193 protein-coding genes, 1 tRNA gene, 2 pseudogenes, 1 riboswitch and 1 other annotated feature (2 of these 198 running past the window's edge) are annotated in these 230686 nt (G+C 46.9%); of the genes and pseudogenes, 64 read left to right on the forward strand and 132 right to left on the reverse strand.

The genetic code is table 11. From position 1 onward, the window contains the following. The 5 genes from selD to BP97_RS0103980 all read right to left on the reverse strand — a co-directional run. Nucleotides 1–665 carry the 5' portion of a selenide, water dikinase SelD gene (selD, locus tag BP97_RS0103960; protein ID WP_028547937.1) on the reverse strand. 400 nt of this gene lie to the left of the window's left edge, so 665 of the gene's 1065 nt are visible here — the first part of the coding sequence; the start codon lies at nt 663–665; its stop codon lies off the left edge, out of view. Between the two features lie 172 nt (nt 666–837). Next, complete coding sequence (locus BP97_RS0103965) at nt 838–1785, reverse strand: aminopeptidase (RefSeq protein ID WP_028547938.1); 948 nt, start codon at nt 1783–1785, stop codon at nt 838–840. A gap of 154 nt (nt 1786–1939) precedes the next feature. After that, complete coding sequence (locus tag BP97_RS0103970; RefSeq protein WP_028547939.1) at nt 1940–2875, reverse strand: DUF1177 domain-containing protein; 936 nt, start codon at nt 2873–2875, stop codon at nt 1940–1942. A gap of 37 nt (nt 2876–2912) precedes the next feature. After that, complete coding sequence (locus BP97_RS0103975; protein ID WP_028547940.1) at nt 2913–3974, reverse strand: DUF917 domain-containing protein; 1062 nt, start codon at nt 3972–3974, stop codon at nt 2913–2915. A 9-nt stretch (nt 3975–3983) separates the two neighbouring features. Continuing rightward, a complete protein-coding gene (locus BP97_RS0103980; RefSeq protein ID WP_028547941.1) occupies nt 3984–5591 on the reverse strand; it encodes an OPT/YSL family transporter in 1608 nt (535 codons plus the stop codon). A gap of 263 nt (nt 5592–5854) precedes the next feature. On the opposite strand from BP97_RS0103980, the gene BP97_RS0103990 reads away from it, so the two are divergent. From BP97_RS0103990 to BP97_RS0104005, 4 genes are all read left to right on the forward strand, one after another. Then, entirely contained in the window at nt 5855–6490 is a 636-nt protein-coding gene (locus BP97_RS0103990) for a bifunctional 4-hydroxy-2-oxoglutarate aldolase/2-dehydro-3-deoxy-phosphogluconate aldolase (RefSeq protein ID WP_028547942.1), read from the forward strand. Nucleotides 6491–6657: 167 nt separating this feature from the next. Beyond that, nucleotides 6658–7281, forward strand: a complete 624-nt coding sequence (locus BP97_RS0103995) for a YhbD family protein (protein ID WP_028547943.1) — start codon at nt 6658–6660, stop codon at nt 7279–7281. A 15-nt stretch (nt 7282–7296) separates the two neighbouring features. Beyond that, nucleotides 7297–8031, forward strand: coding sequence for a polymer-forming cytoskeletal protein (locus BP97_RS0104000; RefSeq protein WP_028547944.1), 735 nt, complete (start codon nt 7297–7299; stop codon nt 8029–8031). Nucleotides 8032–8158: 127 nt separating this feature from the next. Continuing rightward, the gene (locus BP97_RS0104005; RefSeq protein ID WP_028547945.1) at nt 8159–9751 is read left to right on the forward strand and encodes a DUF2339 domain-containing protein; all 1593 of its coding nucleotides are present in this window, start codon (nt 8159–8161) and stop codon (nt 9749–9751) included. A gap of 69 nt (nt 9752–9820) precedes the next feature. Here the strand turns inward: BP97_RS0104005 and BP97_RS0104010 are convergent, their stop codons facing one another. The 3 genes from BP97_RS0104010 to thiD form a co-directional block, all read right to left on the reverse strand. Next, on the reverse strand, nt 9821–10453 hold the full coding sequence (locus BP97_RS0104010) for a helix-turn-helix transcriptional regulator (protein ID WP_028547946.1): 633 nt from the start codon (nt 10451–10453) through the stop codon (nt 9821–9823). Nucleotides 10454–10621: 168 nt separating this feature from the next. Then, nucleotides 10622–11059 (reverse strand): DUF86 domain-containing protein, encoded by a 438-nt coding sequence (locus BP97_RS0104015; protein WP_028547947.1) that lies wholly within the window; start codon nt 11057–11059, stop codon nt 10622–10624. A gap of 119 nt (nt 11060–11178) precedes the next feature. Next, nucleotides 11179–12012 carry a bifunctional hydroxymethylpyrimidine kinase/phosphomethylpyrimidine kinase gene (gene thiD, locus BP97_RS0104020; protein ID WP_028547948.1) on the reverse strand — a complete coding sequence of 278 codons (834 nt, stop codon included), beginning with the start codon at nt 12010–12012 and terminating at the stop codon, nt 11179–11181. Nucleotides 12013–12188: 176 nt separating this feature from the next. Between thiD and BP97_RS0104025 the strand changes: the two genes are divergently transcribed. Beyond that, complete coding sequence (locus tag BP97_RS0104025) at nt 12189–12827, forward strand: thiamine phosphate synthase (protein ID WP_028547949.1); 639 nt, start codon at nt 12189–12191, stop codon at nt 12825–12827. Beyond that, a complete protein-coding gene (gene thiO, locus BP97_RS0104030; RefSeq protein WP_036745468.1) occupies nt 12824–13939 on the forward strand; it encodes a glycine oxidase ThiO in 1116 nt (371 codons plus the stop codon). The genes BP97_RS0104025 and thiO overlap by 4 nt, the downstream gene beginning before the upstream one ends. Nucleotides 13940–13979: 40 nt before the next feature. Here the strand turns inward: thiO and BP97_RS0104035 are convergent, their stop codons facing one another. Next, nucleotides 13980–14645 carry a tetratricopeptide repeat protein gene (locus tag BP97_RS0104035; RefSeq protein WP_028547951.1) on the reverse strand — a complete coding sequence of 222 codons (666 nt, stop codon included), beginning with the start codon at nt 14643–14645 and terminating at the stop codon, nt 13980–13982. Nucleotides 14646–14879: 234 nt separating this feature from the next. Between BP97_RS0104035 and BP97_RS0104040 the strand changes: the two genes are divergently transcribed. Together BP97_RS0104040 and BP97_RS0104045 are read left to right on the forward strand one after the other, a co-directional pair. Further along, nucleotides 14880–15143, forward strand: a complete 264-nt coding sequence (locus BP97_RS0104040) for a hypothetical protein (protein WP_028547952.1) — start codon at nt 14880–14882, stop codon at nt 15141–15143. A 206-nt stretch (nt 15144–15349) separates the two neighbouring features. Further along, nucleotides 15350–15976 carry an FMN-dependent NADH-azoreductase gene (locus tag BP97_RS0104045; RefSeq protein WP_028547953.1) on the forward strand — a complete coding sequence of 209 codons (627 nt, stop codon included), beginning with the start codon at nt 15350–15352 and terminating at the stop codon, nt 15974–15976. A gap of 208 nt (nt 15977–16184) precedes the next feature. Here BP97_RS0104045 and BP97_RS0104050 read toward each other — a convergent pair whose 3' ends face one another. Continuing rightward, on the reverse strand, nt 16185–16409 hold the full coding sequence (locus tag BP97_RS0104050) for a hypothetical protein (protein ID WP_231506209.1): 225 nt from the start codon (nt 16407–16409) through the stop codon (nt 16185–16187). Between the two features lie 249 nt (nt 16410–16658). Between BP97_RS0104050 and BP97_RS0104055 the strand changes: the two genes are divergently transcribed. After that, a complete protein-coding gene (locus BP97_RS0104055) occupies nt 16659–16877 on the forward strand; it encodes a hypothetical protein (protein ID WP_028547955.1) in 219 nt (72 codons plus the stop codon). 15 nt (nt 16878–16892) lie between these two features. Here the strand turns inward: BP97_RS0104055 and BP97_RS0104060 are convergent, their stop codons facing one another. The 12 genes from BP97_RS0104060 to BP97_RS0104115 all read right to left on the reverse strand — a co-directional run bounded on the left by BP97_RS0104060 (nt 16893) and on the right by BP97_RS0104115 (nt 29698). Beyond that, on the reverse strand, nt 16893–17501 hold the full coding sequence (locus BP97_RS0104060; RefSeq protein ID WP_028547956.1) for a hypothetical protein: 609 nt from the start codon (nt 17499–17501) through the stop codon (nt 16893–16895). 1 nt (nt 17502) lies between these two features. Further along, nucleotides 17503–17970, reverse strand: coding sequence for a hypothetical protein (locus tag BP97_RS0104065; protein WP_028547957.1), 468 nt, complete (start codon nt 17968–17970; stop codon nt 17503–17505). Nucleotides 17971–18073: 103 nt separating this feature from the next. Next, a complete protein-coding gene (gucD, locus tag BP97_RS0104070; protein WP_036745470.1) occupies nt 18074–19534 on the reverse strand; it encodes an alpha-ketoglutaric semialdehyde dehydrogenase GucD in 1461 nt (486 codons plus the stop codon). Beyond that, complete coding sequence (locus BP97_RS35185) at nt 19506–20423, reverse strand: fumarylacetoacetate hydrolase family protein (protein WP_051620347.1); 918 nt, start codon at nt 20421–20423, stop codon at nt 19506–19508. The genes gucD and BP97_RS35185 overlap by 29 nt, the downstream gene beginning before the upstream one ends. Before the next feature lie 83 nt (nt 20424–20506). Further along, the gene (locus BP97_RS0104080) at nt 20507–21274 is read right to left on the reverse strand and encodes an IclR family transcriptional regulator (RefSeq protein ID WP_028547959.1); all 768 of its coding nucleotides are present in this window, start codon (nt 21272–21274) and stop codon (nt 20507–20509) included. A gap of 270 nt (nt 21275–21544) precedes the next feature. After that, a complete protein-coding gene (locus BP97_RS0104085; RefSeq protein WP_028547960.1) occupies nt 21545–22441 on the reverse strand; it encodes a Cof-type HAD-IIB family hydrolase in 897 nt (298 codons plus the stop codon). Next, complete coding sequence (locus BP97_RS0104090) at nt 22438–24114, reverse strand: alkaline phosphatase family protein (protein ID WP_028547961.1); 1677 nt, start codon at nt 24112–24114, stop codon at nt 22438–22440. The genes BP97_RS0104085 and BP97_RS0104090 overlap by 4 nt, the downstream gene beginning before the upstream one ends. A 57-nt stretch (nt 24115–24171) precedes the next feature. Next, on the reverse strand, nt 24172–25164 hold the full coding sequence (locus BP97_RS0104095) for a Gfo/Idh/MocA family protein (protein WP_231506210.1): 993 nt from the start codon (nt 25162–25164) through the stop codon (nt 24172–24174). Next, a complete protein-coding gene (locus tag BP97_RS0104100; RefSeq protein ID WP_028547963.1) occupies nt 25161–26144 on the reverse strand; it encodes a Gfo/Idh/MocA family protein in 984 nt (327 codons plus the stop codon). The genes BP97_RS0104095 and BP97_RS0104100 overlap by 4 nt, the downstream gene beginning before the upstream one ends. A 22-nt stretch (nt 26145–26166) precedes the next feature. Next, a complete protein-coding gene (locus BP97_RS35190; protein ID WP_051620348.1) occupies nt 26167–27777 on the reverse strand; it encodes a type 2 periplasmic-binding domain-containing protein in 1611 nt (536 codons plus the stop codon). Nucleotides 27778–27807: 30 nt separating this feature from the next. Beyond that, a complete protein-coding gene (locus tag BP97_RS0104110; protein ID WP_081823926.1) occupies nt 27808–28695 on the reverse strand; it encodes a carbohydrate ABC transporter permease in 888 nt (295 codons plus the stop codon). 46 nt (nt 28696–28741) lie between these two features. After that, on the reverse strand, nt 28742–29698 hold the full coding sequence (locus tag BP97_RS0104115) for an ABC transporter permease (protein WP_081823927.1): 957 nt from the start codon (nt 29696–29698) through the stop codon (nt 28742–28744). Nucleotides 29699–30068: 370 nt separating this feature from the next. Between BP97_RS0104115 and BP97_RS0104120 the strand changes: the two genes are divergently transcribed. After that, nucleotides 30069–32414: a helix-turn-helix domain-containing protein gene (locus BP97_RS0104120; RefSeq protein ID WP_028547966.1), complete on the forward strand. Its 2346-nt coding sequence runs from the start codon at nt 30069–30071 to the stop codon at nt 32412–32414. Between the two features lie 67 nt (nt 32415–32481). Here BP97_RS0104120 and BP97_RS0104125 read toward each other — a convergent pair whose 3' ends face one another. Together BP97_RS0104125 and BP97_RS0104130 are read right to left on the reverse strand one after the other, a co-directional pair. After that, entirely contained in the window at nt 32482–33633 is a 1152-nt protein-coding gene (locus BP97_RS0104125) for a GNAT family N-acetyltransferase (RefSeq protein WP_028547967.1), read from the reverse strand. A gap of 20 nt (nt 33634–33653) precedes the next feature. Then, complete coding sequence (locus BP97_RS0104130; protein ID WP_028547968.1) at nt 33654–38696, reverse strand: alkaline phosphatase family protein; 5043 nt, start codon at nt 38694–38696, stop codon at nt 33654–33656. Between the two features lie 360 nt (nt 38697–39056). On the opposite strand from BP97_RS0104130, the gene BP97_RS40580 reads away from it, so the two are divergent. After that, entirely contained in the window at nt 39057–39197 is a 141-nt protein-coding gene (locus BP97_RS40580) for a DUF6254 family protein (RefSeq protein ID WP_197035408.1), read from the forward strand. Between the two features lie 77 nt (nt 39198–39274). Beyond that, the gene (locus tag BP97_RS35195; protein WP_036745471.1) at nt 39275–39460 is read left to right on the forward strand and encodes a hypothetical protein; all 186 of its coding nucleotides are present in this window, start codon (nt 39275–39277) and stop codon (nt 39458–39460) included. Between the two features lie 88 nt (nt 39461–39548). Here BP97_RS35195 and BP97_RS0104145 read toward each other — a convergent pair whose 3' ends face one another. Further along, a complete protein-coding gene (locus BP97_RS0104145) occupies nt 39549–40316 on the reverse strand; it encodes a sugar phosphate isomerase/epimerase family protein (protein WP_036745472.1) in 768 nt (255 codons plus the stop codon). A gap of 244 nt (nt 40317–40560) precedes the next feature. Here BP97_RS0104145 and BP97_RS35200 point away from each other — a divergent pair, with 244 nt between their 5' ends. From BP97_RS35200 to BP97_RS0104175, 6 genes are read left to right on the forward strand one after another with little or no spacing between them, the layout of a single operon-like run. Next, on the forward strand, nt 40561–42177 hold the full coding sequence (locus BP97_RS35200; protein ID WP_269321900.1) for a spore germination protein: 1617 nt from the start codon (nt 40561–40563) through the stop codon (nt 42175–42177). Nucleotides 42178–42193: 16 nt separating this feature from the next. Continuing rightward, nucleotides 42194–43297, forward strand: coding sequence for a GerAB/ArcD/ProY family transporter (locus BP97_RS0104155; protein WP_028547970.1), 1104 nt, complete (start codon nt 42194–42196; stop codon nt 43295–43297). After that, nucleotides 43294–44547, forward strand: a complete 1254-nt coding sequence (locus BP97_RS0104160) for a Ger(x)C family spore germination protein (protein WP_028547971.1) — start codon at nt 43294–43296, stop codon at nt 44545–44547. Before BP97_RS0104155 ends, BP97_RS0104160 begins: the two co-directional genes overlap by 4 nt. Before the next feature lie 22 nt (nt 44548–44569). Then, nucleotides 44570–44794, forward strand: a complete 225-nt coding sequence (locus tag BP97_RS0104165; RefSeq protein ID WP_028547972.1) for a hypothetical protein — start codon at nt 44570–44572, stop codon at nt 44792–44794. Between the two features lie 27 nt (nt 44795–44821). Then, nucleotides 44822–45928, forward strand: coding sequence for a GerAB/ArcD/ProY family transporter (locus BP97_RS0104170; protein WP_081823930.1), 1107 nt, complete (start codon nt 44822–44824; stop codon nt 45926–45928). After that, nucleotides 45915–47009, forward strand: coding sequence for a GerAB/ArcD/ProY family transporter (locus tag BP97_RS0104175; protein WP_028547974.1), 1095 nt, complete (start codon nt 45915–45917; stop codon nt 47007–47009). Before BP97_RS0104170 ends, BP97_RS0104175 begins: the two co-directional genes overlap by 14 nt. Here the strand turns inward: BP97_RS0104175 and BP97_RS38630 are convergent. From BP97_RS38630 to BP97_RS0104205, 6 genes are all read right to left on the reverse strand, one after another. Continuing rightward, nucleotides 47000–49315, reverse strand: a complete 2316-nt coding sequence (locus BP97_RS38630; protein ID WP_081823931.1) for an EAL domain-containing protein — start codon at nt 49313–49315, stop codon at nt 47000–47002. The genes BP97_RS0104175 and BP97_RS38630 overlap by 10 nt on opposite strands. Nucleotides 49316–49353: 38 nt before the next feature. Continuing rightward, nucleotides 49354–49683, reverse strand: coding sequence for a response regulator transcription factor (locus BP97_RS0104185; protein ID WP_028547975.1), 330 nt, complete (start codon nt 49681–49683; stop codon nt 49354–49356). A 150-nt stretch (nt 49684–49833) separates the two neighbouring features. Further along, complete coding sequence (locus tag BP97_RS0104190) at nt 49834–50526, reverse strand: response regulator transcription factor (RefSeq protein ID WP_028547976.1); 693 nt, start codon at nt 50524–50526, stop codon at nt 49834–49836. A gap of 77 nt (nt 50527–50603) precedes the next feature. Next, on the reverse strand, nt 50604–54461 hold the full coding sequence (locus BP97_RS38635; RefSeq protein ID WP_028547977.1) for a response regulator: 3858 nt from the start codon (nt 54459–54461) through the stop codon (nt 50604–50606). Between the two features lie 216 nt (nt 54462–54677). Then, nucleotides 54678–55460 carry a TIM barrel protein gene (locus BP97_RS0104200; protein ID WP_028547978.1) on the reverse strand — a complete coding sequence of 261 codons (783 nt, stop codon included), beginning with the start codon at nt 55458–55460 and terminating at the stop codon, nt 54678–54680. A gap of 162 nt (nt 55461–55622) precedes the next feature. After that, a complete protein-coding gene (locus tag BP97_RS0104205; RefSeq protein ID WP_028547979.1) occupies nt 55623–57209 on the reverse strand; it encodes a glycoside hydrolase family 28 protein in 1587 nt (528 codons plus the stop codon). Nucleotides 57210–57447: 238 nt separating this feature from the next. Here BP97_RS0104205 and lepB point away from each other — a divergent pair, with 238 nt between their 5' ends. Next, the gene (gene lepB, locus BP97_RS0104210) at nt 57448–57924 is read left to right on the forward strand and encodes a signal peptidase I (RefSeq protein ID WP_028547980.1); all 477 of its coding nucleotides are present in this window, start codon (nt 57448–57450) and stop codon (nt 57922–57924) included. On the opposite strand, the gene fdhD is transcribed toward lepB, so the two are convergent. The 3 genes from fdhD to BP97_RS0104225 all read right to left on the reverse strand — a co-directional run bounded on the left by fdhD (nt 57914) and on the right by BP97_RS0104225 (nt 61603). Next, entirely contained in the window at nt 57914–58717 is an 804-nt protein-coding gene (gene fdhD / locus BP97_RS0104215; RefSeq protein ID WP_028547981.1) for a formate dehydrogenase accessory sulfurtransferase FdhD, read from the reverse strand. The two genes, lepB and fdhD, sit on opposite strands and share 11 nt — an antisense overlap. Before the next feature lie 6 nt (nt 58718–58723). Then, nucleotides 58724–61075 (reverse strand): FdhF/YdeP family oxidoreductase, encoded by a 2352-nt coding sequence (locus BP97_RS0104220; RefSeq protein ID WP_028547982.1) that lies wholly within the window; start codon nt 61073–61075, stop codon nt 58724–58726. 165 nt (nt 61076–61240) lie between these two features. Further along, nucleotides 61241–61603, reverse strand: coding sequence for a Na-translocating system protein MpsC family protein (locus tag BP97_RS0104225; RefSeq protein ID WP_028547983.1), 363 nt, complete (start codon nt 61601–61603; stop codon nt 61241–61243). A 168-nt stretch (nt 61604–61771) separates the two neighbouring features. Between BP97_RS0104225 and BP97_RS0104230 the strand changes: the two genes are divergently transcribed. The 6 genes from BP97_RS0104230 (at nt 61772) to BP97_RS40105 (ending at nt 66896) form a co-directional block, all read left to right on the forward strand. Then, nucleotides 61772–62710: a hypothetical protein gene (locus BP97_RS0104230; protein WP_028547984.1), complete on the forward strand. Its 939-nt coding sequence runs from the start codon at nt 61772–61774 to the stop codon at nt 62708–62710. Nucleotides 62711–63002: 292 nt separating this feature from the next. Then, nucleotides 63003–63136, forward strand: a riboswitch (cyclic di-AMP (ydaO/yuaA leader). A gap of 8 nt (nt 63137–63144) precedes the next feature. After that, entirely contained in the window at nt 63145–64026 is an 882-nt protein-coding gene (locus BP97_RS0104235; protein WP_036745534.1) for a CAP domain-containing protein, read from the forward strand. A 179-nt stretch (nt 64027–64205) separates the two neighbouring features. Continuing rightward, complete coding sequence (locus BP97_RS0104245) at nt 64206–64526, forward strand: SPW repeat domain-containing protein (RefSeq protein ID WP_028547986.1); 321 nt, start codon at nt 64206–64208, stop codon at nt 64524–64526. 103 nt (nt 64527–64629) lie between these two features. Further along, nucleotides 64630–65163 carry a DUF1572 family protein gene (locus BP97_RS0104250; protein WP_036745473.1) on the forward strand — a complete coding sequence of 178 codons (534 nt, stop codon included), beginning with the start codon at nt 64630–64632 and terminating at the stop codon, nt 65161–65163. Between the two features lie 127 nt (nt 65164–65290). Continuing rightward, nucleotides 65291–66664 carry a YcdB/YcdC domain-containing protein gene (locus BP97_RS0104255; RefSeq protein WP_028547988.1) on the forward strand — a complete coding sequence of 458 codons (1374 nt, stop codon included), beginning with the start codon at nt 65291–65293 and terminating at the stop codon, nt 66662–66664. A gap of 139 nt (nt 66665–66803) precedes the next feature. Continuing rightward, on the forward strand, nt 66804–66896 hold the full coding sequence (locus BP97_RS40105; RefSeq protein ID WP_156043141.1) for a sporulation protein YjcZ: 93 nt from the start codon (nt 66804–66806) through the stop codon (nt 66894–66896). Between the two features lie 99 nt (nt 66897–66995). Here the strand turns inward: BP97_RS40105 and BP97_RS0104260 are convergent, their stop codons facing one another. The 10 genes from BP97_RS0104260 to BP97_RS0104305 form a co-directional block, all read right to left on the reverse strand. Further along, entirely contained in the window at nt 66996–68333 is a 1338-nt protein-coding gene (locus BP97_RS0104260; RefSeq protein ID WP_028547989.1) for an amidohydrolase family protein, read from the reverse strand. Between the two features lie 33 nt (nt 68334–68366). Further along, entirely contained in the window at nt 68367–69185 is an 819-nt protein-coding gene (locus BP97_RS0104265) for a carbohydrate ABC transporter permease (protein ID WP_051620351.1), read from the reverse strand. A gap of 129 nt (nt 69186–69314) precedes the next feature. Then, entirely contained in the window at nt 69315–70586 is a 1272-nt protein-coding gene (locus BP97_RS0104270) for an ABC transporter substrate-binding protein (RefSeq protein ID WP_028547991.1), read from the reverse strand. A gap of 22 nt (nt 70587–70608) precedes the next feature. Next, a complete protein-coding gene (locus BP97_RS0104275; RefSeq protein ID WP_051620352.1) occupies nt 70609–71535 on the reverse strand; it encodes a carbohydrate ABC transporter permease in 927 nt (308 codons plus the stop codon). 18 nt (nt 71536–71553) lie between these two features. Continuing rightward, nucleotides 71554–72489, reverse strand: coding sequence for a nucleoside hydrolase (locus BP97_RS0104280; RefSeq protein WP_028547993.1), 936 nt, complete (start codon nt 72487–72489; stop codon nt 71554–71556). Between the two features lie 71 nt (nt 72490–72560). Continuing rightward, complete coding sequence (locus BP97_RS0104285; protein ID WP_028547994.1) at nt 72561–73331, reverse strand: IclR family transcriptional regulator; 771 nt, start codon at nt 73329–73331, stop codon at nt 72561–72563. Nucleotides 73332–73486: 155 nt separating this feature from the next. Further along, complete coding sequence (locus tag BP97_RS35215; RefSeq protein ID WP_081823933.1) at nt 73487–74119, reverse strand: undecaprenyl-diphosphatase; 633 nt, start codon at nt 74117–74119, stop codon at nt 73487–73489. Nucleotides 74120–74209: 90 nt separating this feature from the next. Then, nucleotides 74210–75079, reverse strand: coding sequence for a YitT family protein (locus BP97_RS0104295; protein ID WP_028547995.1), 870 nt, complete (start codon nt 75077–75079; stop codon nt 74210–74212). A gap of 155 nt (nt 75080–75234) precedes the next feature. Then, the gene (locus BP97_RS35220) at nt 75235–75447 is read right to left on the reverse strand and encodes a hypothetical protein (protein ID WP_036745476.1); all 213 of its coding nucleotides are present in this window, start codon (nt 75445–75447) and stop codon (nt 75235–75237) included. Then, nucleotides 75425–76474, reverse strand: a complete 1050-nt coding sequence (locus BP97_RS0104305; protein WP_231506211.1) for a TIR domain-containing protein — start codon at nt 76472–76474, stop codon at nt 75425–75427. The genes BP97_RS35220 and BP97_RS0104305 overlap by 23 nt, the downstream gene beginning before the upstream one ends. Before the next feature lie 233 nt (nt 76475–76707). Between BP97_RS0104305 and BP97_RS35225 the strand changes: the two genes are divergently transcribed. Genes BP97_RS35225 through BP97_RS0104320 form a run of 3 tightly spaced genes read left to right on the forward strand, consistent with a single transcriptional unit; the run spans nt 76708 to nt 78850 of the window. Further along, nucleotides 76708–77079, forward strand: a complete 372-nt coding sequence (locus BP97_RS35225) for a YhjD family protein (RefSeq protein ID WP_051620354.1) — start codon at nt 76708–76710, stop codon at nt 77077–77079. Next, nucleotides 77076–78344 (forward strand): DNA polymerase IV, encoded by a 1269-nt coding sequence (locus tag BP97_RS0104315; protein ID WP_028547997.1) that lies wholly within the window; start codon nt 77076–77078, stop codon nt 78342–78344. Before BP97_RS35225 ends, BP97_RS0104315 begins: the two co-directional genes overlap by 4 nt. Further along, nucleotides 78341–78850 carry a YhjD family protein gene (locus tag BP97_RS0104320; protein WP_028547998.1) on the forward strand — a complete coding sequence of 170 codons (510 nt, stop codon included), beginning with the start codon at nt 78341–78343 and terminating at the stop codon, nt 78848–78850. The genes BP97_RS0104315 and BP97_RS0104320 overlap by 4 nt, the downstream gene beginning before the upstream one ends. A gap of 7 nt (nt 78851–78857) precedes the next feature. Here BP97_RS0104320 and BP97_RS0104325 read toward each other — a convergent pair whose 3' ends face one another. After that, entirely contained in the window at nt 78858–79727 is an 870-nt protein-coding gene (locus BP97_RS0104325) for an ATP-dependent DNA ligase (protein ID WP_028547999.1), read from the reverse strand. 101 nt (nt 79728–79828) lie between these two features. Here BP97_RS0104325 and BP97_RS0104330 point away from each other — a divergent pair, with 101 nt between their 5' ends. After that, nucleotides 79829–80065 (forward strand): alpha/beta-type small acid-soluble spore protein, encoded by a 237-nt coding sequence (locus tag BP97_RS0104330; protein WP_028548000.1) that lies wholly within the window; start codon nt 79829–79831, stop codon nt 80063–80065. 49 nt (nt 80066–80114) lie between these two features. Here the strand turns inward: BP97_RS0104330 and BP97_RS0104335 are convergent, their stop codons facing one another. The 3 genes from BP97_RS0104335 to BP97_RS39535 all read right to left on the reverse strand — a co-directional run bounded on the left by BP97_RS0104335 (nt 80115) and on the right by BP97_RS39535 (nt 89704). After that, on the reverse strand, nt 80115–80342 hold the full coding sequence (locus BP97_RS0104335; protein WP_028548001.1) for a spore germination protein: 228 nt from the start codon (nt 80340–80342) through the stop codon (nt 80115–80117). A 143-nt stretch (nt 80343–80485) separates the two neighbouring features. Beyond that, nucleotides 80486–88606: an S-layer homology domain-containing protein gene (locus BP97_RS35230; RefSeq protein WP_036745477.1), complete on the reverse strand. Its 8121-nt coding sequence runs from the start codon at nt 88604–88606 to the stop codon at nt 80486–80488. Nucleotides 88607–89395: 789 nt separating this feature from the next. Continuing rightward, entirely contained in the window at nt 89396–89704 is a 309-nt protein-coding gene (locus BP97_RS39535; protein ID WP_028548002.1) for a hypothetical protein, read from the reverse strand. Between the two features lie 207 nt (nt 89705–89911). Between BP97_RS39535 and BP97_RS40585 the strand changes: the two genes are divergently transcribed. Further along, nucleotides 89912–90028 (forward strand): sporulation protein YjcZ, encoded by a 117-nt coding sequence (locus BP97_RS40585; protein ID WP_197035409.1) that lies wholly within the window; start codon nt 89912–89914, stop codon nt 90026–90028. 121 nt (nt 90029–90149) lie between these two features. On the opposite strand, the gene BP97_RS0104355 is transcribed toward BP97_RS40585, so the two are convergent. Continuing rightward, nucleotides 90150–90731 (reverse strand): 50S ribosomal protein L25, encoded by a 582-nt coding sequence (locus tag BP97_RS0104355; RefSeq protein ID WP_028548003.1) that lies wholly within the window; start codon nt 90729–90731, stop codon nt 90150–90152. A 383-nt stretch (nt 90732–91114) separates the two neighbouring features. Here BP97_RS0104355 and BP97_RS0104360 point away from each other — a divergent pair, with 383 nt between their 5' ends. After that, nucleotides 91115–92947 (forward strand): adenine deaminase, encoded by a 1833-nt coding sequence (locus BP97_RS0104360; RefSeq protein ID WP_028548004.1) that lies wholly within the window; start codon nt 91115–91117, stop codon nt 92945–92947. 40 nt (nt 92948–92987) lie between these two features. Here BP97_RS0104360 and BP97_RS35235 read toward each other — a convergent pair. The 4 genes and pseudogenes from BP97_RS35235 to BP97_RS0104380 form a co-directional block, all read right to left on the reverse strand. After that, a pseudogene (locus BP97_RS35235) lies at nt 92988–94124 on the reverse strand (5-methyltetrahydropteroyltriglutamate--homocysteine S-methyltransferase). Between the two features lie 120 nt (nt 94125–94244). Continuing rightward, nucleotides 94245–95150, reverse strand: a complete 906-nt coding sequence (locus BP97_RS0104370) for a LysR family transcriptional regulator (RefSeq protein WP_028548005.1) — start codon at nt 95148–95150, stop codon at nt 94245–94247. A 26-nt stretch (nt 95151–95176) separates the two neighbouring features. Next, nucleotides 95177–95653, reverse strand: coding sequence for a YbaK/EbsC family protein (locus BP97_RS0104375; RefSeq protein ID WP_028548006.1), 477 nt, complete (start codon nt 95651–95653; stop codon nt 95177–95179). 97 nt (nt 95654–95750) lie between these two features. Next, complete coding sequence (locus BP97_RS0104380; RefSeq protein ID WP_028548007.1) at nt 95751–97286, reverse strand: 2-isopropylmalate synthase; 1536 nt, start codon at nt 97284–97286, stop codon at nt 95751–95753. 102 nt (nt 97287–97388) lie between these two features. Next, nucleotides 97389–97618, reverse strand: a binding site (T-box leader). 152 nt (nt 97619–97770) lie between these two features. Here BP97_RS0104380 and BP97_RS0104385 point away from each other — a divergent pair. Then, nucleotides 97771–98505, forward strand: a complete 735-nt coding sequence (locus BP97_RS0104385) for a cupin domain-containing protein (RefSeq protein ID WP_028548008.1) — start codon at nt 97771–97773, stop codon at nt 98503–98505. Between the two features lie 259 nt (nt 98506–98764). Here the strand turns inward: BP97_RS0104385 and BP97_RS0104390 are convergent, their stop codons facing one another. Further along, nucleotides 98765–99091 (reverse strand): carboxymuconolactone decarboxylase family protein, encoded by a 327-nt coding sequence (locus BP97_RS0104390; protein WP_028548009.1) that lies wholly within the window; start codon nt 99089–99091, stop codon nt 98765–98767. A gap of 37 nt (nt 99092–99128) precedes the next feature. Further along, the gene (locus BP97_RS0104395; RefSeq protein WP_028548010.1) at nt 99129–99515 is read right to left on the reverse strand and encodes a tautomerase family protein; all 387 of its coding nucleotides are present in this window, start codon (nt 99513–99515) and stop codon (nt 99129–99131) included. Between the two features lie 109 nt (nt 99516–99624). Here BP97_RS0104395 and BP97_RS0104400 point away from each other — a divergent pair, with 109 nt between their 5' ends. Then, nucleotides 99625–100500 carry a LysR family transcriptional regulator gene (locus BP97_RS0104400; RefSeq protein WP_028548011.1) on the forward strand — a complete coding sequence of 292 codons (876 nt, stop codon included), beginning with the start codon at nt 99625–99627 and terminating at the stop codon, nt 100498–100500. Between the two features lie 167 nt (nt 100501–100667). Here the strand turns inward: BP97_RS0104400 and BP97_RS0104405 are convergent, their stop codons facing one another. The 3 genes from BP97_RS0104405 to BP97_RS0104415 all read right to left on the reverse strand — a co-directional run bounded on the left by BP97_RS0104405 (nt 100668) and on the right by BP97_RS0104415 (nt 103202). Next, nucleotides 100668–101255 carry a sugar O-acetyltransferase gene (locus BP97_RS0104405; protein ID WP_028548012.1) on the reverse strand — a complete coding sequence of 196 codons (588 nt, stop codon included), beginning with the start codon at nt 101253–101255 and terminating at the stop codon, nt 100668–100670. A gap of 30 nt (nt 101256–101285) precedes the next feature. Continuing rightward, the gene (locus BP97_RS0104410; protein ID WP_028548013.1) at nt 101286–102479 is read right to left on the reverse strand and encodes an MFS transporter; all 1194 of its coding nucleotides are present in this window, start codon (nt 102477–102479) and stop codon (nt 101286–101288) included. A 123-nt stretch (nt 102480–102602) separates the two neighbouring features. After that, a complete protein-coding gene (locus BP97_RS0104415; RefSeq protein ID WP_028548014.1) occupies nt 102603–103202 on the reverse strand; it encodes a TetR/AcrR family transcriptional regulator in 600 nt (199 codons plus the stop codon). 219 nt (nt 103203–103421) lie between these two features. Here BP97_RS0104415 and BP97_RS0104420 point away from each other — a divergent pair, with 219 nt between their 5' ends. Next, nucleotides 103422–104405 carry a helix-turn-helix transcriptional regulator gene (locus BP97_RS0104420; protein WP_028548015.1) on the forward strand — a complete coding sequence of 328 codons (984 nt, stop codon included), beginning with the start codon at nt 103422–103424 and terminating at the stop codon, nt 104403–104405. An 86-nt stretch (nt 104406–104491) separates the two neighbouring features. After that, nucleotides 104492–105736, forward strand: a complete 1245-nt coding sequence (locus BP97_RS35240) for an MFS transporter (protein WP_231506212.1) — start codon at nt 104492–104494, stop codon at nt 105734–105736. 49 nt (nt 105737–105785) lie between these two features. Here the strand turns inward: BP97_RS35240 and BP97_RS0104430 are convergent, their stop codons facing one another. Beyond that, nucleotides 105786–106541, reverse strand: coding sequence for a MerR family transcriptional regulator (locus tag BP97_RS0104430; protein ID WP_028548016.1), 756 nt, complete (start codon nt 106539–106541; stop codon nt 105786–105788). A gap of 57 nt (nt 106542–106598) precedes the next feature. Then, nucleotides 106599–107267, reverse strand: a complete 669-nt coding sequence (locus BP97_RS0104435) for an O-methyltransferase (protein WP_028548017.1) — start codon at nt 107265–107267, stop codon at nt 106599–106601. 131 nt (nt 107268–107398) lie between these two features. Here BP97_RS0104435 and BP97_RS0104440 point away from each other — a divergent pair, with 131 nt between their 5' ends. Further along, nucleotides 107399–108298 carry a LysR family transcriptional regulator gene (locus BP97_RS0104440; RefSeq protein ID WP_028548018.1) on the forward strand — a complete coding sequence of 300 codons (900 nt, stop codon included), beginning with the start codon at nt 107399–107401 and terminating at the stop codon, nt 108296–108298. A gap of 84 nt (nt 108299–108382) precedes the next feature. Here the strand turns inward: BP97_RS0104440 and BP97_RS0104445 are convergent, their stop codons facing one another. The 4 genes from BP97_RS0104445 to BP97_RS0104460 all read right to left on the reverse strand — a co-directional run bounded on the left by BP97_RS0104445 (nt 108383) and on the right by BP97_RS0104460 (nt 113691). After that, nucleotides 108383–109393: an NADP-dependent oxidoreductase gene (locus BP97_RS0104445; protein WP_028548019.1), complete on the reverse strand. Its 1011-nt coding sequence runs from the start codon at nt 109391–109393 to the stop codon at nt 108383–108385. A 122-nt stretch (nt 109394–109515) separates the two neighbouring features. Continuing rightward, nucleotides 109516–109809 carry an ArsR/SmtB family transcription factor gene (locus BP97_RS0104450; protein WP_028548020.1) on the reverse strand — a complete coding sequence of 98 codons (294 nt, stop codon included), beginning with the start codon at nt 109807–109809 and terminating at the stop codon, nt 109516–109518. 211 nt (nt 109810–110020) lie between these two features. Next, nucleotides 110021–111754, reverse strand: a complete 1734-nt coding sequence (gene cysI / locus BP97_RS0104455) for an assimilatory sulfite reductase (NADPH) hemoprotein subunit (RefSeq protein ID WP_028548021.1) — start codon at nt 111752–111754, stop codon at nt 110021–110023. A 71-nt stretch (nt 111755–111825) separates the two neighbouring features. After that, nucleotides 111826–113691 carry an assimilatory sulfite reductase (NADPH) flavoprotein subunit gene (locus BP97_RS0104460; protein ID WP_028548022.1) on the reverse strand — a complete coding sequence of 622 codons (1866 nt, stop codon included), beginning with the start codon at nt 113689–113691 and terminating at the stop codon, nt 111826–111828. A gap of 246 nt (nt 113692–113937) precedes the next feature. Between BP97_RS0104460 and BP97_RS38645 the strand changes: the two genes are divergently transcribed. Both BP97_RS38645 and BP97_RS35250 read left to right on the forward strand, forming a co-directional pair. Continuing rightward, nucleotides 113938–114624, forward strand: coding sequence for a Crp/Fnr family transcriptional regulator (locus BP97_RS38645; RefSeq protein ID WP_051620355.1), 687 nt, complete (start codon nt 113938–113940; stop codon nt 114622–114624). 66 nt (nt 114625–114690) lie between these two features. Next, a complete protein-coding gene (locus tag BP97_RS35250; protein ID WP_051620356.1) occupies nt 114691–115248 on the forward strand; it encodes a peroxiredoxin family protein in 558 nt (185 codons plus the stop codon). Between the two features lie 54 nt (nt 115249–115302). Here the strand turns inward: BP97_RS35250 and BP97_RS0104475 are convergent, their stop codons facing one another. Continuing rightward, nucleotides 115303–115980, reverse strand: a complete 678-nt coding sequence (locus BP97_RS0104475) for a DUF6022 family protein (protein ID WP_028548023.1) — start codon at nt 115978–115980, stop codon at nt 115303–115305. A gap of 108 nt (nt 115981–116088) precedes the next feature. On the opposite strand from BP97_RS0104475, the gene BP97_RS0104480 reads away from it, so the two are divergent. Continuing rightward, nucleotides 116089–116802: a TetR/AcrR family transcriptional regulator C-terminal domain-containing protein gene (locus BP97_RS0104480; RefSeq protein WP_028548024.1), complete on the forward strand. Its 714-nt coding sequence runs from the start codon at nt 116089–116091 to the stop codon at nt 116800–116802. Between the two features lie 334 nt (nt 116803–117136). On the opposite strand, the gene BP97_RS0104485 is transcribed toward BP97_RS0104480, so the two are convergent. The 10 genes from BP97_RS0104485 to BP97_RS0104535 all read right to left on the reverse strand — a co-directional run bounded on the left by BP97_RS0104485 (nt 117137) and on the right by BP97_RS0104535 (nt 128274). After that, complete coding sequence (locus tag BP97_RS0104485) at nt 117137–117466, reverse strand: winged helix-turn-helix transcriptional regulator (RefSeq protein WP_028548025.1); 330 nt, start codon at nt 117464–117466, stop codon at nt 117137–117139. A 266-nt stretch (nt 117467–117732) separates the two neighbouring features. Next, nucleotides 117733–118092, reverse strand: a complete 360-nt coding sequence (locus BP97_RS0104490) for an aspartyl protease family protein (protein WP_028548026.1) — start codon at nt 118090–118092, stop codon at nt 117733–117735. Beyond that, complete coding sequence (locus BP97_RS0104495; RefSeq protein ID WP_028548027.1) at nt 118092–118334, reverse strand: hypothetical protein; 243 nt, start codon at nt 118332–118334, stop codon at nt 118092–118094. Before BP97_RS0104495 ends, BP97_RS0104490 begins: the two co-directional genes overlap by 1 nt. A gap of 269 nt (nt 118335–118603) precedes the next feature. Beyond that, a complete protein-coding gene (locus BP97_RS0104500) occupies nt 118604–119341 on the reverse strand; it encodes an RDD family protein (RefSeq protein ID WP_197035410.1) in 738 nt (245 codons plus the stop codon). Between the two features lie 1175 nt (nt 119342–120516). Then, complete coding sequence (locus tag BP97_RS0104510; RefSeq protein ID WP_036745478.1) at nt 120517–121020, reverse strand: hypothetical protein; 504 nt, start codon at nt 121018–121020, stop codon at nt 120517–120519. Nucleotides 121021–121298: 278 nt separating this feature from the next. Further along, nucleotides 121299–122678, reverse strand: a complete 1380-nt coding sequence (locus BP97_RS0104515) for an MFS transporter (protein WP_028548031.1) — start codon at nt 122676–122678, stop codon at nt 121299–121301. An 85-nt stretch (nt 122679–122763) separates the two neighbouring features. Continuing rightward, the gene (locus BP97_RS0104520) at nt 122764–123339 is read right to left on the reverse strand and encodes a TetR/AcrR family transcriptional regulator (protein ID WP_036745479.1); all 576 of its coding nucleotides are present in this window, start codon (nt 123337–123339) and stop codon (nt 122764–122766) included. Between the two features lie 218 nt (nt 123340–123557). Then, nucleotides 123558–125027, reverse strand: a complete 1470-nt coding sequence (locus tag BP97_RS35255; RefSeq protein WP_051620357.1) for an RCC1 domain-containing protein — start codon at nt 125025–125027, stop codon at nt 123558–123560. 55 nt (nt 125028–125082) lie between these two features. After that, the gene (locus BP97_RS38650) at nt 125083–127203 is read right to left on the reverse strand and encodes an exosporium glycoprotein BclB-related protein (protein ID WP_051620358.1); all 2121 of its coding nucleotides are present in this window, start codon (nt 127201–127203) and stop codon (nt 125083–125085) included. Nucleotides 127204–127623: 420 nt separating this feature from the next. Beyond that, the gene (locus BP97_RS0104535; protein ID WP_028548033.1) at nt 127624–128274 is read right to left on the reverse strand and encodes an NADPH-dependent F420 reductase; all 651 of its coding nucleotides are present in this window, start codon (nt 128272–128274) and stop codon (nt 127624–127626) included. Between the two features lie 100 nt (nt 128275–128374). On the opposite strand from BP97_RS0104535, the gene BP97_RS0104540 reads away from it, so the two are divergent. Beyond that, nucleotides 128375–128956 carry a TetR/AcrR family transcriptional regulator gene (locus BP97_RS0104540; protein WP_028548034.1) on the forward strand — a complete coding sequence of 194 codons (582 nt, stop codon included), beginning with the start codon at nt 128375–128377 and terminating at the stop codon, nt 128954–128956. A gap of 80 nt (nt 128957–129036) precedes the next feature. Here BP97_RS0104540 and BP97_RS38655 read toward each other — a convergent pair whose 3' ends face one another. Continuing rightward, complete coding sequence (locus BP97_RS38655; protein WP_197035411.1) at nt 129037–131151, reverse strand: S-layer homology domain-containing protein; 2115 nt, start codon at nt 131149–131151, stop codon at nt 129037–129039. A gap of 355 nt (nt 131152–131506) precedes the next feature. Here BP97_RS38655 and BP97_RS0104550 point away from each other — a divergent pair, with 355 nt between their 5' ends. After that, nucleotides 131507–132037 (forward strand): hypothetical protein, encoded by a 531-nt coding sequence (locus tag BP97_RS0104550; RefSeq protein WP_028548035.1) that lies wholly within the window; start codon nt 131507–131509, stop codon nt 132035–132037. A gap of 77 nt (nt 132038–132114) precedes the next feature. Here BP97_RS0104550 and BP97_RS0104555 read toward each other — a convergent pair. From BP97_RS0104555 to BP97_RS0104615, 12 genes and pseudogenes are all read right to left on the reverse strand, one after another. Further along, nucleotides 132115–132348 (reverse strand): annotated as a pseudogene (locus BP97_RS0104555) (hypothetical protein); the annotation flags it as partial. A 134-nt stretch (nt 132349–132482) separates the two neighbouring features. Beyond that, the gene (locus BP97_RS0104560; protein ID WP_028548037.1) at nt 132483–133034 is read right to left on the reverse strand and encodes a MarR family winged helix-turn-helix transcriptional regulator; all 552 of its coding nucleotides are present in this window, start codon (nt 133032–133034) and stop codon (nt 132483–132485) included. A 177-nt stretch (nt 133035–133211) separates the two neighbouring features. Then, a complete protein-coding gene (locus BP97_RS0104565; protein ID WP_051620395.1) occupies nt 133212–133856 on the reverse strand; it encodes a formylglycine-generating enzyme family protein in 645 nt (214 codons plus the stop codon). Between the two features lie 59 nt (nt 133857–133915). Continuing rightward, nucleotides 133916–134284 carry a DUF4180 domain-containing protein gene (locus BP97_RS0104570; protein WP_028548039.1) on the reverse strand — a complete coding sequence of 123 codons (369 nt, stop codon included), beginning with the start codon at nt 134282–134284 and terminating at the stop codon, nt 133916–133918. Next, nucleotides 134281–134937 (reverse strand): TetR/AcrR family transcriptional regulator, encoded by a 657-nt coding sequence (locus tag BP97_RS0104575; protein ID WP_028548040.1) that lies wholly within the window; start codon nt 134935–134937, stop codon nt 134281–134283. The genes BP97_RS0104570 and BP97_RS0104575 overlap by 4 nt, the downstream gene beginning before the upstream one ends. A gap of 169 nt (nt 134938–135106) precedes the next feature. Next, nucleotides 135107–135814 carry an MBL fold metallo-hydrolase gene (locus BP97_RS0104580; protein ID WP_028548041.1) on the reverse strand — a complete coding sequence of 236 codons (708 nt, stop codon included), beginning with the start codon at nt 135812–135814 and terminating at the stop codon, nt 135107–135109. A gap of 74 nt (nt 135815–135888) precedes the next feature. Continuing rightward, nucleotides 135889–137046, reverse strand: coding sequence for an FAD-dependent oxidoreductase (locus BP97_RS0104585; RefSeq protein ID WP_028548042.1), 1158 nt, complete (start codon nt 137044–137046; stop codon nt 135889–135891). Between the two features lie 310 nt (nt 137047–137356). Continuing rightward, nucleotides 137357–143575 carry a cadherin-like beta sandwich domain-containing protein gene (locus BP97_RS0104590; RefSeq protein WP_028548043.1) on the reverse strand — a complete coding sequence of 2073 codons (6219 nt, stop codon included), beginning with the start codon at nt 143573–143575 and terminating at the stop codon, nt 137357–137359. Between the two features lie 323 nt (nt 143576–143898). Then, the gene (locus BP97_RS38660; RefSeq protein ID WP_028548044.1) at nt 143899–144732 is read right to left on the reverse strand and encodes an AraC family transcriptional regulator; all 834 of its coding nucleotides are present in this window, start codon (nt 144730–144732) and stop codon (nt 143899–143901) included. Between the two features lie 109 nt (nt 144733–144841). Then, on the reverse strand, nt 144842–146158 hold the full coding sequence (locus tag BP97_RS35275) for an ABC transporter substrate-binding protein (RefSeq protein WP_051620360.1): 1317 nt from the start codon (nt 146156–146158) through the stop codon (nt 144842–144844). Nucleotides 146159–146468: 310 nt separating this feature from the next. Then, nucleotides 146469–147626 (reverse strand): alginate lyase family protein, encoded by a 1158-nt coding sequence (locus BP97_RS35280; RefSeq protein ID WP_051620361.1) that lies wholly within the window; start codon nt 147624–147626, stop codon nt 146469–146471. A 79-nt stretch (nt 147627–147705) separates the two neighbouring features. After that, nucleotides 147706–149871, reverse strand: coding sequence for a hypothetical protein (locus BP97_RS0104615; RefSeq protein WP_028548045.1), 2166 nt, complete (start codon nt 149869–149871; stop codon nt 147706–147708). Between the two features lie 332 nt (nt 149872–150203). Between BP97_RS0104615 and BP97_RS0104620 the strand changes: the two genes are divergently transcribed. Continuing rightward, on the forward strand, nt 150204–151079 hold the full coding sequence (locus tag BP97_RS0104620) for an FAD-dependent oxidoreductase (protein WP_028548046.1): 876 nt from the start codon (nt 150204–150206) through the stop codon (nt 151077–151079). Then, on the forward strand, nt 151057–152937 hold the full coding sequence (locus BP97_RS35285) for an FAD-dependent oxidoreductase (protein WP_051620362.1): 1881 nt from the start codon (nt 151057–151059) through the stop codon (nt 152935–152937). The genes BP97_RS0104620 and BP97_RS35285 overlap by 23 nt, the downstream gene beginning before the upstream one ends. 440 nt (nt 152938–153377) lie before the next feature. Here BP97_RS35285 and BP97_RS0104630 read toward each other — a convergent pair. Together BP97_RS0104630 and nrdR are read right to left on the reverse strand one after the other, a co-directional pair. After that, a tRNA-Ala gene (locus BP97_RS0104630) sits at nt 153378–153450 on the reverse strand. A gap of 155 nt (nt 153451–153605) precedes the next feature. After that, the gene (nrdR, locus tag BP97_RS0104635; RefSeq protein ID WP_028548047.1) at nt 153606–154082 is read right to left on the reverse strand and encodes a transcriptional regulator NrdR; all 477 of its coding nucleotides are present in this window, start codon (nt 154080–154082) and stop codon (nt 153606–153608) included. 123 nt (nt 154083–154205) lie between these two features. On the opposite strand from nrdR, the gene BP97_RS0104640 reads away from it, so the two are divergent. Continuing rightward, complete coding sequence (locus tag BP97_RS0104640) at nt 154206–154430, forward strand: alpha/beta-type small acid-soluble spore protein (protein WP_028548048.1); 225 nt, start codon at nt 154206–154208, stop codon at nt 154428–154430. 62 nt (nt 154431–154492) lie between these two features. Here the strand turns inward: BP97_RS0104640 and BP97_RS0104645 are convergent, their stop codons facing one another. The 5 genes from BP97_RS0104645 to polA all read right to left on the reverse strand — a co-directional run bounded on the left by BP97_RS0104645 (nt 154493) and on the right by polA (nt 160155). Beyond that, a complete protein-coding gene (locus BP97_RS0104645; RefSeq protein WP_028548049.1) occupies nt 154493–155077 on the reverse strand; it encodes a lytic transglycosylase domain-containing protein in 585 nt (194 codons plus the stop codon). Nucleotides 155078–155079: 2 nt separating this feature from the next. After that, nucleotides 155080–155676: a dephospho-CoA kinase gene (gene coaE, locus BP97_RS0104650; protein ID WP_028548050.1), complete on the reverse strand. Its 597-nt coding sequence runs from the start codon at nt 155674–155676 to the stop codon at nt 155080–155082. A 57-nt stretch (nt 155677–155733) separates the two neighbouring features. Beyond that, complete coding sequence (ytaF, locus tag BP97_RS0104655; RefSeq protein ID WP_028548051.1) at nt 155734–156429, reverse strand: sporulation membrane protein YtaF; 696 nt, start codon at nt 156427–156429, stop codon at nt 155734–155736. A gap of 84 nt (nt 156430–156513) precedes the next feature. Continuing rightward, on the reverse strand, nt 156514–157371 hold the full coding sequence (gene mutM / locus BP97_RS0104660) for a DNA-formamidopyrimidine glycosylase (protein ID WP_028548052.1): 858 nt from the start codon (nt 157369–157371) through the stop codon (nt 156514–156516). Between the two features lie 117 nt (nt 157372–157488). Beyond that, nucleotides 157489–160155, reverse strand: coding sequence for a DNA polymerase I (gene polA, locus BP97_RS0104665; RefSeq protein WP_028548053.1), 2667 nt, complete (start codon nt 160153–160155; stop codon nt 157489–157491). A gap of 165 nt (nt 160156–160320) precedes the next feature. Here polA and BP97_RS0104670 point away from each other — a divergent pair, with 165 nt between their 5' ends. Continuing rightward, complete coding sequence (locus tag BP97_RS0104670; protein WP_028548054.1) at nt 160321–161070, forward strand: HAD family hydrolase; 750 nt, start codon at nt 160321–160323, stop codon at nt 161068–161070. Here the strand turns inward: BP97_RS0104670 and BP97_RS35290 are convergent. Further along, nucleotides 161062–162867 (reverse strand): bifunctional diguanylate cyclase/phosphodiesterase, encoded by a 1806-nt coding sequence (locus BP97_RS35290; RefSeq protein ID WP_051620363.1) that lies wholly within the window; start codon nt 162865–162867, stop codon nt 161062–161064. The genes BP97_RS0104670 and BP97_RS35290 overlap by 9 nt on opposite strands. Nucleotides 162868–163046: 179 nt before the next feature. Further along, complete coding sequence (locus tag BP97_RS38665; protein WP_231506218.1) at nt 163047–168335, reverse strand: S-layer homology domain-containing protein; 5289 nt, start codon at nt 168333–168335, stop codon at nt 163047–163049. 269 nt (nt 168336–168604) lie between these two features. On the opposite strand from BP97_RS38665, the gene BP97_RS0104690 reads away from it, so the two are divergent. Continuing rightward, a complete protein-coding gene (locus BP97_RS0104690) occupies nt 168605–168958 on the forward strand; it encodes a VOC family protein (RefSeq protein ID WP_028548055.1) in 354 nt (117 codons plus the stop codon). Nucleotides 168959–169243: 285 nt separating this feature from the next. Here the strand turns inward: BP97_RS0104690 and phoU are convergent, their stop codons facing one another. The 5 genes from phoU to BP97_RS0104715 all read right to left on the reverse strand — a co-directional run bounded on the left by phoU (nt 169244) and on the right by BP97_RS0104715 (nt 173607). After that, on the reverse strand, nt 169244–169903 hold the full coding sequence (gene phoU, locus BP97_RS0104695) for a phosphate signaling complex protein PhoU (RefSeq protein ID WP_028548056.1): 660 nt from the start codon (nt 169901–169903) through the stop codon (nt 169244–169246). A 24-nt stretch (nt 169904–169927) separates the two neighbouring features. Further along, entirely contained in the window at nt 169928–170686 is a 759-nt protein-coding gene (gene pstB / locus BP97_RS0104700; RefSeq protein WP_028548057.1) for a phosphate ABC transporter ATP-binding protein PstB, read from the reverse strand. Between the two features lie 5 nt (nt 170687–170691). Then, on the reverse strand, nt 170692–171549 hold the full coding sequence (gene pstA, locus BP97_RS0104705; RefSeq protein WP_028548058.1) for a phosphate ABC transporter permease PstA: 858 nt from the start codon (nt 171547–171549) through the stop codon (nt 170692–170694). After that, complete coding sequence (gene pstC, locus BP97_RS0104710) at nt 171546–172475, reverse strand: phosphate ABC transporter permease subunit PstC (RefSeq protein ID WP_028548059.1); 930 nt, start codon at nt 172473–172475, stop codon at nt 171546–171548. Before pstC ends, pstA begins: the two co-directional genes overlap by 4 nt. Before the next feature lie 220 nt (nt 172476–172695). Next, nucleotides 172696–173607, reverse strand: coding sequence for a phosphate ABC transporter substrate-binding protein (locus BP97_RS0104715; protein ID WP_028548060.1), 912 nt, complete (start codon nt 173605–173607; stop codon nt 172696–172698). A gap of 243 nt (nt 173608–173850) precedes the next feature. Between BP97_RS0104715 and BP97_RS35305 the strand changes: the two genes are divergently transcribed. Beyond that, nucleotides 173851–175770 carry a methyl-accepting chemotaxis protein gene (locus BP97_RS35305; protein ID WP_051620365.1) on the forward strand — a complete coding sequence of 640 codons (1920 nt, stop codon included), beginning with the start codon at nt 173851–173853 and terminating at the stop codon, nt 175768–175770. A gap of 93 nt (nt 175771–175863) precedes the next feature. Here BP97_RS35305 and BP97_RS35310 read toward each other — a convergent pair whose 3' ends face one another. Next, nucleotides 175864–177156 (reverse strand): voltage-gated chloride channel family protein, encoded by a 1293-nt coding sequence (locus BP97_RS35310; protein WP_036745481.1) that lies wholly within the window; start codon nt 177154–177156, stop codon nt 175864–175866. Between the two features lie 340 nt (nt 177157–177496). Here BP97_RS35310 and BP97_RS0104730 point away from each other — a divergent pair, with 340 nt between their 5' ends. Beyond that, nucleotides 177497–178021 (forward strand): MerR family transcriptional regulator, encoded by a 525-nt coding sequence (locus BP97_RS0104730; protein WP_081823938.1) that lies wholly within the window; start codon nt 177497–177499, stop codon nt 178019–178021. Between the two features lie 94 nt (nt 178022–178115). Here BP97_RS0104730 and BP97_RS0104735 read toward each other — a convergent pair whose 3' ends face one another. Continuing rightward, nucleotides 178116–179141 carry a Gfo/Idh/MocA family protein gene (locus tag BP97_RS0104735; protein ID WP_028548062.1) on the reverse strand — a complete coding sequence of 342 codons (1026 nt, stop codon included), beginning with the start codon at nt 179139–179141 and terminating at the stop codon, nt 178116–178118. A 224-nt stretch (nt 179142–179365) separates the two neighbouring features. On the opposite strand from BP97_RS0104735, the gene BP97_RS35315 reads away from it, so the two are divergent. After that, nucleotides 179366–180172, forward strand: coding sequence for a polysaccharide deacetylase family protein (locus BP97_RS35315; RefSeq protein WP_231506214.1), 807 nt, complete (start codon nt 179366–179368; stop codon nt 180170–180172). Between the two features lie 226 nt (nt 180173–180398). Then, on the forward strand, nt 180399–182513 hold the full coding sequence (locus tag BP97_RS0104745; RefSeq protein WP_036745482.1) for an LTA synthase family protein: 2115 nt from the start codon (nt 180399–180401) through the stop codon (nt 182511–182513). Nucleotides 182514–182593: 80 nt separating this feature from the next. Here the strand turns inward: BP97_RS0104745 and BP97_RS0104750 are convergent, their stop codons facing one another. The 5 genes from BP97_RS0104750 to BP97_RS0104770 form a co-directional block, all read right to left on the reverse strand. After that, nucleotides 182594–183292: a TerC family protein gene (locus BP97_RS0104750; RefSeq protein ID WP_028548064.1), complete on the reverse strand. Its 699-nt coding sequence runs from the start codon at nt 183290–183292 to the stop codon at nt 182594–182596. Between the two features lie 37 nt (nt 183293–183329). Continuing rightward, nucleotides 183330–184256: an AEC family transporter gene (locus tag BP97_RS0104755; RefSeq protein WP_028548065.1), complete on the reverse strand. Its 927-nt coding sequence runs from the start codon at nt 184254–184256 to the stop codon at nt 183330–183332. Nucleotides 184257–184348: 92 nt separating this feature from the next. Next, nucleotides 184349–185875, reverse strand: coding sequence for a tripartite tricarboxylate transporter permease (locus BP97_RS0104760; RefSeq protein ID WP_028548066.1), 1527 nt, complete (start codon nt 185873–185875; stop codon nt 184349–184351). 58 nt (nt 185876–185933) lie between these two features. Further along, on the reverse strand, nt 185934–186395 hold the full coding sequence (locus BP97_RS0104765) for a tripartite tricarboxylate transporter TctB family protein (protein WP_028548067.1): 462 nt from the start codon (nt 186393–186395) through the stop codon (nt 185934–185936). A gap of 14 nt (nt 186396–186409) precedes the next feature. Then, nucleotides 186410–187468 carry a Bug family tripartite tricarboxylate transporter substrate binding protein gene (locus BP97_RS0104770; RefSeq protein ID WP_036745483.1) on the reverse strand — a complete coding sequence of 353 codons (1059 nt, stop codon included), beginning with the start codon at nt 187466–187468 and terminating at the stop codon, nt 186410–186412. A 270-nt stretch (nt 187469–187738) separates the two neighbouring features. Here BP97_RS0104770 and BP97_RS0104775 point away from each other — a divergent pair, with 270 nt between their 5' ends. After that, nucleotides 187739–189346 carry an ATP-binding protein gene (locus BP97_RS0104775; RefSeq protein ID WP_028548069.1) on the forward strand — a complete coding sequence of 536 codons (1608 nt, stop codon included), beginning with the start codon at nt 187739–187741 and terminating at the stop codon, nt 189344–189346. Continuing rightward, entirely contained in the window at nt 189343–190059 is a 717-nt protein-coding gene (locus BP97_RS0104780) for a response regulator (RefSeq protein WP_028548070.1), read from the forward strand. Before BP97_RS0104775 ends, BP97_RS0104780 begins: the two co-directional genes overlap by 4 nt. Before the next feature lie 173 nt (nt 190060–190232). Here the strand turns inward: BP97_RS0104780 and BP97_RS35320 are convergent, their stop codons facing one another. Further along, nucleotides 190233–190379, reverse strand: a complete 147-nt coding sequence (locus tag BP97_RS35320) for a hypothetical protein (RefSeq protein ID WP_156043142.1) — start codon at nt 190377–190379, stop codon at nt 190233–190235. Nucleotides 190380–190489: 110 nt separating this feature from the next. Between BP97_RS35320 and BP97_RS0104790 the strand changes: the two genes are divergently transcribed. Both BP97_RS0104790 and BP97_RS0104795 read left to right on the forward strand, forming a co-directional pair. Then, nucleotides 190490–191845: a cytochrome ubiquinol oxidase subunit I gene (locus tag BP97_RS0104790; protein WP_028548071.1), complete on the forward strand. Its 1356-nt coding sequence runs from the start codon at nt 190490–190492 to the stop codon at nt 191843–191845. Then, nucleotides 191842–192861 (forward strand): cytochrome d ubiquinol oxidase subunit II, encoded by a 1020-nt coding sequence (locus BP97_RS0104795; RefSeq protein WP_028548072.1) that lies wholly within the window; start codon nt 191842–191844, stop codon nt 192859–192861. Before BP97_RS0104790 ends, BP97_RS0104795 begins: the two co-directional genes overlap by 4 nt. Nucleotides 192862–192952: 91 nt before the next feature. Here BP97_RS0104795 and BP97_RS0104800 read toward each other — a convergent pair whose 3' ends face one another. The 5 genes from BP97_RS0104800 to BP97_RS0104820 form a co-directional block, all read right to left on the reverse strand. Further along, nucleotides 192953–194035: a Gfo/Idh/MocA family protein gene (locus BP97_RS0104800; protein WP_028548073.1), complete on the reverse strand. Its 1083-nt coding sequence runs from the start codon at nt 194033–194035 to the stop codon at nt 192953–192955. Between the two features lie 258 nt (nt 194036–194293). Beyond that, complete coding sequence (locus BP97_RS0104805) at nt 194294–195013, reverse strand: response regulator transcription factor (RefSeq protein ID WP_028548074.1); 720 nt, start codon at nt 195011–195013, stop codon at nt 194294–194296. Between the two features lie 175 nt (nt 195014–195188). Beyond that, on the reverse strand, nt 195189–196982 hold the full coding sequence (pnpS, locus tag BP97_RS0104810; protein ID WP_028548075.1) for a two-component system histidine kinase PnpS: 1794 nt from the start codon (nt 196980–196982) through the stop codon (nt 195189–195191). Nucleotides 196983–197114: 132 nt separating this feature from the next. Then, nucleotides 197115–198110 (reverse strand): bile acid:sodium symporter family protein, encoded by a 996-nt coding sequence (locus tag BP97_RS0104815; RefSeq protein ID WP_028548076.1) that lies wholly within the window; start codon nt 198108–198110, stop codon nt 197115–197117. A gap of 1 nt (nt 198111) precedes the next feature. Beyond that, the gene (locus BP97_RS0104820; RefSeq protein ID WP_028548077.1) at nt 198112–199644 is read right to left on the reverse strand and encodes a fumarate hydratase; all 1533 of its coding nucleotides are present in this window, start codon (nt 199642–199644) and stop codon (nt 198112–198114) included. A 265-nt stretch (nt 199645–199909) separates the two neighbouring features. Here BP97_RS0104820 and BP97_RS35325 point away from each other — a divergent pair, with 265 nt between their 5' ends. From BP97_RS35325 to BP97_RS38670, 3 genes are all read left to right on the forward strand, one after another. Then, a complete protein-coding gene (locus BP97_RS35325; protein WP_051620366.1) occupies nt 199910–201070 on the forward strand; it encodes a polysaccharide deacetylase family protein in 1161 nt (386 codons plus the stop codon). Nucleotides 201071–201092: 22 nt separating this feature from the next. Continuing rightward, a complete protein-coding gene (gene yfbR / locus BP97_RS0104830) occupies nt 201093–201686 on the forward strand; it encodes a 5'-deoxynucleotidase (RefSeq protein ID WP_028548078.1) in 594 nt (197 codons plus the stop codon). 96 nt (nt 201687–201782) lie between these two features. Further along, on the forward strand, nt 201783–202604 hold the full coding sequence (locus BP97_RS38670; RefSeq protein ID WP_051620367.1) for a MerR family transcriptional regulator: 822 nt from the start codon (nt 201783–201785) through the stop codon (nt 202602–202604). Nucleotides 202605–202689: 85 nt separating this feature from the next. Here BP97_RS38670 and BP97_RS0104840 read toward each other — a convergent pair whose 3' ends face one another. The 6 genes from BP97_RS0104840 to citZ form a co-directional block, all read right to left on the reverse strand. Further along, on the reverse strand, nt 202690–203115 hold the full coding sequence (locus BP97_RS0104840) for a hypothetical protein (protein WP_028548079.1): 426 nt from the start codon (nt 203113–203115) through the stop codon (nt 202690–202692). Between the two features lie 97 nt (nt 203116–203212). Continuing rightward, entirely contained in the window at nt 203213–206302 is a 3090-nt protein-coding gene (locus BP97_RS0104845; RefSeq protein ID WP_028548080.1) for an efflux RND transporter permease subunit, read from the reverse strand. Further along, nucleotides 206299–206892, reverse strand: coding sequence for a TetR/AcrR family transcriptional regulator (locus tag BP97_RS0104850; protein ID WP_028548081.1), 594 nt, complete (start codon nt 206890–206892; stop codon nt 206299–206301). The genes BP97_RS0104845 and BP97_RS0104850 overlap by 4 nt, the downstream gene beginning before the upstream one ends. Nucleotides 206893–207115: 223 nt before the next feature. Then, nucleotides 207116–208057, reverse strand: coding sequence for a malate dehydrogenase (gene mdh, locus BP97_RS0104855; protein WP_028548082.1), 942 nt, complete (start codon nt 208055–208057; stop codon nt 207116–207118). A 240-nt stretch (nt 208058–208297) separates the two neighbouring features. After that, entirely contained in the window at nt 208298–209596 is a 1299-nt protein-coding gene (gene icd, locus BP97_RS0104860) for an NADP-dependent isocitrate dehydrogenase (protein WP_028548083.1), read from the reverse strand. A 145-nt stretch (nt 209597–209741) separates the two neighbouring features. Then, the gene (citZ, locus tag BP97_RS0104865; RefSeq protein ID WP_028548084.1) at nt 209742–210857 is read right to left on the reverse strand and encodes a citrate synthase; all 1116 of its coding nucleotides are present in this window, start codon (nt 210855–210857) and stop codon (nt 209742–209744) included. Nucleotides 210858–211224: 367 nt separating this feature from the next. Between citZ and BP97_RS0104870 the strand changes: the two genes are divergently transcribed. Then, complete coding sequence (locus BP97_RS0104870; RefSeq protein WP_028548085.1) at nt 211225–212766, forward strand: Ppx/GppA phosphatase family protein; 1542 nt, start codon at nt 211225–211227, stop codon at nt 212764–212766. Here the strand turns inward: BP97_RS0104870 and BP97_RS0104875 are convergent. The 8 genes from BP97_RS0104875 to BP97_RS0104910 all read right to left on the reverse strand — a co-directional run bounded on the left by BP97_RS0104875 (nt 212726) and on the right by BP97_RS0104910 (nt 224051). Continuing rightward, complete coding sequence (locus BP97_RS0104875; protein ID WP_036745485.1) at nt 212726–214825, reverse strand: RNA degradosome polyphosphate kinase; 2100 nt, start codon at nt 214823–214825, stop codon at nt 212726–212728. The genes BP97_RS0104870 and BP97_RS0104875 overlap by 41 nt on opposite strands. Before the next feature lie 164 nt (nt 214826–214989). Beyond that, nucleotides 214990–215406 (reverse strand): acyl-CoA thioesterase, encoded by a 417-nt coding sequence (locus tag BP97_RS0104880; protein WP_028548087.1) that lies wholly within the window; start codon nt 215404–215406, stop codon nt 214990–214992. A 118-nt stretch (nt 215407–215524) separates the two neighbouring features. Next, nucleotides 215525–217282, reverse strand: coding sequence for a pyruvate kinase (pyk, locus tag BP97_RS0104885; RefSeq protein WP_028548088.1), 1758 nt, complete (start codon nt 217280–217282; stop codon nt 215525–215527). Further along, nucleotides 217275–218255 (reverse strand): acetyl-CoA carboxylase carboxyl transferase subunit alpha, encoded by a 981-nt coding sequence (accA, locus tag BP97_RS0104890; RefSeq protein ID WP_028548089.1) that lies wholly within the window; start codon nt 218253–218255, stop codon nt 217275–217277. Before accA ends, pyk begins: the two co-directional genes overlap by 8 nt. Next, nucleotides 218245–219168 (reverse strand): acetyl-CoA carboxylase, carboxyltransferase subunit beta, encoded by a 924-nt coding sequence (accD, locus tag BP97_RS0104895; protein WP_028548090.1) that lies wholly within the window; start codon nt 219166–219168, stop codon nt 218245–218247. Before accD ends, accA begins: the two co-directional genes overlap by 11 nt. A 47-nt stretch (nt 219169–219215) precedes the next feature. Next, complete coding sequence (locus tag BP97_RS0104900) at nt 219216–219407, reverse strand: hypothetical protein (RefSeq protein WP_028548091.1); 192 nt, start codon at nt 219405–219407, stop codon at nt 219216–219218. A 179-nt stretch (nt 219408–219586) separates the two neighbouring features. Continuing rightward, the gene (locus BP97_RS35335; RefSeq protein ID WP_081823940.1) at nt 219587–220171 is read right to left on the reverse strand and encodes a phosphatidylglycerophosphatase A family protein; all 585 of its coding nucleotides are present in this window, start codon (nt 220169–220171) and stop codon (nt 219587–219589) included. A gap of 220 nt (nt 220172–220391) precedes the next feature. Continuing rightward, complete coding sequence (locus BP97_RS0104910; RefSeq protein ID WP_028548092.1) at nt 220392–224051, reverse strand: DNA polymerase III subunit alpha; 3660 nt, start codon at nt 224049–224051, stop codon at nt 220392–220394. A gap of 205 nt (nt 224052–224256) precedes the next feature. Between BP97_RS0104910 and BP97_RS0104915 the strand changes: the two genes are divergently transcribed. The 3 genes from BP97_RS0104915 to BP97_RS0104925 all read left to right on the forward strand — a co-directional run bounded on the left by BP97_RS0104915 (nt 224257) and on the right by BP97_RS0104925 (nt 225465). Continuing rightward, a complete protein-coding gene (locus tag BP97_RS0104915) occupies nt 224257–224589 on the forward strand; it encodes a YtrH family sporulation protein (RefSeq protein ID WP_028548093.1) in 333 nt (110 codons plus the stop codon). Between the two features lie 2 nt (nt 224590–224591). Then, a complete protein-coding gene (locus BP97_RS0104920) occupies nt 224592–225086 on the forward strand; it encodes a sporulation membrane protein YtrI (RefSeq protein ID WP_051620398.1) in 495 nt (164 codons plus the stop codon). A 91-nt stretch (nt 225087–225177) separates the two neighbouring features. Next, nucleotides 225178–225465, forward strand: coding sequence for a YtpI family protein (locus tag BP97_RS0104925; protein ID WP_028548095.1), 288 nt, complete (start codon nt 225178–225180; stop codon nt 225463–225465). 33 nt (nt 225466–225498) lie between these two features. Here BP97_RS0104925 and BP97_RS0104930 read toward each other — a convergent pair whose 3' ends face one another. Beyond that, nucleotides 225499–226836: a DRTGG domain-containing protein gene (locus BP97_RS0104930; protein WP_028548096.1), complete on the reverse strand. Its 1338-nt coding sequence runs from the start codon at nt 226834–226836 to the stop codon at nt 225499–225501. A 149-nt stretch (nt 226837–226985) separates the two neighbouring features. Here BP97_RS0104930 and BP97_RS0104935 point away from each other — a divergent pair, with 149 nt between their 5' ends. Further along, nucleotides 226986–227303 carry a hypothetical protein gene (locus tag BP97_RS0104935; protein WP_028548097.1) on the forward strand — a complete coding sequence of 106 codons (318 nt, stop codon included), beginning with the start codon at nt 226986–226988 and terminating at the stop codon, nt 227301–227303. Nucleotides 227304–227614: 311 nt separating this feature from the next. After that, nucleotides 227615–228364: an SDR family NAD(P)-dependent oxidoreductase gene (locus BP97_RS0104940; RefSeq protein ID WP_028548098.1), complete on the forward strand. Its 750-nt coding sequence runs from the start codon at nt 227615–227617 to the stop codon at nt 228362–228364. Between the two features lie 56 nt (nt 228365–228420). Here BP97_RS0104940 and BP97_RS0104945 read toward each other — a convergent pair whose 3' ends face one another. Together BP97_RS0104945 and BP97_RS0104950 are read right to left on the reverse strand one after the other, a co-directional pair. Beyond that, entirely contained in the window at nt 228421–228699 is a 279-nt protein-coding gene (locus BP97_RS0104945) for a hypothetical protein (protein WP_028548099.1), read from the reverse strand. A 148-nt stretch (nt 228700–228847) separates the two neighbouring features. After that, a complete protein-coding gene (locus BP97_RS0104950) occupies nt 228848–229942 on the reverse strand; it encodes an acyltransferase (RefSeq protein WP_231506215.1) in 1095 nt (364 codons plus the stop codon). Between the two features lie 231 nt (nt 229943–230173). Here BP97_RS0104950 and BP97_RS0104955 point away from each other — a divergent pair, with 231 nt between their 5' ends. Further along, nucleotides 230174–230686, forward strand: partial view of a DeoR/GlpR family DNA-binding transcription regulator gene (locus tag BP97_RS0104955; protein ID WP_028548101.1) — the 5' portion only. 267 nt of this gene lie beyond the right edge of the window; the window shows 513 of its 780 coding nt (coding positions 1–513); its start codon is at nt 230174–230176; the stop codon falls past the right edge of the window.

A 230686-nucleotide genomic window follows, 5' to 3' on the forward strand; every position in this document is an offset into this window, starting at 1 on the left:
GGCTCCATCACTTCAGCAGCGGTTTTATTCAACGTACTCATAACCTGGGTAACACGCTTCACTTCTTCCTCGCTTAAAGCATCCTTCTTAATTGAGGTTGTTATAATGCCTACACCGATAGGTTTGGTCAAAATTAATTTATCGCCTGGCTTCGCTCCGGCGTTAGGTTTTACTTTATCCGGATGTATAAGACCGGTGACAGCCAGACCAAATTTCGGTTCATTATCGTCAATGGAATGACCGCCAACCAAAGTGGCTCCCGCTTCCTTGACTTTATCTGCTGCCCCGCGCAGTATCTCTGCAAGCACCTGCTTATCCAGCTTTTTAATAGGAAACGCGACAATATTCAGCACTGTCAGAGGCTTGCCACCCATCGCGTATACATCGCTAAGTGCATTGGCGGCAGCAATCTGCCCGAAGGAATAAGGGTCATCCACGATAGGAGTAAAAAAATCCACCGTTTGAACGAGTGCCAAATCATCATTCAACTTGTAAACTCCGGCATCGTCACTTGTATCTAGACCAACAAGCAAATTAGGATTATGATCTGCCTGAGGAAGCGTTTTAATAACTTGCTGCAGATCGGCAGGACCGATTTTACAGCCGCAGCCTCCTTTACTAGACAACGAGGTTAATTTAATTTTCGATGCTAGTTCTTCACTCATAGAATCAGCTCCCTTTCTACCATTATGAACTCCATTTACCTCAACATTATCACAGTATTGCCGGAAAATATAGATTGGAACCTTGGATGAATAGCTTTTGTACCGCTTGAATAAAGCACTTTGAACATATCAAAAAAACTGACGAATGCACAGTGCATCCGTCAGCTTCCTTTTATACCACAAATCGTCCGTTCTCCATAATAAGTTGATCATCGATATATACAGTCGGTTTCGTAACCACTCCGTCAATATGTACGCCAGCCGCAACAACGCCGCCAAACGTATTGTTGCTTCCGAAAGCAACATGAATCGTTCCATATACCTTCTCATCTTCTAGCACAACGCCGGTGATTCTCGCTTTGTCGTTAGTTCCTATACCAAATTCGCCGAGTTGTCTGCCATCGCCATCGCCAAGAATTTGAAGCAGCCTAGAAGCGTCAGGACCTTCGGTATCTACAATTCGGCCTTTTTCAAGCTTAACCCGCAGCGGAGACTGCAGCTTTCCAATACCTGCAACCGATCCATCTATAACAATCTGACCTTCTGCCAGGCCTTCCATCGGAGCAATATAGGCTTCACCGGAAGGCAGGTTACCGGATTCACCAGGATTCAAGTACATGCCGGTGCTCGGAACTCCGTTTCTTCCTGCAATGGAGAAAGCCAGTGTATAACCGTCCTTCTCGATTCGTACTTTTTGACCTTTTGTCAATATTTCCGTGACTTTCTCCGTTAGTTCCTTCACCTTCACATAGTCAGCAGAGATAGCCCCCTCAAGAAACATGTCTTCAGTGATGCCCGGCATCGTTGCAAGTCTTGCCCCTGCAGCGGCTGCTTGTTTGCGGGCTTGCGTATGTGTCAAGGAATGCTTCGTAATGCATACGACCACATTAGAATTGGCCATTGCCGTAGCTATAGGGGCAGGAGGTTCCTCTCCAGATTTCAAACGTTCTTTCATTACAACAAGCATCGATTCCGCTCCGAGCTGCTTACCCGCTTCGAACAGCGATTCGGCTAGCTCTTTCTTCACTTCGTCCGCGACAACGAGAAAGGTTTCATTTTCTTTCAGTCCCAAACAATTGCGCAAAACATTTTTACTAATTTCTGTAAGCTTCGTATTCATCAGCATGACTTCCTTTATCATTAAATCATTTCCGATACTCATTTTGCCATAATGGCATTAGACAATACAACAGGAAATCCGGAAGCACGGGCAACGAGCTCTCTGACTCCTTCCTGCAAATAAGAAAGATTGCTCTGCCTCAGTTTCCAATTCACTAAGCATTACCTGATGTTTGCAGTATTTTCATAGAACCATACAGTTTAAGGATTCGCTCAAATTCAGACTTACTATAAAATTCGCAGGTCCCGTTAGTCACTTCTTTGGCGACCTCGACGGAAAACCGGACAGCTGATGCGATGTCAACCTCGTGGCTTGCCCCTGTGCCACAACCTGGAACTGCGGAATGAGCCGTAATAGCCACTCCAACTACCGGAGCGTCCGTTGCAACCGCAGGCTGAACAATCGAATTGATATGATACAGATCGTTGCCATACGGCGTAATGTCTTGGGTAGTTATCGGGAAGGTGACCGGGAGTTGTCCTGTCGTCATCTCCATAATACGAAGCAAATCATCGCTGATCCGTAAAATATAACCTTCCTTCACTGTTGGAGAGATAGCGATTCCTTTATGATTGATGACGCGGTTCCCTTTGGTCGTATCGATGGATAGTATGGCTTCCATCTCAGGAACGATCTCATGCTTGTTCATCGTTAAAATGTCGACCGGCGAATCCATAAAATCAACCGGTTCATGAGGCCTTGTCGGAGCATCCGGGCAGATGTGCGTCGTGACGATGACATCGCCTTTTAAAGAGTCGCCTCTCGTTTGCATTTCTGCCAGCTTCAAAGCGGAAGCGACTGCCGCTACAGCACCGTCTGCATCAGAAACAAGACCTATACGGGTTGGCCGTGCTCCAATTCCACCAAGACGACCGATAATCCCGAATGTCGGAGCGCTGCCTCCCTTGCTTTTTCCTTCCGTACCTGGAATCACGATTTTGATGAAATCTGTGCTTCCTTTGCCCCCTTTAACAACAGTTACCTGAACAGAAACGGCAGTAAAATCTTTAAATAACTGCTTAACCCGCTCTCCATTTACTGTTCCGTCGTCCATTACATCCAATGTCATAAGCGTCTGTTTCAACGTCATCGTCGTAGCCCTCCGTCTGATTCTTGTTGGTTTTGTTTTATCCCAAATAGGGTAGGATCGATTTGTTTATGATGTCTTCGACAGGCTTCATCAGCTTTTCATTTCTCATCGTGCTGCTCAGCAGCAGTTTGTTTTTCGGCACGACAATGACCGCAAGCTGCTGGCCCTTCTGAATGGCAGCGGTGACGATAGGTATGGCCGTTTTGACATCCAACGTCATGATGAGATCCGGAAATGTAGACAGCCTTTCTCCATCCTTCTCCAGGGTCATATATTCATTCCAGAAGGTCATTTCATGCGAATTATCGATTCGGACCGTTCCAACGTCAAATCCTCCTGCTGTTTCGAGTTGGAAATCGGTAACGGTTCCCGTCACGACAACTTTGCCTCCAAGCTTGGAGACAACCGAATCGATAGCCGCTTCGCCTTTATGGGCCAGCAGGGCTTCCCCGACCTCAATAGCTTGGGTAATCGCCCCTGGGGCGCCGTTCGACAAGGCAAAAGCTCTTGTCACAGGATTGCGCGCCACTGCAACTAACCCGCCGGCTTCGATTGATGCTTTACGAATTAAAGATGCGGCTTTTTCAAGAGAACCGGAGATGCTTATTTCAACATAATTGTCCTCCTTGCCGCCTACACCTGCTTGATGAGAGATATAGCCTTCCACCTCAGATAAATTCATCGAGCCCATGGCTCCCGTCGGATGCGCTCTGCCATTACAGGCGAAATCGACTAGCGGAATTCCCGTTATGGCGGATTGGAACCAACCATTGACGGTAGTGCCTGCGCCATTTTCATTTGTATGAAGAGCATGAACGGTTTTACCTATTTTCTGAGTTAAAATATCCAAAGCTTTAGCATAATGAATCGGTTTGACGAACTGATCTTTAGCAGCAGGCGCACCTACCATCGATACGGTTACGAACAAGTCGTCATCATGGAACTCGTCGATGCTGTAAAGCTTTGGTTGTCCAATTTCGAGCGCTAATCGACCGATCTGAAGCCCGTCATCGATCCATCCCCCTCCCCCGCCGCCTAAGACAGCACCTCCATAAACAGCGTATTCCACCATTTCTTCATCCAGCTTGATGATCGACATGAAAGGACCTCACTTTTTCATTTTGAATATGGAGTTAAAGAAGCTATAGAGCGCATCACCGGCAATAAAGCCTGCTGCCAAAATACTCATCGGTGTTTCGGCTTCTTTGCCCTTAGCTTTCAATACAATAATTCTAATGGCAATACCGACAAGAACCGCCCAGCAAGCATTTGGCGTAGCAATGAGAAGACCTGTAGCAAACAAAACCCCAATCTGCCGGGTAGGCCCTCCAAGCAACTGAACGATAGCTCCCGGAATAGCCCATATTAACAACTGCTTGGCTACCTCAGAAGAAGTACCCGCTTGAATTGTTGAAACGTACACTTTATCAATAGGCGGCACAAGATTTTGCGAGAAATAACTGTTATATGTAACCAGCACGGTTAACAAAGCGACTCCGAACGCAATCATTCCCGTAATATATTGCTGCTTTCTTCCCTCCAGCTCGTACTCCCTGTTTTCACCGTTACCGCGAAGAATGTAGCCGGTTTTCAAGTCATACCCCATATCTGCAAAAGCCGGTCCTGTAGCGGCGCTGAAGCCTGCGAGAAGAGCCAGAGCAATCGGTGGGAAGCCAATCATCATTCCAAACAAAAGCGTGATAAAGGCGACAGCGAAGGCGGGAAACCAACCGGAATGCATCGCGGCTATACCCACGATAAGCTCGTGTACAAAAGCGGCGAAGGCGGCGAATACGATAAAACCAATCAACATGCCTACAGACATCTCCGTAATGATCCCGCTAATAATCGCTATGAGTAACGCTATGACAAGATAGGCAACAAACCCGATACTAAGCGCTTTTCTTGCTTCAGGAACCGATCTCGTTAGCTTGCTTTCGTCGATTTCATCAGAAGCAGAGTTATTGTGCTTAGCTTTTGACTTCTTGGAGGGATTGCTGAAAATAAGCATGGCCGCCTGAATCAAGGCAACGATACCAGCACCGATCATGACACCATGAGCTATATATAGCTTGTTGACATCGATATCAAACCAGGGAACCGAATATTGCCTGATCATCAAACCGATACCGAACATCGTTAACGCCCAAATATTTCCGATAAAGGCTACGCCGAAAGCGGACATGGAAATATTGAAATAGGAACCGATTAGCCCAACGACGGCTCCCACTCCGAGCAAACCTGCCCGCTTCCCCCCCGTATCGCCGGCTTTAATGGATTCTGCAGTGGCTACACCGGGAGCCCAAGTGCTGGAGGCGGGAAAAAGCTTGGAATCAAACAGCTTGTACAGTATCGCTGCATCGACGAACATGGCAAGTGCTGCACCGATCAGCATCGGGATAACTAAATTCGAAGCTCCCATCGCGAATGGAATCCCAATCGGGATGAGCAAGCTGTTTGCGGCTCCAAAGGTGGCAGATGATATAGACGTTTGAACTAAATTCTGCCGATGCACTGATTTGTATTTTCTGAGCATTGCGACCGGTATTCTTGCGATAAGCATTGCAACAAGCGCACCAATAATGGACGTACTGGGCGTTACTCCAAGAGTCGTCACAATCTGCATACCGATAATGGCGCCCAGCACAGCCGTTACAATGTTAAGAACAAGCGCAAACGGTTCAAATATACTAGGATGGTTCTTTTCATTGTCCATGATTAATCCCCCTTGGGTTCATGCAGATGGTTTCTGCAGCCTTTTCGCAAATTTACCAACCATGTGTTTTACATATCCATTATTCGCTTTTTCAGGTTCGAACATTCCTTTATACAACAGCTTGTGCAACCGTAATTCATGCAATGCATCCAATTCCATCCATTGAAGGATTCCACACTCTATCAATGGATTAAAGTTAACAATCAAGCCAAAGCATGGCATAATAGATTCATAATCTTATAGATGAGGTGGATGGGTTCATTATGCTAAGGGAAGAAGGCTTACGACTTATAGAAGATACGCGGATTATAGCGATTGTCCGTGGTGTAGAGGAAGAGCATATTACGGGTGTAGCTCAAGCACTGCTAGATGGCGGCGTACAAGTGATGGAAATTACATTAAATACTCCCGGCGCTGAAAATATGATCGCAAAGCTTCAACAAAACTTCGGTGATCGTATGTATATTGGTGCAGGCACCGTGTTGGATATCGATGATGCGAAGAAAGCATTCGAGGCAGGCGCCTCTTATTTGGTTACACCGAATATGGATGAGGATGTGATCCGCTATTCCGCAGAGCAAGGCGCACCGATCTTCCCGGGAGCAACGACACCGACAGAAATTGTGAAGGCTTGGAAGGCGGGAGCGACCGCAGTCAAAATTTTCCCTGGAGCGAGCCTAGGCATCAGTTATCTGAAAGAGCTGCAAGGCCCTTTAAGTCACATCCCAATGGTAGCTGTCGGTGGCGTTACCGAAGAGAATATTGCACAATTTTTGCAAATTGGTTGTTATGCTGTAGGAATTGGCGGCTCGCTCGTCAACCTGAAGGAAATCGCAAATGGCAATTATGAATGGGTTCGGGATAAAGCAGCACGTCTAACTGCAAGCGCCCGCGGCTAAGAATAGAATGACAACAAGCTTTTCCAACCAGTCGATGCTGGTTTTGGGAAGGCTTTTTCTTTTGGCACGGTCACATTTCCTTTTCCCTTTAAAATAGCTGGGCCACCTCATTATTTACAACGTAACACTGTTATGCTACACTAGTTTTTGCAAGGAGGTGCTGCCACATGGAGCAAGAGATCATATCCAAGAAAGATTTACTCGAACTGACCGGCCTATCCTATGGCCAACTATACCGATGGAAACGCAAAAACTTGATCCCTGAAGATTGGTTTATTCGAAAATCAACGTTTACGGGGCAAGAAACCTTTTTCCCTAAGCATAAAATACTGGCCCGAATTGATAAAATCAAACACATGAAAGACGATTTGTCATTAGATGAGCTGGCAGACCTGCTCTCCCCTCACCCAACGGAAATCTCGCTTTGGAAGCAAGAAATCCTCGAACGTAACATTGTTTCGAATATGTCTCTTAATTTCTATATCGATCGGCTCGGGGACACCGATATTTTCTCATTTGATCGCATTCTCCACTTATTCATTCTTGAGAAAATGCTACAAACCGGCGAGATGAGTCTTGATGAAGGGGCTATTTTACTCCAAGTACTGAGTGAACATTATCCTAAACTTCAAGGCAGCGGCGGGGAAATCATTTTCATACGGAAAATGGGGGTTTCGTCGTTTCTATTGTGTTCGAGCTCCGGCGAAGTATTCTTCGAATCCGGTATCCGGGTCGTTACCCGGTTGAATGTTGCTGTCTGCATTGAAGAATTGAAAATGAAAATAAACTGACGGAGGATGATCCTTATGGCTGATGCAATAAGACAAAAGCTCGTGCTTGCCGGTTCCGGGAGCGCATCGGGAGGCGTGTACCAGGAAGTCAAAATTACAGGAGAAGGCCAAGTTTTCGGTAATCTGGACTGCACCGACTTCAGAGTACACGGAACAAGCCGCGTAGACGGTAATGTCAAATCCAGATCGTTCAAGATCTACGGTACGTCTGTTGTAGTTGGCAATGTGGATTCCGATCAGGTCCATATTTATGGAACCTCGGATATTGGTGGCGATCTCTCCGCTAAACGGCTTAAGCTGTACGGCAGCTCGGAGATCGGAGGCAGCTTGACCGGGGACGACTTGCGAATCGGTGGCGAAATCACGATACAAAAAGACTGTGAAGCTGAAATCTTTTCAGCCAAAGGAGGCTTTACCGTTGGAGGGTTGCTGAATGCAGGTACAGTCCATATTCAGCTGTTCGGACCTTGCTCGGCAAGAGAAATCGGCGGAGATACTATTAAAGTCACCCGATCCGGTCTTGCGTACCGTCTTCATGAGCTATTCCACGCTTTGGCTCCTCGTACGGTGAACATGCTGAGTGCAGATACTATTGAGGGAGATTCAATTTATTTGGAATATACTAAAGCCAAGGTCGTCCGGGGCAGCTCCGTTCATATCGGCCCAGGCTGCGAGATCGAATATGTGGAATATAAAGAGCATTTTGAACAAGCCAATGGAGCTATTGTTAACAGCAGCGTCCAACTGTAAATTGTAACCTTATCTTGCGCAATGACAGGTACTAGAAAAAGTTAGTACTTATGAGTGCATACCCTTTCCGCTTACAATCATCTCATAATTCTTCTGAAAAATAATGGAAGCGAGATGACAAGCTAAGATGAATGACCTGCTGCGCAAATCTTGGATTCACCTGTTAGGAGCGCTGTTTATTGTAAGCTCGTTCCTATACTTGTTTAAGTATACATGGAGTCAGGGCTGGATTACGGATTGGGTGAAAATTGCTCTTGGTCTTGCCATAGGAATAGGCTGCGCATTAGCCGGGCTCAAATGGATGCAAAAAATTCCTGTTGCAGGGGAAATAGTCGCAGGTATGGGTGCCGCCCTCTTGTATACGACCTTCAGCTTTTCAGGCATTTACTTCGCCCTCTGGGATTCAATGACCGTCTTTATTTGCATGCTGACATTAACGATCGGGCTCGGCATTCTTGCTTTCAAAGCTCAGCTGCGGATTCTCATGAATATCGGGCTGTTGGGCGCGCTGGCTTCTCCTATGATTTTGAGGCCTGAGACAGATCAAGTATTTACGTTGTTCCTTTATTTACTCGTTCTTAACGGTGTGTTCTTCATCCTCAGTATCCGGCAAAGCTGGACCGAGCTTCGTCTTATATCCTTTATCGGAACCTGGGCGCTCTACGCGATTTACTACATTCAATTCGACCCGGACGTCTCCTCCTTCTGGAGCTTACCTTTCCGCTATGCTTTGGCTGCTTATATTTTCTACGTGCTAGCTTTCCTGATCTCTTCCTGGAAAAATAATGTCCGTTTTGACGGATTGAACCTATATCTTGGTGTGCTGAACGCCATCGTTTTCGGCTTATGGTCCATGATTATTTTGAACGGTATTGTTCCGTATGCGTACCCCTTGTTGATAATGGGACTCGGTTACATTGTGATGGCTTTTATCGTGTCCCGCTTGACCTCATCATTCAATGTCGCTGTGCTCACCAAGCTGCTTGGCGGCGGGCTGCTTCTATTAATCGCCTCTACCCAGTTCGGCAAAGAATGGGCTGCGAAGCCGCTTATCAATGTCTATGTGTGGCTATTCATCGCCTGCTTACTCCTCGTCGTCGAGCTTTGGAAAAAGCTCAGCTGGCTCAAAGCCGCTTCGATAGGAGTCTGGTTTATCGTCGTCATCTATTGGTTTGTCGTTACATGGGACACTCCTTGGGGCGAGTGGTTCGGGGTTTATATTCCGTTCTTCAACTGGGCTGCGTTAGCATGGGAGCTGCTAGCCGCTATGGGCTTCTATTTCTCCATACACGGCTCTTTCAGTGCGCTGCGCCAAGAAGACAACCGCTTGCTGTCAATCGTTTATTCGATTATGAGCCATCTTATAATTGGAGGACTGTTGACAGTCCAAGTAGAGAACATGATTGCCGAATACAAGCTGGACCCCATGCTGGATCTGCAGCTCACGTTATCGATTTCATGGGGAATCTATGCTCTGCTGCTATTTTTATGGGGAGCCTACAGCAGGCAATCATTATTCCGTGTATTCGGCTCGCTCGTCCTCTTGTGTGTTGCCGCGAAGACGTTAGTGTTCGACCTAGCGGGAAGTGAAACATTGTATAAAGTTATTGTCCTGTTCATCCTAGGCATCATTACATTTTGCATTGCTTATGTGAACGGCAAATGGCAAAGCGGTATCCCCAAACTAAAGAATGAAGAGGCTCAGCAGGAGCAGCAATAAACGATTTAGAAGCGGTACGGCGAAGAAAAAAACCATCTCTGCGCTTACACAGTAAGCGAAAAGATGGTTTTAGTTTTTGGGCTGTATGACATACGAGCACTTGTTGCCGCCTTTGACCAAACATTCTACACGCTGAACATCAGCATCCAGCAAGGTTTCGAACATCTTCAATTCACATTGGCAGGCATGATTGTACTGGTTGGCAACCTGAGAAATGGGACAATTATGTTCATTTATGACGAACTGACCATCCTCGCCCTCGGTCCAATCGACCATGTACCCGTTGGAATTTTGAATTTCAGCAAGCGTCTTAACACGTTCAGGCAGTGGCTTCCCATTGACTTGGCCCTCGTAACGGCTGATCAGTCTCTCCTTGCGTTTCTCAAACAGCAAGTCCACTTTGCCTTCACCAGCTTCTTCCACCAGCTCGCTTAATAAATCAAGCGTTAAATGATGATACTTCTTCGGAAAGAGATCGTCGGCAATCTCCGTCAAGGAGTATAAATTAGTTGGCCGGCCCATAGCCTGCCGCACCAGCTTAGCCTCGATCAGACCGTCCCGCTCCATCGTGTTCAAATGTCTCCGCACTGCCATCTCTGTAATGCCCAGCTGTTTGGCCATTTCACTAACAGTTAAAGCCCCACTTGTCTTAAGCATCGTCAGTATGACTTTGCGCGTCGATACATCTTGTTCTTGGTTCATCCGGTCTCACCGCCTTTCCTTGCAAGTATGGGAATCTGGATCTGCTCCTTGATACCTATAAAAAGCTATCTAATACATTCAATTGTATACGAAATACGAGCATAAGTAAATTAGTATACTAAAATGTATCAAAAAGCCTATTTATGGAGATTCAAGGGATACCCGGATTTATACCATTTCGCGGCTGATAAAAGCAGGTACCATCTCAGCGAAAGATCTCAATACTGCCGGAAGCTCTGCAATAAGAGGATGCAGCGACTCCCGAGGGTAAGTGGCAAAATCTTGGGCCAATGGCCTGCGCAGTTGAACCAGACGCTTAAAAACAGAAGCCGTTCCTTCGTCAAAAACTCGCTCTCCGGCCAGAACCTCAACAATGTCCTCGTAGCTGCTCGCATCTCTCATCATAAAGGCATCGATCAGCAAACTGCCGATGTCGGTCACGGTTTCAATAGCCAGATGAAGGATTCTCTCTTGAGCCAAGTGAAGCAGCAGCTGTTCCGATGGTTGCTTGTGCTCCCATTGCTCTGTAAGCTCGGCACACGCTTGCGTAAGCGTCGGCAAAAATTGAAGGCGGACGTTGATTTGTTCATGATTTACGTAGTACATAGCTGTTTATCTCCGTTTCTTATTTCTCCATTTGGACCACAGCATGATCGCCGGAAAGGAGAGGATTAGTAAAACAATTAGCAGAACTGCCTGCATTAAGTATTCATAACTCATCTTTTTTATTGCTCCTTCTTCTGCTTGTCCGCATCAGCTTGCATACTTCTGCTGTACGCCCAGTGATTGGTCGGTCCATGACCGGCTCCAATACCCAGCTCTTCGCGAATGGCCAGTGTAATAAAACGTTTGGCTGTTTGCACCGCTTCCAACAGGCTGTTGCCTTTGGCAAGCTCCGCGGTAATGACCGCGGAAAAGGTACAGCCCGTACCATGCGTATGCCGTGTCTCATACCGTTCGGCTGTAAACAGGTGGAACTGCTCTCCGTCATAAAGAACATCGACAGGCTCTCCTGTACTGTGACCGCCCTTCACTACGGCTGCTCCGGCTCCGAACTGCTGCACCAAGCGAATGGCCGCTTCCTTCATCTCATCTAAGGTCGTAATCTGAAGCCCTGTAATTACCTCGGCTTCAGGAATGTTAGGGGTTACGACCGCTGCTACAGGAAGCAGAAGTGTCCGCAGCGCGTGTTGGGCGCTTTGCGCCAGTAAGCTAGCTCCGCCTTTGGCAATCATAACCGGATCGACAACGAGCCGGCTTATTCCGTGCTTCTTTATTTGAGACGCTACCAGCTCGATCACTTCGGGCTGTGACAGCATGCCTGTCTTCGCCGCATCAACGCCAATATCGGCGATTACGGCTTCCAGCTGCTTCTCTATACCCTCAAGAGGAATATCATAAATGCCGTGCACACCTAACGTATTTTGTGCCGTTACTGCGGTAATTGCGGACATGCCGTATACGTCCAGCATCTGAAACGTTTTCAGGTCCGCTTGAATCCCTGCGCCCCCGCCGCTATCCGAGCCAGCAATCGTTAGCGCTTTGTAGACTTTATCCATTATGGCTCCTCCTTATCCACGTACCAGCCTTTCTTTCTTCAATAAGTGTATCTATCCGCTTTCCCAGCGTCAAGTTCCTAGTTATTGATATTTTTATGACAACTTGGGCAAACGCTTTGACGGTATAGAAGGGCTGCGTTATGATGAAAAGAAGAAAATTTTGAGGGAGCATTACAATGAGAAAGCATGCACTGCATGTCATGACAACAGGCAAGCAGACAGTAAGCGAAGTTGCCGATATCCTGCGGCATTGCCCGACAGAAGGCATCGATGTGCTGCATATTCGAGAAAAAACGAGCAGTGCCCGAGAAATTACAGAATGGTATACCCAGCTTAAGCCCTTGCTTCAAGCAAGTGAGGTTTACATAAACGACCGCCTCGACGCGGCTCTAGCCGTGCAGGCTCAGGGTGTTCAGCTTGCTTATAACAGTTTGAGCCTTAATGATAGCCGCCGTATATTACCCGCTACTGTACGCATCGGTTGTTCCGTTCATTCGGTAGAGGAAGCGGTGCAAGCAGCCGGACAAGGAGCCGATTACGTTCTGTTCGGACATATCTACGAGTCGAATTCTAAGCCTGGTCTTGCGCCCCGCGGCGTGAAGGTATTAGCAGAGGTTGTAGCTGCTTGTACGATACCTGTCATTGCCATCGGTGGCATCGAGCCCGATAACGTCGGAGAAGTACTATCTACAGGGTGCGCAGGCGTTGCAATGCTTTCATCGGTTCTTCTTCATTCTGACCCGGCAGCGCAAATCCTTCGCTTTCGAGAAGCGATCGATCGTACCCATCATATACCTAGGAGTGGATTTCATTGAACAGCACGCCCACAGCTATTATCGTCGGGGGAGGCATTATTGGCAGTACAATCGCACTGGATCTGATTCGTGCAGGAGTGCAATGCACAATCATTGATAAGGGTGCTTTGCTTCAGGAGGCTTCCACTGCTGCAGCAGGCATGCTGGGAGCACAGGTAGAGATTCACCAGCCTGGCGCTTTCTATGAGCTGTGCCGTCTCAGCCAGCTGCTATACCGCGGATGGGCAGACGAACTGGAACAGTTAAGCGGAGGAGTTTCTCCGCAATATATAAATCAAGGCATTCTCCGCATTGCTTGGAACGAGGAAGACGAGGTGGAGCTGAAAAGCAGACTTGCGTGGATCCAAGACGCAGAATGGATGGAAGCCGAAGCCATGCGGGAGTGGGAGCCCGCCATCGCCTCGAATGTTCGTGGAGGTATGTATTTTGCCAAAGATCATCAGGTACATCCGGTGTACCTAGCCAAGACACTCCAAGCAGCCCTGCATAAGCAAGGCTGTGATATTCGTGAATGGACTCCGGTATTTAACCTTATCGAGCGAAGCGGCCGCGTTGTCGGAGTGAGAACCTCTGAAGGAGAGCTGTATGCCGATCAGGTCATTGTATGCGCGGGAGCATGGAGCAACGCTTTAACCGAACCGCTAGGCTTCCGTCTTCCGATGTTTCCGTCAAAAGGGCAATGCATTTCCGTTAAAACAACCGCCCCCATCATCAAGAAGACGATATTCACCAAGGGCGGATACATTGTACCGAAGCAGGACGGAACGATGCTCATTGGCGCGACCCAGGAAGAAGCAGGATTCGATAAGCGGTGTCATGTATCAGCGGTAAGCGCGCTGCATGCCAAAGCGGCAACACTGCTTCCAGCCTTGGAACAAGCGGAGCTCGTAAGCACCTGGGCCGGTCTGCGTCCGGGAACCCGGGACGGTCTTCCTTACCTCGGCATTTCGTCCAAGCTCCCCGGCCTGATCTTCTCCACCGGTCATTATAGGAACGGGATCTTGCTTGCTCCTGGTACCGGTAAGCTGGTTCGTCAGCTAGTATTGGGACAACAGCCAGATATGGATTTGACAGCATTCGCTCCGGATCGTATTTTTGCCACAGTAGAGTAATCATTGAACTTCAGTAATCATTGAACTTCATATATATTATTCAGCCTTTTAATCTTGCCAGCATCGCCCATCGGCGTTCAAAACGCCGTCTATATTTCGGAAGTCCGCGGTACAGCTCAACCGTTTCACGGTACGCTCTGCGGGCTTCTTCTTTTTGCCCCAAACGGGTGTACAGCTGGCCTAACCGATAATAAGCCTCACATGAGGAAGAATTGACTGAACCGAACGTCTCCAAATAGTGAATCGCTTTCCCCGGCTCTCTATCTGCCCAGGCCTCAGCCAGTCTTAAATACGGCTCTCCGTATTTAACCCGAGGATTCATTTCTATTGCCTCTAACAGCAGTTTCTCTCCCTCCTCCAAGTGACCAAGCTTCAGCTTACACACGCCAAGCTCCGCTCTCACATCGGCGGAATCCTCCATAACTGCCCTGATTTGCTCCAGCAGCTCGGCTGCTTCACGATATTGATTACGCTCTATTAAAAGTCGTGCTACATCCAGCTTCGCGGAGGTCTGATGCGGATTCATTCTTAGCTCCTGACGCAGCTTGGACAGTCTTCTAGCCCTCTGAATTGGCTTAAAGATACTCGGTGTCAGTCCAATAAACCGGCGCTCCAATGCGTAAAAAATAATAAGCAGCACAATAAGTGCAATAATCGGACTTCCCGTCAGCCAGGTTAATGCTACAAATAATAAAAGCTTGCTCATTCCACCGTACCCTTTCGTTGTCTATTTTTCCCATCTATTGTACCATATTTTGCGATCTGGCAGATATTCGATCCCTATCCAAGAATATTGAGCCAAAAATTGGTATACTTTACATATAAGATGTGAACAATTTGCGTACGGGAAGGACTTTACTTCATGCATCGCGAAAATCAATGAAGTTTATCATTATGTTATCGGGCTACTATGTAGCACAATCCGGGGGGATCAGCTTAAATGAATGAGACGCAAGCTAATAAATGGCGCAAAACAAGAACCATGGGGAAAGGCAAATATGTAATGTATTTTGGCATTTTGGCTTGGGGACTGTCTTTGGCCGCGTTATTTACACTCACAGAATGGCTAACTCAGCAGACGGTTACGACATCTTGGATTTATATCCGAATTGTTGTGATGGGCATTGTCGGCTTCTTTATCGCGAATTTTCGTTGGGAAGCCCGAGAGAAGAAGCTCCAGCTGTTCCTTCAGCCAAAAAAATAAACGCAGTAAGTTAAGTTGGAGTGAAAGAGAGCGGAACTCGTGTTCCTGCTCTCTTTTTTTGTTCAAACATATATAAACAATAATTACAAGTCACTTGACAAAAGTAAGTACATAATTTATTATACTTACATAATGTAAGATATTTATTAATTCATATCATACTTACTTATAACACTTTGCTTATTAACTTCAAGGAGGAATAATTCATGTCTACTGTACTTTTTGTAAAAGCTAATGGTCGTCCTGCCGAGCAATCCGCTACGGTTAAACTGTACGATTCTTTTCTCTCCACTTATAAAGAAACTCACCCGCAAGATTCCATCGTTGAGCTGGACTTGTTCGCAGAAGAGCTTCCTTATTACGATGTGGACACATTGACAGGCCTGTTCAAGCAAGGCAAAGGCTTCGAATTGACTGCAGTTGAGCAACAAAAAGCAACTAACGTTAACAAATACCTGGAGCAATTCCTTGCTGCAGACAAAGTGGTATTTGCCTTCCCATTGTGGAACTTCACCGTTCCTGCTCAATTGTTGACTTACTTCTTCTACATTCTTCAAGCTGGCAAAACTTTCGCCTATACAGCTAACGGCCCTCAAGGCTTGCAACCTAACAAAAAAGTTGCTCTCTTGAACGCTCGCGGCGGTGTATATTCCGAAGGTCCTATGGCAGCTCTCGAAATGTCCTTGAACTATGCAAAAACAATGATGAACTTCATGGGCATTCAAGACGTGACTACTGTAGTAGTTGAAGGCCACAACCAATTCCCTGACAAAGCAGAAGCTATTATCAGCGAAGGCGTAAAAAATGCAGCTAACGCAGCAGCAGCATTCTAATTTAAGCATTCGGTAATAAAAATACCCTTCATCTCTCCTTTTGAGAGGTTAAGGGTATTTTTTGTCATTAGCAGATCTATGTTTAGACAGAAAAAGGTCCACAATCGCTTGGATTGCGGACCGTCAAGTGTTTTATATTAAAAAGGGGGTCGAGTTCTATTATAACCGCCCAACATTAAAGCCAGATGAATAACCTGTTACAATTTGATTACTGAACGGTTTCGGGATTTATTGTTTTCTTTCTCATTATAAACAGTGCGAAGAGCAGCAAAACCTCTGTATTGCCAAAAGTGACTCCGAAGCCGAACAATCCAAACATACGGGAGAAGCCTTCGAACAACGAGGCCCACCAAATGCAAGCCGGTACGGTTATCGCCAGATTAATGACAAGGGAAACTAGAAACGATACGAGCATCTTCTTCGTCTTTATCATAAACAAAATTCCTAGCAGAAGGGGAAAAACGAAGGCGGCACTCAAAATAAGCCAATATATATTATCGTAAGACAACTTGCTCACTCCCGAATCCGAATAAATAAAACTTGAATCTTTACTAAGGTTAACAAATCACCGTGGGGAAAACAACCGATTCTGCATTTTGTTTCAAAACTGTCATAGTATCACAAACTCGATCTTATCGGTTATAATAATGGAGTAAGTATATTTCTAGAAGGAGGTGCCTATATGGCACAGAGCAAAGCAAAGAAAAACCGATGCCGGATCGTACGCGAAGGCGGCTTGAATCCAGAGATGCAAAGACTTCATTGGAACGGTATCGTACCGGTTGAACGAAAAACACCTACCTTAGCAGAGAAAAAAGATAAGCTTCAACGTAAGCACAAACATAAATGGAACCGCACACTGCAGAGCAGCGACGGTTCCATTTTACGTTCCGGAGCTTAATAGCTTAAGACCTGGCTATGGTTGCCTCATTACCTCAGTGTTCTGCGAGGTCAGCTCATACAGCTGTTTCCCGCTGCTATCATAAGCGTAAAGCTTACTATCCCAAGCATTCTCGCTTGCTGGATCTTTCACAGAGTAGGCTCGAGTTACCATATATAAGTGGTCACGCGGCTCCGTCATCTGCTCCAACCCGTCCGGCCAAACGACACGCAAGCGGGTCACATTCGGATCACGCACCTGCCCCATAAAACAATAGTGACGGCGCTGTTTCAATGTGGACATCCCCATTTTGAAGCTGAGCAGCGTATCCGGCTTCAACTCGCTGCCAAAACCTCCGCCTCTATTTTCCCAGAAGAGTCCTAATGAGCGGGACATATACATTTGATGAAATAAACCATGTTCTTCATCATATAACAATACAGCGTAATTCCCGTCTCCACTTTCTATCATCGTATGAATCTGCGCAGGCGGCATTTCCATACCAAGCAGCGCTTCCGACACGACTCCCTCAGGAGTCCAGGGATTAGCGGAATAATGGATTCGAAACAAGAAGAGTGCTGCCGCTAAAATAATAAACCAGCGAAGTAGGTGCCCTCTATACAGCTGTATGAATTGCCCCATCATCTCAACGCTCCCCCCTTGTCAGAGGGATCGTAAAGCTAAAGGATTCTCCATAGGCTTCGTTAAAAATTCGAACGCTGCGAATTCCTTGCGGCACATTACTGAACAAATAATCCCCATCAGATCGGAACGAATGATTCGAACTGCTCGAACCGCGCTGATCCAACAAAAATCCGCTATCCGTTTGAACCTGCACCCGATTTGGCAGCTTGCTTGGCGTCTTCCCTGTACCGGTCATATAAACGGATAATTCTCCGTCTCCGTCGTATAGCACCCCATTCAATCGTATCTTTTTGCCGAAATAGGTTTGAATCTCAGGGCTTCCTTCGAAAAAGCTCCCTTGCTTCTTCGCTTTCCGAACGTCATCGCTAAGTCGGTTCAGATTAGCAAGAGGAACCAGCGTTACCATAATAACCTGCACAATCAGAACAGAGAGCAGCATCCATTCGATAATTCGCATCATCCTTCTCAATAGTAGCATCCCCTCTGGCTGGAAATTGTGACTTACAGGATCAGACGACTTTTTCCAGTAAAAGGTTGCAAACGGAATGCACCTGTTTCACAGTGCGGAACTACTATCCTTTGACAAAGACGGTTTTAATCGAGGTGAAAAATTCAATAGCTGCCTGCCCCTGCTCTCTAGAATGCGAGCTGGACTGCTTCATGCCGCCAAATGGCGCCTGCAATTCTACCCCCGCGGACTCCGCATTCACACGTACCAAACCCGCATCCATCTCCCGGATAAATGAAAGCATGCTGCCGATATCCCTGGTGAAAATGGAGGCACTTAAACCGAATTTCACATCGTTAGCCAGTTCAATCGCTTCCTCCAAGGAATCCACTTTCATTAATGCAAGTACAGGCCCGAATATTTCCTCCTGCGCTATAGCCATTTGACGGGTAACCCCATCGAATACCGTCGGTTCCACATAGAAGCCATCCTGTAAATCTGCTGTTGAAGGCTTCTTGCCTCCGCAGAGCAGCACCGCGCCTTCCTGCTTCCCTTGCTCAATATAGCCTAATACCGTATCCAGCTGCGATTGGCTTGCGCAAGGTCCCATCCAAGTACTTCCGTCCAATCCGCTGCCTAATCGTATGGCATTGACCTTTTCCAACAGCTTCTGCTTAAAAGCTTCATACACTTCGCTATGAACAATGACGCGGCTTGTGGCTGTACATTTTTGACCTGTAGAACGAAGCCCGCCGCTGATTGTAGCTTCCACCGCCAAATCCAGGTCGGCATCGGCTGCAACAATGACCGGATTTTTTCCGCCCATCTCCAGCTGGTATTTGGCGCCTCTCTTCAGAGCACCTAAGCCAACCTGCTTGCCAACCTGGTCGGAGCCCGTGAAGGTGATAGCCTGAATGTCCGGGTGATCGATGATCCCCTGCCCAATCACGGTCCCTCTACCTGTAACCATATTGATGACCCCCGCTGGCATACCTGCTTCATGAAAGCACTCCATGACTAGGGCAGCCGTTACAGCTGTTTCCTGAGCAGGCTTGAACACGACAGAATTGCCGTAGATTAGGGCAGGAGCCATCTTCCATACTGGAATCGCTACTGGGAAGTTCCATGGCGTAATGACACCTACGACGCCGAGAGGAGCGCGTGTGGTAAACATCAATCCCTCGCTATCCGTAGACGGAATAACGTCCCCCACCTTGCGCATACCTTCTCCCGCATAGTAACGGAGAATCGCTACTCCACGTGCAGTCTCCCCCTTGGCCTCCGGAAATGTCTTGCCCATCTCGCGAGTCATCATCTCGGCGACTTCATCCAATCGCCGTTCCAGTGCGTTTGCTACCTTATACAAGTATTCTCCTCTTGCCGCGCCTGACAGTCGCCCCCAGGAGCGGCTTGCCTGCTTGGCTGCTGCTGCAGCATGATCTAGGTCGGCCTGCACTGATTTTTGTATAAATCCTACCGTTTCGTGACGGTTAGCCGGATTGATGCTTCCTTCCGTCTCGCCTGATACCGAAGCTAGCCACTGCCCTCCGATATAATTAAGAAACGTGCGATTGTTGATTGTCATCATCACTCATCCTTTCCTGATTCTTCACATCATTGATCAGCATACCGATACCGCTAATTCCGATTTCAATACGATCTCCATCAAGCAAAGTAAACTCATTAGGAGGCACAATGCATGTGCCGGTCAGAAGCACGGTTCCATCGAAAATATCGTTGTCACGGGTCAGGAACGATACCAGCTCCTCCAGCTTCCGCTTCAGCTGTCCCGTGCTGGCTGTACCCTCCACGACCTTGTGCCCTGAGCGATAGATACGGCACACAATATCCAGAGCATAAGGATCGGCTACTGTGTCCGCAAGCCGGATAGCCGGGCCTATTGAGCAGGATTTGCGCCACATTTTGGCTTGAGGCAAATAGAGCGGGTTCTCCCCCTCGATATCTCGGCAGCTCATATCGTTGCCTATCGTATATCCAATAATCCGTCCCGACTTGTCGATCACAAGTCCAAGCTCCGGCTCTGGAATTTGCCAAGTCGAATCGCTGCGCAAGCATAAGACTCCGCCGGGTCCTACCGTTCGTGCCGCCGTCGATTTAAAGAACAGCTCGGGTCGTTCCGCATCATACACTTTATCGTAAAAAGTAGATGCATCCAGCTTGCCGCCGGTCGCTTCATAGTTCCGAGCTTGACGGCTTCTCTCATAGGTAACCCCCGCTGCCCACACCTCAGGTGCTACAATCGGCGCAAGAAGATGAAGCGTTTCCATATTGGCGCTGATTGCAACCAAATGAGGCAGCTCCCGCTCCAGCCAGCCTGAAGCGGTTATTCCTTCCTTGTCTGCAGTCTGTATAAGCTCGAATAAGTCATGAAACTCCAGCGGGTATACGCTTCCCTCCTCTGTTACGGCCGCCATTACTGCTTTTCCCTGATCCAGATAACGAATGATTCTCAAGATGATCGCCTCCAATTGTTTTATAATATAAAACAAGGTTCTCAAAAATATATTTAAAAAAGAGACTTCATGAGTTCTCTTTCTTAAACCTTGACCATCCCGAAGCCCATTTGGTTGGAAATGCGCTCACCGGAACTTTTCAGTACCGGAATGAAAGCTTGCAGCTCCGCGTCGTTTACATTGGATATAAGCGTGGATATGCTTACTGCAGCGATTACCTGCCCTGTGTGGTTGCGAATCGGTACCGCCACACAGCGAACGCCAGGCTCATTCTCCTGATCATCCATAGCGTAGCTGTCTCTTCTTACCTGCTCCAGTTCTTGGATAAATGAAGCTTTATCCGTTATTGTCCTAGAAGTATGTACCGTAAAATCATAACCTTGAAGCAGCCGCTCTAGTTCAGCTTGCGGCATGAACGCTGCCAGCACTTTTCCTACGGAGCTGCAATGCAAAGGAATCCGTCTGCCAATACGCGAATAGCGGATGACCGCTCTAGGTCCCTCAACCTTATCTATGTATACGCCTTCCCTGCCTTCTTGTATGACCAAGTGAGAGGTTTGACCCGTCGCGGAAGCCAACTCCAATAGCTCAGCACGTGCTACCGCACGGATATCGAGATGCTGGAGCAGCAGGTGCCCGCGTTCCAACAGCTTCATTCCGAGTCGATACTTCCCGGTTTCTGGATTCTGCTCGATGTACCGATGCTCCTGAAGCGTTTTCAATAAGGAATGAACGGTGCTTTTGTGCAGATCCATCTTGCGGCTAATTTCGGTAATTTTCAACTCGCTCTCCTGTTCATCGAATAAGTCGAGGATTCGCAGTGCTCTGTCTAATGACTGAATAATCGGCATCGGTAAGCTCCTTCGCACGTTGTGGATCATTTTCGTTTTACATTATAGTACTTTGTTTTCAAATACTGGATGTTACTTTCACTATAATGCAGTTGTCATGAATGTACAACTGTAAATTTATGAACAGATTAAAAAGAAATGAACGCCTTACGGCGTTCAAGTTTGTCGAGATCTATGAAAATGAGAGATCTGTATAATATCAAGTGGAGGAGCTAATTTCTGTCCGCTGTTGTTACCGGCGCACTACCCAACGGCCCTATGATCCTTCTACTATGCCCCAGATGTGCGACTAAGGCAGAAGTGCTCGATCGCATGAGCTACACCGCTCTCTTCATGGGAAAGCGTCGTGTGATGGCACACGCTCTTAATGCTTTCATGCGCATTGCCCATTGCGATAGCCACACCCGCCATTTGCAGCATCTGCAGGTCATTATGATTATCTCCAATGGCTGCCGTCTCGCATAACTCAATACCCATATGCTGAGCCAACCGCTGCAAAGCATACCCTTTTTGCGCAGCTATATTCGTTATTTCCAGATTATTAGCTGCTGATGAGCTAATGGCCAACGCCTTATTGCTTTGCAACGCCGTCTTACATCGCAGCAGCCTTTCTCTATCGTAGGAGCAGGTCAGCAGCTTGTAGGTTTCAACGCGGTCCGACATGTCCGGCGTCCGCGAAGATTTATTCGTTACATCCGAATAGCTTCTTACCGGAATGATCGTGCTCCTAGCAAACCTCTCCTCTGCCTTAGCACGTATGGCAGCCTCCGATAAATGCGGCTCCGATGAACGAATATCGGTCATTCTTAGAGCAATGGCTCCATCCGGGTTCTCCGTAAAAATGCCCCGATTCGTGTACACTTCATAATACAATTTCTCCTGCTCCAGCAGCTCCTGAAGGATTGCAAACTGCTCTCCTGATAGCGGATGCGTAGACAGCCTCTCTCCGCCCAGGCTGAAGAGCTCCGCCCCGTTAGACCCTATGATCGGGCACTGAAGGCCCGCCTCCGCAAGCTTCCTCTGGGCCCAAGCATATGGCCGCCCCGTAGCTATAACGACCGTGATATGCTGTTCCTGGGCTAGCTGAATCGCACGCAGGTTTGCGGGTGTAATCTCCAGCCTCTTGGTCAGCAGCGTCCCGTCCATATCGATTGCAATAAGCTTCATGGGTCCACGCCCTTATCGGCACTTGCAGCAATTTCCGACCATACAAAAGGATGTTGGTTCGCATCGTTCTGGCTACCCTGATGTTCAACTGTGCTTACATTTTGAAAGTAAAAGATTTTGCGGGTGATTCTACCACTAGCTTCCACCTCAACAACCCAACGATTTGAGTGGGTAAGAAGCTCACCCTTCAGGGTAAAGAGTCCTTTCTCGTCTGAGCTCCCTGCTTTCTGCCCATTTACTCGCAGCATGGCAAGAGGCACCGTAATTCCAGACACAACCCGTTCTCCCTCCGCAGACGGAGTAGACCATGCCACTACAGGTCCGCGCAGCTCCTCAGCCAAAAGATCATCCAGCACAGCTCCTACCGCATCCTTCGGCCCTTCGAATCCGAGTAGTCTTGCGATGGTTGGCGCAATATCTACCATCCAGACCTGCTCGTTATAGGTCATGCCCTTTTGAATGTTGGCACCTGACAGCATTGTGATAATATGATGCACCTGCTTATGCAGTGAATCGTGGTTGGCACCGACTGCTTTCGGCACATCCATACCGTCCCAACTAAAATGAAACGGCGGCTGAGGTGAAATAACCAGATCCGCAAAGCCTGTCATAGCTCCACGTCGAAGCAGTTCTTCCTTATGCAAATGGGTACCGTAATACGGTTTCCTCATCACCTGTGATACAATTTCTTCGAAAACCTCGTGTCCAGCAGGAAACCGGACATTGATTTGGGCCTGCAGAGTGACGACGGTAACAACAATGTCTGTATCCTCTTGGGCCTGCATTCCTTCCTGACAGAGTGCCTCCACCTTAAAGCGCTCTCCCTTGAACTTGCGGCCGCATTCGGCTATTGTATCGATCAAATCCGGCAAACAGCTGAATGCTTCCGGCGGTGGAGCGGCCTTCAGCGCTTTATTCTTCGCCCCGTAAGGGACCATGCCATGATCCGTGGTCAGAACTATCGTAGTCCGCTCGAACAAACCACGATCCTTCAACGCTTCCAGCAGTCTGCCCAAATCCTTATCCATTCTCAGAATGGTTTGGGCAATGTTGTCGTACCACTGTGGAAGCGTAGCAGCCACCGTCAAGCCCTCGTACGTTACCCGCCCGTTATGGGCAACTGTATCGATATCGTCCGCATACACGGACAAAAATCTCGGCATTTCACGGAACGTCAACGTTTCGCTTCCGGAAATAACAGGCTCTCCAAGAATGATCTTAATCATCTCGTCCACCCGCTGACCAAAGTTGCTGGGGAGCTCTTTGCGAATATACGGCTGTTCCCGATTCCCTTCGAATGTCCCTCGGTTCTCGAAATACCATGCGTTCACGGCAGCCAAGCTCACTCCGTTGCGCAATGCAGCTTCCGCAATATTTTCCAGCCGGTTCTGTCTGGCGAATTGGATAACCTTATTGCTAGGCACATCATAATATCGATGGCAATTGCCTGTATCTTCAGGCCATGCGCCTGAGGCGATGCATTGCTGCATCGCCCCGGTAATCGAAGGAATCCCCGTTCCTGCTTGGGTACAGAGTACCCCCTCCTTCACAAGCGCATCAAGGTTGGGCATTCCGCCGTAGCGTTCCTGCACAAGCTGATACCATGCATAAGCAAAGCCATCCCAATTGATATAAATGACATGATTGGGCAATTGCAAAGGGTTCATAGCCATGATTGCATTCCTCCACTGCTTATATTCATCTCTATTTCACACTTATAGCGCTACGACCTAATAATGCTTTACTTGCACGGGCTGTCCGGATTTAGCCGATTCATAAGCGGCCCAGGCTACCTCTGCCGCCCGAAGCCCATCCTCTCCGCTAATGGTTGGCTTACGCCTTTCACCGATGCTGTGAATGAACTCGGCTGCCAGCGCCCCATTGGAGCTGTCCCCCCAACCAACAACTTTGTGTGTCGTCGGACTATCGCTCTCCCACAGACTGCCTGCTTGCGCGAAGGCGTCCAGGTGGATTACGCCCTTCGTGCCGACAATGCGCATCGTCACATCTCCCCATGTGGAGAAGGTCGACGGCCGCGACCAGCTCGTATCAAGCGTTGCGATGACACCGTTATCGAACTTCATTGATAGCAATCCGCAATCATCTACAGGGATGTCATGCAGCAGCGTGTCCACCTCAGCATATACTTCCTGCACCTCGCTCTTTAAGAGCCAGCGCATAATATCCGCTACGTGCACCGTATGATCAAGGACCGAACCACCGCCGGAAAGCTCGGGATCAACGAACCAACCACCGGGCATTTTACCGTGATTGGTCGCTGCAATGGCTACAACTTCACCAATTTCTCCATCCTCAATCTGCTTCTTCACTTTCCTCACAGACGAGTTCAATCGGACCGGAAACGCCGTCTGCAGACTCACTTGCTTGCGTTCGCATAGGTCGATGAGCTCGCGAGCTTCGCTTCCCACCGTTGTAATCGGCTTTTCTACCAGTATATGCACCCCTGCTTCCGCTGCCGCTTTTGCATACGGAAAATGCTTGATGTTATCCGAGCAAATCAACACACCGTCTATTTTGCTCAGCAGCTGAGTGTAGTCGTTATAAAACGAAGTTTGAAACTGCTCCGCCGCTGCTTTACCGCGCTCTTCGCTCTCATCGTAGACGCCAACCAGCTCGGTTCCCGGCTGCTCAAGTAAAGCCCTAGTGTAACTGTATCCATGCATATGGGAGAAGCTGATAACCCCTAGACGTATGTTGTTCATATGCGCTCATTCTCCATTTCTATCGATTGTTGCGTGCGGACCGATTCCATGGCTGCCAGCCCGATTCTAAGCGAGGACAGCGCCTCTTCTCCAGAGGTCAGAGGCTCCGTTCTGTTTACGATACATTCCACAAAATGCTCCAGCTCCAGTGCATAGGGGCTTTTCTCCAAAGGGCTGTCCGGCACTGCGGTCTGTTCCTTGGTTCCGCCAAATTTAACAACCGAATAAGATTTCTCTTTATCGAACTGTACAAGCCCTTTCGTTCCCGCAATTTCTATCGCGGTCTGGAACGGCGAGCCGGGCGGATAGGCCCAGCTAGCCTCTACATGCGCCATCACTCCGCTCTCAAAGCGCACTAGTGTCAGCGTATGATCAAGACGCTCCGCCGTCGTTTGGCGGCTGAACACCCGCCGAACCGGCCCGAAGCACCAACGCAAAAAGTCAAAATCGTGAATAGCCAGATCCAGCAGTGGCCCTCCGCTGCGGCTGTAATCGGAATACCACGGCATCCAAACAGGGAATGCGCCAGAACGAATAGTACGCACAACCCCTGGCTTACCAAGCTTGCCCGATAACAGCTGCTGCCGTGCCGCACGATATTCCGGAAAAAACCGGACGACATGTCCCACCATCAGCGTTACACCGGCCTGACGACAAGCTTCGATCATTGCACGAGCATCATCTTCGGTCGTAGAGATAGGCTTTTCACAGAACACGTGCTTTCCATACGATGCAGCAAGCTCAACCGCCTGCCGGTGCAAATCGGTCGGCAAGCAAATATCGACGGCGTCAACCTTACCGCTAGCCAGCATCTCTTCGAGAGATGCATATACAGGCACATCCCAGCCTTGCGCAATGCGTCCCGCTTTTTCCTCATCTATATCGCAAACAGCCGTAATGCTTGCGCCGTTTACTTGCCGGTATGCCCGGTTATGGGTATTCCCCATTGTTCCGGCTCCCACCAAACCAATCCGAATCATGTCGTTTCCTCCTTAGCTCCAGCTATTTCTTCAGGCTCGCATACCATTCGTTTGCTTCTTTTTCCAGCTGCTCGCCGCCGGATTTTTTCCATTTCGAGACGAATTCATCAAAGTACGCGATCGGCTTATCGCCAGTAATAATACTTATGTAGGCTTCCTGCTCGATTTTCTTCAATTCCTCTTTATATTTGCCGTCTGACGCCAGCGGAGAGAGCAATGCATTCGAGATGCCTCCGACGTTGTACTTATTTTTCTCAGCCCAATCGAACCTTGGCTGTGCACGCTTGATCGTATATTCCTTGAATTCGAAAGGATTCATCATAACGCCGGCTTTAGATAGAGTCTTGGCGTCTGCACCATTAATAAATCCCGGGAACCCATTCTCCTTGTTATAATCCCAATCCTTGCCTTTAATCCCGAAAATACTGTTTAAGTAATCTTCATACGTTTTGTTCATAGCTTCCAGGTTTTGCAGCGCTTTGGCCATTTTCTCAGGATCCTTTTCCAACTGCTTGCCAAAACCGATAAAGTTGCCGTTAACTTCATTCGGAGCGCTTACACCCATTTTTCCGGCAGGTCCTTTAGGCGGAACCCCGTGTACGATCGCCTCAGTCGCTTGCGGATTGATTTTCTTCATTTCGATATAATTTTCTGACTTGGAGTCGCCCGGATATAAGATGGGCTTCCAAGTATAATATTCACCGATGCTCGTAAAGCCGATCCTTCCATTGAAGAACGCATGCGAGAAGGCATAATAGCCGCCCTGATTTTCTCCTGTAATAAATTCAGGATCAAGTACCTTGTCCTTGTACCATTTGCTCAGCATCGTCAATGCCTGCTTCATCTCCGGCTGTACGGAAGCATAGACCAGCTTGCCGTCCTTCTCCTGCCAAAACTCAGGAATATAACCAAATGCACCATACACAGCCTGCATACCGGTCTGAGATAGACCATAAGTATCTTTTTTACCGTTCTTGTCCGGGTCCTCATTGGCGAACTTGTACATCGCCTGCTCGAATTCCTCTAATGTCTCTGGCGCTTTGTCGATGCCGACATTTTTGAGCCAGTCGCCTCTCCATACGATCGGCTTACGGTTGCGCACCGCATTCGAAATAGGAATGCCGTATAGCTTGCCGTCGATTTTCCCGTATTTCAGCCCTCCAGGCACTGTAGTTTCATTGACTTCTTTATAAAGGGAAGGTGCATTTTTCTTAATCATGTCGACCGGAATCTCCGCGAGCAAATCCTGCTTCGTATACTTTTGCAAGCCTGTGAAGCCTTTAACGAACAGCTCGTCAGGAATTTCGCCGGAAGCGAATTTAAGATTCAAAATTTCATCCCACTTGTTCGATTCAATGTTCCACACATCGTAGTCGGTATTGAACTTTTCACTGTACTGCTTCAGCATTTCCCCATCCTTATCGACTGGAACAACGGAAGACAGGGCAACGGAAATTTTAAACTTCTTGTTCGCGTCCGGTGTTACACTACCTCCTTGAGCGCTGCCACTGCTTGACTGCTCGTTCCCCTTGGCTGTTCCTCCATCTGTCTTTCCGCTGCAGCCCGCCAACGCGGTTACCGCCATCATTGACGCGATAAGAGCGTAAGTTACCGGTTTGTTCACTTGCTTCATCCTCATCATCTCCCTATAGATTTAGATTGGTTATCCTTTGAGTGAGCCTACCAAAATCCCTTTGACAAAGTGCTTTTGCACAAACGGATATATCAAAATAATGGGAATCGTCGCCACCATAACTGTCGTCGCTTTGATCGTCTCGGGATTCGCTATCATTTCCTTATCGTCAAAGCTGTTCAAATCCATCATATCCTTCGTTCCCTCCAGTACGATACGTCGAAGCACGACCTGAAGCACATGCTTATGTGAATCCGATATGTAGATCATGCTGTCAAACCAAGCGTTCCAGTGGTGAACCGCCGTCCATAAGCTGAGCGTGGCGATGATTGGCATCGATAGCGGAATCACGATACTGAACATAATACGGATCTCGTTGGCTCCGTCGATTCGTGCCGATTCTTCCAGGCTTTCGGGCAGCGACATAAAGAAGTTGCGGGCTATGATCATTTGAAACGTGTGAACCAATCCGGGAACAATGAGCGCCCATACGGAATTCATCATTCCTAAGGATTTGATCAATAAGTAGCTGGGGATGATCCCGCCTGAGAAAAACATGGTGAACACGATAAAAGCAGTCCAAAATCCGCGGTTGGGGAAATATTTTTTAGATAACGGATAAGCGGTAAATACGGTTAACAATACGGTCAGCAAGGTGCCAATTACTGTTCTAATGAGCGTATTGACAAAGCCTGATGCGATGAATTCGTTGGTCAGCACTTTCTCATAGTTGCTCAGGGTGAATTTCGGAGGAATGAGATGAATCTGCGAGAACGAAATATCTCCTGGGCTAAATGACAGTGACAGCAAAAACAAGAACGGATATACGGTCGCCACGCATAGCAAAATCATGAACGTATAGTTCCCGGTATCAAACATTCTGCTTAGCATGAAGGTTTTTATTTTAGTTGATGCCATAGGCAACCCACCTTTGTTGAAAAATCCTGACGGCTAACTTGCAGTTTCACCATAACCCGTAATCGTTGATGCGCTTGGCAATGGCGTTAGTAATATAAATAAGCGTAAAGGCAACCACGTTTTTGAACAAGCCCACGGCTGTAGCAAAGCTGTATTCCATCCCGACCAGACCTTTACGGTACGTGTAGGTACTGAGCACATCGCCAACGCTATATACCGCCGAGTTGTACATATTGAACACCTGATCGAAATCGTCATTGACAAGGCGTCCTACGGCAAAGATGAACATGATCGTAATAATGGGTGCCATCGAAGGCAGTGTAATATAAAAAATGTTCTGAAACCGATTTGCCCCATCCACGGTCGACGCTTCATAAAGCTCTGGATTAATGGATGTGAGGGCAGCTAAATACACGATCGTTCCCCACCCGATGTCCTTCCATATATCGGTCGCTACAAGCACGGATCGAAACCAATTCGGGTCGGCCAAGAAATATATAGGCTTCATCCCTAATGATTGGAGCAAAATATTGATTGGCCCTATAGAAGGGGACAAAAACTGTACGAACAATCCCGACAGGACGACCCAGGACAAAAAATGTGGCAAATAACTGACGGTCTGCACGAACCTTTTGAACATAATGACCCTTACTTCATTCAGCAGCAGGGCCAATAGAATGGGTGCAGGAAATCCAAAAACTAGCTTATACGTGCTAATAATGAAAGTATTACGGAACACTTCCCAGAAGCTTCCAAGCTCAAATAAATCCTTGAAATGATCGAAGCCTACCCACTTGCTGCCCCAGATGCCTTGACTGAACTTGTAGTCCTTGAAAGCAATCAATATGCCGTATATCGGTACATAGTGAAATAGGATGTAGTAGATCACGGCGGGAATAAACAGCAGCACTAAGTATTTATTTTTCCAATACGCTTGGAACAGCTTTCCCCGTTTACGGATAGGCACGGAAGCTTTAGGCGGGTATACAGCCGTTTTATTCATTGAACCTCCCCTTTCTTTTTTTGCAGCGCAGCATCTCCAACGCCCTGCCACCTACACTATAGCCAATCGATGAAGAAGGAAATAACAAACATTCATTATGGTATAAACGTTGTAACGACGGGCTTTTGGGAGGGATATAAACTTTTCACGATCGTATGAAATACCGAATAATTAAAGTGTTTTTGAAAGCGTTCTTATTTTAAGACCCCTTGGCGCATGGTATAATGATGGCGTATTTGGAGTTGGTAACGGCCTCAGCCTTAATAAAACCTTTACACCTCACTTTACATGAATGCATTACAATGAACGAGTGGTTTGATAGAACTTTCTTCTAGACAGCAAATGCTAAATAAAGGGGATCGACATAGGCATGAAACTATTTGGAAGGCTGCGGACTGTCTTTGTGAAGCTGATTTTGTCCTATATTGTGCTTATTTTGATAACGCTCATTTTCGTCGGGGTGACCTCCTATTTGTATTTCGCCTCCAGCTTCAACGAGCAGGTCGAGAAAGTGAACCAACGAATTCTGAGCCATCTTAGCCAAACGATAGAAAAAGACGTCATCAGCATCGTCGAAAGCAACTATTTATCCATCGCAGCAGGCGATGTGAACAAGACGAGCCCAGCCCTCTTTTTTTTCGATAACGGCATGGAAGGCCATCACAGTAAAGTGAAGGATATTCATACGCAGCTCAAAACCTTAGTCGCAGCTAACTCCGATCTTATAGCTTCCATTGCAGTGTATTACAAAAACAATAATATGCTTATTTCCTCTGATGCCGGGATTACCTATTTGGATCAAGCCGTATGGATCGATCTGGATTGGCTGCAGCGCGCCCAGTCGCCCGAGACTCGCAAGCAGTGGATCGAGACTCGCAAGGTCTCCTCGAACATTACTTCCGATTCGCACGCAACCGATCTGATGACATTCGTACGACCGTACCCTTATACATCCAATGAGGCAAAAATAAAAGGGTACATCGCTATTCATATCAACGAAAGTGCGCTTAAAAACATCATTCATTTGAACGATCCGAGCGATTCCAATCAGATGGTCCTTCTGGATTCGGAGGGAAATACGCTTTCGCACAGCACAACGGCCGCATTATACAAGCCCATGTCGGGCTACACCTATATTGCCGATATTTTGAACTCCAACCGCAAATCCAATCATTTTGTTGAAAAGCTCGGCACTGTCAAAACCATGATTTCCTATGTAACGATTCCAAACGCGGGCTGGAAGCTGGTCAGCATGACACCTGTTGACGAGTTTTACAAAAGCACGACCCCTATTCGCAACACACTCATCCTGATTTGCTTTATCGCTATTGTGATCGGCTTAATCGTCTCCAATATTTTCACGTTCAACATGTACAATCCGCTGAAAGCGATCATACATAAAGCAAGGCAGCGGTTAGGCACGAATCATTTGCAAAATGAAAATGAGTTTATGTTCATCGACCATGTCATGAACAATCTCTCCGTCAAAGTAAGCGAGCTCGAAACAACGCTCAAAGCTAACATGCCGATTATTAAGCACAATCTCGTTCTTGGTCTGTTGACTTCAGGAATCCACAGCGAGCATGACTTGTCCGCTAGGCTGCAGCTGCTCCATATCCGGTGGCCTGGGGACGGGTTCATTTCTCTAAAGCTCCAGCTGGACTCCTATTCGATGCGCCTAGCCTCTCACGAAAACAATCAATATGTGAAATACAACTTAATTGAACATATCGAGCAGCAAAGCGATGAAACCCATTTGTTTCTGGCTATGGAGCAGTCGGAATATGAAATATCTGTGATAGCCTGCTGCAAGCAATACGACATGAATACGATGATTCGCTTGGTTGAGGATATCGCAGCCTATGCTTATACCAGCTTCATGATCCAGATGACGGCGGCCATTGGAACGAAGGTCGATGCTCCCCTTGAATTGCATGTATCGTTTGCTCAAACTCAGGCTTTATTGAAATATTATTTCATTATTCCGGATGCGGGAATTTATTACGGTCATTCACTTCTTCAGAGGGAGCAATGTTCCGAGGAAATACCTGAAGAGCCTATGAAGCGGTTTGCTATAAGCCTGCGTACGAACAACCGCGAAGCGATTCGTGAGGAAATTCACTCCTTTATCGAGCTGCTGCAAAATGGACCGTTCAGCGCAGAGCACTGCCGGCAAAAATGGTTTGAATATGTGGATCTGTTCCATGTGTATTGCAAAGAAATGAATTTGCGTACAAAGGACATCTGGAGCACGGAGCTTATGGAATCGTGGGGCCACCTCTCCCATCTCACGGATCATGAGCGATGGCTTCAGCAAGCCGTAGACGAAACTCTTGCTTATTGGGAGAAGCGAAACGGCAGCCGTACTAACGATATCATTCGGATGGTCAAGGAATACATCTTGTCCAATATCGCTGCTCCGTTATCGCTTGACACTGCGGCAGACCAAGTTTCTTTAAGCCCCCGTTATTTAAGCAGAGTATTTAAAGATGAGGTCGGAATTAATTTCACCGATTTCGTGACCAAACAACGCATCGAGAAAGCCAAGGAGCTGATCATATCGACGGACTTGCAAGTGGAACAAATCGCGGAACAGGTCGGGTTTAACAGTTCGGCCTATTTTATTAAAAAGTTCAAAGAAATGTACGGCGTTACACCCAAAAATTACAAGCATCATCATAACCTGGACACGATTCAAATGAACAGTAAGATCTGATCATCCAACATAACTGAAATGTGAAAAGCCCGCAGGCAGCCTGCGGGTTTTCATGATCGATAAAAGCTTACACGTAATTCAGACCTCTTGTATAGGGAAACGGCAGCGGGAACAACGTATATAATCGTTCCATTAGCTCCTGAGTGAGAGGAAGCAACGGATTAACATCAAAAAAGAGCTGTACAACCTCCGCTTCCGAAAGCTTCCCTTGCAAGTCTCCATAGCGCACCATGATCTGTCCTTCGTCCACTGGGACGAGGTCCAAGCTATTGAACCAATTCTCGTGTTTGCTCCGTAAATACGGTGCGGCTTGGGTTAACAGCAGCTTGGGATCGATAATACGAACTGTGCCCCCGTTACGCTCCACGCTATGCTCCGCTTCATGAATCATCTTTGCAAGCTCGTTATCTTGTTCTGCGTCGTAAATGTCTAGCTGCTCCAGCTCATTCTCCTTCATGGCGTGAGCAAGCAGCATAGCGATGGATGCCTCATCGCCTCCGTACTCGATAACATAAGGCTGTCGCTTTCCCGAGCCTGGAAGACCCACAGCAGCGAAAGCAACGATACTCCCCTCCTGCTCCGCGACATAGATTTGCTGCTTCATGTTCGTCACGGCTGCAAGCGGTTGTGCATGGGCTAGAAGCGATAAATCCCATAGGCTCTGCTCGAAACGTATGCGTCGCTGTCCGACTAGCTCACTCAGAGAGAACCAATCGGTCGCATTCATTTCCCGAAGGACTGTTCTCGCCAGCGAAGCATCCGACGATTCTATCATGGAGCTATGAATACCTGCGGCAGCTTGAGCATTCAGCCGATAATGGGAGATGGCTCCGAACCGGCAGCAGCCTTCTCTGGCGTACAACTCTCCCGCCCCCGACACCAACAGGATACAAGCTCCGGCTTGCTGCGCATGTCGGATAACCTCCTTCAGGATAAGCCCTGCATAGCCCTTCCCTCGATGCTCCGGATGCGTGCATACGGCACCAATGGAGTAGATGTTCAACCTAGCCTTCCCAATCCGTATAACGGATGGAACCATCCCGATGAAGGAGACCAGCATCTCTTTCACAAACAGCCCGTAAGATTGCCGCAAGCTGTCGGAAAAAACATGGGGGAACGCATCCCCCATAGAAGTTTCCCCTGCGCTTCGAAACACGTTGTCAGCGAGACGTATTGCGGTCTCGAACTCCTCCCCTTTCAGCAAGCGAATGTCCAGCATGCTGTCTAACTCCGTAAGCATTAATTTATAAATTGCACATGCTGCAATAAACGCTTCAGCATCACAGCAGCCTGCGCACGGGTTGTATACTCAGAAGGCCCGAATGCATCATCATCCATTCCTGTTATTATGCCTGCTGAAGCAGATTGCTTTACCGCTTCCTGCGCCCACAAGCTGATCTGTGACTGATCCTTAAATTCATGTATGGTCTGCTCCTGCTTCACCGCAGCCGCATCCAGATTGCCTGCTATCCTCAAAGCCTTTGAAATCATTACGGCTGACTCCTCACGGGTAATCGGCTCTTCAGGATGATAGGAGCCATCCTGAAAACCGGATACAAGACCGGCTTTCGCAGCTGCTTTTACGGAACCCGCAAACCACTCTCCCTCGCGTACATCCGTAAACTTGGAGCCCGAGCTCACTTCATTAAGGCCGAGTGCTCTGACAAGGAGTGCCGCAAATTGAGCCCTAGTAACACGACTGTCAGGATCAAACCGGCTATCGCTTACTCCTTGAACTAGCTGCTTGGACGCAAGCAGCTCCACATCCGTCTTAGCCCAATGCTGGCTCAAATCCTTGAATGACTTTTGGGCTGATGCTATCGTATACACGCTGTTTCCAGTACGTTTCATGACGACTTCCGTCTTACCGTTTTTCGGATAAAATACGGATGGCACGAACGCTATGCTGCCGGTGGCCGGATCAAACCATACAGCGCTAGCCCGGGATGGATCGACGTATCCGTTGATCATCATCGTTCTGGCGACATAGGCACCATCGAAATTATCGATAAGCTCCTCTTTCCCATTGTCCGCTATTACAGAAAGATGGAACTCTACCCCATCGCTAAGCGGCACGGCTGACAGCTCCTTTAATTTCTGCCGCAGCTGCTCCGTTATCGGTTCCGCCACTAGTTCCACTGTAATCCGAACCTTGATATGCTCGGTATCGGTGCCCAGCCTTTGCGCCAGCTCCGGAAGCTGCAACAGCTTCACCGGGAAGTGAAAAGCTGCTGAACTGCTCTTCGCAACGACAACAGCATCCGGTGCTTTGGCTGCCGCCTTCAACAGCGTTCTACCGGCGATTTCCAATGCAGCCGCCCCATTGGTATCATTCAGTTGAACTTCGATCGTTCTATCACCGTTATCGATTGAAGGAATCAGCTGCTGCTCGTCGAGTGTCATAACTTCAGGCTGCTGCGACGGTGTCGTAACAGAAGGCGTTTCAACGACCGGCGCGCTCACGCTAGAGCCCCCACCGCCGCCTCTAGAGCCCGAACTGATATACATGACATAAGGCGCAGCCTTGACCTCCGCAGTTTTGGCGGATTCCATCCCGGCCCTGTTTACAGCGCTTAGCTGAAACCGGTACGTTTGACCGTTCATAAGTCCTGTCACAGTATGGCTTTGCTCAGTGGTCGTATAGCTGGCTGACGCCCCTCCGTCCATATAAATGCGGTATTCGGCAATATCCGGCTCCTTGTTTGCGTTCCATGATAAAGTTACTTTTCCGTTTTCCGCTGATGCGGAAAAACCGGAGGGAACCGCCGGAGCTGCTTCTTCCACTGCTCCGGCAAGAGTCGTATCAGAAATTCTTTGAACATAATATACTCCCCATGGAAGCTCTCCTCTTGTAGCTGAGCTGGTAATGACAGTGAAGGTACTTAGCATGGCTCCATTAGCAATCGTTATGTTATAGGTACCTTGCGGTACATCGGCATAATATTGGACCTGGTGATCTAGCACCGTGCCGAACGAATCCTTGGAATCCGTCATCTCTACCTTGCCGACCTGCGTATTCCCTTGGGTTTGTCCATACCCCGTCTCGTATCGAACCGTTCGATCTACACTTTCCACCGTAATGGTCGTAGCCGCTTTATTTGTACCCTTAGGCAGAAGCACTTCTCCGAATAAATGATAGCCTGCCGCAGGTGATCTTTCAGCAGCACGGAAATTGGCGTAGGCAGCTTCCAATTGGCTTAATCCCGTCTGAAGCTGGGATGCCGTCGCTTCAATGTTTTCCGAGACAATGACAGCATCGCTCAAAGCCTGTTTAAACACTGCCTTGGAGCCGGGCTTATAATTCCCTACGTCCGCTCCTTCTACTGAAGTCTCATACAAAGCCCGTCCTTCCGCTATCTTTTGCAGCAGCAGCATTCTTGGTACTTTGTACGTCACATACACAACCTGCCGCGTTGTATAAGTGTCAACCGCAGCTTCCACGATCACACGATGGATCCCTGGCGTTAAGGACTGTGTGATCGAGAAGGTTCCTTGGACATCTGCCGCCCCCGCCCATTTACCGTTCACCTTGATCGTCGCGAGAGGATCGGTAAGTCCGGTAATCGTAATGCTCTCCGTGTCGACAATCGTATCGTCGGAAGCAGGTGCTGTGAGCTTCAAGCCCGGTCCTCGATAGGCTTCATCCAGAGCCTCATCCAGCACGGCTCCTGTGGCGCCGGCAGGACCTTCAATCCCGAGCACTCTAGCGATCGTAGGCGCTATATCGATGTTGTACATTTTTTTCGTGTACTCCATCCCTTTTTCCACATGAGCCCCGGCCAAGAGCGTAAAGATATGCTGTGCATCTTCATCAAGAGAATCATGCTGGCCTGCGACGGAGCGCTGCTTCGTGACGGAAGGGTCCCCAGTTTTGAAATGATAAGGGGGCTTCGGAGAGATAAGAAGATCGGCAAAGTGAGCCGTAGCTCCTCTTTTGATCAGATCTTCTTTAAGCATGTGGGCGCCATAATACACTTTGCCCTTCACTTGCTCCACGATTTCGTCCAGTACCGCCTTTTCCACCGGAATGCGGAACTTGATTTGCGCCTGCAAGCCGACCGTCGTTATAACGATTTCCGTATCCGGCTTGGCCGACGTATCCTTAGCAAACACTGTCTCCACTTTGTAATTGGAGCCTCGGAACTTTTGACCGACTCCAGCTATCGTTTGCTCCAGGTCAGCCAAGCTCGTATAGGTTCCAGGCAGATACGGCGCCTGAAACTCGGCGTTATCCGCTCCGAACTGCACCATGCCGTGATCAGTCGTCAGAGCAATGGTCGTCTTGTTATAGATGCCACGATCCTTTAAAGCCTGAATAATACGGCCCAGCTGTTCATCTACGCGAATGACCGTTTTGGCCACGTTATCCAGATAAGTCTGGACATCCGTCGCTACAGGTACGCCGTAAGCTCCTCCAGCCTCCGTATGATTGTTATGCCCAACAGCATCGATATCGTCCGCATAGAAAGCCAAAAAGTGCGGAACCTCCGTTAACGTGATCGTCTTGCCACCGGATTGAAAAGGCTCACCAAGAATGACTTTAACCATCTCATCCGCTCTTTCCTTGGAGCTGTTCAATCCAGAGGCTGTAACATAAGGCTGCGCAGCGTTCCCTGCGACAGCACCTTTGTTCTCAAAATAAAATGCATTGACAGCCGCTAAGCCAATGTTATTTTTATATACGGCTTCTGCAATGTTTTCTAATGCATTTTCACGACTGTATTGAACAACGACATTAGCCGAACTATCGTAATGGCGATAATCGTTGCCGGTATCCACAGGCCATGCGCCGGACACAACAGCCTGCTGCATCGCATCTGTAATGGAAGGGATGCCCGTACTGGCATTTGTAAACAACACTCCATCCTGAATAAGCGCATTCAGATTCGGGGTACCCCTGTAAGGTGCACTGTTAGCGAGCTCGTACCATTTGTAAGCAAAACCGTCCAAATTAATATAGAGCACATGATTGTCCGTCGGCTTTTCCACTCGAACCTTCAATAGATTGATGCCTTCGGCATTTGCCGGAGCAGGAATTCCAAGCAAGGCCGCAACGGTCGGCGACAGATCCGTGATGCTCGTAGGAACCCGAACGTCACCTTTGGCTGGAACTGCGCTGCCGGAGATAACACCAAACACATGGGTAGACGTAGAATCGAAAGAGTCCGGTCTATGCACCTTTTCCGATGCAGGTGAGAAGGTATACCCTTCCTTCGGTATCACGAGAAGATCGGCGAATTTCGGATGAACCCCCAACGCATCAAGTTGGTTCCGATTCATAACCTCCAATACATAGTCCTGAGCCTGAATGGCGCGAATCAGTTGATCGATTCTTTCCTGAGTCATCGTCGTTTTATTGTAAATAAACAGCTGCAAATACGTTGCTTCATAGTTTTTAATCGTAACCATATCCGGCGTACCGGCTACGGCTCCTGTACTTACTTCCTTGTAAGTGAAACCGTTAGGAGCGACACTTAAAGCATTAAGCAGAGCAGTCGCCTTTTTCCCTTTTGTTTGTGTAACCCCGCTGTGGGAGCTCAATATATAGGTTGTTTTTGCCGGGTTACCCTTGGTCTCGATCTTCTTCATCAAGGTGCCCAACTGAGCATCCAGCTCGGTAAGCTTGGTCAATAGATGGGCCTCATAATCCGCCTTCTCGCTGGTTATTTCCCGATCCTCCATATATAAATCGTTGGAATATAAATTTAAGTAGTCCGGTTGCCCATAGTTCTCGATTTGGTATACTGCTTTCGTCACTGTGCCAGCGAACGTTACCGTCTCCACCGATGATGTAGAATAATATTCAAAGGTAGGGGCTGATTCGGCCTTCACCGCATACTCGTTAATAACAACGGCAGTGCGAGAATTTTGCATCGCCTTCGTAATCGTTTGCGCTTCGTTAAGCGCTGTACTAAAGTTGATTACATTCGTTCCATCAAGATACTTGTAGGTGTTCCCTGTCGTTTTGGGAAACGCGCCTGTCATCGTAGCAAAATGTCCGGCAACAGCGGACGGCACCGTTGTCTTGTGATTGGTGAGTCTAATCCCGTTGGCAACTAATTTATCAAGATTAGGCGTGGCCTTTCCGCTTTTCTTGGCCAAATCATATAGCTCGCTGTAAAAGCCATCCCATGTAATATGCACGACCTTATTGCTCCCCATAGAGCTTGTTGACGCTGCAAAAGCCGAAGCTACTCCTCCTCCGATCCAGGAGCACCAACTGCTTACGACCAATCCCCCCATTAATAGAAAGATAACGATTCGCCTTAGCATACTTCTCATTGCTTTACATCTCTCCTTTCATACCATCGTCATGTAGAAGAATCCGCATTACATTGCTTCGCCTACCGTTCAGGACCTCCACCTTTCAGCCATACTGACTCACCTGGCATAGGATCTAATCTACTCTCTCTCAAAATATAACGAAACGCCTTATGCGCCTATGCTATTGTTTCAATAACATATAAAACAAAGCACCATGTCCTCATAGAACCGTTATCAAAATTTCACGAATATATAAATAAGCGCACGTTCTCTTCTGCCGGCCGCTACCTTAACGAGGATGCATAAATAAAGAGAAAGCTTCCCATTCTAGGGTGGGGCCAGGTTCCCTAACCTAAGGTAAAAGGAGGTCGAAGATCGATGAGCAAATCGAAGGCACGACGCGAGAATGCAACGAAAATACGCAAGCAGACGCCTCATCCGCACGGGCATATTACTTCATTGGAAGAATATGCCGATGAATACGAAGCCGCAAAGCAATCCAAGAATGAGAAACAATAAAGCCTGTCCTACTTGAAGCATCTTCCTCTCCTCTTCTTCATAAAATGGGTTAAGAACGTGAAGAAGGGGATGAGTGAATGGCACCTGCGTTATGGGCTGAGCTTTTTTCCTGGATTGTCGTTTTGCTCGGTATTATCGGCGGCTTCTGCGCCTGTATGCACCGATTCATCAGCAACGATACGACTGAATACGATATGGAATTCGTGTGGGATAACAAATTCAAGCTGAAGGATTTGGAGCTGGATCGAAAAGATCGCAGGTAAGCTTCCCGCACAAGCTCGTCTGTATGCGCAAACAAGCCCCCGGCGGCGTCGGGGGCTTGACTTTGATTAACTATATATCCTGCAAATGCTAGGCGCCCCACTTCTTTCTCAGAAAGCTTAAGGCTGAAGGCAGCTCTCTAGCTCGATCATTTACGGTACATTCTACGGAAACTCCCCCCTGATACCCCGCCAATCGCAGCTGCTCCACGAACGCATCGTATGGATACTGCCCGGTTCCTGGCGATAATCGGCCCGTATCTGCCACATGAATATGGGCAAGCCAATCCTTGTGTTTGGTGATCGTTTCGAGTGCTTCGCGTTCTTCATCCATATGATAAAAGTCAGCTAGCACACGGATTGGTGCCCGGTTAATAGCACGGGCCAGGGCGACACCTTCGGCAACGCTGTTAATTATGTTGGATTCCTTCGTATTCAGCGGCTCGATAACCAGCGTTAATCCCGTTCCCTCGCATTCGTCCGCGATCCAGGACAATAATCTCAGCAGTTGATCCTCCGCTCTCTCCCGCCCCCAGCCTTCGGGTACATAACGGGAACGGCCGCTGCCTAGTACAGCAATCGATGAACCGGCCTGGTTCATTGTATCCACCGCCCGGACGACGTAGCTGCGAATTTTTTGCTCATCCGCTTCAGGACCAACAAGCTTCAGATCCCCCGGAAAAAAGATGTTCCAAGCTCTAACTGGAATAGAGCGATTCACAAACTTAGAAAGCGTTTTCTTTTGTGCTTCCGGCTCTTCCCTCATGAGAGGCGCCAGCGGACATTCAATGTAATCATATCCGTGTTCCTTCAGCTCATCCACATGCTCAATTCCAGTGCACCAACCAAAAACCGTCATATCCATTCCTCCTCAGTGTGTCCAACGTGATTATCAGCTGCCAAGGTCAAAGAAGGATCTCTACTTCTTATTGTATAGGAAATGAATCGTCATTTCCGAACATTTCTTGTTGCACAACACTCATTTTCAACGTTTATTGCCTTCATTCCTATGAATACCCAGTTAAAATTTGGGAAGCCTATAGATCGAAAGAAACTGTCGTTAAACCATTTGCGCGAAGATCACGTACAAAGAGGGGATAGCCGTGAGGAGAAAGAACCTGAGCCAATTTTTCCGCTCTATGCTGTCTCATAGCAAGCCTGCAAAAATAAATTCCATTGTCGGCCGCGCAGAGACAAATGGCACTACAGAGAATGTATTGAGCGGCATTTTATCCAAAGATCTGCCCTATATCCAAGATGTTCTTGCCAATTGCAGCGACGTCCTGTATAGAAAAATAACCGTCGGCTCCAATCAACAAATTCACGGCATGGTTATATGGATGGAAGGGCTGGTCAGCAGCTCCTCATTAAATGATCATATTTTTAAATCTGTGCTTCAGGATTCCCGTCTTCTCCCTCCTAATGAGGATCTTGGTCCTCGTCAGGCCTTTTCTTTACTTCGTGATAGCTTATTAAGTACAGCTGAGGTGCAGGAGCAAACCAGTCTTGCGACTATCTTCGATTCTATATGCACAGGACGGACGGTTCTCCTGCTTGACGGAGTTGCCACCGCTTTAATCGCTAACACCCAAGGCGGAGAAGTACGGGCTATATCAGAACCTGTAACAGAAGGAGTCGTACGAGGGCCACGACAAGGTTTCACCGAAAATATAGGAACGAACATTTCTCTGATTCGAAGAATCATTAAAACACCAAAATTAAAAATGGAAATGTTTCAAGCAGGCTCTCTCACAAAAACGGATATCGTAGTGGCCTACATTCAGGGAGTATCCGACGATCAGGTCGTAGCTGAAGTTCGCCATCGCATTAAGCAGATCAATATTGACTCCATATTGGAAAGCTCCTATGTTGAAGAGTTAATTGAGGACCAGCCCTTTTCTCCCTTTCCGCAAATCGCTCATACGGAGCGTCCTGATAAAGCAGCGGCCGACCTCCTCGAAGGACGGGTCGTTATTATCATTGACGGTACTCCCTTCGTTCTTTTAGTGCCGACCGTATTTATACAGTTTCTGCACTCTAGTGAGGATTACTATGAGCGCTTTCCTATGGCATTTGCAATCCGATGCATTCGTTTTCTATTTTTCCTAGCTGCACTGCTGCTTCCGTCTGCTTATATCGCTGCCACGACCTACCATCAGGAAATGCTGCCTACCCCGCTCTTGATCAGTATTGCGGGGGCCCGCGAGGGAGTTCCTTTCCCTGCATTTATTGAAGCGCTGATTATGGAGATTGTGTTCGAAGCGCTCAGGGAAGCCGGTGTGCGCTTACCACGTCCGGTAGGTCAAGCGGTTAGTATCGTCGGGGCCTTGGTTATCGGTGAGGCAGCCGTTCAAGCAGGAATCGTTTCCCCGGCTATGGTTATTGTCGTTGCGGTAACAGCCATTGCCTCCTTCACGATTCCGGCATTTAATGCAGCTATTACGATAAGGATGCTTCGATTTCCTATGATGGCCTTTGCTGCGGTACTAGGGTTCTATGGCATTATGCTTGGTATGCTGGCCATCCTTATCCATCTTTGTTCCCTTCGCTCTTTTGGCGTACCGTACTTTGCGCCGGTAGCACCATTTCATTGGCAGGGAATGAAGGATACGATCTGGAGAGCTCCCTGGTGGTCTATGAAAAAGAGACCTTCCTTTATTAGTGATCATAACGTTCATCGTGAGGATTCTCCAAAGCCGGAACCCCCTAACTCATCCTGACGAAAAAGGTGTCCTTATGCTGGAAAAGAGATCTATAACCCAACTTCAATTGATGGTGATCATTGTCATTACCATCCTGCCTACGGCCATCTTGTTTTTGCCTGCTATTACGGCGGTCGATGCTCGGCAAAATACTTGGATAAGCGCTGTATTCGCCACTTTATTCGGAGTCGTAATGGCTTGGTTCCTTCTGAAGCTCTGTTTTCGGTTTCCGGATAAGCCTCTCGATTTATTTTGCAGCGACATTGTAGGCAAAACGGTTGGCAAATGCATCGCGTTTCTTTACGGCTGCTTTTTTTTGCATGCGGGTTCCATCTTACTTCGAGAATATGTCGAATACGTAACGACTGCCATGCTTCCTGCCACGCCGAATGAAGTAATTAGCATCTCGACTCTCTTTCTTGCCGCCTTTGCTGTACGCGGAGGTTTGGAGGTTATCGGACGTTTAAGTGAATTTGTTTTCATTATCTTAATTTTTACGATTGTATTCGTTCTGGTGTTCTCCATTAAAGATGTCCAGTGGGACTACTTACTGCCGATGATGGAAGACGGGATTCGTCCAATCATGAAAGGAGCCTACACTCCTGCGAGCTGGTTCGGAGAAGTCGTGACGGTCGCCTTTTTTCTGTATCAAGTCAACCATACAAACAAGAGCCGTCAAAGTGTTCATAAAGGAATCTTATTAATAGGCATTTTGCTTATAGCGGTTTCGATCATTACTATCGGTGTATTTCGTGCTATTGAGGTATCCAGGCTCAAATTCCCTACGTTTGAGCTTGCACGGGATATTGAAGTCGGGGAATTCCTCGGAAGGCTCGAATGGGTAGTAGACAGCTTATGGATACTCGGTGCTTTTACGAAAATTACCGTATTTTATTATTTCGGTGTCGTCATTGCAGCAAGATTATTTCAACTTATGGATTACAAGCCCATTATTTTTCCCGTCGGACTCCTCCTCATTGCACTCTCCATATGGCTTTATGGGAGCGTAGTGGATCTTGTAGGTTTTCTTGCTCATACATGGCCGAGCTACAGCTTGATGTTCGAAGCCGTATTACCGCTTTTTCTTTTACTGATCGCCGTACTTCGGGGCGTAGGAAAAGTGAGGAAGACCCTATGATTAGAAAAATATCGCTGCTCCTCCTCCTCTGCACGCTTACTTTAGTTTCGAGCGCCTGCTGGGACCGCAAGGAAATAGATAAGCTCGCGATTGTTATCGGGTTCGGTGTTGATCTGATCCCCGGCCCCAAGCCGTATTTATTAACGGCACAGATCGTAAATCCAACCGCTTTGCAAAAAGGCAAAGCTGGCGGAGGCAGTACAGAGACCAAGCCTTTTGTCGTAACCTTGGCTCAAGGCGAGAGCATTTACGATGCGATACGAAATTTTTCTATGGATTCACCTCGCCGTCTGTTTTTCTCCCATAACAGCATTCTCGTGATCGGAGAACGAATGGCTCGTTCCGGCGTCCAGCCGATTCTTGATTTCTTCGAGCGAGACCCTCAGTTCCGTCGGACCATGTGGGTTCTGGTCACACCGCGAACTGCAAAGGAAGTGCTGGAGTCCAAGCTGGACCTTAATTCCCTATCTGCCATGGGCGTGGAGATGATGATTCGGGAATTCCATCAATCCTCTGCTGTGAAAGTGGTCCAGCGTAAAGACTTCATGAGTAATTTGGCCAGCAAGTCTTCCTCCGCAGCCGCTTCTAGAATAGATCTGTACAAAGAAACCGCCATCGTGCAGCAAAAGCTGCAGGAAGCAGACGGTAACAAACCGCAAGACCAAAAGTCGGACCATTCCAGCGCCTACGAGGAACAACAAGAGCAGCTGCGCCTCAACGGAACCGCTTTATTCCATAAGGACAAGCTGGCCGGTTATATGAATGAGCAGGAAAGCCGGGGGCTGCTATGGATTCTTGGTGAAATTAAAGGTGGTGCCGTTGTCGCGGGTTGCCCTAATCAAGAAAAAGGGAAAACGGTATTCCGTGTCAACCATACCCATGCGAAGCTAACCCCTGCCTATGAAAAGGATGGCTTGAGCATGCATATTGAAATAGAAGAAGAAGGCGCCATAGCCGAGGTAAGCTGCAAAAAGCTTGATATTTCCAAGCCGGAAACGATTAAGGAGCTGGAGAAGACTCAAGCCGAAATCGTCGAGAAGCGGATTATGTCAACGGTGCAAAAAGCACAATCCTTGAAATCGGATGTTGTGAAATTCGGCGAGGCGTTTCACCGTAAGGATCCAAAGAAGTGGAAGCAAATGGAGGCGGACTGGGGTAAACATTTTGCCCAAGTGAAAGTTACCGTCCATGTCACTTCAAAAATAAGACGGGTCGGCATGACATCTAAACCGGTTATCGTGGCCGAATAATACAAAGGAGGTTGTATAGCCTATGTTTTGGTTCATCATCATAGCTGCGATTATCATTGCATGGATCGAAGCTCCCTCGCTGGTTAGAAACAAGCAATGGAAGGATCTGAGTGTATTCTCAGGCTTCTTGGCTCTTGGAATTGTCTTGGGGGCCGTCCTAGATTTCCAGCTTCCATTTCCGAATCCGACCAAAGGCATTGAAGCGCTGTTTAAACCAGTTACGGAAGCCTTTTTTGGAAAAGGGTAGCCGGGCATTTGAGTGGAAGGGGACAGCATGATGGATAGACCGCAAATGACTTTGAGGCAAGTATTCTGGCTCTTCGTTAACAGCCGGTTCATTATTACACTTGTGTTCATCCCTCAACTCAGAGAACTGCACTATACACAAGATATTATCCCAGCGCTCCTGCTAAGCTTTCCAATGGAGCTATTGATTGGCATCGTATTCGTCATACTGTGGTCCCGCTACCCTAACCATACATTGATTGAATACAGCCGATTGATCCTGGGCAGATGGATTGGCCCTATCATAGGCTTGCTTTATATAAGCTATTTTATTTTCAACACGGCTATAACGGTCCGGGTATTCGATGAATTTTTGGCTACGCGATTTTTTATCAACACACCGTTAGAAGTCATTGAGCTAGGCATATTGCTCATTGCGGCATATGTCCTTTACTGCGGGCTCGAGGTGTTGGGCCGGTGTGCCGACCTATTGGTTCCGATCATATTTCTCGGCTTGCTCCTTGTTATCGCGCTGGCGCTTCCTCAAGCTAACTGGCGTCAAGTGGTTCCAACTTGGGAAACTTCTCTGCCTGAGATGCTTCTCTCCAATTTTCCCGGTGCAACCCGCTGGAATGAATATACCTGGATGGCGATGGTTATCCCTTTCATTAGCAACAAGAAGCATCTCCAGCGAGCAGTTTACATGGGGATTGGATTCAACAGATTGTTCTGGATTATTTTGATGGTGCCTATTGTAGCTATTTTCGGTTCCGGGATTGTCGGTAATCTCCAATTTCCAACCTATGAATTAGTGGAAATCATTTCTGTAGGGCAGTTCCTAGAACGGATCGATGCGCTCGTACTGGGACTTTGGGTTTTCGGGGCTTTTTTGAAAATTGCTATTTTTTATTACGCAGCGGTATTCGGAGCTTCCCAATGGTTTGGAATGAACCGTATTCGTCCCATTATTTTGCCAATGGGGATGATTATTTTTACTCTGTCATTATTGCTATTCTCCAATGTGGTAGAACTGAGGAATTTGGGCAAGTCCTTAACCTTTTTCGACTTCACCTTTGTTGTTGTTATCCCCCTCATTATGCTGCTGATTCATTACTCTAAGAAAAGGATCCGGGCGGCTGATAATGGAAACACCTAGCATCTCGCTGCGCCAAGCCTTTTGGCTTTTTGTCAACAGCCGTTTTATTATTACGCTTGTGTTCATTCCTCAGCTCAGGGAGCTATCTAACGCTCAGGATATTATCCCGGCGCTTCTGTTTGAGCTTCCCATGGAACTTCTGTATGTGCTCGTTTTCGTTATCTTATGGCTTCAATATCCTAACCAAACTCTAATAGAATACAGCCGCAGCTTATTGGGACGTTATGTAGGAAGCCTTGTCGGCTTACTATTTATTTGGTATTTCATCCATAATGCTTCCATCACAGTCCGCGTTTTTATTGAATTCCTTGCTACCCGTTTTTTTGACCATACTCCCGTCGAAGTAATAGGAGCAAGCATCTTGATTATGTGCGCTTATTGCGTGAATATGGGATTGGAGGTTCTTGCCCGTAGTGCTGATTTCCTCGTCCCTTTGATTTTTGTAGGGCTGTTAGTCATCATTACATTGACGATTTCCTCTGCTGAATGGGGGCATGTTATTCCTTTGTGGGAACAGGGTGCAGCACATATTGCACTTCAAGATATCCCTTCCGTCTGTCGTTGGAACGAGCTTGCCTGGATGAGCATCATCATGCCGTTTATCGTTCGGAAGCAGCACATCTTACGTGTTGTATGGGGAGGCATTACGTTTGCGATAGTGTACTGGTTTCTTCTTATCGTTCCCCTAGTCGCGTTATTTGGGCCCGAGATCGTACAATCCCTTCAGTTTCCAACCTATGAACTAGTAGAAATCATTTCCGTCGGGCAGTTTTTTGAACGCATCGATGCGCTTGTTCTTGGATTATGGGTTTTCGGCGCTTTCTTGAAAATCTCCATGTTCTATTACGCCGCTACTGCAGCCGCTTCACAATGGCTAGGACTTCAACGACGACAAACGATCGTGCTGCCTGTGGGGATGATCATCTTTTCCCTGTCACTCCTGCTGTATGCCAACGTAGTAGAGCTGAGAAATTTCGGTAAAGCCGGCACCTTCTACGACCTTACTTTCGTCCTGCTGATTCCTGCTATACTGTTGGCCGTTCATCTAGTAAAAAGAAAATTCCGGTTACATCATGCGTGAGGATATTCCAATGCCCTAGTGAAGCCGCTCTGCCCCAGCTGCTCAGCTGCCAATTGGCGAATCTCCAGCTCAAACAGCGGCTTGCTGATCAAATAACCTTGAACGTACTCACACCCCCATTGACGCAAGCAATCAAGCTGCTCTTGCGTCTCTACTCCCTCAGCCACAATCTGAATCCCCATTCGTCGGACCAAAATAATAATAGATTCCACAAGAGAATCGTCTACGGACTCTTTTGTTATATCCTTTACGAATGATTTATCGATCTTCAAAGTTCCGATAGGCAGTTGTTTCAAGTAGCTTAACGAAGAGTACCCTGTCCCGAAGTCGTCCAAGGCAATGCTCACCCCGTAATCTCTCAAGGTTTCCAAATTGCCGATAGCGGAATGAAACGATTCCATCATGATGCTCTCCGTAATTTCAAGCTCCAAGTACTCGGGAGCCATCTGGGTTTCGAGCAATATATCAATCACCATTTGGGCAAAATCCGGCCTTTGAAGCTGAATGGTAGAAATATTTACGGAAATGATGGAATGCGGAAAATGACTTTTCTGTATCACTTTATTCCGTTCGCATGCTGTACGGATGACCCATTCGCCTATAGGAATAATCGCCCCGCTCTGCTCCGCTACTGGAATAAATTCTAAAGGGGACACCGTTCCCATCTGGGGATGAACCCAACGAATCAAGGCTTCAAAGCCTCGAATTTGGTTTGTTCGAAGATCCCTTTGCGGCTGAAATTGTAAGATCAATTCATTATGTATAAGTGCCTTGCGAAGCGCTTCCTCTAACCTGCCTCGCTTTAATAACGCTTCTCTCATCTCATTATTATAAAATCGATAATGGTTTTTTCCCATTGCCTTCACGTTATACATCGCAGTATCAGCGTTCTTGATCAGCTCTTCCGCACTCGCACCATCTCCTGGGTATAACGCAATTCCGAGACTCATTTTCGAATAAATCTGCTCGTTGCGAATAAACTGCGGATACTGAAACTCATCTTGTATCGTTTGTATGCGTGTAAGCAGGTGATGCAGTTGATCAATGCCCTCCAATAAAAAAACAAATTCATCCTCGCTGATTCTTGCCAAGGTGTCCTTAGGGGACATAAGCCGTTGAAGCTGCTGCGCCACTCGATTTAACAGCTCATCGCCGAACGCATAGCCTCTCGTATCGTTAACCAGCTTGAAATTATCCAGATCCGCTACTACGACAGCCACTCGTGTACTCTGCTCATCGGAAACGGCAATCGCTTGATTCAATTTCTCCATCAGCAGCTTGCGATTCGGCAGCTCGGTTAAGGAATCATACAAGGACAGCTGCATAATATGCCTCTCTGAATTTCTAATTCTCGTGATGTCATAGCACGTGCCCGTAATCGACTTCACCTGTTGATCCATACCCAACACCGGAGACAGTGTCGTAACATATAAATGCGTGCTGCCGTTCTTATGAACGACTTCCTTTTCGAAGGTAATGGGTGTCTTCCCATAGACGGTTTCGGAAAGCAGCTCCTGCCATCGGGTCAAATCCTCTCTGAACCCGAGAACGTCAAATATCCAACGATCTCTTAGCTCCTTCGCTTCAATTCCGATATCATCCATGAATTTCTTGTTGGCTGACAGCAGATTGCCCCGTAAATCGCAGCGAAAAATTAAATCGTTGGAATGCTCCACCAAGGTTCGATATTGCTCCTCGCTTTCGAGCAGCTTGCCTTCTGTTTCTTTCTTGCGGATTTCATGAGTGATAAAGTAGCGAATGATGATAACGACCAGGGGATACGTAACGCACATGTAGATGGCAATATGTTGAAACAGATACTGATTCAACTCTTTTGGTAAAACGAGAAACCACAATGCGCTTTCAATAGCTACAAGCAAACCGAACACAGCATAGGCTAGCGTCGGCTTTCTAAATCTGGCTTCATATCGATTCATTAGCAACCCGAACAGCATGGCCGTCACAATACCGCCCAGTCCACTTACGACTCCCGTACCGCCAACGTAGGCTCTATAGCCGCCTACAATCAGCATGGCAATAGTCCCCGAGATTCCGCCCCCGAATGTCCCGGCAAGCGCCACAAGCACCGTCCTGAAATCTACAAACACCCCATCGGTAACATACAGAGGATCAATCATGACCCCAAGCCCGGTAACACCAAACCAGATACCGAAGATTACGCTTACCCAACGTGAGGAGAACTTCGAAACAAGAGGGTACAGCCAATGAAACAAAAAGATAAACGTTAGCAGTACTGAAGCATTAATAGCTATATCCTCTAATGTTTCGTATCTGATTGTCATCATCGCATCCCCCTCTTACCTCATACTGCAGCATAATATGTTTACCCGCTCATTCTTCCGTATCGCCTGGCGGACTCCGCCATCGTCATCCCGCTTTCATAGCAGAAGGCCTGCAGCAGCAGCGAGTACAGCTTTCTCGTTGAATGAATCCCGAGTTTTTTCATTATATTGTCCAGATGATTCTTAACTGTTTTAACGGAAATGGTACAATGATCCGCCAGTTCCTGATTCGAATATCCATAGAGCACCAATAAAATAGCTATTTCACTTTCCCGGCGCGTTAAGTGATTTCTTTCTGCAAATGAAAGCATGGATTGCCTGACGTATTCCAAATACTTGACTTCATATTTTGCTGATACCATTTCCAACATGAATTACTAGACCCCCATTTTTTATGACTCATCTTGTTGTTCGACAATAAATGACAAAGAGTCACATTTTATGGCAATATCATCCACCATTATCCCTATTATGAGCGAAAATTGTAAAAAAAGTTTATGGATGAATGTTAGCTCATCATGTTACATATTCATAAATTTATATCCAACGCCCCAGACCGTTTTAATGTACATCGGCTGTTTCGAGTCCTGCTCAATTTTTTTGCGCAAATTCCCGATATGGACGTCGATAGCGCGGTCATTTACGAATGAATCGAACCCCCGTACCGCATTAATCAGTTCCTCTCTGCTATATACTTTGCCCGGATTAGCTATGAACAGCTTCATGATCTCAAACTCGGAAAACGTCGTATCAACATGCTGTCCATTGACATACAGCGATCTTTTTTCGTAATTCAAAAAAATTTGGCTGGCCGGAACTCCTTCCGCTTCGACGGCTTTTGTTAGATGGTTATAGTAGGTTCTTCGGATCATTGCAGCTACCTTGGCCGACAGCTCACGCATACTAAACGGCTTGCACAAGTAATCGTCCGCTCCTGCATTCAACGCATTGACTCGGTCCATTACCTCGGTTTTCATGGATACGACAAGAATGGGAACCGTTGATCGCTTGCGGACTTCCCCGCATAATTGAATGCCGCTAACGTCAGGCAATACCATATCCAGTAAAATAATATCAGGATCGAAATCCTCCAAAAGCGTCAAAGCCTCTTTCCCCGTTTCCGTTCGATGAACCAAATACCCTTCTTCCGATAAATACATAGAGAGCATATCCCCGATTATAATATCATCTTCAACTATAAAAACTTTGTGCATGAACTCACCTTCAGCAAGATATATGAAGTCAATTGGCCTTACGTTTACTTTTTTTGAATATTTTACTCAAACTTTCCTTACATTTCGGGTTTACTATCTCCCCCGTTCCAATAATCCAGGCCTTCAAGAATAGAAGCAAGCTCCCTCTCCAATGCAGCTAGCTCATGATCCCATTCAAAGCTCTCTCCTTCTCTTGTTAGTTTCTCCTCGATGCTGGATGCAAGCTCAAACAGTTGGTCTGCAGCCAAATTACCGGCAACCCCTTTCAAGGAATGAATGCTTCGGCGAACGTTATCGAATTGTCCAGCGTTAAGCTGCCCGTGCAGCGTCTCTGAATAATGGCGATATTCCAATTGAAATTGATTCAAAATATGAATCAAAATCGACATCCTCCCGTTCAACCTTTGCAGCACCCGCTCCAAATCTATGCCGGGAAGCTCCGGAAGCAGCTGTTCACGATCCCCTTCCTGATGCATTTCCTCAGGATTCGCTTGTTTGAGGGAACCTCTGAGCAAGGACTCTCTCTCTTTGCTTGTCCACTTGTCCAATATCCGTGTCAATTCATCGACATCGATGGGCTTGGTGAGGATATCATTCATTCCTAATTCAAAGCAAAGCTTACGTTCGTTAGGCATAGCATTTGCGGTTAATGCAATAATCGGAAGGTCGTCGAAGCGCCTGTCAGCTCTGAGCTGGCGAGTCGCTGCGTACCCATCCATCTCCGGCATATGAATATCCATAAACAGAAGATCCCAGTCCGATATCTCAGCGTATTGCAGCGCTTTCTTGCCATCACAGGCTATAGTTACGGCAAACCCTTCGTTCCGCAGCAGCTCTACGGCTACCTGCTGATTGATTACATTATCTTCCGCAAGCAATATCCGCCCTCTGAGCTGCTTTGAGGATACAACAGGCGGTTGGATCACCTCATGCTTCTCTTCGTTTAACGGGATCAGCTGTTCAAAGACGGATCGAATCGCTTGCGAGAGTCCCAGCCTGTTAAGAGGCTTCACCAGGATCCTGTCCGGCCGTTCACTCTCCTGCATGCCCAACATCTCTTCCCTGCCGTACACCGTAGTCATGGCAATCGTTCGTACATCGACCGATTCCGCCATACCTTTGAACTCAAGCCATGTCTCCGGCCCGTACATATCCTCAGCCTCCATATCAAGCAGCACCGCATGAATGGGGTTATGTCGATCTTGAGCTATCAACACTGAGGTTCCTTCTGCCCACGAACCCGCGCAAATGACCTCGAGGGATAAGGAGCTTAACAGCTCTAAAAGCTTGTTTCGAATAAATGGATTGTCTTCTACGACAAGAACCCGGTATACCGTACGACTGGCCGGCAGCTCCAGCTTCTCCGACTTTGCATTAAGAGCCCGTTCAAAATACAGTGTAAACGTGAAGCAGCTCCCAACCCCTTCTCGGCTTCTAACCGAAATGGAGCCCCCCATCATCTCGATGAGATTTTGGGAAATGACCAATCCAAGACCGGTTCCTCCATATTTCCTGCTGGTTGATCCGTCCGCTTGTGAGAACGGCTCGAACAGCTTATGCAAATGTTCCTTAGGAATGCCTATCCCTGAATCCGCTACAGAAAATTCAATCGACATCCCCTTACTGTCCGTACCCGAGATCGTCAATGAAATAATAACGATACCTTGCTTAGTGAACTTGACTGCATTGCTGCACAAATTAAGCAAGACCTGCTCCAAACGGAGCGGATCGCCCATCAGAGCATCGGGAAGCTCCTCCGGAGTGTCGATGATAATATCAATAGGCTCTTTTCCAAGAAGTACGCTCATCATATCGGATATATTGCGTATAATTTCATGAATGTTAAAACTAACCTTCTCCAATTCCAGCTTGCCGGCCTCTACTTTTGAGTAGTCCAAAATATCGTTCACAATACGCAGCAACGTATGGGATGATGCGAGAATTTTACTGCTGTATTCTTTTTGGGCGGCACTCATTTCCGTTCTCAACATAAGCTGGGCGAAACCGATGATTCCGTTCAGCGGAGTACGGATTTCATGACTCATCCTTGCCAAGAAAAGACTTTTGGCTTCGTTGGCATCATCCGCTTCTTCCTTAGCCGAGAGCATCTCTGCCCAGATTCGGTTGTGCTCCGATATATCTCTTGCAATAACGGAGTAATACACTACTTTGGATGACTTATCACGATGAGCTACTACAATGAGGGACATCGGCACCTTTTGACCGGATGTCGTGACCAAGTGGGCTTCCGTTTCCCAATAGCCTTTGTCACGTACCCTATGCAATCCCTTAATATAGAACCGGAAGGTTCCACTATCCAGATACTGTTTAGCCTCTTTCGCACAATCATCCAGCTGTGTAATTCCAAGAAGCTCCATTCCAGCCGGATTCATATAAAATATATTGCCTTGCGTATCGATGGAAGCGATTAAGTCTTTGGCCGCGTCCAATATACTTAACAAGCGGTTGCGAGTTTCCTCGGTCTGCTTGTACAAGCGAATATCATGCGCGATGCCAACGTAACCGGTCACGCTGCCATGCTGGTCGCGCATAGGGCTTACGTTCAGGTTGACAGGAAAGCGGGTACCGTTTTTATGTATATAGGTCCACTCATAATCTTTAGGCTCATGACGCAGCGATTTAGTCAAAAAGACGGCCATGTCCGGTTTAATTTGAACCCCGAGCTCCTGGGCCAACCGTTTTGCCCGTTCCGCGATCTCTTGTTTGTCGTGCCAACGAAACATAGTTTCTTTAAATATCATCTCATCCGCGCTATAACCAAGTATCTTTTCAGCCGTACGGTTAAAATAGGTTACCTTAAATTCGGTATTAATAACGATTATAGCGTAATCATTCTGATTAATGATGGCATTCAACCGTTCAAACAGATTGTGAAGATTATCTACCATTCCGTTCACCGACTGTGCGAGCGCACCGATCTCGTCTTTAGACCGGAATAAGATTGGACTCACCTTCAAGTTGCCTCCGGCTACACTTTCCGTTACATTCAATATTTGACGGATACGCGTGACCACTTTGTTCAAGATGTAGAACATCATAATGCCGAGAACAATTTCTGTCATGATAACCGTTAGGACCGTCCGCCAAAAAAGAGCTTGAAGCGACTTCTCGAAAGATTTCATCATTACACATACAGCCATATACCATTTAGTACCCGGCACCTCGGAATAGAAGATGAGGGCAGGATCTCCCTTTACCTCCGTCTCTATGAAGCCGTGGCGATTTTGGACCAGCTCCGGGACAATCGGTTGAAACGGTGAATCCGAATTTAACACATTCGATTTCAATATTTTGGAATGATCCGGATGATAAATGATTGTTCCATCTCTCTCGAATAAAATGGTTACGTCGGATGGTCCCACCATGTAATTCGTGAATCCGTTAAATACCTTGTCCGTAAGCAGGTCTGCATTCAATACTTCCTTAATCCTGTATTCGCTATCGAATATGGGAACCTGCATCGTAATAATTAGCTTCCCGTCCAGACTTCGGATGAATGGATTGGATACGACGTCATTTCCTTTCAACACATCGTTAAATGTAGCCTCATCCGCAATTTGCAGCATTCCTCCGTCAATCATCCTTAAATTGCCCGACGTATCGCTGATGCCGAATGAGGTAAAAATTCCCGACGACCGATCTCGTTCCCTAAGCAAATATTCCAAACGATCCTTATCCGATCCAAAACGAATCAAATCGGTATGGCTAATTACCTTCACCTCAGCCAACCGGTTGGACATCCATGTGGAAAGGTCCTGTGCTTGCGTTTGCACCTTGGCTCGGGAATTGTCTTTGAGCGATTCTAAAATGGACATTTTGGCAGCTCTATAGTTGCTCCAGCCTACCAAGGTCAGAGAAAAACTTGTAATCAGGAGAAACAGTATGCTAATCCGTACCTGCAGCGATGCCCTCATAGTCCCCTCCCTCAATGGCAGTTAAATGATTGGATGTATGGTATGGATTCTATGGCATTCTCATTATAACCTTACACGGTGTTTAATCCTACCGCTGTAAGCAAATTTCGACATTAAATTCGGGAACTTTTTCATTTGAAAGAACAAGGTAGGGCGCTTGGAAAAAAGAGGGATCGGACCTCCTGCAATACCGGAGGTCCGATGCGTTAAAAGAGGTTACGGCATATTCGTGGATATCCAGCTTTTGAGCGTATTCAGATCGTCCAAGGCTGCTTCATACAGCTTCTCCCGCTCTTCTCCCTGACCTGTGCCTTCAACAAATTCCAAGGTGAAGGATCCGTTGAAGCTGGAATTTTTCATCAAATTCAGCACAGCTGTTACTTCATTCAAATTGGTGCTTAATCTCCGGAACGTTTGTCCTTCGTAACGGTATTGTACATGAGCATGAGTAATAGCCGAACCCAAATGCTTGAACCAGTCCTCAACCGAACCCAAGGAGTGGAACGGATGTATGATCGCCTCACAGCCTGCCATAGCCTTCATCGCAGCTGCAGCCGCCTGCGGCTCCTCCATTACCGTATTCGGATGGCACTCGCACAATAGACGACAATCCTCTGGAAGCAGCTTTACCCATTCATTCCAGTTGCGAATATACGTGTCCAATAAACTTTGCTCACGTCCAAAATTAAACTTGACCGCTTTAGCACCCAGTTTCTTAATGAGCTTAGCTGCTTGCTCACGGCCTTCTTCCGCCCCATCCTCGAACGTCACGTAGGAATTATATACCGACATAGGCAGCTCGGATGCAGACAGTCTTTCCAACTCTGGCCCGTCGCATAGAACTGCATGATTCTCCCACAGCTCTATTCCGTCGAAACCGTCCCGCTGTAGACGCGGAATCCATTCGCTTACAAGATAGGTTGGCTCCTTCCCCGCAGCCCAACGATTTCTCTCCAGTAGTATAGAACCGAAATACACTTTTCCTCCGCTGCTGCTCATACTCAAGATCATCTCCCTTTGTTTGGTAGGTCTTGTACCGATACTTCTTCCTGGCCATGCCCTTTTCCTCCCCGTAAATAAGAAAACACTAATTGAATTTCGCTACGCTACGCTTAAAAGAAAAAAACCTCTAATTCCTGCTAAGGAATTAGAGGTTTGGTGTTATACCTGTACTGCTCCTTCTTTCACTCCCGCTCCGTACACAATCGACTCTTTCGACAGTGCCGTTGACGTATTCGTGCAGCGAATTTGCTCAGAGCTATCGCCCGTTACGTGCATGAAAATCTCACTCTCTGTCTTGGCCACAATTTCTTCTAGCAAAATGTTTTTGCTGTTATGGACTCGAACGACCGGCCCTTGCTCAGGAACGACTGTAATTTCGCGCAACGAGATATTCTCGGCGTTCGTACATTCGATAGCCTGCTTCGCTTCGATGGAAACCCGGTTCAGATGGATGGAACGAATCGGCATCTCCGGCAATCCTTTCAATTGAATGCCGATATCCGCCCCCGCACATACAGTATCTTCAATGAAAATGTCGCGGAATTGCGGCGTACCCTCATTGATCTCAGCCAGCGCATCGGGGTCTCCCTTCACTTCATAATACATATTGAAGGTGATGGCTTCACGTGCAATGTCCTTCATCCGGATATTACGGATGTAAACATGCTCTACGACTCCGCCACGGCCACGAGTGCTTTTGAACCTCAAGCCTACATCCGTACCGATGAACGAGCAGTTAGAAACCAGCAAATTGCGCACGCCTCCCGACATCTCGCTGCCGATAACGAATCCTCCATGCCCGTGGTACACAGTGCAGTCACGTACAACAACATATTCACATGGCTTGCCTAGCTTGCGGCCTTGCTCGTTTTTGCCGGATTTAATGCAAATTGCATCGTCACCAACGTCAAATACCGAATCGCTAACTTCCGCATAACGGCATGATTCCAGATCAAGCCCATCGCCATTTTGCGAATACCATGGGTTGCGCACTGTAATATTGCGAATCGTGATGTGCTCGCTTACCCAAGGGTGCAGGCACCAGCCTGGGGAATTTTGAAACGTTGGACCGTCGAGCAAAATACGGCTGCAGTTGCGCAGGCTGAGCAGCACTGGGCGCAAATAAGATCTCACCGGCTCGTAATCCCGGGTAGCCGTCGAGCCCTGCTTACGCAGCGCTTCGACCGTCACCGCCCCGTTCATCGCAGCTTCCGTAGGCCACCAGATCTCCCCGTCCGCATCCACCACTCCGCCGGAGTTGATTAACTTCTTCCATTGAAGCTCCGTCATCTTGAATCGTTTTACCGGGCGCCAAGCATCTCCGGACCCGTCAAAAATTCCATTGCCAGTAATCGCAACATCCTCCAGCTGCTCTCCGTACAAAGGAGACATACAGCGAATTGACGAGAGCCCCTCAAAATTCGACTCAATTAATGGATAGTCGGTATAGTTCGTGCTGAAACGAATAACAGCACCGTGCTCCGTATGTAAACGAATGTGGCTCTTCAATACAATCGGACCTGTCAGCCACACTCCCGATGGAATAATGACCGTTCCTCCGCCATCTGCGGCAACAGCTTCTATTGCTCGAGCAATCGCTTCCGTATTCATTGTAATTCCGTCGCCGCAGGCTCCGAAATCGGTGATGGCTACGCTTCGTTCAGGTATATTCGGAAGCGCAATCTCAGGCATGTCAAACGGCGCTTTAACCTCGCTGCCAACGGCTGAATTTGCAGACTTGTTCAATGCAGTATTCCTCCTAAAAAAATAATCTTATCATCATGGCCTTGTTTCATTCCGGTCTATCATAGCAACGGATATCGGGAACGACAATAATCATTATCTCACTATTTAAGTTCAACTGAGCAAAGGAGCAGGCCGGTGATCGGCACACCAAACCATTTTTTTCTTGATATGTAAAGGAAACTATCCGTTGGATGTAGAAGCTTCTTACGCATCCAGCGAAAATTAGGAGGGGAATGTATTGGAGCTTATACTGGTGTTACTGTTATCTATCTCTGTCGTCTATGGTGAGCATCACAAGCCCTACGTTACAACTGGCCCTTCCATGGAGCCCAACTATTATCAGGACCAAAGGATTACGGTCGACCTTGTTTACTACAACGACCATTCCTTTTATCGTGGTGATGTCATTGTTTTCCAAGCGACGAAAGACAAGACATATATTAAACGCGTGATCGCTCTGCCTGGAGAAACTGTTCGGATCGATGGCGATAACGTGTACATTAATGGCCAACTTCTATATGAGCCTTATCTTCAATCTGCTTTGGAGGAGGAGGCTGCCAGAACGAAAGTTCCTTATAATTATAGAAACATGAAAGAGATTACCGTTCCTGAGCATACCGTGTTCGTCCTCGGAGATAACCGCTCCAACAGTTTGGATAGCCGGGACCTCGGCCCTGTCTCCTTTGATACGATTCTGGGCAAGGTCAACGATTAGCGCTTATCTCAACAAGCCTTTCGTGATGCGTGTATACATTGAACGAATCGCCGCGGATAAAACCGATCACCGTAATCCCCAAATCGTCGGCCAGCTGCAGGGCAAGCTGCGTCGGAGCTGACTTGGATAAAACGATCCCTACCCCTATTTTGGCTGTCTTAAGCAGCACCTCGGACGAGACGCGCCCGCTGAACACCAATACTTTTCCTTTTAATGGAATCCGGTGCTGCAAGCAGTGACCGTATATTTTGTCCAGAGCATTATGACGGCCGATATCGGAGCGAATGACCAACAGCTCCTCCGTGCTGGCTAGCGCTGCGTTATGAACGCCCCCGGTATTGCGGAAATCCGGGGAGCATTGCTGAAGCCCGCGCATCAGAGCCAGGCATTGCTCTGCTGTGATCGTCATCCGGGATGTAATGGTTTTGGCGGTTCTTGCATCATTATGGAAATAAAACTGGCGGCTTTTGCCGCAGCAGGAGCCGATAAACCGTTTGTTGTACCAGTCCTTGCCCGTATTTTGAGCCGCGGTCAGTTCCACATCGGCGTAGCCGCGTTCCGGGTCCAGAGACAGCTTGCGAATCTGCTCCATCGAGCGGATCATGCCTTCGGAAGCAAGGAATCCGACGACCATATCCTCCAAGCAGGACGGGGAGCAGACGATGGTCGCGAATTCCTCGCCGTCTACTTTGATTGTTAGCGGATACTCGGCCGCCACTTCGTCCTCCCGCTCCTGCAGCCGCCCTCCCTCGTATTTAACGATCCGCCATGCCGCTGTCACCGATTTGTCCATGCTTCGTCACTCCATTTCCGTCTCAAGCTCGGCTATTCGTTTCTCCACATACCGTGTATCCTTGAAGGCATGGTACGTTTCAGCCTTCTCAACCACTGCCGCAATATTGTATTCCGGTATGCCGGCATGCGGCTCATATACTCCTTTAGGAATCAGGCTGTTCCCCTCAGGCCAGTGCACCTCGATATTGCCGGGTCGGATGGCAACCGGCTTGACTCGTCCGTGCAGAAGACCATACCGGTTGTAGACCACAATGGCATCGCCTGTCTTAAGACCGAGACTCGCCGCATCCTCACCGTGCATGAGCACATCATAACGATCCGCGTCGTTGAACGGGTCCGTCTCGCTATAAATCATCGAATTAAACTGCTTGCCGCGTCGCGTTGTCACCATGAAATGCCCCTCGGGTTTGCGAAGCTCAGGCAGCTCAATCGGAATCAGCTGCCCACGGCCATCCGGGGTTGGACAGACGCCGTCCTCGCACAGCCATGCTCCTCCCCATTGAAACACGTCGCCGCGTCTCACCAAGTGCTGCACACCGTCATAATACGGTACCGCCCTGGCAATCTCGTCTCGGATTTGCTGTGCGCTGCCAAAGCCAACCCGCTGCTTATGGTCCGGGTCTACTCTGGCCGCAAGCTCGGCGTAGATCGCCCATTCTGCGCGTGCTTCCCCAATTCTCGGCCCGTCAATCTCTGGCGAATAATAAACCATCCGCTCCGTTGATGTGGAGGTGCCTCCGCCCGGCTGTTCGTATCGGGTCATCGCAGGAAGTACAATGACCGCTTCACGGGCTTCTGTCAGCGTAGACGTATTCAACACGATATCCTGATGGACACGGATATCAATTTGCTCAAGACACTGCCTTACAAAATCCGGATCCGGCATCGTCTCAAGGAAATTGCCGCCGGATGTATAGAACGTCTTCAGCCTGCGCTCATGGTCGTCCGGCAAGAGCGCATTCTCTAACGAAACGCCGACAATGTCTCCTTGCCATTTCGGCAGCTCGAAGCCCCACAGACGCTCAATTCGGTCAATATCTCCAGCTTTATAATCTCCCCCCGGCAAGCTGAATGGATCCGCCCCCATCTCACCTGAGCCTTGGACTCCGCTATGCCCGCGAATCGGCATCAACCCGCAGTGTTCGCGGCCGAGGAAGCCTCGAAGCAGAGCAAGGTTGGCGACCTGTGAAATATTGTCCGTTCCAAATCGGTGCTGGGTAAGGCCCATACTCCAGACGAACACCGCAGAGCGGGCACTGGACAAGAGCACCGCGAGATCAAGCATTCGCTCCCGTGTTAAACCCGACGACTTCTCCAGCAGCGCCCAATCCTGCTTCATGACATGCATTCTCAGCTCCTCATATCCCGCCGCATGGTTCTGCACAAAGGCATGGTCGATGGCGCTTCCCGGCTGTTTCTCCTCCATCTCGAACCAGTGCTTCATAACGCCGTTCATGAAGGCGATGTCCCCGCCGATGTTAACCTGATAAAAATCATCGGCCAGCTTCGTTCCGAACAGTGCCGATTCCGGAATGGACGGAATCCAATATTGCTCCATGGACGGCTCGTAATAAGGATTGATCACGATAATTTTCGTTCCTTTGCGCTTGGCGGCATACATATATTTGGTCGATACCGGCTGATTGTTAGCGGCTACGCTGCCCCAAAACAACAATACGTCGGTGCCGATCCAATCCTTGTAATTGCAGCTTGAGGCTCCGATACCAACGGAACGCTTCAAGGCGGTCTTGGATGGAGAATGGCATATACGAGAGGCATTGTCGATATTATTCGTTCCCAGCAGACGGGCTACCTTGGCTGCGGCGTAATAGCATTCGTTCGTAATCCCGCGTGCGGTCAAGTAAAACGCGAGCTGCTTAGGATCTATTGCTCTGATTTTATCCGCAATCGTATCCAGAGCCTCGTCCCAGGATAACCGTGAAAACCGGCTTTCCCCCTTACGGCGGATAAGCGGATAAGGAATGCGCCCGAGCTTGCGTAAAGCCGTGCTATCGAGCTTCTTCAGCTCGCTGATATCTTGATGCAGTACCTCCGGGCGAATCGGAGGCATTGTATTCAGCCGCAGCACGTTTAGTCTTGTTGTGCACAGGTGGGGTCCTTCCAGCGTCCGATCGTATAAGCCGGACACTCCCAATGCGCAGCCATCGCATACTCCTTGCGTTAAGATACGATAAGCGTACGGCAGCTGATCGCGGTTTTCCCATGCAATCTTCAAGGTTTCCTTAATATGATGCGGCTTTACCTGTCCGAGGCCGAATGGGGCCTTGCTAACCCACAGCTTCGGATTAGGCCGCTTCGGCAGCCGAATCGGACCATTATGTTTCGTTGTTCCCATATGAATTCCCACCTAATATCATGTATTTTTTCGCTTAAGTAGCCGGCAATGAAAAAACCGCAGCAAACACCCCCTCTTTTTACGTTGAATAAAAAAAGGAAATGTCTACTGCGGCGGTTAGTCTTAAGCAGGTACGCTGCCAAGTGCCAACGGCACATGATGAAATTATTTCACAGCAAATTTGCTTTGAATGTCCTGATCGAATACGAAAATGGACATCCCGAAATCTTTTTCCAGATCAATATCGACGAACAGCTCGAGAAATTTGGCTCCGAGCAGCTGCTCCATTTCAACCGGTGGATGGTTTTTATACATATCCTTCACCATCTCCGTTCGTGCGGTACGAAGAGCCTGCTTGCCGTCGGTTCCGGAAGCGATAAATTTCTCAACAGGCGAAAGGTTGCCGTCCATCTCGCAGATCGCCCAGTGCTTGCAAAAGGTCGTGCGGATTTCACGCGGTCCCTTGCCCATATGACGTTTTCGAAACGCTTTCACTAAATTGCTGAATTCCGCTTCAACTTTATTCATGAATGGATACCCTCATTTACCGTATCTTTCTACCAAATTTTATCATGGACCTTAGCATTGTTCAATCGTTACTGGGAAAAGAAACCTGCAACTTTTATCCGCTTAAAACGGTCTAATAAGTAAATCGAAATGAACGAATTTAATTTGGGCTACGGGAGAGCAAAAATGATGAGTCATTTAACGGCTATTGTTGCAGCAGTTTGGATTTTATTAGCAGGTACAGGAGTTGCTCCTGTCCAATCTTGGCATACAGAGCCTCAGTCTGCTGATCCTCCCATGCAAGCACCAAACGATATTCCATCGAAAGAGCAGTCGACTGGGTCAAAAGCTGAGGACCTATCCCCTCACTTCGCCAAGGATAGCGTATTTTCACCCGAAGATCTTTCTATAGAAGAAACTCGGTTTGTTCTTGATGCCAAGTATGCTGATATGGACGGTGACGGAATTCGCGATGACATCGTACTTATCGGTCATAAGGAGAATGCAGACAGTATTTATGCCTCAGCCATTCAAATTGCAGTAAAGAGCGGTTCAACCGGGGTTTATACAATCCGCTCCGTAGGTTCCTTTAATGAGGGATATGGGTCCTGCTTATTTATCGGACGGTTCGACTCCGAGTCTCACAACGATATTCTGGTTACTACGGCGACAATGGGAAGCGGCGGCACCTCTACATACCAGTTGGTATCATACCAAAATGCGGCGTTAGTAGATAAGCTAGACGAAGAAGTGCTTAACGCAGGACTTCCTCTGGATATCCGGTTCACAGACGAGTATAAGTTAACAGCTACGAATGCACTAACCGGTCAAACCGACATCATCGACGCAAGGTCTTCTAGAGAAGATTACATCCGGCTTCATATGTACGACTCGAACGGTAAGCTGTTGAACACCAAGGAACAAGGAATGATAGACGGATTCGTCAACCTTGCTCCTGAGGATACAGATCATGACGGTATTTATGAGCTGCGGGGTGTTCAGTACATCTCCGGTGCCTGGCACGCCAATGTGCTTGCTCAAGCTGAATCGGTATGGGCTGTTCGCCATGGAAGCTTGGAGCTGCTGAGCGATAAATTGATCGCTTTGCCTCCCCTGGAGGAGCGATAGCGTCCAACTTTGTTATCGGGAAATCCCCGCTGTAAAGCGATTAAATTACAAATTTCCCGATAACAACAGTGGCCGGAAGGGGATACCCCACCGGAGTACCACGTACACATCTGAGGCTTCATAGTTTCACAGCCTGACAGCTCCCCTTCTATAAGAAAGGGAGCTGTTTTGTATGCTCTCATCCAATGTTGGAAGACTTTGTGCCGTGAAATCTGTAGAAGCCCGTGCTACAATGAAGTGGCTCAAGAGAGCCCGGCGGGATCCGATAACGAACTGGGCAAGAGCACAAAAAAAACTATAAAGGCCGAAGCTTTTTATAGAAGCACGGGGGACCCATTCTTGGGGTGAAGCCGCGTCTTGCGGCAGGGTGATTGCTCTTTGACCCGAATCCGTCAGCTAACCTCGTAGGCCGCGAAAAGGAGAGGATTTTTTTGTTGAATCGTTTCAAGAAAGTTGTATTGACAGGTGTACTGGCTATTAGTCCAATCATCGGCGTTAGTGCCGTTTCCGCCGCTCCGGCGAATAATGTGTCTGCTAATGATTTGTCTACTATCACTCAAAAATACGGAATTGATCTGAATTCCCTATTGAATGGTCAAGGTCAAAAAGGAAACATTGATTTGAATTCCTTATTGAAAGGCCAAGAAGGCAAATGGCAAACGATTGGCTCTGATAACAACAACGTTTTTGCAGGAGTTATCTGGAAACACTTCCCTAACACGAACTTTAACTGCGATCCAGGCCAAGGCCAAGGTACTGGCGATAACACGGGCAACACCGATAATGGCTCCGGCTCTGTAGACGATGGCTCCGATAACGGCAGCGGCACTACAGATAACGGTACCGATACTGGTGCTCCTGAAGATACTGGCAGCGGTACTACTAATAATAACAATGGCAGTGGAACTGAAAACAACGGTTCTCAGGAAACTGTAAGTGACTCTCAATCTGCTTATGCAAACCAAGTCGTTACTTTGGTGAACCAAGAACGTGCCAAAGCAGGTCTTCCTGCATTGACTTCCGACAGCAAACTAGCGAATATGGCTATGGACAAAGCTAAAGACATGTATGACAAAAATTACTTTGATCATACTTCTCCTACCTACGGTTCTCCATTTGACATGATGAAGCAGTATGGTATCAGCTACTCCTATGCAGGTGAAAACATCGCTAAAGGTCAACGCAATCCTGAAGAAGTTATGAATGCTTGGATGAACAGCGAAGGACATCGCCAAAACATCATGAGCCCTAACTTCACTAAAATCGGCGTTGCTTACTACAACGGCGAATGGGTACAAGAATTTATTGCGAACTAATTTACCCTTTATGATTATTATCTCACGGCCCCCGCTGCTTCATGCACCGGGGGCTTTGATTTATGTACAGGAGCGCTTTTTTTGCCAAGCACCGAACTATTTGTAATCGCTTGCATATACATAGTATAAACCCCTATTGAGGTGTTCATGGCTTTTCCCATTTTCCGGGAGGTGTAATCATGGCGGTTAAAAATTTGTTGGCTGCGTTGATTGGTCTCTTGTTTGTCTTTGGCCCTCATTGGATTCATTTTACCCACGAAAGTGCCGTAATTACCAGTGTAGTCTTCGGTTCCATTCAGTTCATTGCTTCCATCCTGGCCTTTGTTCTTAAAAAATCAGGCTGGAATTCTTGGTTGAACTGGATTTCCATGCTGGCTGGCATTTGGTTCGTTATTTTTCCTTTTGCCTATTTGTCCGGCCTGGGCGAATATGTCATCTATGTGGTTCTCGGCATCACAAGCGTCATGCTGAATTATTATACGATGAATGAGGATGAATAAAATTCGGTTATGCTCCCCATAAAAACATTCTGGTGTACAATCAGCGTTATTTCCTTTATCGTTGTTATTATGTGCAAATATTAGAATGTAGGAGATGAGGAGTATGGTGCAACCGGAGCAAGCGGCTTCTGTAAGCGAGATATATCTTCAAGAAAGCATTCAAGCGTTCCAAAGCATGAAAAAACTGGCCGATAGAGCCATGGAGCAAGTCGACGATTCTCAGTTTCACCACGTCCTGGACCAAGAATCGAACTCTCTGGAAGTGATGATTCTTCACATGCATGGCAATATGCTTTCCCGTTGGACCGATTTCTTAACTTCAGACGGGGAAAAGCCTACGAGAAATCGTGACGGTGAGTTCGAGGCCAAGGGACTGGATAGAAAAGCACTGATAGAGCTCTGGGAGCAGGGCTGGGCTGTATTGTTCGATACGCTCCTCAGTCTGCAACCTGAGGATTTGCTGCGCAATGTGACTATTCGTGGCGAGGCTCATACCGTGTTGAAGGCGATCCAACGTCAAGTTTCCCACTATGGATACCATGTCGGTCAAATCGTATTCCTTGCGAAACATCTGGGCAATCCTCATTGGCAAACGCTCAGCATCGCCCGCGGGCAATCGAAGACGTTCAAACCTTAACTTGCTGTAATTAAATATTCTAGGCTGCAAATTTCTCGGAATTTGCGGCTTTTTTCTATTATTCCGGCAACCATGCAAAAAAACTGTCGTATGTAACATAATAAGAAAAAAGGAGAGCTGCTTAAAAATGAAACTACTTACTGTTCAGCAGGCTATAGCAAAGGTTCGTGAGTGGGTTCATATTCCCGATTCGCACGAATTGATTTCAAGCGGCATTTACCGCAATGCTTCACCCGAACAAACTCCCTATTACAAGGTTGAATTAGAGTGGAACAAGCAAGGTGAACCGGTACTCGATGAGAATATGCTGGTCAATCCTCATACGATCCGCGCTGAGCTGGATGCCCTTACCGGCCAGCTTATTGCTTTTTACCGCCATGATGATAGAGACCAGGATAAAGAACCGCAAGAAGAGCTCCGTGACGACCAATACGAGACTATCTTCCCTCAAGTTGTTCAATGGATAAACAAGCTGAGCTTGCCAATCGATCTGAAGGAGCTTGAGCTGCGCAAAAAAATAGTTATGGGCGAAAAACGCTACGATTTCGTTTATGGAAGAAAGCATAACGGGATTCCTGTAAGCACCCCGCAAGCCTTGCACATTACGTTGAACCAACAATTCGATCTGTATCATTTATGGTGTGTTTGGGATGCATGTGATTTTGCGGACAGCACCCAACTGATCCCGGAAGCAACATTCAAAGAACAGCTCGATCAGAGCCAGCTTTCGCTCTGCTATTTGACCTTGTTCCATTCTTCGGATCACCCTTTTTATATATGCCGGGAAGATGTATATGATGCCTTGTCAGGTCAGTTGGTTTTTACGGATAAAAGCGACTTTATTGAAATCATTGATTTAGATTCTCCCCTGCCCCAGCGTAATCAAAATGTCCGCATCGTACGGAAGCCCGTATTTTCCGAAGCTCACTACGACGTTTTAAAGCTGGATGAGCATGTGACCGATATCAATTTGACAGCCCCTCATCCTTTCTATCCTGAGCTTACGGAAGAGGATATCGTCAAAGCTCAAGATATCGCGGCCTCCTATCTTAAGGAGACGGCTTTGGAAGAGCCTTGGCAGTTCGCCTTTATACATAATGCTGATGGCCAAACAGCAGAAGCCATGCAAGGGAATCAAATCAAGATAGAGATTCATCGTTATCTGCACGGCATTCCTGTTATGGGAGGCAAGATCGGATTATTCATAGATCGCGACACCTGGAACGTCACTCATGTCATGGATGCACTCAAGCTGTTTCAGGAGCGCCGCGCCGAAGCGAAGAAAGAACCGGACAAAGCTCTGGGGTGCTGTGAGCCGCAAGTTACGGCAGAAACAGCCTGGAAGGAGCTGTATCCTCACATTCAATTAACACTGACCTACCGGTTTGAAGACCATTTCTCCGTAGGGGAACGAAGAAAAGCTCTTCTTGTGTACACTTTGCTCGATTGCGATTGGATCTGTGATGCTGTTACAGGGGAATTGATTGAGCTGACTTACTGACCCGTCATCAGTACTGACGCCCCATTTATCCATTAAGGTCAACTATCCAATCAGATGAACCTCCATGAACATATATTATTTTGGGATGGATGAAACATCCCCCTTCCTAATAAAAAGAACATGAGAGGTGAGTTATACAATGAGCGGAATAGGTTTTGGTGGATTTACAAGCGTTGGTGTCATCTTGGTGCTCTTTATCCTCTTGGTTATTATTGGACGTTCTTTTATCTAATCTTATAAGGTACAAAAAACCGGCCCCTCAATCGAGGGACCGGTTTTTTGTTGGCCTTATCCGCCTTAATCTATCGAAACGCGCTTTGGTTCTGTAAGCTTAAATTCCTGCTTTCTTGGCAATCGCGTCCATAGTCACTTTGCTTTCGTACATAATGCGTTCCTCGTCAAGTGTCAGGACCTCACGGTTTTTCATGACAATCTTGCCGTCGATAACGACATCCTCTACGTCACGACTCGTGACCGATTCCACAATCGTATTGACAAGAATACGTGTCGGAGTAAGATGTGGTTGATCCAAATCGATCAGAATCAAGTCAGCTTTCTTTCCAGTCTCGATCGTCCCGATTTCGTGAGAAAGCTGTAGTGCTCGAGCTCCGCCTATCGTAATCATCTTGAGCAGCTCATCTACGGGAATGACAAGCGGATCGAACACAGGAAGTCCCCAGTAAGCGTGAAGCCCAGAGCGGAATACCCGCATTTCATCGAACAAGCTCAAGTTCGAGCCCGATGCTCCATCACTTCCCATACCAATCGACATGCCCATTTCGATCATGCGCGGTGTTTTTGGGAACCCATGGGAGTTAAAGTTGGCGCGCGGGCAGTGAACGATCTTGACGCCGCGCTCTTTCAATATTTCCAGTTCATGCTCGGAGTACACCACATTATGAGCCGTTAATAAATTAGGACCCAGAGCGCCTAGTGAATCGAGATATTCCACCGGGCGTTTCTTATACCGCTCCAAGCAATAGCGCACTTCATCCCGATGCTCGGCCAGATGCATATGCAATCCAGTATTGTATTCACGAGCCTTCTCCGCCGCTGCTTGAATCAGCTCCGGCGAGCAAGACATGACCTGACGGATACCAAACCAGATATGAACTCTTCCGTCACCGGCTCCATTGTACGTGCGGTGCAGCCATTCGTTATTATCGATAATTGTTTCGAGCGGCTGCTTCATGGTATCTGGCAAAAAGTCGCCGATATCGATGCACGACCGTGTAATTGCTGCCCTCATGCCCGATTGAACCGCGGCTTCCGCAACCTTGTGCATGTGTACGCCACCTGCATCGGCGAAGGCGGTCGTTCCCGATTTAATCATCTCGAGACAGCTCATCTCTGCGCTGACCCGAACGTCCTCTTCGTTCATGTTACTCTCGAACGGAACGAGAATGCGCGACCAGATCATCGGAAGCTCATCCATCGTCCGGCCCTTCAACAACTGTTGGCATGTGTGCGTATGCGCGTCCACGAGCCCTGGCATACACAGCTTGCCTTTGCCTGACAAGGTTTCTATCGGTTGATACTTGGCTGTTATCTCATCGCTAGGTCCGATCTCCACGATACGTGTACCATCCACTGCTATGGCACGGTTCTCGACGATTTCGAATTCAGGCGTCATTACGCTGCAATCCTTGATTAACAGATCGCATTTCATGCTTATCACCTTTTTTCTATGCTTGTATCTGCATCATTTTACGCCGCCGTCGGTCAGGCCTCTGACGATAAACTTCTGGAAGAATAGCACCAGAAGGAGCACAGGCAGGCTGCCGACGATTCCGGCAGGGAACATGATTTCGTAAGCGACTCGATCTTCCCCTATAAACTCCGCCATCCGTACGGACAGCGTTTTAATATTCATATTAGTCATCGCACTGGCAAACAAGAATTCGTTCCATGCGCCCATAAAGACGAAAATTCCCGTCGTAACCAGCCCCCCCATAGAAAGCGGCAGTACGATCTTTCGTATAATCTGCAACCGGGTGCAGCCGTCCAGCTTGGCTGCTTCTTCTATCTCATAAGGAATCGAAATAATAAAGGCGCGGAACATCCAGACAACATAAGGAAGTGAAAAACTAATATAAGTCAAAATCAAGCCTTGGTGCGTATATAACAATCCCGTGATTCTCATAATCATAAACAAAGGAATCAACAACGCCATATGCGGAAGCATTTGCGATGCGAGCACCGTCAGAAAGAACGCATTTTTGCGAGGAAACTGAAATCTGGCAAACGCGTAGGCGCCAAGTGACCCGATAGACAAGGATATCGCCGTCGTAAAGCCCGAAACGATAAAGCTGTTCAGCATGGCCGCCGTAAACGATTTTTCCTTCAGAAGCTGAATATAATATTTGATGGTCCATTCACTGGGCCATATTTTCGGAGGATTACTGAACAAATCAAGCGGCAGCTTAACGCTCGACAGCAGCAGCCATAGGACGGGAAACAAGATAAAGATCATTAAAATAATCGAGATCAATACCTGGACCGCTTTTTTCGCGTACTTCACACTCAAATACATCCTCTCGTTAGAGAATTGTTGACCAGTTGGCCGCAGAATTCGGGAATCCCTAAGAGCTCAGTCTTAAGAAATTCCCATCTGCAACTAACGGCTAGACCTCAAAAACCTAAAGGAAAGTTATTTTTTTCCTATCATTGCTAATATTTTTTGCTCCGCATCTTTAAGCGCCTGCTCCGGAGTTACCTTGCCCATCACGGCCGCGAGAATGTTACGGGAGAGCTCGTCTGTAATTTTCGTTGCTTGTTCATGACGGAACAGTCCGAACGGATATTGCATTTGCTCAGGAAGTAAGCTGTACTGCGGATACTTGGCTTGCAGCTCAGCATCCTTCACCACTTCGCTATCGCTTGGAATTTTACCGTTGGCAAGAGACATTTTCTTTTGCTGATCCGCGTTTGTAACGAATTTGATGTACTCCATCGCCCACTCTTTTTTCTTAGAGGAAGCCGGGATTGCTAGACCGCCGGTTTCGCCATAGGAAGCGGTTTTCAGCTTGGAGCCTGGAATCAGCGCGACACCCAGTTGGCCTACGACCTTCGATTTCTCCTTGTCGTTAGACATCGGCAGCGTTTGCGGCGTATTCATGTTCATAGCGATTGTACCTTGAGTCAACACTTCCGCCATAGCACCGGAGCTGCTGAACTCTTTGGATTGCGGGCTCATGATGTTATATTTCAAATTCATATCTGTCATCAATTGCAGAGCGGCTATACCCTCTGGAGTGTTGAACGTCGGACGGTCGTTTTGGTAATCCCAGAACTCGCCTCCGTTGGAGCGCAAGTGAACAATGAAGCTGGAGTAGGAAATCGTTCCGCCCAATGATTCCGCATAAGGAGAAACCTTGTCTGCTTTAATTTTTTGAGCAGCAGTGATCAACTCATCCCATGTTTTCGGTGCTTCCGGGATCAATGTTTTGTTGTAATAGAACTGCCACAGCCATACATAACGAGGAATCGCATACTGCTTGCCTTTATAAGCCATGGCCTCCATCGTTTGTGGATTCAGGCGTTTTTTCATATCTTCCGTTACATAGGAATCCAACGGCTCCAAGAAGCCTTTGGATGCAAATTCAGTTGCCCAGTCGTCGCGTACGTGCACAACATCATACTCGCTGCTGCCTGCCGTAAACGAAACGAACACTTTGTCATGGAGCTGCATGAACGGAACCGTTTCATAATTCACTTTAATTCCCGTTGCTTTGGTGAATTCCTCATTTTGCTGCTTCCAGAACGGCTCGTCTAAATACAGTACGGTGATCTCCTTGTTGTCCTCACTTGCTCCGCCGGCTTTGCTTCCTTGATCAGCCGGTGCACCGCAGCCAGCCAGCAGCGATGCTGATACTGCGCCGACAACTCCCATCTTCAACCATTTCAGATGCTTCTTCTCCATGTTTCTTTCCCCCTGTTTTGTCCTAGTCGTTTTTGCCTATTGTTTTTAAGTAAACTGCAGTAAAAAGCAGTGTACAAAGCGTAATGAAGAATGCCAGTGCCGAACCGTAGCCCATGTCAAAATTACGGAAGGCTTGCTCGTAAGCATAAACATTGATGACCATCGTGGCATCCAGCGGACCGCCTTGCGTCAGCACCCAAATGATGTCGAACGCCCGAAGCGCCCACATGGTTTCCATAACGAATAGTACCATCAGAACCGGCCGCAGCGATGGCAGCGTAATATGAAAGAAGCGCTGAACCGTTCCTGCGCCGTCCACTTGCCCGGCATCATAGAGCTCTTTGGAAATTGTCTGCAGTCCGGCTAGCAAAATGAGTGCCGCGAACGGTACGCTTTTCCAAATATCCGCCACGATAACCGCGCCGAGCGCCGTTGTCCCTTCGGCCAACCATGATTTATATTGATCAATAAGACCCAGCTTCACCATAATCTCATTGATAATCCCGTTATTGCCGTTGTACATCCACTTCCACATGAGACCGTTAACGACATTGGATAACGCCCATGGGATCAGGAAAATCTTCTTAAAAAACTCGCCGCCCCATATACCGTGGAAAATCGTAAGCGCGATCCCGAAGGCAATGAGGAGCGTACCTATCACCTTGGCAGCTGTAAATAAAAAGGTTTGCAAAAGCACGTTAGGAATTCTTAAGTCGTGCAGCAGCTTCGCGTAATTATCAAGTCCCACGAAGGTAAAATGGGCGCGCCCGGAGACGAAATCCATTTTGGTAAACGATAGGAACAACGCGTAAGCCATAGGGAACAAGATAGTCATAGCCAGCAAAATATACGTCGGCGTCAAATATATGCCCGCTGCAGCCGAATCGGACAGCCGGTCAAATCGATACAATAGTCCCCGTCGTGCGGCGGTCTTACTAGGCTTGCTCATTGTTGTCTAATCCTCCTATTATCTACTAAAAGCTTGATCGACTCGGCTGAGAAACCGGGACACGAAGCGCTCGGCATCTACTTCCATGCAGACGTTCGTGTTGGGTCCGCCCGGGGATTTGCGGTGCAAATCTTCGGTCGTTCGGCCAAGCGCATCCGCTTCAAGATCGACCTGGATATACATCGGAATCGTATTCACCAGATCCGGATGGGCCGCGACACCAACGGCAAGCGGGTCATGCAGCGCACAGCCCTTCAGGTAAGGATGGTTTACTTTGTAAGCTTGTATATAATATTCCGTGAAATCAGCGAAAAATGTGCTGCAAGGGGTGTTCTTCTCCCTCCAGCGCTCCACCGCTTCCTGGCGCAGTACCGTTTTTCTCGTCACATCGAGTCCCACGAGCGTAAGGGGCAGCTCCGAGGAGAATACGTTTTGCGCTGCATGGGGATCAATAATGATGTTCGCTTCCGCAAATTTCGTTACATTTCCCGGCGTGGCTACCGCTCCGCCCATCGTCACGACACGGCCGATTCGGCCCACGATATCAGGAGCCTTTTGGATAGCAAGCGCAAGATTGGTTAACGGCGCCGTCGTAACAAGAGTCAAATCGCGCCCGTGCTTTCGGACCTGCTCAATAATGAAATCAACGGCATGCATGCCGGAGACGGTTCTCTTTGGCTCACTCTGCGCGACGTTACCTAGTCCATCCATGCCATGAAACGTCCCGCTGTATTGGCGTGTTCGGACAAGCGGCTGTTCAGCACCCCGGAATACCGGCACATCGCATTGGAGCTGTTCAAGCACAAGCAGCGTGTTGCGGGCCGAACAGTCCACTGGAGCCATACCATAAGTCGTTGTTACGCCAAGCAGTTCAATTTCGGGTGAAGCTGTAGCATAGGCGATAGCTAGTGCATCATCAATGCCAGTATCCACATCCAAAATGACTTTGCGCACCCTGTTTCCCCCTTTGAATAGTAATCGTTCTTATTTCAAGGACGCTGTTCTTCAATGTTTCCAAAAAAAATTTATTTGCCTCCGAGTCTTTTGGAAATAAGGTCTGCTGCATTAAGGCATTGAAGCAATAGGTCGTCCGTAATTTTACTCATTCTAAATTCCAGTCCGGATAACGACAGGCCTGCAATAACCTCTCCCATATGATCTCGAATAGGAACGGCAATCCCCATTCCACCAAGCGAGAAATCGTTCGAAGAGATACAGTAGCCTTGCTCTCTTATGGTTTGCAAATGATCCAACAATTCCGACGGATCGACGATCGTATGCTCTGTAAATTTTTGCAAGCCTCGGGATATAATTTGATTAATCTTGTCTGGGGACAAATTTGCTAGTAATATCTTTGTAGTAGCTCCCGCATGCAGAGAAACTCTTTTGCCTAGTGGAGAGGTGTACCGTACGCTTTGCGAGCTTTCGACTTTCTCTATACATAGGCATTCCAGCCCGTCGACAATCATAAGCATAACGGTTTCTCCCGTGCTTTCGCACAGCTTCTCCATAATCGGCTTGGCTACCGTGCGCAGGTTCATTTGATTGGCTACGATAGTGCCCAGCTCAAAAAGCTTGATTCCCAGCACATATTTTTGGGTTACCGGATTTTTGCTTACAAATCCGCGATGCTCCAGAGTCACCAACATTCGATGAACGACACTCTTATATAGGCCCAGGTGCTCACCCAGCTCTGTAACTCCCCACTCGGGTTTATCTACGGTGAAGCATTCGAGCATTCTTAAGATGCGATCCCCGGTTTCTAGTATAGCGGTCTTTTTAACATTGTCTGCCATAGTACGACCTTTCGTTCCGCAAATAAGGACGGCGTTCTGTTATGATAACTAACTTTTTTTATTATATCTCATTTTATTTTGAACGCAATCCTTTTATTTGAAAAAAAGCCTGCAATCCTCTTGAAGGATCACAGGCTTTCTCTTTTTGCATTGCATTATGACAAGTTCGCATCATTGGATTGAACTTTGGCTCTGTCCCCTGCCGGCAAAAACGAGATTCGGGACGTAAGCTTGTTGTAGATCCCGATACAAATTTTGGCCACGGGCTCGGCAAAGCCACGGTATTTAACGACTGCCATGCTGGATAACAGCGCAAGGATAATTCCTCCGGCAATGTCCGCAGGATAGTGAACCCCGACAAACACCCGTCCAATTCCGGTCAAGCAGGCCAACACTATCATGACCGCTCCCATCCGTCGCTTCAGCAGCAGCCATACCGTAAAAGCAATCGCGAACGTGAAGGTCGTATGATCGCTAGGGAATGACGGGTCTGCGTCATGCGGAACCAATTGATGCACCGTGTGCTCGACAAAGGGTCTTGGATGTCCGACGATAGGCGAAATGATCCACCCCGCAACAAGAATGGCTATTGCCGCAGACAAGCATGCGTAGAATACTCCTTTTTGGTTCACGCTGCGACCGCTGATCCATAGTACAGCCAGAATCGCCAGCATGACATAGACCAAATCGCGAGCAAAAAACACCATTACACTGTCAAGCCAGCCATATTGCCCTGCCCATTGATTAACAAACTGAAAAATCGCGTAATTCAAAGACTGATCCCCCATCCAAATCGATGATTGGACCAGTATAATATATAAACCTTAACAATTTCTTAATATTTTATGAAAAAACAGATCAAATGCTTCCAGCCTTGCCTAGTGGATGCTGCTCTTGTCAAAGTTGCCTCCCAGGACATCGGAAACCTGCTGGATCGATATAAAAGCTTTTTCGTCAATTTCCTGAACAAGGGTTTTCAGTTTGGTTAGCTCAAGCCGCGTAACTACGCAATAAATCATCTGAGTATCCTCCTTGGAATATCCTCCCTTGGCATAAATATAGGTCGTGTTGCGTCCGAGCCGCTTCATGATGGCATGAGAAATCTCTTCATAATCGCTCGAGATGATCGTAACCGATTTGGATTCATCCAGCCCCTGAACGACAATATCCATCACCTTGGATGCGATGTAGTAAGTAAAGATCGAGTACATCGCCGAGTCCCAACCGAACACGAAGCCCGCCAAAATAAAGATGAACACGTTGATGAACATAATGATTTGCCCAACAGGCAATCTGAATTTCTCCGACAATAAGATGGCGACAATCTCCGTTCCGTCAAGCGACCCTCCGAACCGCAGAACCATACCGACCCCTAAACCGAGAATCAGCCCCCCGAACAAAACGGCCAATATTTTCTCATTCGTAAACGGCTCCACATGGTGTAAAAATGCCGTAACCACAGACATTAAAGCAATCGCGTACAGTGTAGAAAAAGCAAATGTCTTGCCGATCTGCTTATAGCCGACCACCAGGAAAGGAAGATTGATAAAGAAGATGAACAATCCTAACGGAAACGCCGTTATTTTCGATAATACGATAGAAATCCCTGTGATACCTCCGTCGATAACATCGTTAGGCACCAGGAAAATTTCGAGAGCCACGGCCATCATAATCGCACCGATCGTAATAAAGATGAAGGCTTTCAAAAAGCCCAGCCATGTTTTCTTCTTATGTACCCGGTTGTTCATTTACCCTACCCCATCCTCTTTTTTATCATAGCGTTCGCTTTTTTATTGCAAATAAACCATTTTTTTAGGGGGACGAGGGAGTTTCCTTTCCATTGCAAAAAGACCGCACGTTAGTTAACGTACGGCCTTGTCTAAGCTGCCCTGCAGACAGCTGTTTATACGAACGACGGTTTGCGGTTCAATACTTTCCCGCTGATGACATGAATATATTCCTTGTCGCCGCCTTCAACCGAAGGACCGACGAAAATACCTGCTTTGGCATCACGTTCCTCATGAGCCGTACCTAAATCGGCAGAGCTTTGACTAGCCCACCGTCCCGCTGCGGATCCGTAAATCGATGCCCTTTTAAACCCTGTGCTTCTGTTCATCTGAATCCCCTCCAACTAAGTGACTAATGGTTGCGAGCAGCTCCTCGTTGTGATGGACGATCTCTGTAAGATCTTCCTTGGATAACACTTTCAGTCCGGATATATGCACGGATAACACATGCTCTTTATCTAGAGGATAACATAGGACATACACCTCGGCAACCTCTTTCCGCCGCAAAAATTCCCATGTACTGTTCAGAAATGCTTCCAGCACATATATTTTTTTATCGTCCTTCTTCTCAGCATAGGTTTGGAAGCGGTAAAACTTGCCTTTGCCTACATTCCCTCCTACCTGACGAACGCCATCATTGCCTTCCTTCTTCCAGATAGCCGCACCGGTAACCCGAAATCCTTCGGGAGTTAGTAACGAATTTCTAACGGCTTCACTGAAGGAATGATACTTTTCTCCAGGGTCGGCAACCGTTACATTCCGATTATATTCCCAAAAGAAGTGAAGGATGCTTTGCTTCCGCTGAATCTCCGCTTCCTTCTCCGCAAGCAGCTGGTACGGATCGACAAAAGCTTGCTCGGCTCGAACGGCTTTGGCCACATAGCCGCAAGCGACATCGACGGCCGCAAGATAGTTCCCGCGTACCGCTTGATGGTAAGAAAGAAGGGTTAAACCCTGCAAATCGGACAAAATATGAAAATCTTTAATCGTCGTATCCTTGATGAGGTCCTCCCGCTCTTGAACCGACTGCGGAATCAAGGCGAACACGCGGCTGCGCCGAAGCTTACCCCAAAACAACCCCATTTCGAACAAAGTATTGTCCCGGGTAATGAATACATACTGACCGCGATACAGGGCAACATCGTCCGCGGCAAATACAAATATCCCGAAGTCGCTTAAATCGAGCTGCTGCTCCAATGCCTCCATCGTATAGGAATTAGCCCCAAATGCCGTATACCATGGGGTAACCTGGGCTACTCGGCTTAAGCTTTCGTTAACGGCTCGCGCATAATCTATCGCTTCCCTCGAGGAGCCGATGAATAGCTCCGGTTTTCGTTCTTGCCTCCACACCGACACGGACAGTTCCCCTTTTCATGATCGATTCACAGGTTCCGGTAAGCCGCTCACCATGCTTGTACTCCCTTTCAGTGTAGCAAAATTTCCCTATTCTGTTGATAGTCCCTTTGGAGTTTTTTTATGAACAACAAAATGAATGCTATTTCCATAAAATTCATCTTGCATAAAGAACATATGTTCGGTATATAATAAGAATAAGTACGAATACACGTTCGCATTATGGTGGTGTCATTATGAGTGTGAATTCAAGAGTAGAAACCGAAGAAGATATTCAAATCATCAAGGAATACACCCTTCTGCCTATTTTGCTCGATATGCTGGCAAGAGATATTGAAGAGCTGAACCTGTACAAGGACAAAGTCGTGTACAATCATGTTATTTTCTACCTCAAGGAAGTGGAGAGCTCCATTTATCCCGAGCTGCAAGCCATTAAGAGCAAGATGAGAGAACGGAGCATCAAAGTGCTGCATACGGACATGAACACGCTTGGCATCGATGTGGAATATAAGGTTCGCGGCTACATCCATCATTTTAAAATGTTAAGAAGCTTGGTAAAGGCAGAGCTCATGACTACGCTAATGAATTTGCGGAGGCGGTTAAAATGATCACGAAGGGCGAGAGAACCATTTTTCTGGCGGATTGCCAGAGCTTTTATGCCAGCGTAGAGAAAGCGGATCACCCCGGATGCAGGGATAAGCCCGTAGCTGTAGCCGGTGATCCGGCGCGGCGCTCAGGCATTATATTGGCCGCCTGTCCCATTGCCAAAAGCTATGGAGTCACTACAGCGGAGAGGCTTGGTGAAGCGTTGAACAAGTGCCCTGAGCTTGTCGTCATGCGTCCGCGAATGCAGCATTATATCGATGTATCTCTCATGATCACCGACATTTATAAGGAATATAGCGACCTTGTTGAAATTTTTTCGATCGACGAGCAGTTTTTGGATGTTTCCGGCAGCTTGGGGATTTGGGGAGATCCGCTAACGATAGCCCGATCCATACAACAAAAGGTGCTCCAACAAACGGGAGTGAAAGTTAGAATCGGCATCAGCTCGAATAAAATCCTTGCCAAAATCGCAACGGATATTTGGGCGAAGAAAAATGAGAGCGGCTTGTTCACCTTACGTAAAGAGGATATCGAAGACACGCTTTGGCAAGAGCCGGTACAGAAAATGTTCGGTGTCGGGTCCCGCATGACGAAGCATTTTGCACGGCTTGGGATGTTTACGATCGGCGATATCGCGAGAACTCCGCTGCCCCGCTTGAAGGAGAAATTCCGGGCGCGCTTCGGCAAGCAAAGCGATATTCACGCGGAGGTCATGTGGAGAACGGCGAACGGCTTGGATGACTCCCCCGTTACTCCCGGTACTTTCAACACGCCGCCTAAATCGGTAGGCCACATGATGACCTTGCCGAGAGACTACACCGAGAATAGCGAGGTAGAGACGATCCTGCTGGAGCTTACAGAAGAAGTCTGCCGCGATTGCCGCCGCAAAGGGTATATGGGCGGTGTCGTGTCCGTCAGCTGCATGTGCAGTCCCTATGAGGCTCCAACCGGATTCTCGCGGCAAATGAAAATGCCGGATCCAACCAATAACACCAATGCGGTCTATGAGGCCGTGAAGACATTGTTTTACCGCTACTGGGATAAAATGCCCGTACGCCGCGTAGGCGTCATGCTCAGCAGCTTAACCGACGATCAAGTCTATCAGCTAACCTTTTTCGAGGATCAGGTGAAATCCCGTGCCCTGGATAAGGTCACCGACCAAATCAAAGAGCGTTACGGCAGCGCAGCCATCATAAGGGCTTCCTCGATGACCACCTCAGGGCAGGCATACGAGAGGGCACAAAAAATTGGAGGGCACTATAAATGAGCAAGAAACTCGAAGGCAATGGATTGTGGGAATCAAGCCGTATGATGCTCCCGCAGCATAAAGAACAGTCCCTCGTTCGAAAGGATGGGCCGTCTCCGCCCCCCGAGCCGCCAACGAACAAGGAAATGGAGATGATGCGGGATTTCGTTCTCCTGCCCGTCGCGCTCCAAATTGTCGAGAAGAAAAGCATTGAAGTGGAGATGTCCACCCAGACGCTGAAGCTGTTATACTCCGCGGCCGCAAAAATATTAGCCAGAAATATTCGGGACGATCTGCTCAAAAACAGGAAGGCTTTGCTCGAGCGGCATATCCGCGTAATTGAAGATATTAAGGATGACAGCTCACTGTACTATCGTTACAGCTGCCGCGGCCGCGAGGACCGATTCATCATGACGAAAGACTTTATCCGCTCGGAGATCAGCTTAAGAATCGGCCGGTATGCCAAAAGCCTGGTCGCGGCACTTCAAGAGGCCGCTAACTCCAATAGAACCAAAAAACCCGAGTGACAGCTAGTCACTTCGGGCTTTTAACTATAAAATCGATAAATTCCGGGTTGCGCAGCATCCGGTGGCGCGTCCAGCCTCGAGATTTCACACGAGCCCTAATCTCGGGATTAATATGAACGAATTGGTCATCCTCCCGGGAAGCGAGCTTGCTCGCGAAAGAATCGAAAGCTTTCTTCTGCTGTTCGGTTATACCCGATTCTATTATTCCGACGTGGCGCTTCGTGCCGTCCTTCTCAACGCAGGCAAGCCAGCCGAGCGCTTCCTTCCGGTATCCCGAAATGATCACGTCGACATATTGATAATTCATAATCTGAATCCAATCGTGAGAGAACCTGGATACGTAGTGGCTGCCTTTATGCTTCGCTATCATACCCTGCATCGATGAAGCTATGATAGATTGAAACAGCTCTTCACCTCGCGCTTCCGTTTGCGGTACGAGTTGAAACAGCTCATTTTCCTGCAATAACGATTCCAGCAGGGCACGGCGCTTAACTAAAGGCATATGCCGCACATCGCGGCCTTTATGAAATAAAATATCCCAAATCATATAGTGAACAGGCCGCTGCGTGGAAAAGGACTGAATCCTGTTCTTCTGCTTAAGCTGCAGCCTTTCCATCGCTAACCCTGCATCGACAGCTCCGCTGTCCGGGTCTGTGCAGCATAGCTCCCCATCCAACACAACGTCTCCCTCTATAGGAACGCAATGCAGCTCGGGATACTGCTTCGTGCATTCAAGTCCGTCACGCGTAAAGAGACGGGTTTCGTTCCCGCTCCTTGATAATATTAATCGATGCCCGTCGACCTTCGGCTCGAATACATAAGCCTGATCTGAAAACGGAGTTTCCCTGGAGTCTGCTAGCATCGGCGAGATAAACATACTCATCACCCATATTTATTTTAACATGAGCAGAGCTATGAATAATTAGGGAAAAGATGGGGGAATCTAGATTTACCCTAACATGGAAGGAATGATTATCAATGGCACGTGGACAATCCAGAAGCAGCAATCAGATTATCGTTCAGCAATCGGCAAGCGCTCTAGAGCAATTAAAGTATGAGGTGGCACAAGAATTAGGCATTCAAATTCCACAGGACGGCTACTACGGCTACATGGCAACCCGTGATACGGGCGCTATAGGTGGTCACATGGTACGTCGATTGGTACAAATTGCGGAGCAGCAGCTCTCTTCCGCCTCCGGCAGCCGCTTCCAATAGCGACGACAATAACCCATCCTCTGTGATGGGTTATTTTTTTGCAATTTGCTTAGACAATGCTGGCGCTAGTGCCGTCGACCAAGGCCGCATCGTCGGTATTAGTAATGCTCGCCTGATTGTTAGTCAACGTTCCAAAACTGTCACCATTGGAGAAGGAATTGGCGCCCGCATTGATCTTCGCGCTGCTCGAAAGCACAATATTAACAGCATCCCCGATCTGGACGTTGGAGCTGGGGCCGACACTATTGATTTTAATATTTCCGACAACTGAAGGCATGGTCGATCTCCTCCTCGCATCCTTGCTACTCCATTACTTATTCTATGTGGGTGGAGGCCTATGTGTAACTAAAGCAGCTGTAAAATATGGCTAAAGAGACCATCCCGCAGACATACACTGTGGAATGGCCTCTTCTTAATCCATTAATTAATAAATTGGAGATATTGAAGCATACGTTTCAAAGTAGTCGCCGCTTGTGCTCGAGTCGCCTTGTCTTGCGGTGCAAACTCTTTATCAGACAATCCTTGAATGATGCCTGCTGTAAGCGATTGAGCGACAGCGTCCTTCGACCATTCACCGATAGCTGCACCGTCAGTGAATTTGTCCAGTACCGATTTGTCCAGCTTCACTTCTTTTCCAGCAGCTTTAAGCGCTCTAACGATCATGGTAACCATTTGCTCGCGAGTGATGTTATCGTTTGGCTTAAAGGTGCTATCTTCATAGCCGGTAATCAGTCCTGCTTTGTATGCAGTGCCAACGGCTCCAGCAAACCAATCATTCGGTTGCACATCACGAAATCCATCCGCCTTTACCTCAACCAATCCAAGTGAACGAACCAGCAGGGCCGCGAACTCGGCGCGTGTAATGTTGGCGTCCGGCGTAAATAACTGATCGGTTGTACCGTTCACGATCCACTTATTCGCCAGCAGCTCTACATCTGCTTTTGCCCAATGCCCTTGCAAATCATTGAATGATTTATCGGATTGGATGACCGTATACACACTATTGTGCGGCGAGCGAATCGTAATCAGAGAGGAACCGTTCGTCGTCGTGATTACGGCCGGTACGAAATGCAGCCGGTTCGTCGAATCTAGCCAGACTGCCGTCACCTTGTTCGGATCAACCGCTGCCCCCAGGCTGAAGGAACGATTGACATATACACCGCCGAAATCGGTGATTTCTTTACCATTAACCATAATCGTAAACTCGATTGGATTCGGAATCACTTGCTTCGTGTTCAAGCTTTTCACCGCTGCATCAATATCATCCCCGGCTTTACCGGATACTTTAGAAATCGTGATGGTTACGGTTGAATCCTTTGGAATATTTTTAAGCAAACTTACAGGAAGCTCATAAGTAACACCGTTCGCTTGAATCCGAATAACCGCTTGGCTTTGCTTGCTGATAGCATTCAGGAGCGCATTGCCAGGCAGCTCCACTTTAACTGTGGAATCGCTGTCCTTCACATCAATCGTAACAAGTGAATTCGATAAAGCTTTTTCCAGCTTATCTGCGTCCACGGTCACTTTTGTTACCGTCTTACCATCGGCAGTTGTTTCTTTGGTTACTTTTGCGTCTTTGGTAAGATCGATGGTACCTGTACTACCGTTAGAATCAGTTGTCGTACTACCACCTGAACCAGCTCCCGGCGCCGACGTGCTGCCACCTGGACGGGATCCCGAGCTAGGAGTTGCTGTTCTGAAAGTAATTGTCGGGCCGTAGACACTCCGAGTGCCATCCGAATCCACCGCTTGGATTACATAAGTGTAGCTGCTGTTTGGCGTCAAGCCGATCAAATCATAGGCTAGAACATTGCCGAGAGATGCTATTTCAGTATAAGTAGATCCTGTAACGGTATAAATTTTATAGCCGTTTATTCCTCTGCTCGCTTCCGCTGCCGTCCATTTCAAAGTAGCCGTTCTTGGCGTCACATTGGAGACGGTGAGACTAGAGTTAGTTGGCCACGTAGGCACAGCAACATCCACTGCCGTAACCGTAACGTTTGCCAACGCCTTATAGGTCGTGCTGGTTACCGTTCCTTGCACCGTAAAGCTGCCTGCCGATGCATACTTCGATGCATCAATGCTGTCCCACGTTACGCCCAACTGGCGGTTCGTGTTGTCGCTGTACACCGCGGTGACCACCGTCGGCATAACTGGTGTGATTCCGGCTTTGGTTGTCACGCTTACCGGCGTGATGCTTACGATAACAGGCGCAGGGACTTCCACTGCCGTAACCGTAACGTTCGCTAACGCTTTAACGGAAGTACCTGCAACGCTTCCTTGCACCGTAAAGCTGCCTGCCGATGCATACTTCGATGCATCAATGCTGTCCCACGTTACGCCCAACTGGCGGTTCGTGTTGTCGCTGTACACTGCGGTAACCACCGTCGGCATAACTGGTGTGATTCCGGCTTTGGTTGTCACGCTTACCGGCGTGATGCTTACGATTGAAATCGGTGCATCAAGCGGCATAAGCTGAATAAAGGAGAATGTGCTTGTTTGGCCGCTGCTGGCAGCATTTTTACCCGTAACCGTAAACTTGAACTCATGGTCACCTTTGGATGTAAAGGTGATATTGCCAAGCTCCTGAACAGGATATATCTGTGTTGACAAATACTCATCTATCGGATTGCCTTGATTCTTACCGTCAACGGATAACTGCAATGTTGCACGGTTATTGTTTGTTTTAAAGCCAAACAACACCTTATATGTGCCTGCCGGTATGTCCTTCAACATGAATGCCACATAATCGTTAATCGCTGTATTACCATTTAACTGTGCGTAGCCTTTAACGCTTGAAGGCCAGTCTGCCCCTGTTCCGGCACCACTAGCGCCACTTAAGTTAACTGATGATTGTTTCGTATAAGCGCCTGAATTAAATAGATCTTGAAGTGAGATCGTTACCGGCTCCCCAGTAGGTGAAACAAATAATACGGTATACGTTGTTTTGATATTCTCATCGGTATCGCTCACTACCAAAATGGTAACTGGATCTGTCTTATAATTATCTGGATACGTAATTTTAGCAGTGAAACCTTTAGCCGCATCCGCTGTAATTTTCGGTAATGTTGTTGCGGATGGATCCAGATTATATTTGTAGCTGGTCTCATCTGGCGAGAATCCCGGGATATCTACGCCGTCTACCTTCAAGTTTATCAGCTTTGGTTTATTGTCCGGATTGACTTCCGAAGCTGCCAGTAAGGCCGGAGCCGAAACCATCAACTTACGAGAGTATGAATCTGTTCCCTTCGATCTTACAGTGATTTTGGATGTATCCGTCAAGGTATCCGGTAGAGTATAAGTTGTTGCGCCTTTCGGCAAGTCAGCAAGTAGTTCTGTGCCATTATAAACCGTGAAGCCCTCGCTTGAATCATCGGAATCCCACTTCAGAACTTTAGCTGAACCCGTGGTATCAAGCACAAGATTCTGTGGTGGACGCGGGGCATTAAACACTTGAACTTGCGTGAGTCGTGGAGGCCCTGTAAGATCGGTGCCTGCATTACTACCTGATGCGTTCTCCACCGTCACTTTGATATATCTTGAATGATAGGTGTTACCAAGGTCGATCGGATACGAGCTATCGTCTGAATCCGTACCGCCATTATTATTACCTGTAGCGTACGTGTAGCCTTGGGCTGTCTTTTTATCTACTTGTTTAAATGCCATTGCGTCAAATTCAGCAGCCGTAGTGTGGTCGGCAGTATCATTCGATACATACACCGTCGCGCCTTTTAAACGGGTCGATTTGGCAAATAGCCGGACTTGGCTGAAATCCATGGCTTGGCCAAGGTCTATGACGAAGCTGCCTTTTCTGTCCCCATCCGTACCCAACCATGTATAATTTCCGATTTGATCCAGACTGGTCACATTGGTTACATTCCATTTGGTCGGGTCCTGCAGCACGCCGTTTGTCAGTTTATTCGCATTGCCGTACTCATTCGCAGCAGCAGCCTGCTTCTGGATCTGATTGCCGCTTACCGGGCCAACGTTATACGCTTTTTTATTAAGGGCAAGGTTCACGGACGAAATACCTGATACTACCTTGCTTATGGTGATATCGGCAACTCGAAGCTCAACATCGTTCACGGAGTTCGTGCCGCCATTGGAGCTGCGGTAAATGCCCCACTTCGGACGGAGATATTGGTCGAAAGTCGCCGGATACTCAGTCTCAAAGCTGCTGCCTCTTTGTGGTCTTCTCCACAAGTCCTTCACGCCATCGGTTGCACCTTGATTCGAAAACAATTGATACACGTCCGGACTGTCATAGGTGTACACTTTACCGGTTACTGTATCTGTGATCTTAATAGTAAGCCATCCGCTATCGGAAATAAGTGCGTTAAGCTCTACCTTAATCCAGTGGCTGCCAATGTCTTTTAACGGAATTCTCATTAGTGTCTTATCGCCATCATATCGGTTATGGTTCACTATTAGATCCCTGCTGTTCGTTCCGGTAATCGACATAGCGAGGATATAGGCGCCGTTTTCATCACTGGTGTTACCGCCTGGTAATGTATTGGTCGCTTGTGCATTCGTAGCCTTCAACTGGAAGATGTGTCTGAAGCCGGACTGATTCCACTGGCTTCCATCCGGAATATTCCAGAGCCAATTATAGGATACGATGTCACCCTCATAGGCTGTAAAATCCTTGGTTGAATCTTCACTTGGGCGAATTTCAACCCTTTGCCTGTCGTTGATAGCGGCCCCGTACACAACATAGCCTACACTCGGGTCAAAAACACCTTTGTGGCCGTACTCGCCATCGCGGACTTTACTCTCAAATTCATTATCTTTGCCTCTGCCGTACTCAAAAATGCTGAATACATTTTTGTTCAGTGCTTCGTCCCACACACTCTTAATATGGTCGTCAGCCGCAGTCGCCCGAGGCAAATCACCGTAAAATGCGTGGTAAGCGTCTCGAATCCTTTTGGTCACGCCTTCTACCGGTTCGTCGGTACCCATTGCGCCACCTAGAACATTATAAGGAGATACGCCATCAATTGCGCTCATCTTGATGGTCTTGGAATTCTCGCCGTAACCGCGTGCCGTTACATCCAATGCAAAAATAGATGGTTGGCCGTTATTAAAATGGAACGTAAATTCATTAGTGCCGAGCGGCAGTTTGGCAAGGTAGGACGGTGCGAATGTAACCGTATTGCCAGATAGCATGTAGTCCGTATCCTTAAGAAGCGTTGTCCCCCCCTTAGCAATACGGGTCAGCGTCTGTCCACTTGCTAAACCTATAGCTGTAGAGATCGGCGCGGATTGATCCCAGGTGCTGTAAGTATCCTTAACAGGTACTAAAGCCGTTGCGTTAGCTACCGGATCTTTGCCGTAAACAGCCAAGGCCGATAACCCCATCATCGAATCATTATCTGTGGACTTACTGCGGGAACCAGCCAATATCGTGTTTACCATCACGTACTGGGCTGTAAACGGATACAGGAATGTCTTGGTATCATAGCCCCATTGTTGTCCGTTGTAAGTTACATAGGACCATAACCCCTCCGTTTCCGTACCTCCAGCCAATGTCCAACCATTTGCCTGCCAGTCGTAATTGTTCGCCGCATCGGAAGCCGTCGGCGCACTTGCCCAAGATTTAGGGTCATTGGAGTAATACACCTCAAATCTTGTCGCATTACTTTGAATATTTGTAATTGTGTTAGGCATTTCAAGGTACAGCTTATCAATCGTCTTCGGCTTGCCTAAATCAAGCGTCAAAGCAAGGGAAGATGGCGAATAATCGCTCTTATATACTTTTGAGCTTGAATTACGCCAATAGCCGCTGCCACCTGACTTCAAAGCGTCTGCTCCCGGATGGTCAGGAACTTCCGAGCTTACCTTGAGATTCATCCCTGCTTGCGGCGTAAAACGAGTCTTATCCAAAAGGTTGACGGAACCTGTTGCTGTGGGGATATCCGCAGCATCCATCACCGTAACTGTACTAGTTTGTCTCAAGTTTCCAAAGATTGCAGTTATCACGGCTGTACCTGCACTTATACCGGTGATGGCACCGTTGGCATCTACCGTTGCTACCGCTGTATTGTTTGACAGCCAAGTTACCGTCTTATTCGAGGCGTCTTTAGGCAATACTTCCGTACGAAGAGTCTCTGTGTTACCAATAGCAAGGTTCAGCCTTTTCTTGCTGATGGTTAATGAACCAGTAGGCGGCTCTACTGAAGGTTCGCCGAAAACTCTGAATTCATTACTTTTTATTCCGCCGGCTCCCAACTTTAGTGTGACATCGGATACAAGTAGTAGATATTGAGCTGAAACCGGCGTGATCAAAGTCTTATCGATCTTTTGGTTATTGTTAGGAGATGGTGGTATGGATTGCCCTACTTCAGAGATTGGAATCCATGAGCCTCCATGTGCAGTATCAAGCGGCTTTTTCGTTGCACTCGAGCTTGCTGAAAGGGTGCCACCCTCAATAAGCTCAGTATAAGCGGCAGCATCATTTGTATAATAAACCTGGTAATTATTCAACAAGTTACTATTGCTGCTCCATTCGATCTGGATTTTACTAACATCAATTTTCTTTTCCAGTTTTATAGCGCCCCAGTATTGAAAATCATTTGCCGCTGAAGCTCCCAAAGAACTATGAGCTTGCCAGGAGGTGTCTGATTTGTCATCAATAAAGTTGTTCTTGCTGCTACTGCTCTGTGTGACAACCTTTATTTCAGCGCCAGGTGTTACCGCCCAGTTTTTATAGCCATTATTTACGTTAACTTCAACAACCGGCTGAATGTTTTTCGTATTCGTTATTCCTATGCCGTCAAATTGACCAGAAATTGGATAAGCGCCCATGCTGCTAGGGTCGTAACCAGCTGGGTTCCAGGTAACGTTCACCTTCTCGATTTTCCCCGTGCTCAAGGTGACATCAAGCTGTGAAGGCAGCCCTAAAGCACTGAATGCGGTCCCTTTGGTAGCCGTAACGGCAGTCGGCCTTGCCCATGCTACAATATCCTTGGTTTGTACCTTGGGATCCCAGCCATCAGGAAAAACGTAGCTGTCTTTATCCCTTTTGACCAGGTGAACATCTGCCAGATACATGGTTGCGGCTTGGAATTCATCCGCATAGGCTGCATCTCCCGCGCCGTTATACATCCCTCGGTAAAGCCCCCATTTGGAACGGTTTTGTTGACCCGATACAACAGGCAGGTCTCCTCTTTCCATTCTGCCGGTAGTCGGATTTTTCACTTCAGGGCGTCGGAGTGTTTCCGCCGTCATACCACCTTGGAACAGCACTTCGTTGGATTCCAGATCAACTAGCTTACCGTAAACATAGCCCTTGTCAGCTGATAAAATCGTAACTTCAAAATCAAGCCAGCGGTCAGCGACCTTATCGAATGGAATGGTGAACAATGGCTTGATTCTATCTGCAGCAGTGCCATCCGGATTGTTTCTGAATTCAAGCTGGCCTTTGCCTCCGCTTGAAACGAGCGTAAGGGTTGTCACTGGCTGGCCGGCTTCATCGCCCGAGATCGCTTTTAATTGAAAGATATGCCAAAAACGATGGGGATTAATAAAATCTCCGGCTTTATAATTTGTAACATCATTCTGAAACCTTAACGTTTCCGAAGGGAGCATAAGCCTCCAGTGGTGGGTCATAATGTCTCCGCCCACACTATTAGCATCTATGTTGGATGCGGCAGTGTTGCTTTTAATCTCCAGCCTCTGGCGGTCACTGCCCACTGCACCACGGTCACCATCATCCCGGCCTACTCCGTCTGGAGTAACAAAAGGTAAAAATTCGTGATAACGCAAAATATCGGAGTTAAGCTTCTCGGTACCCGGAATATTTTCAATTCCATACTTCGTAAGCGAAATCACGTCGTTTTTGTCGATGGTCTGCAAATACATGTTATCTCCAAGCCACGATTCCTTGACGGTGGAGGCCGCAGGGTAATCGCCGGCACGATCATAGAAGGATTCATTCCAATTCTTCCCGCTATAAGAAGAGGCTGCGCCTGGACCTTCTACCGAACCGGTAGTACTGCCATTACCGATTTTGGATGCGCCCATAACATCCCAAGCAGTTTCCCCCCCATGAATATTAAGCGGTAAAAATTTGTCGTTAGGTCCCAAAGGGCCTGCTATAGCGGGCACTGTATTATCTACATTCACTGTAATGGTATAGTTCTTACTGTTACCGCTATCATTGTTATCCGTTACGACCAAATAATATATCGTAGCTCCGCTCGTTGAAAACTGGTCCAGTTTGGCATCGTTTTTGTTGAAATTAAAAGAGATAGCCGTTGTTCCGTCACTTCTGTAAAGTGCGGCACTTGCTCCTGGATTTGTTGTGACATTCAGCATTTGGTATAAGGTTCCGTAAGGCAATGAAATATCGATAGTTGCATTGTTAAGATTAACGACAGCGTTGACAGGCTTGTTCACCTGTACATCCAATAAGCCCGTGCTGTCCCCTGGCGCTGCTTGAACCGTCGATGGAGGAATAAAGGATAAGTTAAAAAGAGAAAGTACAAGTGCAAATATTAGTATTAAGGTTAATACTCTGTTGAGAGCGTGCTGCCTAAGCATCTTTAAAAGCCTCCTTTATGAGTCGGTAAAAAGATTGCATAAACTCCTTAATCTATTAAATTAAGTCATCAGGGTATAGTTGCATCGGGTTATGGACAACAGCTGCTCTGGAGAATCTAAGGAGGATAAGGGTATGCCGGAAGCGGAAATGGATATGTAGCATTTGGGCAATCAAAAGCATGAAGTGGGTAAATAAAATTGTAAGAGATCGAGGTCGAACCTGGACGCCAGTTAAGGCGACAAAATGATGGTGTTGTGGCTAGGCCAGCGGGTAGCTTTTACTAAACATCAAATCATATCCGTGCTTTCTGCCATTTTTGAATGACAGGGTGGGTCTAAGCTTACTTCGGTGATCTTGTCCACTAATTGTATGTCATATTTTCAGACCTCCTTGAACAAGGATATGTAGTTCATAACTATTAGTTTACTATTCATGAATCAATCGAAACTATGGATAAATCCCATATCCATATGGAATATTGAAGGGATTTGTAGCGCTTACATTAATTATCAAAAGAAAAAGGACCCTTTCGGATCCTTTTCAACGGTGAATTGATTAATGGTACTACTGTCCTGAACCTCTTTGAACCTTAGGTCTTACCACTAAACACTATGCAGTATGGGGTACTACAATAACGTCTCTGCGGCACATCCCCTCGCTTCTATTTAGATTCTAACAACTTCCCCGGTATTTCTCGCTGATCGCTCAACGGAACCACACCTCTCTTTTCACCGTCGATCATTAGTTTGCCCTTGAACGGGCTTATTATTCATGTATGCTAAATTTTTTTATTGCTGCTGGCCTTGCTGTTGACCTTGATCCTGACCTTGACCTTGCCCTTGATTATCGGAGCCCTGCGATTGCTGCTGCAAAGCCTGTTCAGCTTGCTGCAGCTGTTCGGAAGACTGTTGTATTTGTTGTTGAATTTGTTGGATTTGAACCTCTTGCGTTATTTGCTTCGTCTGCTCCGCAATTTGATCCGCTTGTTCAGCGGCATGCTGAACCGCTTGCTGAAGCTGCTGCTGAGAATCTCCCTGACCCGAATCTTGTTGTTGTGATCCCTGTTGAGCATTTTGTTGTTGATTTTGTCCCGACATTAAGTTCACCTCCTATAAGTTACCTTATAAGGATTTGTAAAATAAACGGCATCTATACGCGTACGGATAGTGACAAAAATAACTGCAACGATATTTATACTGTAGGGTCAAGCATCCATACATTGAGGAGCATCAAAGCATAACTTAATTTCGGAGCAAATAATAAATGCTCATTCCCCAAATCAAATTTGAAGGGAGACTTCACAAATGGGCGGACTCGTAGGCGGAGCAGGCTGTGGCATAGGCGGAGCTTTCACTAGCATTGGCGTTATCTTGGTTCTTTTCATCCTGTTGGTTATCGTAACTCGCGGTTGCTTGTACTAATAATGGTACCGAGCAGAGAAAAAAACCCGCAGCATATAGGCTGCGGGGCTTCCCTGCGTCCATACCAAGAGACCGCTTCTCCAGGATTATCGGACGAACTTGCTCTGTAGCTTACAATTCGTTATTCCGCAGCTGCAACTGCTGGTTCTGCCACAGCCTCCGCTTCGTAGATCGTGTGGAATGGCGCAGCAATAACTTCATCGGAACGAGTAAGTACATGCACACCTTCTGGAATATCCAGATCTTTGACGAAGATCGCTCTTCCTTCACGAACGGGTGTCAAATCGAGCGCGATGGCCTCCGGTATTTGCTCCGGCAAACAGTCGACATGTATTTCATGAAGGAACATTTGATAAGGAATCATTTTTCCATCTGGATCAGGAATCGGTTCAATACGGACATGAACCTTAATACGTTCTTTCAAATTAATTTGATGCAGGTCAACGGCCAGAATGCCGCGATGAATCGGGTCACGATCCACCGAATGAATAACGACCAGCTTTTTGAGGCCGGGTGCCTCTAATTCTATAAGCGCGTTCGGATTGTGTAGAGCCTTTTGCAAGGACTTCTCTTCCAATGCAATGGAGACGGGCTTAGTCATCTTACCGTATACAACCGCTGGAACTTTCTTCTCCTGCCGTAATTTACGTTTGGCGGAGCCGTTTGATTTTGAGCGTAATTCCGCTTGCAGCTTCAATATCATCGATATGTCCTCCCTTGGGTCAGGGTGAACACCTCTAGCCAGTCTTGAGTTGTCACTTCCTTATAACAGAATTGGGGTTAGTCCCCGGAGGTGTTCTCCCTGGCGCTGATCTTGTTCCTCATTATTTTACCATCCCGGCATCCCTAAGTCAGAGGGCTTTGTCCATGAAATCAACGCCTCTCCCGCGTAGCTCCCGATATTCCTCCAAAACCAAAGGTCACCCCCTAATTATTGTCCATTTCCACAAGGTTTGGGCATTTTATTAGGAGATCATGAAAATCGATCCTTCTTTTCTCTCCTTCATCCTTATGACTTACTAGTTTATTTTTGATCAGACGTGTAAAATATAACTTAAATGTCATTGGGTGAGGTGGAATATTGTAATGATCGAAGTAGCTGCTAAATTCGCAAGGCCTCAGCTGGCAGATTGCATCCCTGACCTGGTTGCTTTCTCTAGAGGAGATAAAAATGCGACGCTGTTCATCCGTAACGGTAGTCTGGTTAACGTTGTTTCAGGCGAAATTTTGTCCAATATGTGCGTAGCCGTCGTCGGCACTCGTATCGCCTATGTAGGCCCTTACGTCGAGGGAATGATCGGAGAGACAACCAAGGTCATAGAGGCGGAAGGTAAATATATTGCTCCCGGCTTGTTGGACGGGCACTGCCATATTGAGAGCAGCTTGTTATCCGTAACGGAGTTTGCCAATGGGGTACTTCCACTTGGAACTACCGGCGGCTTCTTTGATGCACACGAAATATCGAACGTCCTCGGCCTGCCTGGCCTCCGAATTATGCTGGACGAAGCGAGACAGACGCCTATGGCGGCTTATATGCAGGTAGCCTCTTGCGTCCCTTCAACCACTCCTGATTTCGAAACATCAGGTGCGGAATTCGGACCGGAGGAAGTGGCCGAAGCGTTAAGCTGGGGGCCAGACATGATCGCGCTTGGAGAGGTTATGAACTTCCCTGGCGTCGTATATGGCGATCCCAAGATGATCGGTGAAATTCAAGCGACACTGCGCGCTGGCAAAGTAGTCGACGGCCATTATACATGGCCTTCCAATGATTCAAGGCTTGCCGCCTATGCGGCTGCCGGTGTATCCGGATGCCACGAGAGCGTCACGAAAGAAGACGTTATAGCGCGTGTAAGACTTGGCATGTACGCCAAGATGCGCCGCGGATCGGCGTGGCATGATGTCGCCGCTACCATTAAGGCACATACGGAGCAAGGGATTGACTCACGCCGCATGATTCTTGTGTCGGACGACCGGATTTGCAGCTCCTTAAAAGAAGAAGGGCATATGAATTTCATCGTAAGACATGCCATTCAGCAAGGAGTTAAGCCGGTCACCGCCTTCCAAATGGCGACCTTGAACACGGCAGAGCGATTCGGTGTTGCGAGAGATGTCGGCTCGGTAACACCGGGCACGATTGCCGATATTATCCTTCTCGACGGAAACCTGGCCGACGTTAACGTTGTTATGACGATCGCCCGAGGCGAAGTGGTAGCTGAGAACGGTGCAATGACGCTGGAGCTGACTCCATTCGACTATCCCGAATACGCGGTTAACTCGGTTAAGATCGGGAAGACGCTCACGCCTTCCGATTTTGAAATTAAAACACCGGTTTCGGCAGGGACCATCAAAACAAGGGTAGCGGTCGTTAGAGAAAATCACGTAGAGACAGAAGAAATATTCGTCGATGTGCCTGTCAAAGACGGTAAGCTGCAAATCAATCCTGAGAGCACATTGTGCAAGATGGCTTTGTTCGAGCGCCATGGCAAAACTGGCGGTTCGGCCATAGGTGTCGTAGGCAATATCGGCTTCGATCAGCCGGCAGCCATTGCCATGACTGTAGCTCACGATAGCCACAACGTGCTGATCATCGGCAATGACGATGCGTTGATGGCCAAAGCGGCCAATTCCGTCATTGGCATGCAGGGCGGTATCGCGGTTGCAACGAATACCGATATCGTCGAGCTGCCGCTTCGGCTGGCGGGATTAATGTCGACAGAGCCGTATGAGACCGTCGTCAAGCAATCCATTGACATCAACCATGCGTTGGTGAAGGCTGGCTGCACGATGAACTATGCATTCATGACCTTGTCGCTGCTTGCGCTTGTGGTCATCCCGACGCTGCACATCTCGGATACGGGCTTGATTCGGATTTCAGATGCCGGGTTTGAGAAGGTATCCTTGTTCGCGGACGAAGCTTAAGAAATAAAAATAGCGGAGGGCTTCATGCCTCCGCTATTTTTTATTTCCAAATCTCGTCCGTGATTTCTTTAATAAAAGCAAGCTTACTCCACTGCTGCTCCTCGGTCAAAATATTGCCCTCCTCGGTAGAAGCAAATCCGCATTGAGGACTAAGGCAAATGTGGTCGATATCGACGTATTGTGCCGCTTCCTTAATGCGGCCTATGATTTCCTGCTTATCTTCAAGCTAGCCGAACTTGGAGGAATGAAGTCCGAGCACAACCTGCCGGTCATTCGCAAATCTAAGCGGCGCAAAGTCTCCTGCACGATCCGTATCAAATTCCAGATAATATGCGCTGATATGATCTATTCCGAACAGAGTTTCCGCTACAGGCTCATATCCGCCTGAGGATGCCCATGTGGAATGATAATTCCCTCGGCAAACGTGAGCCGTGATGATCAGGTCTTCTGGAAGACCTGCTATCGCTTGCTCATTAACACGAGCGTACAGCTTGGCTATCCCGGCAGCATCGATCCCCTCCTGCTGTCTCGCTTCCCAGTAGTTCTTATCGCACAGCATCCCCCAAGTGCAATCATCCAGCTGGAGGCTGCGGCAGCCCGCTTCATAGAAAGCGAGGATCGCAGCTTTGTAGGCTTTTGCGATATCCTGAACCAGCTCATCTGTGTTGCTGTAGCAAGCTTCGGTGCTCGCTTTGTTCTCGCCCCGCTGAAGCTCTGCCAAAAACTGAGCAGGAGACGGTATGGTCTGACGGGCGATCACTCCATCGCCGGCAGCGTTCTTCAAGAACTTGAAATGCTCCACGAAGGGATGATGGGAAAATCCGATTTTCCCTGACAGCCGTGCGGTTTCAGCTCTTGTCTCTTCCCCTTGAAACCGATAGCCGCTTTCAGTGGTGACCTTCTCTACACCATCAAGCCCCCACATAAAGTCAAGATGCCACCAGGAGCGTCTGAATTCACCGTCCGTCACGGCCCGCAGCCCTACTAATTTTTGTTTCTCAACTAGCTTGATGATTTCCCGATCTTCTACTTCTTTTAGCTCGTCTGCCGAAATTTCATGGTTCACAAACCGAGCTCTCGCTTCTTTGAGCGCCTGAGGGCGCAGAAAACTGCCGACCATATCATGTCTAAACGGGGTTACGGTCCTTTGCTTCGCACTTTCAAACGGATTGCTCATTGTATCCCTCTCCCTTAGCCTCTAAATATCGAATTCGCTAAAAGAAAGATAACATACCTCACCCGTTATACTGTAACTCCAAATTACTATAACTAGCTATAGCCTCAAGCTATAACAGCTCTAAGAGCCTGAAATGGCTTGGTGCAGAGCTTCAATATAAGCCAGAGCGAGCTTGGAAAGCGCAGCATTCTTATGGCAGATCCAACCGACACGTATCGTTTCGTCACAAGCCAAAGGGACAGGAATAATCTCATTCCCGTTCAAATCAGCGCTCAGCACCCCGGTAGAAATCGTATAGCCGTTCAGTCCTATCAGTAAATTGAATAGCGTTGCTCTATCATTCACGCGAATGCTTTTGGGATGCGATAGCGTGCTCAAAATCTCTTCGGAGAAATGAAATGAGTTGTATTCGCCCTGCTCAAAGGACAGGTAAGGGTAGTCCTGAAGCTGATCGATCGTCACGACAGACTGCTTAGCGAGTGGATTTTGAACACTTATAAAAATATGCGGCTTCGCCGTAAACAAGCCTGTGAATTGTAAATTGGCGTCTTTCAGCAGCCGGTTAATCACTTTGGCGTTGAATTCGTTGAGATATAGAATACCTATTTCACTGCGCTGGCTTTTGACATCTTGAATAATTTCGTGTGTCTTGGTTTCACGCAGCGCCAATTCATATTCGTCATGACCGTATTCGCGAACGAGGTTTACAAACGCGTTGACCGCAAACGCATAATGCTGGGTTGATACCGAAAAATGCTGCGGCGACGGCTTCGCATTCAAATACCGTCCCTCCAGCAGCTCTGCCTGCTCAATCACCTGCCGGGCATAGCCGAGAAATTCGGCACCTTCTTTGGAAAGGGAGATCCCCTTATTCGTTCGCTCGAAAATCGTAATCCGAATTTCTTCCTCCAGATCCTTTATCGCGTTGGACAGACTTGGCTGGGATATAAACAGGCGCTTAGCCGCTTCGTTCATGGACCCCCGGTTAGCAACCTCAATCACATATTTCAACTGCTGCAGCGTCAATGTTTAATCCTCTCCCATCCTTAATTTTATTTAACTTGAATCACTTGTCCGCCGGTCATAGCAACCAAAGCATCAGGCGTTAGTTCAAAGACAGCCTTGGGATGTCCCGCTGCGGCCCATAAGGTTTTGAATTGGAAAAGGTCCTCATCAATAAAAGTTACGATCTTTTCATTATGCCCGATCGGAGCAACTCCGCCAATAACAAAGCCGGTCCGTTCACGGACAAAATCCGCGTCCGCCTTGCCGAGCTTATCATCGATAAGGCTAGCGATCTGTTTTTCATTGACGCGGTTCACTCCGCTGGCAACAACCAAAAGCGGCTTATCGGAGCCCTTGAGCCGAAAAATGATCGATTTCGCTATTTGCGCCACCTCGCAGCCTATGGCATCGGCGGCTTCCTGAGCGGTTCGAGCACTGTCAGGCAGCTCCACTACCTGATTCCTGTATCCCTGCTCCGTCAGCAAGTTCTGAATCCGCTGAGCGCTTTCCTTTAACGCATTCATTCTTTATTCCCTCCGTTCCTTCCTTCATCGCAATGCAGCTCCTCATGAGGAGGGGACCTCAGAAAAATCCGGGTCCCTCATACAGCCATGAGTTAGGTTACTCTCTTGCCATATCATCCAGCAGAGCGCCGTTAACGGCATTCAAAAATGCATTTGCGCTGGCTTTAATAATATCGGTGTCCATCGCACGGCCGGAGTACGTTTTCCCTTCATATTGGATACGGATATTAACGCGGCCGATAGCTTCCTTACCTCTCGACAAACTGTTAATTTTATAATCCTTGAGTTGAACGTCCATTCCCACCAAAGCTTTAATAACGCTGTACAAAGCATCAATCGGACCGTCCCCAACCTCACTGCCTTTCAGAATCTCGGAGCCTTTTTTCAGCTTGACGGTTGCTGTAGGGTACAGATCATTCGTCACGACTTGAAACGATTCCAGCTCATACAGCTGCTTATCCGTTTCACTTACCGTGCGGTGATTGGTCACCAAGTAAAACACATCGTGGTCGTACACTTCTTTTTTGGCATCGGCCAAGGTGAGAAATTTTTGGAACAGCTGTTCAAAATCCTCCGTATCACTCGTATCGAAGCCCATCTTTTCGACCGCATTCTTGAAAGCATGACGGCCGGAACGGGCTGTAAGAATCAGTTCCATGCTTTCAGCCCCGACATCCTCAGGGGACATGATTTCATAAACCTGCTTATCCTTAAGCAGTCCGTCTTGATGAATACCTGAAGAGTGGGCAAAGGCGTTCTCGCCGGTAATCGCTTTGTTCACCTGTACATCCAATCCTGTCAAATGAGTGACCAGTCTAGACGTTCTCAGAAGCTCTTTTGTCTGAATCCCGGTATAAGCGTTGAAGGAGCTCTCTCTTACTTTCAAGCCCATCACGACTTCTTCCAGCGAGGCGTTGCCGGCACGTTCCCCCAAGCCGTTAATGGTGCATTCGACTTTGTCCGCCCCGTTCTTGATCGCGCTGAGCGTATTGGCCGTTGCCAGCCCCAAATCGTTATGACAATGAACGCTGAGAATCACTTTGTCGTTCAAATTTTTCAACCGGTCGTTAATTCTGCGAATCAGATCCCCGAATTCATCAGGAACGGCAAAGCCCACGGTATCTGGCACGTTAATCATCGTTGCCCCCGCTTTAACAACGGATTCGATCGTTTTCCACAAATATTCGAAATCCGATCTCGACGCATCCTCCGTGGAGTACTGGACATAAGGCAGCAGCGTCTTGGCATATTTGACCGCTTCCACTCCCATTTCCATAACGGCTTCCTTGGAGCGGTTGAACTTCTTTTCCACATGGATGTTCGAGGTGCCGAGAACGATATGGATGAGCGGCTTTTGCGCCGCCTTAATGCTCTCATATACGGCGTCGATATCGCTTCGAACAGCCCGCGCAAGCGCGGTGATCGATACGCTATCCCCAACGGTACGGGCGATTTCCTCTACTGCTTGAAAATCTCCCTGAGAAGAAGCCGGAAAGCCTGCTTCAATAATATCTACATTAAGCCGTTTTAATTGCTGGGCTATTTCTATTTTTTGGTGCATATTCAACTTGGCTCCAGGAACTTGCTCTCCATCACGCAGTGTGGTGTCCAATACAATAATTTTACGGTTCATCTTCATTTCCTCCTAAGCGAAATTTAAATGTATTAATGTATCTATGTGAAGCGAGGTTGGTTAAACCCGGAATTTAACCAACAAAAAAACCCCGTCTCTATGTATAGAGACGAGGTTGAACCCGCGGTACCACTCTAATTCATTTCATAAGAAATGAGCTCTTTCGATGGCCATCACCATCTATCCCTGTAACGGTGGAACTCCGGCATACCCTACTTATTCAGGCAGCTGTTCATAGACGAGTTCGAAATGAAGGACACTGCCGCTTCACACCTACCAACGGCTCTCTGAAAGGTCATTTCAATTCTACTATTTCTAATCGTAACATTTGGTTATTGAAATTAATGGTTATTATAGGGTATTCGAATAGCTTTGTCAATAAACGGATTCAGGATTCTGGAGAAGGCGAACGTTTATGTTTACAGCTGCATACAGTACCCCATAGGGTCAAACGCCTAAAATCAAATTGAAAGTAGGGAATTAAGTGGCCGTATCGTATATGGATTATACTTCTCCATCTGTAACCTTTACTTATGATTTGAGCAACAATCAGTTTTTCAAAAAAGATGCCAACAACTATATTAATGCCCTCTCCATTAATCAGCTTAATACATTAGGAAATGTATCTCTGTTGGACATTTTTCTCAGCACAGGGAACATAGTCGAACCCCACCTTCATCAAAATGCTTCCGAATTGGTCTATTGCATATCAGGAGCCGCTGTTGTCTCCTTGATTAATCCGTTCACGAAGGAACTGCTTAATTTCCCCATTCAGCCTGGTCAAGTAGCCAACGTGCCTCAGGGCTGGTGGCATTATGAGGTCGCTTCCGTCGACAACACTCATTTATTAGCCATATTCGATGCCCCAACTCCGGAATTTATAGGCGGCTCGGATCTGCTGCGTTTAACGCCTGCACACATATGGGCTCGCTCCTATTGCTTAGATGAGGCAAAAGTAAAGGATACCTTTGCGCCTATTACCCAAACGGTCTTCATCGGTCCGCCGAAGGATTGCGAAAAACATGAAGTCCAAGGTACGAGCGAAAAGGCAAAGCCCAACTATTCGAAGCCGGTTTATCCGAATCAGGCTAACCCGAACCAGGCTTTCCCGAACCAGCCTAATTCCAGCATGCCGCAGTATCAACAAAGATATGATTACCCCGGGCAGCAGCCTTACATCGGCAATGGATGGGGATATAATTATAACAACCATATATAAGGTTGCGGCGTTGCTGCGGCAATTAAAAGACCATCCTTTGAGCTGCCTCGACAGCTTAGGATGGTCTTATTTTGATTCCTGTTACCCTTGAAAAAATCATTGACTCCGCTAACCAAAAAGTTCATGGACCGATGCGAGGCTATACATAAACAATATTTAATTGAAGCATAGCCTTGGAAGTTCATCGAGCAAAGCCGAGGGTCTAAAACTCGTGCCTAATAGCTACCTCCTCCAATCAAAACACGCCCAAAGGCGTGTTTTACCCCCTCTCAAATTCCGCTTTAGCAACTTGAATGGCAGACGCGGCGCGCGGCCACCCGACATAGAAAGCCAGATGCGTTATAGCCTCCATCAGTTCTTCCTCGGTAAGGCCGTTTTCTTTGGCGAGGTTCAGATGATAGGGCAGCTGGTTGGTATGCTCACCGGCAACTAATGCAGCTACCGTGACGAGACTCCGCTCCCGTAGAGACAGCTCCTCCCTCCTCCATACGTCTCCGAACAGCACCTCTTCCGAATATTGTACAAACGCTGGGGTTACATCTCCCATGGTTTCTCTTGCATTCGATATGATCTGTTTATGCTTCATTATCCACTCACCCTTTGTACGATTATCTTCGTGCTGCTTATGGAATCATCTGCGCAATGCCTTTTCCGAAGGTCCAATCCTCCAGCTCGGTTTCCACCAGAACAGCGAATACATCTTCTTCTCTAATCCGGCACTCCGCCGAGAGCAGCCAAGCTAGCTTCTGATAGAACGTTTTTTTCTGCTCCCTGCTTCTTCCTGAAGCTAAAGTAATTTGAATATAGAGCAGCTTATCCGTTCTCGATACGTTCAAATAATCAGGACTGTAGTAAAATTCGTTTTTCTTATGGGCGTGAAATACCTGGAAATAATCTTGCTCCGGGACATTGAAATGCTCGATCAGAGCCCTCATAATGCATCGGCTAATGAGAGGCAAATCCTTTTCCTCATATTGATTTTCCAAATAACTGACTCGTATAAATGGCATCCTGTATACCCTCCTCTATTCGATAACTAGATTTTACACCTCGAATCTTCATCTGTATAATTGAATTTATTTATAAAATTATTCATTTTTATCGATGGAGTTGAGCAGTATGGATTTAAAAGAACTGACGACATTTCGCACCATTATTCAAGAAGGCACCTTTTCCAAAGCAGCAGCCAAACTCAATTACGCACAATCCACGGTCACCAATCAGGTGCAGAGATTAGAGAAGGAACTGGGGATCAAGCTGTTCAAACGAGGATGGGACGCGGAGCTGACACCTTCCGGCAAGGTGTATGCCGAAGAAGTCGATAATCTGATCCAGCATTGGAACTATGTATTGGAGCAGGCCAAATCGCTGCAAAAAGAAGAAATCGGCACACTGAACATCGGAGTATTAGAGACAATGACAGCCAATATACTGCCTGCAGTTCTTGAACATTTTCGGAGCTTGAAGCCTAATATCGAATGTCATTTTACAGTTGGAAATACGGACACTCTCTCCCATGGGCTGCGTCAAAACACATTGGACTTTGCCATCACCGGAGAACCAACAGATCTCACCTCCCTGCAATTTGAACCCTTATACAACGAGAAGATCCAATTTATCGTGTCCAACCATCATGCATTTGCGGAAAAATCAGCCGTATCTATAGAGGAGCTGTACGAATATCCACTCATTGTCGGTGGCAAAACATGCTTGTATCATATGCGCTTGTTAAAAGAATTTGCTGGGTATTCCGGTACGCCGTTTCTTTATTCAGTGAGCCAAATTTCCGCCATTCCATCCTTTGTGCAGCAAATCCCTTCAGTCGGAGCTGTCCTCTTCTCCCTGCCGCTGCCGCCTGATGTCGTTCCCCTGCAGGTAAGTATGAAGGACCCTTTAATCCCGGTCGGCATTTTGCAAAATAACAAGACAGAATATCGTTCATCCACTGCCAGCTTGTTTCTGCAATGTTTAAAGGAGAAGCTTAAGAGTACTTAGCTCACGAAAAAAACCGTCGCTATCTGTAAACAGTGACGGTTTTAGTTCGATATTCTGGGAGCGCTATCCTTAAACGAAGTCCTACAAGGGGGAGTGTTTACCACTATTCCGATTCCCCCACTTAGATGATGGTGCATAGCTTTTGGGGGATTGCTTTCTTTTAAAAATTAATGCTGTTCTAGAAACTTAGTTTTATCCTCTTCCGTAATGTTGCGCAGAACTCTGCAGGGATTACCGACTGCAATCATATTAGCAGGAATGTCCTTTGTAACTACGCTTCCCGACCCTATTACCGAATTATCGCCAATAGTCACACCTGCATTAATAATGACTCCTCCACCAATCCAAACATTATTTCCGATATGGATCGGGTAGGCAAACTCTAATTCTGAAGCCCTGAGCTCAGGATGCACGGGATGTCCTGCTGTAAAGAGACTCACATTAGGTCCGATTAAGACATTATCTCCAATGGTCACCTTGTTACAATCCAGAACGGTCAAGTTATAATTGGAATAAAAATTCTCACCTATTGAAATGTTATAGCCATAATCACAACGGAATGTAGGTTCAATAAAAAAATTTCCGCCAGTCTTTCCTAACAGCTTTCTGAGTATATGATTTCGCTTTTCAAGTTCATTTGGGTGCAAACTATTGTACTCAAACAATAAATTTTTCGCATTTTGCCGCTCCCCTGATAGCTCTTCCCCAGAAGCTTTATAGGCTTTTCCTGCCAACATTTTTTCTTTCTCGGTCATGTAGGTTACCCCCTTAAATGAAAATGCTCATCATGCAACAGCCTTTATTCTTCCTTTGGCTACTATGGATAACACAAAACATATCAACAAAACGAGCGACGCCGATACATAAGGATATTGAATATTTATATCAAATAGAAATCCGGCAACGACAGGACCTACAATATTGCCCAAGCTGGTATACGCTGAATTCAGACCCGCTACATACCCTTGCTGATCCTGAGCCATCTTGGACATCTGTGTGCTGACAGCCGGACGCAGAATATCCGTCGCCAAGAACACTATAAATGTCACCAGAAGGATCATCCAATAACGGCTCACGAAGAGCGTCAATAAAACAAACGCCCCAGCTACAACCAAGCAGAAGGAGATGACTTGTTTCTCGCCAAAACGGTTCAGAATCCAACCGAATATAGTAAGCTGCACTACGGCGCCGGCAATGGAACCGAATGTAATGATAAAAGCAATATCTTTTGGAGTAAAACCGAATTTATGATCGACAAACAATCCGAATATAGTCTCATAATTAGCCAACCCGAAGGACATAACAAAGACGATAATCAAGCTCAAAAAGTAAGGCTCGCGGAATGAATTTATTAGCTGCGACACAAGACTTTGTTTTACCACTGGCTCAGAGCTTGAAGCCGTCCTCTGTTCTGCCTTTAATGACTCAGGAAGAAGAATGATCGTAATGATAGCTGCGATGGCACCTGCTACGGCTGCTGCATAAAAAGGGACTCGAGTGCCATACGCCGCAATAAAACCTCCGATTCCGGGACCTATAATGAATCCTGTGGTAATGGCCGCATTGATAAATCCCATTCCTCTAGCTCTTTCTTTCATCGTAGTGACGTCGGCGGTATATGCCATGATGGCCGGCATAATGAGAGCAGCGCCAATTCCTCCCAGCATCCTGGACACAAAGAGAAACAAGGGCGAACTCACGACCCCGAACATCCACTCCGAGAGGGCGAAAATAATCATCCCGGTAACAATAATTTTTTTTCTTCCGAGTGAGTCGGATAAACGTCCCGCTATGGGTGAAAATAATAGCTGAGTTAATGAAAAAGCAGCAACCAACAAGCCCACTACGCTGCCGTTAATATGAAGCTCCGCCATATAAGTAGGCATAATCGGGATAACAAGACCGATGCCTGTAAAAACTAGAAAAATGTTCACCATCAAAAGAAGAATTGCGCCTCTGTTTCTAAAAAGTAATGCCATAATAATGCCTCCAAATGTTCTTACATTATAATTATACTGAACGTTCGTTTTGTATTATTCCAAAAAAGAGGATTTCACCAAAAATTCTATTTTTGGGTTGGGTTAAGGTTTCTATAAAAAGGATCAGCTTGACCGTGAGGCGATGCCGGACAGGAATACTTTTACTGCTAATTGATACAGCTCAAGTGCCTCTTTCATACTCGATTTACGTGACATCTGGCTCAGTCCGAAAAATAATCCCTCCAAAATGACAGCGAGGCTTTCAACATTATCTTGCTTGAATTCCCCTTTCTCCATACCCTCACGAATTAATTTCTCGTAGAATTTCAAATGTCTTACGACCATCTCCGCGAGCCGTTCCTCTACGTCACTTGTCTTCTCTTCGTTATTAAAAAATTCGTCTGCCGCTTTGGTCAGTGGATGGTTCAAATCATCCAGTACCATCTGCTCTGCAATTCCGTATAATTTATCAATGGTCGTTTCGTACTTTGACTCCTTTTCAAACCATTTTTGCTCCCAATCATGGTCCCATTCCTCTACCAAATATAGGAACAAGCCTTCCTTGCTTTTAAAATGATAATAAATATTCCCTTTACTGCTCCCTGTCACCTCAACTATATCTTCAATAGAGGTCGCCTTATAACCCTTTTGTATAAACAATACCCTCGCGGCATCCGCTATTCGTTTTTTGGTTAACTCGCTCTGTAACTGTTTTTTGTTCATACTCTTCCACTCCAATTTCATGGATATTCATTTGGTCCGTCATGACAAATAATACTGAACGTTTATTCAGTATTCTAGCAGAAAGCGAGAGAATTATGCAAGTGTACAGAGCTCAATACCTTTTTCTACCCAAATAATTGATGATAAGAGCGCAGAGCCCATGTATAATTGAGAATGATTATCACTCAATTTCAATCACGTGACTGGAGGTATGAAGCGATGCATGCCGCTGCTTTTCATCATAATTTTAATCATTTCTTTAACCAGCTGGAGCCGCACACGCAGCAGGAAGCTTCATCAGATCAGATACGGATTATGACCTCTGCAGGATCAGGCATGATCCATAGGCTTCAGCCAAGGCCCGAGATGGAGCTGGTTCTATCCGACTTCTGTCTGACAGCAGGAACGACGGTAGAACTTACATCGCTCAAGCCCATGGTGGAGCTTGGTTACTGTCTCCAGGGTTCAAGAAGAACGAATCTGGCGAGCCCCGGGCAGCAGATCCTGCCAGGTCAATGGAGCTTGCAGCTCATTAATGCTGAATCAGCCCGGTTGGAGTTCGATGCCGACCAGCCTGTTACAATGCTTGGAATTGGTATGTCGGTGTCCGTCTTTCACGACTTCTTGACTGAAGCTGCCGGAGGCAGATCCATAGATTTCAACAAATTGCTCGGTTCCAAGACATATCGAATATTTCAGGAAAAAGTGGATCCCGGAGCCGCTATTATATTAAAGCAGCTTGTCGATGGATTGCACACAGGAAATGTACGCCGGATTGAACTGGAATGCCGCTTGCTTGAGCTGCTGCTGCTTGCTTTCCGATCCTTCCTGCTGGATGCGAAGGAAAGCAAATCGCTGCTCACCAAGGATGATCAAGCTCGAATCAAACTGGCACGCACGATCATCACGGAGCGGATGGAGGAGCCTCCATCCTTGCTGCAGCTCTCAAGACTTGTCGGTCTGAACGATTACAAGCTGAAGATTGGGTTCAAAGAAATGTACGGCAACACCGTCTTCGGTTATTTGCGTGAAAAGCGATTGGAACGAGCCTGGCTGCTTCTTCAAGAAGGGCACGTCAATGTGAGCGAAGCGGCCTGCGCCATAGGCTATTCCAACCCAAGCCATTTTGCGGAAGCGTTCCGCAAGCAATATGGAGTCAATCCCGGAGCCTTATTGCGTCATCGTTCCGGTTTCTTTTCATGATAGAGAAAGACGGATGACTAATCGTTCCTGCAAAAGGCATAAGTAATCCGCGCAAGGGTAGAGGTCAGAAGGATGTCCGGAGTAACATGACAGCAGTGCATATTACTTTTGGACAGAATGGAGCTGGACGTATGAAACAACCTCTTCAGAGTACCTCTCCCCCCCGTTTCTTGCCTTTTGTTCTCGTCGGCATGCTGCTCATCGTTACTACAACTGGATTTGCCCGAATGGCCTACGGCCTCATCCTGCCATATATGGAGAAGGATCTTGGCCTCTCTGTCTCGATGGGAGGGATGCTCGGAACGATTATGTTCCTGGGGTATCTCGTAACAGTCGGACTGTCGGGCCTGCTAGCCGTACGTTGGGGAGGAAAAGCCGTTCTTCTCATAGGCGGCAGCGCTGTTATTGTTAGCATGTTCGGCCTGACATGGGCATCCTCCTTTATGTCGATAGCGCCCTTTATGTTTCTCTCCGGCGCCGGCAGCGCGCTGGTGTTCACCCCGCTCATGTCCATCATGCTGGGCTGCTTCCCCGACCGAAAAGGAACCGTGCTCGGCATCCTGCTCAGCGGTGCAGGAATCGGCATGCTGCTGAGCGGCATTCTAGTCCCGTTCCTTGACGTGCAGTTTCCCGACTGGGGATGGCGTGCGGTCTGGCTAAGCTTCGGAGTGCTCTCTCTAGCAGTGATTCTCACCGCGTTCGTCATCTTAAGAAATCCCGAAGCACGCGGCAGCGACAGCAACGACAAGGACAAACCAGCTTGGTTTAAAAACAAGGGGTTAATGAAAGTAGCATGGCTTTATTTTCTGATCGGCCTTGCCTATCTTATTCCGAACTTGTACCAGACCGGCTTCATGCTGGGACAAGGGCTATCCGACCGAACGGCTGGATTCATCTATTCGGTAGCTGGCATATTCAGCATAGTCGGCAGCCCCATATGGGGCACCTTATCCGACCGCTTCGGGATACCCCGCATGTTCATACTGGCTTGGGTTTGCGCGGTTGCTGGAGACCTAGTTCCCGTTGTATACCCGAGCATACCGGGATTCGTAATCTCCTCCATGCTTTGGGGCTCCAGTATTGGCGGACTGATCACACTAATCCAGCTTAAAGCGGCGCAGCAGGTACCTCAGCGTTTCGTTGCCACCGCTATCGGATTTATATCTGTCTTCTACGCCGTCGGACAAATGCTCGGTCCAGGCCTCTCCGGCTGGATAATCGAACTGGGCGGAAATTACACTGCAGCCTATGGTTTCGGCGCAGCGATATATGCAGTAGGACTGGGAGTTACCTTGTATGCAGGCAAAGCCGAACAGAAGCTAGCCTCTTAAAATATTCGCAAAAAACACCCCAATTGAACATTGGGGTGTTCGGTCAGTCTTATTGATTATCGTCAGCAGCCAACGACTCTGCCGCTGCTGCGAGATAATACGCCATGCCTGTTTGTTGCCCCTCCAGCATCCGCAGATGAAAATCATCCTGGAGGAAAAAACGGGTTTGCGCTGCAAAATCGGCCGCAGAGGTCTGATGTCCATGCTCGTTCATAAACATCAGGTGATTGCTCAGCAGCTGCTTCATCTGCTCATCGCTATGCTTCAAGCCTGCCCTCAAGGATTGTGCCACCTCATTCATAAATCTCGCAGCTTCCGCCGCCTGCTCATTCATGTCTTGAACGTCCATTGGAGCTGCCTCAACAATGTCCACATTGTAGGCTTGCTTCAAGTATTGATTTTGCTCGCTCATCGCTTCTTTCCAAGCATCCTCGCTTTCAAAGCCTTTGAATAAATCTTGACTGTTCATTTGTTCTCCTTTCTTATTGCTTGCTATAGTTTTCCTTAACGTTAGAAGGATGGTTTCAATCCGCTGCCTTCGAGCCAAAAGAAGCTTTTCCTGCTGGGTCAAAATCGCTGCCTTCTCCGGTTCCTCCTCCAGAAGTTCTTTGATTGTATCCAAAGGAAAGTCAAGCTCCCGATAGAACAAAATGTGCTGAAGACGTTCCAGCTCTTCCATCCCATACAGCCTGTAGCCCGCTTCACTGATTTCCCTAGGCATGAGAAGACCGATCCTGTGATAATGATGCAGCGTTTTGATCGTGACATTGGACAGATTCGACACTTCTTTTACGGTGTAAAGCATTGGTTTCACCTCCTTCTAAATTCAGTCTAAAGCCTCCCCTAAGAGGAGAGTCAACACTTATCTAACAATCCCAATAACGAATCCGTCATATCCTTTACTTCCTACGGTTTGAATAGCCGTGGCCGTAATTCGCGGCTCCTCTGCCAGCCTATCGAAAAATTCCCTTACGCCTATGACACGGGGATCTTCATTATTTTCATTTGCAACTTCTCCATCACGCACTACATTATCTCCAATAATAACCGTTCCGGGACGTGAGAAGCGAAGCGCCCATTTTAAATAATGAGGATTGTTCGGCTTATCGGCATCAATAAATATGAGATCAAATGGCGCTGCTTGTTCTTCATCCATTCGAGTCAATTGGTCTAATGCATCTCCTACCCGCAGCTCTACCTTATGATCAATCTGGGCAAGCGATAGGTTGGTTCTAGCGACTTCCGCATGATGCGGATCTACTTCTATAGTGACTATACGTCCGTCTGACGGTAATGCTCTCGCCATCCAGATGGTACTGTACCCTCCCAAAGTACCGATTTCCAGAACTCGCTTTGCTCCTTGCATTTGAATGAATAATTGCAATAGTTTCCCTTGTGATGGCGTTACGTCGTATGGGGGTAATTCTGCATTATGATTATTTGCCAAAGCTTCCTCCAGAATAGGATCATACGGAATCAATTGCTTCTTTATATACTGGTCTACTTGGTTCCACGTGTTCGATGGATTCATAGTTATCACTGCTCCTTTGTATTGTTCTGCTTCTTCCATTTTTATTGTAATCGAGCTATAATCATAATAAAAATATATGTTTTATATATACTTATATATCTAATATATGAGTTAAAGGAGTAATTCTTTTTATGAATCTGCACGCATTGCGATTATTCCATGTGATTGCCTCTACCAGAAGCGTGACACGCGCCTCTGAAATATTAAATATTAGCCAGCCCGCCATAACGGCCCAAATTAAAAAATTCGAGAAGGAATTGTCCTTCTCACTTTTCAAGCCTCAAGGCAGAGGGATCGCTTTAACTGATGCCGGTGAACAAATGGAGCAGCTCGCAAAAAGACTTTTTTCAGTGGAACAGCAAATTGAACAATTTGCCTACGATTACCTTAACGGTACTAACGGACATATTCGAATCGCCGCGACGTACTTGCCAGCTCATGTGCTGCTGCCCACCTGGATAGCGAAGTTTAAGCAGCAATATGAACAAGTGGAAATGAGTATTACTACAACCAATTCAAGCGATGCTTTGAAGCAGCTTTTGAATGTGGAGGCTGATTTAGCGATTTATGGAGGCTTGCCTGAAGAATATCCGGATACGGTTGAAACGGAAGAGCTGTTTCAGGACGAGCTGTGGTTTGTCGTTGCACCGGGCCACCGGTACGCGAACCAGCAGGTCTCTTTATCCGATATGATGAAAGAACCTTTTGTCATGAGAGAGGAAGGAAGCTCAACACGAGAACGATTGTTGGCTCTATGCCGAACCTACAGTACTTCGGCCCCCAAAATCAATTTGCAATTCAATGGATTGCATGAAGCCATCACTGCCGTTATTGCGGGGTATGGAGCTAACTTCGTTTCATCCCTGGTTGTGCAAAAATATGTAGAGCGCGGCGAGCTTTGCAGAGTCTATGTAGAAGGAATCCGCCTGCAAAATACCATTGCCGTCTGTACTCGTAAGTATGAACCGCTATCAGCCGCCGCAGCCCATTTCATTAAGATGATCCGCCAAAATCCTTATAAGAAATCATGAGGCGCCTCTCCTACTGATCCATGAAAAAATGCCCGAACCTTTGTTTCACCAAAGAATTCGGGCATGATTGAAGCAGCAAGTGAATTATTCCGTTGGGCTTACTTTAACCAGCATTTTCCCTATATTTCTACCTTTGAACAGCTCTACGAAAGCTTCAGGAACCTTCTCAAACCCTTCCATGATGGTTTCCTCATATTTCAACTTACCCTCAGACAGCCATTTCATCAGGTATTCCAAACCTTCCTGCATACGGTCTGCATAATCGCCTAACACAAAGCCTTTTATCATGGATCGAGTCTTAATCAGCTTGGTCAAAATCCGCGGACCGGCATCGCTGCCTTCCTCCATATTGTATGACGAAATAGCTCCACACAGCGGAATTCTCGCATGATCGTTCAGCAGACTCATGACGGCATCCGATACATCTCCGCCGACATTATCGAAATAGACGTCAACCCCCTGCGGGCAGGCCTGCTCGAGCGCTTGCTTCAGGTTAGCCGTTTTATAATTCACAGCGGCATCAAAACCCAGTTCCTTCACCAAAAACTGCGTCTTCTCATCCGAACCGGCAATCCCGACGACTCGCGCCCCTTGAATTTTGGCGATCTGGCCTACGACCATTCCGACCGCGCCTGCTGCCCCGGAAACGACTACCGTCTCACCGGCCTTCGGACGTCCAATATCCATGAGACCGAAGTAGGCTGTTAAGCCCGTCAAGCCGATTACGCTTAAATAAGCGGATAACGGTGCTGCCTCTCCATCTATTTTGCGTAGCGTCCTCGCATCTACAACATTGTAAAGCTGCCACCCGAGCATGCCGAGCACCTTGTCCCCAACACGGAACAGCTCCGAACGGGATTCGACGATTTCCCCCACAACGCCTCCGCTTATTGCCTCTCCGAGTTTATAAGGCTCCACATATGATTTGGTATCGTTCATTCTTCCCCGCATATACGGATCAACCGACAAGTAAATCGAACGGACGACGACCTGCCCTTCTTGCGGGTTACCAACGGGTGCTTCTTTCAATTCAAATGTGTCCTTATCCGGCCAGCCTTGCGGACGGTTTTTAAGTAAGATCATTTGATTCATCATCATAAATCACTCTCTTCCTTGGAAATAATAATCATCGGACAATCCAATGAGTGAAGCGTGGCACAAATTGTATAGTTTTAAAACTTTCAAACTATTATTTTAAAAAGAAGGCTTCTTGGCACCTATAGGCTCTCCAAGAAACCGGGTAAATACGTCTGAAACATATCTTCGATTAAATAAATTTTTTTATTTTGTCCGTCGCGGACGACACGGATCAATTCCGCCTCATTCATAATTTTCAAATGATAAGTGACATTCGATTTGTCCATTCCCATCGCTTTACCGATTTCTCCGCAGCTATTCCGCGTCGGCTCCACATGAAGATAACGGACAATTTCAATGCGCTTCTTCTCCGCCAGGGCTTTAAAAATCCGTGCCCGCTTCTCATCATCAGCTTGTATTTGTTCGATCATCATAAAACAATCTTAAAGAGGAACAAGCCTCTTGTCAACCAGAGGGGTCTGGGAAATGCAACGGTAATTTCCTGATAACAAAGGCGGACGCTATTGCTTCTAGAGGGGATACCCACCTTTTACGTTTCGCTTTTTTCGAGTGCTATAGGTTTCTCACCAAGCAAACAAGCGCTGAAAAAATCAGCGCTTGTTCTTGTATAAGAAAAATGGCGGTTTAGCTGTGGAAATCAAGACCTGAAGTTACTGCCTTCACATAACCGGTACGGATGACGAAATCTCCAAAATGCTCACCCTGATTGCGATCGGATGCGAAATGCTGGATCATCGGCTTCAGCACGTCGATAATTTCCTCTTCACCGATGTTTTCGCGATACAGCTTGCTTAAACGGTCTCCGGAGAAGCCTGCTCCCATGTACATATTGTACTTACCCGGGGATTTCCCAATAAATGCAATCTCACCTAGAGCCGGGCGGGCACAGCCATTCGGACAGCCTGTCATTCGAATGTTGATTTCTTTATCGCGCAGGCCAACTTCCTCCAGGATAGGCTCCAGCTTCTCAACCAACGTTGGCAAATAGCGTTCTGCCTCTGCCATCGCCAGTCCGCAGGTCGGCAGCGCAACACAAGAAAGTGCGCTTCGGCGCAAGGCAGACAGCTCCTCACCTTCTATGATGCCGTACTCTTTAAGCAGCGCCGTGATCTTCGCTTTCTTCTGGCTTGCGATGTTCGCTATCATCAAGTTTTGGTTAGCGGTAAGACGGAAGTCTCCGGTATGAATTTTGGCAATTTCACGCAATGCGGTTTTCAGCTTGTAGTTCTCGGAATCTACAATTCGGCCACTCTGAACATACAACGTCAAGTTCCATCTGCCGTCTTTGCCCTTTACCCAGCCATAGCGGTCGCCCGTATGATCGAATTGGAACTCACGTGCAGGCTCCAGCTTCCAGCCTAAACGATCGTGCAGTTCATCCACAAACCACTCTAGGCCATGACGATCGATCGTGTATTTGAAGCGTGCATACTTCCGAACGGAACGATTGCCGTAATCGCGCTGAATCGTCACCGTCTTCTCGGCAACATCAAGGATACGATCCGGTGTACAGAAGCCAATAACTCTTGCCAGTTGTGGATACGTTTGCGTATCGCCATGCGTCATCCCCATGCCGCCGCCGACACTTACGTTAAAGCCGATGAGTTTGCCATTGTCTACAATAGCAATAAAGCCAAGATCCTGTGAATACACATCCACATCATTGGAAGGTGGTACTGCTATTCCGATTTTGAACTTCCGCGGCAAATAAACAGGACCATAGATAGGCTCGACTTCCGTTTCCTCACCGTTCTGCTCGAGACTATCGACAACCTTCTCTCCGTCCAGCCAAATCTCATGATACGCTGGTGTGCGGGGAGCAAGGTGAGTCGTTAGCTGCTGGGACCAGCGGTAAACCTCGCTATGCACCTCGGATTGATAAGGATTCGGGTTGCACATTACGTTACGGCTGACGTCACCGCATGCAGCCAATGTTGTCAACAGCGCGTCGTTAATCTCTCTGATCGTTTGCTTCAAATTCCATTTAAGTACACCGTGCAGCTGGAACGCTTGCCGGGTCGTAACACGGATGCTTCCGCTTCCGTATTTCTCAGCCAATTCGTCCATGACGAGCCATTGTTCCGGGGTAGATACACCGCCTGGTGTCACGACGCGAAGCATGAACTGAAAAGACGGCTCCAGCTTCTGTTTCTGGCGTTCATTGCGAAAATCACGATCATCCTGCATATAGCTGCCATGGAATTTGAGCAGCCGGTTATCCAGTTCGGGCAATCCGCCTGTAATCCGGTTGGAGAGGGACTTGACTAACGATCCGCGCAAGTAATTACTTTCTTCCTTCAGCAATTCCACATCGCTTGGAGGTCCGCCAATCGGCTCCACTTTAAGTTTTTCTGCCATTGCTGTCAGCTCCTTTACTATGCATCCAGTGCATTCATTCTTTCTTTACGAACATCTATAGCGTTATGCGATTAATAAACATCGCGTTGATAACGGCCTTGCTCCTGCAGCTCAGCTACATAAGCCGCAGCCTCTTCCGGGCTCTTAGCGCCCTGCTGCTCGATAATAGTAAGCAATGCTTTATGCACATCATGCGCCATATGCTTTTCATCACCACATATGTAGACATGAGCCCCTTCCTGCAGCCATTGATACAGCTCGGAAGCATTCTCCAGCATCCTGTGCTGAACATACACTTTTTCTTCCGTATCCCGGGAGAACGCTACGTCCAGATTCGTCAGTACGCCGGCTTTCAACATACGCTGCCAGTCGGTTTGGTACAGGAAGTCCGTTACAAAATGCCTGTCACCGTAGAACAACCATGACTTCCCTTCCACGCCAAGCTCTTCCCTCTCTTCCAGAAAAGCTCTGAACGGCGCAACGCCAGTACCAGGCCCTATCATAATCACCGGCGTATCCGGGTTAACAGGCGGTTTAAAGTTCGGGTTTTTCTGAATAAAAATAGGAAGCTTATCGCCGGATTGAAGACGTTCAGACGCATGAACGGAGCAAACGCCACCGCGTTCTCTGCCATGTGCCTCATACTGGACTTTTCGGATGGTCAGATGCACTTCGTCCGGGTGAGCATTGTAGCTGCTCGCGATCGAGTAAAGCCGTGGCGGCAGCTTACGCAGCAGCGCCGGGATATCTCCAACCGTCAACGACCATGGAGCAAAGTCACGCAGCAAATCAAGTAAATCTCTGCCGTTCATATATTCTTTCAGATCCTGCTTATTTTCCGGCTTTACCAGATCTGCCAGGTTACTATTGCCAGAGAATGCTACGGCTTTCTCCATTAGAGGCTTGGTCAGTACGGTAATTTCATAATGATGAAGCAGCGCATCCTTAAGCGAGGAGGTCTCTCCAGACTTGCCGACAGCAAGGAGCGCTTCCGAATTCCATTTCAACTCGTCAATAATTTCTTCAACAAGGGACGGATCATTTTGCGGGTAGACGCCAACACAATCTCCCGGAGCGTACGTCAATCCAGACCCTTCGAGCGAAAGCTCCAAGTGGCGAGTCTCACGATCTGAGCCACGTCCGTTCAGATTGAGATTGTCAAGTACCTCAGCATGAAACGGATTGGAACGGGAATATTCTGACGAATCTTCACTCGAAGCGGATGCTGTGAGGACTGCAACTGAACCGGAGGAAGCAGGCGCCGCTTGAGCTGATGCACTTACCGCGTCAGTAACGCTTGCTATCCATGAGGCAGCAGACTCCTCGAAATCCACATCGCAATCGATACGAGCGGCAATACGCTGAGCGCCAAGCTCCTCTAGACGTTTGTCAAAATCTTGTCCTGTTTTGCAAAAGAACTCATAGGACGTATCCCCAAGCGCAAGAACGGAGTACTTAACATCTCCCAGCTTCGGAGCTCTTTTGCTGAAAAGAAACTCATAGAAGGTCAACGCATTATCCGGCGGATCGCCTTCCCCGTGAGTGCTGGCAAGCAAGAACAAATAGCTCGCTTTTTTCAAATTGTTCGTTTTGTATTGATTCATCGCTGAGAGAGTCACTGCAAAGCCCTGCTCCTTCAGCTTATCCGATAATCTGCCCGCCAAGCGCTGGGCGTTACCGGTTTGAGAACCGTAAAGAATAGTCGCCTCACAGGGCGTCTGAATCTCAGGAACAAGGGTCAGCACTTGTGGGGCTGCCCCAACCGTATTGTTGGCATGCACTGGAGCTTCGCCTTGAACGGCTGCGCTTCCCGCACGATAGAAGGTCAAATATCCTCCCAACCATTGAATCTGTGCCTCGGTCAAGGTTGGCAAAAGTCGGTTAATCAGCTCAGCCTGCTCTTCCGTAAAAGGACTGTTCGTTACTTTGAGTTGCAACAACATCCACCTCGCATCGTTTCATAATTAATATTAATCCAAGTTGGTTACTATGCTTTTCTTCCTTTCCTTATGCTACCGCAGTCCCTTCAATGGGTCAATGAGATTAGTCGATATTTGTCTATAAAAGTTTTTGTGGAATGATTTCAATTTTTCTTATAAATGAAAGATAATTAGATAAATTTTACTAATAGCGCTCCACTGAAGTGTTAAATGGTAGAATAAATCGACGGAGGGGAATAAAATATGGCCTTAAACTTCAATCCTTCAAGTGTTTTCGATGTATTTCCTTTCTTAAAGTCGGTTCCACAAGCCGAGTGGACAGCTGCTCAGCCTCGCGTCTTGACGTATCCGTCACAAGCCCGGATTTTTCAAAAAGAAGATGCTGCAAATTACGGCATGTTCCTACTGCGAGGCACGGTCCGAATTACATTGATCGAGGAGAACGGGAGTGAATCGCTGCTAACCTTACTCTCAGCCGGGGAGGTTTGCTCACTCTTGGTTCTATGCGGATTGAGCGATCGCGACTATCCCGGTTCCCTTATAGCCGAGACAGAAGTCGAAGTGCTATTCGTCTCCAAATCGAGTTTCCTCAGTTGGATTCAGGTGCAGCCTACCATTCGAAACGCCATATTCGGGGGATTGCTGGACGGAATGATCCGTACGAGCCGAATGCTGCAAGCTAAACACAATGAACCATTAGAAGCTCGCCTTGCAAAAGCTCTGCTTCGCACGACAACCGACACTAATCCATTACTTCACATCACTCATCAAGTGCTTGCTAATGAAATTGGTTCTGCCCGTGAAGTCGTATCTCGTGTGCTCAAGCGATATCAAGAAAAAGGCTGGGTGGAGACGGGTCGTGGTTGGGTGCGAGTTACTAATCGAGGAATGCTGGAGGCGCAGCTTGGTGACTTGGTCACAGAAGCGTGACCAGATTCCTGCTAAGGTAAGACTGTAGACCAGAGGTCTGACATCTATCCCTTAGGAGGAATCCCTATGACTCAGAAGCTTCAACCGGGTAACATGGCCCCCTTGTTTCATGTAACCGATCATCAGGGCAAGCCCGTATCGTTGGAAAATTATCGCGGCCGCAAAGTATTGATTGCCTTTTTCCGTTATTCTTCATGCGCGTTATGTAATCTGCGAATTCAGCGCTTTATCGAACGGTATCCGGAATGGCAGCAGCAATCCCTGGACATCATCGCTTTTTTCGAATCGCCCGAGATCAATCTACAAACGTACGTAGGCAAACAAAACCCGCCATTCCCGCTCATTGCCGATCCTTCGGCTGTAATCTATGATAAATACGGGGTAGAAAGCTCCGAGGAAAAAATGCAAAGCACTTTGGCTGATCCCTCCATAAAAGCCGTCATAGCGGAAGTGGAAGCAGCGGGCTATACGCTCACTAGAGAGGAAGGCTCGAATTTCCATCGCATTCCAGCCGATTTCTTGATCGATGAGAATGGAATCATCCAGATTTGCCATTACAGCCAAATGGTTACGGAACATTTACCCTTTGAAGCCATTGATCTCTTCGCTGAGGCAGGACTATAGGCTGCCCTCTGTCCAACAGGCAATCCGGATTCGCCTGTTGGATACTATCTTATATCAGACCGCACGGCGACGTTTAAAAAAAGCAATCACCTTGCCGTCCGCAGGCATAACGTTAACGAGCTCCCAGCCGTACCTCCCCCAATGGGACAAGGCTTCGTCCATAGTCCAGCCGCTGTGCTCCGTTTCGCCGCCATGCAAACAATCCCCGAGTGCCACATCCGTCGCATATTCCCAGCTATCCCCAGCGGTTTGAAATTCGGCAGAAAGAGGCAGCCGTTCTTCTACACGATCCCATCTCACGCGCGTTGTCGCTTGGGAAAGTGCTGAAATAATCTGTTCCCTATCGGTAACCTCCACCGAAAATAGTCGGGGTGCACGCGGAAAATGAAACGTTCGATGCGAATGATAAATCTGCAGCACCATCGTACCGATTGGAATCCCCTTATCGTCATGGAGGACGTACCACACGCATCGTTCCCTTTCCTCTGGTGGTCCCCAGTTTTCCATGGAATCCTTCCGATTAAATCCTGCCTTAACACTGTATCCGTCTGCTCTCAATTGCTCCACAACCGGAATCATAAACTCTTGGATACATACACCGTATGCGCGGTCGCCATACTGCTCGAACATCTGAGTCAGTTGTTCTTTCTTTTCCTGGTAGACCATTCTCCATGAATTTGAAAAGACTGCCTCCACATTCCGAACAACCGTGTGAATTAAAGCTTTATCCATTGTTAATCATCTCCCTCAACAATTATTCTAACATCGTTAGATTATATTTTAACACTGTTAGATTAATACTATATGGTATAATTGTCAAGAATTCATTGGAGGGCAAATATGGCACGAAGAAGAACGAATCCATCTCAAACGGACATTCTAACAGGGAATATAGAAGATATTCATACGCCACTAGACCGTGACAGGATCGTCAGTACGGTCTTGACCATGCTGCAAGCCGAAGGCTTGGAACAAATTAGCATGCGCAAAATCGCTGATTCATTAGGGGTTAAAGCAGCCTCTCTCTATTATCATGTGAAGGATAAGGACCAATTGCTTCATTTGTTGGCAGAGCAAATAAGCTCGGAAGTGGAATTTCCTGATGCAGAATTGGATTGGCGGGAACAGCTTCGGCAGTGGTCATTTAATTTCCGTCGTACCCTGCATCTGTATAGGGATTCGGTACAAATTATGGGGGCGACGATCGCTGCGAGCCCGCATCGTCTGTCGCATATCGAATATTTATTCCGTGTATTGGCTAAATCGGGGTTTAAAGAATCACAAATTCCATGGCTTGCTTCGATGTTGAAAAATTATATTTTTGGTTTTACAGATGAAGAAAACCGTTTGGCTGCAAGAGCCAAACAGGAGCTCGTAGATATGGATCAATTGGGAAAAAATCAGGTGGAGCGGTTTAAAGCACTACCGTCAGAGCACTACCCCCATCTTAGTCGATTAGCGGTGTATACCACTGCTGCCGATTGGGACACCGAATTTACATTCGGAGTGAATGTTCTCTTGGACGGTTTTGAAGCGCAGCGCCCCAAGTCTTAATGAACACATGGGCAGCCTGTCGGAATGAAAGTTGCCTCCAAACCAAAAACACGCCCATTCGGCGTGTTGAGTCTGTCGAGTAACCTGTGATGTTTTCAGATGTGTACGAGGTACTTCGGTGGGGTATCCCCTTCCGGCCACTATTGTTATCGGGAAATTTTTAATTCAGTGGCTTTACAGCGGGGATTTCCCGATAACAAAGGCGGACGCTTGCGCTCCTTCAGGGGATACCCCACCTTCCGCTCTCATCCAGCTTCTGAATAATTAGATTTCTCGACAATCTGAACACGCCCATTCGGCGTGTTTTGGTTTCTTCGCTATAAGTTAAATAGTATTAACAAATCTGCTCAGAGCGAGCCATGTGCTCTTCTCCCCACTTATTCATCAGATCCATCAAGGGAATTAAGCTTTGCCCATAGGAAGTCAAAGAGTATTCCACTTTCGGCGGGATTTCCGGGTATATTTCACGTTTAACCAAGCCGTGGGACTCCAGTTCCCGCAGCTGATAGGTCAACACTTTTTGCGTTAGGCCTGGAATCAGCTGTGTAAATTCACTGAACCGCTTCTTACCATTTCGCAAATGGCAAAGAAGCAGCAGCTTCCATTTTCCTTCAATGATTCCAAGAGTTACATTAGCTGCATAATCAGAATCTGTAGGTCTCATTTCTCATGCTCCCTTCACAAAACTTACTTCAATGAAACTAAAGCGAAATAAAGTAAAAATAAAGTAAATACTTCTCAACCTTCTATCTCTCAAGCATAATCGACTGTATCACGAAAATCAAAGAGTTATGGGAATGCATTCTTCCCGATGTAGCTGCGGATCTTGGCGTCTCCTCAGTTTCCTTGGGTCGCCACTGTGGTGACCCTGATTGGACTTATGGTGACCACTGTGGATTTGCTCACAAAAAAATCTGCAATATTATTATCTTATTGCAGACGTAATTCAAGGCTGTTAAGGTCAATATTGAATTTAGCACTCATTAATATATCAAGTCCAAGTAATCCGTTAATATCGTCATAAGGGAATGAAGTAAAATCAATCGCAACATCTTTCATAATAAAATCCCCTACTCGAATCAATGCGTGTTCTTTACCTCCTATACCAAAACTTGTTACAATCTCGTCATCTGCTGTCACCCTAATTCCTATATCATCTACTTCATCTTGCGATAGTAAGGTATGACTTGCTCCAGTATCAATTACAATATTATCAATGGTTTTCGTTATTCCCTTATAGCTAATTCGAATTGATGTAAATAATAAACCGTCACGGTACTCAAACTTCATTAATGAGTTCTCCTTAGTCCATTACGGTTACGAATTTTAATGATAACCTGATCTTTAGATGTATGATAAATAATTGTGTTATTCTTACTTTTCAACAATTCGTTTGTAGCTTCTTCATCCCTTATAGGGCCTATTACTGCAACCTCTTCGACTATTTCTTGATCTTCCTGAAGCTCTGATTCCATAATTTCGAACTTCACAAATTGATTAGGATAGATATTTCTCACTTCTTGCCATTTCATGCGTTTGATCCCTCCAAACGTCTTTAAACTAATACTAAAATTATACCATAATATTAAATTTCGGTCTTACAAGCCTTTGATTGGAATTTCACTTCGGGAGCTGTATTCACGAAGCCGAGAACCTTAAGGCAGCTTAGCTACAGGCCGCAACGCGGCTAGGATTATCTGCCTGAATCCGCTTCTCTGAATTGCCTCGGGTAGACCAATGACAAAACACCTTCGTAGTGTGAATACGGTGTTATCGGAAGGATCATACTTCATTGAAATAACTAAAAATCAACTTTTTCAATAATCCAATTACTTTTTGATGTTTTCTGTTGAACAACATGTACTGAAATCGTATCTTTACTTCCCATTACCTTTATCGTTAATTCAGAAGTACCCTGCCCATTCTTATACTGGATACTTCCCATAGGAAAATACCCAAATGTTATCTCATTACCTACTAAGTTTCTTATCTCAGTACTATTTTTAATATATTCCGTTGCAATCTTATACGATTCATCTTGTTTAATAATTTGTAAAACTCCAAAAAACAATATACAAATAAAGTAAATAAATATGGAAACTAAAGACAAAGTGATTCCCAATATAGTTTTTCTATTGTTTAACATAAAAACGTCTGTATTTACTAATCTATCTCCAATTTTCTTCTTTCGTTTACTAGCCAGAATTAGAATTAAATCTATAGGCCATAGAAAAGTAAATAGATTTCTAATTATTAATTTACTAGCTTTAGGTACATTATTATTATCATTTTCTTCTCTAACAGCAAGCCCAAAAATTCTTTTGCCAATACTTCTTCCGTTTACGATATCTTTATAGCAGTATAAAATAAATGCCCCAAATATCAATACATTTATCGATATAAATAATGAAGAGAAATCATTGTTCGTTGGATCCAAAATTAAAAAGATAGTTAAGCAAACAAGAAACGAAAAAATAAAGTGATCTATTAAAAATGCACCTATTCTCTTACTAATAATAAATGATTTTAATTGTTCCAAGGTTATTCCAGCCTTTATCATATTTAGCGATCATTCGTATAGCCTTCTTGTATTCACGAAACCTCATTGGCTTATGGGATATTTAGCGACCGGTCCGACAGACCTAGTCAATACAGGGATGTCAACTTAAATCCCCTTCTTCAAAATGACTCCGGTCAGACCAAAGACCTTCAAGTCCGTAGCGTGAATACAGTGTTAGATGATGTCGGGGCCTTCTTCAATATACAATCCGCATCTCGTTCTTTAATGCAAAATTCTCTGTAATCTGGGTTCGTACTTTACGGTTTGTCGATCTTTATGGTTTTTTCGTCCCTTTACCGGTTTAGCAATCTTTATAGCCATTTTTGTTATTTATTGATTTTATTTGATCATTGATCATTTTTAATGAGACGGAGCATTCGCAACAGTTATTAATACAAATATACCACTACCTGTAAATAATGGTAATGGTAATGATTAATCTTTATTAAGTTTTATCCTGATTGCATATAAAATTTTGGTATTCACTAAGTCAAGAACCTTCAGGGAAGTAGTCTCCGCCGCGTCGAGTTTAGGTCACAGAGCTTATTTAATGAGTTACTATAACTTAATGTTTCCATGGTTCATCATATTCTGTTACCTGAATATTGTTATTTATTAACTCTTCAACACGGTAATGCACTATTTATTATCAGGGTCTATTGTTTTCAGTTGTGTATTTTATTAGAGCAGGAACTCCTTCGATGTACTTATAGGTGCTCCAATAATGCTCACCAACAGTTGCTCTACCGAACGACGTAATGTTTTGTTTTTCTGAATCAAATCATTTCTAGATCATTATTTCGTACATATTGAAAGGATTTAACATCCCATAACCAATAATAATAAGGAATATTAGGGGCAAGGGATTTATAACTTTACTTACCTTATACACCAAATTTGTTTCATCTATAGTACTTGAATTTACCTTTTCTATACTACTCTCATTTGTTTCATGTGTTTGTAATTGGCTTAAAGGGGCCTTTTCTGAATTTACTTTATTTTTGAATATACAGCCGGAAAATAACATACTCATCGTAATTAATACTAATATCAAATTCAAAAAACTATTAACTATGATTTCACTTCCTTGCTTATTGCCTTTATTTCACCTAACGTTCTTGCGATCGAAAGTTCCCATTTCCTCGTATTCGCTTTCAAATTTCTATATCTTTATCCGTCTTTGAATACACTTCTTGGAATAAGTATTCCCACTCACTCATAAAGCCCTCTCCAAATTCCCTATTATAGTAATTTATATTTTCGTTCCAAAATTCTTTTGAATTCCCGTAATATGTTCCCAGAATAAATGAAGGATAATTATGTACCGAACTCGCCATTATTCGCACTTTATTAAATTCTCTCAATTCAATTTTTTTATTAATTTCTTCTAGTATATTAATTATTGGTTCTACACTCATATTGATTCGATCCATATTAAATTTACCCGTTTTAACAAAAAATGAGGTTAATTCTGCAATTACTCTATTCCTATATGGATCATTCCTAATTTTATATAATCTATAAACAAGCACACGTATTGTACAAAATCCAAATTTTATATCTTTATGAAGCCAGTTTAAAAATACGCCAATTATTTCTTTATGTATTGGATTCTCCGGTTCCGATCTAATAAAGATAAATATATAACTCAAAGCCATCATAAACTTTCTTACATATCTTCTCTGAAGTATCAGTTCCCCTTCTTTCTCTAACTGTTTAATAATTAATTTATTTTTGGGAATTTCCTACAGTGTTCTTGTATTTACGAAGCCAAGAGACTTAAACAACTGTAGGGAGTAGGTGTGTCAGTACTTAGTCCATTTAAATCCACCTTTTCATCATACCATTCGTTGTAAATATTGGAAATTAAAAAAAGAGGCTCACAAAGTCTCTAAATGACTTTGCAAGCCCCTATGCTTTCACTGCCAGAATCCCGTTACGCTTGTCTCTTCATCTCAACACCATGTTTTCTCAAACTCGATTGAAAATAGTGAGCCACCAAAATAAGCACATGCAAACCAGCGAGTATGAGATAAATATTGCTGAACATGGAGCCAGCCGGATTGAGGCTAAAGGGGTTCCATGAGTCTGAAGCTCTTATCTCTAATATCCTGCTGTATGAGCCTGTCGCTATCGCTTGAGAAATGAAGTTCAGCATGGAGAACATTCCCATTCCGACTCCCATCTGCTTCGGTGTCAAGGTTCTCGAAATGGAATTCGACATCGTAATAAGCATGTAGGATTGCCCCACATTGCCAAGGATCAATATGACCGAAACCGATAATGGCGAAATTCCAGAGAAGGTTGACAGCAAGATAAAGCAAGCAATAAGCAAGCTGGATGCCATATGAAAAAGAAACGCGTTTCCTTTCAAATCGGCTAGTTTGCCTCCTTTACGCCCCAGAATCGCTGATGCAATAGCAGCAGGAACTAACGCCATCCCAATCCACTGAGGTGACAGCTGATGAACTTGCGACAACAGCAGCGGACTTAAGAAATACAAGGACAACCCGATCCCATTAATAATAAAAGCAACTACAACCCCCACCACATAGGGCTTATGGCCAAACAGAGCAGGCTGAACAAACGGTTCTGGAGCAGTGCGAATTCGTGCAATAAACAATAAGGCCGCGATCAAGCTGCCCAATGTAAACCACCATCCCCCATTCGTCACGCTGATCAGCAGCAACGATACGGTTAACGCTAAGGCAAGCCCACCTATCCAATCGAATTTCCCTTCCGTCCCCCGTTCGTCGCTCAAATGCTTACGATATAAAGGAAGAGTAAGCAGAATGAGCAGTGGTACAGCAAACAGCCATCTCCAATGAGCAACGCTGACAATGAGTGAGGATACGATCGGTCCAATAGCACTGCCGAGTGCCAATCCTGTGGCCGTCATGCCTAAGGCCTGCCCTCTGCGCTCGGGTGCGAAATATCTTACAGGGATTAGCATAGCCGTTGCGGGAATAGCGGCAGCTCCTGCGGATTGAATGCATCTTCCAGCCAGCGCCATCCCAAAGCTGTCAGAGGTCAGACCGATCAACGATCCGATCCCAAATAGCGCGAGCCCGAATGTTATGACATTCTTCAGCTTATATTTATCGGCAAGCTTCCCATAAGTTACGGTCCCAACAGCATAAATCAATGTATATGCAGACGAAATCCAACTTACCTGAGCAATCGATAGATGAAATTCCTGGCTCATTTCTGGCAAAACAATATTGAACATTAAGGCGCTCATCGATGACAGCATAACCGTAAACATCAGTACTCGAATTAATGAGTCTCCTTGTTGACGCTTCACATCCGTTTCCATTCTCCCAGTCTCCTCTCAAAATTAGATATCTCATTAATGACAGTATGAATGTAAGTACTTGCTTGCATATACTTCAAAAATAATACTAGGGAGTTAATGCCCTAGCAAAGGTCCTTACGCTTTCCTCTATGAACGCATTCATAGGAGCTGCTGGAAAGTTCGAGCCATCCGAATGAAGATTGCTGATAAATGCACCATAATTCATCCACATAAACGATAGAGCCTGAAGCTCCCAATTGGCCTCGATCAATTTCCCTTTTTCAAACATAGCCTGAAAATAATCCGCCAACAGCTGCTTTAATTTTTGAGGATGCTTGTTTGCTTTCTCTCGAAACTCCGCAAATACGCTCCCTTCCTTGAGGGCGATCTGGATGATTTTCCGATTGCGGTTCATTGCCTCATGATAGGTACGACTGATCAAGAGCAGATCAGCATGCAAATCCCATACGAGCTTATCTTGAAACAGCTTTGTCATTTCTTCGCTGTAATGATAACGGTGAAAGGCTGTCTCCAGTAGATTTTGCTTGCTGCCAAAAAGTCGAAACAGCGTCACTTCGTTCACGCCGGCCGTGGTTGCAATTTCTTTGGTGGAGACGCCATTGTAGCCTTTTTCCGCAACAAGCTCGATCACTGCCGTAAGCAATTTGTCGCTGCTGCTCATCTCTTTACTAATGAACCTCTCCTCCTTATCTTCTATATGCAAGTGATCACTTACATGTGAAATCATGGTAAATCTAATTAGATCAAAAGTCAAGCAAAAAAAAGGCTTTCCGTATTGAAGTCATTCTGAACAGTCGTCAGGAGGCAATTCCGAGCACCTGTCTATAAAAGAAACCCTTATTATAATTAAAAGCGGGGTTCTTGCTGAATAACCTAATGCTAACTGTTTGTTTTCTCAGAAGACATAACGCTTGTCTCAACTGGACTAGCTGAATTCATTTGCATACCATTGCCCAATTGACCATAATCATTCATGCCCCAGGAAAAAATAGCCCCTTGGCGGGAAATTGCACTGCTGCTCATATACCCAGCAGATATGGAACTCATAACGATGTCGGTTGCTGCTTTAGCCGGAGACGCCTGTGCTGTTTTCGTTCCATCTCCCAATTGACCGTATCCGTTATATCCCCACGCCCATAGAGTACCATCACTCTTTAAGGCCATACTATGAAGCCCGCCGGACGATACCTGGATTATCGAGTTTAAGCCCTCAATCCGTACTGGAATTAACCGATTTGTCGTTGTTCCATCCCCAAGTTCGCCTTCTCCGTTATAACCCCATGTCCACACGGTTCCATCTTGTTTTAGAGCCATGCTGTGATAAAGCCCTCCCGACACAGAGGATATGCCGTCAAGATCATGAAGCTGAATGGGTGTCGTGCGGTTCGTTGTCGTTCCATCTCCCAATTGACCATATGCATTAAAGCCCCATACGAATATAGTGCCATCGCTTTTTACAGCCATACTATGAAAGGCTCCTGCGGAGATGGACGTAATGGAGTTTGCGCCCGCAACTTGAACCGGCGTCACCCGATTCCTTGTTGAACCATCACCTATCTGACCATATGCGTTCAAGCCCCAGGCCCACACAGTTCCATCCTTTTTTAAAGCAAGCGAATGCTGCTGTCCCGCTTCTATCGCTACGATGTCACTTAGTCCGGGTATTTGCTCTGGAAGGAATCTAGACTCAGTAGTTCCATCTCCCAACTGACCGTCAGCATTGTTTCCCCATGACCATACCGTCCCATCCTGCTTAAGGGCCAGGGAATGATCATGACCGGAGGAAACAACTCTTATATCATCCAATTCTGGTATCTGAACTGGGGCGAGCGTCAATCCCGCAGGTTTGTCCAACAAAAACTTCCTGTCTCCCCATGCCCACACCGTATGATCACTTTTGACTGCCAACGTATAAAAAGCGTTGAATCTTCCCATTGAAATGGTTGATCGGCTACCCGAAGCCATAGCTTTATCGTTCACCGTAACTGCGTTGCTCGATTCCGACACATTACCCGCAGCGTCCTTCGCTTTTACAGTAAAGCTGTAGGTTGTTCCCGGGGTTAATCCCAGAACTGAGGCCGTATAGGTCGAATAGGTTACCGTCGTTACAACCGCAGCATCCTTGTACACCTGATACTCCACCACACCTATATTATCGGATGCTGCCGTCCATGCCAGATTCACTTGATCCGATGTCTTTTCGGTTAATCTCAAGGTAGGCGCGCTCGGTGGTATTGTATCCGGTACACCGCCATCCACAGGACTACTTTTTGCCTGGTTAGTGAATAAGAGAGGAATGAATAGCTGCAGCATCATACAAAAAACCAGAACTCGAGTTGTTTTCTTCATAAAAATAATACAACCCTCCTCGTTGCTTGATCGTTCACTTCTTCATATCTGTTCATTAATTAATGTTAACCCCAGCACTCGCGTAACCTGCTACCGTAGTTATCAGACTTAAACCAGTGGCTGTTGAAGAGAAGACCATAATATATCGGGTTTGAGCTTTTACAGGAATGCTCAAGCCGGTAGTGATTCCTGAAGATATACTCCCTATTGACAGGATGCCTGTCATTGGTGGAGCTAGTGTTACTGAAGCTCCAGGAACGGGTGTGAATATATTATCGGGTGTTTTGGACTCATATAATTGCGCAGTAATCGTTACCGTTGATCCCACTAAACTTAAAGCCGCAGTGCTGCTAAAGTAAGCGGACATCGATGTAATCGTTCCATCGCGCGGAACCGAGAAACCAAAGTTCAAAAGTGTACCGCCTGCACCAGTGAGATCAATACTTGGTCCTAAAGAAGCAACCCCCGGAGCAGAAGAACCAAATCCAATGAAACTGGGCGTTCCAGCTAGTCCGCCTGCGATCGTTGTCATCGTTATAGGCAATCCGGACGAAAATGGAATAATAGCTCCAGAGTCACCCTTAGGACCTGTTGTTCCCGCTGCGGCTAGCAGCGTATAAGCAGCGGATGCTCCAGGTACACCTGTCGGATTCGCGGTATTAACCATATAAGTGCTCCCATTGTAGGTTACCACTTGATAGAGTGAATACGATGAAGCTGCCAAAGGGTCAAAGGCTACTAAACCGTTTAGACCTGCCCCCGGATCACCTTGCGCTCCCTGTGGACCTGTCGGGCCCACAGCCCCCGGGTCACCTTGCGCACCTTTGGGACCTGCCGGGCCCACAGCCCCCGGATCACCTTGCGCTCCCTGTGGACCTGTCGGGCCCACAGCCCCCGGGTCACCTTGCGCACCTTTGGGACCTGCCGGGCCCACAGCCCCCGGGTCACCCTTCGCGCCCTGTGGACCTGCCGGGCCCACAGCCCCCGGGTCACCTTGAGCACCTTGCGGACCTGCTGGGCCTGCTGCTCCCGGGTCTCCTTTCTCGCCCTGCAAACCTGCTGGGCCTGCTGCTCCCGGGTCTCCTTTCTCGCCCTGCGGACCCATTGGGCCAGTTGCTCCGGGTTCTCCTTGTATCCCCCGCGAGCCACTAGAACCACGGCTTCCTGGGTCGCCTTTCTCGCCTTTTTCACCCTGGGCACCGACATCTCCTTTGTCGCCCTTATCGCCCTTATCTCCTTTTTCCCCATTCTCTCCCTTTGTTCCAGGAGTTTGCACAGTTGCGACCGTTTCGCCAGAGATCTCCAGGAATAGTGCACTGCTTCCGTTATGTATTAAAGTAACTGCATCCCCTACACGAATCGTTGCTCCAAGTCCGCTCTTATCATAAACGACAGTATCTGAGCCCCATTGAAACGATGCTTTGGCCCCTGTGCTATCCACGATAGCTATGCTGCTTTTGGTCAAATCCGTCACATGGCCTCGTACCATCCGTTTGGAATTTATGTTCACCAAGGACTCAGCGTTATTCAGCAAAGACGCCAGCTGCGCTCTTGTCACGGTTTGCTTTGGCTTAAACGTATTGTCCGGGAAACCGCTAATGACATTAGATTTCGCTGCAACGATCACATACCCGAGCGCCCAGCTTGAAATATCACCTGCATCGCTGAAGGAGGATGTCGAATCGGCAAGAGCTTGTGCCTCACTCTCTTTACCCAATGCTCGGATTACCAGTCTCGTCAACCATTCACGGCTGGCAGCTTGCTTCCCCCACTCTGTGCCTTCAGGAACGGTTTCTTCATCGGCAGCGATCAAGCCTTTCTCCAATGCTAACTGAACTCCGCTTTGTGCCCATGAATCAACCTTGAGCGGCACGTTTGATATAGTGGAAGCAGCCCCATCCAAACCCAAAAAACGAACGGTCATAACGACAGCCTCTTGATGACTTATCGAACCATTCGGATTGAAGCTGCCCGCCGTATCTCCCTCTACAACCCCAAGTGCAGATAGCTTGGAAATGGATTTATACGCCCAATTAGATGAGTCTACATCACCAAATGATGCTGCATTGGCTACTGTATTACCTAAAGACCCAAAACTCGGGAACGTTACAGCAAGCTGACTTACTACGAGAAATACCATGGATGACTTACATACTAATTTGTTTATACCTTTCATAAAAACGGCCTCCTAAATATGATATAGATATTATGAAAATCGTGATAAACGGCATCACCCTCGTTCGTTATACGTTTACTTACAACATTTTGACATGTGGTTGACACTATATTTTATCGACATAAAATCCACTAAGGTTAATCCTTTTCTCGGTTCGCTTAAGAAAACGATGTGAATAGTTGTAAAGTGATGCTTGCCCTTCTTACATCAACCTCTTTAGTTGAGCTGTCAATCTCCCTATTATAAATAAACAGAGTCTGGCTCAGTAGTGAGCGTTGTCACCATTATTGTCATGTTACAAATTGTATTTTTTTGTCATATTCAATAGAAAAAAAGAGGCTACCCCTCTGGTCGTCGTTTCGACTTCCTTTAGAATAACCTTTTAATCCATATCTATTGTAACAGTCCACTGAAGCCTTCTTATCTTCCTACAATCTTAATGTTGAAGTTCATATGGCCTACAGCCCCATAGATTCTCGAAGAAAGAGCAAGCATCATTTCGGTACCTCGCGCGGAAGAAATATCACCCAAATCGATAACGCTCTTCCATCCAAACCATTCCTTCAAATACTCTATGACCTCTCTTTTGGCATCTGCATCATTCCCGCTAATAAATAAATCATGCTGACCGTCCGCTAGGCTAAGTGGATCTACCATCAATGCGGAGGTTACGGTATTCAGCGTTTTTACTACTTTCACATCCGGGAAGGCACGCTGAATCTGTTCTCCTAAAGAATCGGTATTGGCTACGGACAGGCTCAACTCATCGTTTAAAAATTGAAGAGGAAGGGCAATATCAATCAGGATTTTTCCTTTTAAAGCCTGAGCACCCGCTGCGTGCAGAATTTCGAGAGATGCAGCCCCCGGAGTCGCATTGAAAATAATATCACCATGCTCGGCAGCCTCCCGAACAGAACCGACACTAGCCTTCCCAAGTTGGTTCATTTCCTCCAACCAGGTATTCAGCTTTTCCGGATTTCTTGCTCCCAGCTTGACATCATGCCCCAATCGAACAAGCGAGCTGCCTAACGTTTGTGCTGCATTTCCCGAGCCAATAAATCCAATGTTCATTTGCTCTCCTCCTCAAATTATACATACAGGTCAGTATACTAACCTTTATTTGACAGTATATATACAGATCTGTATAATGTCAAGCGAGGTGTTAAAGCTAATGGGAAAAATAGATGAAAAGAAATCAGCGGCACGAGAGCAATTGCTGGTTACCGCCAGTAAATTATTTTTCGAAAGAGGCTTCCATGCTGTCGGCGTCGATACGATTGCAGCCAAGTCAGGAATTACCAAAATGACCATGTACAAGCATTTTCCGTCCAAAGATCATTTGATAGTTGCCATATTGGAACGATCGAGCGAACTATATTGGCAATGGTTTGAAGAAACGATCCAGGGAACAAAAGAGCCTCAGCAGCAGCTCGTCGCATTGTTCGAGGCTGTTGCTCAACAGCATTCTTTATCCCCTCAGTCCACGTTCTGTCTTTATCAGGCTGTTGCCGTCGAATTCCCGTTTCCCGATCATATCGTGAACAAAGCGGCTGTCGATCATAAACAAACTATTATACGACGCTTGGAAACCATCTGCGAGCAAGCCGAATTGAAGTCTCCTAGCTCCATTGCACGACAACTATTTATCCTCCTTGAGGGATTTTGTATGTCCTCCAGGTTCATAGGTGCAGACAGTCCCGCTGCGGATGTTGTTCATGCGGCAAGCACACTGATCAATTCTTATCGCCATTAAGGGAGTATTGAACTTCTCCGTATGAAAAAAGCAAAAAAAAGCCTTAAATATACTAAGGCTTTTTTTTGCTTTTTGAAGGGTTAGGGCTTTAAATCAAGCATCCTGACAATCGCTGTTACCGCCTCAGCTCGGGTAGCCAAAGCTGAAGGAGCAAAATTGTTGCCAACCGTACCACCGAGAAGATTATTTTTGCCCGAAATAGCTGCCGCCGGTTTGGCCCAATCGGGAATGTCTGCGTCATCGGCATAATCGGTAACTGCTCCAGGCGTGAGCGTAACACCTAAGCTTTTAACAACCATGGACATCATTTCCGCATGAGTAATGTTCGCGGTCGGTCTGAAGGTACCGTCCGGGTATCCGCTAATGATGCCTATCCCCACTGCTTGTTTTACCGCATTTGCCGCCCAATCCTCGATATCATCGTTGTCACTGAAAGTAAGATCAGTTCCTTCTATGGGAGGCTTTAAACCGTTCATCAGCATAACCGTAAATTCAGATCGGGTAATATTTGCATTCGGCCGAAACGTAAAATCAGGATAGCCACTGGCCACTTTACGCTCATAAGCTTGAAGGATCTCAGAGATAGCCCAGTGCCCCTTTACGTCGATGAATGGGATTGAGGTTGAAGCGGAAGCGGCCGTCCCCGCGGTTACCACTATCTTGCTTTTGGCTACGAAATTCCCGTCCTGAGTTGTGACTATAATGTCTGTAGAACCTGTTGAGACTGCGGTTACTTTGCCATTGAGATTCACAGCAGCTACTCCTGGGTTGCTGCTCATCCAGGTTACATTCTGATTCGAGGCGTTATCCGGGATCACCTTGGCCAAGAGGGTCTCATTGTCTCCGACATGAAGGAACAACGCTGATTTGTTCAGCACTACGCTGCTAGCATAGGTTATTGTATCCGTTCGTCCTGTGACAGTTACCTTGCACTGTGCAAAAGGTGTGTCTCCTGTGCTTGCGGTGATCGTTACTGTGCCGGATAAAAGCGCGTTCACTTTGCCATTGGAATCTACAGATGCTATGTTTGGATTGCTGCTTTTCCAGGTCACTTTGGGATTAGATGCATAGGTGGGCGTAATAGAGGTAGTGAGACTGGCGCTTTGCCCCTCTGCTAGAGCAAGCGATGTTTGATTCAAGGTTATCGTGCTCACAGGCACCTTGAGTGCATAGATATACATAACGAGAGTGTGTTCCAAATCGTTAAAGTCAACGTCTTTCTCTTTTGGGTATTTAGTCGACACATCATATAAAGTACCATCACCGCCTACTGCTAACGGCAGCGGTTCTTCGGTTTCGATTTTATATTGCCATTGAATATTGCCATTAGGGCCGAGTGCATAAATAGCCTTATTGCTTGTGGAGTGCGTATAAATCAAACCATTCGGGCCAATAACCGGTGGGGTATTGGAGCCACCTGCGACAAATTGCCATTTCAGACTGCCATTGGAATTCAAAGCATTCAGTTTGGCATCCTCCGAACCGAAATAGACGCTGCCGTCCTGACCGATTGAAGGAGCATATACGCTGCTGCCTTGATCGAATTCCCACTTTTTTGCTCCGCTGGGTAGTATAGCGTATAGCTTATGATCGGCTGATCCGATATAGATCGTCCCGTCAGGACCGAGAGCAGGAATCGTGCTCACGACTCCACCTGTTGTATATTCCCATTTATTCGTTCCATTGGGCTTGATAGCATAAAGCGAATTTGTACCATTGGTAGCATAAATCGTACCGTCAGGCCCCGTCGCCAAGTAAGCCTGAGATTTAACCTCCATATCCAGCGACCAAATTTCTGATCCATCCTGTGGGTTCAGAGCATGTAAAATGCCATCTTTGGATTCCACATACACAGTGCCATCTAATCCAAATACAGGAGAAGAGGTTATATGATCCCCTGCTGTGAATGCCCATTTCTTCACTCCATCCTGACGGATAGCAACTAATTGACCGGAGCTGTCTTTATAACGAGCCCCTGCATAAATTGTGCCGTCTGGAGCCACAGTTGGAGGAGTTAAGATGGACTCAGGGAGTCCGAAGGTCCACAGCTTCACCCCATCTGAATTAAATGCAGATATGCCGTATTGAACGGACAATATCCATCGAAACGTGAATCCTAAATAGAGTGTATTATCCGGTCCTATAGTCGGAGCGCCACTAAAAGTAGCGGCTAGAGTAGGAGCTTTCCACTTCAACTGTACGTCCTTCGAGTTTTGGAATATTAAATTCTTAATGGCTGGGTTGATCTCCACATTAGGCACTATGTTTACATCTAAGGACGGATCTATCTTTATTTCGGCTGAGACGGGTATAGCAATAGAACCGAGAGTTAGTAACACAACGAGTAAACTACATATTAAACGCCTGTTTGCCCACACACAATAACCCCCTTTATTACTCATGGCTTAAGTTGATTATTCCATTTTCTTCCTCCCTATTCAATAGAGCAAAGAGGTTTAATCGAATTAATTTTTCCTTACATTCTATCCATGATATAGTAAAAGAGAAAACTAAAATGAAATAATATCCATCATTGATAGGAGGATGTTAATGGAATATGTACGGGATTACGCAATGTACGCCTCCATATTCGGCATGTTTAGTTTCTGCTGGTTTGGCTGGGCTCAGGAAAATCCCAGAGCTAGCTGGCGCAAATACCTTGGTATTGCCTCTGGGATAGCGCTTCTCATCTGCCTGATCGGTATCTATTTAAGTGTGACGAACTGGGACGCACCCTCCGCGTTGTCAGATACGACCTCGTTCAAAAACTATTTGATTTCCGTTTATATTGAATTCTTTTTGGCGGGTGCAGGTGCTTTTGTATTCATCAAAATGAAACGCAATCAATTTGTTTCCCCTTGGGTAGCCTTTATTGTAGGGATTCATTTCATCGGTTTAAAAACCGTTTTTGATGATCCCAGCTTATACCTTCTTGCTGCACTTCTGGTTGCAGTCTCCATCATAGCGTTATTCACATTTCAAAAGCTGCATGTAGCTAGCAGTGCGATTACAGGCATAGGTGCTGGCACTGTTCTGTTCGGATTTGCAGTACTAGGTTTGATTCGATATTTATCGGCATAAGTCAGATTGCTTCAAATATATAAGTAAAAGGGAAAACTGGCTTATTCCTCGGGTGAATAAGACCAGCTGGAACTGCCTCATGAAGGGTCATTCAGTTTGTTTACAAGGGTCACAATCTTTTCTCCGACGCTGCCGCCGGTTTCATCCGAAGTATCTTTATTAATTAGGCATGCTGCCAACAAACCTATGCCAAGAATAAGTGCCAGCAGAAAAAATGTAAACAAATAACTACTCACTTTCATTAAATAAATGGATAAAATCGGTCCCAGACTTGTTCCTGAAAAAAGGATAAACGTATAGACCGAAACAGACCAACATAGGATACCTGTCATAACAGAATAGTTTATTTGATCCATAGATGAACTAACGAATCTTGACATACAACACCTCATTATAATGATTTATCAAATATAGTTAGATAATCTAATTATATGCTCAAAAAAAACTATCTTCCCACCCCCAGTTTTTTTTCAATTCTGTCATTTAGCTTGTCCAGAATTTTTTCCAACACCATTCGCTCTTCAGGGTCCATTTCGATGATGATCGATGAGCAAGTCGACCAAAAAGCCGGTAATACTTGTTCAACCAATGCCCTGCCTTCCGACGTAATGCTGACATGAATCATACGACGATCCAGTTCACTTGACTTGCGAAGAATCCAATTTCTCTTCTCCAGCCAATCTAATAAGGCCGTTACAGAAGCACGACGGATTCCAAGCCGTTCAGCAAGTGCGGAAGGAGTTACTAGCTCTCTCCCCTCGTGCAGTGTTAACAGCAGCAGCAAGTCAAATTTGCTCTCGGTAATGCCAAATGGGGATAAATTCAAGTCCATTAAATCCAAGATGTTATCTCCGAGCCACAGCATCAATAATCCGAGATAAGCTGATTTTCGATCCGTATCTTTCGCAGCGGTTTGGTCCATAAGATCCAAATATGGCTTAACGCCTAACTTTGGCAATGGGTCGGGCGTATACTCCTTGTTATTTTTTCTGGTCATGACATCCACCTTGCAATTTAATTAGATTATCTAACTATAATATAACCGATTCATGTTTAAATTTCCACCCACAAAGTGAAACCAAGCATTGAAGCAGCATTATGGCTTATTAAGATTCCTTTGCGTGGCATCCCCTAGGGAGGAGAACTGCTCGTCGCCTTGCCTTTATTAACAACCTCATAGCGATCTAGCAAGACGAAAGCCGAGATCATCAATTCGAAACGCAGGATGACTGCGGCGGCGGCACGTCGCTCCACATCCCCTAGCCTCTTCCGCCCAGCTTCCACCGCGGAAAACTCTGTAAGTGCCGTATACTTGGACATCGTATAGATCCCAACACCACTCCCAAACATTTCCTAACATATCGTAGAGTCCCCACGCATTCGGCAGCTTTTTACCTACCTCATGTACCATGCCCTCAGCGTTGTCATGATACCAAGCTATCTCCTCAAGCTCGCCGTATCGATACCCTGTTGTTCCTGCTTTGCACGCATACTGCCATTCTGATTCTGTCGGCAGACGATAGCCCTCCGCTCCCCAGTTGCAGACGATACTCTCGCCATCATCACTTACTGAGTAACATTCCTTTAGACCCGAGTACTGAGAGAGCGAATTACAAAAGAGAATAGCATCATTCCAGGAGACTTCCACAACCGGAGCCTGAGGATAATCATTAGGTCCAACTCTCTTTTGCAATATCGAGAAATATAGCTCCTTCGTAACTGGAACCGGTGCAAGCAAAAAAGAATTCACCTCTACCGTCCATTGAGTCTTTATCCGATCGTCCCTTAATTCAATCTCACCAGCAGGAATTTTCACCATGGGATACTCAGCATGACTTCGCCGTGCTTTTAACACCTATTTTCCTCCCATTGCCGCTTCTACTTCAACATGCTTAGCTTTTCAATCGCTTGCTGCTCAGTCGGCAAGAAAAAGATGTCGTGTCCTCTGTTGCATTCATAGATGAAATCTTGAAGACTTTGGCTTGAATACCCGGAGAAATCCCCAACAATTGCAATCTTCACGCGATAATTGATGAACTTCTGAAGGATTTCGCCTGCGAGGCGTGTTTTCAAATCGAAAAAACTGTCGCTTAGCAGAGATTTGTTGATTACGATGCGATCGCAGCCTGTTTCATAATGTACGGTTGCCATAAGATCCAGTGCCGACTGAACATCCCCTATTAATGTCTCGCTGCTGCTCACGACGGCAATATTTCTACCGCCTGCTTCTAATTTCGTTATATTCATAATCGCCCTCCTACTCTTCTCACATAATCCTCAGAGATATATCGGTTATCTTCGCCATTGGCTGGCGGAATGTTCGCTACTCTGAAGAAGCTTAGTCCTATAACCATAGCCAGCAGCCCATATGCAGCGCTTTGGGAATCTTCTACTGACATTTGCCCCTGCATGTTGCCGTAATCAAAAATCTTAGCTATGCCCTGGAGATCAGCCGTATAGCTTTTGGATACGACTTCCTGCAATTTGTGGTCCAACATGGCTTTCGAAAAAAACTGTACAAAGAGCCTTCCTTGATCCTCATACGAGAGAAACATGTTTTCAATACCATCCAGTTGTGAAACGTTAATCTTCTTCTCCGTCACATCACAGTAAGGCGGCAGAATATGTTTCAATGTAACGTCAATCATATCCCCGGCTGCCATTGTATTTTCAATTTCTGATTCTATCTTCAAAGCATAATACGCCAAGAACGAATTGAATGCTTCGATGGTCAGATTATCCTTATTCTTAAAATAATAAGTGACAACTCCCTTGGAGCAATCCGCATACTCAGCCACCTTTTCCAGCGTCATGCCGTCAATTCCATAAATGCTTATGCAGGTTAACGTGGCGTTAATGACATCCGCCCGACGCTTTGGTTCCACTCCTAGTTTGGGCATTTTATCACCTTGCTCAATTCTTTTTATACTGATCAGTCAGAATAAAAAAATTATACATAATGATTTACCGTTTTGTCAAACCCGGAGTCGAATAATGAAGCTCGAAGGTGAGGTAACTGTTCCCCTATATCGCATAGATATCCCCAGGTTCACTCAACAAGAGCCTTTTTTAAGCCGGTGGCCCAGCTGCCGCAATTTCGGCAATCCGTTGGTTGACATCGGATTCGTACACCCCACCATGATAACAGATAATTCTCTGAATATCATAGGCAGTGAGTTTAGCTAATGATCGGTAAGCCTCCTCCAGATCGGGAGTTTGTATTGGATTCGGCCCTTGAAGCTGTTCCCCTCTAATGAGCATCGCATCACCCGCGATCAGAGTCTTGGTAGCTGGATGGTAGAGGCTGACATGTCCGGGTGTATGACCCGGTGTATGAATGACAATAATCCCACCGGCAAAATCCAATTTATCTCCGTCAGCAACCGTTTGAGTAACGATTTCACCAGGTGGCGAGAATTTTTCTCCAAATGGCTCGAGCATCTTAGGAAGCACTTTAATGAGAGGAAGCTTCCCTTCAATATAAGGCTTGTCTGCAATATGGGCATAGACTTCGGTGTCTGATTTCTCGTTCAATACTTCGGAGATACCCCCGATATGGTCAATATCTTGGTGCGTAATAAATACACCGGTCAGCTTTCCGATTGGAAACCCGACTGCTTCCATTTGCGATAGGATTTCTTGGATCATGCCAGGCATGCCCGTATCTACGAGGATGAGAGAGTCGTTGGCACAAAGTAAAGTCGGAGTATAAGTCCAAAGTCCGTGTGGCATCGGGATGTTAACGTATAAAGGAATAATGTTAGCTGTTGTTGTCATTAGGATACCGGTACCGTTTATGTTCTAAACGGCTATCGGCGCACCTCCAATGTATTGTAGATTTTCAAAACAAATTATACTTCCGCAAAGTTGCTGCTCATCATTTCGCCAAACGTTTCTGCAGCGTTGTCGGAAAAGAACAATTTCATGAAGCGTTTCGTTGTTATTGCAGTATCGCCTGCATATTCAAACATTTTCAACTCGTATTCTTTAATAGCTTGGAAAAGATCATCGTTGTTAATAATGGATAATCCAAGTTCTGCAGCATCCAGCATAGCTAGATTAGCTCCAGCTCCGGCAAAGGGTGACATCAAATGCGCGGCATCCCCAATTAGAGTAACACCGGATTTGCTTTCCCACTTGTGAGGGACGGGCAGCATATAAATTCTTCTTGGAAAAACTTCTCCATTTGCATATCGAATATAGTTCTTTAAATCCTCGTCCCAGTCTTCAAAAAACTTAAGCATTTCACACTTAGCCTTTTCGAGATTCTCATAAGGGATTCCATTTACGTCTATCCAATCTCTATCTACTTCAAAGCCAAGATAGACGCGAATCCGGCCGTCACCATTAACCTGAGCCACAATGGCCTTATGGTCATCGAGAGCAAACATGCTGCCAGTGCCATTAAAGGCAAATAGATCGGGGAATTGAGTTGCTGCGTCTAAAACATTCAGTTCAATCATACTAACGCCGGAATATTCCGCATCCGCATTGCTAAGAAGAGGACGGATTTTGGAGAAAGCGCCATCCGCCGCGACAACGAGATCCACCGTCTCGATTTGCCCATTTTCAAATTGTAAGTCATGTTGTCCATTTTCAAGCCGCAGTGCCTGCAATAGCTTGTACCCCCACCGGACCGAGCTCGGATGCAGTGAATCTAAAAGCATATTTCGAAGTAAGGTTCGATCAATTTCGGGGCGATCATCTTCTCCGGGTCCTTCTTCTGCAGCGCTTCCAAATAATAGCTTACCGGTTTTATCCGTTAATTTCATCGCTTGTCCTTCGTACCGGCAAATCGACTGGAATTCCTCGAGCAGACCGGCCACTTGAAGAGCTTTCTGACCGGAATCCGTTGCCAAATCAAGCGTCCCTCCCTGTGAGCGATATGTTCTGGATGATTCGCGTTCATAAATAACGGGATCAAATCCTGCTTGCTGTAGAACGCGTGCCAGAGTCAATCCCCCGAGACCTGCTCCAATAATAGCAATTCGTTTTTCTTTGTCGCTCATTCTCACCACTCCTGATGTATTTAACATAGGGTTTGAAGCCACTCACTCCATTCACTCGCTGCCCCTAAGATGCAGCTGCTGAATCGAATGAATACATCGTAAACCGGCTATGTAAACTGAATATAAATTGAAGCTAGAAAGATTAGTTATAGAAGGAGTACCCGTTGGGGAACTTAATATTTAATGGAGTCTCGGGGGAATGAACCCTAACTGACATCTAACTCGAACAATTCTTCTGACTTGAAAAAAGGGTTATCCCGCAAGCAGCCTGTTCGACTACCTGCAGAATAACCCTCAAACGATTGATATGTTATTTAGTCTTTTGTGCTAGCATGTTCAGCAGCACAGTCACAGCCTCGGCTCTCGTTGTTGAAGCCATAGGTGCGAATTCGTTGTTCTCTTTACCTTCTACTAGCTTTTGTTTCTTCATCGCAGCTACTGCACCTTTGGCCCATGCTGGAACATCCTTGTCGTCAGCAAAACCGGTCACAGAATTAGCTTCGATAGTCAGACCCAAAGCATTAGCAAGCATTACGGCCATCTCAGCACGTGTGATTTGTGCATTTGGACGGAAGCTTCCATCCTCATATCCTTTTACAATTCCTGCTTGGAACGCTTGCGCGACTGCTTTTTGCGCCCAGCTTCCAATCTCTGCTGTATCTGTGAAAGTCAGCGCTGCACCTTCTCCTTGCGGCTTCAGTGTGTTCATCAGCATAAGGGCAAATTCCGCTCTTGTCACCGTATTATTTGGCTTGAATGTGCCGTCTGGGTAACCGCTGACGATTCCATTGCTTACTGCTTTCTTAATGTTAATCTCTGCCCAATGTCCAGTAATATCACTCAAGTTAACCGTAGGAATTGGTGCCGCAGAGTCTACCGCGAATACCGCATATTTCGTAAAGTGATCGACTTCTACGGAAATTTTATTTCCATTGATTTTGCTGCCTTTGACTTCTACCCACACCTTCTTCACTTCATCATAGTAGAAGACAGCAGCCGTCTGGTTATTCTTCAAGCTTGCTGGATTAAAGGTAAAGGTCAACGTAACCGGATTACTGAAGTTCTCTGAGAAATTCTTTAGAATCTCAAATATCGAGCTAAGCAGAACCTCTTTGTTCTTAAGTAAAGCTTGAGTATCTGCCACTTTCTCAATCGTCAACTTCAGTTCTTTGTTTGTAGCATTGGACGGAATAGAGATGACGATTTCATTCCCTAAACCAACTTCTCCCGACTTACCTACAGGAAGCGTTAGTTTCCCATCCGTTGCGGTCACTTTGGTATCGCTAGGAGTCGAACCTCCACCGCCGTTTCCACTGCTGCCTCGACCGCCACTACCAGGTACGCGGCTCACGATGATACTGTAGGTTTTCGTTGTACCGTCTTGTGCTGTTACTACAACATTGATGGTATTGCTACCTATCTGTAGGTTAATTGCTCCGCTCGCTTGTCCGCTTATGACAGGACTTCCGTTCACCGTCATTGTAGCGTTCTTGTCGTATATATTTGCCGTTACGGTAATGCTCGATACAGCCGTAGCTACATTTGCACTGTAAGCCGTTGTACCGGAGGCAAATACAGGACTCAGAGTACCGTTCGACAAGGTCAAGGAGCTCAAGTCTGCGTTGCTGCTAGTTGCTGGAGCACGATTCACAGTTACTCTATAGTTCTTCGTAGTGCCGTTCTGCGCTGTCACTACGACAGTGATGGTATTGTTACCTGTCTGAAGATTAATAGCTCCGCTTGCTTGACCGCTTAGGACAGGATTCCCGTTCACAGTCATCGTAGCATTACTATCACTTACAGTTGCTGTTAGTGTAAGGCTTGATACAACGCTCTCCACACTCGAAGTGTAAGTCGTTATGTCGGATGCAAATGCAGGATTTAGGTTACCGCTCGACAAGGTCAAGGAGCTCAAATCTGCATTGCTGCTAGCTGCTGGAGCACGATTCACAGTTACTCTATAGTTCTTCGTCGTGCCGTTCTGCGCTGTCACTACGACAGTGATGGTATTGTTACCTGTCTGAAGATTAATAGCTCCGCTTGCTTGACCGCTTAGGATCGGATTCCCGTTCACAGTCAGTGTAGCGTTGCTATCATATACACTTGCCGTTACAGAAAGACTCGATACACCGTTATCCACACTCGAAGTGTAAGCCGTTGTGTCGGATGCAAATACAGGACTCAGAGTACCGTTCGACAAGGTCAAGGAGCTCAAGTCTGCGTTGCTGCTGCTTGTGATCGTTAAATCATAGGTACCTACGGCTTGCTGAACTACGCCAGTCGAAACAAACGTACCATCGACCGTAGTTGCCGTAATAGTAACCTTACCTGCCGCAACACCCGTTACTTTACCGTTCTTATCAACAGTCGCAATAGCTGGATCGCTGGACTTCCAGATTACTTCAGCCACTGTTGCAGTGCTTGGTGTAATTTGCGCCTGAAGCTGTACAGAGTCCTTCGAGTTCAGGACTGACGGTCCGGTAATAGCAACTCCTGTAGGAGGCGTATACTCCGGATCTTCCTGAGGGAACACAGGACGCAGCTTCCAATAGCTATTCCACTGATTGCTTGAATTTCCATTGCCCGCAATTCTAATAAACCGCGCTTGTACAGGTGTATCAAATGTAAATGTCTGCAAGGTATTTTTTGTAAGTGATTTCTCGACAGGGGTGACTGTAAGCGAGTTCATGTACGTATTCGATTCTGTGTTCCATGATGTTGGCGACGCCGTAGTGTTGCTAACTACGGTTCCGGACGGAACAAACGACCAGTTCTGACCATCCATCGAGTATTCAACTCTTAACTTATAGGAGCGTGGGCTGCTTGGATTTTCTACAAATCCGATTTGCACGCCATTTACTGTTTTGGCCGTTTCACCTAAGTACATTCTAATCCATGCAGCACCGCTTGCCGCCCAACGGAGCGAGGTTGCACCGGCGTAGTCCGCAGGATTCAATACGTTTACTGCATAATTGGAATTGCTCGAATCCACTTGCTGGTCGCTTGCAATCACGATCGGCGACTTTTGGATAGTCGTAATCGCTACGCTATAGAAGTTTTTCATGCCTTTAACATCTGTCAGCGTAATTTGAGCAATTCCGTCTTGAGGATAATCAATATCAACAGTAACTCCCGCATCCGCTTGAGCAGCGATCTCCAGGTTCTTGGAGTAGTCATAATCAAGAGGAAGAGTAATGGTATAACTGTAAACATCCGGCGAGAATCCGGTAACCGGCTGACCTCCCACATTAAGACTTACGAGCTTTGGCCGCTCTGCGCTTGCCTGGTCATCCATCGGCGGAACGGTACTCACCTCAAGATTGGCAGCTGCTTGCGGGCCATGGCTGTTAATAAGTTGCTGGACATAAAGGCTGTCTGGCATTTTATTAGCTGCCGGAGTCACTTTTTGAGTCATGCTGTATTCGTATGCCTCAAAATTCGGCACAATACCGCCATTAAGTCCCGCATTCTTCATGTTATCGGATGCAGACTTGTCAGGCTTCTGACGCCCCGTAGACGGGTCGGTAGCTGAGCCCAAACGATTGTTGGCATTATCGAATACATGCCCGATAACGTAGTTAGGTGAGAGCTGAGGCTGTGATGCTATAAACGGACCAGTGAAGTTATACAGCATATAGTTAACTCCTGCCCAGCCGTGGGAAGTCCCCATGTTCCATCGGTTTTGCAGATAGATCCGCGCACTTACATTGTCATACAGTCCGCCTGATGACCAGCGGAAATGCGGCTCAGACGCATTCGATGTATACTCACTAATGCTGTTGTAGAATACATTAGGACCTGAAGTATACGAATCCACGATGAATGCATGGCGCATATATCTGGAGTACACGCGTTGCGTAAACATGTATTCCGAGTTTTTGTAATAAACGGAATAACGGCGCTCACCTGCATCCATGAGGCTTACAGGATCCAGAACGTTACCGTCCTGAACGGTAATATTTCGAGAATTTCCGTCAGTAACGAATGCACTGTCGATATGGTATGTCGTAAAGTTACGCATCCATCCGTCACGAACGTTCACCATCGCGACAAATACTTGCGCGTGGTTTTCATCATTATAAGACAAGAAGTTTTTTCCGTATTTTTGTGATAAAAGTGGCTTGTTTGTATTGTAAAAATGCGAGATGCCCTGAATATTTTCAACACCTACATTACTAATACGACCGCCATCGGTTACTTTCACTACTTTGGCAATTCCCCAGCGCATGTCGAGATTGTCCGATAGCGGTTCTGCAAACGTTATCAATTTATTGGCAGCATCGATGCTCTTGATCGTACGTTCCGCCGTGAATGGCGTACCGGCAAATCCGCTTTCCAAATTACCGTTTGGAAGCCAGTTGCTTGCGCCGTCCACTTTATCCATGTACATTGCTTTTACCCAGTTTGCATTGACCGCCTTCTGTACGCTGACGATATCACCAACTGAAAGACCGGTTACACTTGCAACATGCACGAAATTTTGACCGGCACCTACATATTGATCCGTGATAGGTGTAGATGTAGATGTGTTTGCTACACCCTGTCCGTTAAAGTTAATTAATGTGCTGTTTGAAGTTTTGGTATACGGACTGCCTGTCGTCTTAGCATGATCAGGCGGGGGAGTATAAGCATCCTTATCTACTATTCTCCAAGTTGAAATCAGCTTGGTTACTCCCGGCTCAGCTTCTTCACTTGCTATTTGTTCGTCATATGGATTTCCAGCCGAACCATCTCCTACAATCGCAGTGGCAGTTCCTGCCCCTGCTCCGCGAATAACGACTCCTGATGTGGTTACGTTAAGCGGTTTGCTGATGCGGAATACTCCGGGTTCCAAATAGACAGAACCGCGGAATCCGTCTTCTTGAATCGGGTATCTTGAAACATAGTCAATAGCATCTTGGATAGTCTGCCACGCATCTGCGGTATTATCGGCAAGAGGCGATACCTTCACGCGCACCGGCACATTCGGAATAGCTGCACCTCCGCCTTTGTATCCGACAGACGAATAATCCATAACTTGATTGCCTTTGTAATCCGGTATGTAAGTTATTTTACCGGAACCGTCCATCTGTATAGCAGGATATGTGCTATTGGCCCATGAATCCGGGCTCACATTGGCAACGTTTGCATTATTGGAGTTTTGAACATTAGGAATGGATTTGTAGTTCGCAAAATCATTAATTGCTGTAAAGTAATAATTGTCATACAGTGTATTTCCGTTGTTTGTAAGCGTAAAAGCCGCCTTATAGGTTCCTGCAGCCAACGCTACGGAATCTGGGATAGATAGTACAGCGTTTCCACCCGCATCCACACTAGTCGCAGGGAAGCTGTATACCTGCGTACCATTTGGTGCAGTCAGCGTTCCAGTAACGGAAGTTCCTGCAAGCGCTTTCGTCACATTGAAAACTGGATACTTATTGGATGCTGCATTAGCATCTACAACAGCCGGGCGACCGATGGTAAGGCTCATTCCCGGATAGTTGGGCGTGATGATGGCATGACCACTGCCCCGATTATTCAAATAAGCATCGGCATAATTAGGAGCCAAGACACTTAGGTCATATTGCACTTTAGAACCACCGGAAAAATACAATGTCAGCGAGGTATTTCCTTCCGGAAGGGAATCAAGATAAGTGTTTGTAAATGTGGCAATTTGCGTGCCTCCCGTTACAGCACCCAGGATATAATCTTGAGTCTGATTAAGATACACGGAATTTGTAACCGAATTTGTCATGGTTATGCCTGTAAGGGATGCGCCGTTAAGAGTAATCGTTGTCGAAGACGTGCTGCCAGTCCCTTTTACATATGAGCCCGTGTTAGGTGAAATGATAGGGTTGGTCGGAGATCCCAATATTTTTAAATTGGACATCCCAATCGTACCTGGATTGCCTGGAATCAACGTGTAATGGATCATCACATAACGAGCCGTTACAGGAGTTGAGAATGTTCCGGTAGTTGTGGCAGTCCACTTGCTACTATCATTATTGCTTGGTGTTAGCGAGCCCCAATTGGGATCATTAGCAGCAATACTATCTGGAACCTCAACTTTTTTCGCTAGTTTCCAGGATTTTAAGTTCCAGTCATACTTACTCGGAGTTGAATTATTAACCGTTGGTAGCTGCCCCCAAATCGTATCATCCGAGGTGTATACGACATCATAGACCGACATTCGTGCCTTTACACTAGAAAATCCAGCCGGAATGTCAAAGCTGACTTCTTCAAAGGTTTTATCCTCTCCCAAATCGACTGCTAGCCAAAGGGAACTAGTGGTGCCGGATTGCGGAAAAACATTCGCGGCTGTTCCGCCAATTTGCCAGAATTCGGAGCCGTTATGTGCAACCGCAAATGGCGCTTTTTTAGTACTATTCTCTGAACTTACCTTAACGTTTGCACCGGTAGTTAAAGCACTCGGAGCAATGTCAATTTTACCTGATGCTGCATGAGAAGCCTTCGGTGGTACAACAAATAGACCGATAATTAAAGTCAATATTAACAGGATAGATAGAGTTTTGTTAAAAGTTTTGTTCAATAGTTGCTCACTCCTTAATTAAATCGCTTTCATTTCCATAAACAGCCAATAAACTTCCAGTTAACTTAATAACCGATGTAATCACCCCCGAATCTTTAAGTTTACATTAGCATAATTTAGTTGAATTCTATATCGCTAAAAAATGAAAAAATGTTGTTAAAATACGATGAAAACAAAAAGCAGCAATTTTCGATATTTTTCAACGAACTGGAGGTTTGGAATGTAAATAAATGGCATCCCTTTCTTGCCGAAGGGGATGCCACTCAACTCAAGGCCTAGGGAAAATATGGGAAACTCTGTATCCCATTTCCCCCTTGCTTTTATCATGATTTGCGGTACATACGAGGAGCCATTCCAACTTCTCTTGCAAAGAGTCTTGTGAAATAAAGCGGATCTTGATAACCCACATCTCTTGCAATTTTCGAAATGGGTTCATTGGTGGAACGAAGCAGCTGCTTCGCTTTATCCAGCCTGACCTTGTTAATAAACTCGATCGGCGTGTAACCGGAATATTTTTTGAACAAAATCGAATAGTAGCTAGAGGATAGTGAAGCCATAACGGCGAGCTTATCGCGTTCTAAAGAGGATTGATAATGATCCTGAATGTACTTCATGGAATCCGCTATGAGTCGAGCCGTTTCGTCTTCAGTGCGAAGCTTATAGCTCAGCACTTCGCTCACCCATTTAAGCAGTGTCAAGAAGTGAAGTCTGGCGGTCCATTCCGTACTCGTGTTCTTATCGTTCCACAGCTCATATAGCTGCTTAAGCCGCCTTTCCAGTTCTGCCAGATCCGCATAGAACGGAAAGACACGATCGAAAGGTAATGGAGCACCGTACTGGCCCAGCTTGACCTGGTTCCCTTCCCATTCTATGGGATAATAAAGGAAATGGACGCTATAATACGTCAAAGGATCTTCCTGCGCGCTCGACAATACAATATGCTCATCAGGAGCCATATGCAGAATCGTACCGGGACTCAAGGTCCATTCGGTGCCATTCATTTCAATCGTGCCATTCCCTCCAATGACGCAAACAAAATTGTAAATGCTGGTTTGGTTAAGCTCAAACCTGTACTTTCTTTGTTTCCAAAATGACTCCCCCCGAAGAAGCACTTCAATCATTTTAGGAAAAAATCGCTCAAAATACTGATCATGCACCTATCTCATCTCCCAAGATGAAGCAAGTTAATACTGCTATCATAGCACAGAACAGCATCCCCCCACATAGCAGGGAATGCTGTTCTTGAAAGATGCTCTACGTGCCGGCTTACTTCGCTTTCTCGGCAGCAATCGCTTTGTTGATCACCTCTTCGGCGCTGCGCAGCACGGTATTCAAATCTTTGCTTTCCACGATGGCCTTCTGCAGCTCTTTCATGAACATGTTCTCGGCCTTGACATTCGTTAATCCCGGCTTACGGCCAGGCATGGCCGGTCCCACTTTATTAAAGGAGGCAGCCTTTATATTTTTGTCCTTATACATCGGATCGTTTTTCATGAACATTTTTTTGATTTCATCGTTTTTCAAGACCGGAAATACAGCCAAATCCGCAGCGAGCTTGGCCTGCATGTCGTCTGAAGCAAGCCATGCCGCAACCTGAAATGCAGCGTCCTTATTTTTACTGCTGCTTGTTATATAGATATTGCGGAAATCGGATAACCGCCCGATTCCCGGCAGTTCCTTGTATGTAGGCATGCTGACGATATCCCACTTGAAGTCCCAATCCATAAAATTCCTGGATGCAAACGTCGTCATCGCTGAATGACCATTAATAAACTCTTTCCAATCCACATCCTTATTAATTGTTGTGGAATCAAATTTCAGACCAGGAAGTGTATAAAAGCGTTTCCAGTTCTCGCCGATTTTTTTCCATGTTTCCGTATTCACTGCCGCCTTATCTTCCTTCAAACTAAGAATAGGCTCGCCAAACGGATTCTGGGTGAAAAAGGTTTCCATCCAGCGATCGGAAAATCCGCGATACTGAATGCCTCCCTCTGCTCGGGTCATGAGCTTGGCAAGCTCATAAACCTCATCCCAAGTCATGCCGTCTTTAGGATAAGGAACGCCGAACTTATCGAACAGATCCTTATTGTAATGCATCATCCCTCCGCTCGTGCCGCTAAGCGGTATGCCTGCAATAATGCCTCCTGTCTCATTTTTCATCATTTCAAAAGCCATAGGATCGATGCGCGACGTATCGAAATTGTATTTCTTAACCAGCTCGCTTACATCGTATAGCAAGCCGGTCCTTTGCAGATCCGGAGTAGCTACCCCGCGTCCGACGAACAAATCCGGCATCTCTCCTGACGCAACCAGCGTATCGATGGTGACACCGCCTGTCCCTGTGCTCGGAACCGCTTTCAAAGTATAATTAGGAAATTTGCTCTTGGCTTGCTGGGCAATATAATCAAATTCGCTCTGTGACATAGACCACATGTAAAAGCTTATTTCTGCAGGCGTATTCACTACCTGAGCCAAGTCTGTCTGTGTCCCCCCTTGCTTATTATCGGCTTGTGTTCCCCCACTGGCACACGCCGTAAGCATCAGCGCGACTGCCGAGAAAGCAATGATCATTTTGTTATTCATCGTAGTCCCCCTATAAAAACGTTTTCAAAATCCCGTCTATTTCTTCTCCTGCTGTTTTAGATTTGCTTTAATTTTCAAAAACATATACGATTAGTTAATTCTTAATTAAATTATAAAATCTCTATTTATGAAAGTAAATGGATATCAGTTTAACATATATGGATAATTAGTTGATACCTTTTTTACTCATAATGATGGCATAAGCACAAGAAGGATACCTATTGGAGTTATTGAATTCGAACTCATAGTAAAAACAGCATTATCGTCCCAAGGGAGCGATAATGCTGGATGAATGGGACTATCCGTGTTCTCAACTTGGGATAGTCATTAGCCAGAACGACCAGTCTTTGGGAGGCCGTAAAGCAGTCAAATGCCTTGATACCGCGATCAGCCTCGGAGATGAGTATACTTTTTCTGCTCTTCTGGTAAGCTGGACCGCCAGCCCGTTGATCTCGTTGTCAATATTTTGCCAGGCCCAAGGTAATTCCTCAGCCAAGTAAGGTGCCAAAAACTGAAACCCAAGCTCAATTCCCCTAGCATCCTCGGTCCGATAACGCCATAAATCGACTCCGAGCACATCGCCGCACCTAGCCAAGCTTACAAAAGCGCTCAGTCCATATAATGAGTAGAAAAGCGCCCGATTGCGTTTTAACTCGCGATGGAGTCCTCCATCCGGTGTGAATTGCACATCGATTTGCCACTTGGCACGTTCCATCATTTGCCGCGCTCTTTCCAAGTTGCCGCTGTAGATGGAAAAAGCCGCCACTTGCGCCGCATACCAGGACCCGTGATTATCGGTAGCGCGATACTCTTCTTTGCCAGCAGGACTCTCCAACAACCAATCGCAATAAGCGGCAAACCATTGCTGTAACGCCTCGTTATCGGCCTGGGTCCAACTTATCGATTGCGTCAGTAGATTGACCGAGTCCAGAAGCCCGATTAATTGTACTCCTTCTATAATGCCAATGGCCATTCCATCATTAACCCCGGGCAGCGAGGCGGCATACTTGAAATTCGGGTTCATTCGGGTTTCTGGATTCAGGAACCAAACTCGCAGCAGCTCGGCTGCTTTGGCAGCGTAAGCCTCCGAGCCCGAATATAAATACGCCAGCGCCAAAGTGTTAACCCTGATACGCATATTGAAATAAGGTCCCAAATCGTACTCGTCACTGGCTGCCGCCGGATTCGTATACCCGTCGCGACGGATGAAAGGCATCCCGTCAGGCGTATCCGGATTGCGCCAAGCGTATTTTCCAATAGCGAAAAAATCATGTTTATCTCCGGATGGAGGGATATTCCCCTTGTTGACTACGGAATCGGGAGTTTTTTGAAGATAGGAGTCCGCCTCATTAAGTAATGCAGAATAAGCTGGCATCAGACTCGGTTCATTCGCTTTCACCTTATCACGGATACGAATCAATTCCTTATAGTCAAGTTGAATTAGCGTTGGTGCCGTCGTTTGTTTCATGAATGCTATTTCCTCCTCTTTGGGCGTTTCTCGTTAACCGCGTTAAGTCGGGCCATGGTACTGAAGAAGCCATTGCGGTCTACTCAACCAAGGGCTTAAAGGCAATGACCGTGACGGAATAAGGATCAAGCGACAAGCTGGCCGCTCCCGCTTCATACTGAACCGGATTGACTTGAGCCAGAGCAGGATTCGTATCGGCTGCGCCCGTTCCCTTCAGTACCCATGTTTCGATATTGGCGCTGGTTATATAGTTTTGCACGTTCAGTTGGACCGGTACCGGATCGGCGTTCGAGTTAACGAATAAGACGGACAATTCGCGGCTTGAAGGTGAATAGCTGGCGAAGGCGGAAATATCTGTCGCCCCGGTCGTCGATACCATCTGATCTCTTAGAAACTTGTTCCACACTTGAATCGCTTTACCCATAGGCAGCAGATTTCCATTTTCGTCGATGGCTGATCTTTCATCCCGTGGATTGTTGTTGAGTCCTTTGCGAGTGACCCAGAAGTGGACGTAATCGACTTTATCGTACTGCAATATTTTACCGATCTTTGTTGCGAATAACGCGGCACGGCTCATATTGTTAGGCATTTGGGCGCCCGAAGAATACGTGCTTGTCTCCGTTATCGAAATTTGAATCCGGTTCCTGTCTTCCGGCTTGAAATACGTATTGATATGGTTAACGATCGTATTCAGCGGGCTGACATTGGCACTCCCGTACAAATGAACAATAACGAAATCAGCTTTGGATGACACGGCAGGCATCACCGTACTATTCCATGTGAACGAATCATAGACAGGTACGCCTACATGAATCGTGGGATCGACTGCTTTCATGGCTGTGACGAATTCATTGAACACATCGGCGTACTCCTGAGGACTCCATATATAGCCGGATTGTGACGTAAAGAACGGTTCATTCCCGATCTCCCAATATTTCACATTCCATCCGTTAATGACATTAGCATACCGGACCCATTCCACAGCGGCCTCCTTTAACTGTTCTTTCGTCTTGAACCAATCCGCATCCGTTGCTTTCATCGCATCAAGACCGACAATAACGAATGGCTGTACGCCCGTTTCATTCACAACGCCCATGAACTCATTGAAATCCTGGGTCTCTTTGTACGTTCCGTCAGGGTTAATCAGCGCTTTCTCGGCATTAGTCAAAGGATGTTCGGTCGAATAATAGTACGATAGCTGCGGTTGAAGCACACTGTTGGCTGATGTCGGATAAGGTGCGCTTGTCCACAAGTATCTGTCGCTGGCTTCACCTTCCCCGAATCGTATCGTTCCCGCACCGAGTGCTTGCAGCGATTGAGAAAGTGTTTTTTGCCGGTTCGGATGATACAAGTCGGAGTCGAACAAATGGTTGGATACGACACCGAGAGGCGAATGGCTTACATCGTTAAGTACGGAATACACGTTAATCGTAACGTTCTGATTCAACGGGGGACCAGAGCCGTTCTCGTCCGGAATTGCCGTCACTTTCACGTTGTCAATGCCGATGGCCCCCCTCCCTGCCGATATGGAAATAAACCGTAGCGATGCGACACTGCTTGCTTCCGTGACTTGAAACCCTTCGTAATCAACGGTTCCGAGGAGTGTCGTGCCTGTCTGATCATAGATATAACTCTTCACTTTCTTCTGGGTAAAATCAACCTCCAGCTTAATCTTGTACCAGTCTCCATCTACATAGGAGCTTGCCGGCATCATATTAGTTGAAACGTTTTGGCCTGCTTCATTTTTTTGCAGCATTTTGTACACATAGCCGTTAGCGGCCGTACTATTCTGAACCTGGGTAATGTTTTCGTTCTGGTCGCTGAGCAGCGTCGCACCGAAATAGTCATGCTTGTAGCTCGGATCGGCGTCCGCTGCCGTCTTCATATCGAATTCAAGATAAGCAAATCCACTTTTGAGTTTCGGAAAATTGACTTTCGCATAAGCGGAGCTCGTACCCGAGTCGGTGATAAGCATATATTTATTACTCGGGTTTGACGGATGTGGTTCAAGCGTGACGGTAGTCGTTGCCGGTGCGCTGAACTGCCACCATATGGACTGTGTTGATGAGGCAGGCATCTCACTTCTGCTTGCATATGCATCGAAACTATCTTCATAGACGAGCTGTTCGTTCCCTCCTGCGGCTTCAGCCGAAGCTTGATAATGTACGAATACCGCACTTAGCATTACAAAAACAAGCAATACCTTCACAAAGGATTTCTTGACTACACTGGTTGATGGATACACCATAATCCTCCTTTATCAATGGAATATACGGGAAGAATGTCCCGCATTTGAAACCCCTTTCACCTTTAATGTAAACACAAAGCTGCGACATGTACATAGACGATAAATAAAAAAATATGGAGAATTAATTGATCCTGCATTGGGATGTTTCCATTCGGCTTTTAAGCAACCGTCATAAGCTGTACACACGTCAAAAATTTAAACATTAATCCATAAACATTATAAATACGTCCATTTACTCTAATAAATCTAAACATATAATGGGTATATGCTTTTAATTAATTATCCATTCAATTCGTTACTGTGAAAATGAAGGAAGAGAGGGATAGGATATGACAGCTGAAGCAGCCCATTATCAGCTTCTCGTTTGCGGAGCAACCTTTGCCGGACTAGGCGCAGCAATAGCTGCTAAACTACCCGTCATTGTAGTGGAAAGGTCGGCAGGTGTCGGTCAGGAGTTTATCGAGACATTTAATCCAGGCAGCTTTGAAGCCATGAAGGATCTTCCGTTTAGTCCATTGGAACAATCGCTGCATACAGAGCTAATTGAACGGAGTTTGATGGAGCCTGGAGGTGGCCCCGTCCATTTGCCAGGCGTTCATTCCGTGCTGTGCAAACGCATTCAAGACACCGGCTTGAAGGTGCTTTTTTTAACTGAGATTATTGAAGTAAAGGCTACGGGGGAAGGCTTCGAGGTGACACTATACAACGTCTCCGGCTTTCAAACGATACGAGTGGACCGAATTCTAGATACGACCAGCCGCCGATTTTCTCAACCCGACCAGTCTTATGCGCCGGTTAACCGTAAAATCATAAGAGCGCATTTGTCAGGTGGGGTATCCGGTAACGAAACCACATCAAACGTTCAGCCGTTAGATGAACAGGCACAAATCCTCCCAGGTAGATTTCCTTCGGAGCGTATCCTGGCACTTACTGTGGATGCCGGTACAGATTGGCCGGCCGCCCGGCACAGCTTGCAGGAATATTGGCGGGCACGCCCTGCCAGCCTTGCATTATGGACGATTGCAGCCGTTGCCAGTACATTCGGCCTGCAGGTTCCGCAAGGACCGATAGAGCTTGCAGCGCAATGGATATGGCTTCCATCGGAATCCAGCCCTCACCCATTGCAAGCGTTCCGCCAAGGCTACCGGTTTCTTCAGCTTCAGTCGGAGGAGGACGTTAACGATGGATATCGCAAGACTATATAACGGGCAGGCTGTACGTAAGCCATTTACCGGACAGACCGACTTCCAGTTTGACTGCATAGTAGTAGGATTGGGAACAGCAGGTGCTGTAGCCGCAATCGGCGCAGCGCAAAAGGGCTTGCGGGTACTAGGAATCGAAAAATTAACCTGCATGGGTGGTACAGGTACAGCAGGGGCTGTTCTAGGCTATTATTTCGGAAATAAGGGCGGTCTGTTCGAATCGTTAGATGACGGGTCGTTAGCTTTGGAAAAGCAGCAGATCTACACACCCTCCCGAGGCATTAACGCCGAGGCCAAAAAGTATGTGCTTGAACAAGAAGCATTGAAAGCCGGAGCCGCTCTTCGCTATGACAGTACGGTGACCGGCGTGCTGCTTGAGGGGAATACGCTGCGGGGTATTGAGTGGTTCTCTCCGGAAGGCAAGTTCACGGCAGGATGTTCCGTTATCGTTGATGCGACCGGTGATGCAGATGTATGCGCAATGGCTGGTTGCGAGCTGCGGGGCGGTCGTGATTTTGACAGCCAGGCTCAGCCCTACTCGAATGTTTATGTATATTTGGATCAAGGCAAGGTCAACTTCCGATATACCGATTCAGGTTATGTAGATCCTAGAGATGCTGCCAGCATATCAGAGGCTGTAATTTCATCGGCGACCTTGCATACGCATTTAAGACCCGTCTATGAGGAAGACAACCGGATGCTCCGGATTGCCCCCTTACTCGGGATCAGAGAAGGTCGATTTATAGAAGGAGAAGAAACAGTAACGCTGGAGAACTTCCTGAATCAACGTTATTCAAGTGAGCCTGTGTTTTTCGCATATTCGAATGCGGACAACCACAGTAAAGACCTTGCTTTCGAGAGTGAGTTCCAACAGCGCTGGACCGTCGCCTCCAGCATGTGGGGCTACAATTTTACCGTCTCGATTCCAATCGGAGCCCTAATCCCTAAAGGCTATGACGGACTGCTTGTTGCAGGGCGCTGCCTGTCCGTTGATCATGATATGGCCGCATGCGTGCGAATGAAGCGCGATATGCAGAAATGTGGAGAAGCAGCCGCCAATGCTGCGTATTTATCCATACGTTTGCAGCTTCCTTTAAGGGACATTCCCTATTCCGAATTGGCTGCAGCGTTACACGAAACCGGGTGCTTGTCCACAAAAGATGAGATTCGATTCAAGGAAACGTTATCCGTTCATGACGAAACCAATCCTATTGTTCAATGGCTGACGAATCCCGAACAAATAAAGTGTGGTTTAGCCGGGAACAAGCCGGGTCTTGCGATATGGTCCTCCTTCCTGTTAAAAGACAGCATTCGCGCACAGCTCACGAAATGGATTACTCCAACGGAGCAGGAGCATCTTCGCAAGCATGCCGCATTTGCATTGGCCTTGCTGGGTGATAAAGCTGCAGCCCCAGTCCTTAGAGAGATGGTGCGGGAGAAGGATCCGTTTGTACCGAAGACGAGCCGTAAATACAATCAGGTACGAGGTTATGCTGCGATCTTCCTGCTTGGCTTGTTAACCGATCGGGAAGTTGTGCCGGATTTGACTTCAATTCTGATAGATGAGCCCGGACAATGGACGTATGAGGATGAAAATAAAGAGTTTCTGGCGGACAGCCATGAGCTTTATTTCCAGTACGTATCCTTCTCCATTATGGCATTAGCCAGAATTGGCGACAGCCATCCGGACTGCCGCCAAGAGATTATTCATGGTTATCGTACCTTGCTTGGCCGGAGCGGCTTGAATTTATCCGTTACTTTCAAAGGCAGTACAGACATTAAATGTGATATGAACGGTAAAATCCGTAAAGTCATTGACGAGACCTTACAGCGATGGAACGTGAATGTTGAGACGCTATAATCCTAGCTAGCGTAATGAACGACAAAAGGTTTAAGAATTTGCATGACATAAAAAAGTATATCAATAAATCCAATAGAAAAAAGACATGACTATAATGATTGTTTCATAATGAACAATCATCGCTTTCGCTCCCTCCGCTCGCACCGAACCCCGGGGGTTCGGCCCCGCTGGCTCAAAAAAATCCCCGGAACCTTAATGGTTCCGAGGATTTTCTTATGGAGCCTAGGGGGATGTTTGAATCTTTCATTTAACTTGCTTACGAGGCCTATTCAACGATGCAGATCCCAGCGGTAGATTCAAACGCCGTGCTCCTCCATTCGTTGCTTCTGCTTCGAAGCTTATTCATTTCATTCCGTCCGCGCGGACTGAACCCCCGGGGTTCGGCCCCGCTGGCTCAAAAAAAAATCCCCGGAACCTTAATGGTTCCGAGGATTTTCTTATGGAGCCTAGGGGGATCGAACCCCTGACCTCATCGCTGCCAGCGATGCGCTCTCCCAGCTGAGCTAAGGCCCCTTATTATGTATGGGTGATTTCCACCCGACAATTAGGTATTATACACGGTGCTTGGACCATCGTCAAGCACTCAAACAAACTTTTTTAAAGTGATGATTGGATACAATAAAACAGGTGCTAAAAGGATATCATTGTGGATTCCCAGCACCTGTCAGTTACTTTTTTTCTTCACCAACCTGATGCTTGGACAATATGTCGGTCAGTTCTCTCATGAACATATTGATGTCTTTGAATTGACGGTACACGGAAGCAAAACGGATATAAGCCACTTCATCAACCGGATACAGCTGTTCCATCACGATTTCTCCGATTTCTCGACTATCGACTTCTGTACTTGCTGTATTGCGGATCTGCTTCTCGACTTCGGATACAATCATATCGAGCTGGTCGACAGATACAGGACGCTTCTCACAGGCACGGATCAAGCCACGGAGCATTTTCTCCCGACTGAATTCTTCTCTGCTTCCGTCTTTTTTGATAACGATGAGAGGGGTCTCCTCGACCATTTCAAAGGTTGTAAAGCGCTTGGTGCATTTCTCGCATTCTCTTCGGCGACGAATGGATTTGTTCTCATTAGCCGATCGGGAATCCAACACTTTGGTGCCGTTATAATCACAGTATGGGCATTTCACTACATGATCACTCCTTTTTGCTACAAATAAAATCAACTCAATTTTATTGCCAACGAATCCCTGTAATGAACTTCAGCGAAACGCACATAATAGGTTTACCAACTTACAAGGAGGTGAACAGACATGGGTGCAGGACAATCTCGCAGCAGCAACACTTTGGTGGTACCACAAGCAAACGCAGCTTTGGACCAACTGAAGTATGAAGTAGCACAGGAATTGGGTATCGCCATTCCTCAAGACGGTTACTACGGTAACATGGCTACTCGTGACACTGGTGCTATCGGGGGACACATTACGCGTCGCCTGGTGCAAATCGCTGAGCAAACACTTGCTGGCGGTAACCGCTAATTAGAGAACGAATAGAGAAGTATTGGACAGAGTGCTCCTTAGGGGGCCTGTCCAATGCTTCTTTACTTTTGGGAGGCAACTCCCCATTCCTTTGCATAAAGCTTATGATATTTATTATAATAATACAAAACGCGCTGAATGTAATGTCTCGTTTCGCCATAAGGGATGGAATCCGAGTTTTTTAATGTACCGTCCCATTCCTTGTTCTGCAGCCATCGGTTCACTTTACCTTGACCTGCATTATAGCCAGCTACGGCAGCAATGGTGTTCCCGTTGAATTCCTTATGCAAATATCCCAGATACCATGTCCCTAACTCTATACTGACAGACGGGTTATCCAGGTCCTCCTTAAATGAAGGAGCAAACCGTCCGGCCTCAACGATCCATTCCGATGTGTCGGGCATGAGCTGCATAAGCCCATAGGCGCCCTTTTTAGATGAAATGTTCAATTTATAATTGGATTCTACTCGAATTATTGCTGCAACCAATAGCGGGTCAACCTCGTAATTTGCGGCATGCTGCCGTATTTCTTCTTGATAGCGGATTGGATACAACCATTTACCCACTACATCGCTGCTAAGGAACATGAGGATTACGAAGCTAATTAAAAGTAGAGCAAACACTCGCTTTTTCCGCCAAAAGCTGATGCTCATAGCAGCCTCCTTCCCCTTAAGAACGCTTCAACCTGATTTTCCGTATCCTGGAGCATCCCTTGATTATCAATCACAATATCAGCCATTGCCTTCTTCTGTTCAATATCCATTTGTGCCTTAAGCCGAGCTTCTGCCTGTTCCACGGTAAGCTTGTCCCGGTTCATCAGTCGCTGAAGCTGCAGACTTCTCGGTATGTATACAACCATGACAGCTTCAAACATCGATTGCAGTGCCGACTCATATAACAAAGGAATATCTACGACTACAAGCTTGTCCGGATGAAGCTGCTCGTATTGATGCATCCGTTCACGAATAAGTGCCCGGATCGAGGGGTGCATAATATTTTCCAGGTCCTTCAATGCCTGAGGATTGCCAAATACCACTTCTCCTAGCTTTTTACGAAACAGAGAGCCATCAGGATTCAAAATTTCCGGTCCGAATCGATCCACAATCTGCTTCAGCACAGGACTGCCAGGCTCTACTACCTCTCTGGCAATGCGGTCGGCATCAACCAGCATCGCGCCGCGCTGCACCAGCATGTCGGATACGGTGCTTTTGCCGCAGGCGATGCCTCCGGTTAAACCGATATTCATAAGTTTCTTTCTCCTTCATGTTTTTCAACGCAACACAACGTTTGGTAGCATGATCTGCTACATCAATTTCATAATACCCATAATAATTAAAACACAACCGGGAAACACGGATAACCGTCGAAGCCAAGACATATCCGAGTACTTATATCCTATTCGTAAACCGCTCGCCAAGAAGGTCCCACTAGCCAATGCTATAACCGCAGAAGTGAGAAGCGGCGTAAATCCAATCAATGCAGCACCAATCCCTGCTCCGAACGCATCCAGTGACAACGCAATCCCTAGCAAAAGCGCTTCATAGGGCGATATGTTGCCGGAACGGTCCATATCTGCAATCGAAGGCGTGCGCAATATTTGAATAACAAGACCGAACCGTTTCAATTCAATATTCAATACTTCTCTTGTTGTCGGGACACCATCAATCCCTGAGATTCGTACAGGGAGTTCATTAGGGGCATCCGCGGAATCTCCACTATCTACATCCTTTTTCTCCATCATAACTTGATAGACGGCCCAAATCCCGATTCCGATCAGAATGATGCCGCCGATCGCCTTGGCAAAAACCGGATCGACAAAATGGCTAATGAACACGCCGATTTGCATAGCAAGATAAATAATAAAACCGGAACAGCATGAAATAATTGCAACCGATACTAATGGCATACGAATTTTCCGCAAGCCATACATGACACCAACACCAAATCCATCGAGACTAACGGCTAAAGCCAATATCAACAAGGAGATAAAAGGCAGCATGATACTTCCCTCCCGACCGTTTTACTCCTTACTATATGGCGACTTTGGGCGGGGGGTGCATATTCCTGCGAACATCAACTACATTCAAAAATCAGCTTTCTTCGTGCTCTTTCGTTTCAAGGGCTGGCACTTAGGGCAAAAATGGGTTCCACGACCTGCTACAACGGTTTTTTCGATCTCATGGCCGCATTTGTGGCAAGGCTCGCCTTTTCGTCCGTACATCTGCAACTGATGCTGGAACATTCCCATCTCTCCCTGACCGTTTACGTAAGACTTTATGGAAGAGCCTCCAACAGCAACCGCATCGTTCAATGTGCTAATAATAGCCTCGTACAACGTGGCCCATTCCTTGCGAGATAACGAACTTGCTTCCCGTTCAGGGTGAATCCCGGCCAGAAACAAGGACTCATCCACATAAATATTCCCTATGCCTACGATATATTCCTGATTCAGTAGGAGGGGCTTGATTTTGGTGGAACGGCCCTCCAATTTACGTTTGAAGGCATCCAGCGTAAACGTCTCATCGAGAGGCTCTAGCCCTAATTTTTTAAGCGGCTGTTCGTCAAGCTCGGTCCCTCTCGGGAACAAATGCATCGTGCCAAACTGACGTACATCCTTATATCTTAATTCGCTTCCATCGGTAAAATGAAACACGACATGCGTATGCAGCTCCAACGGATCATTCTTGTCATATAGACCGTAACGACCTTCCATCCGAAGATGAGAAACAAGGGTGAATTCATCCGTGAGTAAACGCAGAAATTTCCCCCTCCGTTCTACGCCATGAAACGTTTGACCTTGCAGTAGAAGGGCAAACTCATCAGGCTCCTCAGGACGCTGAATAATGCGACGTAAATGGACGCTAACCTGCTCGATCTTTTTACCGATAATTAACTGATTTAAAGTCCGTTTGACCGTTTCAACCTCCGGCAATTCCGGCATGATGTTCACCTCGAAAGCTATTTATAAGCGGGATAAGGAATGCAGTCCAGGATCACTCCGATCATGCTCGATCCCTTGTACATTCCCTGACCCGTTTCATAAAGAACCTATATTATATTACTTTGCTTCGTACCAGTTCAACCCGGTATCTACTTCCACTTTTAGCGGCACAACAAGCTTGAGTGCATTTTCCATCACTTCAGCAACCGTTATTTTCATGGTCTCGATCTCATCCTCAGGAACTTCAAACACCAATTCGTCATGTACTTGAAGCAGCATCTGGCTCTTGAGTCCATCCCGCTTCAGACGTTCATCCATTTGCACCATCGCCAGCTTAATAATATCTGCGGCTGTCCCTTGAATTGGCGTATTCATTGCAGTACGTTCCGCAAAGGAACGCAGATTAAAGTTCGAGGCCGTAATTTCAGGTAAATAGCGGCGGCGCTGCAGCAGTGTCGTCACGTAGCCGTCCTGACGCGCTTTTTTCACAATATCGTCCATGTATTGGCGAACCCCTTGGAATACGGCAAAATACTGCTCGATAAACTGTGCCGCATCTTTACGGGTAATATTCAAGTTTTGAGATAACCCGTAGTCACTGATTCCATATACAATACCAAAATTAACGGCCTTGGCTTGACGACGCATGTTGGAATCTACGGCGTCCTCGGATACTCCGAATACGTCCATCGCTGTTTTGGTGTGAATGTCCATATCCTTAATAAAAGCTTCGATCAGCTTCTCATCTTGTGATATATGAGCAAGCACCCGCAGCTCGATCTGAGAATAGTCGGCTGTCAGTATCGACCAACCTGGCTTGGACGGCACGAACACTTTGCGGATTTTGCGCCCTTCCTCCAAACGGATCGGGATATTCTGCAGATTCGGATATTGACTGCTTAAGCGCCCCGTTGCCGCAATGGTCTGTCTGTAGTAGGTGTGCACCTTCCCCGTATCCGGGCGCACCTCTTTAAGCAGCCCTTCCACATAAGTCGACTGGAGCTTGGCCAGCGTTCTGTAGTGGAGAATATGACCGATAACCGGATGGTAGGGCTCCAGCTTCTCAAGCACCTCGGCATCCGTCGAGTAGCCGGTCTTCGTCTTTTTAATCGTCGGCAGTTGCAGCTTCTCGAACAAAATCTCGCCGAGCTGTTTCGGTGAATTAATATTGAACTCCGTTCCTGCCGCATCATAGATTGATTTCATAATCGTTTCAAGCTGCGCTCCCAGCTCTGAGCCATACTGCTTCAAAGCCTCGATATCTACTTTGATGCCCTTCTCTTCCATCTCGGCCAGCACGCTAGCCAATGGCTGCTCCAGCTCGTAGAACAGCTCATTCATATCGCTTTGTTCCAAATCGCGCTTCATCGGCTCTACCAGGCTGTGAATCGTCATTACCTTTCGGCACAAATGATCGCTCAATAATTCGATGGCTGGAATTTGGAACTTAGCCCCTTTGCCGAATATCTCTTCGTCGGCTTTCAACACAGGCAAGCTGTATTTAGACGACAAGCCACTTAAAGTCAGTGCCGATTCAGTCGGGTCCAGCAAATAAGCGGCAAGCAGGATATCGAATGACGTTCCCTTGAGGTGAATGCCCCGCCACGCCAGTAAAATTTCTGCGCGATGCTGATCATGAATAGCCACAGACTTGTCCGGGGACTCCAACCATGCTTTTAATGAAACCGCTTCTTCCGCTTCCGACACTAGTAGCTCAACGGGTACATAGTAGCACTTCTGCTCCGTGTATAGAGCAATCCCTATCATATCTGCAATATGCGGATTATCTCCTGCGGCCTCTACGTGCAAACAGGTGACTTGGGGAAGCGACTCGACGAGTGCTGCCAGCCCTTGCCGATCCTGTACCGAAACGACGTTAAGCTCAACCTGCGCAGCCTGTGCGCTGTCATCAGAACTCACACTTGAAAAATCCATTTTTTCTAGCAGCGACTTAAATTCCAATTTGCGGAACATGTCCGCCAAGGCTTGTCCCTCATAACCGGCAAAGGCAAGCTCTTCCCACTTCGTGGTTAGCGGAACCTCACGGAAGATTGTGGCCAATTCCTTACTCATTCGTGCGTCGTCCGCATGCTGCTCGACTTTTTCCTTCATTTTGCCTTTTAATTGCTCGGTGTTCGCTAATACACCTTCTACCGTTTCATACTCATGAAGCAGCTTAAGCGCGGTTTTCTCTCCTACGCCGGGGATACCGGGGATATTATCTGAGGCATCGCCCATCAAACCCTTCAAATCTATAATTTGCTTCGGCGTTAAGCCGTATTTTTCTTTTATTTCATTATTATCGTAAAGCTCTACCTCGCTAATTCCCTTTCGCGTCAAAGCGATTGTTACCCGTTCCGATGCAAGCTGCAGCATATCCTTGTCCCCGGTAACAACCATGACGTCAATATCGCCCTTTTCATCAGCAATTCGGGTCAGAGTTCCGATAATGTCGTCCGCTTCATACCCTTCCAGCTCGAATTGGGCCATTCCGAAAGCGCGAATCAAATCACGAAGAAGAGGAAATTGCTCGGACAGCTCCGGTGGCGTTTTTGCTCTTCCGCCTTTATAGTCAGCGTAATCTTTATGTCGAAACGTTACTTTTCCCGCGTCAAAAGCTACAAGAAAGTGAGTCGGTTTTTGCTCTTCCAGCAGCTTCAACAGCATCGTCGTAAATCCGAATACAGCATTGGTATGCAGACCGCTCGAATTGCTTAGTAAAGGTAATGCATAAAATGCGCGATTGGCAATACTGTTGCCGTCAATCAAAATTAATTTCGACATCGTTACACCCCATTTTCCATAACATCACTACTCCATGATAGCATAGGACAACGAGAGAAAAAAAGCTTCAGACTACATTCTCATTCTTAGGGGTGATGTCGGCCTCTTGAGCATAAACATAGAATATAAGGCGATGCTTTTCGCGTAAACGGAGGTAGATTTTTTATGAGCACCTCAAACCGGACCCAAGGCAAAAAAGCCATCTGTTTTGATGTCAATCAAACCTTGATTCATCAAGGGATTCATTTTGAGCAGGCTTTCCGTTCCGTCTGGAACGACTATTACTCCCGCTCGATTCAAGGCGACTTTCCGCAAGCGGAAGAGCTGTGGAACAAGTATCAGAGCTATTGGCAGCAGCATAAGAAGACTCGTACTACACGAGTCCATCTTGATGATTTGCAGCAGCAATGCTTGCAAAACGCGCTCAAAGAGCTCCACGTTCCGGTTCACCAACAATTTTCGAATGATTTCTTCCAGCTGGTTCGCAGATCCAGGCTTGCTGCCAAATCACTGGCGCCCAGAGTAGAAGAAACGCTGCAGGAGCTCGCACCCCGATTCAAGCTGGCCATCATCAGCAATAGTCCCCGCAGCGAAGTTACTCATTTATTGAACCGATTCAAATTAAGTGGATATTTCCCGGAGGAACGAATTTTCACAGCCCAGCATAGCGCAGATAAAAAGCCGAACATCCCTTTGTTCAAAACAGCCATCCGTACGATGGATCTGTCGCCGCGGCAGCTGGTTATGGTAGGTAACTCGTGGAAGCATGATGTGTGTGGAGCTACAAAAGCGGGGTTGGATGCCGTCTGGGTTCAAGCCAACAGCGGCACCTCCAGAAAAATTTCACAGCAAAAGCTCGGTAAACGCAATGTGTACTGTATCCAACAGATGGATCAGCTGCTGGAGCTATTCTGACCCTGAGGATGCACGGTGCTCAAGCCCAAGACACTCACAATGAACAGTGCTTCCGCGATGCCCTTTAGACAGCTTCTTCAATCTGGCCGACGATTGCGATATTTGCTCCAATGTGACCGTGTCAGCAAGCTCGCATACGATTAAAGACAGGGAGATGGTAACACCGTTCGCCTCAATCCGGTTGCCGCCGCGATCCTCCACGTAGCACCAGTCATCCCCTTCATAGAAGAGCCGAACCCCTTGATCGAATCGGCGGATGATTTCCTTGCACAGCCTCTCAGCATCCCATGACGAGGTGATGGCTATAAAGTCGTCACCTCCGACATGGCCTACAAAGTCGAACGGCTTGCCGCACACAACAATAGACTGCTGGATGACGTCCGCTGTGTATTGGATAAGCTGGTCCCCTTTTTGAAACCCGTAACGATCGTTGAACCATTTAAAATAATCCAAATCCGCATAAATGACCGAGAACCGTTTTTTCTCCATCAAGCGTTTATTCAGCTCACGGTGGATTTGAATGTTGCCGGGTAATCCGGTCAAAGGGCTTGCTACCTTGGCACTCTCCATCCGTGCGTTGGTGATGCACTCCAATATCGAGCGGATCGAAGACGCTCCCGCCATTTTCCCTTCGTTCGTAATGATGACCAAATCGTACAAATTATTAATATCCCTTGAAGTTGCGAGCTGGGACACCGTCTCCACCGGCATATGCTGGTCAACGATTAGCGGCTGTGCATCCATGACCTGATCTATAGTTCGATTCCAAAATAATGAAAACCCATACTGTCCCGCCAACTGCTGAAACAGTCTCTCCCGCATCATCAAACCTACAGGCACACCTTTGGAAACAATGACGGCTCCCGGTGCGTTCACATGCTTTTTAAAATAATTGGCTACCTCCGAAATCAACGCCTTGCAATCAAAGGTTCCGATAGGAGCAATCAAATCCCCTATTGACCATGTACTGCCTGCCGTATCATGAATTTTCCGCTGCTGAACGATGTGATTGACCAAATCCGGTGCCAGCTCGGTTCCCTCCAAAGAAGGCCTGCCCAATAAATAACCTTGTCCGTAATGCACCCCCATCCTCGTCAAATATAGCAGTTCATCGAGATGTTCAATGCCTTCTGCAATGATTTCGATGTTCAACTTTTGAGCGAACGAGACGAAGGTTTCGAGGATCGCTTCTTTTGTTTTATGGAACTGCACCCCTTGTACCAAGGAGCGGTCCACCTTAATAAAATCGGGTTGAAGCTCAGCAATCGCCTGCAAGGATGAGTACCCGGCTCCGGCATCATCAATGGCAATGCGGTAGCCTTGATTGCGGTAATGCATCAGCAATTTCTTGGCCATAGAAAAGTCTTCAATTGAGCTGCGCTCGGTAATTTCAAAAACGATGCGGTCCGGGTTCATCCCCTGCGCTTCCAGCAGCTCAAGAGTTCTTCCTGGTACAAACTGCGGGTCGTGAAGGATCGCCGCAGATATATTAATGAACAGCAGCTCTTTGCCTGAAGCAAAGAAGGCTCCTTGAATCGCTTTCTCCCTTGCCAGCCTATCCAGAGGGTACAGCTGCCCAGCCTCATCCGCATAGGTAAACAGAGGGAGCGGAGAATGGAGCGGATGATTGTGAGGACCCCGAGTCAAGGCTTCATAGCCTAATAGACTGCCGTTTTTTAAGGATATAATCGGTTGGTATACGGAATGAATCATCTTATGCCGCAGGATCTCCTGAATTTCGTTCTCTAAATATGTCTTATCCTCTTGTACGATCGAATTTCTATGGATAGCGGTCATATTAAATTCATCCCCTCATTGTGCTATATGTACAGATTCCACTCTATCATAGGATTTTTATCCCAGTGTAAAAGTCCTATGCTTCTTTTGTAAATGGTATGTAAATCTTCATTTCGCTATAAAAAAGCCTCTTACAGCATCAACGTTTATCACGTGATACCGCAAGAGGCACTCCAGAACTAATTCATAAATTCAGCATATTGCAGAAGGCGCTTCATCATGACAGCAGCTTCAGCACGGCTAGCGTTTTGTCCAGGAACGAAGGTATGCTCCGTCATTCCATTAATGATACCTGCGTTAACCGCCTGGGCTACCGCGTCTTTTGCCCATCCGCTGATCGTATTGGAATCCGTGAAGGAAGCCAACACTTTGGAGTCAGCAGCTGCTTTTCTCCCAGCTGCGGTAATCGCTCTTGCTACCATAACCGCCATTTGCTCGCGAGTTATGTTGGCCTCTGGTTTGAACGTGCCATCTTCATATCCATCTACAAGTCCTGCATTGGATGCGGCACCTACAACTCCGGCATACCAGTCATTCGCCTTAACATCGCTGAATTTGGAGCTGCTGTTCTCCGATAGACCTAAGGAACGAATGAGAATAGCTGCAAACTCTGCACGCGTAATGCGATTGTCGGGAGCAAATCCGATATCCGTCATTCCTTTAACAACAAGCTTGGATGCTAACAGCTCTACATCGTCTTTAGCCCAATGACCTTTAAGATCTGCAAATGTTTTGGACGATTCAACAATGGCGTACACACTGTTGCCAGGACGTTTGATCGTTGCTTGTGTCGAGCCGTTCGATGTCGAGAAGGTAGCCGGCACGAAGCTTATTTCTCCATTGCTAGGATTGAACAGCACTGCCGTTGTCTTCTTCACATCGACAGCTTTGCCAATGCTCATCGTTCTCGATACATACGTCAGACCGAAATCATTGATAGAAACCGACTTGCCGTTTGCTTCGGCAGTCACTTTATAATCCACACCGCCGGACAGAAGCGTTAAGCCCTGCTCCTTCGCTTTGTCCTTCAGCTTCGTTAAAGTAGCGTCGTTTACTTTTTCCATTGTGACCGTGATTTTCAAGTCTTTTAAAGACACACCAAGTGATTTGGCTAGACCTGCAAAATCAATTGCTTTTACAGGCAAATCATAAGTCGTGTCGCCATACTTCACAGATACGATCAGCGCTGGCGTTTTGGCCAGAGCATCCGACAATGGCTGAGCCGGCAATTGGAAGGAAGCCGTTGCCGCATCACTGCCCTTCGCTTCAATTATAATTCTTGAAGATGCTGCTCCGCTAAGCGCTTCAATAGCTTTAGTAATAGCGCCTGCATCCAATGTTACTTTGGCAATTGATCTGCCATCGGAAGCTTTCTCATTGACTGGATCGACGCTAATGACTTGGGACCCATCTTTGTTCGGTTGAACGGTCGGTGTACCGGTAGAAGAACCGCCACCGCTGCCGCTGCTTCCTCTATTACCGCTTGGTGAATATGGTCTTGCCGACGCTTCGTTAGAGCTGGCGCTCTCTCCTCCAGCGTTAGAAGCCGTTACCACGTAATAGTAAGTTGGTCCGTTCGTTAGATTGGTGTCTAAGTAACTGTTGGTTGCGAGATTGGAGGCTACGGTCGTGTAAGCTCCGCCGGAAGTTAGGCTGCGCTTCACTGTGTAATATGTCGCTCCGGCTACCGTGTTCCATGATAGTGCCACTTGCGTGTTTCTTGCTTCTGCTTTTAGTGCTGTCGGCGCTGCCGGAGGTTGCACCACGTTGCTTCCGTTTGGCGTAACGCTTGCCTCGTTTGAGTTGGCGCTTTCGCCTGCGATATTATTTGCTGTTACTACATAGTAGTAAGTCGTTCCGTTCGCCAAACCTTTTTCTGTATATTTTGTATCTATAATATTGGTTGCTACCTGTTCATAAGAGCCACCTGGTGTTGTGCTGCGTTTTAAACTGTAAGTTGTTGCTTCTTTTACGGTGTCCCAACTCAAGATTACCTGTTCATCTCCAGCGGTTGCTGTCAGGTTGCTTGGTGCTGCTGGAGCAGGTTTAATGTTCTTCACTGCATCATTACCTAAACGATCCTCTAATTGCTTAAGATACAAACTTGGCGGGTTTACATGACTGCCCATATGATCCCAATATGCGTCTTTTCTTGGACGAGAGTCGTACTCATTCGGTACAAGTGGCGTTCCCTTCGTACCTACGTGGCCAATCGCATAGTTTTGTGCCGTCGGAGGCTGTTGGGAAGTCAGGATGCCTTCCGTATTCCACGTAACATAGTTAGCGCCTGCCCAAGTATGTCCACTTCCTAACCAAGCCCGGTCACGGATAACAATGTGACCTTTTACTTGGTCAAACAATCCCCCAGTGGACCAACGGTGGTGCGGTTCACTGGAATTGTAATTTTTTTGAGATTCGCTGTCATGGATAACGTTAGGACCCGGAATCCGGCTATCAAATACAAATGCATGACGCTCCGATTCGGAATAAGAACGTTGAACCAAATTCAACTGTCCGATAAAGTAGTACGCGTATCGTGTACCGCCGGTAATAGTACTAACAAAATCCGTTACTTTGCTGTCCTGGACAGTAATGAATTTGGAATTCCCATTGATTTTAACCAAAGAAATAGCCAAATGCTTACCGGTTACATTCTTAACCCAACCGTTTTTCAAACCGTTCAAAACGACAGCATATTCAATATGGTTATCGTCTGCATAGTATGGATCCGTTGTATCATTATCCATTACAGTACTAATGATAGAAGGATCGAAGGCAGAATCGAAGTACATATTTTCCACACCGACATTTTCAATACGTTTTGTATCTGTATACTTCATGATCTGACCGCCGCCCCAACGGAGCTCGATCGAATTGGCGATAGGGGCGTCTACCGTGATGATGTTGTTCTCCACGTCTACATTCTTAACGATTCGGTCAAAGTCCATGTTAAAAGGAGACATTTGGCTTGTCGTACCTGGCAGGGCATCCGGTCTATCCGGCCGATCATAAATTTTATCCATACCCGTCTCATGAATCCAACTTTGATTCCCTACCCGGCGAACTACGACTGTGTCGTCTACTTTAAAGTTACTTGCATTCGTTACTTTGAATGAACGTGCTCCTGCAGGAACATAAAGATCTGTAATATTCACTGCTGTGCTCGTATCAACCTGCATTCCTCCGCCATTCCCAACGGTAATCAGAGTTGGATCATCATTTGGGGATCGAACACCGGACCCGAACAATACCGTTCCGTCTTTCTCATCTTGTCCTTCGCCGCGAAGCACCACTCCGCTAGCTTTGAGGTAAAGCTGCCCTTGAATGTCATAGAAGCCTCTTTTCAAGAGAACTGCGCCTCGAATTTTTGTCTTCTCATCCATTTCCATGGCTGACACCTTATCGATGGCATCTTGAATTAATTTCGTCGCGTCACCTTCGATAGGAGAAACTTCAATTTTAACCGGAACTTCAGGGAGCTTCTCTCCGCCTCCCATGTAACCTACATTAGAAAAGTCCAAAACCCGATTGCCTTTATAGTCTGGAACGTAAATTAGCTTGTTGTCAGCACTTAGGTAGACAATACTGCTTTGATCCGTTTGCAAGGAACCTGGATCCATGACCGTAAAGAAGAACGTATCGTAAACCGTTCCTGCGCTAGCCGTGTTAATAGTCAAGCGGATTTCGTATTGACCATATTTTGTTATGTTTCCATCAATACCAATGTTTTGTTTAACCCCTGCTTTAAAATCGTTTGCATTAATTGGAGCCGTTTCTTGGGCGATGCCGTTCTCCAAGCGTACAAGATCCCCGCTTATCGTTGCGTCCACATAAGGATTCACTTCTACAGCTGGATATACATTTCCAATATTTACCAGAGCCGGTTGGCCGATATCTACCGTCATGGTTGGATGCGTTAACTGCAAGTCTGCAACCAAAGGCTTCATATCCTTATTTGGATTTGTGACTTCTACCCAGATACTTGTATAAACCGTTTTTTCACTCAAGGAAGCCGAAGCCGTTAGAAGTACGACACCTTCATCAACTGCTTTGATAGTTCCTTTATCATCAATCGTGGCTACTTTCGTATTCTTGGATTGAAAAGCTACCGTTGCCTTGGAAAGATCGTTCGTCTCGTCTTTCCTGGTCAGAGTGCCTTTCAAATCGAGAGACTTCGTTTCATCTTTTTTCAAATAGATGGTATCGTTTAATTGATATGTAGTGCTTGCATCATAGAAATTAATATTTTTCAAAATGTCCATCAAGGATCCATACAGCTCAAATTCAGCAACTGAACTTCCTTCGGATTGATGAATTAACTGCAGCCTTACGAACTGTGCTTCCGTCTTCGGGAATACCGGCGCTTCATTGGCTGAAATCGCCCCTGTTTTCGTATATACGTTCTTCCATACGGTTCCGTCTTCCGAAGCTTGTATCGTATAGCTTGTTAGCTTCTCCGGGTTTGTAAACGTAATAATAGAACGATTATAGGAATAAACATCCCCTGTATCTACCTGAAGCCAAGATTTATGGTCATCATTGATATCGGTTGGGGACGGAGTCCATGCCGTACTCGATCCATCGACTGCAGCTGCAGCGTTACCGGAACTGGCACTTGCAGACTTATTTTTAACGATATTGCTCTGAAGTGCAGGGTCATAAACCTCAAGCTTGATGCTCGTCCCCTTAAGCACACCGCCTACAATAGCTTCAGCCGTTATTGTCGTTTTGCCATCCTTTAACGTCTTCACTTTACCATTAGCGTCGATTTCTGCAACAGAGGGATCAGAACTGGTAAAATAGTTCGTCGCACTTGTAAGGACAGCATTGTTACCGTTGTCCAGCTTTCCATTTAATATGAATGATATTGAAGCTTTATAAACAACCGAGACTACTTCATCCTGAAGATAAACATGGTTAGTAGCGTCTGACAAAGTGACACTGCTCAGATGTTCTTTAGGTGGCACTGCTGCCGGATTGTTGTAAACTTCAATTTCATTCAAATAAAACTTTTTCGTTTTTAGATCTAGTTGTACTTTTACATATTGGGCAGTAACGGGATCAAAATCTGTTGTCTCCTGCTTAGGAAGAGTTCCTCTCCTTACGTAAACGTCAGACCAGACCGTAGCGTCATTAGAATATTGAATACGGTATTCGTTAACGTCTGATGTTGTCTCCCAAAATAATTTGACTTCATTAAATGTTGTCGGACTTCCTAAATCAATATAAGCATATGGCTGCAACACCTTACTATTGGAGGTCCAACCTTTGCTTGTTTTCCCATCAGTGAGCGTGCTTACCAAAGGATTGGAACTGCTTGCCTCACTATTTGTCGTCGCTTTCTTGCCAAGAGCCAAATTCTCCAACGCCGCGGCTTGTACACCATTAGGCTGTACCAGCAAACCAGTTGGCAGTAACAAAGAAAATATAAGTAGAGCAATAACTCCAAGCTTGAAGCGGCCTATCATTTCCTTCAAATCCAACACCCCTTATCAACATATTGTAAACGCTGTCAACAACTCATTATAGTTTCTAGTGGGCTGGATTTGATTATGCTTTTTTATGTGGGCATACGCTGTTTTATTGTGTTATTTTCTTGTGTTTTTTTACGGCTATGTCTACTTTGGGGTCACATGGTATTGGACCTAGGAGCAATTCATACATATTTTGCACCCGTTTGAATTTAATAAACATTTTAGTATAATATGTATATATTATTGGTGAGGAGGAACTACAAATGAAAATTAGAGAGTCCGGAATCATCTTATTTATGGAAAACTATCAAGAAGGCGTCGAATTCTACATGCATAAATTAGGTTTGCCCCTTCGGGTACAAAAAGAGGATTTAGCTATCCTTGATTTTGGCAAAAGTTATTTAATGATTGAGGATCGTGGCGTTGCCTCCAATAGTGAAAAAACGAGAGCGCAAAACCCTATCGTCATTAGAATCGATGTCTATGACTTTAATGAAACCGTCAACGAGCTGCGTGAGCGAGGTACGGAAGTAACCGTTCGGGAATTAAGCTGGGGCACAATCGGGGTCATTATTGACCCGGAAGGTAATCGGATTGAAATTAAAGCCGCCGATTAAACGTCGCCCTCAATTCCCTTCTACTCCACCCAAGAAGACCGCAATGGCGGTCTGGTGTTTGTTGAGTAACAAGTAATTCGAGAAATTTGCTAAATACGGAAGTGGGGTGTGCCTCGGAGGAGTTTACGTCCGCCTTTGAAACCCTTGAATATACCGCTAATTTTAATCAAATAAATTCATGGGTTTCAACAGCGGCCGAAGGGGTATGCCTCACAAGAGTATATAGCAACATTTCGAGTCTTCGGTCCCTCAACAAACAAAAAGACCGCCAATGCGGTCTTCTCATCATATATTCAAATCCTTGCGCTTACCTGTCACAATATAAATGACGCCTTCGCCGATATTCGTACAATGATCGGCTACCCGCTCCAAGTAGTGAGCTACGAACATCAAGTGTGACAGTTGACGGTTCCGGGCAAACTCGCTGTTCATCATGCCGATGATTTCATTCATCAGATTGCTGTACATCTTATCGACCTCGTCATCCTTCTCAGCGAGCGCAGCCGCGCGATGAATGTTGCGCTCCGTATAAGAGAGCAAGCTCTCGTGCAGCATATCCCTTACGAGAACGGCCATGTGCGGAATATCTTCCAGAGGTTTAATTAGCTCCTCGCCTGACAAGCGAATCGCGATTTTCGCGATATCTACCGCATGGTCGCTGATTCGCTCCAGATCGGTCGCGATCTTCAAGGCGGTACCGATAATCCGCAGATCGCTTGCCATAGGCTGCTGCAGTGCAATAAGGCGCAGACAGCGCTCTTCGATCTCAAGCATCATCCCGTCGATGATGTCGTCTTCCACTACGATCTTTTTGGCTAGCTTATCATCCAATCTCGCCAAAGCATCAACTGCCATGGAAATGGACTCCTCCACAAGACTGCCCATTTTTAATAACGATTGCTGCAGCTCATCGACATTCTGGTGAAAACTCGTTCTAGTATCCATAATAGCCCCCTCACATCATTTGCATTATCCGAAACGCCCGGTGATGTAATCTTCCGTTCTTTGATCTGTAGGTGCGGTGAAAATTTTATCCGTTTGATCGGATTCGATTAATTCGCCGTTTAAGAAAAAAGAAGTATAGTCGGAAATTCTTGCGGCCTGTTGCATATTGTGCGTTACAATGATAATCGTATATTTTTCTTTCAAAGTCTGCGTCAGCTCTTCCACTTTCAAAGTAGAGATGGGGTCCAACGCTGAAGTTGGCTCATCCATGAGCAGAACGTCTGGCTCTACCGCCAGCAATCGGGCAATGCAAAGACGCTGCTGCTGACCACCAGACAAGCCTAGAGCGGATTTATGCAGACGATCCTTTACTTCATCCCACAAAGCAGCTTGTACCAAGCTTTTTTCCACGATCTCATCCAATACGGCTTTCTTCTTAGTTCCATGGATTCTTGGACCGTAAGCAATGTTATCATAGATACTCATTGGAAATGGATTTGGACGCTGGAACACCATGCCGACCTTTTTGCGTAAGGACACGACGTCCATTTCTTGTCCGTAAATGTTATGTCCGTCTACATAAATGTTCCCATTAATTCTGACGCTGTCGATGAGGTCGTTCATCCGGTTCAACGTACGCAGGAAGGTAGACTTGCCGCAGCCGGAAGGACCGATCAAGGCAACGATAGAGTTATTTTTAATTTCCAAGCCGATACTGTGAAGGGCCTGATTTTCACCATAAAATAAGTTGAGCTTTTCTACTTTGATTTTGTTTTTCTCCATCATGCTTATTTCCCCCCGGAAAGTCTTTTTTGTAATAAGCGGCTAGGAATTCCGATCAACAGGTTGAATACCAGCACGACGATAAGCAGCAGCGCTGCGCTTCCTTTTGCAATTTGCTTGGCGTCAGGAACGATAGCTTCTGATTGAACATACCAGAGATGCGTTGCCAGCGTCTCCCCCATAGCCAGAGGATTCCAATCCGGGAAGAAACGGGAGACCGATAACCCGGCGGTGTAGATCAAGATCGCAGATTCGCCCAGAGCCCGTCCGGCAACAAGGGTGATTCCTGTAATCAAGCTTGGCATAGCTGCAGGCAGCAGCACTTTACGAATCGCTTGCCAACGGGTCGATCCAAGCGCAAGCGATGCTTCCCAGTAGGATTCCGGCACCGAGCGAAGCGACTCCTCCGTTACACGCACCAGAACCGGTAGATTCAACAGTGACAATGTAGCCGCACCACCGATGATGGAAAATTTCAAACCGAACAAATTAACAAACAATAGGAATCCGAACAGTCCGAATACGATAGACGGAACAGAAGACAATGCTTCTACTGAGATTCTGATAAAATCCGTGAATTTATTTTGCTTCGCATAGATTGATAAGTACACTCCCGCTCCGATACCGATTGGCAGAGAGAACAACAGAGATAAGAATAAGATATAGAAAGAGTTGAACAGCATCGGCCCTACGCCGCCGCCCGCCATAATCTCCTGAGGCTTGCCAGTAATGAATTTCCAGGAAAGCTGTGGCAATCCATCACCGAGGATTCGGATCAGGAACCAAGCCAGCAGCAGCATAATCATAACGCCTGTTACCCAAAAGAAAACTGTTGCAATACGATCCGTTGTCTTGCTCGTCATTTCACTTCACTCCTCTTGGCAACAAACCGGATGATGATGATCAAAGACAAGGAGATCAGCAGAAGAACTAATGCCATCAAATAAAGCGCGTTATTCCAGGTCGTACCGTAGTTCGTATTCCCCATATCCTTAACGATCGCTGTAGTCAAAACAGTTGTGGACTCCAACAACGAACCCGGCATTTGGGGCGAGTTCCCGATCACCATGAACACCGCCATCGTCTCCCCGATCGCTCTACCCATGCCTAAGATAATACCTGTAATAATACCTGGACGAGCTGCCGGCACCAGTACTCTCCAGATCGTCTGCCAGCGAGTTGCACCTAGAGCTAGCGATGCTTCCTCTAATCGGCTGGGCAATGCGCGAATCGCATCCTCAGAGATCGACAGGATCGTGGGCAGGATCATGATCGCCAGGATGATTGCCGCGGGCAGGATCCCGTAGCCGATTGTACCCGTTACTTTGGCCAGCATCGGAACGATGACGGTTAGTCCAATCAGACCGTACACTACAGACGGAATACCTACGAAGAGATCCGTCGCTGGGCGCATAATTTCGCGCACCCATTTTGGTGCAATTTTTGCCATGAACACCGCTCCGGATAAAGCTAACGGTACTGAAAATACTACAGATAACAAAGTCAGCAGTAAGGTGCTGTACAAGAAGGAAAAAATCCCGAATTTATTTTGACTCGGTGTCCAGTCGGTGGAAAAAAAGAATGCCCAAGGCGACACACCCGAGAATGTCTTAACACCTTGTATCCCAACAAATGCAATGATGGAAAATATAATGGCGGAAACTAATATCGCGCTGCCGACAAAAATCCATTTCATCATTTGATCTGTGCGATTTTGTTTTTTCGTCCAGCGGCTTACTTTCTTTTCTAATGTTGCTCTCTCATTAAGCTTGTCAGCGAAAGAATTCACGACCTTCTGCCCCCTACTTCTTATTAAATGAACGACCACGGCTGGCTGCACCGTCATCCAACGTTTGTGCGCTTCGTATGGTTCTTTTTCATCATAGAGGACAATTGTTAAAGCCATGCCGTTGAATTGTTAAGACAATGTAAAAATTAAAGGAAATACAATGAAAATAGACAAAAGACCCGGCTTCATAGAAACCGGATCTTCCTCTTCTAGCAATTTCTTATTTTTTCAGCAGGTTAGCAGGTAAGAATTTCAGCTCTTCTACTTTTTTGCCTTGGAAATCAGGGCTGGAGATGTAGTCGATGAATGCTTTTACTGCGCCTTTAGCTTCACCTTTAGTGTACATATGCTCGATACCGTACAAAGGATATTTACCGTCTTTAATAGTATCTTTGGAGAATGCTACACCTTCGAATTTCAAAGCTTTGATCGTATCGTTCAAGTAAGGAGTATCTACATAACCGATGGAGTTTGCAGTAGAACCTACAGTTGTTGCTACAGCGCCGCTGGACTCTTGAGTTACGCCATCTTTAGTGAATTCTTTGTTATCCAACACGATTTGCTTAACCAAGGTACGGGAACCGGAGCTGTCTGGACGATGAACAACTACGATTTTAGCGTCTTTACCGCCAACTTCTTTCCAGTTCGTGATTTTACCCATGAAAATATCTGCAGCTTGAGCTTTCGTCAAGTTATCTACGTTCACATCTTTATTAACAATCAGAGCAAATGGAGCGATAGCTACTACGTGGTCAACCAAACCTTTGTCTTTGTACTCGTCGCCAGCTGCAACGTCGGAGTTACCGATATCGGAAGTGCCGTCAGCTACGTTTTTCAAACCAGTACCGGAACCACCAGCTGTTACGTTAACCGTTACCTTCGGATTTTTTTCCATAAACTCGGTGGAAGCTTGTTTTACCAAAGGAAGCAATGCGCTGGATCCAGATGCAGTTACTGTGCCAGTCAATTCAGCAGCCGGGTCAGGCTTTTTATCGCCAGCTGGCTGTGCGCCGTTTGTTGGTGCTTTAGTATCAGGAGCCGCTGTCTTCGTACCGCAAGCAGCAAGTACCCCCATTAAAAGAATTGCGATCAGTGCAAAGCTGAAACCTCTTTTCGAGAAATGTTTAAACATCTCTTCATGTCCTCCCTTTGTTTCGTTCGTTTTTTGTTTACTTTGACATCTTAACAAGCCAATGTAAAGTTTGAACCCGCAAAACGTAAACGGAATGTAAAAGTTATTTTTGTCGAATTTCGATTCTTTTTACATAAAATTGGTACTGTGTTAATAATCCCTTTCTATACTATAGGAAAAAGGATCTAGGACTTCGCTTCATGTTCTTGTTCCTTATATGAAGGAAAAATGGAGGGGTTATTCATGCGCACACAGACAAAGAAGCTGCCGACCATGTTTGATTTATCTTTAAAAATGAAGCTTGTTCTCGGAATGACCGCCATGCTCGCCTTGTTTCTGATTGCAGCGTTGTACAATTTGCAGCAGGTGGACAAGATGAAGGCTCATTTGAGCCAGCAGAACGATAAAGTAGAATTGAAGCTGATGGCGTTGGAATTAAAAGAAATGGTACAGGAATTAAACATCATTGCTTCAGGTCTTGAAATATCCAAGAAAGCAGACTACATACCTAAATATAATGAGAAAAGAACGATATTCGACGGAATGATCAAGAAAATCGGAGAGACGGCCACTACACCGGAGCAAGCCAAATGGCGCAGCAAGCTGATCTCTCTAACGGTTGAATATACGAATACGTTCGATGTCGCGGCGAAGCTCGTTCAGGACAATAAGCTTCCTTCGGCTGATTTGGATAAAAATATGGAGTATTTGTATAACGAGTCGCAAAAACTAATGGCTGACATTTTCATCAACGTTGATCAATTCTACATCTCCTACTCGGAGGATGCGGCACAAGCGATAGCAGATACCCAGACCTTGCTGGACCGGACCGTCATGGCGATGTGGATCGCATCCATTCTCGTTGTCATTTCCGGTGTCGCTATCGCTTACCTGCTAATTGGCTCGTTCGTTAAGCCTATCCGTAAATTGCAGCAGGCTGTACAAGCTATGGCGAGAGGCGACTTAAGGGCCAGAATAAACAGCAGCTCCAGAGATGAGCTTGGCGATTTAAGCCGCAGCTTCGATCATATGATCGATCAGGTCCGCAGCATGCTCTCGAATATGCAATCCATAGCTTCTGCGTTGTCCGAGCATTCCAGCTCCTTTCACAGCTTCTCGAGTTCTACGGCTATCGCCAACGCAGATATCATAAGAGCTATTCAGGAAATCTCGTCAGGCGCAGACCAGCAGGCTGGCCAGACGGAACGAAGCACCTACCTGATTGCAGAAGTCGAGCATGAGATTGAGAAAATAGCGGAGAATTCGATAACGATTCAACAAAAAAGCCGTGAAGCAGCCTTTAATACCCATCTCGGCTCCACCTCAATGGAAACGTTAAAGCATGCGTCGAAAACCTCGGAAGAAGTGCTGAACAAGGTATTCGCAGCGATGGAGAGCTTATCCGGCAGCACTGTGCAAATTCATCAAATCGTGAATACGATCACCGATATATCTCATCAAACCAATGTGTTGGCCTTAAATGCAGCTATTGAGGCGGCACGTGCGGGCGTACATGGACGCGGCTTTTCCGTCATCGCTGAAGAGGTCAGACAGCTGTCCGCTCAGACGAACGAATCGTCCAAGTCTATCGCCATCATTATTCGTTCGCTGCTCGAGCAAACCAAGGAGCTTGAATCGTATTTGAACGTCGCTAGACAATCAGTTGACCAGCAGAACAGCAAAATGATTGAAAGCATAGATGCCTTCCAGCATATTCGAGTGTCAATGGACATACTGTCCGAGCATATTGATCATATTCAGGAGCAGATCGGTGCAGCTAAGGAAATGAACGGCAAACTCGTCGATTCTGTACAGTTTGTAGCAGCCATCGCTCAAGAAACGGCGGCAGGCGTGGTAGAGGTCAATTCGACCTCTGTTCAGCAGGACTCCGCGATTCAGCTTATTGCTTCACAAGCAGATGATATCCTCGAATTATCGAGTAAGCTGTTCCATGAAATCAATCAGTTTCAAATTGCAGAAGGCACGGGTCAAGATTTGGAAAATAGTCACTACACTGCGGCTGAACCGAAAGGTGAAGCTGCATTATCGGATGTGATGAAACCGAATAGCGCAGTTGAAAATGAAGGAACTACGGTAGAACAGAAGTCGGAGGATGAAGTTAACCATAAGAAAGAAGAAGAGAAAAAACTCGTTACAGTATGAAAAAAGCTCGGCCCCAGTCTTCTATCCCTTAAAGGGAAGAAAGACCGGAGCCGAGCTTTTGTTACAACATAATAAGCATCCAGCATCCAATCATCATCTCTTATGCTTCCATGTGCCGAGAGTTGTATCTTCAGCAAGACTCACGTCAGGATTTTTGGACACTCCCAATCTCTGCGATGTGTAAATCCCTGTATGTCCGGAAAATAAATAGCTGACAATACATGCCAAAAACATATAGACTGCGGCCTCGGAGCCGAATAACTCGATTCCAAGCATAAAGCAGGCGATCGGGGTATTCGTCGCGCCGCAAAAGACAGCAATTAAGCCAAGACCTGCAAGAAACGGTCCTTGCAGCTGCAGCAGCTCCGACAGAGCATTGCCGAGCGCAGCCCCGATCACGAATAGCGGGGTCACCTCTCCTCCTTGGAAGCCCGCCCCCAGCGTAACGGAAGTAAAGATCAGCTTCCATAGAAAAGCGAACGTCGCTACGGGCTCATGGAACGAATCAGCCAACAGCGGTAAGCTTAAGCCCAGATAATCACGTGTACCTACGATGTACACTAGTGCAATAACGACGAGTCCACCCACGAAGCTCTTCATTACCGGATTCGGAAGCAGCCTAGTGAACAACTGCTTCAGCTTGTGCGTCAGCTCGCTGAAAAACAAACTGACGAGCCCAAAAACGATAGAAGCAACAATGACTTTCAACAATACGCTTGCCGTCAGAGGAGGAACCTGCCCCATGGCATAGTGAGCATGATGGACTCCCCACGCCGTCGTTACCGTATGACCAATGAAGCTGGCAACAAAACAAGGGAGGAGCGCTTCATAGCGGATCATCCCTATCGCTATGACCTCCAGCCCGAATACCGCTCCGGCAAGGGGCGTACCGAATACGGAGCCGAACCCCGCACTGATGCCGCACATCAGCAATATTTTCCGATCGTCCGGTGAGATTCGAATCCATTTACCGAGCCACTCTGACAAGCTCCCACCCATCTGAACAGCCGTTCCTTCACGGCCTGCCGAGCCTCCAAACAAGTGTGTCACGATCGTACCGCCAAGAACCAGCGGTGCCATTCGAAGCGGAATCGCTTCATTCCCTGCGTGAATTTGCTCCAGGATCAGGTTGTTCCCCTTGGAGCTGCTCTTACCGTATCTCCAATAGATCCAACTGACAAGTGCACCACCAAGAGGGAGCAGAAAAAGCAGCCAAGGTAAGTTCATTCTCGCTTGTGTAGCGGCATCCAGACTCAGCAGAAACAAAGCCGAAGCGGAACCGGACAAGCATCCCACTACGCTTCCGATCAACAGCCATTTCAGCATGTACCTGATAATACCGTAATGAAGCTGCCCTGAGGCAGCAAATCTGGTCCATCGTTCCATCTACAATTATCATTCCTTACTTGAAATAAACAGGGATACCTGTATCCAACTATTGACCTTCCCGTATCTTTTCCTACCCTGCTATCATACCGTCCCCACTTATGAAGGCGCAAGCAGCAATGATGAAACTTGTCGCACGAACTATAATATTTTGACCTTTCTCCTACATTGCTCCTCTTATTGACAACGCCGATTGAAAGATTGTCGCATCCATGATGATTGCCGAGAAAAACTACTTTCTTTAGCGAATGGACACTACCTTTGTCACCCTTGCAGGGACTCGTAAGGAAGGAGCGAATAGCTAGTATATGAAAGATTAAGGAACAGAACGGAGGATGCGATGATGGAATTTGTATCTACAAAAGAAGTCGCTCAGAGGATGGGGGTAAGCCCCACCACGATCAAACGTTGGGTTGCCTTTTTTCAAGGTTGGTTTCAAAAGGATGAGCTTGGACATTACATTTTTTCTCCCCAAGATATAGAACGCCTAAAAGATATTCATGAGCAGCTTCAGCAAGGTAAGACGATGCAAGCCATTCTTGACTCGGATTCAACCGCTGAGAAACCAGCAAAACGATCTGAGCCTGTTCACTCTTTTCATGTTACGGACGAGCTTTTGCAGAGAATTAACCAACTGGAGCTTCAGCTTGCCAAAAAAGCGGATGACATCGTCTCCATGCAAATATTACAGCACCGAACCGAGCTAGAAGAGATTCGGAAAACGGTCCAGACCTTGGCAGAAGATATTGAAAACATCCAACGCTCCCTTTCCCGTCATTCCGAACGCACCCTCGCCAGCCTGCGTGAAACGCCGAAAGCAAGCAAGAAAAAAAGCTTCATCAGCGCGCTGTTCAGCTTCTTTTAATTCCCCGACTCTTTTTATTACTCTCACATGTACAGGAAAAGCCCTGCACTCCACCAACTGGAAATGCAGGGCTTTTCAAACGATAGCTAAAGCTCTACTTAGTGATTTGAACAACCTCAACACGCTGTCCTGTACGGATGGAATCCATAATCGCTTGGGTGAACGCCATATAACGAGCTCCGTCGGTGAAAGATGGATTACCTTTCGTCCCGTTACGCACGGCTTGAATGAAATCCTGTTCTACCGTCCATTCTTTACGCAAAGCATCTGGTACCTCCACCTTCCGTTCTCCTCCCCCCGTATTCAACACGACATGTGTGCCCTCGGGGTAGCAGGTCAATGTACCTTTACTTCCGTAGATCGTCAACTGACCGCTGCCGCCTAGAACGGCCCCCGTGAACAAAGCTGTCAACAACGGGCCTTTGGCAAACTGACCGAGAACTGTAACCGAATCCGGCAGCTCCACTCGACTCTTGCCTTCTGAGTCCTTTGGCCGTTCCTCAACCCAGATTCGTCCGTCCGCACAAAGCGATTGTAAGGAGCCGAACCACTTATTCAGCACCTCACCCATAATCCCCACGTCCAGCACATTAATTCCTTGCAAATCCGCTCTCTGTCTCCAATAAAGCGGCTTTTGCGCATCCGCATACTGTGATGACGGGTGTGTTAGATGGACATGCCGAACTTCGCCTAACTCCCCATCCTGCAGCACCTGCATAACATAGGGTTCCACTTTCATATAGTTAGGCGGTGGACAAAGCATCGTCGTTAGATCCGTAGACTCATCCTGCTTAAGCATTTCCAGAGCCTCGTCAAGATTCAATGCCATACGCGCTTGAGAGAAAACATGCTTCCCTTTGGAGATGCAATATTCCGATATTTCTTTATGTAAGATCGGAGGCGTGCATATAAATACCGCATTTACCTCAGAATCATCTACGACTTCCTGCCAAATCCGGTAAGCTTTACGAAAGCCGAACTGCTCTGCAGCCTGCTGCGCATTCTCATATCTGCGGTTAGCTACAGCTGTCAGCTCAACACCCTCTATTTGTTTTAAATTGGGCAAATGTCGTGATTTGGCGATTCCGCCCGCCCCAATCATACCGATGCGAATGTTCATGGTCAATCAACCTCTTTTCTTTGAATAATGGCTGCATTTCTATCCGTATCTTACCTCATCTGCGCTTCAATTTCCTCTTTTATCATAATCAATCCATAAAGAGTTTGAAAGAGTAATAGACCAAAATATTTCACTTCTATTTGGTCGACAATTCACGACAAAATCATCCACTTCGCTTATAATAGATTCATAGATTGATAGACATAATAAGGTGAGTGGATGGAATGAGTAAGTACGCGGCAAGCATCATTATTTTTATTTTCATTTTCATGGCGGGATGCGGACAAAAACCGGTAAAAGAGGAAACGAACGCTCCTGCTGCTCCAGCAACAAACACAGCTCTTAGCTCCCCAGCGATTAGTCAAACCTCCATGAACACGGAAGTCGTCCATCACAGCGCTAAGGTAGTTAATCAGGTTAAAATGACCGATAAACGAGTCGCTTTAACGTTTGATGACGGTCCGGACAACAAGTATACGCCGCGAGTACTGGATATTTTGAAAAAAAATCAGATTCACGCCACCTTCTTCCTGATCGGCGAAAATGCGCAAAGGCACCCTCAGGTGATTAACCGCATCCTTCAAGAAGGACATAGCATCGGAAATCATTCCTGGGATCACCAAAATCTGTCCAAGCAGACGATCGAGCAAATCCAAAGTGAAATCGGAAGGACCGACGAGCTGCTGAAGAGTATAGCGGGACAAGATCCAGTGCTTTTCCGGGCTCCCTATGGAGCCGTATCCCCCGACGTATTGGAAGCTGCAGGCTCCGCAGGGCATCAGGTCATCATTGGATGGTCCGTCGACACGTTGGACTGGAAAGGCAAATCAGCTGCTGAAATTATGAATTGCGTGAAAAAGGAAGTTCGACCAGGAGGCATTATTCTACAGCATTCCTCCGGTGGAAAAGGTGGAAATCTGAATAATACGATAGAGGCCCTACCGCTAATTATTGCCTATCTAAAAGATAACGGATATTCGTTTGTCACTGTACCCGAGCTTCTGGCTTACGATCATAACGCGAATCAATAGCGTAAATCTCCTGCTGAAAAAGGCTGCTTGACCGTTAACGGAGCATGCAGCTTTTTTGCTGTTCAATCCCTTCCTTGGATTGAAATAAATCCGTCGAAAAGTCAACTGCAAAAACGTTGCCAAACCGATGCCCCGCCCCGAATTTTCCCTTATGTTCATAGCCTACAGGTGTGCTATACTAGGATGGTATTTACAAAATTTTAATATAGATAATGTGGTGATATAAATGGGGGAGCTGCAGCTTGCAGTTCGCAATCAGGGGATTAAAGTGGCACGGCGGTTGCCCATGGTTGTATGGTCCTTATGGATCGTTTTTTTAGTGGAGTTAATGAGCAGGGGCGGCTGGGGGGACACGTTCAGCTGGACGTTCCATGCGATGCCGGAGCTTTTTCTTAACACTCTGGTTGTTCTTGGTGTTCTTTTTCTAATAACCGCCATCACAGGCAGAGTCCGTCTCTCATTCTGGCTGGTTGCTACGATCTTTCTCATCATGGGTTTGATCAGCGGAGTCAAGCTTAGTATTCTGGGCGTTCCGTTCCTGCCATGGGATCTGCTCTTAACGAGCGAAACGCAGGATATGGTTCAATACGTAAGCGGTCTTCTTAATTTTACAGTCATTTCGGGCATCATTGCTTTCATAGCGATCAGCTTGTTATTGCTGTATAAGCTCCCACGGCTCCGGTTTCCTTTCCTTATTCGCTGGAAGCACCGTTTAGTCTTGGGGATCGCCTCTATTCTCCTGCTGGGTTCCATTTATAATGACGGTTCTTTATCTTTGAAAACATGGACCAAGGTACAAAACCTGGCTTGGGATCAAACGGAAAATGTTCGGACGAACGGTTTTCTATTGTCCACGATGATGAATTTGAAATTTCTTTTTATGAGCCAACCGGATGGTTATGATGCGGACACCATACGCAATGTAGCTTCAGGCGTAACCCCAGCCGTTACTGAGCCTGGAGAGGTTAAGCCTAACATTATCGTCGTTCTCAGCGAATCCTTCTGGGATGCGACTCAGATCAAAGATATTTCATTTAGCCGCGACCCGCTTCCGTTTTATCACGAATTGACTTCGAAATATAGCAGCGGCACTATGCTTTCCCCTCAATATGGAGGCGGAACGGCCAATGTAGAATTCGAGGTGCTGACAGGTAATTCGATGCGTTTCTTGCCTCAAGGCTCGATTGCGTACAATCAATATATTAATAAAGATATCGATTCGCTGGCGGGCATCTTGTCGCGTCAAGGCTATAAAACGACGGCTATCAACCCGTTCCACAGCTGGTTTTATAATAGCAAAAAGGTATATGAGAAGTTCGGATTTTCCAAATTTATTTCACAGGAATTTATGAAATCGGACTATGAAGGACCTTATCTCGCCGATCGTGAAGTAGCAAGACAAATATTTGATGCTAGTGCGCGGACCGATGGTCCTGACTTTATTTTTGCCAATACGATGGAGAATCATTATCATTATTATCCAGGCAAATTTAAGGAGAATACGATTGAAGTCTCAGGCGTCAGCGGCGAGTCCAAAGGCTTGCTGGAAACCTATGCCCAAGGACTACTGGGTGCGGATGATATGTTGAAACGCATGGTAACCCACTACGAAAGCATCGATGAACCAACAATTATCGTGTTCTTCGGGGATCATTTGCCAAGCTTGGGCGACGATTATAAGGCCTATAAAGATAGCGGTTATTTGAAAGAGAATGATCCAGATTTTCTTGATAAAATGTACCGTGTCCCTGTATTGGTGTGGAACAACTACTTGCATGCGCCAAAAGACAACATCAATATGAGTCCCTCGTTCCTTGGTCCTTACACTTTGAAATTAGCGCAAAGACCTGGTAGTTACTACACGGATTACTTGTATCAGCTTTCACAGCGCATTCCGGTTATTCCTCCTGAGAATCGCTATGCAGACATGAAAATAAGCAAGGACAGCTTGAAAACCTATGAAAGACTGCAATACGATATTATATTCGGACAACAGTTCGGCTACGATGGTCTGAAGAACAAAATTCATGACAGCAATTATACGCTTGGTACAGGTTCCATGGTTATTAACGGAGTTCAAACAGAGCCTTCCAAAGACGGCGACATATTAAAAATTACCGGTGCTAATCTTCCTTATAACAGCATCGTAAATATTAATGGGGAGCAGGTTGCAACCCAATGGTCCAGTGATAAGGAACTGACAGCTCAAATTCATACGGATAAGAACAAGCCGACTCCATCTCCTTTAAAGCTTGAAATCATCGTGAAGGATTCGAAAAATGCCATTATAGCCAAATCCAATGAATACGATTATTCGCAAAAGGCCGTTGGGGTTAAGTAATTCCAACACCAACAAGCTCGGTTAGAACGCCGCTTTCAAGCAGCTGATCTGACCGAGCTTGTTTTATTTTAACCTCCTGATCAGTAGTCTGTTTGTACAGGCTGCTCCTGTTCCTTCTGATGCTGACGCTTCTCCATGATTTTGCCTACAGCGATAACCAATACAGCCAGAGCAATCGGAATAGCAATGTGCAGCGTCGGACTAAGTGACTCTACGGCATGCCCCACCATCTTATCGTTAAGTATCATTTCTCCTGATGTGTAGCCCAGAAGGCCGACTCCGAGCAGCACAATAACAGGAAACCGGTTCATTAAATTCATCAACAGCTTGCTTCCCCAAATGATCAACGGGATGCTGAACGCAAGTCCAAATCCGATTAGCAGGAAATTACCCGCCGCAGCGCCTGCTACCGCAAGCACATTGTCCAGGCTCATGACCAAGTCAGCAATTACGATCGTTTTTATCGCCGCTCCGAGCTTATGGCTCGACTCCAACTTTTCTTCGTTGTCCTCATGCTTCATCAATTTAATTGCAATCCATAAAAGCAGCACGCCCCCCGCCAACTGAACGTAGGGGATCTGCAGCATCCATACGGCAACGAACGTCAATATAACCCTTAGTACTATAGCACCCAAGCTTCCTAAGAAAATAGCCTTTTTCTGCTGCTCCTGCGGCAAATTACGGCACGCCAACGCGATAACAACCGCGTTGTCTCCGCTTAACACGATATTGATAAAGATGATTTGCAAAAGTCCTAACAGCAACCATTGAACATCCATAGCGGGTAATTCCTTTCCTGTTTATTGTAGCGCAGAGCTACGCGAAGAGCAGTTTGGACGCATAGACGACCGCCGCAACGGTCATACTGCTTAAAAATGTGGAAAGAAGCACCGTCTGTGCCGCATATTCCGGGTCATTCCCATACTCCAGCGCAAATACGGCGCTGTTCCTTGAGGTCGGATAAGAGCTAGCGATGAATAACGCCTGAGCGGCGGTTCCCTCCAGACGAAGTGCCCAGATTAAGCAAAGGGCTATAGCCGGTGAGACGAGTAATCGGCCGATCAAGCTCATTGCAAGCGGTAGGCTTATCCGATTGAAACGTAAATAAGCGCTCTGCGCTCCCAATGTAATCAAGGCTATGGCCAAAAAAGCATTGGACACATTCTGAATCGGGCTCCATAGAAAAGTGGGAATCGGTACTTTCAGAGCCTTCAATCCGAGTCCCAGCAAAAAGGCATACACGATCGGATTCTTCAGCAGCTCCTTGACCATTTTGTTTCCTTGACTTTGAGCAGAGACAGCGTTGGCTAAACCAAAGGTGTTCGTCAGCAGGTTCTGATAAATCGTTACGATAACCTGAACGGACAACCCTATTGGATTATTATGAAACACAAGCTGACTGACCGGAAGCCCGAAATTGCCCGAATTATACAGGACTACACTGTTGGTGAAGGTCGAGGAGAGACTACGGTTGAAGCCAGCGGTCCTTGATACCCCTATGCTGATTACAATCAGACAGCAGCTCTGAAGCATCAAAAAACCAACAATATGAAGCAATGTTCCTCCCGCCAAATCACTTTGATAAATATTGACGAAGCTTACGGTAGGAAGCAGGAAATAGGTATTGATTTTGGAGAGCGTATTCAAATCAAATTTGAACGTGCGATGCAGCAGAACGCCTACTCCTATTAAAAGAAATACAGGAAAGATGACATTCAGTAAAATTAGAAATAATACATTCATATGGGTTCTCCCTGAAAAAAAGAATACCTTTTACAAAGGATAAGCAGCAGACGCAGGCTTCTTACCGCCGCGCACTGCCGCTTACGTTCATCCTATCCTTCTTCATTGACCAATACATTCTTCCCTCTCATCTTGAGGATAAGAGGAATCGTGATCCAGAGCAGCCCTATGATGAGGAAAACAAGGGATACCGGCTTTTGCAGAAAAATCATAAAATCCCCGTTGGAAATCGTCAGTGCTCTGCGCATGTTATTTTCCATCATCGGACCCAAAATTAGGCCGAGCACAAGCGGAGCCAACGGATAATCGTTCTTTGCCAGAAAGTATCCTACAAGGCCGCAGCCCATAATGAGCAGCAGATCGAACGTCGAGTATTGCACCGCGTACACACCGAATACCGAGAACACAATAATCAAAGGAATCAAATATTTCGTCGGCGTCTCGATCACCTTGGCGAATACTTTGACCAGAGGCATGTTAAGAACGAGCAGCATCAGGTTACCGACAAACATACTTGCGATAACTCCCCAAGCAAGCTGGGGATGGTCCTGAAATAGTAGCGGACCCGGCTGCACATTATACATAATGAAGGCTCCCATCAAAATGGCTGTCGTGCCGGAGGAGGGAATACCGAGACTAAGCAGCGGAATCATAGCTCCGCCGGAAGCAGCATTGTTGGCGGACTCAGGTGATGCCACACCTTCGATAGCCCCTTTTCCGAATTTCTCCGGATTTTTGCTGATCTTCTTCTCTACGATATAGGCGAAGAAGGAGGCTAGAATGGCACCCGCGCCTGGCAGCAGTCCTATGAAGAATCCTAGTACCGACCCACGCGCGATGGGAGCTGCGCTGTCCTTCAAATCTTTTTTAGTCGGCAAGATTCGATTAATCTTGGCCAGCTCACCATCGTTGCCTTCGCGTTCCAATATCGTCTTGAACACTTCACCCACCGCAAAGGTACCTACAGCGACAGTCAGAAATTCCAAGCCTTGATAGAGCTCAGGAACATTAAATGTGAAGCGGGCGACGCCAGATACGTTGTCGATGCCGATGGTGGCAAGCAGCAGACCGAATGCGGTCATCATTAATGCTTTGACCATCGATTTGCCCGCCAAACCGCTAATGGCCAGAAGCCCCAGCACCATCAGCGAGAAATATTCGGCAGGGCCGAATTTGATCGCTACGGCAGATAACGGACGTGCGAGAAAGATCAAGCCGACCAGCGAGATAAGGCCCGCCGCAAAGGAACCAATGGCTGAGATCGCCAGAGCTGCTCCCGCCCTGCCCTGTTTGGCCATTTGGTAGCCGTCAAGCGTCGTTACAACGGATGAAGATTCACCCGGGGTGTTCAGCAGAATTGAAGTCGTGGAGCCTCCGTACATAGCTCCGTAATACACCCCTGCTAGCAAAATGATCGAGCTTGTAGCCGCTTCTTCCGGCCCCAATCCGCTTGTCATTGTAGCTGTAATCGGGATCAGCAGCGCCACGCCGCTCATCGGACCAATGCCCGGCAGTACTCCGACGACCGTCCCTATTAGTACGCCCAAGAAGACAAACACCAGATTGTGCCACTGCATCGCTGTTCCCAGACCATGAAGCAAATAATCAATCGTGCTCAATTTCATTACCTCCTGCAAGCATATGCATGAACCTATGCTTCTTCCTTAAGCTTGTAATCTAAGATAAGCCTAACCAAGTTGGAAAACCGGGAAGAGAACCATCCAGCACGTTGACATACAGAAAATACACGCCGTACGAAAAGGCTGCGGAAATGAGCAGCGAGATCCAGATTCCCCCTCTTTGCATCGTCTGAAAGCCTATGAGCAGGAAGAAAAACGTCGATATGACGAAACCGATATCCTCTAGAAAATAAGCATATAGAACAGCCGTTGCAAAAATAATGCCGAAACGCTTGTAGTCCAAATCCTGCTTCTTTTTCTCCGCCTGCTGCCTCCGAAATGTTTCATAAATGAGTCTAAGGCTCATTAGGGAAAGGAACGCTCCCAGTACCATGGGAAAGATGTTCGCTCCGACATTGCTTCCGTACGCGCTTGTCGATATGCTGCGGCTCCCGATGACGAAGGCGGCACCTATCGCGAGAAAGACAATTCCGGCATAACGGTCGAACGTTGTATTCATTTACAATCCTCTCCTTACTTTTGCATACCCAAAGCGGTCAAAATATCTTTGACTTGCGTCTCCTGAGCGGTTAAATATGCTTTGAAATCATCCGCTTTTTTGTAGTCGGTTTCCCAATTATTGGCCTGCATTTCTTTTTTCCATTGGTCGGATTCTACCATTTTCTTAAGGGAGTCATCCCAGAATTTCTTCGCGTCCGCACTCATTTCTTTGGGACCGAAAATACCGCGCCAGATGAGGAATTCAGCATCAATCCCCTGCTCCTTCAATGTAGGAACATCCTTCATGCTGCCTCCAAGTCGCTGCGGCGCTAACACACCCAGCACCTTGATTTTACCTGCCTTCAAATATTGATCGAGGGAGGAGGCATCAGTACCAAGGACGTCTGCGTTGCCGCCAAGGAGGGCTGTAAGTGCTTCACCGCCGCCATCATAGGACACATATTTTACTTTCTTCGGGTCAATCCCGTACTTGAATGCAGGCAGAATCGAAACCAGATGATCCATGGAGCCAGGCGCCGAGCCTCCTGCAACAGTCAGCTTAGTCGGATCGGCTTTCATATCGTTAAGCAAGGACTTCAGATCGTTATATTTGGAATTAGCGGCAACGGCAATCGCGCCGTAATCTTTGGTCAATTGAGCCAGCGGAGTGGTGTCCTTGAAGCCGAATGGCGTATTGCCCTCTTTCTTCAAATTATTGATCAAAATCGGCGGTGAGCTAACGAACAGCTTGTGGTTGTCCTTCACATCCTTGGTGGCATACTCGGCCATGAAGACCGTGCCCCCTCCACCTGGCTTGTTCTCGACTGTAATGGGCTTATCTAAAGCTTTGGTCTCAGACAATACTTTGGCAATGGTTCGCGCTGTCATATCCCAGCCGCCTCCTGCTCCGGAAGGAGCGATCAAGCTAAGCGCCTTCTCCGGATACTTCGATGCCGATTGCTGAGGTGTATCCTTGCCCTTCTCTCCACCTGAAGCGGCAGGCTTCGAACCTGCATTGCCACAGGCAGCCAAGCTAATAGCCAACAAACCGATAGAAGTTATCTTTAACGACGATGTCCAAACGTTTTTCATATGCAAACCCCTCCATTTTTTTACTATGACCACTATTTGTATGCGCTTTCTTTAAACGTTTTCAGAATAACACCGGAACCGAAATTATAAAAGTTTAACAAAATTAATTTATATTAACTCTTTTGTGAGCATTTTGTTCATATTGTTCATGGCATCCTGAGGCCTGATTTCCTCAAAATGAGAGCGCTTTATGATACAATAAATAAGTAAAAAATCACCCTTTCACAGCATTGCCCTACACAACTCTATAAAAGCGGGGTGTCCGGTTTCATGCGGCTTCAAACCAAGCTCATTCTTATTATCTGCTCGCTTCTCGCTTTAGTTATTGTCAGCCTTGGGGGCATTTTCTACTATATAACGACTTCTGTATTTGAAGATCAGATTGGTAACCGGGCGCTTAAGGTTGCTGAAACGATAGCGCTCATGCCTGAAATTCGCCGGGCTTTTCATGAGCCCAATCCATCGGATATCATTCAACCCATTGTCGAGACAATTCGCGAAAAAATCGATGCCGAATACATCGTTGTTGGCAATCGTGAAGGAATCCGTTACTCTCATCCTGTAACTGATCGAATAGGCAAAGAGATGGTCGGTGGAGACAATGGTCCCGTTCTCGAAGGCCAATCCATCATTTCCAAAGCTATCGGTTCTTTAGGTCCCTCTTTGCGAGGAAAAGCTCCCGTCTATGATGAAAACGGTTACGTAATAGGAATTGTATCCGTCGGCTTTCTGACAGAGGATATCGATCACATCAACGATATATATCAATTAAGAGTGGAATGGATATCAATGATCGTTCTTGCCGTCGGTATCGCCGGAGCGATACTTATTGCAAGAAGCGTGCGGCGTTCCATTCATGGCCTGGAGCCTGAAGAAATCGGCGCTCTATATACCGAGAAGCAGGCCATTCTCGAATCGATTCGCGAAGGCATTATTGCTGTAAATCGCAAAGGCATAGTTACTCTCGCCAACCGGTATGCTTTGCAGCTCCTGGAGCTGCCCGAGAATGCCAACATTGCCGGCAAGCATATTGAAGAGGTTATTCCTAATACCCGGCTTCATGAGATCGTCCGTACCGGCAAGGCCGAAGTGGACCGTGAAATGTTAATTGGCGATCATGATGTTGTCGTCAACCGCGTACCTATTATCGACGTGAACTCTCAGGTTACGGGTGCCGTATCGAGCTTTCGCAGCAAGTCGGAGCTGTACCGTCTGGCCGAGGAATTGTCTCAAGTGAAACGATTTGCCGATGCGCTTCGGGCGCAGACGCATGAATTTTCCAATAAGTTATACGTCATCTCCGGTTTGATTCAGCTTGAATCTTATCAGGAAGCCGTTGAGCTTATTTCACGGGAAGTAGATGTTCATCAAAATTTCGTGCAGTTCATTATGCGAGAAATTCCAGATCCAATGATCGGCGGACTCCTGATCGGCAAATACAATCATGCTCAGGAGTTGAAGTTGTCCTTCGAGATTGACCCTGAAAGCTCTTTTCAAGATATCCCTGAGCAGGCAGACCGCAATCTGCTTGTTACTATCATCGGGAATTTAATCGACAACGCCATGGAAGCGGTTCTAGCTGAAGATAAATCAGAGAAGCAAGTCAAGCTGTTTATGACGGATCTGGGAGAAGACCTCATCATTGAATGCGAGGATAATGGGATAGGCATTCCAGAGGAGATAGCGAACGCCGTATTCGAGAAAGGCTATTCCACCAAGCAGGGACAGCATCGCGGAATCGGTCTCTCCCTCGTGCTCCATGCAGTAGGCAAGCTGAACGGCTACATTACATTTCATAGAAATCCTATCGGTGGCACCATATTTACTGTAGCGATTCCGAAGAAAACCGATCTCGGGCAAAAGGGGGAATTGCAATGACGGTTCAATGCCAAATACCGACTGTTGAAGTGCTGGTTATAGAGGATGATATTCGGATCGCCGAAATCAATCGGCGATTCATAGAGAAGGTAGAAGGATTCCAAGTGGTCGGCATTGCGACCGATGAATCACAGGCCATGGAGCAATTGGACATATTGCGGCCTCATCTTGTTCTGCTGGACATCTACTTGCCCGGCTCTAATGGACTCGATATTTTACAATATATTAGGCAGCACTACCGGGATACCGATGTCGTGATGATTACTGCTGCCAAAGAAGTTGACGCGATCCGTGAAGCTGTACGCAGCGGCGCTTTCGATTACATTATGAAGCCGCTTATCTTTGATAGGCTGCAGGAGACGTTAATCCGCTATCTCGACTTTCACCGCGAGCTGAATCGGTTGAACGAGAACGGAACCATCAGCCAAAGTGATGTCGACCGGCTGCTATCGGGGTCCACGAAGAAGGAATCCGGGCCGGATACCTCCTTTCTACCCAAGGGGATCGATAAGCTGACGCTGGTCAAAGTGACCCAAACCATCTCGCGCGCACCTGACGGCCTGACAGCTGATCAAATTGCCAAAATGATCGGCGTCAGCCGCTCCACAGGACGGCGCTATCTGGAGCATTTGGTCAGTCTTGGCGGAGTATACGCCGATCTCTCCTACGGAGTCGTTGGTCGGCCCGAGCGGGTGTATCGACAGAAGAAATAAAGCGACGCCTCATATTAAATCCAGAGCTCATTGTAAAAATAGCCTTGGCCGACTAACGGCCAAGGCTATTTGCATACGAGCGCATCGGATGCGATTCGCAATTAGTGGCCCATCATCATCGCCGGGTCGGATTGGCCGCGCCTGCGGTTCCGTCTTCTTCCTGCTGCTTCAGTTTACGCAGAAGGAGCGACAGTGCGACACCCGCGGTCACGAGGCACGCGGACAGGAAGAACGTGTCGCCGCAATCCGCGGGCGATGGCGTCAGCGGATTTGCTTCCGCTTCCGCGCTTGACTTCATCATTTCGTAACCCTTTCTTCATCGTTTCACCACAAATTATGTGAATTAAATCACATACATATTTTATACTAACAATAAGGGAAAAGGTTAAGAATAAACCCATATCCTACCTACATAAGGAGCTGATCGAAGATGATGTCCTACGATCCGGCGGTGTACAGCCGCATATTAACAGGGCTTACCCTGGGTTTCCACATCCTGTTTGCCACCATCGGTGTGGGTGTGCCTGTGATGATTGCCATCGCGGAGTTTCTCGGGATCAAGCTGAAGGACCCGCATTATATTTTACTAGCACGCCGCTGGGGCCGTGGCTTCGTTATTACGGTTGCTGTTGGTGTTGTGACCGGAACTTCCATTGGAATGCAATTGAACCTGCTATGGCCAAGCTTCATGCAAATTGCCGGTCAAGCTATCGCATTGCCATTGTTCATGGAAACCTTCGCTTTTTTCTTCGAAGCTATTTTTCTAGGCATTTATTTATATACTTGGGATCGTTTCCGCAATCCATGGGTCCATTTCGCAATTTCCATCCCGGTAATTATCGGATCCTCCTTGTCCGCTTTTTTTATTACCGTGGTGAACGCATTTATGAATACGCCCCAAGGCTTCAAGCTGGAGGGACGGACGATCATCGATATCGACCCGTGGGTCGCTATGTTCAATCCGGCAACTCCAACCAAGACAGCGCATGTGCTGTCCTCCGCTTACATGACCAGTGCCTTCCTGTTGGCCGCTATTGCCGCTGTATCCCTGCTGGCCGGCAAGAAGCATGCTTATTATAAGAAAGCATTGAAGCTGACGATGCTGGCCGGACTTGTATTCTCTCTGCTTACCGCTGTGATCGGAGATATGTCCGGTAAATTCCTTGCCGAATATCAACCGGAGAAGCTCGCAGCTGCGGAATGGCACTTCGAAACAAGCGCACAAGCACCGCTTGTACTCGGTGGATTTCTCAATGAAAATCATGAAATCCATTATGGGCTTAAGCTGCCGTTCGCCCTTAGTATTCTCGCCTTTGGCAAGCCGAGTGCCGTTGTGACCGGATTGAACGATATTCCTCCGGATGAACGTCCACCGCTATATATCCACTATCTGTTTGATATGATGGTTTCTATAGGGAGTTTGCTAATCGTTCTTTGCTTAGCGTACATCCTGTTCGCACGAAAAGCACGCCGCTCCGAGGGACGTGAGCTGCCACGATGGCTGCTGCGATGTATTGTAGCAGCCGGTCCCCTTGCTATGCTTGCAATTGAATGCGGATGGATACTAGCCGAAGTAGGTCGACAGCCTTGGATATTACGCGGTTACATGCGAACCGCCGAAGGAGCTACCACATCCGGTAATGTGGACTGGATGCTGCTGCTTTTCGCTCTTCTTTACATCGTTCTGGGATTCACCGTGTGGGCCGTTCTCCGCAAAATGTTCAAGAGTAACTCAGCCGAGCTGGAATTAACCGGCCGCGGTATCGAAGGAGGCGAAGCTCAATGAACATTGAAATTATCGGAATCACCGTACTTTGGATATTCCTATACGGATATTTGATCGTTGCCTCGATTGATTTCGGTGCAGGCTTTTTCAGCTATTACAGCATGATAACGGGCAGGAAGCATCTCGTCCACGGCATCATCGAGCGTTACTTGTCTCCCGTGTGGGAGGTAACAAATGTATTTCTCATCTTCTTCATGGTAGGAATCGTCGGCTTCTTCCCCGATACCGCTTATTACTTAGGTACTGCACTGCTCCTGCCTGGCAGCATTGCGATCATCCTGCTGGCTATCCGCGGCTCGTATTACGCCTTCAGCAATTACGGCTCCAAGGACAACAGCTTCTATTTGCTGCTCTACGGGAGCAGCGGTTTGTTCATTCCCGCTTCACTCTCTATCGTATTAACTCTTTCAGAGGGAGGGTTTATTCAAGAGCAGGACGGGCAAGTCGTGCTTCTTTATGGAAAGCTGTTCACCAGTGCTTACGCCTGGTCAGTCGTTATACTGTCGCTAGTCAGCATCCTGTTCATTTCTGCTGCGTTCCTGACATACTACGCGAACAAAGCCAAGGATTACAAAGCGATGGAGGTGCTGCGCGGCTTCGCTATCGGTTGGAGTGCTCCAACCATTCTGGCCAGCCTGCTCGTCTTCTTCGCAATATACCGGCATAATCCATGGCACTTTGAGAACATGCTTCACTACGCCTGGATGTTCGTGCTATCACTGGTGTGCTTCTTGTTCGCAACCTATTTCATTTGGAAGCGACAAAGACTTGGGTTAGCTTTCATCCTGGTTATGCTGCAGTTTGCTTTTGCCTTCTTCGGCTATGGAGCTGCGCATTTGCCGTATATTCTGTATCCTTTCATCTCGATACATGAGAGCGTGACGAGCCCGGAAATGGGAATTGCTCTGATCATTGCCTTTATCGCAGGTCTGCTGCTCCTTATCCCATCGCTTTACCTGTTGATGAGACTGTTTTTGTTCAATGCCGCCTATGTTCAAGGCAAGTCAGGCAAGTGACGAGCTACAGCCCAACATAGATATGCTAAAAAAGCCCGAGCGTCTTCCAACGGAAGGAACTCGGGCTTCTTCATGCTATGCGGCGGAGCATTTAGTCGAAATACACAGCTTTACCCGTCTTAGATGATTCGTAAATGGCTTCTAAAATCTCCGAAACAACACATGCCTGCTCCGGCGTAACGATTGGCTCTTTATCCTGCTCTACAGCTTCAAGCCACAAGCGCATTTCCAGATCAGCCGGGCTTTCTTTTTTCCCGTCATAGAAATCGACGCCTTTGGCATCCAGCTGGATTTGATTCATGAACAAACGGCTATGCTTCTCTCCGTTAATGCGCAGCCCGTCCTGCATATCGGCTCCGCCTTCGGTACCGCAAAGTGTTGTCTTGGCCTCGCCCGTTTGCAGCATGTTGATCGCCCAGCTCGATTCCAGTACGATGGTCGCACCATTCTCCATCGTAATCATCCCAAATGCGGAATCTTCGACCGTAAATTTCTCCGGATCCCACGATCCCCAGGCATTAGCGGCATTCTTCTTATGGGACAGCTTATGAAACGCAGTGCCCAGCACAGCTTTCGGTTTGTAATTGTCCATCATCCACAGCGTAAGATCCAAAGCATGCGTCCCGATATCGATCAGCGGACCTCCACCCTGCTTTTCTTCATCCAAGAACACGCCCCATGTCGGTACGGCACGGCGGCGTATCGCATGAGCCTTCGCATAATAAATCTCTCCGAGCTCTCCGTCAGAGCACAGCTGCTTCAAATATTGGCTGTCCGAACGGAACCGGTTCTGGTAGCCAATCGTCAGCTTTTTGCCGGTACGTTTTGCCGCTTCTACCATCCTACGTGCATCGGCAGCTGTTTTAGCCATTGGCTTTTCACACATCACATGCTTGTCCGATTCAAGCGAAGCAATCGAGATTTCCGCATGAGAGTCATTAGGCGTACACACATGTACAATATCGATAGAGCTATCATTCAACAGCTCTCTATAGTCCTCATATACTTTCGCATCGGGAGCACCGAAATTAGCAGCAGCCTTATGGGCCTTTTCCAATACAATATCGCAAAAAGCGACCATTTCTACGTTAGCTTGATTTTTCAAAGCCGGCATATGCTTTCCTTTGGCGATACCGCCGCAACCAATAATTCCTATTCTAAACGTTCTAGACATTCTTAATCATCCTCCTTGGGTAAGCGTCCTTTGTATGGAACTGCTTCTTACTAAGCCATAGTATAGTGAAGAATGCCTCGAAAAGATATTTCTAATCTGGCTGATATTATATCCGATTTTGCCATGAAATAAAGATAAATTCCCAAGCCTCCCCTCTTTATCCAGTCGTCACGAATCGACAGGAATTTCCCGGGAAATGGAAGCTGAATACAAAAAAGAAGCGTCTACCCTGCACAGGTTCGCTTCTGCTTGTTTTGTTTATGCTTTTTTCCCGGAGGAAGTGACGAGCTTGTAGCCGACTCCACGAATGGATTCGATTTGCACGCTTTGCTGATTCATCTCCAGCTTTTTGCGCAGCGAGCTTACATGTACGTCCACCGTACGTTGTCCGCCGATATAGTCGAAGCCCCATACGATATTCATCAGGTCATCCCGAGTAACGACAACCCCAGGCCTCTGCACCAGATAGAGAAGAACCTCGAACTCCTTGGGTCTCAGCGGAATTGATTCACCGTTCAGCATGACTTCATATTTTTCCGGATAAATATATAAATCTCCTGCGTTTATGACTTTCTCTCCGGTCGTGTTCTTATCCTGCAGTTGATCCTCAGACATCGTTCTTCGCAGTACCGCCGATACTCTTGCCAGCAGCTCCGCTACACCGAATGGCTTTGTAATATAGTCATCAGCTCCGTATTTCAAGCCTTGAACGACTTCTTCCTCGGCATTGCGGGCCGTCAAAATAATTACAGGCGTTTTATTTCCCTTCTGGCGAAGTCTTGATAAAATTTCAAACCCATTCAACCCGGGAAGCATAATATCTAAAATGATCAAATCAAAAGCGTGCTGGAGTGCTGTCTGCAGCCCTTCACTGCCATTATCGACCACCTTCGTTTCGTAACCGTCTTGCGAAAGATTATAAGATAGCAGTCTTGCTAATGTAGGCTCATCTTCAATAACTAAAATTTTTTGCGTCATGGGAATCCCCCGTTTTAGTTTCTAATACGACAAGCTTATCATAGCATGGTTTTGTTGGCAAAATGTAAAGAGATTATTAATTTAATGTAAATGTTACATTTTGCCGCACAACAAAACCTTATGGAGCTTTGAGTTCCATAAGGTTTTGCAGCATGCTGTTTGGCCAATCCTAGCATTAATGAATCACTGGCAGCTCAATCATAAACTTGGTCCCCATCCCCACTTCGCTTTCCACGCGTATAGTCCCTTTGTGGAGCTCCACCAGATGCTTGACGATGGACAGCCCCAATCCGGTACCGCCTGAGCTTCGTGACCTAGCTTTATCGACACGGTAAAACCGCTCAAAGATGCGCGGCAGGTCCTTTTTAGGAATCCCCATCCCTGTATCGGAAATCGTCATAACAATCCGTTCATAATCATCACCTATAGCATCCAATGGCTCTACCTTGACCTTTACCTTGCCACCTTCGGGAGTATAGTTGATGCCGTTGGACAGAAGGTTGATCAATATTTGCCGCAACCGATCCTCGTCCGCCTCAATATACATATCTTCATCCACCTGCATATCCAGGGAAATGGATTTCTTCTTAGCTTCCGAGTCCATAACATGTAGACAATTACCGACGAACGTATGCATATGCACAGGGGAGAACTGAAGCGGTATCCTTTTGGATTCGATCTTAGAAAGCTCTAGAATATCCCCGATCAGCCGGTTCAGCCTTTCACTTTCATCAAAAATGATCTGCAAAAAGGAACGTGCCGTCTCCTTATCATTCAAAGCCCCCGCAAGCAGTGTCTCGGCAAAGCCTTTAACCGCAGCTATTGGTGTTTTGAGCTCGTGGGACACGTTGGCGACGAATTCGCTGCGCATCCGCTCCAAGCGGCGCACGGCCGTAATATCGTGAAGAACGATTAATACGCCAGCCCATTCCTCATCGTTGAGAGAGATAGGAATGAGGTTAATTTCCAATATTCGCTCCGAAGGATAGTAGAAAATCATCTCATCCCGGATCAACTCCCGAGAATCGATACATTCTTGAATCAGTTGGGTGAACTCGTACTGCTGCTTCGCTTCATTGAATTTTTTACCCAGCAGCTCCTGTACAGAGAATCCTAGGATGTCTTCAGCGGAACGGTTAAGCAGCACGATTTTCCCGTCGCGGTCAATCATCACAACACCGCTGATCATATTTTCCAGAACGGTCTTCAATCGGCTCTCATCTTCAAGAATCCGGTTCATCTGCAGCTGCAGGCTATCCGCCATCTGATTGATCGCTTGACCCAGTTGGCCAACTTCATCCTTTTTGCGCAAATGAACACGCGCCTTGTAATTCATGTTCGTAATCTGATTTGCAACTCTCGTTATCATTTCAATTGGACGCGTCAGCCCATAAGCAACCCTATAGCTGATCAAGGCGGCAATGATGAATACTGCCAGCAGGCCTACAAGTACGCCATACCATACCTTCATGATTGAAGCTTCTACATCCTCAAGACTCATCGCCAATCGAACAAAGCCCTTAATCGTTGAGCCGTCCTTAACTGGAACTACCGCATACAGCATATTGCGTTGAATCGTTGTGCTGTACCGCATGTCCGATCCGAATTCTCCGGTCTTGGCAGCTTCAGCAACCTCTTTTCGCGTCAAGTGATTCTCCATTTCTTGCGGATTGAAGTCAGAGTCGCCGAGCACTTTGCCATCGGAGCGAATATACGTCACACGGGCGTCAGCGGAATGCTTCAGCTGGTTGGCCAAGTCCGTAAAGTAGTGCAGCTGTTCGCTCTCCGTACCGTCCTGCTTCCACTCCAGCGTGAACAGAATAACTTTAAGCTCTCTCTCCATATTTGTTTTCAGAGCTTCTATATGAGACTCCTTTAACATCCGCGACATGAACAGCCCTGCGGCCAGCATGGAAGCACCTATCAGGATTATAAAAATCAAAGTGAGACGAACCCGAAATTTCTGCATAATTCCCTCCGTTTGAAGCCATATACCACGTTAACCCCATCTTTCTTGAGGACAAGAATGAGTTTCATAATGATAGAAAACAAGCGGCAGGCTCCTCCGCTATCCCTTATTATTTCCTAATAGACAGTATAGTCAATAGCGTAGCGGTTCAGCAGAAGGAATTCCAGTTAATTTTTTGTAAAGACGGGACTTCTCATATTTTTTTAAGCACCAATAGTTCAATGTTGCAAAGGGCTGCTGTATAAGAATCGAGAGCACGACAGGCACCGCCGTCAGCGGCTCGAAGTAGGCAAGCGCCAATACCAGACCTAGTGAGATGTTGCGCATCCCTGAAGAATAAGCAACGGTCACGACGATATCATGCCGCTTCATCACGAACATGGACGCAAACCCTATCAAATAGCAGAAGATAACCATCACAACAACCAATGGAATGACAACGATCATATCCTGCTTCATTTTAATTACGTAAGGCTGAATGGCGGCAGCATTGATCGCAACTACGGTCACCATGGCCACCTTAGAGCTTGGAGCACAGAATGGTGCCGACCATTCCTTGAATCGTTGCCGCGACAGTTCATTGACAATAACGCCCAATACTGTTGGCACGACTATGATTTTGATTAGATCCATCATGACCTTGATATGGTCAAAATCAACCTCCGCTCCGAAGAACACGGATACCTCAAAAGGAATGACAAAAGGGCTTAACGCTGAATCAATAACGATCATAGACAGCGCTAACGGAACACTTCCTTTTGACAGTCCGATCCAGATCACCGACGATACACCAAGAGGAATGACCGTGAATAACACGAATCCAACCACATAAGGCGAATGGGGACCGAAAAAAGCACTACCTATCGCATACGATACGATAGGTGCAATAATATGTGCAGCCGTAAAAATGAGCAGCATCGGAATGGGCATCCGAAAAGCTTGCTTGATCTGATTCCAGCTGCAGCCTGTAGCCATCACAAACGTTAAGTAGGCAAACAGGTAGGGTGCCCATGCCGTCAATCCGTTCAGATGTGAAGAAAAAAGAAACCCAAGTATCAAAGATACTGGGACAATAAGAGATAAGTATTTTTCTATAATGGCATTAAGCCTTAATCCAAATGGCTTCATCCTAAGCGAAAACCGTCTCTTTAAGCTTGGAGAGCTTCTCCAAAGAGTTTTTGTCTACTTCGGCATGCAGACTGTTCCCATGAGAATCCATCGTTACGATTGCGGCAAAGCCTTCCGTTTGAAGATGCCACATCGCTTCAGGAGTACCGAATTCCAAGAAGTCTACCCCGTTGACCTTCTTGAAGCATTGAGCGTAATATTGAGCGGCGCCGCCAATAGCGTTCAAATAGACCCCGCCATGCTCCTGCAGAGCAGCCAATGTTTTGGCGCCCATTCCGCCTTTACCAATAACCATGCGAATGCCGAATTTTTTAATGATTGTGCCTTGGTACGGCTCTTCACGACTGCTTGTTGTAGGACCAGCCGCTTTCACGTGCCATTCGCCCGCTTCGTCCTTCGCCATAACCGGACCACAGTGATAAATTGCCGCACCGTTCAGGTCAACTGGAGCATCGTGATCCATCAAATATTTGTGCAGCGCATCACGGCCGGTATACATAGGTCCGTTAATGATAACAACATCACCTACACGAAGCTGACGGATTTGCTCTTCAGTAACCGGAGTTTGCAATACGACTTCACGACGCTCGGAAGTTTCCTCAGTCGCTTCCGCTTCCTTCTTCATCGACACGGTGTCGCCGTTCGGATATACCCATTCTTTGATGTCGCCGCTGTTCGAATCAAGCAGAACGCCTTGTCTGCGGAAAGCCCAGCAGTTATACGCAACGGATACGAAGAAGCTCGCTGGCAAACGGTTCATCACGCCCACCTTACAGCCGAGCAGCGATACTTGGCCACCGAAGCCCATAGTACCGATTCCCAATGTATTTGCATTCTCCATAACATAGTCTTCCAGCTTGCGAAGATCTTCAATCGGATTCACATCATCTACACGACGGAACAATTGGTGCTTAGCCAGCTCATACCCGCTTGTCCGGTCACCACCGATGCCCACGCCAATAAAGCCCGCGCTGCATCCTTGACCTTGTGCTTGATATACCGCGTGCAAGATACATTTGCGGATACCATCCAAGTCGCGACCTGCTTTGCCGAGCCCTTCAAGCTCTGTCGGAAGACTGTATTGAATATTTTTATTCTCACAGCCGCCACCTTTGAGAATCAGTTTAACTTCTACATCATCTTTTTCCCATTGTTCAAAATGAACGACGGGTGTACCTGGCCCCAGGTTATCCCCCGTGTTGGAACCGGTTAACGAATCTACGGAATTCGAACGCAGCTTGCTATCTTTAGTCGCTTGAGCGACAGCTTCTAGAATTTGCTTTTTCATGACAATCTGGTTAGCGCCTACAGGACAATGTACGATGAAGGTCGGCATCCCCGTGTCTTGACAGATTGGAGATACGTTGCATTCCGCCATATCGATGTTATTAGCAATAGTAGATAAAGAAATGGCCGAACGCGTTCCCGCATCCTCGCGCTCCTGTGCCGATTGAATCGCCAATCGAACGTCTGCCGGAAGATTGGTCGATGTCTCGACAATCAATTTATAAACGCTGTCTTGAAAATGCTGCATGAATATAATCCCCTTTCCAAATTAGGCCCTACTCAATTGTGTATACATTTATGCATAAGTATATAATAGCACATTCCGCCAGCTTCAAAAACCGCGAAATGCAGTGGCTGTAAGGCTTCACGCCCCCTTTTCCTCTATAAAGTCGGCTCCCTTAAAGTTTTATTTAGATTTCTAACCTTACAGCAGGATTTTACACCTGATCATAGAATACTTATTACACGTAAATTAGGAACTTATGACTACGCAAATAAGGAGCCGCACAGCTATGAGGAAACTCGTCATCAGGGCCGTTACCCTAAGTATTATCGGGCTTTGCCTTGTCATTCCGTCCCTACAAGCAGCCAAGACTAATGTCCTATATAAAGACCAGGTTGCAGTCATTATGTATCATCATGTGGATGACGATGCCAAAAGCTTCGGCACTATTACCACCAGGCTGTTTCAGGATCAGCTGACCTTTTTAAAAAATAAAGGGTATCAGTTCATTACTTTGAACCAATTCAAAGAATTCATGAAGGGTGCCTCCGTCCCAAACAATGCCGTATTGGTCACGTTCGACGACGGCTATGAGAGCTTCTATGTTAACGCTTACCCTATCTTAAAAAGCATGCGGATCCCCGCCGTCAATTTCGTCATTACTAAAGATTTGGAGAATCCGTTAGCGAGCTATATCCCTTCGCTATCTCAGGATGAAATTTCCGAAATGACTAGCGATACGAATTTCATCGACGCCCAATGTCATACGGACGATTTTCACCATAAGCTTCCCGACGGTTCCGCCGCATTGATCGGAAGAATGGTCACTAACGGCAAGAAAGAAACGGAAGAAGAATACAAGCAGCGCGTCATAAAGGATACCCAGACTTGCGTAACCAAACTAAGCGAGTTAGATACGGAGCCGCCCGATACTTTAGCTTATCCGTACGGCTTCTATGATGACAAAGCTATCGAATATATTCGCCAGGGTGGAATTAAGTACGCATTCACGATTATTCCGGAAATGGCTACAAGAGATGTCGACTTGATGAAAATTCCGCGCATTAACGCCGGGAACAGCGCGATTACACCCGAGGGACTTCATAATTCCATTAATCGAAGCATTGTAGCTCTCAAACCGCCAACCGATGAGGTGCCTATTATTGAAACGATGGCTCAGTTGGGAGGCAAAGCTACCGTAAGCGGCAGCACCATAACCTTACAATATAAAACTAATCAATGGACAGGAACGGTGAACAGCCAGAAGATTACCGTGCCTACCAGTGCAAACAATACAGCCAAGCCCGTGACGCTTCAGAAGGCGTTATGGATGAAGAACAATCAAATTTTTATTACACTAAAAGATTTGGAAACTGTCATCGGAGCGCAAATCGTGTATAATCCTACTGTACAAAGCTTTTCCGCTCGGCAGACGCCAGTGATAAAGTAGTAAACAGGATAGGATGAGTTGGATGGACAGTCATTTTTTCGCTTATATGTATCGTTTGCGCTACATTGAACGTTGGAGTCTCATGCGCAATGTTGTCAAGGAGAACGTAGCCGAGCATTCGTTTCATGTTGCATTGCTTACCCATGTGCTCTGCACCATTGCCAACGAGGAGTTCAACCGAAACATACCAACGGACCGTATCGTTAGTATGGCATTATTTCACGATGCTACAGAAGTGTTCACCGGGGATATTCCGACGCCGGTGAAGCATCATAATCCCAAAATATTATCTAATTTCCGAGACATTGAGCAGATGGCGGCCGAGCGTTTGCTGGACATGATACCTCCGAAGCTAAAACCGGTCTATGAGCCATTAATTGATACCAAATCCGGTGGAATGGATCCCGAGCTTAAGCGCTATGTAAAGGCAGCGGACTTGCTGGACGCATACTTGAAATGCGTAACCGAGCTGTCTGCAGGCAATAAGGAGTTCGGAAGCGCCAAGAAGCAAATCGAGCATTCCATTCAAGAATTGAACATGCCGGAAATGGAATATTTCTTGAAGCATATGGCTCCGAGCTTGGAGAAAACGCTCGATGAGTTATCGGAAGAATAATACGCAAAAGCTTGGGGGACACCTGCCCTAAGCTTTTTTTGCTTGCGTGTGACGCAGTGTCATCTTTTATACTGCTTGTAGAAAGGAGGGACAGGCTTGGATTCAACTTTGTATTCAATTAGCCAGTTTGCGAGAAAAGCCGGAGTGTCGATAAGAACTCTTCGGTATTATGACAAAAAAGGGCTGCTGACTCCTACGCATTTTAACAGCTCGGGCTTCCGTCAATACACGGATTCGGACCTGAGCCGGTTACAGTACATTATCGGCCTGAAATTTCTCGGTTTTTCACTGAATGAAATTCATATATTATTGCAAACAGGACCGAAACACCTCCCGGAGATGCTCGCTCAACAAAAAGCAATGATGATAACTAAGAGGCAGCAGCTTGATATGATCATTGGAGTGATGGAGAATACGGAAGCCTTCTTACAAGCTAATCCCACTGATATGCAAGGTGTTATCAAAGTGATCCTAGCTTTACAAATGGAACCTATAAACGAATCGCTGCAGAAGCATTTGACTGCCGAGCAAGCTTCCAGTATGAAGGAGCTCGTAAAAAACGCTTACTCCGATGAAGCCTTGAATAAGATCAGGGAACGCAAATGGAGCGAGGAGGACTTGCAGCGAAGACAGCAGGACTATGCTATGTTCCGACAAGAGCTTCGTCGGTTGACTTCCATGGCAGCAGACCCTTCCGGCGAGGACTCACAAAAGATGGCGGCATTATTGGACTTCATGAACCAACGGTTCTCGGGCGGAGATCCGGCCATCAAGGCTGGGATGAAGAACACGTGGTCCAGCTTCCAGTCGCTGCCTGAAGGACAGAAAGCGCAAGCCTACCATATTCCTGATGCTGAGGTCGCCTTTTTGAAGCAAGCGATGACCTTCTATTACAAGAACAACAGGACTAATGGATAACAGGAGTCATTGAACAAAACTATCACCAAATGGCAAAAAAGCTCAAAGGCCTTAGTGCGACCTTTGAGCTTTTGCTGTTCTTATCCTAGCTCGCGTAGAAAGGGAATTTCATCAATGTCACTAGAACAAAGAAAATAATACCCGTAATCACGCTAACCGACTTAATTTTACCAATGTGGTCTTTGATTTTGCTGCCCGAAGGGTCTGCCAGTGCTTTGCGCATTGCGCTCCCCAGCACTCCAGTTAACGCACCCAGAGCTAAGAATAACACGACAGCCAGTACCATCCACAGAACGCTGTAATGCTGCTTGCTGACCAAATAGCCCCCTGACAATAATCCGATTACGAGTGCCAACTGACCAGCACGATTCGCTGCGAACAGTACGTTTAGGAAGCCGAACTGCGCAGAACCGGATAATGCTTGAATCCGCATGGATAGAAACGGAAGCATGAGATATATCCCCATAAGAATAGCGGATAGCACATGTAAATATACGAACACTTGTATCATTTGGATGCCCCCATCTGCTTAGTTTAATCCTTTTAATTATAACTGATTTCTTCAGATGTAAGCAAATCTTGGCAGCTTTTTTTGAGCGATTTGACAGTTAATTGTGAACGGAAATGCCTTTTTTTACAGCCCGTTTGTCACGCCATTGTGCCAGGATAACGAACAACGAAGGTACCACTATCAAGGTCAGTAATGTGGAGTAAATCAGCCCGGATATTATGGTGATCCCCATCGGACGCCACAGATTGCCTCCCATAATCGTCATCGGCAGCAAGCCTCCGATAGCCGTCGCCATTGTGAGGAGAATCGGTCTTAATCTTGCCTTTCCTGCTTCCGCTACTGCTTCATATAGAGGCAGTCCTTGCTCTCTAGCCTGCTCGATAAACTCGATAAGAATGATGCCGTTACGAACCACGATTCCCGCTAAGCTGACCAAGCCCATTAAGGCCATAAAGCCGATAGGCGAATTGGATAGGAATAATCCGATGACGGCGCCACCTGCAGCCAAATAGACCGTTGATAAGATGAGGATCGGAATCGATAAGGAAGAGAACTGCATGACCATAATAATATAAATAAGCAATACAACGATAATAGACAGCTTACCAATGGAGGCAAAAGCGTCATTCCGCTCTTCGTTCTCACCGCCGAATTCCACAGTATACCCAGTAGGCATTTTATACTGGCTCATCTCCGAATTTAAATCCTTAACGATTTCGTCAGGGAGCCTATCCTGCGCATAGCTGCGAACAATGATCGTCCGAGTCTGATTGCGGTGATGAATTTGCTTCATCATTTTACTGCTTTGAATGTTACCCAGCTCACGTACCGTCACTGTACCTCCGTTTTGGGTAGGTACATACATTTTACCCATCGTATCCACCGGATTGGCAGTCCGTTCCTTAGAGTAGAGGGATACGTCCAACAGCTCTTTGCCCTGCTGAAGCGTCGTAATTTTCAAACCTTCCGTTGCTATTCGGAGCGTTTGGGACAAGTCCTTGTCGCTTACGCCGAACAATCGGAGCTTATCAGGATCCGCCTGAATTTCAATGGTGTTCATATCGATTCCTACATCATCCGATATGCTCACCGTACCTGGAATTCGGCTCAGCATGCCCTTTACGTCTTCTGATAGCTGCCGCAGCTGATCCAGATCATCACCACTAATTCTTACCGCAATAGGGGCGCCCACCGGAGGTCCCTGCTCGAGCTCACGCGGCGTAATTTCAACATCTTCCGGGAACATCGATTTCAGCTGCTGCCTCCAGACAGTAATAACTTCCTTGGTACGGATCACTTTCGGATCAATTTTCACGAACAGTTGCCCGAGCTCGGTTCCAGACATATCGGATTCTGAATAGTAGAACCTTGGTGTCGAGCTGCCTGAGTACGCCGTTACGAATACAACGCCTTGCTGCTTCTGCATCCATTCCGCCGCTTTAGCGAGCGTAAATTCCGTCTCCGCGAATACCCTTCCAGTCGGCAGCTTGAAGTCAATGAGCATTTCGTCTTTCTCCGCCGGTGGAAAATATTGCACACCAAGCAAAGGCAGCAGTCCAAAGCTGCTCGTTCCGACCAACAGGGCCACAAGACCTGTTAATAAAGGTCGTTTCAAAAACCGGTATATCTGCTTCCCATACAAATTGCTTAGCTTCTGAATCGGCTTTCCTAACAGCCCTGGCGCCGAGTTTCCAGTATGTAATGTCTTCCCTTTCTTCAATATCCGTTCTCCGACCCACTGACGGAATATAGGAATAATCGTCAGCGACATAGCCATAGAGGCCGCTAAGGTCAGTGTTATAACAACTGGCAGAGGACGGATGAAGCTTCCGATATTCCCCTTTAAGAAGAACAGCGGCATAAAAGCTGCTGCAGTTGCTATGGTTGCCGTAAGAATAGAAATTGCTACATCACGGCTGCCCTCCAAGGAAGCTTTGGCAGGACTATCCCCTAATTGGAGACGTCTTTGGATGTTATCATTGACCACGATCGCATCGTCGACCAGTATTCCAAGCACTATAACGATGGCAACGATCGTAATCTGATTGAGATCAATCCCTAGCGCTTCTACAGGAATGAAACCAACTGTGATGGATATCGGGATCGCAAGTGCGACGATCAATGAAGTCCCGAAGGTCAAGCCAAGGGAACAGACGGCAATAACTACGGCAATACCGATTAATAGCTCTCTTCCCAGCTCTTTAAATAAATGATCCAAGCTTTCTTTTTGCGTAAACAACGAGCTTAGTTTCACATGCGCAGGAAGCTGCGGTGTCAGCTCGGCTACTTTGCTGTCGATTCGCTTCTGAAGAGCCGGAATGTCGGCGCCCTTCTCTGCGTTAATGACAATATCCAAGGTCGGCTTCCCATTATGAAGCACGCTGACCTCGGTTTTCTTCGGACGCTGCTTGACCTCGGCTACATCCTTCACCTTCAACGTCTTACCATTGGGAAGTCCAAGCAGCTCTGTATTGGCAATATCTTCAGCCGTTTTCCATTCCCCGCTCAAATTGACGTAATACGATTTGCTGTCCTTATTCACCGTGCCTAGAGGGACACGGTCATGACCGTTCATGAGAGCTTGAGCCACAATGCCCCAAGGCAGACGAAACGTATCCAACTTCTCGGTATCCAACACCACGGCTACTTCCTGGTCAGGCAAGCCTACGATATCCACATTGCTTACACCGCTTATGGTAGCCAACTGCTTCTTCCAATTCTCCATCGTCGGACGCAGCCCTTCCAGCTGATCGGAAGTTTCCACAGTAAAATGCAATATCTGCTCGGCGATTTTGCTTAAGTCATCATTCACTTCAGGCTTATGAGCTTCAGCGGGCAGCTCGCTCTCGGCGGACTGTACCTTCTGCTTCAGCGTGTCCCAAGCGCGCTTAATGTCCGTATCCGCCTTAACCTCCACGTTAATTATGGATACGTTAGCCATAGAATTTGAACTAAGAATGGAAATATCGCTCATTTCCTTAATCTTTTCTTCTAAGGGGCGCGTAACGAATTGCTCCACTTTCTCAGGGGACGCTCCGGGATACACCGTCTTTACGAGTGCAACCGTAAGGTCAATCTCTGGATTCTCACGCTGCTTCAAAGTACCTATATTCACAATACCCATCAAGACAGCCATTATGAAAAACAGCAGCGTCACCTTGCGGTATTGAATCAGCTTAGCGATCATTCAACTCTCACTTCCATCTTGGACCCCGGCGGGCAGTCCATTTGTACGATCACTTCCGCGATGGCATTAATATAGTCCGGACCAAATTGCTTGACGACAAACCATTGATAAGCGACCATCTCCACCATACCAATTTTGGAGTACGCCGCGATTTCCAATTGCTCTTCTGTGTATTGAGGGAATATGGATAATTCCTTCAGATGCTCTTTAATAATTAACATCATTTCATGATAAAATGCGTCTGATATGTCTTTAATTTCCTGAGAAGCGACTCCATTGCGGTACATAATCTGAAGAATCGTGCGGTTATGATAATAGACCGTTAATGCCCGATGGATCATCCAGTAATAGACTCCATCATCTTGGCAGGATTGTTCCGGACCATGCTTGAGCGCAGCAGATATTTCATCCAAGCAAGATTCCGCTATGCCCCGGAACAGATCCTCTTTACCTTGAAAATATAAATAAAACGTCCCTTGAGCTACACCTGCTTCTCGAACAATATCCGAAACCTTGGTCTGATGATAGCCCTGGTCCTCAAATAGCTTCAGAGCGGCATCGATCATATTCTTCTTCTTGTCCTCCGCCACACTCAATCCCCCTTATAAATATAGAACAAAAAAATAATGACTGATGAGTCAGTCATTATTATATTAACATCATTATCCAGTCTATGCAACGGTGTCCATATTAGGAAAGTCAGCGATAATGAACTCCGTTTATAGAGTATACCGCTACCCTGAGAAATAAAATAACCAGCCCGGGACAAGCCCCAGCTGGTTTTTGGATGGTACCTATATATCCGTCGGCCAATTAGCCAGTAACTACTTTAATTACGTTCCGAACGGATTGAGCGGATTTGTCCAGAGCTGCTTTTTCTTCTGGAAGCAATTCCAATTCGAAAATTTTCTCAATACCTTCGCCGCCAAGCAAAGTAGGTACACCCATGAAAAGGTTGTCGTAGCCATACTCTCCTTGAAGCAGTGCGATGGAAGGAATAATGCGTTTTTTGTCTTTGATGATAGCTTCCGTCATTTGAACCAAGGAAGCTGCAGGTGCGTAGTACGCGCTGCCGTTACCCAACAGGTTAACGATCTCGCCGCCGCCTGTACGAGTACGTTGTACGATAGCTTCAATACGGTCAGCTGGGATCAGCTTCTCGATAGGAATACCGCCAACGTTGGAGTAACGAACCAACGGAACCATGTCGTCGCCATGGCCGCCCAGTACGAAACCGCGAACGTCTTCAACAGAAACGTTCAACTCTTGAGCGATAAATGTGCAATAACGAGCTGTATCCAGTACGCCGGATTGGCCGATTACGCGGGATTTAGGGAAGCCCAAAGCTTGGAATGCTACGTAAGTCATAGCATCAACCGGGTTGCTCAAGATGATAACGATGGAATCTGGGCAATGTTGTTTTACGTTTTCGCAAACGGATCTTACGATACCTGCGTTTGTGTTAACGAGATCATCACGGCTCATACCAGGTTTGCGCGCGATACCTGCAGTGATGATAACGATATCGGAACCAGCTGCATCTTCATAGCTAGCTGTACCCACGATGTTGCTATCAAAGCCTTGAACTGGAGAAGCTTCCATCATGTCCAATGCTTTACCTTTAGTAGGGTTTTCCAAAGGTGCGATATCCAGCAATACAACGTCACCAAGTTCTTTTTGAGCAAGCATCAAGGCAGTAGTAGCACCAGTGAAACCAGCGCCTACAACAGTAATCTTTTTACGTTTGATTCCCATTTGAATAGCCTCCTACAAGTTTAATTGGTGGTTAGTTAAACATGTTGCTGCCACGCATGAACCCACAAAACGAAAGCGTGCCGCGAGATGCTTGGCATTAGCTCAAGCCCCCGCGACAGACGCGTTCCTTGCACATATATTCATTATAGTATTTCTGCTGCTCCCAAGACAACTTTCGTCGTCCAGGGGGCGTAACCCTGTGGTCCTCCTCCTTGGAGAAGGATGACTAGGAGGTCAATATTAAGCCATGTGAGCGATGATTTGGTTAGCGAACTCGGAGCATTTAACTTCGGTTGCGCCTTCCATCAAACGAGCGAAGTCATAAGTAACGGTTTTGTTGTTGATAGCTGTTTCCATGCCTTTGTAGATAAGGTCAGCTGCTTCTTGCCAGCCCAAGTGCTCAAGCATCATAACGCCGGACAAGATAACGGAACCTGGGTTAACTACATCCAAACCAGCATATTTCGGAGCTGTACCATGAGTAGCTTCGAAGATAGCATGTCCTGTTACATAGTTAATGTTAGCTCCAGGAGCGATACCGATACCGCCAACTTGTGCTGCCAAAGCATCAGACAAGTAGTCGCCGTTCAGGTTCAATGTAGCGATAACGTCGAAGTCAGTAGGACGAGTCAATACTTGTTGCAAAGCGATGTCGGCGATAGCATCTTTTACAATGATTTTGCCAGCAGCTTCAGCATCTTTTTGTGCTTGGTTAGCAGCGTCCGTACCTTGTTCTGCTTTGATTCTGTCGTATTGTGCCCAAGTGAAGGTTTTGTCGCCGAACTCTTGCTCAGCCAATTCATAGCCCCAGTTTTTGAAGGCACCTTCGGTATATTTCATGATGTTACCTTTATGTACCAAGGTAACCGTTTTGCGGTTATGCTCAATCGCATATTCAATAGCGGAGCGAACCAAACGTTTGGATCCTTCGGAGGATACAGGTTTTACGCCGATACCGGAAGTTTCAGGGAAACGGATTTTCTTAACACCCATTTCATTTTGCAAGAATTCAAGCACTTTTTTAACTTCAGCAGAGCCTGCTTCCCACTCAATACCTGCATAGATATCTTCTGTATTTTCACGGAAAATAACCATGTCAACCAACTCAGGACGTTTAACCGGGGACGGAACGCCGTTGAAGTAACGAACCGGACGAGAGCAAACGTACAAGTCAAGCTCTTGACGAAGAGCAACGTTCAGGGAGCGGATACCGCCGCCAACTGGAGTTGTCAAAGGTCCTTTAATAGCAACGATATATTCGCGGATTGCTGTCAATGTATCGGCAGGCAACCAGTTGTTGTATTTATTAAAAGCTTTTTCGCCGGCAAATACTTCGTACCAAGCGATTTTCTTTTCGCCTTTGTATGCTTTTTCTACAGCTGCGTCAAGCACGCGTTTGGAAGCTGCCCAGATGTCTGGACCTGTTCCGTCACCTTCGATGAAAGGAATAATAGGGTTGTTAGGAACGTTCAGTTTACCGTTAACAATAGAGATTTTTTCGCCCTCTGTTGGTAGTGCGTAGTTTTCGAATTGAGCCATGTTCTTTGTTTGCCTCCTTAAAATGGTGGTAAAAAAACACAAAATTGAACGGGAGCCGCAGCGCTTGCCCCTACTCCTCAAGGGAATGTGACAAGCGCACTGCAGCAACCCGTTGCTTGCTTAAATAATCTTTATTGACAATCGATTAACGATTTTCAATCGGAATATACTTTTGGTTAGAAAGACCGGTGTATTCTGCACGAGGACGAATCAAGCGATTGTTCTCATATTGCTCCAGAATGTGAGCTGTCCATCCAGATGCACGGCTGATCGCGAAGATCGGCGTAAACAAGTCACGCGGGATTTCCAAGGAAGTGTACACGGAAGCGGAGTAGAAGTCAACATTTGGCTTCAAACCTTTTTGTCCGGTAACCATCTCTTCCATTTTGATAGACATGTTGTACCAGTTCATATTGCCTGTAATTTTACCAAGCTCCTGGGACATTTTTTGCAAGTGCTTAGCACGTGGATCGCCGTTTTTATAAACGCGGTGACCAAAGCCCATGATTTTTTCTTTGTTTTCAAGCTTGTTGTTGATGTAGCTCTCCACATTTTCGAAGGAGCCTACTTCTTCCAGCATCGCCATAACTGCTTCGTTCGCACCACCGTGAAGAGGTCCTTTCAAAGCGCCGATAGCCGATGTAACACCGGAGTAAATATCGGACAAGGTAGCTACGGTAACACGTGCTGCGAAAGTAGAAGCGTTCAGCTCATGGTCTGCATGAAGAACAAGCGCTTTATCCAAAGCTTCGATTGCCACTTTATCCGGCTCTTTGCCGATCAGCATGTAAAGGAAGTTTTGTGCGATAGAAGTAGCGTCGCTCTTAGGAGCGATAGGCTCTTTGCCTTCACGAATGCGAGCAAATGCAGCAATAATAGTAGGAATTTGCGCTTGCAATTTAATCGCTTTGCGAAGGTTTGCTTCTGGCGACATGTCGTTAGCTTCTTTATCATAAAGAGCCAGACAGGATACCGCTGAACGAAGAGCAGCCATGGAGTTTGTATCTTTTGGATACAGTTTGATTTGCTCGATAACTTGGCTAGGAATCGGAGCATAAGTATTCAGGTCTTTCAACAATTGAGCCAATTCAGAACGGTTAGGCAATTTGCCGTACCAAAGCAAATACACAACCTCTTCAAAAGTAGCGTTTTCAGCCAAATCGTCAATATCAATCCCACGGTAAGTGAGAACACCGTCAATAATGGAGCTGATGGAGGACGTAGTAGCAACAATTCCTTCTAATCCTTTTGTAGCTGTCAAAGTAAATCTCTCCTTTACGATCGAATTCATATAGTTACTATACCATATATCATGGTTCTGAAAAAAACATGCCCGAAGCTCCCCGTAATAGGGGTTTGTAACTGCTTTATAAGCAAATGAATAACTTATACATGGAAAAGATGCCCATGCAAATAAACGAAGTTGTTCACTTATAGAGAACTTCTATAGTTCTACTATAAATGATTTGACGAACAAAGGAAACAAATTTGGACATAAAAGTTCATTATCAGCACAATAAGAATTGTTTGTTATGGTCTGTTAATTTATTCTGTAAAGTTTGCGCACGGCAAAAACGATGGTAAAATAATGTTATTATTTGAAACTATGAAGCTAACGGAGGAATCCCATGCCTACTAGCCGCAGAATCGGCATCATCGATATTGGTTCCAATTCCATTCGCCTAGTCATATATGAACTTCATTCCACCCTTGCATACAGAGTGATAGGCGAGTTCAAGCAGTCGGCCAGATTAAGTCAACGCATCGGTGCCGATAATACACTTTCTTACGACAACATACAATTCATTGTTCGGATATTGCTCCATTTTCAACAAATCACTAGTTCTTACCAGGTTACAGAAATCCGCGCGGCAGCTACGGCAGCCATACGGAATGCTGCGAATTCCATGCAAATTATCGATACGTTTCAAGAGCATAGCGAATTGAAAGTCGAGCTATTATCCGGTGAGGATGAGGCTCGAATCGGTTTTCTCGGCATGATCAACTCACTGAATGTGGAAGACGGGCTGCTCGTCGATATCGGCGGAGGCAGCACGGAGGTATCCTTGTTCCGCAGCCGTAAGCTGGAGCGCAGTGTATCCTTTCCTTTCGGTGCGGTGAATACAACCGCAAGGTTCGCAGCCGCCAACCAGTCTATGGCTGATTTGGATGGTATAAGGCTCATGGTGCAGCAGGCTATTGCCAACGAGCCTTGGATTAAGGAACAGCCTGGTTTTCCTATGATCGGTCTCGGTGGAACGATACGCAGCCTCTGTAAAATCAATCAAAAAAAACGAAAATACCCGCTCGCACTTACACATAACTATTCTATCTCGGCAGAAGATATGGATGAATTAATGAGCTGGCTGCCGACGCTTTCCGCAGAGAAAAGAAAAAAAGTCGACGGGCTTTCCAAAGACCGCTATGACATCATCGTTCCCGGACTTACTATATTGCACACGCTTTACGAAGCCTGCGGGGCAAGCCATTATGTGATAAGCGGAGCAGGACTTAGGGATGGTCTTTTTTACGAAACCTATTTATCGGGTCAGAACCCATCCATAGACTTGGCTGAGCGCAGCGCACGCAATATGCTGGATCTGCATTCCTGTACACCCATCAAACACTTGGAGCAGGTAGGCTCATTCGTCAACCAATTGTTCGACGCGCTTCAGAACGTGCATGGTCTGGAAGTCTGCTACCGCAACTGCCTTCATACCGCCGCGCTGCTGTATCGAATCGGCGTATCGGTAAACTACTATCAGTTCTCCAAGCATTCCTTTTACATGATTGCCAATTCACGTCTGGATGGCTTGAGCCATCGCGAAACGTTGCTGTGTGCAGCCATAGCCTCATTCAAAACAAAAGGTAAAACACAACAAATCTACTTGCAGTATAAAGAAATTCTGCACGAGTCAGATGTCGATCTTATAGTAAAACTAGGAACACTCCTGCAGGCTGCCATAGCTCTGGACAGCTCTGAGACGCAAGTATTTTCCTCAATCTCGCCAGAGGTTGTCGACGATAATGAGCTGCGGATTCGGGTTCAAAAGAAAAACGATCCCTCGCATGAATATGGAGAGATCGCGTCATTAAATAAGGACTTTAAAAAAATTTGGGGGATGAAGCTTACAATTCATGATAATGAGGCTTCTTTTTCCAGGAGCTGATCTTCATGGCCTGGAACTGACTTCTAAGCGGTTTTTCCTCATTGGTTACCCTCACATACATCCCATTGGACTGAAGCTGTCTAGCCTTGACGTTATCGTTGAGGCTCAGCTCCAGAATATGAATTAATGACTCCTGGATATCCTTATCAAATACCGGACATATCAGCTCAATGCGGCGAGTCAAATTTCTTGTCATCCAGTCTGCGCTTGATATGTAAACCTCCCGGTCACCATCGTTCTCGAAATATAAAATACGGGAATGCTCAAGAAACCGGTCCACAATGCTCAATATTCGAATATTCTCGCTTAACCCCGGTACGCCTGGGCGAAGACAGCAAACCCCTCGTACGATCAGATCGATTTTGACCCCCGCTTTGGACGCCTCATACAGCTCATCGACTACCTGCTGATTGGATAACGAGTTGAACTTAGCCACAATTCGCGCCGGTTTCCCCATGGAGGCATGAATCGCCTCACGACGTATTTTCTCAAACAGTTTATCCTTTAGATCGTTAGGGGCGACACCAAACGCTTTCCAATTATGCGGAGCCGAATAACCCGTAACTTCATTGAACAGCGCAGAAGCATCCTCTCCTATAATCGAATGCGATGTGAACAATCCGATATCCGTGTACAGCTTCGCCGTGTTATCGTTATAATTCCCGGTCCCGACATGCACATAACGACGCAAGCCTTCTTGCTCCTGACGAACGACCAAAGTAATTTTGGCGTGTGTCTTCAAGCCTACGAGCCCATAAACAACATGGCAGCCTGCCTGCTCCAGCATACGTGCCCAGGCGATATTACGTTCCTCGTCAAATCTTGCCTTCAGCTCAACTACAACCGTTACTTGCTTGCCGGATTCGGCTGCGCTGGCTAGTGCTTGAATGAGAGGGGAATTGCCGCTTACCCGATAAAGCGTCATTTTAATCGCCAGGACTTGTGGATCATAGGCCGCCTGGCATATAAAATCCGTCATGGCGTCAAACGATTCATACGGGTGATAAACAAGGACATCCTGCTGTCTTAACGTACTGAACACATCGTCCGTATCTATGAGCTCGGCAGGATAAACAGGCTCCACTGGCTTAAAGCGAAGATGGTCAAAGCCCTTCAATGATCCGGACAGCTTCATGAAATAGGTCAAATCCAGCGGACCGTCGATTTCAAATATGTTATCCGCAATCTCGAACTCATCCTGCAGCTGATCGAGCGCATAAGGATGTATCCCCTTCTGAACCTCAAGACGGACAGGAGAGCCCCATCTTCGGCGTCTAAGCTCCTTCTCGATTTCCTCTAGCAAATCCTCCGCGCCTTCTTCATTCAATGTCAAATCCGCGTTGCGGGTCAGTCTGAAGCCATGCACAGCAATAGGATTATAGCCTGAAAATAGCGTCTGTATATGCTGTTCAATCAGCTCTTCCAGTAAAACGAATTCATGCTTTTTGCTATTGGAACGGACAGGAACCTCGATACAACGCGATAAATTCGAAGGAACCTGAACGATTGCAAAATAAGGCTCGCTCTCCGGGTCCTCCCCTTCCTTCATAAGAACGACCGCCAAATATAGAGCCTGGGTATGAACAAGCGGAAAAGGTCGGCTCTGATCAACAGCCATAGGAGTCAGAACGGGAAAAATGATCTCGTGAAAGTATTCGTCCATCGCTTTGCGCTGTGTCAAATTCAAATCTTCATAATCGGTAAACATGATGCCTTCTTTGGCCAGCTGCCGGGATATGTCCCGGTACGTTTTATATTGCTCGGCTACCATTTTGGCAGAACGTTTCATTACACGCTTGAACAAACCTGCTGGAGTATATCCGGTAAAATCCTTTTTCACATACCCCGCCTTAATCTGATCCTTAACGCCGGCTACACGAACACTCATAAATTCGTCCAGATTAGAGGACACAATCGATAGAAATTTCATTCGTTCCAGCAGCGGTGTATCTGCGTCCTGCGCTTCTTCCAGAACCCGCCAATTAAACTCAATCCAGCTTAAATCTCTATTCAAATAATTCGATGATGCTTCTCTTTCTCTTTGCGTCATCTCTTTCATATCGTCACGTAACCTCCATCAAAATCGTCCGTTTTCGAAAATGAAAATATGCGTCATGCAACGACATACTGTTTTCATTCTACTTTCTTCATGGTAGTTCGACATTGTCATCGGAGATTAGGTTATTTGTAAATTTTATGTTAAGACGCGCTATGTATTCCGATTCAGCCTTCCTTTTGCAGCAGTGCGTACAGTTCAGGAGCGGCTTTATCAATTCGAGTCGGCTTCCACTCTTTATTTACCCATACATGGCGTGTTCCGCCACTAACCAACAACTCTTCACCACGTCTTATTTCCGAAATGAACTGCATCCGCAAATGGGTATATTCCTCAATTCTAGTACGGATGGTAATGAGATCGTCGTATTTGGCAGGCAATCTGAACTTGAGCTCCGCATCGATGACCGGAAGCAGCAGACCCTGCTCCTCAATCTTGTGGTAAGGCATTCCGAGTGCGCGGATCAGCTCCGTCCTCCCGATTTCAAACCAATTCAAATAGTTGGCATGGTAGACGACGCCCATTTGATCCGTTTCCTGATAGCGGACTCTAATCGCATGCTCAAACCATGGTGATGGAGACATAGAATCGCCCTCCTTGTAGCTATTATGACCCATTTTCAAGAGAAAAAAAGAGTGAAACCGATGTATAACGTCGACTTCACTCCTGGTTGAGGCTTCTCAAAAAACGAACCTCTTTATATTACAATACGCGGGCACGACCGGAATAAATAACGCCTACTTCCGGATAAATCGATACCTCTGCGCCATCCTTGATCAAGCCCAAAACACCTTCAACGCCAACAATAACCGGCTTGCTCAAGCTAATACCAACAACCGCCGCATGAGACGTTATACCGCCTGTTTCTGTAATGATTGCAGCGGCTTTCTCGATAGCAGGCATATATTCCTTGTCGGTTGTAAGCGTGACGAGAATACACCCTTCAACGGCTTTGGAGTTAGCTTCTTCCGGAGTACTAGCCGTAACGACTTTCCCTGTTGCGATTTGAGTTCCGATACCTTGACCTTTAGCGATCATTTCACCAATTTGATGAACCTTGATCAGGTTGGTGGTTCCAGAACGGCCTACAGGCACGCCAGCTGTAATAACGACTGTATCTCCCAGGCTTACAAGACCTGCTTTCACGCTGTTGTCCACTGCAAGCTCGAACAGCTCGTCCGTCGTTTGGCACATCTCACCCTTGATCGGAACAACACCCCAGACGAGCGATAAGCGGCGAAGCACTTGCTCATTTGGTGTCACAGCGATAATCGGAGATTTAGGACGGTATTTGGATACCATACGTGCGGTATATCCGCTCTCTGTAGCTGTCAAGATCGCACGCGCATCAAGATCCATCGCAGAGTTAGCAACAGCTTGGCTGATGGATTCAGTAACTGTTCTTTGCTGTGCATTGCTTTGACGGATAAAGATTTCACGGTGCTCCAAAGCCGTTTCCGCACGCTCAGCAATTTTAGCCATGGTCTGTACGGATTCAATTGGGTATTTTCCTGCAGCCGTTTCACCGGACAGCATCACCGCATCGGTTCCGTCGAAAATCGCGTTAGCTACGTCACTTGCTTCGGCACGTGTCGGACGCGGATTGCGCTGCATGGAATCCAGCATCATTGTAGCGGTGATAACCGGCTTACCTGCTTGGTTACATTTTTTGATCATCGCTTTTTGCACGATAGGTACATCTTCCGCAGGAATCTCTACGCCAAGATCTCCGCGCGCAACCATCAAGCCGTCAGACACTTCGAGAATCTCATCCAGGTTTTCTACGCCTTCTTGGTTCTCAATTTTGGAGATGATTTGAATATGTGTTGCGTTATGGCGTTCCAGAATTTCTCGTATTTCGATAACGTCGCTAGCTTTACGCACGAACGAAGCAGCGATGAAGTCTACTCCCTGCTCGATACCAAAAATAATATCGTTAGCGTCTTTTTCCGTAATCCCTGGCAAGTTGATTTTAACGCCTGGAACGTTAACGCCTTTTTTACCGCCCAACAGACCGCCGTTCACGATGCGGCATTTGATTTCTTTGTTCGTTAAGTCTACGACTTCAAGCCCGATAAGACCGTCATCGATCAAGATCGTAGAGCCGATGCGTACATCCTTCGGCAAATCTTTATAGGTAACATAGACGCGTTCGGCATCGCCAAGCACTTCTTCTGTCGTCAATGTAATAAAGTTATCCTGAATCAATTCTACCTTTTGATCATCTTTCAATTTGCCCGTACGGATTTCCGGACCTTTCGTGTCAAGCAAAATCGCTACATTTTTCCCAAGCTCTTGACAAGCCTGGCGTACGTTGCGAATCCGGTTGCCGTGCTCCTCGAAATCACCGTGTGAGAAGTTCAGTCTGCACACGTTCATTCCGGCATTGATGAGCTTCTTGAACATGTCAAGCGATTCGCTCACCGGACCTATCGTACATACAATTTTGGTTTTACGCATGATTGTGATTACCCTCCTGAATGTAAGTAAACCTACCGATTTGTCTAAATTTCTTATAGCGATCTTCGATTAATTCCTTCTCTGAAAGCTGCATCAATTCCTTCAAATGCTTTGTTAAAGTTTCTTTAATGACCTCAGCCTGACGGTTCAAATCACGATGTGCTCCGCCGCGCGGCTCTGGAATTACGCCGTCTACGACGCCAAGATCATGAATATGATTCGCAGTGATTTTCATTGAAGCAGCCGTTTCCCCTGCCTTGGATGCGTCTTTATACAAAATCGACGAAGCCGCTTCCGGCGTACTCACCGAATAAATCGCATTTTCAAGCATAAACACACGGTTACCTACTCCTAGCGCCAATGCACCGCCGCTGCCGCCTTCTCCAACGACTACACAAAGAATCGGCACACCGAACGAAGCCATCTCCATCAAGTTTCTGGCGATCGCTTCACTCTGTCCGCGTTCTTCCGCAGCTCCTCCGGGATAAGCCCCCGGCGTATCGATAAACGTAATAATGGGGCGTTTGAACTTATTAGCCTGCTGCATTAAACGCAACCCTTTGCGAAACCCTTCGGGGTGAGGCATCCCGAAATGACGGGCAATGTTATCCTTCGTATCCTTGCCCTTCTGGTGGCCTACAACTGTAACAGGAATGCCGTCCAAACGAGCAAGTCCCCCTACAATCGCCAAATCATCGCCGTAATGACGATCTCCATGCAGCTCCATGAAGTCAGTGAATATATTTTGAATGTAATCCAGCGTTGTAGGTCTTTGCGGATGCCGCGCAAGCTGCATTTTTTCCGCCGTTGTCAGGTTGCTGTACACCTTCTCAGCTTCCTGCTCATAACGCTGCTCCAGGCGGGCAATCTCATCCGAAAAATCAATTTGCTTTTCCGTACCGAAATTGCGCAACTCCTCAATCTTCGCTTTCAGCTCTAAAAGCGGCTGCTCAAAGGGCAATTCACCGGCCATTTGCCAAATCCCCCTTTACAACATGCAGATCCAGTAATCGGGTCAGCGTATTCTTTATTTCTTTGCGCATGACTACCATGTCCACCTGTCCATGACTCAAGTTGAACTCCGCCGTTTGGAAATTATCGGGAAGCTTCTGACGAATCGTCTGTTCGATAACGCGTTTACCGGTAAAACCGAAAGCAGCGCCAGGTTCAGCAATAATATAATCCCCAAGCATAGCAAAGCTTGCAGATACCCCTCCAAAGGTTGGGTCTGTAATGACAGAAATATACAAGCCGCCCTGCTCATTGAATTGAGACAATGCCGCACTCGTCTTCGCCATTTGCATCAGACTGAGAATGCTCTCTTGCATACGGGCTCCGCCCGATGTCGAGAAGATGATCAAAGGATATTGTTTTTGCATCGCATGCTCAATAGCGTTCGTAATTTTCTCACCAACGACAGATCCTAGCGAGCCTCCCATAAAATCAAAGCTCATCACGGCCACAACGACAGGGAATCCACCAATCGTTCCCTCGCCGGTAATAACCGCATCGTTCATGCCCGTCGAATCGACAGCTTTACGGTATTTGCCTACGTAATCCGGAAATCCGAGCGGATCCTCCGAACTCATTTCAGCGTCATATTCAAAAAAGCGGCCTTCATCCATCACCATCTGAATGCGTTCGACCGCGCTTAGTTTGAAGTGATACCCACAGGTGGTACATACCTTCAAGTTCTTGTCCAATTCTTTTGTAAATTGAATCGCAGCGCATTTCGGACATTTGTTCATTAAGCCCTCGGGAATTTCCCGTTTTGGCTTGTCTTCCGGTAATAATTCACCGCCGTCACCTGCTCGTGTGACAGGCCTGTCCGCGCTTGGGATAGTAGCATACTTTCTTTTCTTCTGAAACAAATCTATAAATGACACGATTACACCTCGCTTGCGGTAGAGTTCAAATGTGGTCCATTCGGTTCTTAAGACCTATGCAATATGGAATTCAGCACATCTTGAACTTCTTCAAGTTCACCTTCCGGGACTAAAATTTCAAACTGATTTTTCGTCATGTTTATGGCCCGTACCTGAACTAGAAAGCCCTCTTCCGTCAGTTTCTGCTTTATTCTGTCTGCAATTTTTGCTGTAGGAGCTATATAAATAACGGTCCACATGAAAAAAGACCTCCCGAACATAATGCACTAATGATATCATATCTTCTCTTTTTCCCGCAAGAAAGGGTTAGCCCGTTCGCAAACGTTTTTATAAAGTGGCTAAATAAGGAAGACAAGTGGATTAAATCAAGTGCGTGCATGCTGTTCGGGGGACTTATGAAACCTATACGTTTCAAAGATTAAGAGCTTGGATCTGCTGCATCGGCGGATCCCGATGATTCCGTTGAAGCTGGAGGAATCGGGGACTGCGGTTCACTTGAGGCGTCTGACACAGATGAAGCAGCCACACGGTCAAGCTGGTCCTGGTGCCTGTGGGCAATGCGGGCTGATGCCGCCGCCGCAAGTCCTGCTACCAGATCATCCAAAAATACGTGAATACCTGACGAATGATCGTTAAGCTCGCGAATAATACCAAGCTTCTCTTTATCCAGATAGCCAAAGCTCGTTAGGCCGATCATCCCATACACATGGACGATGCCTAGAGCTAGCGTCTCGTCGACGCCGTAAAGCGATTCATCCCGTTCCATGATGGATTGAAGCGGTTCGGGAAGCAGCTTTTTTTCCGCTAATTCATCCAAGGCGATACCGGTATATAACGTATATTGAACCTCGCGTTTTTTCAAAATAGCCAAAACGCTTTCGACGCAATCTTCTTTTTTCAATTGAGCGTTGTAGGGCAGCTGCAGCTTCAAAACAATATCGGCGATCCGATCGATCGTAACACCCCGATTTTCCAACCATTCCACAATGGGCTGATGTGACATGAAACAACGCCTCCTCCATAGCCAGCTAATAACCAAGGAGGGAACCCGTTCTTCTGCCCCATGTGTTAGCTTGGGACAAGCTATAAGGATAGCGAACGCGTTCCTTGGCGTGATTCCGGGTATATCGTCAAGACGAAACAGCCGGTTCACGCTTTTTCGTGTCTGTCGGCCAAGCCGAACAACATCCTGGGTAACTAAATGTATGCGGAGGAGATGCCGATTATTTCACTTTTACCGTATCTTTACCCAGCAGCTCTTCCATGGCATGAAACAGCTTGGGAGAAGGCTTTACCTTAAACTGATCGCTCAGGCTTAGTGTTTTTTGGCTCTTTTCATAATATAGAATAACAGATAAAGGGCCTTCATGCTGAAGAAGCAGCTCTTTCAGCCGGGTTAGCACCTGCGGCTGCTCATAGTCCGCAGCTATTTTAACATACACGCGCTGGGCACGCACCATTCGATCGCCTGTACGCTGCTGCGTTAGAGAAGCTTCCTGCTCCTTAGGCCGCTTAGCGGCAGGTGCGGGTGCTGGTCCTGCTGCAGTCGCAGCACGGTTCTTGGCAGCGGTGAACGTCGCCTGCGAGCTCTTCGCAGCCGGTCGACGCATCACCTTGATCCGAAGCTCCGGATCGCTCAGCGCAAACAGCTGGTCCGCCAGCAATTTGACATCCTCGTCCCCCTGCTGCAGCTTTGCCCTGACCAGCAGCGGCTTACCCTTCTGAACCAGAGGAGCAAACTGCTTCCACGCTTCAGGGAAGAGGACAACCTCCACCTTGGCCACACGGTCCTCCAGCTCCATAAAGGCCATAGCCTGACCTTTCTTGGTGACGATGGTCTTGCTGGAAAGCACCATGCCAGCCACAATGACTTCACTGTGGTCAGGCATTTCCTGAAGGAAATGCAGCGGATCGTGTTCCAGCTCCCTTAGTACTCCTTCATAATCATCCAGCGGGCTGCCGGATATGTACAATCCAAGCAGCTCCTTCTCCAGATCCAGCTGCTGCGTCATCGTGAAGGGACGAATATCCGGGTACTCCACCTCCCAGTTGACCTCTTCAACAAAGCCAAACAGATGCAGCTGCAGATCGTCGCGTTCTTTACGCCACTTGACCGCCGCGTCTATCGTCTCCTCAAGCATCGCGAGCTGCTGCGCCCGATGCCCTGGAAGCGTGTCCGTCGCTCCGCTTTGAATAAGCGACTCCAATACCCTTTTGTTGCAAACGCGCAGATCCACTCGACGGCACAGGTCGATTAAGCTGTCGTAAGCTCCGCCATCCTTGCGGCGCTCCTGCATGATCGACTCGATAGCCTGCGTGCCGACGTTTTTGACCGCAGCGAGGCCGAAACGGATAGCAGCCGTATTCGGCTCGGATTCAGCCGCTGCTGCATCCGCACCAGCATCCTGCTGCGAAGCGCCGGATGCCTTGACAGGCGTAAATACGATACCGCTCTCGTTCACGTCCGGCGGCAGTACTGGAATTCCCATGCGGCGGCATTCATCGACATATTCAGCCACCTTATTGTGACTGCCCATAACGGCCGTCAGCATCGAGGCCATAAACTGTACCGGATAATGAGCCTTCAAATAGGCCGTCTGAAAGGCCAGCACGCCATAGGCCGTAGCATGGGCGCGTGGGAAGCCGTAATCGGCGAAACGGACAATCATGTCGTACACCTTGTTCGCTTCCGCTTCGGTGAAGCCTTGCGACTCACTGCCTCTGACGAAATGCGCCCGCTCCTCGTCCAGCACTTCCCTCTTCTTCTTGCTCACCGCTCGTCTCAGCAAGTCCGCTTCACCCAGGCTGAAGCCGGCCATCTTGGAAGCGATCTGCATGATTTGCTCCTGATACACGATAATACCGTATGTGTCGCTCAAGATCGGCTCCAGCGTGGGATGAGGGTACTCGACCTCATGCTGACCATGCTTGTACTGGATATAGCGGGGAATAAACTCCATAGGTCCCGGTCTATACAGTGCCACCACGGAGATGATGTCCTCAAATTCAGTTGGCCGCAGATCCTTAAGCACTCTCCGCACGCCCGGAGACTCCAGCTGGAATACCCCTGTCGTATCTCCGCGGCTCAGCAGCTTGTAGGTCGCCAGGTCGTTCATCGGAACCTTGTGGAAATCAATCTCTACGCCGGTCTGCTCTTTAATCCATTGCAATGTCCGTTCAATGATGGATAACGTTCTAAGTCCGAGAAAGTCCATTTTCAACAATCCAATGGATTCCAAATGCTCCATCGAATATTGGGTAAGAGCTGTTTGCTCGTTGCCCTCCTGCAGCGGAACATACTGTGTCAACGGCTCTCGCGATATAACTACGCCCGCGGCATGCGTAGAAGCATGGCGTGGCATGCCTTCGACCCGCATCGCGAGTTGAAGCAGTTCTGCCGTTTTAGGCTGCCTGTCGGCAAGCAGCTTCAGCTCGGGGTTAGCTTCAATAGCTTCGGTAAGAGTCATCCCAAGCTGATGGGGAATCATTTTGGCCGCCCGGTCCACTTCGTTGTAAGGAATGTTCAGAACGCGACCGACGTCTCGAACAGCCGCTTTGGCTGCCATCGTACCGAACGTAATAATCTGTGCAACCCGGTCATTGCCGTACTTATCCACCACATAATCGATGACCTCGTCCCGCCGTACGTCACTGAAGTCAATATCGATATCCGGCATCGTAACCCGTTCAGGGTTGAGAAACCGCTCAAACAAAAGTTGATAGCGTATCGGATCCACATCCGTTATTCTCAGCACATAAGCGACCAAGCTTCCTGCAGAGGAACCCCTGCCCGGACCAGTAACGATCCCCTTCTCATGGGCAAATCGGATAAAATCCCAAACGATCAAGAAATAATCCGAGAATCCCATCCTCTCTATAACGGATAGCTCGTAAGCAAGACGCTCCTCCACTTCACTGTGATAGCTGTTTTCATTCCATTCGGGCAGATGGGCATAGCGGGCCACAAGCCCTTCCCGACACAATTCAGCAAGATAACTCCCTGCTGTCGCATTATCAGGCAACGGCTCGAATCTCGGCAAAATCGAGCGGCCGAATTCGATCTCCAGATTGCAGCGATCCGCCACAATTCGAGTATTTTCGATCGCTTGCGGCACGTGGGGAAACAAGCGCTTCATCTCTTCATCGCTCTTCAAAAACAGCTGGGTTGACGGAAACTTCAATCGTTCCGGATCGTCCACAGTCTTTCCCGTACCGATGCACAACAAAATATCTTGAACCTGTGCATCCTCTTCCCTAACATAGTGCACATCATTGGTCGCTATAAGCGGGATGCCCGTTTCTTTGCTTAACCGAAGCATGCTTTGCATAACTTTCTTTTGCTCCAGCAGCCCGTGATCCTGTATTTCAAGAAAGAAGTCATCGCCGAAGATGGTACGATACCGATTCGCTGCTTGCATCGCCTCTTCGTAGCGCTCATGAAGCAAATGCTGGGAGACCTCACTCCCAAGACACGAGCTGGTGCATATAAGCCCTTCTGAATACTGAGCCAAATGCTGTGGGTCGATTCTCGGCTTGTAATGGTACCCCTGCAGATGCCCGATCGAACACAGCTTCATCAAATTCCGGTAGCCGGTCTCATTCTTTGCAAGCAGAATCAAATGATAGATCGGCTGCTCCTGTCTCGTTCCTTTATCTCTTATGGAGCCTGCCGTGTAATAAACCTCGCAGCCTATAATCGGCTTAATCCCGTGCTGCTTGCAAGCTTTATAAAATGGTATGGCGCCGTACATCACACCGTGATCGGTTAACGCCAACGCTTTCATGCCGAGCCGGGCTGCTTGACCGACCAGATCGTCGATGCGCGCCGCGCCGTCCAAAAGGCTGTATTCGCTGTGTACATGCAGATGGACAAAATCACTCACCTGCGCCGCCTCCCTTATTCCCTGTATCGTCAACCCCATAAGGACGAGCTCAGCACTGCTGCGCCTGTTTTTGAGGGACTGGTTGCTGCTTTTTAGATAGCTTAGTAAATTTTCTCTCTATTTTATCATAATGCGAACACTTGTACCATACATTAGACAAGTAAGGCTTATTCGATTCGGATGAACGGAATGAGGAGGAATCGGAGTGGTTAGTTTTTTGACAAAATGTGTTCTGGATTTCTTTGTTGCCTTCGGTGTTGTTCTAGGCGGTTCGATGCTCGGAGGAATTGCCGCCGTGCTCATGATGGAGCCCCCCACGTTAAAAATGCTTCACATTTCCGAGCAAATCAAAATATGGGCGCTTGTTGCCGCTGTAGGGGGAACGATTGATCCGATCCGGGTGATCGAAAGCAATCTGGTTGGAGGCTACATCTCTCCGGCGATCAAACAAATTTTACTGATCGTCTTTGCCTTTATTGGAGCGCAATCAGGAACATCTCTTATACAATGGATATGCAAAGGAGGCGGCTCTAATTGAGAGTGCCTCCCTTCGAACGGTATACAGGGCTGCTGCAATCTGCAGGGCTCTTCATCTCGGGCATGATTATCGGCAGCGCCATATTCTTGGGCATTTACCATCATCAGCTCAACACGGTTCTGATTCAAAACCGTGAACTGAGCGACGAGAACGACAAGCTGCAGCAAGACAACAATACGTATAAAAAAACACGAAACCAGCAAAGCACGGTTAATCAAATTGATGTTATCGTCGAGTCGAGCCCCTTAAATCCGTTGGACAAGGTGACCGAGCAGGAGATTGAGAAGCGTGTACGCAACGACTTAAGTGTAATCAAGGGTCAAAAAATTGCCGTCATTGCGGAGTCTCCCCATGTTTATCAAAGTCTTCTCTCGAAAAAGACATACCGCGGCATTCTCGATAAGGATTATATCGTCAATACGAAGACTATGATGCTGATTCAAAACGAACTGAAGGTATGGGTTATAGCCGAGGAATTCAAACGCACGACTATGTAGCGATTCTCTTCCATTTCATTGCTTTTCCACCCGAAAATCGTTAAAGTTAGTAGAGGTTTGTACGACTCGATCAAAAGGATGTGCCTTTGCAATGGAAACAACTCAAATGATTTTGCCTGTATTAATCGTTATCACTCTGATTATTTCGGTGTTCTACAGCTTCCGCTCTAGAAGAAGCCAGGATCCTAAGCTTCGCGGAATTTATGCATCCCGGATGAACATCGCCATGGGTCTGATGCTCATCGTGATCGCCATTTCACAGCTGTTCTTCTTTACCGATTCCAATACACGGCGCGTGTTCGGTATTATCTGCTTCTTGCTCGGCATGTTCAATTTATTCGCAGGACTGCGCAATCACAGCCATTTCAGCCGACAATAGTCTGTCTGTGCAGGTAAGACTTACGAGCTTCTTTTACAGCTGATCGATAAATTGGGTGGTGAGCATCGCTTTGGCAACCAATGTCTGCGCATGGAAAATCTCCACCTCAATTTTACCGAATTTGCGGCTGACCTCGATAACCTTCGGCAATATTTGAATTTCGCTATCGATCTGTACCGGTTTGACAAAATAGGAGGACATGTTGTCCATAACAAGATCGCCCTTTTTGACATCTTGTACCACGTGATATGCCGCTTGTATAACAAGGATGGTAAGCACACCTTCCGACACAGTACCAAGCTGGTTTATCATCTGTGGGGTAATGACGCCGCGGAACCTCAACTGCCCTTCTTTGGTACGCTCCTCGCTAAAGCCCGACCAGATCAAATCCTCGAAGGTTTGCCCGTTTTGCGGTTGACGCTGAATATGCTGCATCGCCTTAAGTACATCTTTGCGGCTTATCACCGCGAGCGGCTTACGGTTCGCATCAACAACTGGCAGCAGGTCAATTCCTTCCCACACCATTAAATGCGCTGCTGAAGCTACTGAAGTATTCGGGCTCGCCGTCAGCGGATTACGCGTCATCAGCTTATCGATGGTCTGCTCCGATTCTGCGCCGATCAAGTCCCTAGAAGTAATCATGCCTACGACCCGGTTCCATTCATCCACTACCGGAAATCGTCCATGGCCCGTTTGCTCATGCAGCTGCTGCCAATCCTTCAGCGTATGGTGGCCTTTCATTACGTAAACCTGCATATGAGCCGGTACGATATCCTCTATAAGCAATATTTTTTTCTTAATCAATCTATCGTAAATCGCCCGATTGATCATCGAGGCAACCGTGAACGTATCGTAGCTGCTTGAAATAATCGGCAGCTCCAGTTGATCCGCAAGCTTTCTCACTTCTACACTCGTTGTAAAGCCCCCTGTTATGAGTACGCCCGCCCCCTGTTCCAGTGCACACAAGTGTGCCTTGCTTCGGTTACCGACAATTAGAAGGCTTCCCGCATCGATATAGCGCATCATAGCATCCTGCTGCATCGCGCCGATAACGAATTTGTTCAACGTCTTGTGAAGTCCGGCGCTCCCCCCCAGCACCTCGCCGTCCACCATATTCACCACTTCGCCGAACGTCAGCTTGTCGATATTATCGCGCAGCTTCTTTTCTACCCGTACCGTTCCTACCCTCTCTTTGGTGCTGACCAATCCCAAATTATCCGCTTCTTTAATAGCACGGTAAGCTGTTCCTTCGCTAACTTCCATCTTTTCTGCAATTTTGCGCACGGATATTTTGGTTCCTATTTTCAAGCTTTCAATATATTTTAAGATCTGTTCATGCTTTGTCGCCGTTTCTTGCAAAATATGATCCATAACTGTTACACCTCATCCATACTATTCTGTACTCATCTGTACTAATTCTCATTATAAGATTTCTTTCGTCTAAAAAAAAGCCCATCTCAACAAGAACCTCGATCTAGGCAAATGCATAGGATACCGTATACTGAATGGAGGTGCCGCCCATGTATAACCAGCCTGAGGTCACTCAAATGCAAACAGTATTTCAAATGGACCCGTCGGTCGTACAAACGCTGCAAAGCACTAAAGAACATATCCATGGATTATGCAATCAGTACTTACAGAGACCCGTTCGAGTGCAAACGATTCACGGTCACACTTATGACGGTGTTATCGTGGATACCGATGGTTTCCATTTGTACCTGCAAATGATGCCAACCCATGTTCGCGGATTTTTCAACCCGTTCTTCGGAGGCGGCGGTTTCAACAATGTGATTTTGCCGCTCGTGCTGTACGAACTGCTCGTCATTTCTCTGCTTTGATTTGGATCAAAAAAGTCCGGCCTTCACGGCCGGATTTTTTTGATTATTGCTCCTGCAAATGATAGACATCACAAACAACTGATTCTGGCTCGCTTAACAAGCAACTTCTCCGATGTACAAGCCATCTCCCCCCCAAAAAGACAGGTTAGCTTCATTATTTATAGTTTAGCAAAACTTAAGTTACACCTTATTAAGTTTAAATATACTTACCTCCATTACAAGAGTACAATCAAGGTAGAACGAAGACAAGAATAGCGATGTAGGGATATGAACAATATCGCCTTCCCATCGCATCATCTGGAGGGATTCGTATGAGCACAAAAAGAGTTGCTATTATTACAGGCGGAGCCAGCGGCATTGGCCGTGAAACGTGTCTGAAGTTCGCCAGTAAGGGCGATCGCGTCGTGGTAGCCGATTATAACGATAAAGGCGGACAGGAAACCGTTGATCTAATCATCAAAGCTGGAGGCGAAGCCATCTTCGTCAAAGTCGATGTCTCCAAGCAGGAAGAAGTTGAAGCGCTGCTTGATTCAACAGAGAAGCATTATGGACGTGTCGATGTAATGTTCAACAATGCAGGAATCGGCGGCGCTGGGCCTGTACTGGAGCAAAACATGGATCTGTACCATCGTACGATCAGCATTAATCAGCACGGAGTTGCCTACGGAATTATGGCAGCAGGGAATAAAATGAAAGAGCTCGGAATTCGCGGTGTCATTATTAACACTGCTTCCGTGTTCGGCTTCTTAGCCTCGCCGGGCACATTCGCCTATCACGCTACTAAGGGCGCAGTCATTATGATGAGCAAATCGGCCGCACTAGAGCTTGCACCTTACGGCATTCGCGTTGTAGCCGTTGCTCCAGGCGCAGTAGATACGCCGATTATTCAAGGCTTCAAGGATAGAGGAATGGTCGACAGCATGCGGGCCAAAGTTATGGGTGGAGAATTAACGAAGCCGGAAACGGTCGCTAATTCGGTCTATCTGTTATCATTGGAAGAAGCGGAAGCCATCAACGGCAGTGTTGTTATGGTAGACCAAGGCTACGCTTCATTCAAATAAGCTGCACACAGCAAGAAACCCGACCGGCTGCGGTCGGGTTTTTCAACATTGGACAGTTATTTTTTGAACTGCAGCATTTTGCGCTTGCCCTGCACCATTTGCTCCAGCTGCCATTTTTTCATTCGCTTGACCTTCTCCATTTCCTCTCTGGCTTCCTCATCCACCCCGAGCAGCTCATGCAAGTGCGCAGCGATGATCAGCAGAGCGAAGGCGATCCACGCAATGCCGAACACGGTTGGCAGTATAGCTTCCGAGCTCAAGTCCAGTCTCGGCACTGCATAAAACAGCATGCCTAGCGCCAAGCCCATAAGTACAATACTTTTCGTTCCCTTCAAGTGTCGCTCCCTCCATTTCATCACAACTTGTACGATACATTGTATGAAGCCTTCAGGAAAAATAGCACTCTACATTTCGGACAAGCCTGTATCGTCAAAAAAGCCCCTTATCCGAAAGTGGATAAAGGGCTAGTTATGCCTGAACTTCTTAAGCTGTTCCTTGGGAAAGCTTTTTTTTCGGAGTAGGGCGTAGCCTTCTCATCGTTTGTCCATAGACGTAAGCCAACAGCCAAGGCACAGCCAGACTTAGAACAAAGGCGGTCAAAGTGTAAAGATGATAATCTATCATTGGGCCGCTAGTATTAGGCACATGCGTGCGCCAATAAGTCAGCACTGCCGGATGCATCAAATAAATACCGTACGATACGGCCCCTAGCGAAAGCAGCCATTTGGTCAAGAGCGGCCAGTGCTGAACCAGCTTTTTACCGATCCATATGAAGCTCATGCCCGCAAACATCGGATAGGTATTGAAAATAATTTCATACCAAGTATTATCAAAGGTCATGCCCTTCAGCTCTTCGAACAAGAACAAGCCCATGAAGCTAACACCCAGAAGTACGCTTAACGGCAGCACCCAACCGATATTTTTACCGATCCATGTGCTAAAAGTCTGATAATTCATTCCCAGATAACCGCCTAGCGCAAACAAGCTAAAGTAAGTTACACAGAGCGATGCACTATGAGGAAGCGGCTCGATCCAATGACCATATCCGTAACAAGCGGCTTGGATGGCAATTCCGATAAAAAACAGATTTTTGCGGAATCCTTGCGACACTCTGCACAGCCAAACGAGCAAAGGAAAGAGCAGATAAAACTGTACGATGATGATCATAAAGTAAAGATGATATGAGGCATCCGCCCAAGGCAGCAGATCTAGGAACTCGGCTCCGTCAAAGTGCAGCTGAGTCGGATCGAAAATCCATTGATTGTAAAGGTAATAAAAGACGGACCAGATCAAATACGGAAAAAGCACCTGCTTGACCCGTTTCAAATAGAAGGTCACCGCCTGCTTCCCGCTCCAGTCGTCAACATAACGATAGAACAGCACTAGGCCGCTAATAAAAATAAAGACAGGCACGGCAAAATTGCTAAACTTGTTAATGGCAAGATACGCGGCTTGCGATACGCTGCCTACAGGGAGCTCAACGGTTGCCTCCGAGGTGTTATGTATGAACAATACCGCCAAAATGGCAAAAGCCCTTACGATATCCAGCTCCAGTAACTTTGCTTTTTTTACAGCCAAATGAAACCCAATCCTTCCGTCTCTCGTCAAGTAACATCCATGAGTTTTTAGAGTAAGCTTGTACTTCTGCATTGTATCATAAGAACGGGGGATGCTTTCAAATCCTTTTGAAAAAAACTTATAAATACGCACTTATACTTAAATTTACTTAAAATTCATTGCGCATTATGCATAAAATGCCTTATACTATACTTACCATGAATGATTCCGATGAGGAAAGGAGATGACGTATTGTACCAGGAAGAAAGACTAATCGGTATCCTGCATCATTTGGAGCGGCATCAGAGAATCAGTATTGAAACGATCTGCGAACTGTTCGACGTCTCGCGAGATACGGCCCGGAGGGATATCATTCGCCTTGAAGAGCAGGGAAGCATCCTGCGTACACGCGGGGGCGCCATACTTCCTACTCTTTCAAATCACGTAGCCAATTACAGTGACAGACTGCGTGACGAGGCCACCACAGAATCAAAGAAAGCTATAGGCCGCATGGCCGCCACCCTTATCCATAATGGAGACTATCTTTTGTTAGACGCATCGACAACGGTCCAATTCGCTGCCGAAAGCATGCATACCCACGGACATGTCGTTGTCACCAATTCTATTGATATCGCCGACATATTAAATCGCAAGGAGGGCATCGATGTTCATCTGCTAGGTGGAAAGCTTCATCCGGAGCATAGGCTTATTTACGGAGCACGCGCGTTGGAAATGCTGGGCGACTATCATGTCCACAAGCTGCTG

The organism is Paenibacillus sp. UNC451MF, assembly GCF_000686845.1.
In the GTDB taxonomy this organism is placed as follows: Bacteria; Bacillota; Bacilli; order Paenibacillales; family NBRC-103111; genus Paenibacillus_S.

Coding starts and splice junctions, on each gene's coding strand:
- BP97_RS0103965 (WP_028547938.1), bottom strand. CDS start 1,785: ATGAATACGAAGCTTACAGAAATTAGTAAAAATGTTTTGCGCAATTGT.
- BP97_RS0103970 (WP_028547939.1), bottom strand. CDS start 2,875: ATGACGTTGAAACAGACGCTTATGACATTGGATGTAATGGACGACGGA.
- BP97_RS0103975 (WP_028547940.1), bottom strand. CDS start 3,974: ATGTCGATCATCAAGCTGGATGAAGAAATGGTGGAATACGCTGTTTAT.
- BP97_RS0103980 (WP_028547941.1), bottom strand. CDS start 5,591: ATGGACAATGAAAAGAACCATCCTAGTATATTTGAACCGTTTGCGCTT.
- BP97_RS0103990 (WP_028547942.1), top strand. CDS start 5,855: ATGCTAAGGGAAGAAGGCTTACGACTTATAGAAGATACGCGGATTATA.
- BP97_RS0103995 (WP_028547943.1), top strand. CDS start 6,658: ATGGAGCAAGAGATCATATCCAAGAAAGATTTACTCGAACTGACCGGC.
- BP97_RS0104000 (WP_028547944.1), top strand. CDS start 7,297: ATGGCTGATGCAATAAGACAAAAGCTCGTGCTTGCCGGTTCCGGGAGC.
- BP97_RS0104005 (WP_028547945.1), top strand. CDS start 8,159: ATGAATGACCTGCTGCGCAAATCTTGGATTCACCTGTTAGGAGCGCTG.
- BP97_RS0104010 (WP_028547946.1), bottom strand. CDS start 10,453: ATGAACCAAGAACAAGATGTATCGACGCGCAAAGTCATACTGACGATG.
- BP97_RS0104015 (WP_028547947.1), bottom strand. CDS start 11,059: ATGTACTACGTAAATCATGAACAAATCAACGTCCGCCTTCAATTTTTG.
- thiD (WP_028547948.1), bottom strand. CDS start 12,012: ATGGATAAAGTCTACAAAGCGCTAACGATTGCTGGCTCGGATAGCGGC.
- BP97_RS0104025 (WP_028547949.1), top strand. CDS start 12,189: ATGAGAAAGCATGCACTGCATGTCATGACAACAGGCAAGCAGACAGTA.
- BP97_RS0104035 (WP_028547951.1), bottom strand. CDS start 14,645: ATGAGCAAGCTTTTATTATTTGTAGCATTAACCTGGCTGACGGGAAGT.
- BP97_RS0104040 (WP_028547952.1), top strand. CDS start 14,880: ATGAATGAGACGCAAGCTAATAAATGGCGCAAAACAAGAACCATGGGG.
- BP97_RS0104045 (WP_028547953.1), top strand. CDS start 15,350: ATGTCTACTGTACTTTTTGTAAAAGCTAATGGTCGTCCTGCCGAGCAA.
- BP97_RS0104050 (WP_231506209.1), bottom strand. CDS start 16,409: ATGATAAAGACGAAGAAGATGCTCGTATCGTTTCTAGTTTCCCTTGTC.
- BP97_RS0104055 (WP_028547955.1), top strand. CDS start 16,659: ATGGCACAGAGCAAAGCAAAGAAAAACCGATGCCGGATCGTACGCGAA.
- BP97_RS0104060 (WP_028547956.1), bottom strand. CDS start 17,501: ATGATGGGGCAATTCATACAGCTGTATAGAGGGCACCTACTTCGCTGG.
- gucD (WP_036745470.1), bottom strand. CDS start 19,534: ATGACAATCAACAATCGCACGTTTCTTAATTATATCGGAGGGCAGTGG.
- BP97_RS0104080 (WP_028547959.1), bottom strand. CDS start 21,274: ATGCCGATTATTCAGTCATTAGACAGAGCACTGCGAATCCTCGACTTA.
- BP97_RS0104085 (WP_028547960.1), bottom strand. CDS start 22,441: ATGAAGCTTATTGCAATCGATATGGACGGGACGCTGCTGACCAAGAGG.
- BP97_RS0104090 (WP_028547961.1), bottom strand. CDS start 24,114: ATGGCTATGAACCCTTTGCAATTGCCCAATCATGTCATTTATATCAAT.
- BP97_RS0104095 (WP_231506210.1), bottom strand. CDS start 25,164: ATGAACAACATACGTCTAGGGGTTATCAGCTTCTCCCATATGCATGGA.
- BP97_RS0104100 (WP_028547963.1), bottom strand. CDS start 26,144: ATGATTCGGATTGGTTTGGTGGGAGCCGGAACAATGGGGAATACCCAT.
- BP97_RS35190 (WP_051620348.1), bottom strand. CDS start 27,777: ATGAAGCAAGTGAACAAACCGGTAACTTACGCTCTTATCGCGTCAATG.
- BP97_RS0104110 (WP_081823926.1), bottom strand. CDS start 28,695: ATGGCATCAACTAAAATAAAAACCTTCATGCTAAGCAGAATGTTTGAT.
- BP97_RS0104115 (WP_081823927.1), bottom strand. CDS start 29,698: ATGAATAAAACGGCTGTATACCCGCCTAAAGCTTCCGTGCCTATCCGT.
- BP97_RS0104120 (WP_028547966.1), top strand. CDS start 30,069: ATGAAACTATTTGGAAGGCTGCGGACTGTCTTTGTGAAGCTGATTTTG.
- BP97_RS0104125 (WP_028547967.1), bottom strand. CDS start 33,633: ATGCTGGACATTCGCTTGCTGAAAGGGGAGGAGTTCGAGACCGCAATA.
- BP97_RS0104130 (WP_028547968.1), bottom strand. CDS start 38,696: ATGAGAAGTATGCTAAGGCGAATCGTTATCTTTCTATTAATGGGGGGA.
- BP97_RS40580 (WP_197035408.1), top strand. CDS start 39,057: ATGAGCAAATCGAAGGCACGACGCGAGAATGCAACGAAAATACGCAAG.
- BP97_RS35195 (WP_036745471.1), top strand. CDS start 39,275: ATGGCACCTGCGTTATGGGCTGAGCTTTTTTCCTGGATTGTCGTTTTG.
- BP97_RS0104145 (WP_036745472.1), bottom strand. CDS start 40,316: ATGACGGTTTTTGGTTGGTGCACTGGAATTGAGCATGTGGATGAGCTG.
- BP97_RS0104155 (WP_028547970.1), top strand. CDS start 42,194: ATGCTGGAAAAGAGATCTATAACCCAACTTCAATTGATGGTGATCATT.
- BP97_RS0104160 (WP_028547971.1), top strand. CDS start 43,294: ATGATTAGAAAAATATCGCTGCTCCTCCTCCTCTGCACGCTTACTTTA.
- BP97_RS0104165 (WP_028547972.1), top strand. CDS start 44,570: ATGTTTTGGTTCATCATCATAGCTGCGATTATCATTGCATGGATCGAA.
- BP97_RS0104170 (WP_081823930.1), top strand. CDS start 44,822: ATGATGGATAGACCGCAAATGACTTTGAGGCAAGTATTCTGGCTCTTC.
- BP97_RS0104175 (WP_028547974.1), top strand. CDS start 45,915: ATGGAAACACCTAGCATCTCGCTGCGCCAAGCCTTTTGGCTTTTTGTC.
- BP97_RS38630 (WP_081823931.1), bottom strand. CDS start 49,315: ATGATGACAATCAGATACGAAACATTAGAGGATATAGCTATTAATGCT.
- BP97_RS0104185 (WP_028547975.1), bottom strand. CDS start 49,683: ATGTTGGAAATGGTATCAGCAAAATATGAAGTCAAGTATTTGGAATAC.
- BP97_RS0104190 (WP_028547976.1), bottom strand. CDS start 50,526: ATGCACAAAGTTTTTATAGTTGAAGATGATATTATAATCGGGGATATG.
- BP97_RS38635 (WP_028547977.1), bottom strand. CDS start 54,461: ATGAGGGCATCGCTGCAGGTACGGATTAGCATACTGTTTCTCCTGATT.
- BP97_RS0104200 (WP_028547978.1), bottom strand. CDS start 55,460: ATGAGCAGCAGCGGAGGAAAAGTGTATTTCGGTTCTATACTACTGGAG.
- fdhD (WP_028547981.1), bottom strand. CDS start 58,717: ATGGACAAATCGGTGACAGCGGCATGGCGGATCGTTAAATACGAGGGA.
- BP97_RS0104220 (WP_028547982.1), bottom strand. CDS start 61,075: ATGGGAACAACGAAACATAATGGTCCGATTCGGCTGCCGAAGCGGCCT.
- BP97_RS0104225 (WP_028547983.1), bottom strand. CDS start 61,603: ATGAATAAAGTTGAAGCGGAATTCAGCAATTTAGTGAAAGCGTTTCGA.
- BP97_RS0104230 (WP_028547984.1), top strand. CDS start 61,772: ATGAGTCATTTAACGGCTATTGTTGCAGCAGTTTGGATTTTATTAGCA.
- BP97_RS0104245 (WP_028547986.1), top strand. CDS start 64,206: ATGGCGGTTAAAAATTTGTTGGCTGCGTTGATTGGTCTCTTGTTTGTC.
- BP97_RS0104250 (WP_036745473.1), top strand. CDS start 64,630: ATGGTGCAACCGGAGCAAGCGGCTTCTGTAAGCGAGATATATCTTCAA.
- BP97_RS0104255 (WP_028547988.1), top strand. CDS start 65,291: ATGAAACTACTTACTGTTCAGCAGGCTATAGCAAAGGTTCGTGAGTGG.
- BP97_RS40105 (WP_156043141.1), top strand. CDS start 66,804: ATGAGCGGAATAGGTTTTGGTGGATTTACAAGCGTTGGTGTCATCTTG.
- BP97_RS0104260 (WP_028547989.1), bottom strand. CDS start 68,333: ATGAAATGCGATCTGTTAATCAAGGATTGCAGCGTAATGACGCCTGAA.
- BP97_RS0104270 (WP_028547991.1), bottom strand. CDS start 70,586: ATGGAGAAGAAGCATCTGAAATGGTTGAAGATGGGAGTTGTCGGCGCA.
- BP97_RS0104275 (WP_051620352.1), bottom strand. CDS start 71,535: ATGAGCAAGCCTAGTAAGACCGCCGCACGACGGGGACTATTGTATCGA.
- BP97_RS0104285 (WP_028547994.1), bottom strand. CDS start 73,331: ATGGCAGACAATGTTAAAAAGACCGCTATACTAGAAACCGGGGATCGC.
- BP97_RS35215 (WP_081823933.1), bottom strand. CDS start 74,119: ATGGGGGATCAGTCTTTGAATTACGCGATTTTTCAGTTTGTTAATCAA.
- BP97_RS0104295 (WP_028547995.1), bottom strand. CDS start 75,079: ATGAACAACCGGGTACATAAGAAGAAAACATGGCTGGGCTTTTTGAAA.
- BP97_RS35220 (WP_036745476.1), bottom strand. CDS start 75,447: ATGAACAGAAGCACAGGGTTTAAAAGGGCATCGATTTACGGATCCGCA.
- BP97_RS35225 (WP_051620354.1), top strand. CDS start 76,708: ATGAGTGTGAATTCAAGAGTAGAAACCGAAGAAGATATTCAAATCATC.
- BP97_RS0104315 (WP_028547997.1), top strand. CDS start 77,076: ATGATCACGAAGGGCGAGAGAACCATTTTTCTGGCGGATTGCCAGAGC.
- BP97_RS0104320 (WP_028547998.1), top strand. CDS start 78,341: ATGAGCAAGAAACTCGAAGGCAATGGATTGTGGGAATCAAGCCGTATG.
- BP97_RS0104325 (WP_028547999.1), bottom strand. CDS start 79,727: ATGTTTATCTCGCCGATGCTAGCAGACTCCAGGGAAACTCCGTTTTCA.
- BP97_RS0104330 (WP_028548000.1), top strand. CDS start 79,829: ATGGCACGTGGACAATCCAGAAGCAGCAATCAGATTATCGTTCAGCAA.
- BP97_RS0104335 (WP_028548001.1), bottom strand. CDS start 80,342: ATGCCTTCAGTTGTCGGAAATATTAAAATCAATAGTGTCGGCCCCAGC.
- BP97_RS35230 (WP_036745477.1), bottom strand. CDS start 88,606: ATGCTTAGGCAGCACGCTCTCAACAGAGTATTAACCTTAATACTAATA.
- BP97_RS39535 (WP_028548002.1), bottom strand. CDS start 89,704: ATGTCGGGACAAAATCAACAACAAAATGCTCAACAGGGATCACAACAA.
- BP97_RS40585 (WP_197035409.1), top strand. CDS start 89,912: ATGGGCGGACTCGTAGGCGGAGCAGGCTGTGGCATAGGCGGAGCTTTC.
- BP97_RS0104355 (WP_028548003.1), bottom strand. CDS start 90,731: ATGATATTGAAGCTGCAAGCGGAATTACGCTCAAAATCAAACGGCTCC.
- BP97_RS0104360 (WP_028548004.1), top strand. CDS start 91,115: ATGATCGAAGTAGCTGCTAAATTCGCAAGGCCTCAGCTGGCAGATTGC.
- BP97_RS0104375 (WP_028548006.1), bottom strand. CDS start 95,653: ATGAATGCGTTAAAGGAAAGCGCTCAGCGGATTCAGAACTTGCTGACG.
- BP97_RS0104380 (WP_028548007.1), bottom strand. CDS start 97,286: ATGAACCGTAAAATTATTGTATTGGACACCACACTGCGTGATGGAGAG.
- BP97_RS0104390 (WP_028548009.1), bottom strand. CDS start 99,091: ATGAAGCATAAACAGATCATATCGAATGCAAGAGAAACCATGGGAGAT.
- BP97_RS0104395 (WP_028548010.1), bottom strand. CDS start 99,515: ATGCCATTTATACGAGTCAGTTATTTGGAAAATCAATATGAGGAAAAG.
- BP97_RS0104400 (WP_028548011.1), top strand. CDS start 99,625: ATGGATTTAAAAGAACTGACGACATTTCGCACCATTATTCAAGAAGGC.
- BP97_RS0104405 (WP_028548012.1), bottom strand. CDS start 101,255: ATGACCGAGAAAGAAAAAATGTTGGCAGGAAAAGCCTATAAAGCTTCT.
- BP97_RS0104410 (WP_028548013.1), bottom strand. CDS start 102,479: ATGGCATTACTTTTTAGAAACAGAGGCGCAATTCTTCTTTTGATGGTG.
- BP97_RS0104415 (WP_028548014.1), bottom strand. CDS start 103,202: ATGAACAAAAAACAGTTACAGAGCGAGTTAACCAAAAAACGAATAGCG.
- BP97_RS0104420 (WP_028548015.1), top strand. CDS start 103,422: ATGCATGCCGCTGCTTTTCATCATAATTTTAATCATTTCTTTAACCAG.
- BP97_RS35240 (WP_231506212.1), top strand. CDS start 104,492: ATGACAGCAGTGCATATTACTTTTGGACAGAATGGAGCTGGACGTATG.
- BP97_RS0104430 (WP_028548016.1), bottom strand. CDS start 106,541: ATGCTTTACACCGTAAAAGAAGTGTCGAATCTGTCCAATGTCACGATC.
- BP97_RS0104435 (WP_028548017.1), bottom strand. CDS start 107,267: ATGAATCCATCGAACACGTGGAACCAAGTAGACCAGTATATAAAGAAG.
- BP97_RS0104440 (WP_028548018.1), top strand. CDS start 107,399: ATGAATCTGCACGCATTGCGATTATTCCATGTGATTGCCTCTACCAGA.
- BP97_RS0104445 (WP_028548019.1), bottom strand. CDS start 109,393: ATGATGAATCAAATGATCTTACTTAAAAACCGTCCGCAAGGCTGGCCG.
- BP97_RS0104450 (WP_028548020.1), bottom strand. CDS start 109,809: ATGATGATCGAACAAATACAAGCTGATGATGAGAAGCGGGCACGGATT.
- cysI (WP_028548021.1), bottom strand. CDS start 111,754: ATGGCAGAAAAACTTAAAGTGGAGCCGATTGGCGGACCTCCAAGCGAT.
- BP97_RS38645 (WP_051620355.1), top strand. CDS start 113,938: ATGGCCTTAAACTTCAATCCTTCAAGTGTTTTCGATGTATTTCCTTTC.
- BP97_RS35250 (WP_051620356.1), top strand. CDS start 114,691: ATGACTCAGAAGCTTCAACCGGGTAACATGGCCCCCTTGTTTCATGTA.
- BP97_RS0104475 (WP_028548023.1), bottom strand. CDS start 115,980: ATGGATAAAGCTTTAATTCACACGGTTGTTCGGAATGTGGAGGCAGTC.
- BP97_RS0104480 (WP_028548024.1), top strand. CDS start 116,089: ATGGCACGAAGAAGAACGAATCCATCTCAAACGGACATTCTAACAGGG.
- BP97_RS0104485 (WP_028548025.1), bottom strand. CDS start 117,466: ATGAGACCTACAGATTCTGATTATGCAGCTAATGTAACTCTTGGAATC.
- BP97_RS0104490 (WP_028548026.1), bottom strand. CDS start 118,092: ATGAAGTTTGAGTACCGTGACGGTTTATTATTTACATCAATTCGAATT.
- BP97_RS0104495 (WP_028548027.1), bottom strand. CDS start 118,334: ATGAAATGGCAAGAAGTGAGAAATATCTATCCTAATCAATTTGTGAAG.
- BP97_RS0104510 (WP_036745478.1), bottom strand. CDS start 121,020: ATGGCTTTGAGTTATATATTTATCTTTATTAGATCGGAACCGGAGAAT.
- BP97_RS0104515 (WP_028548031.1), bottom strand. CDS start 122,678: ATGGAAACGGATGTGAAGCGTCAACAAGGAGACTCATTAATTCGAGTA.
- BP97_RS0104520 (WP_036745479.1), bottom strand. CDS start 123,339: ATGAGCAGCAGCGACAAATTGCTTACGGCAGTGATCGAGCTTGTTGCG.
- BP97_RS35255 (WP_051620357.1), bottom strand. CDS start 125,027: ATGAAGAAAACAACTCGAGTTCTGGTTTTTTGTATGATGCTGCAGCTA.
- BP97_RS38650 (WP_051620358.1), bottom strand. CDS start 127,203: ATGAAAGGTATAAACAAATTAGTATGTAAGTCATCCATGGTATTTCTC.
- BP97_RS0104535 (WP_028548033.1), bottom strand. CDS start 128,274: ATGAACATTGGATTTATTGGCTCGGGAAATGCAGCACAAACGTTAGGC.
- BP97_RS0104540 (WP_028548034.1), top strand. CDS start 128,375: ATGGGAAAAATAGATGAAAAGAAATCAGCGGCACGAGAGCAATTGCTG.
- BP97_RS0104550 (WP_028548035.1), top strand. CDS start 131,507: ATGGAATATGTACGGGATTACGCAATGTACGCCTCCATATTCGGCATG.
- BP97_RS0104560 (WP_028548037.1), bottom strand. CDS start 133,034: ATGACCAGAAAAAATAACAAGGAGTATACGCCCGACCCATTGCCAAAG.
- BP97_RS0104565 (WP_051620395.1), bottom strand. CDS start 133,856: ATGGTGAAAATTCCTGCTGGTGAGATTGAATTAAGGGACGATCGGATA.
- BP97_RS0104570 (WP_028548039.1), bottom strand. CDS start 134,284: ATGAATATAACGAAATTAGAAGCAGGCGGTAGAAATATTGCCGTCGTG.
- BP97_RS0104575 (WP_028548040.1), bottom strand. CDS start 134,937: ATGCCCAAACTAGGAGTGGAACCAAAGCGTCGGGCGGATGTCATTAAC.
- BP97_RS0104580 (WP_028548041.1), bottom strand. CDS start 135,814: ATGACAACAACAGCTAACATTATTCCTTTATACGTTAACATCCCGATG.
- BP97_RS0104585 (WP_028548042.1), bottom strand. CDS start 137,046: ATGAGCGACAAAGAAAAACGAATTGCTATTATTGGAGCAGGTCTCGGG.
- BP97_RS35275 (WP_051620360.1), bottom strand. CDS start 146,158: ATGAATAACAAAATGATCATTGCTTTCTCGGCAGTCGCGCTGATGCTT.
- BP97_RS35280 (WP_051620361.1), bottom strand. CDS start 147,626: ATGAAACAAACGACGGCACCAACGCTAATTCAACTTGACTATAAGGAA.
- BP97_RS0104620 (WP_028548046.1), top strand. CDS start 150,204: ATGACAGCTGAAGCAGCCCATTATCAGCTTCTCGTTTGCGGAGCAACC.
- BP97_RS35285 (WP_051620362.1), top strand. CDS start 151,057: ATGGATATCGCAAGACTATATAACGGGCAGGCTGTACGTAAGCCATTT.
- BP97_RS0104640 (WP_028548048.1), top strand. CDS start 154,206: ATGGGTGCAGGACAATCTCGCAGCAGCAACACTTTGGTGGTACCACAA.
- coaE (WP_028548050.1), bottom strand. CDS start 155,676: ATGAATATCGGTTTAACCGGAGGCATCGCCTGCGGCAAAAGCACCGTA.
- ytaF (WP_028548051.1), bottom strand. CDS start 156,429: ATGCTGCCTTTTATCTCCTTGTTGATATTGGCTTTAGCCGTTAGTCTC.
- mutM (WP_028548052.1), bottom strand. CDS start 157,371: ATGCCGGAATTGCCGGAGGTTGAAACGGTCAAACGGACTTTAAATCAG.
- polA (WP_028548053.1), bottom strand. CDS start 160,155: ATGTCGAAATTAATTTTGATTGACGGCAACAGTATTGCCAATCGCGCA.
- BP97_RS0104670 (WP_028548054.1), top strand. CDS start 160,321: ATGAGCACCTCAAACCGGACCCAAGGCAAAAAAGCCATCTGTTTTGAT.
- BP97_RS35290 (WP_051620363.1), bottom strand. CDS start 162,867: ATGACCGCTATCCATAGAAATTCGATCGTACAAGAGGATAAGACATAT.
- BP97_RS38665 (WP_231506218.1), bottom strand. CDS start 168,335: ATGATAGGCCGCTTCAAGCTTGGAGTTATTGCTCTACTTATATTTTCT.
- BP97_RS0104690 (WP_028548055.1), top strand. CDS start 168,605: ATGAAAATTAGAGAGTCCGGAATCATCTTATTTATGGAAAACTATCAA.
- phoU (WP_028548056.1), bottom strand. CDS start 169,903: ATGGATACTAGAACGAGTTTTCACCAGAATGTCGATGAGCTGCAGCAA.
- pstB (WP_028548057.1), bottom strand. CDS start 170,686: ATGGAGAAAAACAAAATCAAAGTAGAAAAGCTCAACTTATTTTATGGT.
- pstA (WP_028548058.1), bottom strand. CDS start 171,549: ATGACGAGCAAGACAACGGATCGTATTGCAACAGTTTTCTTTTGGGTA.
- BP97_RS0104715 (WP_028548060.1), bottom strand. CDS start 173,607: ATGTTTAAACATTTCTCGAAAAGAGGTTTCAGCTTTGCACTGATCGCA.
- BP97_RS35305 (WP_051620365.1), top strand. CDS start 173,851: ATGCGCACACAGACAAAGAAGCTGCCGACCATGTTTGATTTATCTTTA.
- BP97_RS35310 (WP_036745481.1), bottom strand. CDS start 177,156: ATGGAACGATGGACCAGATTTGCTGCCTCAGGGCAGCTTCATTACGGT.
- BP97_RS0104730 (WP_081823938.1), top strand. CDS start 177,497: ATGATGGAATTTGTATCTACAAAAGAAGTCGCTCAGAGGATGGGGGTA.
- BP97_RS0104735 (WP_028548062.1), bottom strand. CDS start 179,141: ATGAACATTCGCATCGGTATGATTGGGGCGGGCGGAATCGCCAAATCA.
- BP97_RS35315 (WP_231506214.1), top strand. CDS start 179,366: ATGAGTAAGTACGCGGCAAGCATCATTATTTTTATTTTCATTTTCATG.
- BP97_RS0104745 (WP_036745482.1), top strand. CDS start 180,399: ATGGGGGAGCTGCAGCTTGCAGTTCGCAATCAGGGGATTAAAGTGGCA.
- BP97_RS0104750 (WP_028548064.1), bottom strand. CDS start 183,292: ATGGATGTTCAATGGTTGCTGTTAGGACTTTTGCAAATCATCTTTATC.
- BP97_RS0104755 (WP_028548065.1), bottom strand. CDS start 184,256: ATGAATGTATTATTTCTAATTTTACTGAATGTCATCTTTCCTGTATTT.
- BP97_RS0104765 (WP_028548067.1), bottom strand. CDS start 186,395: ATGAATACAACGTTCGACCGTTATGCCGGAATTGTCTTTCTCGCGATA.
- BP97_RS0104770 (WP_036745483.1), bottom strand. CDS start 187,468: ATGAAAAACGTTTGGACATCGTCGTTAAAGATAACTTCTATCGGTTTG.
- BP97_RS0104775 (WP_028548069.1), top strand. CDS start 187,739: ATGCGGCTTCAAACCAAGCTCATTCTTATTATCTGCTCGCTTCTCGCT.
- BP97_RS0104780 (WP_028548070.1), top strand. CDS start 189,343: ATGACGGTTCAATGCCAAATACCGACTGTTGAAGTGCTGGTTATAGAG.
- BP97_RS35320 (WP_156043142.1), bottom strand. CDS start 190,379: ATGAAGAAAGGGTTACGAAATGATGAAGTCAAGCGCGGAAGCGGAAGC.
- BP97_RS0104790 (WP_028548071.1), top strand. CDS start 190,490: ATGATGTCCTACGATCCGGCGGTGTACAGCCGCATATTAACAGGGCTT.
- BP97_RS0104795 (WP_028548072.1), top strand. CDS start 191,842: ATGAACATTGAAATTATCGGAATCACCGTACTTTGGATATTCCTATAC.
- BP97_RS0104800 (WP_028548073.1), bottom strand. CDS start 194,035: ATGTCTAGAACGTTTAGAATAGGAATTATTGGTTGCGGCGGTATCGCC.
- BP97_RS0104805 (WP_028548074.1), bottom strand. CDS start 195,013: ATGACGCAAAAAATTTTAGTTATTGAAGATGAGCCTACATTAGCAAGA.
- pnpS (WP_028548075.1), bottom strand. CDS start 196,982: ATGCAGAAATTTCGGGTTCGTCTCACTTTGATTTTTATAATCCTGATA.
- BP97_RS0104815 (WP_028548076.1), bottom strand. CDS start 198,110: ATGAAGCCATTTGGATTAAGGCTTAATGCCATTATAGAAAAATACTTA.
- BP97_RS0104820 (WP_028548077.1), bottom strand. CDS start 199,644: ATGCAGCATTTTCAAGACAGCGTTTATAAATTGATTGTCGAGACATCG.
- BP97_RS35325 (WP_051620366.1), top strand. CDS start 199,910: ATGAGGAAACTCGTCATCAGGGCCGTTACCCTAAGTATTATCGGGCTT.
- yfbR (WP_028548078.1), top strand. CDS start 201,093: ATGGACAGTCATTTTTTCGCTTATATGTATCGTTTGCGCTACATTGAA.
- BP97_RS0104840 (WP_028548079.1), bottom strand. CDS start 203,115: ATGATACAAGTGTTCGTATATTTACATGTGCTATCCGCTATTCTTATG.
- BP97_RS0104845 (WP_028548080.1), bottom strand. CDS start 206,302: ATGATCGCTAAGCTGATTCAATACCGCAAGGTGACGCTGCTGTTTTTC.
- mdh (WP_028548082.1), bottom strand. CDS start 208,057: ATGGGAATCAAACGTAAAAAGATTACTGTTGTAGGCGCTGGTTTCACT.
- icd (WP_028548083.1), bottom strand. CDS start 209,596: ATGGCTCAATTCGAAAACTACGCACTACCAACAGAGGGCGAAAAAATC.
- BP97_RS0104870 (WP_028548085.1), top strand. CDS start 211,225: ATGCCTACTAGCCGCAGAATCGGCATCATCGATATTGGTTCCAATTCC.
- BP97_RS0104875 (WP_036745485.1), bottom strand. CDS start 214,825: ATGAAAGAGATGACGCAAAGAGAAAGAGAAGCATCATCGAATTATTTG.
- BP97_RS0104880 (WP_028548087.1), bottom strand. CDS start 215,406: ATGTCTCCATCACCATGGTTTGAGCATGCGATTAGAGTCCGCTATCAG.
- pyk (WP_028548088.1), bottom strand. CDS start 217,282: ATGCGTAAAACCAAAATTGTATGTACGATAGGTCCGGTGAGCGAATCG.
- accA (WP_028548089.1), bottom strand. CDS start 218,255: ATGGCCGGTGAATTGCCCTTTGAGCAGCCGCTTTTAGAGCTGAAAGCG.
- BP97_RS0104900 (WP_028548091.1), bottom strand. CDS start 219,407: ATGTGGACCGTTATTTATATAGCTCCTACAGCAAAAATTGCAGACAGA.
- BP97_RS35335 (WP_081823940.1), bottom strand. CDS start 220,171: ATGTCACATCAGCCCATTGTGGAATGGTTGGAAAATCGGGGTGTTACG.
- BP97_RS0104925 (WP_028548095.1), top strand. CDS start 225,178: ATGGAAACAACTCAAATGATTTTGCCTGTATTAATCGTTATCACTCTG.
- BP97_RS0104930 (WP_028548096.1), bottom strand. CDS start 226,836: ATGGATCATATTTTGCAAGAAACGGCGACAAAGCATGAACAGATCTTA.
- BP97_RS0104935 (WP_028548097.1), top strand. CDS start 226,986: ATGTATAACCAGCCTGAGGTCACTCAAATGCAAACAGTATTTCAAATG.
- BP97_RS0104940 (WP_028548098.1), top strand. CDS start 227,615: ATGAGCACAAAAAGAGTTGCTATTATTACAGGCGGAGCCAGCGGCATT.